Below are 189,875 nucleotides of genomic sequence, written 5' to 3' on the forward strand. Positions count from 1 at the left end.
TTCGGAACATTCTTTTATTTTCAGTGAACAACTAACAGTGAACAGTGAACAATTTCGGAACATTCTTTTATTTTCAGTGAACAACTAACAGTGAACAGTGAACAATTTCGGAACATTCTTTTATTTTTAGTGAACAACTAACAGTGAACAGTGAACAATTTCGGAACATTCTTTTATTTTCAGTGAACAACTAACAGCGAACAGTGAACAATTTCGGAACATTCTTTTATTTTTAGTGAACAACTAACAGTGAACAGTGAACAATTTCGGAACATTCTTTTATTTTTAGTGAACAACTAACAGTGAACAGTGAACAATTTCGGAACATTTCTTATACTATATGTACCATAACTATTCACTGTTAGTTGTTGACTATTCACTGTTAATTGTTCACTGTTAGTTGTTCACTGCTAAACTCTCAGTGGTTTCTCATCCACCCTTAGCCTCCCCTCAGCAAAAGCCGTATACAGCGATTCGGCTTTGCTAAGCGATTCTTCCAGGTCATCGTTCAGCAGAACCACGTCAAAATTATCCTGGAACGACATTTCAAATTTCACTTTGTACAATCGTTTGGAGAGGCTTTCTTCCGTTTCGGTTCCGCGGCTCCGGAGGCGGTTTTCCAGCTCTTCCAGCGAGGGTACCTTCACAAAGATGGCCAGTGCATTTTCGCCGAAATATTCTTTCAGCTTCAGTCCGCCTTTCACATCCACGTCAAAGATAACGTTTTTGCCTTCTGACCATAACCTCTCCACCTCGCTTTTCAGGGTACCGTAATACCCGCCGGGGTACACTTCCTCCCATTCTACAAACGCATTTTCCCTGATCTTCTGCTGGAACTCTTCAATGGAGAGAAAATAATAGTCTTTTCCGTGTACCTCGTTACGGCCGCGTTTGTCGCGCGTGCAGGCCGAGATAGAGAAACCCAGGTTCTCGTGCGCAGACAAAAGGTGCCTGACTAAAGTGGTTTTACCTGAGCCCGAAGGGGCGCAGAAAATAACAGCTTTTCCGTTCATGGTACATATAATTATAAAAAACCACCGTAGAGGTGGTTCTTTATGGGGTTATTCCCTGTTTTTATGCTATAAATATCTCCTGGATAACTTTGATGTTAATGACCAGCCCGATGATGAGGAGAACGCCGATTCCTATTTTTAGCCTTACCTCATTCACTATTTTTTCCGGGCAGCATTTCCTTTCCACTCTGTTTTTGAGGCAATCCCTGATGATTTTTTCCAGTTCATCCGTTGTTTCCGGCAGCTCGTCGCTTGCTTCCAGGCGAGCCTTCAGTTCTTCAATCGTTTGGGAGCCATTTAAAACCGACTGCACCATCTTCTCTACGCACTTGTCGTGCTCATTCGCCTGATTCATATGCGAGCTAGAAGCCATTTCCAAAAAAGTTTATTATCATCTCAATTCTTTATATCCCATGGACTTTGCATAAGAACGTAATTTCTCCTTCAATAAGTTCCGCGCACGGTGCAATCTTGACCGCACGGTACCTATGGGTATATCCAGAATTTTGGCCATTTCCTCGTAAGTGAAGCCTTCGATGTCGCACAGGATGATGACGGTCCGGAAATCAACAGGCAGGCTGTTCAGCGCAGTGGCCACCTCGTCGCCAATCAGGTCCTGAACCGCCTCAATACGCAGATCTGTAGTGCTTTCCACTTCAGCATCCTCGTTTGAATTGTAAACGGTTTCCACCTCCTGGTAGTCTATTTTCGACGGCTCCTTGCTCTTTTTCCGGTAGTCGTTAATAAAGCTGTTTTTAAGAATTCTAAATAACCACGCCTTGGCATTGGTGCCCTGCTGGAAGGAGTTAATGAAGCGGAAGGCCTTCATGTAGGTATCCTGGAGCAGGTCATTGGCATCGTCCTCGTCGTTGGTCAGTCGATAGGCAAAGTTATACATGGAGTCTATCTGAGGCATAAACTCTTGATTGAATATCCGATGTTTCTCTTCATCGGTATATCTGGGTTTGCTCACTTCTATTTCTTCTTCCTCCATGTGATTTTATGGTTTCTGCAAAATTACCTTTTTTTTTTATCCCGTTCATTTAGTTTGGTATAAAATTGAACTTTTCCGGGCTGAATGGAGAATGAGAAGGACATTTTTTATCCGGAGTTCATTTTTTTGATGGACAATGGGCAATTGACAGTTGACAATGGACAACGACGCCTCCATACTCTTCACCCGGAGCTATTGTACTCGGAACTAAACACCGGAATATGTATCTTTGCATAAAACTAGCGTTACTTCTACAGGTGAGAGATTATTTATCGGAATTAAACGAACCGCAGCGTGAAGCGGTAACACACATACAGGGCCCCCTCATGATCATTGCCGGTGCGGGCTCAGGCAAGACACGGGTGCTTACTTACAGGATAGCCTACCTGCTCGATCACGGCGTTGATCCCTTCAATATACTGGCCCTGACCTTTACCAACAAGGCTGCCCAGGAGATGCGGGAGCGGATCGAACGGATCATCGGCCCGGAGGCCCGGAACCTGTGGATGGGTACCTTTCACTCGGTTTTTGCCAAAATTTTACGGATCGACGGGTTTAAGCTGGGCTATACGTCCAATTTTACCATTTATGATACAGACGACAGCAAGTCGCTGCTCCGCTCTATCATCAAGGAAATGCAGCTCGACGACAAGACCTATAAGCCGAATTACGTGCTGAACCGGATTTCGGGGGCCAAGAACAACCTGATATCCTGGCAGATGTATAACGATAATCCTATTTTCCAGGCCGAAGATACCGCAGCCCAGATGCCTGAGCTGGGCCGGATCTACCGTACGTACGCCATGCGCTGCTTCTCGGCCAATGCCATGGATTTCGACGACCTGCTTTTCAACACCAACGTGCTTTTCCGCGATCACCTTGATGTGCTGAACAAATACCAGCACAAGTTCAGGCATGTGATGGTGGATGAGTTCCAGGATACCAACATCAGCCAGTACCTGATCACCCGGAAGCTGGCCGCCGTGACCCAGAACATATGCGTGGTGGGCGATGACGCCCAGAGTATTTATGCTTTCCGGGGGGCCAACATCCAGAATATTCTGAATTTCAGGAAAGATTACCCCGATCTGAAGGTGGTGAAGCTGGAACAGAACTACCGTTCCACCAAAAATATTGTGAATGCGGCCAATTCCCTGATAGCAAGGAACAAAAGCCAGCTTGAAAAGACCATATTTTCGGATAACGAGGAAGGAGCCAGGATTGAGGTGATCCGGGCCATGTCGGATAATGAAGAGGGCCGGATTATCTCGCACGAAATCTTTGAAGGAAAGCTGACCGGGCTGAAGAACAACGACTTTGCCATTCTTTACCGCACCAATGCGCAGTCAAGGGCCTTTGAAGAGGCTTTGCGCAAAATCAATATCCCGTACCGGATCATCGGGGGGCTTTCTTTTTACCAGCGGAAAGAGATCAAGGATATCCTGGCGTACCTGCGTTTTACGGCCAACCAGAAAGACGAAGAGGCCTTCAAGCGGATCATTAATCAGCCCAAGCGCGGGATAGGAGATACCACGGTAGCCAAAATTGTGGTTACCGCGGCAGAGCAGCAGGTCAGTGTATGGGATGTGGTGAGCCATATCCGGAATTTTTTTGAGGGGCGGGCAGCCAATGCCATCGAGGGCTTTGCCGACCTGGTCCGCAGCTATATCCTGATGCTGGAAGAGGGTAAGGATGCCCACGCCATAGCCATGCATGTGGCCAAAACCAGCGGGCTGCTCCATGAATTGTACATGGACAAGACCGTAGAAGGGGTGGCCCGGCACGAGAACGTTCAGGAATTGCTGAACTCCATCCGGGCTTTTGTAGACAATGATGAGAACGAAGACAAATCGCTGGGCGCATTCCTGCAGACGGTGTCGCTGCTGACCACGGCCGATGAGGAAGACGACGGCGATAACGACAAGGTGACCATGATGACCATTCACGGGGCAAAAGGGCTTGAATTCAGGCATGTTTTTGTGGTGGGAATGGAAGAAAACCTGTTTCCGTCCCAGATGATGCTGAAAAGCCGCGATGACCTGGAAGAAGAGCGCCGGCTCTTTTATGTGGCCATTACCCGGGCAGAAAAGAAGCTCACGCTCAGCTACGCCCAGCAGCGTTACACCTGGGGTAAGATGACCTTTTGCGAGCCCAGCCGTTTCCTGGAAGAAATTGACAGTAAATACCTCCTGCTGGGCGATAAAGGCATACCGCAGGGATTTGAAGCCGCGGGACCACCGGCGGCGGCCGTAACCCGCCGGCCGGCCGGGATAGGAGAGCCTGTGAAAAGAGCCCCCGCTGCCAGCCACCTTAAGCCGGTGCAGGCGGCCCGGCCGGTAGAGGCGCACGTTCCCACACCTGATTTTACCCCCTCAGATACCCGTGATCTGAAGGCCGGCGACCGGGTAGAGCACCCCAAATTCGGTTTCGGAGAGGTGAAAAAGATGGAGCAGATGGGAGCAACGGCCAAAGCCGTCATCCAATTTGAAAAAGAAGGCGAAAAAACGCTACTTTTGAGTTTTGCTAAACTGAGAATTATATGAAAAAGACAGGTTTATTGCTAACGGCCCTGTTTTGTACCGTAACCCTGTTCGGGCAAAGCCTGCGGGTGGCCACCTACAATATCCGGATGAACCGGGCCAATGACGGAGTAAATAACTGGGAAAACCGGCGGGATAAGCTCAATGAGCTGATCCGGTACCATGATTTTGACATCATGGGCACCCAGGAAGGCTTTAAGGAGCAATTGGATGATATTCTGCGGCTGAAAGACTATGCCTATACGGGCTCAGGCCGCGACGACGGCCGGGATGCCGGGGAACATTCGGCCATTTTTTATAAAAAGAGCCGTTTAAAGCTCCTGAAGTCAGGCGACTTCTGGTACAGCGAAACGCCGGATAAGCCGGGGAAAGGCTGGGATGCCCGCTGCTGCAACCGGATCTGCTCGTGGGCCCGGTTCAGAGACCTGGCCACCAGGAAGGAATTCTATGTTTTCAACTCGCATTTTGACCACGAAGGCGTGGAGGCCCGCCGCAACTCAGGCGTGCTGCTGGTGAACAAGATGAAGGAGATTGCCGGGAAGCTTCCTGTGATCAGCATGGGCGATTTTAACTCCACCCCTGAAACAGAGCAGATCAGGCACATAAGTGCTCATTATAATGATGCTTTCGGTGCATCGGTGCAGCAGCCTTACGGGCCTGTGGGTACATTTAATGCCTTTAAGTACGATGCGCCGCTGAACGACCGGATCGACTATATTTTTGTATCGGATAACATTAAGGTGCTGAAATACGGGGTGCTGACCGACAGCTACCATCAGAAATTCCCTTCAGATCATTTACCGGTAGTGACAGACCTGGTCATCGATAAATAGATAATAATACATACTTATGCACAGAATCTCCTCCCGGTTGATCCGTTGTACTGTAATTTACCTGCTGGCCCCCAATTTGTTGTTTTTCCTGTACTGGTTTCGTTTCCCGGTGAACGGGCTGTTGCTGGCCGGTACCGGGGTGCTTCTCTATTTTTACTTAAAACGGGTTTCCGGGCCGGAAGAGAGGCCTTTGGGCTGGAAAGCGCTGGCTATACTCTGCGTGCTGGCCCTGGCCTGGACCCTCCTGGCAGGCATAGGCAACCTGGTGGCACAGGCGCTGGATTTCCAGGGGCACAACGCCAAGCTGTACAACCTTTTCACTTCGCCCTGGCCGCTGCTCTACGAGTATAATGCACGGGAGGTTATCTACTATTTTTCATTTTACCTGGTGCCCGCTTACCTGATGAAGCTGAACGGGCAATATTCTAACCTGGTGCTTATTGTATGGTCATGGAGCGGGTACATGCTGGTGTTGACCTGGGCCTTTTACCTGTTGAAAAGAAGCTTCCTGAGGGTGGGAATATTTCTGGCTCTGGGCGAGTCGGCTGTGTTTTTCAATTCCCAGGTATTCCGAAGGCTGGGTGATTTTCCCCAGCATGAGTGGCCCGTTTTTATGGGTAGCCTTTTTGAACAAAGCAGCTGGGTGCCTAACCAGTTCCTGCCCACGCTGCTGGTGCTCAGCATCTTTATTCATCAGCTTACCCGGGGGCTTGATCTGAAGCTCCTGGTGTTTCCGCTGGTGCTGAGCCTCACCTGGGGGGTGTTCCCGGCCATCGGCATGGCGGTGGTGATCGTTACCGGGATGATCATTTACGGAAGGGCCGGAGAGATAGGCGGTCTGATCATATACAGTCTGCGTTACCTGCTTCTGGTTATACCTGTTGCCCTGTTTTACCAGAGCTCGAACGGGGGCGGAGTAAGTGAATTCCTGTTTCTTACCAACAGGCGCCTGGTAAAAATACCCGTTTGGGCCGGGCAGATCTTCCCTCAGGTATTGGTGTTTGGCACACTGATCTTCTTCTTTGTCAAAGACAGGCAGGCACGGCTTTACAGCTTTTGTGTCTGCGGTATTTTACTGGTTTTTTCTATGTTCAGGGTAGGAGTGTACAATGACCTCGTGTCGCGTACTTCTATCGTTTTTTTTACGGTGATCGTGTTTTATGTGGCCCTGAGTTTTGAAACGCAGGTACTGAAAAAAGTGCGCTGGCTGGTGCCCGTACTGTTAATAGATGTGTTCTTTACTTTTTACATCCTGGGTGACAAGCTGATGCACAACGAAGTAATGAAAATAGATAAGCACCGCGAAATTTACCGGCATGATGATAACAAGAGCATCTACGAATACTTTAAAAAGTATGCGCATGAGCAGGAGCTGATCCAGTATTCCAGCAAAGAAGACAGCTTCTACCAGAAATACCTGGCCAATCATTAACGGCAGTGAACCTTACCGGCTGCTGTAGATTTCCTGCAGGATCTTTTTACCCACTACCGGCTTGTAGTGAGACATCTCGTAATAATTCGTGATGTCATTGGTATAGGTGTTCTTACCCGTGTAGTTATAAATGTTTTTCCGGCCCAGGTAAATGCCCAGGATATTCAGGTCAATGGGGTTGTACTCCCGCTGGTCAAACGCCGGCCCGATAATGATCTTGTAACGGGTATGGTGGATTTTAAAGAGGGAATCCAGGGCTTTCAGATCGGCCAGGTGGTGCGGTTTGATCTGCCGGTCCATCATGGCCGGGTTTTCCATTCGCTCATGAAACTCCGGATCCCGGTAATAGCCTGCCGAATCCTGCTGTATTTTTTCGATGTTTTCCGGGAAAAGGAAATCGTTCAGCGGGGTGGTATAATAATATTTGAACTTAAAAAATTCGTCCATATACGCCGGCCGGTACGTTTTAAAAAGCTTCAGGTCGAGGTAGGAAACAAAATACTTCTTCTTGAAATAGGCTTTGAAAAAGCGGGTATGGTAAGACAGGGCGTTCTCGTTTGTCCAGCGGTAATCTTTATGGTGCACAATAGATTCTGATTCGTCGTATTGTTCCGAGAAGGTATCGGAGTCTACGATGATCAGGACATTTTTGATTTTTGACCCGTTCTTGTGGATGAATTCCAGCTTTCCGCGGATGCCCGAAATATTGTCGTTAAAGGCATCAAAATGAAACGGTGCCGGCTCATGAATCAACGGTCCCCAGTCTTCGGTATGAAATGCGCTTGAACGCGAGCTGCCGAAGATAAAAGAGTTGAAATTGTACTCATCCTTGTAATTGAGGTAGGTTTGCGTGCTTAGCCGGTTCCGGTTGAAGGTTTTCAGGTAATTGCTTCCGTAATGAGGGTAGTTTCGCAAAACATGGAAGGGGTCAAAGGCAAAATAACTCAGCGCCAGCAGAATAAACGGGGCACCGAACAGGAGAACCTTGGGGATGAATTTAAAGAACTTCTTATCCATGTTTTAAAACTGAAAATAGATAAACTGCATGGCACCGAAATAACCGAACACCAGAATAAAGAAGGTGAAAAAATAGTAGATACCCCAGCGCTGCCATTGAGGTCTGTGATCTACCCATACTCCCACATCTGTTTTTTCCTGCATTTTTTCAATGGTGTACAGGATAATGAAGCCCGCCGCCAGGGTAAAAAGGGTCTGGGGGGTAATGATCCGGACAATTTCGCTCCACGAGTGACTGCTTTCTGAAAAGAGATGGGTAGCAAAATAGCGGGCGTCTTTGAAATTGTGCGCCCGGAAGAAGATCCAGGCAAATACGGCCAGGGCCACAGTGATCCAGTTCTGAAGCAGTCCGCCCAGCCTGCCCATCGGGGTGAACACCGCTTTCTGCAGGTTCCTTGTCATATGTCCGCAGATCTGGTAAAAGCCGTGCAGCCCGCCCCAGATTACGAAATTCCAGCTGGCCCCGTGCCAGAGGCCGCTGACCAGGAACACGATCAGGATATTCAGGTACCAGCGGGGAACCGCCACCCGGTTACCGCCCAGGGGAATATAAAGGTAGTCTCTGAACCAGGTAGAGAGCGAAATATGCCACCTTTTCCAGAATTCGGCAATGCTCCTGGCCAGGTAAGGCCTTTTGAAGTTGGTCATCAGCTTAAAGCCCATGACCCGCGCCGTACCTATGGCGATATCGGAGTACCCGGAAAAATCGCAGTAGATCTGGACACTGTAAAAGAGGATGGCCACGATGAGGGGCAGCCCCTGGTAACGGTGAACATCGCCGAATACCACGTCGGCGTAGGTGGCAAAATTATCGGCGATCACCATTTTTTTGAAAAAGCCCCAGAGCATCAGGCGGAGGCCGGAGACCACGCGGGCTTCATCAAAATCAAATTTTTTATAGAACTGGTGGAGAATGTTCTGGGGCCTTTCAATGGGGCCCGCTACCAGCTGGGGGTAGAACATGACGTACAGGGCGTAAATACCGAAATTCCTTTCTACTTTCTGGTGACCGCGGTAGACTTCAATGGTATAGCTCATGGCCTGGAATGTATGAAAGGAGAGGCCTATGGGCAGGATGATGTCCCAACGGGGCTCGTACGTAGTGCCGTTTAGCCTGAAAGTAAAGCTGTTGAAGTTATCGATCAGGAAGTAATAGTATTTGAACATGGCCAGCACGCCGATATTGGCGATGAGGCTGACGGCCAGGGCCATTTTTCGCTCGCGCCCCTGCGACCGGTCGATCCAGAAGGCAGCATAGTAATCGACCACAATGGTAAAAAACAGGATCAGGATATACTCCCACTTGAAAAATGCGTAGAAGATACAACTGGAAATAAGCAATAGTATCCATCTGAATCTGTGAGGGATTGTAAAATAGAGGAAAGTTACAATCGGGAAAAACAGAAAAAATTCAAAAGAACTGAATACCATAGACTAATCTTTATGCGGTCCATTGATTTGAGGCCGCAAATTAAGGATAGATTTTGTATAATGGAAACGTTGCCCGCATTAAGTAACGTGATCCGGCCGCTGCGGAGAAAGGCGGAATTTACTTTTTTTGCAGAATACTGAAATGAAAACAGGCGGGATTGCTGGAAGAAAGAAGGGGTTTTTGTAAATTTGTACATCAAAACACGGTTAAAATTGAGCAAGAAAGTAATACTGGCCATCCTGGATGGCTGGGGAATCCCGAAGGAAGGAGAAGAATGGCGGTCAGCGATTGAGAAAGCCGATGTGCCTTATTTCAGGTATCTGATGAATACGTACCCGCACAGCCTGCTGGAAGCGAGCGGTCGTGCGGTAGGGCTGCCGGCCGGCCAGATGGGGAACTCAGAAGTAGGGCATACCAACCTGGGTGCCGGACGGATCGTTTACCAGGAGCTGGAGAAGATCAATGTAGCGGTAGAAGACGGCCTGCTGGCCAAAGAGCCGGTAGTAACGGCAGCTATAGAATACGCCAAAGCAAACGGGAAGGCCGTGCACCTGATCGGCCTGTGCTCAGACGGGGGCGTACACTCGCACATATTTCACCTGAAAGGGCTGGTAGATATTTTTGATCATGCCGGCGTGCCGCATACGTATATCCACGCTTTTTTGGATGGCCGCGACACCGACCCCAAATCGGGGAAAGGCTTCATCAGCGATCTGCAGCAGCATATCGAAGGAAAGAATGCGCAGATCGCTTCGCTGATCGGCCGGTATTATGCCATGGACCGCGATAAGCGCTGGGACCGTGTAAGCCTGGCTTACGAAGCCATGGTGAAAGGCAAGGGCGAGTCATATGTGAAGGCTACAGAAATATCCGCCGCGCTTGAAGCCTCTTACCAGGCCGACGTGACCGACGAGTTCCTGAAGCCGGTGGTAGTAGTGCAGGAGAACGGCGAGCCCGTAGCCACTATAGCAGAGGGTGATGTGGTGCTTTGCTTTAATTTCCGCACCGACAGGGGCCGGGAGATCACCGAAGTGCTGACCCAGCACGACTTTCCCGAGTACAATATGCATACCCTCAACCTGTACTACATTACGATGACCAATTATGACGAGTCGTTCAGGAATGTAAAAGTGATCTATGAAAAGGATAACCTGACAAATACGTTGGGTGAAGTGCTGGAGAAGGCCGGCAGAATGCAGATCCGTACGGCCGAAACCGAGAAATACCCGCATGTTACCTTCTTCTTCTCCGGCGGACGCGAGGAGCCTTTTGAAGGCGAGATACGGCTGCTATCTCCTTCACCCAAAGATGTGCCTACCTATGACCTGAAGCCGGAGATGGCGGCAGAGAACATCATGGAGAACCTCGTGCCTTACCTGAAGAAGGGGGAAGTGGATTTTGTATGCCTGAACTTTGCCAACCCCGATATGGTGGGCCACACGGGCAACTTCCAGGCCGTTATAAAGGCGGTGGAAACCGTAGACCGCTGCCTGAAGAATGTAGTGGAAACCGGCCTCGAAAACGGCTATGACACACTGGTGATTGCCGATCACGGCAACGCCGAATATATGATCAACGACGATAAGACGGTCAATACGGCGCATTCTACCAACCTTGTACCTTTTATCGTGGTGGATAAGGATTATAAAGGCACGCCGAAAAACGGTAAGCTGGGCGATATTGCGCCTACTATACTGAAGATATTGGGTGTGACAATCCCGGCAGAAATGACGGGAAATGTGCTGATATAAGACAGGTTAAATTGGTTCTGTTTAACTTCTTTGGTCTGAACAAATAAAAAAATGACGCTTATTTGCAGGTTTTTTTAATTTAAAATTTAACTAAATATTTAAATAATAGTTCAGGTACTTTTTTTGTAATATTCTTGGATAATTCCTGTTTAAAAACAGGAAATGTCGTTGAAAATAAAATATAAATATTGAAAAAGTACAAAAAATAACAGGAATATTCTGAGACAGGTACAGCCGGCTCATTGCTATTGTAATATGCTGTAATAATGTATTTAACCTGCCTTTTCAGGTATGCAAATGAGACTTATTTTTATTATAAGTTGTTCTTAATAAGTATTTTAAATTATTTTATTAATTCTACCCGGGGTAAAAAACTCAGAATCAGTTAAATAGACAATTATCTAATTCCCCGTATTATCAAATTGTAAAATGAGGGTCATGGAAATGTTCTAATTATTGAATATGGAATTTTCCCTTTATTTTTGCGGAATAAAACTTAGCATCACGCTTAAAAACAAGTTTTCGTTTAATCTATTTCAAACAAACTCAATTTGTTTTATGGACAAAAAATTTACGTTTCTCAAAGTGGTAAGCGTATTCCTTATGGGTATGTTCTTATCATTTTCCGGATTTGCGCAGGTAACGACCTCAAGTATGAGCGGGCGTGTTACCGATGGAAGTAAAGAAGCTGTTGTAGGAGCTACCGTGGTAGCTGTGCACGTGCCTTCTCAGACCACCTACGGAGTGATGACCAATGCTGATGGCCGTTTTACCATTAATGGTATGCGTGTTGGCGGGCCATACAGGGTCAGTATTACCAGTATTGGTTACGGAGAAAATGTGAAAGAAGGGGTTACCCTGACACTGGGTGAAGATTACGTACATAATGTGGTATTATCGGAGGAAAGCATTACGCTTAGTGATGTGGTGGTTTCCGGAACCAAGACGAACTTTACAACAGAGAAAACCGGGGCTTCCACCAACATTTCTAATGCCCAGTTAAGCACAATGCCAACGGTAAACAGAAGTATAGGAGATATTGCAAAATTGTCTCCGTATAGTGGGGGGGGCATGAGCATTGCCGGTGGTGATGGACGTAGCACAAACTTTACGGTAAACGGTGCAAACTTCAACAATAACTTTGGTTTGAGTTCTGCGCTTCCTGGTGGAGGTAACCCTATTTCATTGGATGCTATCGAAGAGATCCAGGTAGTGGTGGCTCCGTTTGATGTTCGTCAAACTAACTTTATCGGGGGAGGCATTAATGCTATTACCAAATCAGGGACCAACAAATTCAAAGGTACCGCATACGGATACTATACTAATCAAAATATGCGTGGCAACAAAATAGGTGACGTAGATTTAGGTGACAGGCTGAAAGAATCGAAAAGAATTTTAGGAGCTACCCTGGGTGGGCCCATCATCAAAAATAAGCTTTTCTTTTTCGCTAATGTTGAGCAGGATTTAAGACCAAGCCAGGTGGTATTGTGGAGGCCTTCAGAGAATGGTGTTGCCAATACAGATCTGAAAATTTCACGTACGAAAAAATCAGACATGGAGTTGGTAAAACAACACCTGAAAGAGGTTTACGGATATGATGCCGGATCTTACGATAATTTTCCGGCCGATATCAGTAACTTTAAATGGTTAGGTCAGTTAGACTGGAACATCAATAATGATAACCGGTTCAGATTAACCTATAATCACACTAAAAATACAAACTGGCAACCAACAAACGGTAACTCTACGGATGCAGGGTACAGAATAACTGCTTATGACCGTATTTCAGAAATGAGTATGGCATTCTCCAATGCCCTGTATTCCCAGGATAATATTGTGAACTCTGTTACCGGTGAGCTGAACAGCCGTTTCAGCAATAAACTTTCTAACCAGTTCCTGGCTACCTATACCAAGATCAATGATATACGGGGAACCAACTCAAGTCCTTTCCCGTTTGTAGATATCCTTGCGGGGCGTGATGCAAACGGTGTGCCTATTCTTGAGCCTTATATGTCATTGGGTTATGAGCTGTTTACCTGGAATAACGGGGTAAACAATAATATTTTGACCTTCACCGATAATATCACTTATTATATGGATAAGCATAAGATCACCGGAGGTTTAAGCTATGAATATCAAATGGCCAACAACTCGTATATGAGAAATGGTACAGGATATTACAGATATGCAAGCCTGGATGATTTTCTCAATCAGAGAGCTCCCATTGACTTTGCTTTGACTTACGGTTATGCCGGTGAAGCGAACCCAACAGCAGAAGTGGCCTTCAATCAGATAGGCGTATATGTCCAGGATGAGTGGAACGTTTCTGATAAATTCAAATTGACTTTAGGGGTAAGAGCAGACAATATCACGTATGTAGATAACCTGATCCGGAATAATGCTATTTATAATTTGGATTTTGGAGGAAGGAAAATAGATACCGGTAGCTGGCCGACTTCCAAAGTGCAGGTTTCACCCCGTTTAGGTTTTAACTGGGATGTATTTGGAGACAAAGCTTTAAAGGTGAGAGGAGGTACAGGGGTATTCCAGGGTAGACTTCCTCTGGTTTACTTCACCAATATGCCCACCAATTCAGGGATGGTTCAGGGATCTGTAGCCATGGTAACCAAGTATAACGCCGCACTGAATCAAATCACCAGTACGGATTCCAGATTGGCTCAGTTAGCCGGTAAAATGATTGTGGATCCCCAGGAAATGATTAGTAAGCTGGGGTTAAAGAACACTATTTCACCTGAAGATGGGGCACTTCCAAGTAATATAAATGCTGTTGACCCCGACTTCAAAATGCCTCAGGTATGGAAATCATCTATCGGTGTAGATTATAAGATTCCTGCTACGTTTCCGTTGAGCCTGAGTGTGGAAGGTATTTATACCAAAAATATTTACAGTGTATTGTTAGAAAACTGGGACTGGAAGCAGCCGGATGCCAGCTGGAAGAAATTAAGCGGGTCAGATGACAGATATATTTATCCTGTTATGGCTCAGAGAACCTATAACAATAGAAGTGCCTATGTTTTGACAAATACCAATGAGGGATGGGGAGGAATTTTTAATGTCTCTGTAAATGCGCAGCCGCTTAAGAACCTTAATTTGATGGCCGCTTATACACGGACAGAATCTAAAGAAGTTACCGGTATGCCTGGTAGTAACGCAGCTTCTGCTTATCAGGGTATTCCAACCGTTAATGGCCCGCATATTCCAACCGCTCAACGGTCGCAATATGTGGTTCCTCACAGAGTAATCGGATCATTAGGTACTAAGATCTTCAACTGGAGTGCGGGTAATGCAGGCTCAGGTACCTATGTGAACCTGTTCTATACCGGTAACTCAGGATTTAACTACAGCTATATGTATACTAATGACCTGAATGGTGATGGTATGGGTAACGATCTGATCTACATTCCTAAGGCGAAAGGAGATATTAAATTCATCAGCCAGGCGGACGAAGATGCATTCTTCAAATACCTTGAAGGAGATAAATATCTTAAAGCTCACCAGGGTCAGTATGCAGAAGCTTATGCGGCAAGAACGCCATGGGTTCATACTTTCGATTTGAAATTGACCCATGAATACTACGTTGGCAAGCAAGGTGGTCCTAAAAACACCATTCAGTTTATTGCTGACATCGTGAACGTGGGAAACCTGATTAACTCTACATGGGGTGTAAGAAAAACGCAATACAATACAATCAACCAGGGGAGAATTCTTAAACTGGAGAGTATTGACAGCAATAATGTACCTACCTATTCATTTGTTAAAGCGAAAGACGGAAGCTACTTCTCTGATCCTTATGACTATAACTATAGTATCGGAGAAACCTGGAAACTTCAGTTGGGGGTAAGGTATATCTTTAACTAACGATAGTTAAGGTCAGAAAAGGCTCTTCCGTATGGGAGGGCCTTTTTTGCTTTCAGATGATTGATAAATTATTCAGGGATAAGAAATTCAGGGATATGGGGCGTAAAGTGACGAAAGTATTTGACAGCACGAAATTTGGTGTTAATTTTATCAGGGTAATAGATACATATGGAAACAGTAATGATGAAGCGGCCGGTTCTGAAAAAACAGTTGAACGATATACTGTTCGATATTTCATGGATAAATACAAAAGACTTATCTAAATTTGTGATTTAAACAGGTGACTTATGCCGGTGAGTAGTAGTCGGTTTTTGGTAGAATCCGTTTCGCTAATATCGTGGGAGAGCCGCTGATTGCTGAATGTATATTAATGGAAAAAGGTTTCAATAACATGGGGGTGGAAGACCTTCCGGAGGTGGTAGCTGCTCTCTTTGAAATGGGGAAGGATCTGCCGGTGTGGACCTTCACCGGTGATCTCGGTGCCGGCAAAACCACACTGATAAAAGCCCTCGCAGCACAGTTGGGAATCCGGGATGCCGTTTCGAGTCCTACGTTTAATTATGTCAATGATTACGACGGGAAACTGTACCATTTTGACTGTTACCGTCTGAAGAGTGTGGAAGAGGCCCTGAACCTGGGATTGGAAGAATACCTGGATTCGGGCAAACGCTGCTGGGTGGAATGGCCCGAAGTGATCCGGCCCATTTTACCGGAACCCCGTATGGATATTATCATAACCCATAATCAGGATGCGACCAGGAACTACTCAATAATAAGTTAAAAGTGAATAGCTAAAAACGAAAAGTTAAAGAACATTCTTACATATCTGCAAAATGTGTACTTCACTTTTAGTTTTTAGCTTTTGGTTTTTAACTTTCCTTTTGTTTTAACTTTTAACTTTTCGTTTTTAACTTTTCCTTCATGGATACCCTGAAAGACCTGGCTATGCAAACTGCCCTTACTCCCAAAGAATCTCCTTTGGCCCTGAAAAAGAAAGGCAGGAAAATAAGCATCGGTTTGCCTAAAGAGCTCTCGGCCGATGAGAACCGGATTGTTCTCACACCCGATGCCGTGGGAGTCCTGGTCAGGAACGGGATAGACGTAACCGTGGAAGCCGGTGCCGGTAGCGGTGCCAACTTCAGCGATACGGCTTATGCGGAGGCCGGTGCCGATATAGTGAGCAGCCGCAAAGAGGTTTTTGATAATGACATCATCCTGAAAATAGAGCCCCTGCGGGAGGAAGAATTTGAATATATCCGGACATCGTCTACATTGATTTCAACCATTAACCTGCCCAAGCTAACGGCGGGGTATTTCAAAAAGCTGAACGAAAAGCAGGTTACGGCCATCGGGTTTGAGCTGATAGAAGACAAAGCGGGTGAATTCCCGGTGATCCGTACCATCAGCGAAATAGCCGGTAGCTCGGCCATACTGATCGGCTCAGAATACCTGAGCAGCGCCAATGGCGGCCGCGGGGTGATCCTGGGCGGCGTTACCGGGGTGCCGCCACGGAATGTGGTGGTGGTAGGTGCCGGTACCGTAGGAGAATTTGCCGTGCGTTCTGCCCTGGGGCTGGGGGCCGGCATTAAAGTTTTTGACCGCCAGATCTACCGCCTCCGGCGTTTGCAATATGCCGTAGGGGCACGGGTCTACACCTCGGTGATCGACTCGGTGAACCTGCCCAATGCGCTTATGGAAGCTGACCTGGTGGTAGGGGCATTGCGCAGTGAATTTGGCTTTGCGCCCATGGTGATCACAGAAGAGATGGTTTCCCGGATGAAGCCCAACTCGGTGATCGTAGACGTAGCGATAGATACGGGCGGCTGCTGCGAAACTTCGGAGGTGACGTCGCACCGGAAGCCTGTATTTAAAAAATACGGGGTGATTCATTACTGTGTGCCCAACATTGCCTCCCGGTTTGCGCATACCGCCAGTGAAGCACTGAGCAATATCTTTGCTCCTGTGCTGATGAAAGCGGCCAACCTGGGGGGCATTGACGAGATGATCCTTCACAATAAATGGTTCATGCGGGGAGTTATCACCCATAAAGGAAGCGTTACCCACCTGAACCTGGCCCGTCGTTTCAACCTCCGCTACAAAGACCTGGGACTAATTATTTCAGCCGGTTTCTAAATAATAAAGTAAATTTGCCTTATTTTCACTACCGGAAACAAGTCTCTGTGTATTGAAAAAAACATATATCTCTTACAGCGTTCAAAAATATGATCAATCACAGCAATGAAAATACGTTAATGGACGATGCCAACTCGCCGGAGATCAACCGGAAGCTGATGGGCAAGGTATCGTCTGACTTTCTGAAGGTTTCTGACCATCTGAAAGAATCTTCTTACCAGATCCGGAAACGGGGCTTTTCGCGGTATCCTGTTTTTGTGCTGTCGGAAAACGACGTAGAGCTGGGGGTGCTTTTGTTTGATAAGCCTGATTTTAAAACCGTGTACCGGTACAAGGCCTGTTTCCTGGAAGATTTTATTCACCGGGGCATGATCGGTGAGGAATCGCGTGAACTTTTTATTGAAAACTATAAAGACCCGGAAGAATACTGCTGCCTGTTTGTGATTGACGGCGATTTTGCCGGGTTTATCTATCTACCTTTCCCTGTTGATGCAAATGAATAACCGAAGAAGTTTCCTTTCCAAAGCCCTGCTGGCTGTACCTGTTCTCTCATCGTACCGGCTGTTCGGACAAAAAAAACAGGTGCGAAAACCTATTGTAGTCAGTACCTGGGATAGCGGAATTCCCGTAAATGAAGCGGCTATCCGGGTCCTGAAGAAAAAAGACGGCCGGGCCCTGGATGCCGTAGAGCAGGGCGCCCGGTATATCGAAGACCAGGTCAACTGCTGCGTGGGACTGGGCGGAAACCCGGATCGCGACGGTTACGTGACCCTCGACGCCTGCATCATGGATGAAAAAATGAACTGCGGCGGGGTGGCTTTCCTGGAAGATATCAGGCACCCGATCTCCGTAGCGCGGAAAATAATGGAAGATACCCCGCATGTGCTGCTGGTGGGAGAAGGTGCCCGCGATTTTGCCCTGAAAAACGGGTTCAAAGCCGAGCCTAAAGAACTTTCGGAAGATGCGGAAAAAGCCTACCAGAAATGGCTCAAAACCTCCGAGTACAAGCCGGTGAAAAATATTGAGCTGGAGCAGAACAAAGCATTGAAAAACGGTCCGTTTGCTCCGAATCGCCTGGAAGACGGCAACTTTAACCACGATACCATGGGACTGGTGGCGCTCGATCAGGCGGGGAACCTGTCAGGAGCCTGCACCACCTCGGGCATGGGCTTTAAAATGCGGGGTCGCGTGGGCGATTCGCCCATTATTGGCGCCGGGTTATATGTGGATAACGAAGTAGGGGCTGTAACCTCCTCCGGGCAGGGAGAAGAGGTGATCCGGATCGCCGGATCGCACCTGGTGGTGGAATTCATGCGGCAGGGCAAATCGCCGGAAGAGGCATGCCGGCTGGCCGTGGAACGCCTGGTAAAAATTAACCCGGCAAAAGCACGGGATTTCCAGGTGGGCTTTATTGCCCTGAACAAAAACGGTGAATACGGTTCGTATGCCGTAAACCCGGGATTTGTGTTTTCAGTGACCACCGAGCCGGGCAACGGACAGGTGATCAAAACAAAATCGTATTTTAAAGATTAATTGTATGGATAAATACGGGTGACAATGGCGCTGCCCCCGGAACTCGGAGCTAATAACCCGGAACTAATATATTTATGAGAAAAATTGTATTAACATTCATTCTGGGCTTGTCTTTATCGGCCCAGGCCCAATACGCTCCCAACTGGGAAAGCCTCAATAAGCGGGAAACCCCGGCCTGGTTTGAAGATGCCAAATTCGGGATTTTTATTCACTGGGGGGTCTACTCGGTACCGGCCTGGGCCACGCTGTCGAATGCCGACGGGTTCGGAAGCTACTATTCGGAATGGTACTGGCAGCGTCTGAATAACAAAGATCTGAAGATCCATAAGGAGTTTGTAGACTTTCATCAGAAAGTATATGCCGGTAAGCCGTACCAGGACTTTGCCAATGATTTTAAAGCCGAGCTTTTTGACCCGGACCGTTGGGCCGGCATTCTTAAGGAATCGGGTGCGCGCTATGTGGTGCTGACCTCCAAGCACCATGAAGGCTTTGCCATGTGGCCGAGTAAGCAGTCCTGGAACTGGAACGCAGGCGATATAGGTCCGCGAAGGGACCTGCTGGGTGACCTCACCCGCTCGGTGAAAGCAAAAGGACTGAAAATGGGGTATTATTACTCGCTCTACGAGTGGTACAACCCGATGTACAACACTGACCTCGACCGGTACATTGACGAGCGCATGCTTCCCCAGATGAAAGACCTGGTGGAAACCTATCAGCCGGATATCCTTTGGGGCGACGGAGAGTGGGATCATCCCACCGACCAATGGCGCGTGGCCCCTTTCATGTCGTGGTTGTTCAATGAATCGAAAGTGAAAGACTCTATCGTGATCAACGACCGCTGGGGTTCGGATACGCGCAGCAAGTACGGCAGCTTTTATACCACCGAATATGCCGATGTAAGCCAGGTGAAATTCAACCGCCCGTGGGAGGAGTGCCGGGGCATCGGGGAATCTTTCGGTTACAGCCGCAACGAGAACCTGGAAATGTACAGCTCGGCCGAAAAGCTGGTACACATGCTGGTGGAGATTGTTTCAAAAGGCGGTAACCTGCTGCTGAACATCGGGCCGCGTGCCGACGGCGGCATACCGGTCATTATGCAGGAACGCCTGGCAGAGATCGGCGCCTGGCTCAAAGTGAACGGGGAGGCCATCTACGGAACAAGGGCTGTGCCGGATGCGCCGAAAGGTGATAAGATCTTCTTCACCGGGAAAAATAATACGGTATACCTGATTACCACGGAGTGGAAAGATGTGGTGCAGGCCGGCCTTCCGGCAAAACCTAAAAAGGTAAGCATGCTGGGAGTGGATACCCCGCTGAAATACACTTCCAAAGGAGGTGTTCTGACCATCACGGCGCCGCAGTTAAGTCCTAAAACCAATCCGTGTAATTATGCATGGGTCTATAAGCTTGAATACTGAGCGCATTAACCGGCGGAAAATATTCAATGACCCTGTATACGGGTTCATTACCATACCTACTGATTTTATTTTCCGGGTGATTGAGCATCCGTACTTCCAGCGTTTACGCCGGATCCGGCAGCTGGGACTGGCCGAGCTGGTGTATCCCGGGGCTGTTCACAGCCGGTTTCAGCATGCCCTCGGGGCAATGCACCTGATGAACGAAGCCCTTCTTTCGCTGGAAAATAAGGGCGTGGTCATTTCTGCGGAGGAAAAAGAAGCCACGCTGCTGGCTATCCTGCTGCACGATGTGGGCCATGGCCCCTTTTCGCATGTTCTTGAGCATGCTCTTTTTTACAAGGTCTCGCACGAAACCATTTCCGAGCTGCTGATCCGGAAGCTGAATATCCTCTACGACGGCCACCTGAGCCTGGCCATCTCTATTTTCAACGGCACGTATCACCGGGCCTTCTTTCATCAGCTGGTATCGGGCCAGCTGGATATGGATCGCCTGGATTACCTTAACCGCGACAGCTTTTTTACAGCCGTGGCAGAGGGGAAAATAGGAGCGGAGCGGATCATTAAGATGCTGAATGTGCATGAAGATCAGCTGGTAGTGGAAGAAAAGGGGCTGATGAGCGTGGAGAATTTCCTGGTCGCCCGGCAGCACATGTACTGGCAGGTTTACCTGCATAAAACGGCCATTTGTGCCGAAACCATCCTGCTGAAGATTTTCGAACGGGTAAAAGACCTGTCAGAAGCGGGAGGAACGGAAATCCCGATGCCGCTCGTGCTGCGGAAGTTCCTGGAAGAAAAAATTACCCTGGACCGGATCAACGAAGAACCGGAAATACTTGAAATGTTCGTCAGCCTTGACGACATGGATATCTGGTCGGCAGTTAAGCTCTGGGCAAACCATTCAGACCGGATTTTGTCCGTTTTGAGCCGAAGTTTATTAAACCGGAATCTTTTTAAGATTAAATTTGACAAAAATTATGATCTGAATATCCTCAGAAACAACCTGCGGCAAAGCTGGGCAGATGCCGGGCTGGAAAAGGGAGAGGAAAAATATTTTTTCCGGGAAGGAATTATCAGGAGCAGCGGGTATGACCTGCATCATCCGGGTATAAAAATTCTCTGGAAGGATGGTAAATGTATGGAAATCACGGAGGCGTCGGAGCTTCCCACCATACGGGCCATAAGCAATATTGTGGAAAAAAATTACTTATGTTATGCCAATGATGTATATTTACAGGATATTTCGGACTAAAGCTGAAAACAACTTATAAATTGATTAAATGAAGTTTTCTGTCGAACAGATAGCTCAGATTCTGGAAGGAGAAGTAGAAGGGGAGGGAGGTGTGCTGATAGACCATTTTGCCAAGATAGAAGAAGGGAAACCCGGAGGCATATCTTTTCTGGCAAATAGCAAATATGAACCCTATATATACTCGACGGAATCCAGTGCCGTAATAGTTTCAAAGGAGTTTGCTCCTAAAAATGCCGTAAAAACTAATCTTATCCGCGTGAAAGATCCTTACCTTTCCGTGAGCAAGCTCATGACTGCCTACCAGCAGATGAAAAAGGTAAAGAAGACCGGCCTTAGTCCGAAAGCCGAAATACACGAAACCGCTGTCACAGGAGAGGAAGTATATATTGAGCCGATGGTATTTGTGGGTGAGCAGGCCGTTATCGGTGACCGGGTGAGTATATTTGCAGGTGCTTATATCGGGCAGCGGGTGAAAATAGGCCGTAATACCGTTATTCATGCGGGTGCAAAAATAATGGAAGACTGTGTTGTCGGAGACAATTGCATCATTCATCCCGGTGCGGTGATCGGTTCAGAAGGATTCGGCTTTGCCCCTGATGAAAACGGTATCTACCAGGATATCCCGCAACTGGGGAACGTGGTGCTGGGCGATAACGTAAGCATCGGTGCAAACACTACCATTGACCGTGCTACCATGGGCTCTACCCGGATAGCCGGCGGTGTTAAGCTGGATAACCTGGTGCAGATAGGGCATAACGTGGAAATCGGCGAAAATACGGTGATCGCTTCGCAGACAGGGATATCCGGCTCAACCAAGATCGGGAAGAACTGCATGATTGCAGGACAGGTAGGTTTTGCAGGCCACCTCCGGATAGCCGACGGCACCAGAATAGGTGCTAAAAGCGGAGTGGCCAAAAGTATTGAAGAACCCGGGGGTACCTACTCCGGGCACCCGCTGATGCCGTTGAAACAATATCTCAGGCTGATGATCAACCTGGGTAAAATGAAATAATTCATAGAATGAATCTGAAGCAGTATACTATTACCCACCCGGTTACTTTGGCAGGGAAAGGGTTGCATACCGGGGAATTCACCGAAATTACCCTGAAGCCGGCTCCGATTAATTCGGGTATCGTATTTCAAAGAATTGACCTGGAACATAAACCGCTGATCCCCGCGCTGGTTGATTATGTGGTAGACACCAGCAGGAGCACGGTACTGGAGAAAGACGGCGGAAGAGTGGGTACGGTAGAGCACGTGCTATCTGCACTGGTAGGCTGCGAAATTGATAATATCCTGATCGAGATCAAAGGTTCTGAAATTCCCATTCTTGACGGCAGCTCGGCCCCTTTCGTGGAAGCCATAGAGTCGGCGGTACCCGTAGAGCAGAATGCCATCCGTAATTTTTACGAGATTTCAGAGGCCATTCATTATAAAAACATTGAGAAAAATATTGAGATCGCCGCATTGCCCCTGAGCGATTACCGGCTGACCGTAATGGTCGATTTCAATTCAAAAGTAGTACACAGCCAGCATGCCCAGCTGCACGAGCTGAAGCTTTATAAAGAGCATATCAGCCCCTGCCGCACTTTCGTATTTGTGCACGATATAGAGATGCTGTTCAGGAACGGCCTGATCAAAGGAGGGGATATGGACAATGCGGTGGTGATCGCAGAAGAGGCTATTCCCGATGAAACCCTGGAAAACCTTTCGGGCATCCTGGGCAGGAAGCTGGATGCCGGCGGCACCCGGGAGGGGATTCTAAATGCGGAAACCCTGAAATTCCAGAATGAGCCGGCCCGGCACAAATTGCTGGACCTGATGGGTGACCTGGCTCTGGTGGGCAGGCCCCTCAAAGCGCACATCCTGGCGGCCCGGCCGGGTCACCAGTCCAATGTGGAGCTGGCCCGCCTGATCAAAAAACAGATTGATGCCAGTGAAACCGCAGCACCTGCCGTAGATCCGAACGTTCCGCCCGTGTTTACGGTTCAGGATATAGCGCAGCTGCTGCCGCACCGTTACCCTTTCCAGCTGGTAGATAAGATTATCTCACTGGACGGCACCACGGTGGTAGGGGTTAAAAATGTAACCATGAATGAGCCGCAGTTTACCGGCCACTTCCCTGAAAACCCGGTGATGCCCGGCGTGCTCCAGGTAGAAGCCATTGCCCAGACGGGCGGGGTGCTGGTATTGACCTCTACGGGTGAGCCCGAGCGTTACTGGCCTTACCTGGTGGGTATTGAAAATTGCCGTTTTTATAAAAATGTGGTACCGGGTGATACGTTAATTATACGGTGTACGCTGTCTTCACCGATCCGCCTGGGAGTAGCTAAAATGACAGGAGAAGCTTGGGTGGGGAAAACACTGGTTTGTTCTGTAGCCATGACCGCGCGTTTAGTCAAAAAATGAAAAAGTTATATTTATGAATCAGCCTCTGGCATTTGTTCATCCGAATGCAAAAATTGCAAAAAATGTGGTGGTAGAACCTTTTTCAACCATTCACAATGACGTAGAGATAGGAGAGGGTACATGGATAGGGTCAAACGTCACCATATTTCCGGGCGCCAGAATTGGCCGGAACTGTAAAATATACCCCGGAGCAGTGATCTCTGCAGAGCCCCAGGATCTGAAATTTGCCGGAGAATATACCACGGTGGAAATCGGTGATAATACCGTAGTGCGCGAATGCGCCACCATCAACCGGGGTACCAATGACCGTTTGAAGACCGTAGTAGGTTCTAATTGCCTTATCATGGCGTATGTGCATGTGGCACACGACTGCGTGGTGGGAAATAATGTAGTGATTGCTAACTCTGTGCAGATAGCGGGTCACGTAAAGATCGGGAACTATGCCATTATAGGAGGTTCCAGCGCCATTCACCAGTTTATCAATATCGGTTCTCATGCCATGGTTTCCGGTGGCTCACTCATTCGTAAAGATGTGCCGCCGTTCATTAAAGCTGCGCGTGAGCCGCTTTCTTATGCCGGCGTAAACTCAATTGGTTTGAGAAGAAGAGGATTCTCGCCTGAAACTATTGCGTCTATTCAGGAGATTTACCGCATTATCTATCTTTCCAAGCTGAATAATTCAGAAGCCATTGACAAGATCGAGCTGGAGGTTCCTGCCACAGCAGAAAGAGATGAGATTGTGCATTTCGTCCGGAATTCGGAAAGAGGGATCATCCGGACCGGCTCAGCCAAAAATGTGGAAATATCTTGATCTCGGTCAGGCTGGATAACGCAGGTAAAAAATTTTCCAGGGAATGGATATTCAGGGCCCTGAACTACGAGTTTAAAACAGGCAGTCCCGTGGCCGTCACCGGTCCGAACGGCTCGGGAAAAAGCACCCTGGTCAAATCTGTTGCCGGTACCATTCCCCTCAACGAAGGCTCGGTCAGCTACACCCGGAACGGGCAGCCGGTACCCGAAGAAAGCTGGTATCGCCTGGCAGGCATCTCCGCCCCTTACCTTGAGCTGATCGAAGAATTTACGTTAGCAGAAAGTATCGATTTTCATACCCGGTTCCGGCCTTTTACGGAAGGCCTCACCCGGCCGGAATTTATCGCAAGGCTGGGGCTGGAAAAACATTCGGGCAAGTATATCCGTGATTTTTCTTCCGGCATGAAGCAAAAGCTCAAGCTGGGCTTCGCATTTTTTACACAGAATGAAGTGCTGATCCTCGACGAGCCCACCGCCAACATTGACCAGAAAGGGTACGAGTGGTACATGGAGGAAGTACAAAAGCTGGTTCCCGAACGCGTGGTCATCATTTCCTCTAACGAACCACGGGAGTACACCTTTTGCACTGAACAACTGGCCATTACCGATTTCAAGCGTTAAAAAGCAGGAACAAACCCTTTTCACTCAGGCACTCCATTTCTATCTCAGACACATTTAACAGCACCAGCGTGTCTCCCTGGTGCAGGTAGCGGTCTTCCACTTCAAAATTTCCGGCAAGCACGTGGATAAAGCAGCCCGACGGCGGGATGCCTGTCTTTTTCTCTTCCCGGTACGTGAGTAAGCCGAAATAGGGCATCATGTTCCCTTCCGGTACCCGGTTAGGCATTATGCTTTCTATGCCGCATGTCTCTTCCCCGGGCCGGCTGAACTCCAGCACCAGGAAAACGGCCTCGTGGGCCTCCGATACATTTTTAAGCGTGATCAGTTCCTGTGAGAATATCCGGTACTCTCCGGGCACCAGGACCGTCTCCGGGCTCATATCCAACGCTCCTGTAAGCGGCAGAATCATGGTTCTGTTTGCGTAATACCGGGCAAACTCCCGCCCCGGGGCCACCGTAATCTTTGCAAACCGGTCTATGGCTGAAAAGGGAATTTCAGGGAAATATGTTTTCGTATATTCCCTGAACTCCATTTTTCCTGCATTTTCTTCTATCAGCAGGTAGATATCGGGCTCAGCCATTCACAACAATGGTATGGGTTAGCTTGTACCCGTCGCGAATGCTTCCGCTAACGGAGGCCAGCTCGTTGGCGTACCCGTCTCCGAAAACATTGTCCCTTTCGTTGGTGGTATCCTGTAGCCCGTGGCTTTTGTAATCGTCCGCTGTGGAGTAAACCGTATCACATACGGTTTTAGGGAACGCTATCTGGGTAACCAGCAGCGATTTCCCTGATGAATTATAGACATGAACGTGAATATGGGGCGCTCTTCCCATGTACCATCCGGGAAATATGCTCGTAAAGCCGGCCTTTCCTTCTGTGCTGGTCGTTTGGCGCCCTCTCAGCCAGCTGACGCTGCTGTAATTGGTGCTTTGCATTTGCGTTCCACCGTATTGGGAGTAATTTCCCTGCGCATCGCAATGCCAGATATCCACCAGTACATTGGCAAGGGCATTGCATCCTGAATTGTAATTTTTAATGGCCAGCTCAATGGTCATCTTTACACCGGAACGGTCCCCGGTAATGTCGGTCAGGATAAGTGAGGAAGGATTCTTGCTCGGGAAAGGCCCTTCTGTTTCGCTGTTGGTAACCTGGCAGTCGGAAGAAGAGCTGCCGTTGGTAGAGCCCTGTTCATCGGCCGTTCCCGAATCATCGGTATCCACCGATTCATCTGAACAGGACAGCAATACCGGCAAAATAGAGAGTAAACCGACACTTTTCTTTAAAAACGCTATACGGTGCATATCAGATATATTTAATGGTAAACTACCCGCGATACTGCTAACTACGGGAATCCGGCAGGGGATGCTGCTTCCGGAGAAATATTATTTCAAAAACAATGTAGAATAATTCTAAATAGAGATATTGCTTAAACCGTTATTTATAAATACTTTTGTAGAAAGAAATAAATTAAAAAGCAATGAAAAAAATACTTTTCAGCACATTTCTGATGATCTGCACGGTAGTGGCTTTTGGTCAGAAGTATGAATCTTTCGGTAAGAAGATCAATGCGAAAGACGCAGCTCCTGTTTCTACCCTGGAAGGGAAAAACGAGTTTAACGGTGAAGTGGTGAAGATAGAGGGTGAGGTGGAGTCGGTTTGCCAGATGAAAGGCTGCTGGATGCGGATCAAAAAGACCGACGGAACCACCATGATGGTGAAATTTAAAGATTACGATTTCTTTGTACCGAAAGATATTGCGGGTAAGAAAGTGATTTTTGAAGGGGTACCTTCGGTGAAAACACTCTCGGTGGCTGAACAGAGACATTATGCTGAAGACGCCAAAAAACCGAAAGAGGACATTGAAAAGATCACCCAGGATAAGGTAGACCTGACGTTCATTGCCGAAGGGGTCCTGGTACCTAAGAATTAATTCAAACCCGAAATACGCTCCTGTAACTGGAGCATTTCATCTCTGAAACGGGCCGCCTGCAGGAAGTTCAATTCGCCGGCGGCCTTTTCCATATTGGCTTTTGCCTCCTGCAGGAGTTTTTCCAGCTGCGGCTTGTTCATATAGGCCACCACCGGGTCTGCCGCAATGTTCGATTGTTCCGGCTCCACGTAATAGTTTTTGGCTACCGGCTTAAAGTCGGCAATGGACGTCTGTTCCAGGATAGCCTCCTTGCTTTTCAGGATGGTTTGCGGGGTGATGCCGTGGTCGGTATTGTATTCCGTCTGGATAGCCCGCCGCCGCATGGTTTCGTCAATGGCCGTTTGCATGGAGCCGGTGATCCGGTCGGCATACATGATCACCTTGCCGTTGGCATTTCTTGCCGCCCGCCCGATGGTCTGGATGAGCGAGCGGTTATCGCGCAGGAATCCCTCCTTATCCGCATCCATGATGGCTACCAGAGACACTTCCGGAAGATCAAGACCTTCACGGAGCAGGTTAACGCCTACCAGCACATCAATTACACCGAGGCGCAGCTCGCGCAGGATCTCCACCCTTTCCATGGTTTTGATCTCGGAATGGATGTACCGCCCTTTGATGCCTACCCGCTCCAGGTAGCGGCTGAGCTCTTCGGCCATACGTTTGGTAAGCGTGGTGACCAGCACCCGCTCTTCTTTTTTGATGCGGTCGTTGATCTCTTCCAGGAGGTCGTCGATCTGGTTCAGGCTGGGCCTCACGTCGATTTCCGGGTCAAGCAGGCCCGTAGGACGGATAATCTGCTCTACTACCACACCCCCGGCCTTATTCAGCTCGTAATTGGCCGGTGTAGCGCTCACGTAGACGGTACGGGGAGTAAGCTCTTCAAACTCCTGGAAGGTGAGCGGCCGGTTATCCAGGGCCGAAGGAAGCCGGAACCCGTACTCCACCAGGGCGGTTTTCCGGGAGCGGTCGCCTCCGTACATGGCCGTGATCTGGGGGATGCTTACGTGGCTTTCATCGATCACCAGGAGGAAATCGTCCTGGAAATAGTCAAGCAGGCAGAAGGGTCTTTCTCCCGGCATGCGCCGGTCAAAGTACCGGGAATAGTTCTCGATGCCGCTGCAGTAGCCCAGCTCGCGCATCATTTCAAGGTCAAATTCGGTACGTTCCTGTATCCGTTCGGCTTCCAGCTTCTTACCTTCATCTTCAAAATACCGGATCTGGGTCACGAGGTCATCCTGGATCTGCCGGATAGCCGTCTGCATCACGTCTTTTCCCGTAACAAAAAGATTGGCCGGGAAAATGGCTACGTTGTTTTCAGACCTGATTTTTTTGCCGGAATGCGGCTCTATCATGTGGATATCCTCTACTTCATCGCCCCAGAAAATGATGCGGTACGCAAAGTCGGCATAACCGGGATACACATCTACGGTATCTCCTTTCACCCGGAAAGTACCCCGGTTGAATTCGGCTTCGGTGCGCGAATACAGGATAGAGACCAGGTCATACAGCAGGCGGTTACGGCTGATGGTGTCGCCTTTTTTGACCCTGACAATGCTCTGCTTGAATTCATTGGGGTTACCGGCGCCGTAAATGCAGGATACGGAGGCCACCACGATCACGTCTTTCCGGCCCGACATCAGCGAGGAAACCGCCGATAGCCGGAGCTTATCGATCTCCTGGTTGATCATCAGGTCTTTTTCGATGTACGTGTTGGTAGAGGCGATATAGGCTTCAGGCTGGTAATAATCGTAATAGGAAATGAAATATTCGACGGCATTTTCCGGGAAAAACTGTTTGAATTCGCCGTAGAGCTGGGCTGCCAGGGTTTTGTTATGGCTGAGAATCAGCACAGGCATATTCAGCCGCTGGATGGCGTTGGCAATGGTAAAGGTTTTCCCGCTTCCCGTAACCCCCAGCAATACGGTGGCTTTTTCACCCGATTCAACAGATCTGACCAGCTGGTCAATGGCCTGGGGCTGGTCGCCGGTAGGTTGAAATTCAGACGTGATTTTAAAGCTCATAATGTCAAAAACGGGAAATACCTATGAAATATAACGTTTTTATTTTTCGGATAGTTGCACTTATCTTTTCAGGGAAAACTTTTTCCCGGGATTTTGCTTAATGATTTCCTGAAATTCCAGGTTAAGCAATACCGAGGGCAGCCTGCCTGCAGGAACCCCGGCAAACCAGCTCAGCTCATCGATCTGCATCTCGCCACGCTCCGCAAGCAGGGTCAGCACGGCTTTTTCTTCTTCGGAGAATGACGACAGGTCCTGTTCTTTTTTTGCCGGTTGGGCCGTGGTGTTCCACTGCATCCAGTCGATCAGCGCCGCTGCATCTGTAAAAATATGGGCTTTGTGCTCGAAGATCAGCCGGTGCGTACCTTCCGACTGCTTTTTGCCGAGATCGCCGGGCACGGCAAATACCTCCCGGTTGTAATTATTGGCAAACTCTGCAGTGACCATAGACCCGCCTTTCCCGGCCGATTCCACCACCAGCACTACTTCGCTCAGGCCGGCGATGATCCGGTTGCGTGAAACAAAGAATTGAGGGTGCAGGCGGGTGAAGACGGGCTGTTCGGAAATGAGGAGGCCCTGCTCCAGCATTTCTTCTGCCACTTTCCGGTGCGGGGAAGGGTATACGGTGTCCAGTCCGTTGGCCAGTACGCCCAGCGTAGACAGGTTATTTTTCAGGGCTTCGCGGTGGGCCGTGATATCAATGCCGTAAGCGAGGCCGCTGATGACCTGGATGCCGCTCAGCTCGGCCATCAGGCGGGTGACCACCGCTTTGCCGTAAGGGGTGGCGTCACGCGTGCCTACAACGGCCAGGGTTTTGCGGGGAGCGACAGGTCCGTTTCCTTTCAGGTAGAGCACGGCCGGGCAATCGTAGGTTTCTTTCAGCGCCGCCGGGTAGTCGGCCGAGCGGAGCGGGACGATCCGGATGTTTTTCCGGGCAGAGCTTTCAATAATGCTTTCTGCTTCGTGGAGAGCCTCGTCTTTCCGGCTGAATACGCTGACCAGGTGCGCACCTATCCCCGAAACCCGGAGCAGCTTTCCTGAGGGGATGCGAAAAACGTCACGGGCCGACCCAAAGTGTGACAACAGGTTTTTGTAGAGAACGCTGCCTATGCCTTCGAGGCGGCTGAGCGCAATTTCGTAAAGTAATTCTTCAGTTATGCGATTCGATTCCATCCCTTAAAAATACTAAGGAATTCCGGATTTCCCGCAAGCGGGCAAGAACTTCTTCATGTTCTCCCTCCGTTTTTGCCTTTTGGCGCAATTGTTCCTTCGTACCTTCCAGGGTGTAGCCTTCTTTGTGGATCAGGTCTACGATCCTTTGCAGCTTTTCAATGTCTTTGTGCGAGAACTTCCTGCTCCGGCCGGCTTTCCGGATATTCAGCTTGAATTCAGCCAGGTAATATTCGAGGGTGGTTTTCGGAATTCCCAGGTGCCCGCAGACTTCATCGGTAGAATAAAAGAGTTTCATATTATCGGCGGTTATCGTCATTTTCAAACATGCTCAGGTAGCTCATGTAACGGCTGATATAAATCTGCCCTTCTTCCACCGCATTTTTAACCGCACACTGAGGCTCATTGATATGCAGGCAGTTATGGAACCGGCATTGATTGAGAAGATCGCGGAATTCGGGAAAGAAGTGAGCCAGCTCTTCCTTTTCAATATCGATCAGGCCCAGCTCTTTGATGCCGGGGCTGTCGATGATCCGGGTGCCGGGCTCCGGCTCGAACATTTCGGCAAAGGTGGTGGTGTGCACGCCTTTGTCTGAAAAGCCCGAGACTTCAGAAGTGGCCAGGTCGAGATCGGGCAGCAGGGTATTTAAAAGGCTGGATTTGCCCACGCCCGAATGGCCGGAGATCAGCGACGTTTTACCTGCCAGCGCGGCCTTCAGCTCATCTATTCCCTGCAGGGTCATAACCGACGTTTTAATGCAGCCGTAGCCCAGCCCGCTGTACAGTTCTGCCAGCTCGTCCTGGTAGGCCAGCTCTTCTTCATCAAGGATATCCTGCTTGTTGAAAACCAGGGTGGCCGGTATCCGGAAGGTCTCGGCTGTTACCAGGAAGCGGTCAATAAAGCCCAGGGAGGTCTTTGGACTGCGCAAGGTGACAATGAGGATAAGCTGGTCTACGTTGGCGGCCAGGAGGTGGGCGTGGGCCGATTTGTGCACGCTCTGCCGGATAACGTAGTTTTCGCGGGGAAGAATATCTTCAATGATGTTTTCGTCCGGGTGAAAAAGTACCCGGTCGCCCACGGCTATCGGATTGGTGACCTTGAGATTTTTGATCTTGAATTTGCCTTTCAGACGGCATGAGACCATCTGGCCGGCCTGCAGGTCTTTGACCTCATACCAGCTGCCCGTTGACCGGAAAACAATCCCTTCTCTAAGTTCCAAATCCGCCATTTTTTCGCAAAGCTATGATATTTATTTGAGGTTATGGAAAATAGTGCACGGGTACCTTAAAAACTTAAAAAAAACTTAAGAGTTTTCAGGCGTGTTTCCGATAGCAATTTTGAGCCGGTTTGTTGGAATAATACTACTGTTTTTCTGTTTTTTGAGAAAAATGTAACCTCAGAATGATATTTTTTACCGTATACTAAATTTTAAGGTAAATTTAAGGTCCCAGAGGGAGGAAATTTGCGGCTTTGGCGTTATCTTAGCATAACAACAAAATGAGCTTACAATTATGAAAAAGGGATTCCTGTTTGGTATTGCTGCGCTGGCAGTAGGAGTAGTGGTGTACACATTGGGTAATAAAAAAGTAAAGACTGGTTTTTACCCGGGAAAAGCGGTTTATAAGTACTGATGGTCGTTCTACGTGATTCCTGGCAGGATTTCCTGTGGCGGTTACGTGGGTAAACTTCAAAAACGGAGAATCCGAAGGATTCAAATGTTTATAGCCAGTAGTGTTAAGATGATTATCCGGCCCCGAAGGGGTCGGATCTGAATGCCGCGCCTGGTTCTCGACTACGCTCGAGCTGACACGTAGCGGCCGCCATTTGTCAGTTCGAGCGTAGTCGAGAACCAGGCGTAGTCGAGAACCGGGCACAGTCGGGAACCAAAAGCATAACTTAAGACCCCGTTCTAACCAGGAACCAGGCGTAATCAATAACCAAAAGCGTAGCCGGAAACCCGGGTTTTTTCTCTCCTGAATTGTTCATTACGCCTGAGAGCCTTCCAATTAAAAATCCTTCCAACCCTGCCCACCTTTCGGCACTTTTAAGTATTTTTGAATTCATTCAACAACAACTCATGTTTAATACGATCGTATTTGAAAAAAGAGACCGGAAAGCGTATATCATGTTTAACCGGCCGGACACCCATCACGCGCTGAGCCGGGAAATGCTTACGGAGCTGACCGCGGCTGTCCGGGAATGTGCCCTTGATGAAGAGATACGGGTAGTGATCCTGTCGGGAGGTCGTGAAAAAGCTTTTTCTTCCGGAGCGGATCTCAAAGAAGGCCTGGCGGATACCCGCCTGGGAAATGTGCTGAAAGAAGTCTATAACCCGCTGATTCTCGGGTTACGCGGACTGAAGAAACCGGTGATCTGCCGCATGAACGGACTGGCCGCCGGTGCCGGGATGTCGCTGGCGCTGGCCTGCGATGTGATCATTGCAGCCGACGATGCCTATTTTTCCGAACTTTTTGTAGGCATAGGCCTCATGCCCGATGCCGGATCTATGTTTTTCCTGCCCCGGCTGATTGGTCCGTTACGGGCATTTGAGCTGTGCAGCACCGGCCGGAAAGTGTATATGGAAGAGGCCGTGCAGATCGGGCTGGTGAATAAGGCCGTGCCGAAAGATCAGCTGGATGCCGAAGTGGAGGCCCTGGCCGACCGGTATGCGTCAGCCGCTACCCAAAGCATCGGCATCATGAAGCAGGTGCTGAACCAGTCGTTCAACAAAGACCTGGAAGAGGTACTTCACCTGGAGGCCGAAGGACAGACCATCTGCGGCCAGACCGAAGACTTTGCGGAGGGCGTAATGGCTTTCCTGACCAAGCGACAGCCGGTTTTTAAGGGAAAATGAGTTTTTATAGGGGAAATGTTAAGAAACACTTTGCCAAAATAATAAATTTGCAAAAAAAATCAATATACGTTGTATGTCAGAGGAAGGGAAGGAGAGGAGTCTCAATTTTATAGAAGAAATAGTAGAACGGGATCTGGAAAACAGTATCCATGCCGGACGGGTGCTGACCCGTTTCCCGCCGGAACCCAACGGGTATCTCCATATCGGTCATGCCAAGTCGATTTGTCTTAACTTCGGACTGGCCCGGAAATATGGTGGCGGCACCAACCTTCGTTTTGACGATACCAATCCCGTGACGGAAGATACCGAATACGTAGATTCTATCAAAAATGACGTAAAATGGCTGGGGTTTGACTGGGTGAATGAATTTTATGCCTCCGATTACTTTGATGAGCTGTACGCTTTTGCCCGGCAGCTGATCAGAGACGGACTGGCCTATGTAGACGACAGCACATCGGAAGAAATGGCCCTGCTGAAAGGCACGCCTGCTGTTCCGGGCAAAGACAGCCCTTACCGCAGCAGGACCGTGGAAGAAAACATGGATCTCTTTGAGCGGATGGCTGCGGGAGAATTCCCGGAAGGAAGCCGGGTGCTGAGGGCAAAAATAGATATGGCGTCCAGCAATATGCTGATGCGTGACCCCATCATTTACCGGATAAAATTTGCAGAACACCATAGAACCGGCGATAAGTGGAAGGTTTACCCTATGTATGATTTTGCCCACGGGCAGTCGGATTCTATTGAGCATATCACGCATTCCATATGTACCCTGGAGTTTGTTTCGCACCGCGAGCTTTACGACTGGTTCATTGCAAAGCTGGGTATTTTCCCTTCTAAACAGTACGAATTTGCCCGCCTGAACATGACCTATACCGTGATGAGCAAAAGAAAGCTCCTCCAATTGGTGAACGAAAAGCACGTTTCAGGTTGGGATGACCCCCGGATGCCTACTATTTCGGGCATGCGGCGGCGGGGATATACCCCGAAGTCGATCCGTGATTTTGCAGAGCGGATAGGTGTACAGAAGCGGGACAACCTGATCGATGTAAGCCTGCTGGAGTTTTTTGTGCGGGAAGATCTGAACCGCGTGGCCATCCGGGTGATGGCGGTCTTTGAGCCTTTGAAGGTGGTAATTACCAACTGGCCTGAAGACAAAACCGAGGTTTGCCGGGTAGAAAATAACCCGGAAGACCCAGAAAGCGGGTATCGAGAGATCAACTTCGGGAAGGAAATTTATATAGAAGCAGGCGACTTCATGGAAGAGCCACCGGCCAAGTATTTCAGGCTGAAGCCGGGAGGAGCCGTGCGCTTAAAAGGGGCCTATATCATTCAATGCGATGAAGTGATCAAGGCAGACGACGGCCGGATCACCGAGCTGCGGTGCTCTTATATTGAAAATTCAAAAAGCGGGGAAGACGTAAGCGGCATGAAAGTCAAAGGAGTGATTCATTGGGTGAATGCGGCTGAGGCAGCAGAAGCCGAGGTTCGCCTGTACGACCGCCTGTTCAAGGCAGAGAACCCGGCGGCAGAAGAAGGAGATTTTAAGGATTTTATCAACGAGAATTCGCTGACGGTAGTGAAAGCCCTGGTAGAACCGTCCCTGTTAAAGGCCAGCCCGGAAAACAAATACCAGTTTATACGGAACGGTTATTTTGTGGCGGATCCTGACAGCCAACCGCCCCATAAGCTGATTTTCAATAAGACCGTTGGTCTGAAAGACAGCTGGAAATGAGGCCCCGGGCCTCATTTCCTGTTTTTAGCTCAGACCAGTCAAATGATTTCATGCCGGTGTACGTTGTAAACGCAAAAAAACAGCAGGAATAGTTCCCTGTGCTGAGATTTTTATCTGCCGAAGCACCACCACCGGGAAAGGGGATGCTCTTGTCCTTTCAGGAAATCAGATACCATTTCCATGCCGGTGACCGAGAAGGTAATCCCGTTACCGCCCATGCCTAATACAAAATAAGCACCGGGGAAATCGGGGTGCTCGCCGATATACGGGAGGCCGTCTTTGGTTTCGCCGAAGGTGCCGGCCCAGGCAAAGTCGGTCCGGAAAGCAACTCCGGGAAACAGCTTTTCAAAAATCTGCTCCAGGCGCTTTTTCTTTTCGGTGATCGACTGGTCTCTTTTCTGGGGATTCTGGAATTCGTCGTCTTCTCCGCCTATCAGGATGCGGTGGTCATCGGTAGTTCGCATGTAAATGTACGGGTCACCGGTATCCCAGATCAGGGTTTCAGAGATCTTATCGGGCTTTTCAATGAAGGGCTCGCTCACAATGGCGTAGCTGCTCAGCAGGTCTACAAACTTCTCCGGGATGATCTCCGTGCTTTCAAAGCCGTTGCAATAGATGATCTTCGCGGCTTTGACTTTGTTGCCGTATTGCGTGGTAGCCACAATTCCCTTTTTACCGTATTTTACCCCCGTGATCTCTGTTTTGTCGTATACATCGAGCCCGTTTTTAAGGTTGTAGTAGAGCAGGTCATGGGCCAGGCGGAAAGCATCGATACTACCGCCCTGGTAGGTGAGTATGCCTCCGTGCGAGCCGGCCAGGTCAAACCGTTCCCTGATTTCGTCGGCTTCGAGCCAATCGCCCCTGAAGCCGTGCTTCAGCCGGGTTTCGTGCTCTTTTTTCAGATCGGGCACATCCTTTTTGTATTTGGCATACAGCAGGGAGTTCTTCTTTTTAAATCCGCAGGCCGACTTTACCTTTTTGGCGAGCCTGCCTAAGGTATCTATGGAGTCGTAACAGGCCCGGTAGCTGGCTACAGCTCCTTCTTCACCGATCATGCCGATGAGCTCCCAGAGCGGGGTATCCACTTCATACTGCAGCATGGAGGTGGTGGCAGAAGAGCTCCCGTTGGCAATTTCCCGCCTGTCGGCCAGTACGGTCCGGTAACCATCTTTTACACATTGGTGCGCTATAAGGCTGCCGGTGATTCCTGAACCTATGATCAGGATGTCGGTGCTGATATCTTCCGCTAAGGAAGGATAGGAGGCGATCAGGCCGTTTTTAACTAGCCAGAACGGTTCGTTAGAGGTGAGTTTCATGTGGTTAAAATATTTGTTTTACCGAAGTTAGTGAAGAATAAATAAAAAGCCACCCCGAAAGGTGGCTTTTTATTGAAGACGGGTCAATCTTTTTTCCCGAAATCGCCGGCATAGAGGAATACCATCTTGTCGGCGGAAATGTATTTTTTGAGTGCCGCATTGACCTGGTCAAGGGTCAGGGCATTGATCCTGGCTTCCAGCGCATCATACTCTTCCAGGGGAACGCCCAGGTAAAGCAGGGTATTGATCAGCGTGCCTGCCAGGAAGCCGTCGTTGCCCAGCGAGGTCTTCCGTACGGTGCTCCAGCTTTTTTTGTTGGCATCCAGCTCCTCCTGGGTGAATCCTGTGCTCAATGCTTTACGGACCTCATCTTTGATGGCTTCATCTACTTTTTCCTGGAATTTAGGGTTATAGAACGCATAAACGCCCCAGTATGCCGCTTTGTTGTCGTAAGGAACGTTGATGAACGACCCTGCCCCGTAGCTGATCCCTTCGTTTTCCCTGAGCCGGGTAGGGATCCGGGCGGTCAGGAAGCCGCCGCTTCCCAGGATGGCGTCTACCATTACCAGCGCCGGGTAATCGGGTGAGGTTCTGTCCAGCTCAAAATTCATTTGCACCATTACGGCACCGTTTTCCTTATCCGGGGTGTTTACCTTTTCCGTACTGTATTTGGTAGCAAAATAGGTAGGCTGAACTTTAACGTATTTGTCTTTGGTTGTCCAGTTGCCGAAAGTACTCTTTACAAGGTTTTCCACTTTGGCTCCGCTCAGCCCGCTTACCACCGTTCCGTAGCCGTTATTGGCGCCCAGGGTCTTGTACAGCTCTTTAATCTGGGCCAGGGTTACCTTGTTTAAGGCTTCTATCTGCTCATCCGGTGTAGCGGTATAGTAAATGTGGCCTTTGGGGTATTGTGAGGTTCTCCTGCCGATCTGCCCGAATGCAATGGACTGCGGGTCATTCCTGGAAGCCTCTATGCCTGTTTTGTTCTCTTCTATGGTTTTTTTGAACTCGGCTTCCGGGAAGGTAGCATGGGTCAGTATATCTTTCAGGAGGTTCATCACCGGTTCAAACTGATCTTCATACGAGCTTACATTGACCACCAGCGACTGCCCGCTGAAGCCAACAGAGATCTGTGATTTGAGCCGGTCCAGCTCATCCTGGATCTGCTCTTTGGTACGCGTGGTGGTCCCGGCTTTCAGCAGGGAGGCCAGCACCGACTTTACTTCGTTTTTGCCATTAAGCGACTCTGCCGTACCTATGGGGAAACGAAAAGCCGACACTACCTTTTTACCTTTAATAGACTTGTTCAGGTAGGCGTACTTCATGCCGTTAGGCAGCTTGCCGGTAGTCAGGTTTTTGCTGATATTCGGAATGGAGGCCTCGAATTCGGCCAGGGCTGCCTCTTCAGCCCTGCCCTTGTAGTTTTGGGTTAGCGCTACGATCTCCTCATCGGGGTATTCTTTGGATCTGGCTCTTTCGGCATCTTTTTCCGGGATAAAAACACCCAGGGTACGGTTAGCCGGGATAAAATACTTTTTAGCTACCCGCCGGATGTCATCGAGGGTGAGCTGCTCTACGGCATCGCGGTACAGGAAACCCAGGCGGTAATCTCCGGCCCCCACGATCTCGGTGAGGTTAACGGTCATACCGATGGTATTGTTCTTAATATTTTCCAGCTGCTTCAGGAGCTTCGATCTGGCCCGGCTGAGGTCCTGTTCCGTAAAATTAATTTTCGGAATGTTGTCCAGCTCGGTAACGAAGATTTTCCGGGCTTCTTCCAGGCTCTTGTCTTTGGCTACGGTAACGCTCAGGTACAGGAAGCCGGGGTCACGGAGATTGGGTTGCCAGCCCGTAACGCCGGTGGCTTTGTGCGAGTCGATCAGGGCTTTGTACAGGTAGCCGGAAGGGTCAGCGGTCAGCATTTCGTTCAGCGCATCAACGGCTGCGAAATCTTTGTCGGCAAAGGCAGCCGTATGGTAGGCGGCGGCCACCATCTGCACGTCACCGGCTCTTTTGAGCTCCACGAAGCGCTCGCCGTCCTGGGCCGGTTCTACGGTATAGGTTTTGTCGAGCACGCGGGCCGGGCGGGGAATCACCGAGAAGTACCGGTTAATATATTCCAGCGCTTTTTTCTCGTCAAATTTCCCGCCGATGATCAGCGTGGCATTGTCAGGCTGGTAATATTTTTCATAGAAAACGCGGAGGCGGTCTGCTTTCACACGCTCAATGTCTTCTTTGGAGCCGATGGTGCTGTTACCGTAATTGTGCCACAGGTAAGCTGTTGAAATGATGCGCTCGTTCAGCACCGCATCCGGGTTGTTTTCACCGATCTCGAATTCGTTCCTCACCACGGAAAACTCCTTGTCGAGGTCGGCCTGGAGGATGGTGGCATTGATCATCCGGTCAGCCTCCATTTCGATGCTCCACTTCAGGTTTTCGTCAGTAGAAGGAAACACTTCGTAGTAGTTGGTGCGGTCATACCAGGTGGTACCGTTGGCCTGCCCGCCTTTTTCAGACAGCATTTTTTTGATATCGCCAAGGTTTTTGGTGCTTTTGAAAAGCATGTGCTCCAGCAGGTGGGCCATCCCTTTCTCACCGTACCCTTCGTGCCTTGAGCCCACTTTATACACAATGTTGACCACTACATTGCTTTGGGAGGCATCAGGAATGAGGAGTACCTGCAATCCGTTATCCAGCTTGTATTCTTTAATACCTTCTACAGAGGTAACAAAAACCGGGGCCTGCTGGGCCTGCAAGGCTATAAAGCCCGCCATCAGCAGGAAAGTCAATAGCGTTTTTCTCATAGGTTTGTTCAATTGTTTATTTGTTCAAATGTACTGTTTTTTCGTTTTCATTCTGACGGTTTCCCGTAAAAATCAGATGAGGCACCGGGCAGGCCCGCTTATTTCCGCGACTGGTAATACTCACTGGGAGTTTGACCGGTAATCTTTTTGAAAGAGCGGTTAAAGGCTGTTTTGGAGTTAAATCCTACTTCAAATGCAATGCCCAGCAGGGTATAGTTATGGTACCTGGGGTTGTTGATATTTTCTTTGAACTCTTCAATCCGGTACGAATTGATGAAGTCGAAAAAGTTCTTGTCATACCCTTCCCGGATGACCCTTGAAAGAGTATGTGACGGGGTTTTTACCAGGGTAGCCAGGTCATTCAGGGCCAGGTTGGGGTTAAGAAAGGGCTTCTGTGTCTTCATGACCTCTTCTATACGGACCCGGAAGGTTTCCAGGTCATCTTCTGCAATGGATGCCCGGGTTTTGGCCGCTTCAGGTTCGGGGGCTGTGGTTTCGGCACCGGAGGTTTCCTCGTGGCTGATCTTGAAGATCTCGGGCTGATGAATGGCATAATAGCCCAGCACAAACCCGATCAGCGAGAAGGCTATCCAGATCAGGTTGATGCTGTTTTCCAGCAGCTCGGTGATCTGCCCGCTTCTCAACGTGTTGACCGCAAAAAGAACACAGGTGAAAACGCCCAGCACAATACAGATCATAAAAATCACCAGTACGGCAGAGAGGTAGTTGATGTTCTGGTGGTAGGCGGTTTCGTTAATATAGCTTTCCGAATAGTTCCGGATGGCTTTTTTGCATTTGTAGTAATAATACAGGTTGCTGAAGACGGCAACAATAAAGCTAACGGCAAAAACCCACTTCAGGTCAGTTTCGTTATTGACAATTTTGTGCTGAAAGCGCTTCCCGTCCATAAAGAAATACGGGATATAAGCCAGGAAGAGCAAAGAGGGCAGGATAAAATGAGGCCAGGCCTGGTTGCTGCTGAACCGCATCCGGAACAGGAGCCGGTGCAGGTAAAAATAAAATACGGGCGCAAAGGTGAACAAGGCAAAATTAGGGATCAGGATCAGCTTGGGGAATACATTGGCCACATCGCGGTAATACCCGATCACCTTAAAAAAGAGGAAAAAAGAGGCCAGTCCCAGCAGAATAACCAGCAGGCGGTTGGCTTCCCGGTTAAAGTCCTGCATGGTGGGCACCACAATCATGAGCAGGAAGCCCTGAAATGCGGCAAAAAGAAGAATGAGGTCAATGAGCGAAAAGAAGTTAAAGGTGGAAGAAAGGTCTTCCCAGTTTTCAATTTCCACTTCGATCTCCTGGTTCGGCTTGTAGTCCGACCCGTGCACAATGCGGTTAGGACGCGCCTTGCCGCTCTTCCAGCTTTCGGCCGAGTTCCAGTCGCCGCGGTGAAACTTATACTCCAGGCTTTCGAATTTCGAGAAAATATTGATCTTATAGCTGCCGTCAAACTGCTTTTTCAGGCGGAAGAGCTCATCTTTGATCACCCAGTTGTTAAAGTTTCCGGATATGTAAATGGCGGCATCGGGCGGGGTATTCTCGGGTACCTTGGTCACATGAATCTGGTATTCGGGGCGCTGTTCCCACCCGGATATGGTCAGGTAAACGGTGCCGTCAGCGATACGGTCTTCTGAAAACAGGCGGTTGGGCAGCAGGGAGCCGTCAGACCGGGCCTCCACGATATTCCAGTTGCCCTGGGTAAATTTATATTCAAATTCACCAAAGCCTTCGCTGATGTCGATCGTGTACGTGTTCCGGTTGATTTTCCGGAGCTTCCATTGCGGATCCCGGGGGTTCCAGTTGTTCAGGGTAGAGGCCATGTAAATGGGCTGGTCGGGCAAAGGAAGGCTGTCTGCCCTGACTTCGATACGGATCTGGCCAAAGAGAGCATGCTGGGTGATGAAAACCCCTGTCAGGAAAATAAGCAGAAAACGCAACAAGGCTTAAGGCTGATTTTATTCAAAGATACAAACTACTTAGTAAGTTAAAAACTAAAAGATAAAAGTTAAAAGTTTCGCAACATTTTTAATAGTGAACAGTGAACAAACAATCCCGGGTAATTAAATACCGTTATTCCAAAATTGTTCACTGTTAGTTGTTCACTGTTCACTGATAGTTGTTCACTTAAAACAGAATCTTCCTGCCTGCTTTTAACTATCTGCCGGGTCCAGCTCTGCCGTAAAATGCCTCAGCAGCGGTGCCTCGTAGGTGATCCGATACCCGGAGAGCAGCTCTCTTTTACGGAAAACCTCGATGATCACCTCGCAAACGTAATCAATATGGCTTTGGGTATAGACCCGCCGGGGTATGGCCAGCCGCACCAGCTCCATGGGTGGGGCTATGTGCTGCCCGCCGGCATCATACTTTCCGAACATCAGTGAGCCGATCTCCACGCCGCGGATACCGCCTTCGAGGTAGAGGGCATTGGCCAGGGCCACACCGGGGAACTGCCCGGCGGGAATCTGCGGCAGGAAAGCGCTGGCATCCAGGTAAACGGCATGCCCGCCGGTAGGCAAAACCATGGGTACACCGGCTGCGGTCAGCTTTTCGCCCATGTACTCTATGCTCCGGATACGGTAGCGGAGGTAATCTTCGTCGAGCACCTCCTCCAGCCCCTGGGCCATAGCCTCCAGGTCACGTCCGGCCAGCCCACCATAGGTAGGAAACCCCTCGGTAATGATCAGGAGATTTTTGGCTTCCCGCGCCAGGTCGTCATCGTTAAAGGCAAGAAACCCGCCGATATTGACAAGGGCATCTTTTTTGGCGCTCATAGTGCAGCCGTCGGCCAGCGAAAAGATTTCGCGGGCAATTTTCCGCACCGGCGTATTTTCATACCCTTTTTCACGGGTCTTGATGAACCAGGCGTTTTCTGCAAAACGGCAGGCATCAATAAAAAACAGGATGCCGTGCCTGCGGCAGATGGCCGCTGTTTCTTTCAGGTTCTGAAGAGAAACCGGCTGTCCGCCTCCCGAGTTGTTGGTGATGGTCATCACGCACATGGGAATGTTCTCCGCTCCTTTTTCAAGAATGAAGGCTTCGAGGGCTGCCGTATCCATGTTACCCTTGAAGTCAGCAATCAGCTGCGGCTTTTTGCCTGCTTCGGTGAGCAGGTCAACGGCTTCGGCACCCGAGTACTCGATGTTACCGCGGGTGGTATCAAAAAAGGTGTTGCTGACAAAATACCTGCCTTTGCCACCCAGCAGGCTGAAAAGAATTTTCTCGGCAGCCCTGCCCTGATGGGTGGGAATAATGTGTTTAAAACCGGTAATGCCGGCAGCGGTTTCCCGGAAACGGTAAAAGCTTTCGGAGCCGGCGTATGACTCGTCGCCGGTCATTATACCGGCCCATTGCCGGGCACTCATGGCTGAGGTGCCGCTGTCGGTCAGCAGGTCAATGAGCACGTCGCCCGCTTTTACCAGGAAAAGATTATTTTTCGCCTCTTTCAGTATTTGCTCACGTTCCGGGCGGGTGGTAAAGGTGAGCGGCTCTACGGATTTGATCCGGAAAGGTTCAATGATGGTTGCCATTTCAATGGGATTAAAAGTTAAACAATAAAATACAGCGGGAAAGAATCACCTTCCTCCCCGGTCTTTTATCCGGATAAACAATAACCACATTTCGAAGCTCATGGTTTTTCAACTGATGGGCGAATATAAGAATTTCAGGGGAGAAATCCCAAATAAGATTCGGGGTTTCACCCCGACGAACCGCGCGGAGAATGAATAATATTCAGCCGCTTTTTCAGTTCCGCCTTTTTGGCATTGGAAACAATGAGCGGTTGGGTCATGCCTTCAAAGTAGAGCTCATTTTCCCTGATCTTCTGCAGGTGGTGCAGGTTAATGTAGATCGACTGGCTCAGCTTGTAAAAGCGCGGGTCGCGCAGGTGCTTGCCCAGGTGGCCGATGTTCATGGTCACCAGCAGGGGTTGCGGCTCATACAGGCGGTAGATATGGGTAAAGGCCCGCTCGGCAAGAAGATATACGATCTCCTCTTTTTTGACCCGTATATGGCTGCTGTTGGAGTACACAAAGAAAGAGTCCAGGTCTTCGGGCGCAACGATCCGGGCTGCAGCCACCTGCACCTGGTATACCAGCTCTTTGGGATTAAAGGGCTTCAGCAGGTAGGCGGCAGGACGGGTGGTATGGGCCCGTGCAAAAGTCTCGTTGTCGTCTTTCCCGGTCAGGTACAGCACCGGGGCCTTCGAGATATCCTGGACTTCCTGTATGACCCGGATGCCGTCGCCGGAATTGCTTCCCAGCTCAATGTCCATGATGATCAGGTCGGGCCGGAACCGTACCACGGTGATCAGGGCCTCCTCGTACGTTCGGGCGATCCGAATCTGGGAGAACCCGGCGTCTTCCAGTATCTCCCGGATGTTTTCAGCAGTAAATACCTGATCTTCTACAATCAGTATCTTCAAATTATTCATATGGTATAGAGTGTTAATGATCAGCCGTGAGCGGGGAGTTGTATTTTTACCGCGGTAAAGCTCCCCTTTCAAGGCGTATTGTTTTATGGTTGTTTCGGTTTCGGGCGTTTGTACCGAAGTATAAAATTCAGGCCGTTCCCGCTTTCGTACCGGCAGGTTCCCTGCAGCTGCTGCGCCAGCATTTCTATCATCCGGGCGCCGAAAGAAGCCTGCATCAGGCTGTGCTCGAAATGGCCGTTATCACTGACTTTCAATACAAGGTACTTGTCTTCCGGGGCTGCAATTACTTCATACGTGGGCCTATCCACGGTAGGAAATGCATATTTGCAGGCATTGGTGGTCAGCTCGTTCACTATCAGCCCCAGGGTGAGGGCTTCATCGGGACCCACTTCCAGGGGAGCTATCCGGCAGGTTACCTGTACGTGCTCCTGGTCAAAGGTGCGCAGCACTCCCGCTACGATCTCCTTCAGGAAAGGCTCGAGCTGGATAGAATTGATGGTATCCCGGTTATACAGGCGCCGGTGCAGTGAGGCAATGGCCTCCAGCCTCAGCTGGCTTTCCGTCATGGCCTGGCGGGCGGTGCCGGCGTCTATCCGCACCGACTGCATATTGAGCAGGTTGGATACCACCTGCAGGTTATTCCGGAAACGGTGGCTTTGCTCCTGTACCAGCAGGGCATTGACCTGGCTTATCTTCTTGTTTTTACGGTACAGCCGGAAGAGCACCAGGGCAGAGCCCAGCGCCATAGCCAGCAGCAGGGCGGCAAACACCAGTGACCACCGTTGCAGCCGGATGTTCTCACTCTGCAGGCGCAGCTCTTCTTCCTGGTGCTGGAGGATGATCTCTTTCTGCTCCTGCTGGTAATGCGTCCGGTAGACCGGTTCGTTTTTGATTTGTGCTTCCAGCTTCCTGCCTTTTTCTTTCTGTTCTGTCAGCAAGAGAAAGGCATTCTTCCAGTCGTTCACTTTCTGGTAGTAGTGAATAAAATGGGCTGTAATACGATCTTCCGCGGGACTGTCGTAGGGCATATATTTTTCGCGGACCTCCCGGGCTTTTTCCAGGCTGGCCAGGGCTTTGGTGGGTTGCCCGGTATTCAGGTAATGTTCTGACAGGGTAAGGAGACTGGCGATCTCGAGGTTATTGCGGCTGCCGCTCACCTCACGGCGGAAGAGCTCGAGGTCGGTGGTTTTCGACGGGCTTCCCTGCAGCATATGCAGGTGATTCCGCGCCGACCTGATCTCTTTCAGCCCGTTTTCTTCTTTCAGCTTCATTGCCAGCTCTTCAGCCCGGTCATAATAATAGGTGGCGCTGTCGTACCGCATATAGGGGTTAAATGCGGCCCTTTCCTGCGGGTCTTCGCGGTACCCGGCATAAAACATGCCCAGGTGGGAATAAACCAGCAGCCGGCCGGCATCTATTCCGGCTTCTTCGGCCAGGGAAAGGGCTTTCCGGTAGTACGCCATTGCTTCTGCATAAGTGCCGTTGTCCTGTTCAAGACCGCCCAGCCGGGTATACAGGCGGATCAGTGGAAACCCTACCGGACGGGTTTCCAGTATATATAACGATTTCAGGTACCATACGCGTGTACGGAGGTAGCTCCCCGATACGAATGATTCCAGCTTCCCGAAAAGATAATAGGCCTCGGCCAGTTGAAGAGAGTCATTATCGCGAACGGCTTCCCGGTATACCCGGTTAGCCCATTCCCGTCGCTCCTTCTCGGTCCTGGGAGACAACTGGGCCGACAGCAGGCCGGGTAATAACAGTAGTGAAAGGTATAGGGTTTTCAAGGCGCTCATGCGTGCAATCCATCCCCAAATATATAGTAAAAAAACAATGGAGAGGAGTTATTTTTTTGAACGTAAAATGTAGGAAATAAAATAGAAAACAGGATGTATAACATATGGGGATGTTTGTTGGATGTTTTACAGGGTTTGTTCGAATGGATTTGGTTTTATTTTAAATAGCTGCGGAAAAGCATTTTTTTGCCGGGGAAATACCGCTCCGGGCAGCGGGGCGGATGCCTGGAGGGTATCTTTCGTTGTTTAAGCGAATAGGCGGCCGGTCATTTGTATAACCGATCAGGTGATTGGGATAAAAGATATGAACTATCGTATAGTGTCTGTTGTATGCCCGTTTTTTTTCATTCATTTTTGAGGAAGTTAAGAGAACCACTGGAAAATTTAACCCCTGAATTAAACGCTGTTGCGCTCTCCCTCGTCCCCGGACGCGGGGAGAGTGTATCTTGTCCTGAATGCCCAAAGGGTTGCTCCTGCGGGGTAAGGCTTACGACCGGATATTCAGTTCGGTGCCCAGCACCACCGTTTCGAACCCTTTTCCTTTTCGTTTATTCTCTATTTCGTCGAGCAGGATTTCTGCCGCTTTCCGGCCTATGGTGATGGCGGGCTGCACAATGGTGCTCAGCGGCGGCTCCAGCAGATGGGCCACGCCCAGGTTGGTGAAGCCGATAAGGGTAATGTCTTCCTGGTCATTGCTGACCAGCTTTTTATAGGCCTGGAAACAACCCAGGGCCAGGCGGTCGCTGCCCATAAAGAAGGCATCGGGCCGGGTATTTTTCAGCAGGTCACGGATGGCTTCTTCTGCCTCTTCGGGCCGGAAGCTGCAATATTTGATCAGCTCTTCTCTCACCGGCAGGCCGTGCTTTTCCAGCGCGCTCTTGTAGCCGGCCATTCTTTCGCGGGTGATGGAAAGGGTGGGAGGGCTGGTGATGTGGGCAATGTTCTTCTTTCCTTTCCCGATCAGGTATTCTGTGGCTTTGAAGGCCCCTTCAAAATTATCAACCACCACTTTATGGGCCTCGCGGGTTTCGGGAACGCGGTCAAAGTAAACAATAGGGAAATTGGTCTGGTGATACTCTTCCAGGTGACGGATGTCTTTGCTGTCGCCCGAAAGAGAAAGCAGCAGGCCGTCAACTTTCCGGGCAAAAAGGTGCCGGATATTGGCCGTCTCCCTTTCCAGCGACTCGTGGCTCTGGAAAATCACCACATGATATCCCCTTTCGTAAGCGATCTCTTCAATGCCGTTAATGGCCTGGGAAAAGAAGGTATTGGCAATTTCGGGCACGATTACCCCGATAGACCGGCTCTTGTTCTCTTTCAGGCTGAGGGCAATCGGGTTCGGCCGGTAGTTCATCTTTTCAGCGTATTCCACTATCCGCTTTTTGGTTTCGGCATTGATGTCGTAACTGTCCCGCAATGCCCGCGATACCGTTGAAATCGAAATGTTCAAAGCCCTGGCAATATCCTTGATCGTAATTGAACTCACGCTGTTCTGATTTTTATACAATTTTTACAGGGGTGCCCTCTTATTTTCCACCCGTAGTAAATATAGGTTTTATAGAGCACATAACCAATAGTAGACGTGTATTTCTTTTTACGGCGGGCAGAATCTGTCCCGTTCGGTAACGTTTGCATAAAATTTTAAAGACGATAGTTTGGTTCATGCTTTTATTGTCCATATCCTTACAGTTCAATAAAACGTGTGCATATAATTTCTCTATAAAATCATATCTTTAAATAGTACAAAATGAACCTATTTGATCTTACAGGAAAAACGGCATTGGTTACCGGGTGTAACCGGGGAATCGGCAAGGCTATGGCTGAGGGACTGGCCGAAGCGGGCGCTGACATTATCGGTGTATCGGGAAACCTGGCGCCAAGTGGTTCTGAGGTACAGCAGGAAGTAGAAAAACGGGGCCGGAAATTCAGGGCCTATCGGGCCGACTTTAACGACCGTCAGGCGCTTTACCGGTTCCTGGACCAGGTAAAGGCAGAGCACCCCGTTATTGATATCCTGGTCAATAACGCCGGTACGATCCTTCGCGCCCCGGCGGCAGAACACCCCGATGAGTACTGGGACAAAGTCATTAATATCAACCTGAATGCGCAATTCCTGATCACCCGCGAGATCGGTAAAGGAATGGTGGAACGGGGAAGCGGGAAGATCATTTTTACCGCTTCATTGCTGACGTTCCAGGGCGGCATTAACGTGCCGGGGTATGCGGCCAGCAAAGGAGCGATAGGCTCGCTGGTCAAAGCGTTTGCCAACGAATGGGCCTCCAAAGGGGTAAATGTAAACGGTATAGCCCCGGGCTATATTGCTACTGATAATACAGAGGCCCTGCGGAACGACCCCGACAGGAGCCGGTCTATCCTCGACAGGATCCCGGCAGGCAGGTGGGGCCAGCCGGACGATTTTATAGGCCCGGCCGTATTTTTATGTTCGAAAGCGTCTGATTACGTGCAGGGAACCATCCTGACCGTAGACGGCGGATGGATGGGAAGATAATTATTTTTTGATATGCAGATACGATATGAAAGTAGTCCACGCGAAGTGGAACGAATGAATACCAGCGAATTGAGAGAAAATTTCCTGGTAGAGACCGTTTTCAGCGACGATGCCGTTGAGCTGGTTTACTCGCATTATGAACGACTGATTGTGGGCGGAGCCAAACCGGTCAGCCGGGCCCTGACACTGCCCACTTACGATGCGCTTAAAAGCGATTTTTTCCTGGAAAGACGGGAGATTGGCATCATTAACGTGGGCGGAAAAGGAAAAGTAATCACCGACGGTACTGCCTGGGAACTCGACAAGCTCAGCTGCCTTTATGTGAGCCGGGGAACGGAGAAGGTACAGTTTGAGTCGGCCGATGCGGCCAACCCGGCCCTGTTTTACCTGCTCTCCACACCGGCGCACAAGGAGTATCCCACCACCCTGTACACCAAAGAGCAGGCGTTGCCGATGACCATCGGTGCCCCGGAAACCTCTAACCACCGCACGGTGTACAAGTACATCCATGCTGACGGCATAGACAGCTGCCAACTGGTGATGGGCCTGACCATCCTGCACAACGGCAGCATCTGGAATACCATGCCGCCGCATGTGCACGACCGCCGTGCCGAGATCTACCTGTACTTTGATGTGAACGAGCACCACGGCGTGATGCACTTCATGGGAAAACCGGATGAAACGCGCCACATGTGGGTGAGGAACCACCAGGCCATTATTTCACCGCCGTGGTCGATCCATTCGGGTGCAGGTTCGGCCAGCTACTCGTTTATCTGGGGAATGGGCGGCGAAAATAAAGATTACACCGATATGGATTTTGTGGATTTGAACGGGCTGCGGTAATTAACGATGGACAACGATTGGCCTGTTACCTGAAGCCCGGCGCTCAAAGCTCAGCACTCGGTACTCGGCACTCGGCACTCGGTACTCTTAACTCGGCACTCGGAACTAAGGCATTCTGAACGTATGAAAAAACTTCTTGCAATTCTTTTCTGTCTGTCTCTGGCAGGCTTCAGGGCTGACCCGGTAAAGCAGCGGATCTTCCTGATCGGTGATTCTACGATGGCCGATAAAAAAGCGTCGGATGCCCCCGAAACGGGCTGGGGACAGGTTTTTTACCGGCTGTTTACCGATGCCGTGGAGATTCAGAATCATGCCGTGAACGGGAGAAGCACGCGGAGCTTCCGTACGCTGGGGCACTGGAAAGCCGTGCACGACCAGCTGCGCAAAGGCGATTACGTTTTTATCCAGTTCGGTCATAACGATCAGAAAGAGGGCGATACCCTGCGTTATGCCGCCGCGCAGACCGATTACCGGGCCAACCTGGAACGGTATATCCTTGAAACGGAAGCAAAAGGAGGTATCCCGGTGATCCTTACACCGGTGATGCGCAGGAAATTCGATGAGAACGGCAGGCTGGTGGATCAGCACGGCGAATACCCCGGCGTGGCCCGTGAAGTAGCCCGGAAACACCGCCTTACGCTGATCGACATGCATGCCGGCAGCTGGAAAATACTGGAGGAACAGGGCGAGAAAAGTTCAAAGAAGATTTTTATGCATTACCCGGGCGGGGTATTCCCCAAATTCCCGGACGGAGTTACCGATAATACCCATTTTTCGCCTTACGGGGCCGCTTTAATGGCCAATACTGTGGCCGATGAGCTGATGAAGCAGGGTCACCCGTTGCGTAATTTCCTGAAAAAATCGGTTTATCCCGAAACGTGGGAGTACCAGCTGCCCCTGACCTATGAGCCCTGCTTCCGGAAAGATACCTTCAATATAGTTCGCTACGGTGCCCGGGCCGACGGCATAACCCTGAATACGGCGGCGATCACTCAGGCAATTGAACAGGCCAACGCCGCCGGTGGCGGTACGGTGCTGATCCCGGCAGGGGTATGGCTTACCGGCCCGCTGAAGCTGAAAAGCCAGGTCAACCTGCACCTGGAAAGAGGCGCATTGCTGCAGTTCAGCAATAACCGCGATCATTATCCCGTGGTAGAAACTACCTGGGAGGGGCAGAAGGCCTTTCGCTGCCAGGCACCCGTGTGGGCGGTAGGACTGGAAAACATAGGGATCACCGGGGAAGGCATCATGGACGGCTCGGGAGAAGTATGGAAGCAGGTAAAGAAAAATAAGCTGACCACCACCCAATGGCGCAGGCTGGTGGAAAGCGGAGGTGTTTTGTCGAAAAACGGGGATACCTGGTACCCCAGCGAGCAGTCGCGGTACGGAAATGAGGAAGCCAAAGAATGGGCCAACCTGTGGGCTGAAGGTAAAACCCGGGAAGATTACGAAGCAATACGCGATTTCCTGCGGCCCAACATGATCAGCATTACCGGCTGTGAAAATGTGCTGATCGAAGGAGTTACTTTTCAGAATTCGCCGGCCTGGACCCTCCATCCCCTGCTGACCAACCATATCACGCTCCGGAACGTGCATGTCAGGAACCCCTGGTTCGGGCAGAACAACGACGCCCTTGACCTGGAATCGTGCCGGTACGGGGTGGTTGACGGCTGCACCTTTGATACCGGTGATGACGCTATCACCATCAAGTCCGGCCGCGATGAGCAGGGCCGCCGGCGGGGTGTGCCTACTGAAAATATTGTGGTGAAGAATACTACGGTATTTCACGCGCACGGCGGTTTTGTGATCGGCTCGGAGATGTCTGGCGGGGTAAAGAACCTTTTCGTAAACAATTGCAGCTTCCTGGGAACCGACATCGGCCTGCGCTTCAAAACCAAGCGCGACCGCGGCGGAGTAGTAGAGAAAATATACATCTCGGATATTGCCATGAACAGCATTCCCGGCGAAGCCATTCTCTTTGATATGTATTACGAAGCGAAAGACCCGGTGCCCGCTGACGGAGACAGCAACGGGCTGCCCGAAATAAAGGCCGAACCCGTTAACGAAGGCACGCCGCAGTTCCGCGATTTTCATATCCGCAATGTGGTCTGTCACGGAGCCGCCACGGCCATCATGCTGCGCGGGCTGCCCGAAATGAATATCCGGAACATCACGATAGAGAACAGTAATTTTATTGCCGACCAGGGAGTGGTATGCGTGGAAGCAGAAGACATTACGATAAGGAATGTGGGCCTGTTCACGAAGTCGTCCAAAGTCATGCAGGTGCAGAACAGCAGCAATATTCTTTTTGACCGGATCAGCTGGTCGGGAGAAAAAGAGACCCTGCTGGAGCTGAGCGGTGAAAGAAGCCGGAAGATACAGCTGACCGGAACCGACACATCAAAAGCCCGGAACAAAGCGGTCTTCCTCCATAAGGCGAAGAAAGAAGCGTTCCTGGAAAAGCCGGACAAATGAGTGAAAATACTGATTCTGTGCCGTTGCCCGTTAAATATATTTTAAAAAAGCGAAGGTTTTCAGAAAGTAGTGTTAATTTGGAGGAACTTTACGTTTTTTAAGATATAAACCATGCTGGGATTAAAAATTTTACTTATTGAAGATGAAGTAAAAACACTCAATCTTATTAAAGAAGGACTGGAAGAGAACAAGGCGCAGGTAGATATTGCTTATGACGGGCAAATGGGGCTCACCCTGGCCGGGAGAAACGAATATTCTCTCATCATCAGTGATATTATTCTGCCTGAAATGAACGGGCTTACTTTGTGCAGGACCCTCCGGGAGAACGGCAACAATACCCCTATTCTTCTGCTGACGGCGCTGGGCACCACCCAGGACATTATCACCGGGCTCGACGCCGGGGCAGACGACTACCTGAGCAAGCCTTTTGAATTCAGCGAGCTCAGGGCCCGGATAAGGGCGCTTACCCGCCGGGGAAATGCCGTGATCCAGAAATCGCATATCCTGCGGGTAGCTGACCTGGAGCTGAACGTAGACACCAAGGCCGTACGCCGGGGCGATAAGGAGATCACCCTCACTGCCAAAGAATTCAGCCTCCTTGAATTTTTTATGAATAATGTGGGGCGGGTGATCTCGAAAGTAGAGCTGGCAGAAAAAATCTGGGACATCACCTTTGATACCGGTACCAACGTGATCGAAGTATATGTGAATTTCCTGCGAAAAAAAATAGATAAAGATTTTGACGTAAAATTGATTCATACGCAGATTGGAATGGGGTATGTAATGAAAGTGTAAACCTATGTTGACCCGCTTCCTGACCACCTTAAATATCCGGCAGCGACTGACTCTCCAGTTCCTCCTTTTGGTGAGCGTACTTTTTTTATTGTTTTCGGTCAGTATTTATCTTTTCAGCAAGCTCTACCTTAATAACCGTTTCTACAACGGCCTGCAGGAAAGGGCCATCATTACGGCCTCGCTGAAAATTGCCCTCAGCGCCGATCAGAAGGCCATCCAGGACCTGGTGCGCAACAGCGATGAGCGTATGCTGACCGAAGAGATGATCTCCATTTACGATCCGCAGCGCAATATGTTTGTTTTTACCACCGATATCCTGAAAGAAGGCTTTCACCGGAGTTTTCTGAACCCGGCCGATACCAGTAAGAACGTCAACAACATTTCGCGGAATAAATCGAAGATCTGCGTGCTGAAGATCAAAAAATACTGGGTCATCATCAGTGCCAAAGATGTATATGAGCGGGAGGCGCTGGGTAACCTGCGCGACATCCTGGTGATCTTGAGCCTGGTGGCCCTGCTGTTTATTGCCTATATCAGCTGGTTTATGGCCGACAGGGCCCTTTCACCCATTTCCAAGATTGCCCGGCAGCTTGACCAGATCTTCCCGAAAAACCTGTCGCAACGGATCGAATATCCCTTTACCGAAGACGAGATCGGGTTTATCACCCGTACCATTAACAAGCTGCTGCAGCGGGTAGAAACCTCGGTGAATACCCAGCGGATGTTTGTGGCCAATATCTCGCACGAGCTGAAAAACCCGCTTACCAAAATTTTTACGCAGATTGAATTGCTGGAAATGAAATACCGGGACCACCCCGAGTATTACAGCCAGATCATGTCGCTCCGCTCCGATACGCTCATGCTGAACCATCTCACCCAGGCCCTGCTGGAGCTGGCCAGCATCAGCGCAAACGACAGGGAGCTGCCCAAGAAGGATCTCCGTATTGATGAGATCCTGATGTCGGCCGTTTCCGAGTTCAAACGCTGGAACCCCGACTACGAAATTCTGCTCAACCTGGACGAATTTCCCGAGAACGAGGAGGTGCTGATCTACCCGGCCAACGAAGACGCCCTGAAGATTGTGTTTAAAAACCTGCTCGACAACGCCTGCAAGTTTTCTGTTAATCAGCAGGCCGAAGTAAAAATTTATGCGGAGGCCGGCCAGCTGCTGATCACGATCTATAACGAAGGGAAACCCATTCCCCCCGGTGACATCACCAAAATCCTGGAACCTTTCTTCCGCTCCGACTCTACCGCCAAAGGTAAAAAAGGCCACGGCGTGGGGCTGGCTATTGTAAAGCAGATCCTGAGGCTGCACCGGATCAGGCTGACTATTGTGCCGTCAGAATCCGGCAACACTTTTGTGCTCACTTTTCCGGTTCCTGAAATTTAAGCCAAATTTAATTCGAGATTAATTCGGGTTTAAGGTAGAGGTATCAACTTTGTAACATCAAAACAAAGGAGAATAAAACAATATGGAAACTACTTCTCAAAATAACTCGGGCGCTTTAAGAACAGGATTGATCGTTTTACTGGCGGCGCTTGCATTGGTTGGTTATTTGTACTTTAATGCTCAATCTAAAAATAAAGACCTTCAGGGGTTGCTGGATACCAAAGTAGGTGAATTGTCAGATACTAAAGTAAGACTGGATTCGATTTCCAGGGCACTGGATGCCAAGATTCTCGAAGTGGAATCGCTGGGCGGAAGTGTAGAAGAGCTGGAAAAGATCAAAGCAGAGCTGCAAAAAGATATCGCCAGCCTGAAGTCATCTTCCAACTTTTCTGCTAAAAAATACAACGATAAGATTGCAGAATACGAGAAATTCCTGGCAGCAAAAGATGAAGAGATCATGAAGCTGAAGGAGGAAAACGGCCTGCTTTCATCTGAAAACCTGACATTGAAAACAGAAAAAGAGGAGGTTATTAACCAGAATGTGGCGCTTTCGCAGAGCAAAGACTCGCTCACCCATGTAGTGGATGAAGTGTCTGTCAAAAACAAAGATCTGCAGGATAAAGTAAACACAGCCGCCGCTTTGAAAGCCGTTAATGTTGAAATTGTAGGACTAACCTCAAAGGGCAAAGAGAAAGACGGTAAAATCAAAAGTAAAAGGATTGACCAGCTGAAAGTAACCTACCACCTGCCTTCTAATCCGCTCACCGAGAAAACCAATAAGGATGTATACCTGAGAATCCTGGATCCGAACGGTGCGGTGCTGAACGACATGGGCAGAGGCGGTGTGCTTGATTTTGCAGGAAAAGAAATAGGATATACCCTGCGGCAGGCGGTTCCGTATACCAATAACGACCAGGAGGTAGCCATGTACTACCAGAAAGGCCAGGAGTTTAACTCAGGAGTATACTCGGTGGAACTGTACTCGGAAGGCTTTAAGATAGGCACAGGAAACTTCCAGATAAAATAAAGATTATCAGGAGTTTATAAAGATAACATATCATAATGGTTTATAGGGTTCTATCAGATTCCTGCATTGAATTTCGATGCAGGAATTTTTCTTTATAATCATTCTAATCTTTTAAGGCGTTTACGGAACAATAAAGCGGCGGAAAAGCGTTTATAGAGTAATTGAACGGTTGATCAGTGAACAGATAAAAGTGAAAAGCTAAAAACGGTCCGCCGCTGCGGTTAAAAGTTAAGGTAGAATATGCTTTGATCGCAAAACACAAAATTACGAAAACACAAAATCTCCGAAACCCGATAAATAATCATCGTATGGCAACAGATGTAACAATAGATTTAAGCATGCCCGTGGACCGGGTAGAAAACATAAGCCGGGAAGAGTTTCAAACGAAATACATGATTCCCCAGAAGCCGGTTATTATCAGGCATATGTACGGTAAAGACGCACAGGTGTATCAATGGACATTCGATTATTTTGCCCGCGAGCTCGGCGATATTGAGGTAGGGGTATTTGACGACGAGTCGGAAGAGCGCAAAGACGACCGCTCATACAAAAGTGCCGGCAAAAAAATGAAATTCCGCGAGTACCTTGACCTGATCCAGGAAAGGCCCACCACCAAGCGCCTCTTCCTGTTTAATGTATTCAAGCATAAAAAAGAGCTGCACAATCACTTTAAATTTCCTAAGATTGCCGATAAAGTGGTGGAATTCCTGCCCCTGGCTTTCTTCGGAGGACAGGGAGCGATTACCCGTATTCACCGCGATATGGATAACAGCTGTGTGTTCCTGACCGAGCTGGTGGGAAGAAAACGCGTGGTCATGTTTGCGCCCGAATACTCTAAAAAACTGTATCAGTATCCGTTTTCTACCCATACCTCCATTGATGTCAATAACCCGGATTTTGATAAATACCCCGGGCTGGCCGATGTGAGAGGGTACGATTGCGAGATAGGCCCCGGTGATACCATCTTTATGCCGGCCGGCTACTGGCACCACATTGAATACAATACCGCCGGGCTGGGTTTTGCCGTGCGCTCGCTGAGTCCGCACGTATCAGACCGCCTGCTGGGCTTCTGGCAGGTAGGCATCATGACCCACCTTGATGAGATCCTCAACAAGCTGCTGGGCGACAAGTGGTTCAACTGGAAGAAGAAGGCAGCTGCGAAGCGGGCCCAAAACTAATTATTTTTATACCAGGAAGTACCGGGGGATGATCAATACCATCTCCCGGTATTGTGTTTTATGGCTGGCTGTTCTTCCGGAAGAAAATCGTATTTTTTTTGAATTTCTCCGGTGTAATGTCCTGAATTCCAGTTTTTCTACAGATTTTGTTCTGTATATTCGGGCTATACCTAACTAATTAACGGAATATGGCGCTACAGGAAGAACTGGAAAAAGAAGGATTATGGCTTTTCAGATTCAGGAGTTTTCTCCCGATTGCTGTTTTGCTGATGGCAATGGGAGTGTATTATGTACAGGAAACGGCTTCTCTTGCCGAAGATGAATCTTTTGAATTTTACTATGAATTTATTTGCCTCGCCGTAAGTCTTGCGGGGCTGATTATCCGGATCTATACGGTAGGGCATACCCCCGGTAAAACTTCGGGCCGCAATACCACGGAGGGCCAGGTAGCCGATACCCTGAATACCACCGGCATTTATAGCCTGGTGAGGCATCCCTTATACCTGGGCAATTTTTTCATGTGGCTCGGGCCGGCCATGATGGTGCAGAACACCTGGTTTATCGTGGCCTTTGTTTTGTTTTACTGGCTGTATTATGAGCGCATCATGTATGCCGAAGAGCAGTTTCTGAGACGGAAATTCGGGCAGGCCTACGTGGAGTGGGCCGAAAAAACCCCGGCTTTTATTCCCCGGATTTCGGGTTTTTGCACCAATAAGATGCACTTCAGCTGGAAAAAAGTGATGAAAAAGGAGAAAAACGGTTTGCTGGCGGTTTTCGTTATATTTATGCTCTTTAACGTTATTGGTGAAGTAGGAGAAAGGCGTGCCGAATATAACATGTTTTTTATTTACGGAACGGCCGCTTCGCTGTCGCTCTACCTGGTACTCAAATATTTAAAAAAGTATACAGAGGTATTGGATGAAGCAGGCCGTTAAGTCGCTTCATCCGTGCTCTTCCCGGTATTTATGATATACCAGGAGGGCGGCCGCCAGGTCTTCCACGGCCAGCCCGGCCGATTTGAACAGGGTAATTTCCTGCTCATTTTCCCGGCCCGGGTGAACGCCCCGGATAAGCCCGGCCAGGTCTGCTTTCACATCTTTTTCGGAAATAATGCCTTCTGCTATGGGTAGGGCCAGCTCACCGGTTTCGTGGAGGGCGCCCATTCGTGAATCTACAAAAATGCTGCTCTTCCGGATGGCCTCGTTGTCGGTTTCGCGGGTATCGGGCTTGTGTGAGCCGATCATATCCAGGTGCGCACCGGGCTTGACCCACTCTCCCCGGATCACCGGGGTGGCCGAAAGCGTGGCACAGGAGATCACATCTGCTGACCGTGCCGCCGCTTCCAGGTTTTCAACGGGTTCTGCCTGTATGCCTTCCTGTGCCAGCATAGTGACCATACCGTGCATTTTGGCCGGGTTACGGGCCCAGATGCTGATCTTCCGGAAATTCCTGACTACAGAATGAGCCTGTACCAGGTGTTGGGCTACTTTCCCGCTACCGGCTACCAGCAGGTGTCCGGCCGTTTTCCGGGCCAGGAACGAAGCCGCCAGGGCGGAGGTGCAGGCCGTACGGCGGGCGGTAATTTCAGCAGCATTCATCATGGCCAGGGGTTCTCCCGTAACCGTATTGCTCAGGGTATACCGGGCAAAGATAGAAGGCATGCCCCGGTCGGCATTACCCGGCGCCACCGTTACCTGCTTTACGCCCATGTACTGATCGTTCCAGACCGGCATGAGAATAAGCGTATTTTCGTGTCCTTCGGGGGTTGTATAGAAATGGTGATGCCGCAGGGGCATGGTGTAGTCTGACAGGAAGATGGCGCGCAGGGCTTCGATCAGCCCGGCGTAACCGAGATTCCTGGCGATTTGTTCGTCGGGTATAATGTGCATATAGAACCGTTTAAATCCCAAAGATCGGGAAAAAATGGGATTGATCCGGCCGTTTTTTAGCCAAAGCTGCGCAGAACTTCACTTTCGTGAACAGGAGTTCAGCGTGCCCGCGGCTGTGAAAAGCCCGGGCACGCCGCCCTGTTATTTCAGCCAGCGGGAGTCGCCTATCCCCTGGAACTTCAGTTCTTCATTGCTCACTTTAAAATTGCCTTCATTGGCATTGGCATACCCCGGATCGTAGCTGGTGTGTGTGCCGCTGGCGTCATTTTTAGCACCCGATTGCGTACTGCCGGTAAAGTTAGGCGCATTGAAATAATTGTTTTTGTCAAATTTCACAATGTTGGTTGACGCCTGGTTGGTGTAATAACCCTGGGTGTTAGACAGGATATTCTTCTCAAAGGAGATCTCGTGGCTGGCCAGGCGGATGTAGAGCATACGCCGGTTATTGCCGTTCGAAACATTGTTGAACGTATTGTTCCGGATGGTGATGATGCTTTTCACATCGGGGAAGTTCGTTGATCCACCGCCATCCATCCGGAAGAAATCACGGGCAAGCGCGCTGTTATAGGCGGTGTTATTGATAAAATCAAACCTGCGGGCCAGCCCGTTCCGGAAATCAATAAAGTCGCCGCCGTTACACTCAATATTGGAATAGACGGTATTGGTGATCAGCACGGCCTCAATCAGCGTGGCATTGTTCACGTAGAGGGCTCCTTTGGTATAGTTGGTTATGGTACACCCGTCTATGACCAGGTTGCCGAAGGTACCGGCGGCATAGATGATGGTCTGGTTACCGTCTGCCGAGCCGGTTCCGTCTAAGCTCAGGTCTTTGAGTTCCAGGCCGGCGCCGTCGCTTACCCGGAATATAGTGCCTTTGAGAACCGGCTTATCGCTGGGCCGGGCACCTTTGATGGAGATTGAGCGCGTTATGGCAATATCTCCTGAGGAGTAGGTTCCCGGCAGCAGGCCGAAAACATCGCCTTCTTTGGCATTCTGGAAGAGGGTGGTGATGTCGTCACCGGGAGAAACGATAATGGCACCGCCCAGGTCGATCAGCGTAGTGAACGTAACCGTACCTCTTGTACCGCTGCCGCGCATGAGCCTGGCGGTATAGGTGGTTTCGCCTGTGAGGCCGGTGAGGGTGGCTGCACCGGCAGTCACTTCGGCTGCAGAGAGGGTATGCTCCAGGTTACCGGGGGTGAGCACGATCTTGTCGGCGGCCTGCCCTGCCGGCCAGCGGAGGGTGACTTCGGTGGCTTTGAGGTCATCCGGGCTCACGGGCTGGAACAGCTGCTCGGCATTTGTGGTAATGGTCACACTTGTCCATTTGGAGTCGGCCAGGTTTTCTCCTACGGCCTTCACCTGTACCGTATATTGGGTTTCGCCGTTCAGGTTGGGTACGGTGTAGGGCAGGTCTTCGAGGGTAATGCCGTCAAAAGTCAGGGCCGGGCTGCCTGAGGTTCCCGTTCCTTCAAAGAGCTGTACTGCGTACGAACGGGCATGCCGTACTTCTGCCCAGGTTAAACGCAGGGAGGTCTGGTTGACGATCCGGGCCTCCACGTTGGTAGGTGAAAAAAGGCGGCTGACATTCAGCTCCGTGATTTCATCGGCCAGCTGGTCATCACAGGCCTGAAAACTCAGGGCCAGGGCCATGCTTAGGATATAGATGAGTAGTTGGTTCTTTTTCATGAGTATCAATTAAAATTATAACCGTCGTTGGTGAGCTTACCGTTGCTGGTATCCAGGAACACCTGCCAGATCGGCCAGAATTGTTGCTGATCCGGGTTACGGAGGTACAGGGCATCCCAGTATTTGACGGCATCGTTAGAAGAGTTCAGGGTCCAGGTTTTGTTGTATTCGTATCCCAGTGAAGCCCCTGTAGCATCTGTATCGCCGAAGTTCAGCCCGTATATCTTTGCTGTTTCGCCATCGGAAGCGATGGTATAGTAGATTTTGGCCGGCAGGGTGGCGTATTTGCCCTGGCGGGTATCCAGCTGCTGAAGCTTGGTTCTGGCTTCGGCCAGCTTGGTGCCCAGCAGGTTCCAGCGGATGAGGTCGGCTTTTCTCAGCATCTCGCCGGTAAATTCCAATGCTCTTTCATCTACTATGGCGTTAAAGAAGGCCTCTTTGCTGACCGTAGCCTGCTGCATGAACTCTGCTACCTTCCGGGGCTGGCCGGGGAAGGCCCGGTCGCGGATCATTTTTAGGTAAGGGGCTGCGGCAGCAGGGCCATCGAGCTCGTTGATGGCTTCGGCGGCCATCAGCAGCACATCGGCGTAGCGCATGTACATCCAGTTCAGCCCGTCGTCATTGGTAGAGGTAACCTTCCGGTTCAGCCATTCGTAGCGGTACTTGCCGAAATACCAGGCACCCAGGCTGTTAGGCTCCTGGCGAACGCCCTTCGGAGAAGAGGCGCTGGCTACCCATTTGTAGGGTATGCAGGTTACGTCGCGGCGAACGTCGTCTTTGTCGTATTCATAGTACATGATGGGATTGGGGCCGTTGGTACCGCCCTTGTTCTGCCCGGTGTAATCGCTGACCACATCGTGCTTTACGCCCAGGTCAAAGATCACCCGGCCGCGGCCCTCGCTGAAGGGGATCTCCCAGAGCGACTCCAGCCCGGCGCGGTTGGTTTCTGCAGCAAAGGTCCTGAATACTTCTTCAAAACCCAGCAGGCGGGCCGTGCCGCTGTTGATCACGTCAAGGCATTCTTTTTTGGCAATGGCATACATTTTTTCAGGGGCCAGGTCGGGGTCAGTGCTTCTTCTGACTGATCCGTCGCTCCGCTGCCCGTAACCGCCGGCAGCCAGCGCCAGGCGGGCGCGCAGCCCTTTGGCAAATGCCTTGTTGACCCGTTCTACCGACTGGGTAACGGCGGTTTCATTGGGCCAGGCCAGGAGTTCGGCAGCCTCTTCGAGGTCAGCCAGGAGCTGCTTGTAGACCACATCGCGGTCAGCTCTTTCCATGTAAACCGTTTCTGAATTAACGGGTTCAAAACGGGCCGGCACATCGCCCCAGCCCTTCAGGAGGTCGCTGTATACCACGGCCCTGAGGGTGAGCATCTCGCCCAGCAGCTGGGCCAGCTCTTTGTTCTGCTCCACGTTTCCATAGGTTTTCAGGCCGCGGATGGCCAGGTTGGCCCGCTCAATTCCTTCGTAAAACTTGGCCCAGGCGTTGTTATCCGTATTCATCTGGGAGTTGTTCACGTTGGTGTTGTAATTTGAAAGCCGCGCCTGTTCCGAAGTGGTATTTTTAACGGAGTTGTAAACTTCGGTGTCGGTGTTGATGCCGTAAAATACCAGGTACCTGCCCCGGTAAGAGTTGGTTTCGGCAAACGACTGGATCACGCCGGCAATGGCCCCCTCGGCAAGGCTGGGGGTGGAAAAGATCACCGACTCATCAAGCGACGACCGGGTAGGAGCTTCCAGGATGTCCTTACAGGCGTTTAGCCCGGCTGAAAGGATTATGATTAATGCTATTGAGAATATTCGTTTCATCGATTCAAAAGTTTAGATTTAAACCCACCACAAACAATTTACTTTTCGGATACGCCGAGTAGTCGACTCCCGGTGTGAGCTGGGTTTTCCTCCGGGTGGAAACCTCCGGATCAAACCCGGAATAGTTGGTCAGCAGCCACAGGTTATAACCGGTAGCATAGAGGCGGACCTTCTCTATTTTCGCCTTGTGGCTGATGCTGACCGGCAGGGTATAGCCTAAGGTCAGGGTGTTCAGCCGCAGGAACGAACCGTCTTCCACGGCCCAGTCGCTGAATACAAACCGGCTCATGTACGGTGACCACAGCGTGGTGTTCCGGTTCAGGGCTTCCAGCTCGGCCGGGTCATTGCTGATGGTGCCGTCAGCCGTGAGGTTGGTCCAGCGGTTTCCGCTGGCCATGAGGTCGATCATGTTCCGGGAGTGGTATTTGCTGGTAGAGGTATATTCTATTTTGTTGGCATTGTAAATGTCGTTGCCATAGCTCCAGTTGAAAATGGCCGAGAGGTCGAAGTCACGGAAGCGCCCGCTCAGGTTGAAGCCGCCTGTATGTTTGGGGTTGGCGTTGCCTATAACGGTACGGTCGGAAACGTTCACCACGTTATCGCCTTCGGTGATGTTTTTCAGCTTCATGCTGCCGGGACGCAGGGTACCTACTACAGACGAGGCATCGGGTACGCCGTCTTTGAGGATCCACCGGCCGGTGGCTGCGTCAAAGCCGGTGAAGTCGGAAACCTCGTACCGGCCGTCGCTGAGATAGCCGTACATTTCGCCCACCGATCCGCCGCTGGCTATCCAGTAATCGGCACCGATCTCGGTAGAAGCCCAGCCCGATTCCCCGTAGAAGTTCTCCATAAGGCCGAGTGACATGATCTTGTTCCGGTTGAAGCTGATATTGGCGCCGATATTCAGTTCAAAGTCTTTCTTTTTAACGGCCACGCCGTTTACGGTAAATTCAATCCCGCGGTTACGGGTCTCGCCCATGTTCCGGTACTGGTTGTCGTAGCCCGTGCCCGGGGTAGGGAAGAGAATGAGCAGGTCTTTGGTAGAGTTGACGTAGGCGTCAATAGTACCGTTCAGCCGGTCGTTTAGGGCGGCAAAGTCGATACCGATGTTCCGGGTAATGGTGGTTTCCCACTTCAGATCAGGGTTAGCCATGGTTTTGGAGGCAGCCCAGAAGCTGTTGAAGCCGTTGACCCAGGTGGTGGTGCTCACGTTAAAGGTCTGGGCCATTTGCCCGGCAGGAATGTTGTTATTACCGGCCGTACCGTAGCTGAGCCGCAGCTTCAGGTCGTCGAGCCAGCCGGCTGCCGGCGCCATGAAGGGCTCAGCCGAGATGCGCCATGCGGCAGCCAGGGAAGGGAAGTACCCCCAGCGGTTGCCTTCTGAGAATTTCGAGGAGCCGTCGGCGCGGAAAGTGGCCGTCAGCAGGTATTTGCTTTGATAATCGTAATTGGCACGCCCGAAGAAAGAAAACAGCTTTTCGTCGGGGCTCAGGTAATTTTCAACAGAGTTGGCATTGCCCTGTGACGACAGCTTCGTAGCGTCATCAAAGGTGAAGGTTTTAGGGAAACCGTGTACGATGGAGGTAAAGACCTCGCGGGTGGTCAGGATGTATTCCTGCCCGGCCAGTACATTAAGCTTGTGACCGTTGCCCAGCAGCCGGTTGAAGTCATAGCTCAGCGTATTGGTATTTCTTAGCGACTGGCGGGCCTGCTTTTCAAACGAAATGGCGGGCAAGCCCTGGTTTTCAGCCGAAGGCACGTTGTTTACGTAGTAGGTGGTGGTACCGTAAAAGCGGTTGTCGGTATTGCGGTAATCGTCGAGGCCGCCTTCTACCTTCAGGGTCATGGCCGGGAGGAGGTTCCAGGCAATGCTTCCGTTCAGGGTATAGTTTTTCCGTTGCTGGTAGCGGTCGTTATCGGTGAGCGACTGGATCGGGCTGAAGAGGTTGAAGCCCTCATCGGTATCGTCTGAGCCCGTAAGGCCTGCTACCGGTACCGGCGGGTAAATCATGGCAAATTTCAGGCGCGAGTCGGCCGAAGAATAAGCATTCTGCTCGTTGGTGCCGCCGCCGTCAATGCGGGTGTCGGAATACCGGAGGGAGAGGTCGAGCACCACATTTTTATAGGGACGGTTGTTGATCCGGAAGGTGAGGTTATCCCGCTGGAAGCCCGACAGCTGCATAATGGCCTTATCGCGGATGTTGTTGTAGCTCACCGTGTACCGGGTCTTTTCACTTCCGCCATTAATGCTCAGGTTGTTATTGAACATGTAACCGGTACGGCCGAAAGTTTGTTCCTGCCAGTTGTTGGGCGTTACTTCGCGGTAGAGGTCCATATCCTGGAAATTACCGAAATACCGGGTGTAGGTGGTAAGGCTGTTGTCGAGCAGCGCCCTTTCGTATTGCCACAGGGCGTAGTCGTAAGGGTCAAGCACATCCAGCTGGTTGGCCAGCTTCCGGAAACCGCCGTAGCTGTTGAAGCTGACGCTTACTTTGCCGGCTTTGCCGCTTTTGGTATTGATAATGATTACCCCGTTGGCGCCCCGGGCTCCGTAAATAGCGGTAGAGGAAGCGTCTTTCAGCACATCAATGGATTCAATATCGGCCGGTGCAATGTCAGAAATCGAGGCCACCGGGAATCCGTCAACGATAAACAGCGGGGTATTATCGCCGGTGATGGAGCCGCCACCCCGTACCCGTATCCGCATTTCGGCATCGGGAGAACCTTCTGTGGTAGAAATCTGTACCCCGGCCAGGCGCCCGGCAATGGCTTCCATCGGGGAAGCCACCGGGATGCTGTTAAGCTTATCGCTGCCGATAGAGGCCACCGAGCCGGTCAGGTCTTTCTTACGTACGCTTCCGTAACCGATCGATACCACTACCTCGTTCAGGGTGTTTTCGTCGTTTTCCAGGGTTACATCCACTACTGACCTGCCGTTAACGGCTATTTCCTGTGTTTTCATTCCGAGGAAGGAGAACACCAGGACGGCTTTTGAAGAAGCGGCGATCTGGTATTTGCCGTCGGCATTGGTGGCCGTAGCGGTGGTTCCCCCTTTTACCCGGACGGTTACCCCGGGCAGGGTTTCATTATCGGCCCCCGTTACTGTTCCGCTGACCCCCGACTGGGAGAAAGCGGAATAGGAAAAGAGTACCGCAAAGAGCAAAAGCCATTGCGACACCGGGTTCTTAAAGGAGATACATTTACTCATACATGTAAGGTTAAATTGCTTTGTTATTTTTTACAATGAAGCGGGAGTCCAGTCCCCGAAAATTTTTGCCAGGGTGTAATCGGCGGCCTGTTCTGCGGTGAGCTGCCGGGCCCACGCCACCCGCTCAGCCGTATCACTGCCTGCACCGGTGTTACCCAACTCGGCATAGTAAGCGGTTTTTTCATTGGCCGGGTTCCGCCAGTTGTCCCAGCCTTCTTTCCGGATCACCGGCCCCAGGTCGCATTGGAGGAAAACCACGCGGGAGAAAGGCCGCCAGGGCCGGCCCAGGAAGTGGGTTTCAGCTGCTTCGCCGGTGATTTTGCAGTTTTTGAAAACATAGCCGTAGGGCCTCCATTGGTAGGTAGAGGCTGCGGTGATATAGCCTTTTCCTTTACAATGGATGGTGCAATTTTCGAAAACGGCTATGGAGGGACCGAAAATGAAATCGACGGTTCCTTCAATATAGCAGTTTTTGTAGTACTGCCGGCTGTCTGGCCCGAATGTATACAGGGTGTCCTGGAAGCCCAGGAACCGGCAGTTTTCAAAAACTGATTTGTCACTTTTGATCCAGAGGGCCACCGCCTGGCCTACGGGCCCTGCCGTATTCTGAAACGTGATATTTTTAGCGGAGAAGCCTTCACCGAAAGCATAGAACGATGCCGAACCAGTGGTGCCTGTTTCTTCCCCGAAAATATTCTTCTTCGTAGCAAAATCATCAAAGGTGAGAACCGTATTTTCCGGGCTTTCGCCGATCAGCACCACGTTGGTCTTGGACCCGGCCAGAACGATCTTCTCCTTATAAACACCCCGCTTAATGAAGATGGTGGTGGTGTTTTTCCGGAAGTCAGGTACGGCATTAATGGCTTCCTGCACCGTTCTGAACTGCCCGGAGCCGTCAGCTGCCACTACGAAGTCGTAGGGTTGTGCCGCTGCCTGCCGGGTAAAGACAAGCAGGAAGATGCAGATCAGATGTCCCATTTTTGCTTCCATTTCGGGTATTCACGGGTTAAAAGTTTTTCGGCGTAATTTCCGTAATAAGAATAGCCCACCCTTCTTTCCTGTTCTATGTCTTTCAGGTCGGCTTTGGGCTGACTGTCGCGCCCGGTAAAGAAAGGCCGGTTGGTTTCCAGGTCATAAAACCGGGCCCAGATCACTTTGCCGGGAGAAGGGAAAATAACCCGGTCAATGGCTTTGCCGTTTTCGTCGCGAACCAGCCGGGTATCCATATCCCGGATTTTCGCTTTTTCAAACCAGGCTACGGCTGCATTTACGGCTTTCCTGATTTCGGGACCCGGATTTTCAATACCCATCAGGAACCGTACGATACCCACGCTTTCGGAACCGCTCAGCGAGGGGAGCTCAAAAGCCCGTGCTTTGGCCGGCAGGAAGGTGTCGCGGTCGTGCTGGGCACACCATACGGTGAGGGTTCCGTTCTGGATGTACTGGCATTTCAGGATGCATTGTACGCCCCGGTCAATGGCTTTTTGAGCTGCTTGTGCCTGACGGGGCTGCAGAGTGGCAAATCCGTCTTGCCGGCCGGCCACTTCCCGCATCACTTCCAATACACAAACCATAGCATTGTCATTAAAGGTAATGTGTTTCCGGTAGCCGGTGGTATCCGGGAAAAACTGTCCCCAGCCGCCTGAAGGATATTGGGCCTTCAGCAGGTAGTCTACACCCCTTTCTACTGCCGCCAGGTATTTTGTATTGCCGGTACGGGTATAGGCTTCTGCCAGGTAGTTGATCTCGCGGGTAGTGGCCTGGTCGTCTATGGTGGTATCTGACTTCTTCCTGTCGTTTTGTATCTTATCTTTTTGCTCTTTTGTGAGCTCTTTCCCGTAATTAATGGGGTCACCGCCGGGCTGTGGCCAGCCGCCGTTTTCGCGCTGGTAGACCAGTATTCTTTCCGCTACGGCGTCCGTTTTTTCCTGAGCGGGAACATCGTTGTAACCGGTTGCTCTGAAAAGTACAATAAAAACATATATCAAAGGTATGTTCATCTGGCTTGAAACAGGTGGTTTGCAGAGGCAAGAATGCTGTAGTAAATTGAAATAAACAAAGAACTTATTGGTTTTTTTAACGGCAACGTTATCGGTAACGTTGCCGATTTGATAATACGGGAAAGGGAAACACCCCGTTTTTGCCGGAAACGGTTTTTTTGTGAACCTGCAGGGCCCTGAAGTGAAAAGCGTATTATTACTTTTAAATATTGAAATAGTACAATTTTGTTATTTTTTTGCCTTTTTCGGAAACGTTCCCGTAATTATTTTGGTGGTTTTATTCTTTTATTACCTTATTTTCTTTCTATTATTAAAATCGGAATTGTTCCGGTGCTTTCCATAACGAAGCTTTTGCAGGCAGTTGAACATAGTATATATATGAAAAAAACATTCTTCTTCTTCTTTTTACTCCTGGCAGCACCGGCAGCCTTTGCCCAGCAGCCTTATTCGGTTCAGATGGCCGATTCGTTTATGAAAGCCCATCCTGATTCCATCCGGGTAGCTGAAACCAGGCCGGCCCGTTGGGATTATGAGCAGGGACTTATGCTGAAAGCCCTGGAAAAAGTGTGGGTGAAGACGGGAGATGCCCGGTACTTTAACTATATCAAAAAGGAAACAGACCTGTATGTAAAGGAAGACGGCAGCATAGCTACCTACAAATACGACGATTTTAACCTCGATAATGTTCCGCCGGGAAGAGCGCTGCTGATGTTGTACCAGCAGTCGTTGCCGAAGAAAGAAAAGTACAGGCAGGCAGCTGACCTGCTCTGGAAACAGCTGGAGAACCAGCCGAAGACCCGGGAAGGCGGATACTGGCACAAGAAACGTTATCCCAACCAGATGTGGCTTGACGGCCTGTTCATGGCCGAGCCTTTTGCTGCTGAATACAGCCGGGTTTTTAACCGGCCCGAACATTTCGACGATATCTTCCGGCAGTTTGAGCTGATTGAAAAACATGCGGCAGACCCTAAAACCGGGCTGATATACCATGCTTACGATGAAAGCCGTGAGCAGGCCTGGGCCGATAAGAAAACGGGCGTTTCGCCGCATTTCTGGGGCAGGGCAATGGGCTGGTATGCCATGGCCCTGGTGGATGTGCTCGATTATTTCCCGGCAGAGCACCCGAAGAGAAACGAGCTGGTAAAATACCTGCAACGCCTGGCCCCGGTCATTGCCCGTTACCAGGACAGCGCATCAGGCGTATGGTACCAGATCCTGGATTTACCCCAAAGAAAAGGTAACTACCGGGAAGCTTCTGTTTCGGGCATGTTTGTGTATACCCTGGCCAAGGCCGTCCGCATGGGGTATATCCCGGCGAAATACCTGGAAAATGCCCGGAAAGGCTATGAAGGGATGCTGAGAGAATTTATAGAGAAAGAAAAAGACGGTAGCCTGAGCCTGAACCGTACGGTGAGCGTGGGCGGACTGGGCGGTAACCCCTACCGCGACGGCAGCTTTGACTATTACATCAGCGAGCCCGTGCGGAAGAATGACCTGAAAGGCCTCGGACCCTTCATCTTTGCCAGCCTGGAAATCGAAGCAGCCGCTGAAAGGCAGGCGCTGAAGCCCAAAACAGTGGCGCTCGATTACTACTTTAACCGGGAATTCCGGAAAGATCTGAACGGGAATACCGAGCAGTTTCACTACACCTGGGAAGACCGGATGCACTCGGGATTCTGGATCTGGGGACAGGTGCTGAATGACCTGGGCGCAAAAACCACCGCGCTCCGGGAGGCTCCCTCTGCCGGGAACCTGAAAAATGCGCAGGTCTATGTTATCGTGGATCCGGATACGCCCAAAGAAACTGCCGCTCCCAATTATATAGGGGCGGAACATATTAAAACCATCCGGGAATGGGTCAGGAACGGGGGAACGCTGGTGCTGCTGGCCAATGACACCTCCAATTGTGAGATCCCGCGCTTTAATGAGCTGGCCGGGGCCTTTGGCATCCGTTTCACCGATAAGAATATCAATTTTATTCCTGACGGGAAAGATTACGAAAAGGCGGCGGTATACATTGAACCGGGCAATGAGGTCTTCGGGAATACCCGTAAAGTATATGCCAAGGAGATCGTAACCCTGGATGTCACCCCGCCGGCCAGGGCGCTGGTGAAGAAAGGAGAAGATAGTGTGATGGCTGTTTCGGCTTATGGCAAAGGCCGGGTTTTTGTCATCGGCGACCCCTGGCTGTACAATGAATATGTAGACGGCCGCATCATTGGTCCTGAGTTTGAGAACATGCAGGCCCTGCGTGACCTGAGCCACTGGATGCTGAAGTAGGTCTGAAAACGTTACCGAAAACGATTGCGTAGATTTATCAGTCAAAAAGCTACCGGACCGCGATTTAATTCCTGAAATTTGAATAATTTATACGTCGATGAAATTAATAGTAAGCTTTATTCTCCTGTTTATGAACGTACCGGGTACTCCGCAGCAAGAAGTGGAGCAAGCAACAGAACAGCTCAGGGTGCTGATGATCACCCCCAATCAGAAAGGTCTGGAAAACATTACCCATGAAGAGCTCAGCTACGGGCACTCCGGCGGCAAGGTGGAGTCGCGGAAAGAATTTATTGAAACGCTGGTCAGCGGCCGGTCCGATTTCCGGAAGATAACGTTAAAAGACCAGAAAATAACCGTGGCCGGTACTACGGCGGTGGTCAGGCATACCCTGGAAGCCGATACCTTTGACGGCGGGGTGGCCGGCTCTATCCGGCTGCACATTGTTTTGGTGTGGGTCAAAGAAAAAGCAGGCTGGAAGCTCCTGGCCCGCCAGGCCGTAAAACTACCGTAAACGCATGAATGTACTATCAGGAAAACTTCTGTCGGATAACCCGCAGTGGCTCACCGGTCCGGTGCCGGCAGAGAAACTTTTGAACCTGCCGGAAAAAGTATTGCAGTTCGGTACGGGCGTATTGCTCCGGGCATTGCCTGACTTTATCATTGACCAGGCCAATAAGGCGGGTATCTTTAACGGCCGGATCGTCATTGTAAAAAGTACCGGCCAGGGCGGAACCGATGCCTTTGCCGGACAGGATAACCTGTATACCGTTTGTGTGCGGGGAATTGCGGGAGACCGCCTGGTGAAAGAAAATGTGATCAATACGGCTGTGAGCCGGGTGCTGGCTGCTGCGGTGCAGTGGGAAGAGATCCTGGCCTTTGCCGAAAGTGAATCGCTGGAAGTAGTGATCTCCAACACCACTGAAGTGGGCATTGTGCCCGTGGAAGAACGGGTTTCCGGGGGTGTACCGGCCTCTTTCCCCGGCAAGCTTCTGGCTGTGCTGTATCACAGGTACCGGCATTACGGGGGAGATGAAAACCGGGGACTGGTGATTGTGCCCACCGAGCTCATCAGCGACAACGGCGACAAGCTGAAAAAGATCATCCTGGACCTGGCCCGTTTTAACGGCCTGGACGACGCCTTCCTGTCGTGGCTGGAAAAGCACAATACATTCTGCAACTCACTGGTTGACCGGATCGTGCCGGGAGCGCCCAAAGGAGAGCTGGCCGAAGAGATCCGGCGTGACCTGCCTTATGAAGACCCGCTTTGCATCATGTCGGAGCCGTACACGCTCTGGGCCATCTCAGGCAATGAAAAAGTGGCGGAAAAGCTGAGCTTTGTGCAGGTAGGTGCCGGTGCTTTTGTAGAGCCTGATATCACCCGTTTCAAGGAGCTTAAGCTGCGCCTTCTGAACGGTACGCACACACTGACCTGCGGCCTGGCTTACCTGGCCGGGTTTGCCACTGTCAAAGAAGCCATGAACGATGCGGACTTTTCCGCTTTCCTGGGCGAGCTGATGTTTAAGGAGATTGTGCCGTCTATTCCCTATGAATTGAGCAGGGAAGAAAGTGAAGCTTTCGGCAGGCAGGTGATTGACCGGTTTAAAAACCCGTTTATTGAGCATTTCTGGATAAATATCACCCTTAATTATACGCAGAAAATAGAAATGCGCGTGGTATCTTTGCTACAGGAATATTACCGGAAGAACGGGGCCGTTCCGAAATACATGGCAGCCGGACTGGCAGCGTATATCCGTTTCATGAAGCCGGCCGGTGCGCCGGCAGAACGCGATGGCCGCCACTACGGAGAGTTTAACGGAACAAGGTACCTGCTCCAGGACCAACAGGCGGGGGTGTTTGAACAATTGTATAAGGAAAAGCCGTTGGCCGGCAGCGTACTGGGCCGCACCGACTTCTGGGGTACCGACCTGCGGGAGATAAAAGGACTGGAGGAGGCCGTAGCGGCAAGCCTCGATGTGCTGAATCGCCACGGGGCGCGGTACCTGATCAGGCAGGTCATTAATTAATTGGGCAAATACAATGAAAAGAAGAGTTCTGAAGGTTCACCCCGGTGATAACGTCATCGTAGCACTGACCGACCTGAAAGCCGGGGAAGAGATCACCTTTGAAGGGAAAGTGTTTACACTTCGGTCGGATATTGACGCAAAGCACAAATTTGCGGAGAGAAGATTTGAAGCGGGTGACGAGATCATCATGTACGGCGTGCTGGTAGGCAAGGCCCAGGCGGTAATTGAAGAAGGAGAGTGGATCAACGTGTTCAATGTGAAGCACGCATCGGCCGATTTTACAGTGGGCGAACGGAAAACCGACTGGCAAAAGCCCGATACCTCGCGGTTTGAAGGCCGTACCTTCATGGGCTATCACCGGGCCAACGGCTCGGTGGGTACGGGGAACTACTGGATTGTTCTCCCGATGGTCTTTTGCGAGAACCGGAACCTGGAGGTGATGAAAAATGCCCTGACCGACCAGCTGGGCTATGCCCGGCACGATAAATATCACCGGCAGACCGAGCAGCTGATCGACCTTTACCGGGCCGGTAAAACCGTGGAGGAAATCCTGAATGCCGACGTGGCCCCTTCCGGCAATACAGATGCGGCCCAGCGGATCTTCCCCCATGTAGACGGGGTGAAATTCTTGGTGCATGACATGGGTTGCGGCGGAACACGCCAGGATGCACAGGCGCTTTGCGGCCTGCTGGCCGGATACGTTACCCACCCGAACGTGGCAGGGGCTACCGTGCTGAGCCTGGGCTGCCAGAATGCCCAGTACGCCATGCTGCAGGAAGAAATAGAAAAAAGAGGCGGCGCCCATAAGCCGGTGCTCTTTTTTGAACAGCAGGAAATGGGAACAGAAGAAGCCCTGGTCAGCGCGGCCATTAAAGAAACATTTGCCGGACTGATTGAAGCCAATAAAATTACCCGTCAGCCCGCCCCGCTTTCCAAGCTGGTGATCGGGCTGGAATGCGGCGGATCAGACGGCTTTTCCGGCATTTCCGCCAACCCGGCCATCGGTTACACCTCTGACCTGGTGGTGGCGCTCGGCGGCTCGGTGATCCTGGCTGAATTCCCTGAGCTGTGCGGGGTAGAGCAGGAAATGAGCAACCGCTGCGTGACCGAAGAGCTGGCCAAAAAATTCAATCACCTGATGACCGTCTATAACCGGCGGGCGGAAGAGGTAGGCTCGGGATTCTACATGAATCCTTCGCCCGGTAACATCAAAGACGGCCTGATCACCGATGCCATCAAGTCGGCCGGAGCGGCCAAAAAAGCCGGTACCTCGCCCGTGACCGATGTACTCGATTACCCGGAAAAAGTGACCCGGCCCGGCCTTACGCTGCTTTGCACGCCGGGAAATGATGTGGAGTCGACCACGGCAGAAGTAGGCTCAGGGGCCAATATTGTGCTGTTTACCACCGGCCTGGGTACGCCTACGGGTAACCCCATTGTTCCGGTGATCAAGCTGGCCACCAATACCAAACTTTTCCGGAAAATGCCGGATATTATCGATATCAATACGGGTACGATTATAGAAGGGGAAGAAACCATTGAAGAAGCCGGTGAGCGCATCCTCGATCATGTGATCCGGGTAGCAAGCGGTGAAACAGAAGCCTTTTCAGTTAAAAATACCCAGGAAGACTTTATTCCGTGGAAACGGGGGGTGTCTTTGTAATTTTTAGTGGGGTTCTCGACTTCGCCCGGTTCTCGACTTCGCTCGGTTCTCGACTTCGCTCGAACTGACAAGTGGCGACGGTTCCTGTCAGTTCGAGCGAAGTCGAGAACCCCCTCTGTAAGAAGCCTTATCACCGTCACTTCGAGCTTTTCGAAGGGTACGGTTAAATCGTATAAAAATGAAAAAATTTCTTGACGAAAACTTCCTGTTAACCAATAAGACGTCGGAAACTCTTTACCATGAGTTTGCAAAGGCGATGCCGGTCATCGATTACCACAACCATCTTCCGCCGGACCAGATTGCCAACGATACCAACTTTGACAACATAAGCCAGGCCTGGTTATACGGCGATCACTACAAGTGGCGGGCTATGCGAACCAACGGTATCGATGAGTCGTATTGCACGGGTAACCGGAGTGACGAAGAGAAATTTCAGAAATGGGCAGAAACCGTTCCTTATACGTTGCGAAACCCTTTATACCACTGGACCCACCTCGAGCTCCAGCGCTATTTCGGGATCGGTGAGGTGCTGAACGGGAAGTCTGCCCCGGACATCTACAAGCGTTCTTCAGAGCTGCTCCGGGAGAAAGATTTCTCCTGCCGGAACCTGCTGAAAAAGATGAACGTAAAAGTGGTCTGTACCACAGATGACCCGCTCGACTCCCTCGAGCACCACAAGGCCTACGCTGCGGAAGGAAATGAGCTGAAAATGCTGCCCACCTTCCGCCCCGATAAATTTATCCTGATCGATAACCCGGACTTCCTGTCTTACCTGGAAAGGCTGGGTGCTATCGTTGGGTTCGGGATCGATTCGTTTGAGACCATCAAAAAAGCGCTGGCGCAGCGGGCCCGTGATTTTGCCGCCCTGGGCTGCCGCCTGTCTGACCACGGGCTGGAGCAGATCTTTGCCATTGATTTTACGGAAGAAGGGGCCGATAAGGCCGTGAAGAAGGTGCGGGCCGGGCAGTCGTTGAGCACGGCTGAGGCGCTTGAATACAAATCGGCTATCCTGCACGCGCTGGGCGTCATGTACGCTGAGCTGGGCTGGACCCAGCAGTTTCACCTGGGCGCCCTGCGCAATAACAACCGCCGGGCCATGCGCCAGCTGGGGCCCGATACCGGCTGGGACAGCATCGGCGATTTCCCGCAGGCTGCAGCCCTCTCGCGCTTCCTCGGGAAGCTGGACGAATACAACCAGCTGGCCAAAACGGTAATCTATAACCTGAACCCCGCCGATAACGAGATGATCGCCACCATGATCGGGAACTTTAACGACGGCTCGGTAGCCGGTAAGGTACAGTTTGGCTCGGGCTGGTGGTTCCTGGACCAGAAAGACGGTATGACCCGGCAGATCAACGCACTGTCGAACATGGGGCTGCTTTCGCGCTTCATCGGCATGCTGACAGACTCCCGGAGCTTCCTTTCCTTCCCGCGCCATGAATACTTCCGGAGAATCCTGTGCAATATCCTGGGCGAAGACATTGAAAACGGGGAACTGCCCGACGACCTGGCCTGGACGGGTGAGGTGGTACAGAATATCTGCTACAACAATGCTTCCCGGTTTTTTAATTTTTAAGGTATGGTACTGACATTCGGTGAAATTTTACTGAGGCTTTCGCCGAAATTGGGCGGAACCTGGATCCGTGAGGCATCGTTTCCCGTTTTTGTAGGCGGCGCCGAGCTGAATGTGGCCACGGCGCTGGCCAACTGGCAGATTCCGGTGGCCTATTGTTCGGCCATGCCCGATAACGCGCTTTCCAGGGAGATCGAAACCTATCTCGGGGAAAAAAACATACGTACCGGGAAGCTCATCTGGTCAGGTGACCGCATCGGTATCTATATGCTGCCCCAGGGGGCCGACCTGAAGAACGCCGGCGTGATCTATGACCGGGCGCATTCGTCATTTTCTGCATTGAAGAAAGGAGATATTGCCTGGGATGCCCTGTTTGAAGGAGTTAGGTACTTCCACCTGAGCGCGATCAGCCCGGCATTGAACGGGGAAGTGGCCGCTTTGTGCACTGAAGCGGCCCGTCAGGCAACTTTGCGGGGGATCACCGTAACCTTTGACCTGAATTACCGGTCTAAGTTATGGAAATACGGGAAAGCCCCGGCAGAAATTGTCCCGGAGATCGTACAATACTGTGACGTGATCATGGGGAATATCTGGGCGGCACATACGCTGCTCGGAACGGATATCGACCCGGAAGTAGCAGAAAACCGGGCCGGTAAAGAAGACTATTTACAACAGGCAAGGCTGACATCGGGGCAGATTATGGAGAAGTTCCCGAAAGTGAAGGCCGTGGCCAATACTTTCCGCTTCGATGCAGGCCGGGAAGGGATAAATTATTACGCGACTTGGCTTTCCGGCGGAGATTTCGTAGTTTCGAAAGAATTTGATACCGACAGGGTGGTAGATAAGGTGGGCAGCGGCGATTGTTTTATGGCCGGGCTGCTCTACGGGCTTTACCGGAACCTGGATGCCCGGTCTACCGTTAATTTTGCCGCCTCCGCCGCATTCGGAAAGCTCCGCGAGTACGGAGATGCTTCGGGCCAGACCGTTACAGATGTTTTAACACGAATAGAGCAATGACTTTAACCGAAATTTTACTGGCCCACCCGCTGGTGCCTGTTTTTTACCATGCTGATCCGGAAACGTGCAAACAGGTGCTCCAGGCCTCGTATGACGGCGGTGTACGGGTATTTGAATTCACTAACCGGGGCGAAAATGCACTGGAAGTGTTTGGTGAGCTGGTCAGCTATGCGGGAAAAAACTGCCCCGGTCTGCTGACAGGTATCGGCACCATTGCTACCGGTGAATCGGCGCAGCAGTTCATTGATGCGGGGGCAGCCTTTGTAGTGCAACCCTTCACTACGCCTGAAGTAGGGGAGGTGTGCCGTAAAAACGGCATCCCGTGGATTCCCGGCACCATGACGGTCACCGAGATTCAGCAGGCCACCGTTCTGGGAGCAGAAATGGTAAAAATATTCCCGGGTAATGTACTGGGCTCCGCGTATATCAAGGCACTGCGGGGGCCTATGCCGCGTGTTAAGCTTATGGTGACCGGTGGCGTGGAACCTACCGAGGCCAGCCTTCATGAATGGTTCTCGGCCGGTGCAAACGCCGTAGGCCTGGGATCACAGTTGTTCAAGAATACCGGGCAGCCTGAAAGAATTACCCAAACCCTGACGCAACTTTTTGAATGGACAAAATCAAACCTTAACCTTACATAAGAATATGGAAAAAACCATCGGAAAGTACCGTTGGACCATCTGTGCGTTGCTGTTTTTTGCCACCACGGTCAATTACCTCGACAGGCAGGTCCTGAGCTTATTGAAACCCCAGCTGGAAGAGATCTTCGGATGGTCTAACAGCGATTACGCCAATATAGCCGCCGTATTCCAGTTTACCTATGCCATTTCCATGCTGTTTGCCGGTCGCCTGGTAGATAAGCTGGGCACCAAATGGGGCTATGCCCTGGCCATCATAATCTGGTCGGTGGGTGCGGTGATTCATGCGTATGCTATTCCTATCGGAGAAAGCATGTCGGCCCTGCTGGGATGGACGGGCATTACGGCATTTTCGGTGTCGGTAGTAGGCTTTATGTTTTCACGGGCGGTGCTGGCCTTCGGTGAGGCAGGAAACTTTCCTGCGGCCATAAAGGCTACAGCCGAGTATTTTCCTAAAAAGGAACGTTCTTTTGCTACCGGTATTTTTAACTCCGGAGCCAATGTGGGTGCCGTGCTGGCCCCGCTTTCCGTTCCCTGGATCGAGTCACACTGGGGTTGGGAGGCCTCTTTCCTGATCGTGGGGGGGATCGGGTTCTTATGGCTGATCTTCTGGTGGATATTCTATGAAAAACCCGCGAAGCAGCATCGTCTTTCGGCAGAAGAGCTGGCCTATATCAATTCAGACGTAATGGAAGAGGTGGAAAACGCCGGGGGAGAAGAGAAGGTCAGCTGGTTCCGGCTCCTGACGTTTCCCCAGACCTGGTCATTTGCTTTCGGAAAATTCCTGACCGACGGCGTCTGGTGGTTTTTCCTGTTCTGGCTGCCGGCCTACCTGAAAGACCAGTACAATATGGTGGGAGAAAGCATTATGCTTCCACTGGCCGTGCTGTACAGCATGACCATGATCGGAAGTGTGGGCGGAGGGTATTTCCCGACGTATTTTATCAACAAAGGCTATACCCCTTACGACGGCCGGATGCGGGCCATGCTGGCCATTGCGGTTATCCCGCTGGTGGTGCTGCTGGCCCAGCCGCTGGGCGGTATCAGCTACTGGATCCCCGTGCTGCTGATCGGCGTGGGCGCATCGGCGCACCAGGCCTGGAGTGCCAATATTTTCACTACCGTATCCGACATGTTTCCTAAAAAGGCAGTAGGCTCGGTGGTGGGCATCGGCGGTATGGCGGGCGGCCTGGGCGGGGTGGTCATCACCAAGCTGGGCGGCGCTCTCTTCGACCATTACAAAGCCCTGGGGCACATTGAAACAGGCTATACCATAATGTTCACCATCTGTGCGGTGCTGTACCTGGTAGCCTGGACGATCATGAAAACGCTGGTTCCCCGGATGAAGCTTGTAGAATTATAAGCGGAGGCCCTGAAAAGGGCCTCCTGCATACCGGAATGAGGTTGTACCTGAAGTTCCGCTAAGGTGTTTAAAAAGGAGTGGCTCGCCGTTACGGCAAACGGCCGGTTCTTTTCAGGCACCTTTATTTTCTTTTATTTTCAGGTTGCGGAAGGCTACACTCTTATACCATTTCTGTAAGCCTATCCGGCCTTTGGTGGCCTTCCCGAAATCCGGGAAATAATTAAAGCTGCTGGCCGCGATCATTTCCTTCCAGCTTTCGCCGGTCATATCCTGCTCAGCGGTAAGCAGGCCGTTCAGGTAGAACTGCACCTTGCCGTTTTGCTGCACGATGCGCCCCTGGTTCCACTCTCCGGCGGGCCGGGCAGGTACAGGATTCTTTTGTTCGGTAAAACCGTAAAGGCAGCCGGCTCTTTTCTTTAAATTAACGGCATAGTCGGGGTGAAGGCTGTCTAAAAGCTGGTACTCCGGTCCCGAAGCCCAGGCCGTTGGAATGTCCTTGCGTTCCACCACGTTGATGAATACGCCGCTGTTGCCTTCTTCCGAGATTTTCCATTCGAACCTGAAATCGTAATTTTCAAATTCCTTGTCGGTCACGAGGTCTTCGTGCTCCACGCGTGCGCTGTCAGACCGGTACATCAGCTCGCCGTTTTCCACTTTCCAGGCAGAGGGCTTGTTTCCCTCGTTATACAGGTGCCAGCCGCTCAGTGATTGACCGTCAAAGAGAAGCTCCCAGCCTTCTTTCTGTTCTTCCGGAGTGAGCTGGTTGGGTAAGTCGGAACCCCGGGAGCAACTGCACAGCAAAGCCACTGAAAAAGTAAGGAAAGCTCCTGAAAATAAATTTTTTAGCATAATAGTAATAAGATTGATGCCCCTAATATCTGCATTTGCTGCATTATGCAGGTACAAAATCCCGGTTTATTTTATCAGCTGCAATAACCCGGTAAAAAATAGAATGATGTTAAATGCTAGTTTACAGTTGGTTAATAAATGAAATGGCATTAACTTTAAGAAAAATAACGTAACTATGAAAAGATATATTCTTCTGTTATGCCTTGTGTGGGCGGCCATTCCGGTTGTGAGCGCCCAGGACAACCCTTTGGGTATGAAAGGGGCGAAGCCGGAGAGTGCCTACACTTTTTCGTCTTCCATGACCTATGAAATGACCACTACCACCCGTAAAGGCAAGACCTCCCGCATGAGCAACAAATACTATTTCTCTCCGAAGGGTACTGCGGTAGGAATGGAATTCGGGGAGAGCAGCGAAAGTGGCAAAGCTGCGGCGGGCATTGATTTTATGATTATTGATATAGGCCAGGCCAAAATATTTACTTTTATGGAGAGCAAAATGGTAATTGGTATGGCCCTGCGGCCGGATAAGCTGAACGAGACTATCGAGAAAGAAAATGCGGCTATCCGGGTAACCAAAACGACAGAGGTCAAGACCATCATGGGCTATGAATGCGACGGCTATTCCGTAAAAAATGAAAAAGATAAGTCGGATGTGATGATGTGGGTTTCACGGAAACGGGTGGAATCGCTGGCCGGTTTGGGCACGCAGATGGCCCGGGCATTTGCGGGCTCAGGCAAAGGCGGGCAGACCAATTATTTTGCCTATAACGCCCACCCCGAACTGGCCAAAATGGCACAGGAAGGCCGGGGAATCCTGGGGTATACCACCCAATCAGAGAAAGGAGACGTAACAGAAATGGTGCTGACGGCCATTGAACCTAAAATTAATTATACATTTAAGGCAGGCGATTACAAATCCATGTTTTAACGGCCTGTAAAAAAGCATCTCCGGCATTTTTTTGCGGGGTGCTCTTCCGCAGGCTGACGGGGGTAGGGGTGTCCCCGGAAAAATACAAGAATAGCCTGTATTTTTTTGAAGTTTTATGGGAAATGTCAAATTTTATTGCTTATTTCGCACCCGAAAATCCCTATGAATCAAAACCGTAAGGATTTCAGTCAGAAAGTTTCATAAAAAAATAATATATGTCAATTGCATCGATAAGACCAGATGAGGTTTCTGCCATACTGCGTGAGCAGCTGGCCGGGGCAAGAACCGAAGCAGAATTAGAAGAGGTAGGCACCGTACTGCAGATAGGAGACGGTGTAGCCCGTATCTATGGCCTTTCAAAAGTACAACAGGGAGAATTGATCGCTTTTGAGAACGGTCTGAAAGGACTGGCGCTCAACCTGGAAGAAGATAACGTGGGGGTGGTTTTACTGGGAGATTCTTCCGATATCAAAGAAGGTGCTACGGCAAAACGTACCGGTGATATTGCTTCCATCAAAGTAGGGGAAGGCATTGTAGGCCGGGTGGTAAATACCCTGGCAGAACCTATCGACGGAAACGGCCCTATCCTGGGTGAAACTTTTGACATGCCGCTGGAAAGAAAAGCTCCGGGCGTAATTTACCGTCAGCCGGTAACTGAGCCCCTGCAAACCGGTCTCAAGGCTGTAGATGCCATGATTCCTATCGGGAGAGGCCAGCGTGAATTGGTGATCGGTGACCGCCAGACCGGTAAAACGGCGGTGTGTATCGATACCATCATTAACCAGAAAGAATTCTTCGACAAAGGAGAGCCCGTATATTGTATTTATGTAGCCTGCGGCCAGAAAGCATCTACCGTGAAGGCGGTAGAGCAGACCCTGCGCCGTTACGGTGCCATGGATTACACCGTGATCGTAGCCGCTAACGCTTCTGATCCTTCACCTATGCAGTTCTTTGCCCCGTTTACAGGTGCAGCCATCGGTGAGTATTTCCGTGATACCGGCCGTCCGGCACTGGTCGTGTACGATGACCTTTCCAAGCAGGCCGTTGCCTACCGTGAGGTCTCTCTGCTGCTTCGTCGCCCGCCAGGACGTGAGGCGTACCCCGGAGACGTATTCTACCTGCACTCGCGCCTGCTGGAACGTGCGGCGAAGATCAACGAGTCAGATGCCATTGCACAGGAAATGAATGACCTTCCGCCTTCTCTGAAAGGAAAAGTGAAAGGAGGCGGCTCATTAACCGCTCTTCCGATCATCGAAACCCAGGCGGGTGACGTGTCGGCCTATATTCCTACGAACGTGATCTCCATTACTGACGGCCAGATCTTCCTGGAATCTAACCTGTTCAACGCAGGTATCCGTCCGGCCATTAACGTGGGTATTTCGGTATCACGGGTAGGAGGTAACGCCCAGATCAAATCCATGAAGAAAGTAGCCGGTACCCTGAAGCTTGACCAGGCCCAGTTCCGTGAGCTGGAAGCATTTGCCAAGTTCGGTTCCGACCTGGATGCGGCTACCAAGCTGGTGATTGAGCGGGGTAAAAGAAACCAGGAGGTGCTGAAGCAGGGACAATACCAGCCGGTATCAGTAGGTGACCAGGTAGCTATTATCTACGGTTCAATCAACGGTATCATGGACACCGTTCCTGTCAATAAAGTAAAAGAATACGAGACCGAGTTCCTGTCGCTTCTGAATTCTACCAAACCGGAGATCGTTACCAATCTTTCTAAAGGTAAGCTGGAAAAAGAAGATACAGATTATATAGTTAAATTCGGAAAAGAGCTGGCGGAGAAATACGTCGGATAATCCCTTTCTGAAAGAATTTAAACCTATATTTTAAAAATGGCTTCATTAAAAGAAGTAAGAAACAGGATCGCTTCCGTAAACTCAACCATGCAGATCACCAAAGCAATGAAAATGGTGTCTGCCGCCAAGTTGAGAAGAGCACAGGAGAAGATCACCCAGTTAAGACCGTATTCACAGAAGCTGAATGAGCTGATCGCACAGGTGTCTGAAAACACCGAAGTGGGCGCATCCAGCCCCTATACCCAGGTAAGGGAAGTGAATAAAGTGCTGGTGGTTCTGGTGACTTCCGACAGGGGGCTCTGCGGTGCGTTTAACTCCAACATTATTAAAGCAGCCAATGCCTATATAGCGGAGAATTACGCCGCTCAGCAGTCCAAAGGAAACGTGACCCTGTTCACCCTGGGCAAGAAAGGCTTTGAGGCCTTCCAGAGAAGGGGAGCGGCGGTTAATCCTTCGTATACCGATATCTTCTCAAGATTGTCTTTTGAAACCGCTAAAACGGCGGCAGAAGGAATCATGGAGAGCTTTGCAGAGGGCCTGTACGATGAGGTAGTGCTGATCTATAACGAATTCAAGAACGTAGCCACGCAGATCGTCAGAACGGAAAGAATGCTTCCGTTGGTGAATGACGGTAAGCAGGAGGCTACTTCCAATATCGATTATATCTTTGAACCTTCTGAGGAAGAGATCCTGCTGGATCTCATTCCCAAGGCCATCAAGCTGCAACTGTTCAAGGCTGTGCTGGACTCTAACGCTGCTGAGCACGGTGCCCGGATGACCGCCATGGACAAGGCGACCGATAACGGTGGAGAGCTGCTGAAATCGCTTAAAATTGAGTATAACCGCTCGCGTCAGGCAGCCATTACCACCGAGATCCTCGAGATCGTAGGCGGTGCGGAAGCGTTAAAAAATTAAGCATAATCATTAAAGATAGAAAGGCCCTTACGAGGGCCTTTTTTTATGGGCGGGAGTTGGTCGGTAGTTGATTAGTGTCAAGTACGGAGGTTCAAGTGGGTCGGGGTCGAGTGTCGAATGTCGGGCAGCGGGTTCCGGGTGGCCGGATTAGCGGGATACCCACAAAAAAAAGAGGCAGCCGTCAGGCTGCCTCCTATTTTTCTGCCGGGGTGATCAGTTCTTAATCACTTTCCGGGTTTCTTTGAAGTCTCCTGAAGAGATCACCACGTTATACGCTCCGGGAACGTATTTCTTAAGGCTAACCTCAATAGCGGCACCCGCTTTGTAAGATTTGGTGAACACCAGCTGGTTCAGCTGATTGTAAATGTTAACGTCTACCTGTTCTGCTTTCAGATGAGCAGGAACCGAAACGTTCATCCTGTCGGCAGTAGGGTTAGGATACACCACCACGGCACTTGCGCCACCACCGGCTTTCTTCTCTATTTTAGCCGCTTTAGAGGCAGCTGAAGCACCCAGCGGGTTTTCTGCTTTAACGCGGTAGTAGAAAACAGATGCGGTATCGCTGCCAATCACATCGGTGAAGGTAGTAACGCTACGGCCTGTTTCTCCGACTTTCTTGAAATCACCGTCTGCTTTGTAGGCTCTTTCAATGATATATTTTTCCTCTTTATTGGAGTCGTCTACCCAGGTCAGCACCACGTCAGAGCCTGCCCATTTGGCCACTACCCCGTAAGGTGCATTCGGTATTGCCGAATAGTCTACGGTTACATAACCGTTCATGTAGGCATACTCAGACTCTCCGTAGATGTAGTTGCCGGCTTTTACCCGGTAAGTATATTTCTGGCCTTCCGACAGGTTCACGTGCTGAACCACATTCTGGCCGCTTTTTACAAATGCCAGGTTATTCCAGGTCTGACCGTCGTCAGTGCTAACGTCTACATAGTAATAGTCGGCGTCATCTCCGGCATGGGTCCAGCTGATGCCCAGCGCCCAGTTATCAAAATTATCTTTGTACGATACCCCGATCACATTGCTGGGGATAGATGCTTTACCGTACGTTTTTTCTTTCAGGTAAGCCCAGCCGCCCTGGATTCCTTTGTCGCTCCAGGAAAATACGGCGATATCTACAGGCTCGCTTTCTTCAAGACCGGTAACATCAAAGCTGGTTGCATAAGGATACGTAGATCCTATAATATGGTATTCGCTTTCCCATTGTCTTTTGATGGCAATGTAATACGAGTCACGGATATTCGACCGGCAGAGCTCGTCCTGTTCTGCGTTGGTCCAGGCAATGCTGATGCTGTTATTGGTTTTGCCTGATGCATGAAGATTCAGCGGGGCACCGGGCTGGCCATACGGCATAACCTGTACGCTGACCTGGTTGGAAGGAGTGCTTTCACCCAGCGAGTTTTGCGTATAGATGATGTAGGTGGTATGAACACCGGCCTGGGCATCAAGATCGTAATAAGAAGTTTCATAAGGGGGTACGGTCTCGTCTACAGAGTACCATGGGCCGCCGTAAGATTTACGGATAATGATATTTTTTACCGGTCCTTCAGGGTAGGTCCAGCTCAGGCCCACATACTGCGGACAGTTGTTTTCCAGCTTCAGCGTGGCGGCCGGTGGATACCCTTCAAGGGTAGTTCCGGTTTTTACGGTTTCCGGGCTGATGTTACCGCAACCTGCTGCACTGTCACAGGCCATTACGGTAGCCGTAATTTCGTAGTTGCCTCCCGGCTCAAGGGAGCTGAACGGGAAAGACAGGGAGGGGTTATTTCCTCTTAAGGACACCAGGGAGGTATTAAGCCCGGGGCCTTCAATCTTCACTTCTATTGCCTTTACGCCGGTAGTATCCTGAGGGGTCACCAATACCGAAAAGCTGGTTTTGGTAATGCTCTGAACATCTACCTGTGGGGCGGCCAATTGTGCGGAGGCTATATATCCGCTCAAAATCAAGAAAAAAGATAGTAATAATTTTCTCATGATCGAATTAGATTATGTTATTTAATGTATCACAAATATATGTAAAAGTGCGGTAGGAACTTGAAAAGTGGTATTAAAATATCTTTAAAAGTTATTATACGGTAAAATTATTTCAGTTGGGCGTTCATACGGATGATCCGGGCATGCGGCAATACATCGTGTACACGCACCAGCCGGGCGCCTTTGGTCAGGGCCAGTCCGTGCACATACAGCGAGTACGGCAGAGACTCTTCAGGCGTGATTTGAAGGAGCTTCCAGAGCATGGACTTGCGCGACATGCCCGCCAGCAGGGGGTAGTGGTCGTTCTGCAGCAGGTCGAGGTGCTGCAGCAGCCGGTAGTTTTCTTCCACGGTTTTCGAGAACCCGAAACCGGGATCCAGCAGGATGTCGGCTACTCCCTGGCTCCGGAGATAGGCGGCCTTCCGGAACAGCTTGTCCATCACCTCCGGCAGGAGGTTTTCGTAGTTGCCCGGGGTATGCATATCGGTCACCGAGCGGCCTGCCTGGTGCATAAGCAGGTAAACGGGTTTCCTTTCAATGATCAGCGGAAACATGCCGGCATCAAAATCCCCGCCCGAAATATCGTTGATCACGGCGGCCCCGGCGTCCAGCGCCTGCCGGGCTACCGGGGCCCGGAAGGTATCTACCGAAACAGGGGTGCCGGGAAAGCGGGCCCTCAGCTTCTCTACCGCCGGAATAACCCGGTCAAGTTCCTCATTTTCAGATACCTCTCCACTGTTCGGCCGGGTAGAATATCCCCCTACATCCAGCAGGTGCGCCCCTTCCCGGATCATCGCTTCAGCTTTTTTCAGAAACGTTTCCTGATTAGGATTAAATCTGCTATCTTTGTAAAATGAATCCGGCGTAACATTCAGGATTCCCATGATGAGAGGTTGATTTAAGCTCAGAATCTTACCACCGATATTTAATGTATTTTTCATAGTTTGCAAAAAAACTAAAAACTATTGAATTATATAAATGCCTAAGACCGAAACTGAATATTCAAGAATAATAACTCTTTGCTTTGAGATATTTTCAAAGAAGAATTTAGACTATGGTACGTCATGGAAAATATTGCGGCTTCCCTCCATTACCGATCAGATTTTTATTAAGGCCCAACGGGTACGGACCCTCCAGGAAAACGGGTTTTCCAGGGTAGACGAAGGGGAGGTTTCCGAGTTTATCGGGATCATCAATTATTGCATCATGGCGCTTATCCTCATGGCACAGGGGCCGGATGTGGAAGACGTCAGCGCGGCTTACCACGAAGAGGCCGACAAAGTGAAGGTTTTGCTGTTCGATAAAAATCACGATTACAACGAAGCCTGGCGGAGTATGCGGGTGAGCTCCATGACCGACATCATCCTGATGAAGCTCATGCGCATCAAGCAGATTGAGGATAACGGCGGAAAAACCCTGATCTCGGAAGGGATCAGGTCGGGGTACCAGGATATTATCAACTATTCGGTATTTTGTCTTATAAAACTGAAGCAGGAACAGGCTGCCCAACAATAAAAATATATGAAAATACTGGCGAACTTTTCACGTGTTATCGTTGGGATGTACCTTATTTTCTCAGGATTTCTGAAGGTAGTAGACCCTTACGGCACAGCACTGAAACTAAAAGAATACTTTGAAGTATTTGCTACAGACCTCCCGGCGCTGGGAGGCTTTTTTGAAGCGCTGAGCGCATCATCGGTCACTTTATCGGTGATTTTCTGCTGCCTTGAGCTGGTGATAGGGGTAGCATTGCTTTTCGGATTCAGGCTCCGTTTAACGGCATGGGCGGCCCTGCTGCTGATGACCTTTTTTACCTTCCTTACCTTTTATTCGGCGTACTTTAACCGGGTTACCGACTGCGGCTGCTTCGGTGAATTCCTGAAGCTGAAGCCCTGGGCTTCGTTCTGGAAAAACGTAGCCACCATGGTCCTGATCGTCATCCTGTTTATATACCGTAAAAAATTCAGTAACTCCGGCGCCGGCACTCCCGCCGTATTGCTGGCGGTCATTATTTCGGCGGGCATCGGCATCTACAGCCTGAGCTACCTGCCGGTTATAGACATGCTGCCTTATGCGGTGGGTAAAAGTATCCCGGAACAAATGAAGCGCCCTGACGTGGCACCGCAGATCCGGTACGAGTTCCTGGATAAATCAACAGGAGAAAGCATACCATCGGAAGAATACCTGATGGATACCCTTCGTTATACCTATAAGACCTCCACGGTATTGAATGAAGAAGCCATTAAACCGCTGATCACCGACTTCAGCGTGGTAGATACCTCCGGTGCCGAAGCCCTGGCCGATGTGCTGGAAGGGAAAGTGCTGGTGCTTATCCTGAAGTCTACGGCAGATATTGAAAACCTGGAATTTAAAAAATACCGTGAAGTAGCGGCTAAAGCAGGTAAAATGCAGATAAAACCGGTTATCCTTACCCCGGAAACAGGAATAGAAACTTACCTTAAAGCCAAAAAGCTGAATTACGCTTATTATTTCGCAGACGAAAAGGTACTTAAAACCATGGCCCGCAATAACCCCGTTATCTACCTTATGCAGGACGGGCTGATTTTAGGGAAATGGAGCTTTAACCGCCTGCCGTCAGACGAGAAAATTAAAAAGTTGATTAACAATAGTACTACAGTTTATAGATGACTACAAATATTTTTATGATTGGAATGCCGTCTTCCGGGAAAAGTACGTTAGGAAGACAATTGGCGAAAGAATTGAATTATGAATTCATTGATCTCGATAAAAAGATTGAGCTGGCAGAGGGGAAGAAGATCAGTGAGATTTTCAATCTGGAAGGAGAGGAATATTTTAGGAAAATAGAAACAGAACAGCTTAAACGTATCGAACCCAATGCAAGCCTGGTGATCGCCACCGGGGGCGGAACGCCCTGCAGCGGGAACAACATGGATTTTATCAAAGAAAACGGGATCAGCGTTTTCCTGGATGTTAAACCCCAGAAGCTGGAAGAAAGAATGCGCAATTCCAAGAAAAATAACCGCCCGCTCTACAACCTCGAAAGCGAATTGCTGGTAGATACGCTTACCAAAACATACGACGAGCGGATCGGGATCTATAAGCGCGCGGATATTGTTATAGAAGGAGACACCGACGCCAATACCATACTCTGGATACTGGATGCGCATTTCTCTAAAGCCATGAAAGACATTTTCTAATGCTATTTTAATCGCACAAACTAGGTTTGCTGCTCTATTTACACTAAAATCGCACTTGCAACAAGATACTAAACAACTGGATTACAACAATTCATACTGCTCAACATGAGACGGCTTAAACACATTTATGGCAATTTTTTAGAGTGGCAGAAGGAGAACAGGAGTATTTTGATACTTCTTTTGGCAGGGTTTGTTATTGCTGTTGTGGCTGTACCGGATTGTACCACTCCGGGCAAATATGACAGAAGGGTCTGGATTTCGTGGGCAAATTATATGCTTGAAAACGGGCTGCAGAATGTATATAAGCTGGGGGTGGATTATCTCCCCGTGACCCATTATATCCTGTACGTTTATGCATTACTGGCCGGAAGCACGGAAGCCATTATTCTGAACATCAACTCATTGAAGCTCTTCACTTTTGCAATTGAGCTGATCGGGATATTCTATGTTTATCAATTTATACGGGAACGGTACAAAACCTACCGGCAGGCTGCGCTTTTCTGCCTGCTGATCCTGCTGAATCCTGCTTTCCTCTACGATTCTCTGCTGTACGGCCAGTGGGACGGTATCTACACCACCCTCGTTTTCATGAGCTTCTACTACGCCACCCGGAACCGGCTGGCACTGAGCATCCTGTTTTTCTTTATAGCGCTCAATGCCAAGATCCAGGCGCTGGTTTACCTGCCGCTCATCGGGTTTGTATGTCTTGAGCATATGATCGAGAAATTTGAACCGGGGAAAGTGCTGAAAGCGTTTATCCCGATGATCATCTTCCAGGTGCTCATCCTGCTGCCTTTTGCACTTACCGGCGACCTGCTGAAGGTATACCATGTGGCCGTTGATATGGTAGGCAGGTATCCCCTGATTTCGATGGGAGCCAATAACTTCTGGTTTTTTATCTTTGAAAACCCCGTCCGGGAGCTGGATGTGCAGGGACATTGGGGGCTGAGCTACAATTCATGGGGTCTCCTGGCTTTTTGCCTGGCCATGATGGTCATCTTTGTGCCCATGCTGATCTATTTTATCCGCAAAATACAGCAGAAAGATTACTTCGGGCGGTACCCGGTAGATAAGCTTTTGATGATGGGCATACTGATCCCGATCGTCTTCTTTTATTTTAATACGCAGATGCATGCCCGTTATGCCCATTCGGCTATCCTTTTTGCGGGCTGTTACGCCCTTTACACCCATCGTTTCCTGATTTACGGGCTGGTGAGTGTGGCTTATTTTCTGAACCTTGAAATTGCCTCCAAGATTCTCAAAGGCAATATCCTGGAATACGAACAATTCTTCATGCGTCCGCGTTTCGTGGCTTTTCTTTTTGGCATTGTTTTGATCATGGGACTGCTGAACCTGTACAGGGGTACAGGCCGGAAAACGATCTCAGAATAAGAGAGCTTCTTACCGGTTACCTTCCGGTGCGATTTCCTGCCATGCGGCAGGCAGGGCATGTACAATGTCAGAAGCCGTCATTCCCCTCCGCCCGGTTTGCCCGGCGGCAATATCTCCTGCCAGGCCATGCAGAAACACGCCTGTAACAACGGCTTCTTCAGGAGGGTAACCCTGTGCCAGCAGCGAGGTGATAATGCCTGTCAGCACATCGCCGCTGCCTCCTTTTGCCATCCCGTAATTGCCTGTCGAATTATAGGATATACTGCCGTCCGGGAAAACAAGGGCTGAATTGGCTCCTTTGACCACAACAATTGCGCCTGCCCGGCCGGAAAGCTGTTTCGCTTTTTCCAGCTTTTCGAAATCATCTTTCCAGGGCCCGGTCAGCCTTTCCAGCTCTTTGGGGTGCGGGGTCAGGATAGAATTCCGGGGGATCCGTGAAAAAGAATCCGGGTTACGGGCGAGAATATTCAGGGCGTCAGCGTCGAGTACCAGGGGCGGGAGGCCCTCTGAGGCCAGGAACTGCAGGAAAGCCGCTTCCGTTTTTTCACCGGTACCCATTCCTATTCCTATGCCCACAGAAGAAAAGTGCTGAAATTTACGGGGAAAGGTATCGAGGTACTCTTCTTCTGCCGCGGTGATGACCATGGCTTCGGGTACAGCGGTTTGCAGGGGAATATAGCCACAGCGGGGCGCGTAAGCCGTTACCAGGCCGCAGCCGGTTTTCAAGGCTGCCCGGGCAGCTAAAATCACCGCACCTGTTTTGCCGTAGCTTCCGCCGGCAATCAACGCATGCCCGAAGGTTCCCTTGTGGGCAAAACGGGAAGGCGTTTTGATCAGGGCCCGAACGGTATCCGTAACTATATACCGCTCAGCAGCCCGGAAGTGATCTTCCAGGCCGATATCAATCACCTTAAAATCTTCTGCCCTCGATGCATTTTCAGGCAGCAGGAGCGCTTTTTTAGGGCAATGAAAGGTGTAGACCCGGTGGGCTTTTATGACCGGCGCGCTGCTACCGGTATGGGCATCGGCCAACAGGCCCGACGGCATGTCTACGGCAAGTACGCGCCGCCCAGAGGCATTTACCTGCTCTGCTATGGAAGCCCAGCCGGGGGCCAGCGGCCGGTTCAGGCCGTACCCGTATAAAGCGTCGATGATCACGGTATCTTCAGCAAGATCCAGCCGGGAGCTGAAGTCAAAAAAAGTAACGGGCACCTCGCCCAGGCGTTTTTGATTTTCAAGATTATCAGGAGAATAAGACGCTGATTTGAGCAGGCGGACTTCAGCATGACCGCCTGCTGAAAAGAGCATGCGGGCCAGCGCCAGGCCGTCGCCGCCGTTGTTCCCCGGACCGCAGAGAATAGTAAAATGCGTGGTATATATATCCAGATCCGCTTTCAGGCATTCGAAAAGGGCGGCCGCAGCCTTTTCCATCAATTGCCAGGAACTGATCTGCCGGACCTCCAGGGTGCGGGTGTCGGCCTCTTTCAGCTGCTGTGCCGTGAGAATGTTCATGGAGAATGATTTTAGGATAAAAGTAAGCGGATATCATCAGAATGAAAAGAGCCGGTTAAAAATCTTTTGGCAGACTCCTAACCGGCTCTTTTCTGTAGGCAAAGCTTATTTCTCCCGTACCGAAACCGCTATACGGCGGTTTTGCTTTTTGCCTTCTTCGGTATCGTTAGAGGCTACCGGGTGTTCCTGTCCGAAACCTTCTGACGTCAGCCGCTCAGCCGCAATACCCAGGTTAACCAGGGCATTTTTAACGTTGGAAGCTCTTTCGTCAGAAAGCTTCAGATTGCCTTCAGCCGTACCGGTATTATCGGTATAGCCGCCGATCTTCACTTTTACATTAGGGTATTCGGTGAGAATGGCTGCAATATTTTCCACCTCTTTCATGCTGGTTTCGTCGATCTCGTTGCTTCCTGATTTGAAGTTGAGATCCACAAAATTGAACCAGTTGTCATTGCCCGGCTTCTTACTGTCATCTTCAATGAATCCGATCAGCTGATCTTCGATCCCGTTATCAAAGAAAGAAAGCTTAAGGCCCGAAGGCAGGACTTTTTCTACAGAAACCCGTTCAACCACCACTACGTCATCATCATCGGCTTCTGATTCACTAAAAGCAGTATTGGCAATGTACGGAGCAATCACCAGCGATACGATAGACATCAGCTTGATCAGGATATTCATGGAAGGACCTGAAGTATCTTTGAACGGATCGCCTACGGTGTCGCCTGTTACCGCCGCTTTGTGCGGATCAGAGCCTTTTTTGTAAGGAAGGCCGTCAATGATCACGCCTTTTTCGAATGATTTTTTAGCATTATCCCATGCACCGCCGGCGTTAGACTGGAAGATCCCCATCAGTACGCCGGATACCGTTACACCGGCCAGCAGACCACCCAGGATCTCTGCAGAGCTGGTATCGGCAAACATGCCTTTCAGTCCGAACCCTACAATTACCGGCATCAGGATAGCAATGGCGCCCGGAGCAATCATCTGCCGGATAGAAGCTTTGGTAGAGATCTCTACGCATTTTTCATATTCAGGAGTGGCTTTGTACTCCATAATACCGGGAATCTCCCGGAACTGGCGACGAACCTCATTCACCATTTCCATGGCTGCCTTACCTACCGCGGAGATAGCCAGGGCAGAGAAGATGAACGGGATCATACCTCCTACAAAAAGCCCGGCCAGTACCGGAGCCTTATAAATGTTGATGGCATCGATTCCGGAAATACCCACAAACGCTGCAAAAAGGGCCAGCGAAGTCAGGGCGGCAGAAGCAATGGCGAAGCCTTTGCCGGTAGCGGCAGTGGTATTGCCCACGGCATCCAGGTTATCGGTTCTTTCACGTACTTCCGGGTTCAGCTGAGACATTTCGGCAATACCACCGGCGTTATCGGCAATAGGACCGAAAGCATCAATAGCCAGCTGCATGGCTGTTGTAGCCATCATACCGGCTGCCGCAATCGATACCCCGTAAAGGCCTGCAAAAGAATACGATACCACGATACCCACGGCCAGGATAAGGATAGGAATAACGGTTGACTCCATACCTACCGCCAGACCGCCAATGATGTTGGTAGCATGACCTGTACCCGATTTCTGGACAATAGAGTCTACCGGCCTTCTGTTCATGGCTGTGTAGTATTCGGTTACGACAGACATCAGCGCACCTACGATCAGCCCGGTTACAATAGAGAAGAATACACCGTTAGCGGTAAATTCAAATCCTCTCAGCGACAGCGTTTCAGGCAGGATATGCAGGGTCAGGAAGTAAGAAGCTATCAGGGTAATTACAATAGACGTCCAGTTACCTAAGTTAAGCGCATTCTGCACGGAGGCATTTTCGTTTTTAACCCGTACAAACCAGGTACCGATCCACGAAGCCAGCACACCTACACCGGCAATAAGCATAGGCAGCAGCACCGGTGAATACCCGTCAAAGTTATCGGTTACATTGATCTCCTGGCCCAGCACCATGGTAGCCAGGATAGTAGCCACGTACGAACCGAAAAGGTCAGCGCCCATACCGGCCACGTCACCCACGTTATCGCCCACGTTATCGGCAATGGTAGCCGGGTTACGAACGTCATCTTCCGGGATACCTGCTTCCACTTTACCTACAAGGTCAGCGCCTACGTCAGCGGCTTTGGTATAAATACCGCCACCTACCCGGGCAAACAGGGCGATAGACTCGGCTCCGAGAGAGAAGCCGGCCAGTACTTCTATGGCTTTTTTCATCTCTACCGAAGTAAGGCCCAGCCCCTGGGCGAAATGATTATAGAAAATGATGAACAGTCCGCCGAAACCAAGCACGGCCAGTCCGGCTACGCCCATACCCATAACCGCACCCCCTGTAAACGATACGTTCAGGGCTTTGGCAAGAGAGGTTTTGGCGGCCTGGGCTGTTCTTACATTGGCCCGTGTTGCCACTTTCATACCGATGTACCCGGCCAGCGCCGAAAATACCGCACCGATAAGGAAAGAAAGAGCGATCAGCGGAGAAGAATGGATGGGATGCGCCGGGGTTCCTTCATCACTGCCTAAAAAGAACAGGACAATGGCTGTTGGCAAAGCAAACATGGCCAGGATTCTCCACTCTGCTTTCAGGAAAGCAATGGCTCCGTCAGCTATGTAACCGGAAAGTCTTTTCATATTTTCTTCGCCGGCGTCCTGTTTGGATACCCAGTTGAACTTCAGGGCGGTGTAAATCAGGCCCACCAGTCCGAACAGAGGCACTAAGTAAACAATTGAATTCATAATTAAATGGTTATATCTTTTGATAAAATCGTGCAAATTTATACGATCAGGGAGAGAATAAAAAGTAATTTGTGCAAAGATATTTGGTTTAGTTATATATAAGGGAGGAACTTCAACTCCTGAATTTTTATGGCCGGGAGCCTCTCTTACAGAATCTTCATGAATTCATCAAGAGAAAGAGTGGGAACTTCCGGGAATGGAACAGTTGTCAGAATGTTAAAATGCTTGTCTTCAGTTACGAGATAATCTGCGTTAAATGCGATAGCACAATCAGAATATTTATTGTCATCAGGGTCGGCAGAAATTAAATTCCACTGATAATAGGTATTAATAAATTCTATGTTGGGCAGTTCTGATAACAAAGCCATGAAAGCCCCCGCTGTAGTTTGACCGTATTTTTGAGTGATGATTTCTTTGTATTCAAGTAAAATTTCCGAAGTTACGGCTAACTCATATTCTCCGCCTATCAATGATTGGTAGATATGATGATAAGGAGATCGGGAAGTAAGACAAACGACCAGTATATTACAGTCTAGAACAATTTTCATTGCCTATGAAGTTTTTCGAAAATGTTCCTTTTTCCACTTATTAAAAACCCCCTCAGAATATTGCCTTTCATCAAAAGCATTATCAGCACTGCGAACTACCTTTTCTGACAGGTAAGCTACTAATAAAGACTTGATTTCTGCTACGTCTTTTTCGTCTTTCAGGTACTTCAGTACTTTTAAAACCTCTAATTGTGAATTATTTAATACCGCTGCCATTTCTATCAGTTTTCTACAAAAATACAAAATTACAAGTTAAATTAAAAATGTTTTGTCATAGACATACGCATCAATTGTTCCTTCTTCGGCCTCATTCTGAAATCTTATTGCTATTTTTACACTTCCAATCATTGTGATCCTATCTCTAAAGCATTAAATGAAAAAAATCGTTTTATGTATATATCTCCTGTTTCCGGCACTGGTGGGGCTGACCCAGCCCCGGCCGCTGAACAGCAGCGAGATCTACCTGGGCCTTCAGCGCCTGGGCACCCTGGGAAATGCCATGTATATCGCCGCCCATCCCGACGATGAAAATACGTTGCTCATCACCTGGCTTTCCAAAGAGAAAAAAGTAAGAACGGCCTATTATGCTATGACGCGGGGCGACGGTGGCCAGAACCTGATCGGCCCGGAGCAGGACGAGTATGTGGGCCTGTTGCGTACCCACGAGCTGCTTGAAGCCCGGAAAATTGACGGGGGCGAACAGTATTTTTCCCGGGCGGTAGATTTTGGCTTCTCCAAATCAACCGACGAGGCGCTGCTGCTCTGGGGCAAGGAAAAGATCCTGGAAGACCTGGTTTACCGGATCCGCAAATTCAGGCCCGATGTGATGATCAACCGTTTCCCTCCCGATGCGCGCGCCGGGCACGGGCACCATTCGGCTTCTGCGGTGCTGTCGAAAGAAGCCTTTGATGCAGCCGGAGACCCGAAACGTTTCCCGGAACAACTGAAAGAAGTAGAAGTATGGCAGCCCAAAAGGCTGGTCTGGAATACCTTTGGCAGCGGGTTTACCAATACCATTCCCGAAGGCAGCAGCTATGTGGAGATCCCGCTGGGCGAGTTTAATCCCATTTTGGGAGAAGCGTATACCGAAATTGCCGCCCGTGCCCGCAGCAAGCACCGGAGCCAGGGCTTCGGGAGCGCTCCTACCCGGAGTGAGCGCTCGGATTACCTGGTGCATGTTAAGGGTGAACCGGCTGAAAAAGATATTTTTGACGGGATCGACCTTTCCTGGAGAAGGGTAGACGGCGGACAGAAAATAGCCCTGCTCCTGGAGCAGGTAATTCAGCAATACGATTTCCGGAAGCCTTCCGCCTCCGTGCCTGACCTGGTGAAGATTTACGGTTTCATTGCGTCTTTGCCCGAATCGGTTTATAAATATGAAAAGCTTGACGAATGCCGGGAGCTGATTTTTGCCTGTGCAGGCATTTACCTGGAAGTGAACGCCGCTTCCAACAGCATCTCGCCGGGCCAGACCCTGAAGCTGTTCTCGGCAGCCGTGAACCGTTCTGACCTGCCCGTAGAGCTGAAAGAGCTGAAGATCAGCGGCGCGGTAACAAAAGACACGCTTGTTGCTACCCGGCTGACCAATAACCGGAATACCGAAATGGTTTTTGATGTGACTATTCCTGCTGACGCCGAAATCACCCAGCCCTACTGGCTGAAAGAAAGCAAGGAGGTGGGGAAATACCGGGTGTCGGATGAGAAATTCCGCAACCAGCCCATGGCTCCTGATGCCCTCTGGGCCGAATATACGGTCAGCATTCTCGGGGAACCCATTGTGTACCGGCACCCGGTCAAATACAAATATACCGAGCCGTCGCGCGGGGAGATTTACAAATATGTGGAGATCCGGCCCGAAATTATGCTGAACTTTGAGCAGAATGTTTTCATTTTCACCGGCGGACAAAGCAAGACGGTCGGGGTAGTGGCCAAAAACAACCTGGCCTCCAATAAAGCCACGGTATCGTTGAAGCTGCCGGCCGGCTGGACCTGCTCACCGGCATCGGTCGACGTGGAATTCTCGGAAAAAGACCAGGAGAAACCCGTTTATTTTACGGTTACACCGGGCAAGAGCACACCGGAGGCCGTGATCGGGGCAGTAGCCGTTAATGCCCGCGGCACCTACAACCACGCCTGGAAGCACATTGCCTACGAGCATATTCCCGAGCTGAACGTTTTTCCGAAAGCTGCGGCCAAAGCCATTAACCTCGATGTAAAAATTGCAGGGAAGAAGGTAGGCTATATTATGGGTGCGGGTGATGAGGTGGCGCAGTCGCTGATGCAGATCGGGTACGAGGTGACCTTCCTGGATGAAAACAGCATAAAAGGCGACCTGAGCCGGCTGGATGCCATTATTATCGGGGTCAGGGCCTACAACACCAAAGACTGGCTGACCAACTCCCAGAAGCTGCTGCTGGAGTACGTGAAAAACGGAGGGAACCTGCTGGTACAATACCAGACCCAGGCGTATTACGGCCGGATCAAGACCAATGAGCTCGGGCCGTACCCCATGACCATAGGGCGGGGGCGTGTGACAGAAGAAGACGCAGCTGTGCGCTTTGTGAACCCCGCTGACCCGGTACTGAACTACCCCAACCGCATCACTGCCCGCGATTTTGAAGGCTGGGTGCAGGAAAGAGGCCTTTATTTTGCCCAGGAGTGGTCAGACAAATACACCACTGTATTGGCCATGAAAGACCAGGGAGAAACCGAACAGGAAGGCTCCCTGCTCTATACGCACTACGGAAAAGGCAATTTTGTATTTACCGGTTTGTCACTCTTCCGCCAGCTTCCCGCCGGCGTACCGGGAGCCTATCGGCTGATCGCTAACCTGATCTCTGTGAAGAAATGAATTTCAGCAGGGAATTTACCCGGGTAGAATACCTGTTCCTGATCAGCTTCCTGCTGATCTACCTGTTTTACTTCTACCGGGTATTTTCAGCGGCCCGTAAGCTGAAAACATCTGCCATGTCAGCCGTATTCAAGTTCCTGGTGCGGTCTATATACCTGGGGCTGATGTCTATCGCCATGCTCGGGCCTAACTTCGGCGTGACAGAAACGGAGGCAAGGGCTTCGGGCCGGGATATTTTCGTGGCTTTTGACCTTTCTGAATCCATGAATGCCACCGATGTGGAGCCTTCGCGCATAGACAAAGCCAAAAGTGAGATGCTTGCCCTGACCGACCGCTTTAAATCAGACCGGATAGGAGTGATGGTCTTTCATTCGGAAGCCTATGTGCTGACCCCGCTGACGTTTGACCAGGAAAACATCCGCAACTCTTTGCGCTCCCTGCGTACCTCCCTGCTGGGCCGTGGTTCTACCGATTTCAACCCGGTGCTGGCCCTGCTTCATGAAAAGTTGGGTACGGGAACGCAGAATCGCGGTAAAGTAGGCGTTATCATTACAGACGGGGAGGCGCATTACCCGCTTGACCCGGCCATAGCCCGGCGACTGAAAGAAGATAACATCCGGCTCTTTTTTGTAGGAGTGGGCACCCTGGGAGGCAGCAGGATACCCGCTACATACGGTTTTAAAGAAGATGAAGCAGGCAAAGAGGTCATCTCCAGCCTGGAAATCGATAAAATAAGTGAATTTGCCCGGGCGGGCGGCGGCGAATATTTTATTCTTAACAACCTGCAGAATGACCTCCCTGCGCTGGCCGATAAGATAGCCCTGGTGGTGAGCCCGGCAGATGATGTAAACCGGCAGAGCGTTACCTATAATAAATATATATTTTTCCTGTTCCTGGCGTTGATATTTGTAGGGGTAGATTTCCTGATCACCATTAAAGTATTGAAGATATAAGTGCATTTTTTTATTTATTATATCATCTTTTTCCTTCTCAATCCGCGGTTCTATACCAATATTGAGCAGAAAAACCAGTACATTGATGACTTTAACCAGAAAATGGCCAGCCACGATTATAAAGGCGCCATCACCGTTTTTGAGCGGCTGGAAGAGGTTCACCGGGTGATCGATATTCACCTGCGGCTGGATGCTGCCCATGCCTATTTTGCCATGGGCGATACTTCGGCCGCGCGCATCAACTACGAATTCTCGCGCGATATCAGCGATCCGGGCCAGTCGTCAGTATCCCGTAACCAGCTGGGCATACTGGCCCTGATGCGCAAAGACACGTCGGCCGCCCTCGATTTTTTCCGCTCGGCGATTGAAAAAAATAACGGCCTGCAGGAGGCCCGTTTCAATTACGAGCTGATTTCGCGGCTTTACCACCGCAAGGCCCCGCCCGTACCCCTGGAAGAAGAAAAAAATACCCGGGTAGTTACCTCTGACGAGCGGGAAGAAGAGCTGGAACATTACGTTTCCGAGAATATTTCGCGGGAGCGGGCCCTCCAGCTGCTCGATAACCTCCGGATCTCTGAAAACAAAGGCGTGATTCCCGGTAAAAATAGTCATCAGAAAATAGAAAAAGATTGGTAATTTTGTAGTTTGCAAACATCGCGGGATTTTAGTCTTTCTGAATTATCATGAATACCATTAACGAAACCGATTTTCATTTTAAGAATCAAACTTCATTTTACAGGGGCAAAGTAAGAGACGTGTACGGGCTGGGCAAATATGTGCTGATGGTGGCCACTGACCGTATTTCTGCCTTTGATGTGGTTTTACCCCGCGCCATTCCCTATAAAGGGCAGGTACTGAACCAGATAGCCGCCCGTAACCTGGAAGCCACCCGTGACATCGTGCCTAACTGGCTGATTGCCGTACCCGATCCGAATGCGGCATTGGGAATCAAATGCGAGACGTTCCCTGTAGAAATGGTAGTACGCGGCTACCTGGCCGGGCATGCCTGGCGCGAGTACCGGGAAGGCAAACGCAAAGTATGCGGCGTTTCGCTGCCTGAGGGCCTGAAAGAAAACGACCGCCTGCCGGCACCGATCATTACCCCTACCACCAAGGCGCACGAAGGCCATGACGAGGATATCTCGCGCGAGGAGATTATCAGCAGTGGCCTGGTGGCGGAAGACCGCTACCTGCAGCTGGAAAAATATGCCCTGGCTCTTTTCGAGAAAGGAACGCAGATGGCCCGCGAGAACGGGCTTATCCTGGTAGACACCAAATACGAATTCGGCCATGTGGGCGATACCATCTACCTGATTGATGAAATTCATACGCCCGACTCTTCGCGCTATTTTTACCTGGATAAATACAATGAGAACCAGGCCGCCGGACTGCCGCAAAAGCAGCTGTCAAAAGAATTTGTGCGGGAATGGCTCATTGCAAACGGGTTCCAGGGAAAAGAAGGGCAGCAGGTTCCGGAAATGACCGATGAAAAAACCGAAGAGATCTCCAACCGCTATATTGAGCTGTACGAGAAATTCACCGGGGAGAAATTTAAAAAGAGACCTGCCGAGAACATCCTTAAACGGGTGCAGGAAAACGTGGAGCGGTTTCTGAAAAAACTCTGATATACTTCAACTCAATACATAATGGAAATTCTGAAAAGCGAAAGGCTCTCTAACCTTTCTTACGCCATCCGGGGGCCTATCTTCGATAAGGCGCTGGAGCTGGAAAAAGAAGGCCACTCCGTGCTGAAACTCAACATCGGAAACCCCGCACCTTTCGGGTTTGACGTACCCGAAGGCATACGGGAAGCCCTGAAAGAGCACCTGAAGCAGGCCGAAGGCTACTCGCATCACCTGGGGGTAATGGAAGTGCGGGAAACCATCTGCAACTACTACCTGCAACACGGTTTTACCGGCATAAAGCCCGAAGAGATATTTGTAGGAAACGGTGTCAGTGAGCTCATTATCATGTGTATGCAGGCCCTGCTGAACCCCGGTGATGAAGTGCTGGTACCGGCACCGGATTATCCCCTGTGGACAGCCGCCGTAGGCTTTGGCGGAGGTACGGCCGTACACTACGTCTGCAACGAGGCCGACGAATGGAACCCCGATGTGGAAGACATGGAACGGAAGATCACCCCGCGCACCAAAGCCTTGGTGATCATTAACCCGAATAACCCTACGGGAGCGGTGTACAAAAAAGAAGTGCTGGAAAAGATCGTGGCCCTGGCCGAAAAGCATAACCTTATGCTCTTTTCCGATGAGATTTACGATAAGATACTCTACGACGGGCTGGAGCATATCCCCATTGCTACGCTGTCAGATAATGTTCATTTTATGACCTTCGGAGGGCTGTCGAAGAATTATTTTGCCTGCGGCTTCAGGGGCGGATGGGTCATCCCTTCCGGTCGGAAATCGAAGTCGTTCCTGGAAGGACTGAACCTGCTGGCTTCCATGCGTCTCTGTGCAAACGTGCCCACACAGTACACCATTGCGGCGGCATTGAAAGACGATACGGTGATCCGCGGAATGATAGCCGGAGGCGGGCGACTGTACGAACAGCGCAACCTCATCTATGAGAAGATGTCGGCCATTGACGGGGTAACCTGTGTGAAGCCCAAAGGTTCGCTGTACATGTTTCCCGGCATAGACCTGAGCCGCTTTAACCTGGAAGACGACGTGGCCTTTACCTATGGCCTGCTTACGGAGCAAAAAGTGCTGGTAGTAGCCGGAACCGGCTTTAACTTTATTGATAAAGGGCATTTCCGGATTGTTTTCCTGCCCGATTACGCTACTTTATCCGATGCGGCAGACCGCATTGCCGAATTCCTGGATAGCCGGCGGAAGTGAGCAACAGCCCCCGGGAGGACCGTTAAATGAACATACATTATGGACACCGTATTACTGATCGCCGGAATTCTCTGCCTTTTTGCCGGCTTGGCCGGGGCGGTGCTGCCCACGCCCGGGCCACCGCTGAGCTTTGCCGGCATGATAGCCGTGCACTATTCCCGGTTTGCTGATTTCAGCCAGAATACCCTTATCGTGTTGGGTGTGCTGACGGCCCTGGTAACGGTGCTCGACTACTACGTGCCCGTCTGGGGAACCAAAAAATTCGGCGGCTCAAAATGGGGGATGTACGGCTCGGGTGCAGGCCTGGTAGCCGGTTTCTTTCTGGGGCCTTTCGGCCTGTTTATCGGTCCTTTTGCCGGGGCTTTCCTCGGAGAATTCCTCCACGATCAGAACACCCCGCGGGCCTTTAAAGCGGCTGTGGGAAGCTTCGCCGGCCTTATGGCAGGCATCGTGGTGAAAGTGCTCCTCTGCCTGGTCATGCTGGTGGTGACGGGCATAGAGATATTTCGGAATATTTAATTGCAACAGGAATGAAGATCAGGGAATTGACCGCCATGCTCGAACAGCTGGCTCCCTTGCAGCTCCAGGAAGACTACGATAACTCGGGTCTGCTGATAGGAGACCCGGAGAGCGAGATCAGGGGGGTGCTGGTGAGCCTCGATGTTACGGAAGATGTGGTGCAGGAAGCCGTGCAGAAAGGGTGCAACCTGGTGGTAGCGCACCATCCGCTTATATTCAGGGGGCTGAAACGGCTCACGGGTGCTGATTATGTGGAGCGGACGGCCATTGCAGCCATTAAAAATAACGTGGCGGTGTATGCCATTCATACCAACCTCGATAACGTGGTGAACGGTGTAAACTACCGCATTGCCGAAAGGCTGGGCCTTACCGGTGTGAGCATCCTGAGAAAGAAGAAAAATACGCTGCTTAAGCTGACGGTCTTTGTGCCCGAAGGCGAAGCCACCGCCTGTGTGCTGGCGGCTCTGCATAAGGCAGGGGCGGGAGCCATCGGCAATTATTCGGATTGCAGCTTCCGTACCACGGGCACGGGCAGCTTCCGGCCCGAAGAGGCCGCTAACCCGGCTATCGGCAAAAGAGGTGTGCTGGAAGAGGTGGAAGAAAACCGGGTGGAGGTCATCCTGCCCGCTTACCGGAAAAGCCAGGTGCTCGGCGCCATGCTGGCCGCACATCCCTACGAAGAGGTGGCGTACTACCTGCAGACCCTTGAAAATGCCAATCAGGAGGCAGGTTCGGGCGTCATAGGCCGGCTACCTGCGGCCATGCCGCCGGAAGAATTCCTGGCTTACCTGAAAGAGCGCATGAACCTGCAGGTGATCCGGTATACCCCGGTGAGCACCCCGATCCGGAAAATTGCGGTTTGCGGAGGCTCGGGAAGCTTCCTGCTGGGCGATGCCCTGGCAGCAGGAGCTGATGCGTTTATTACCGCCGATTACAAATACCACGAGTTTTTCGGGGCAGAGGGCAGAATCCTGATTGCAGATATCGGACATTTTGAAAGTGAAGTATTTACAAAAGATCTGCTGGTAGAAATTATATCAAAAAAAATTACTACTTTTGCAACCTGTTTGTCGGAAGTGAATACCAATCCGGTGAATTATTATTACTAAAAAGTGGTTATAATACTATATGGAAATTACAATTGCAGATAAACTGGTAAGTTTGTTAGAACTCCAGGAGATAGATTCCCGGTTAGATCAGCTGAAAAAGCTTCGCGGAGACCTTCCGGAAGAAGTGAAAGACCTGGAAGATGAGGTGATTGGCTTTGAAACCCGGGTGAAAAAGTACGAGGCGGAGATAGAAGGCTACAGAACGGAGATCGAAAACCACATTGAGAATAAAAGAGAAGCAGACAAGCTGATCCTGAAATACAAGGACCAGCAGATGAATGTCCGGAACAACCGGGAATTCGATGCCATTTCTAAAGAGCTGGAACTACAGGAGCTGGAAATTCAGCTTTCCGATAAAAGGATCCGGGAAGCAGAATTCAGGATTGCCCAGAAGCTGGCGGATATTGAGCAGACAAACGAAATGAAAGCAAAGCGTGTGGCTATCCTTGAACAGAAGCGCACCGAGCTGGAAAAGCTGATCAACGAAAGCCAGGAAGAAGAAGATAAACTGATCCGTCAATCGGAAAAGCAGGCTAAAAAAGTAGATGAGCGCCTGTTGAAGGCGTATCACCGGATCCGTTCGGGAGCTAAAAACGGTCTGGCCGTAGTAGCGGTAGACCGGGGTGCCTGCGGAGGCTGCTTTAACGTGGTACCGCCGCAACGGCAGGCCGATATCATGGAAAAACAAAAAATTATTATCTGTGAGCACTGCGGGCGTATCCTGGCAGATGCTGACATGATCAAAGTACACCGGAAGAAAAAATAAGAGGTCTTTTGACCTCTTTTTTTTAGTTCCGGGTTGAGAGTTCCGAGTGGTGCTGACCGCCCCGGAATCTCGGAACCCGGAACTCTCAACCCGGAACTATTTACTCTCATGCTCCGTTCCCAGAAACTCACCTACTCCTACGGCGATACCTTTTCTTTGAAACCGGTTTCTCTCCGGCTGAACCACGGGGAGATTACGGGCATTATCGGGCATAGCGGCTCGGGCAAGTCCACCCTGCTGCACCTGCTGGCCGGATTGAAAGAACCGGCGTCAGGCCAGATCCTCCTTAACGGTGAGCCCATTCTTACCCCTTCGAAAAAGCTGGTGCCCGGTCATGAGAAGATCAAGCTGGTTACCCAGCAAAATACGCTGTTCCCGCATATCAACATTGCCGAAAACATTGCCTATGAGCTGCGTTATTATGAGAAAGGCTACCAGAAGACAAGGGTAAATGCCCTGGCACGGGCCTTAAATCTCCGGCCTTTGCTGGGTAAGCTGCCGCGGGAGCTTTCGGGCGGGGAGATTCAGCGGGTGATGATTGCCCGGGCGCTGGCCGACGAGCCCCTGGTGCTGCTGCTGGATGAGCCCATGGCTAACCTCGACAGGATCCATAAAAAGAAAATCATGCTCAGCCTGGCAGAAGTGGTCAGACAGGAGCAGATTGCCTGTGCCATGGTGACACACGATATTTATGATGCTTTTGGTATGGCCGGTCGCCTGGTGATCATGGATCGCGGCCGGATCCTGCAGAACGCCACCTCGGAAGACATATATTTCCGGCCCCGGAACCGCTACGTGGCCGAGCTCACCGGTGAAGTGAATGAATGGGAGGCCGGGCATTTTTTCAGACCGGAGGCCGTTGTTTTTTCACCGGAAGGCCCCTGGGAGGGAACCGTAAGGGCCGTAGTATTCCAGGGAAGCCATTACGATATCGTGCTGGACACCGCAAACGGCCCGGTCAGCGCACGCTCGGAAGAGCGGCTCGAAAACGGGAAGAGGTATACGTTCGGTATACGCTCATTCATCCACTTTGATTAAAATAGAATTGTGGTTGCGGCCGTAGCCGTTGTAATCCAGGCCATAGCCCAGTACAAACTGGTTTTCAATCTCGAAGCCCACATAATCAATCTGCACGGGAACCACCATGGCAGAAGGTTTGTGCAAAAGGGTGGCCACCTCTACAGAAGCCGGGTTCCTTTCGCCAATGGTACGCAGAATATAGTCCAGCGTACGCCCGGTATCTACAATATCTTCGAGGATCACCACGTGGCGCCCTTCCAGCGACTGGTTGAGACCGATCAGCTCTTTTATTTTTTCGGTTGAAGATGTGTTGAGGTAAGAATTGATCTTCAGGAAGCTGACCTCGCAGGGAATGTTCACATGTTTGAAAATATCTGCAATAAACATGAATGAGCCGTTCAGGATACCCAGGAACAAAGGATCTTTGCCCTCATATTTCAGGTTCAGCTCAGAGGCTATGGCTTTCACCCTTTCCTGTATTCTTTCTTCACTAATGTATTCTTTAAATCTGAGGTCCAGAACTTCAATCATTGCAGAGAATTTTACGCAAAAATAGAAATAATAATTGACCCGGAGGCATGAAAAAGTACCCGCAGCGTATAAATTTTATAAGCTGCGCTTCGTTATGTAATTTTGTGGCGTCTGTGAACCAAAACATACCTTGAAAAAGCTCATATTCCTGTTTCTCCTTACTTCGTTGTTTCATCTTACTTCTGCGCAATCGGTTCCTTATGTGAGGGGCGACAAGGGGCCGGATATGAATAAGATCCTGACAGACCGGGGCATCCAGATCAGCACCACCGAAGCCTTTAACCTCATGTACGATTTCCGGTTTGATGAGGCCGCCCGCGAGTTCAAGTGGCTGAAGGTGGAGTTTCCCGAACACCCTATCGGCGACTTCCTGCTGGGCCTCAATGAATGGTGGCGGATTGTGCCTGACACCAAGCAGACACGCTACGACGAGGGCTGCCATCTCTACATGGATGAAGCCATAGACAAGGCGGAAAAGATGCTGAAAAAGAACAGGAACAACAAGGAAGCCATGTTCTTTCTATGTGCCTCCTACGCCATTAAAGGGCGTTTGTATGCCGAGCGTGAGAAATGGGTGAAGTCGGCCTGGGCCGGCAAGAAGGCCATCAAATACCTCGACGACAGCCGGGGTGAGGAGAACATTAACCCGGAATTGCTTTTTGGTGACGGGGTGTACAATTACTACTCCAAATGGATTCACGAGAACTACAGGTCGCTAAGGCCTATTCTTACTTTTTTCCGGAAGGGCGACAAGGAGCAGGGCATCCGGCAGCTGGAATACGTGGCCAATAATGCCTTCTATTCGCGTATGGAGGCCCGTTATTTCCTGGTACAGATTTATGCGATGGAAAAGCAACCGGGAAAATCACTGATGATGGCGGCCCAGATGCACAGCATGTACCCGCACAATTCTTTTTTCCACCGTTTCGTGGCCCGGAATTCGTTTGCCCTGGGGCGGCTGAACGAAGCCGAAGTGTATGCTAAAGAGCTCCTGACCCAGGTAGAAGAAAAAAAATACGGTTACGGCGCCAATGACGGCCGCTACGGCGCGTATATCCTGGGGTATATTTACCTGAACAAATACCGGGATACTCAGGAAGCCAGGCGCTATTACGAGGAAAGCATCCGGTTTGCGCTGGAAAACGACTCCAAAGAAACGGGCTACTACGCCGGTGCCAACCTGGCGCTGGGAAAAATAGCATTAGCGGAAAAAGACTACCAGCAGGCCGTAAAATACCTGGGTGAAGCCATGAAAAACTCCGATAAAAAATCATCAACCTATAAAGAAGCAAAAGAAGAGCTGGAAACGATGACAAAAGCGCTGAAAGCGGCCCGGAAGAAATCAGGGAACCGGTAAAACCTTGCTGCTTTTGAAGGTAGACAGGATCACCATGGTTTGTGTGCTGGCCACCACTTCAATCTCGTTGATGGTCTCCATGATGAGGGTCTGGTAAGAGGCGATATCTTTGGCAATAACCTTCAGCAGGAAATCGCATGAACCGGTCACGTGGTGGCACTCAATAATTTCCGGTACCTTTTCAATAACCTTTACAAAGGTTTCGGTGATTGATTTTTTATGGCCCGAAAGAGTAACCTGTACAAAAGTCATTACCCCGAGACCTACTTTCTGGCGATCAAGCTGGGCGTGATAGCTTTCGATGATCCCGGCGTTTTCCAGCTTCTTTACACGCTCTAAGGTAGGGGCCGGCGATAAGCCGATTTCTTTGGAAAGTTGTGCATTGGTGATCTTCCCGTTGCTCTGGAGAATCTCCAATAACTTCCGATCAATCTGATCAAGTTTTACTGATGCCATTATATATTGTTAAGTATATGAGAAGTCAAAAGAATATTTGGTACAAAGATATAATATTTTAGAATAATTTTAAAGTAAAATACATCGGTAAAAATTAATTTTACTTTTAAAACATTTACAATTTTCAGGAGGTATCGCTTCAGAGCAGCTCTGCAGAGGGATCCCAGAAGTGTTCGCTGAAGTTCACGACCTGGTCGCCTGCAATTTGCAGCCCTTCTTTTTCGAGGTCTTCCTGCATTTTCTGAGGAGGGGAGAAGTGCATTTTACCGGTCAGCACGCCGTTACGGTTGACCACCCGGTGGGCGGGTACGGCGTCATCGCCTTTTACCGAATTCATGGCCCAGCCTACTATGCGCGGAGAGGTTCCGAGGTACCGGGCTATGGCACCGTAGCTGCTTACTTTTCCCGGGGGAATAAGCCTGACCACTTCATATACTTCGTCAAACCTTTCCATGCTCTATTTCCCGGGTGAGCTGATCGTACCATTCTTCACCGTATGCCCGGATAAGCGGTTCTTTCAGAAACCTGTAAACTTCAACGCCCAGCTGCTCGCCCAATGTGCAGGCATCGGAGCAGATGCTCCACCGGTCGTAATTCAGGGCATGGAAATTTTCATATTTGGTAATGCGGATGGGGTAGAGGTGGCAGGAAATGGGTTTTTTGAAGTCGGTTTTCCCTTCCAGGTAGGCCTGTTCTATGCCGCATTTCAGGATTCCCCTTTCGTCGTAAAAAGCATAGGCGCATTCGCGGTCATCAATGGTGGTGGTAGAGTAATCTCCCTCCCAGTCCATAATGTATTTCCCCTGTTCTTCAATGGCCGCTATCCCTTCCGGGGTGAGGTAAGGTTTCACGCTCTCGTAAATCTCTTCCAGCACAGGCAATTCCGATTCCTCCAGCGGTGCGCCGAGGTCACCTTCCACGCAGCAGGCCCCTTTACATTTCTCCAGGTTACACACAAAAAATTTGTCTGCAATATCGTCGCTTACGCAGGTATCGTCAATCAGGATCATTTCTTTACAATTATTTTTTTGCCGGCCATCAGGTTGTTGCTTTTCATGTTATTCCAGGCTTTCAGGTCTTCCACGGTAACGCCGTAACTGTTAGCGATACTGAATAACGTTTCCCCGGCTTTTACCGTATGGTAGCGTACTTCCTGTACGGGAGCAGGACTACCGCCGCTTTTTACCCGGAGCTTCTGGCCGCTATGGATCGAATTGCCTGAAATTCCGTTCAGGTCTCTCAGCTCGTTCACCGTTAAACCGTAACGATTGGCAATGCTGAAGAGGGTTTCTCCCCGTTGTACGGTATGCGTACTCACCGGGTTAGCGGGTACAGCAGCCGGTGTTGCGGGCAGAACGGTGCTTCCGCCGGGTACAATAAGGGTAGTTCCCGATTTGAGGGTTTCAGAAGGCTGCATCCGGTTAAGGCGGCGCAGCTCATCTACCGTGATACCGTAGCGGTTGGCAATGCTGAACAGGGTTTCACCCCGTTTCACGGCATGCTTACCGGTTGCAGCAGGCGATACTTTTTCGGTAGTTACCTTCTTTTCTGCCGGTGCCGTTTCTACGGGTGCTGTTTCTACCGGGATCTTCACCGCCGGTGTTTCTCTGGCTGGCGGTACCGTAGCCGGCGGAGTTTCTTTGCGGGCCGGTGGCATGAGCACGGGCTTAGCTTCTTTTTGCTCGTCTTCTACCCAGTCGTCTTCCGGTTCAGAAGAGTAAGGAACCAGCAGGCGCTGGTTGTATTTAATGCCTTCAGACGGCCCCAGGTGGTTGAGCTCTCTCAGCTTTTCTACGGTGGTTCCGTATTTTTTGGCCAGCGAGAACAGGGTCTCGTTTTCAAGCACACGATGAGTAATATACTGCGTGGTGGATGCCGTATCGGTATCCGGCTCCTGGGCAATTGCCGTGGTCAGCGCACTTTCTTTCGGCTCGGTGGTGAATATTTCAGGCGGTGCTACCAGGTTCTTGTTGTACTGCACAGGTGTTTTCCGCGGACGTTTCTTCTGCAGCCAGAGTATTCTTCCGCGAAGAACCTCTTCGCCTTCGCTGATGCGGTTAAATTTCTTCAGGTTTTTCAGGCGCATTCCGTATATGTGCGCTACCTCCCACAGGTCCTGGCGGTCTGAGAGGGTATGGTACGGAACCGGCCCTTTTTTATGTTTCTTCTGCAGGTAATACACCGTGCCCTCTTTCACCATGTCGCGGTCGGTCATGTCGTTGTACGACAAAAACTTGAAGATGCTTATTTTACCTTTCCGGGCCAGCTGGGCTACTTCATCGCCGGGTTGGGCAAGAATTCCGCGTTTGTCGTTGATTTCGTAGAATACCGGCTGATCGGTTGAGGTAACCACCAGGGTCTGGCGTTTCAGTTTCGGGTAGCCGATTGAAATATAATCCGTTTTGGCCAGGTCTTTGGCGTGTACGGCTATTTGTCCTGCATAAGCCCTGTCGGTTTTTACCAGGACAATATAGTCTTTATCGGTAGGAACGATCGATGCGGTCAGCCAGGGATTGTTCTGGAGGATCTCGCTCTCCGGCAGGCTGACTTCTTCGGCTATTTCGCTTATTTTTTTCCCTTTGGCCGGGTATTCCACCAGGGTTTTGGTGGTAGGAGGTATCTGCTTGAGCCGGTGGCTGTAGGCCAGCTTGTGGGCAATGGCCTTAATCAGGTAGGGATGCTGGGTTTTCTCCAGCTTCACTTCGCTGGCAAATGACCATTCCACGGGTACCAGGTCAGCGGCGCCACCGGCTCCCACGGTATACGAGAGAGTGGTAGAGAGCCAGTTTTTGAAAATCTGGTTATTCTTTTTGAGGTACCGGGCGGCTGCCTGGGTAGACAGGTGCAGGTTCTTCCGGTCATCCTGGGAGCCGGAGAGGGTCAGGCCCATTTCACGGGCGGTAAAATCTTTAAATTGCCAGAAGCCTACGGCCTGGGTAGGAGAAACGGCGTTGGCGTTCAGGTCGCTTTCCAGAACCGCCAGGTATTTCATATCGTCCGGCACATTCTCTGCTTCCAGGATTTTTTCTATAATCGGAAAATACAACTGCATCCGTTCCAGCTTCTCGTTCAGGTAGCTGCTTTGCGGGGTAAGCAGGCGTTGCACCTCTGCGTTGATCTTTTGCCGTGAATCAGAGTTCAGGAGGATCTGCACGTTGGCAAACTCTACTTTCAGCGGGGTTTCAGGCAGGGTCTGAGCGATTCCCGGCAAGGCTGCCAGGAGAAACAAACAGGCGAGTAATTTTTTTTTCATCGTATTATTTTATTTTAAGAGAGACAAACAAGCCGTCTCTTACAGGTAAAAGCACTTTTTCTGTTCGGTTATCCTGCGCCAGGTAATCGTTAAATTCCCGGAGCAATTGTGTGGTGGCATCGTTTTTCGTTTCGTCGGTGATTTTTCCCGACCAAAGCACGTTATCGGAAAGGATCACCCCGCCAACATTTACTTTGTCGATGATCAGCTTATAGTAATTCAGGTAATTGAGCTTATCGGCATCAATAAAAACTAAATCAAAGTTAATATCTAAACGGGGAATAATCTCCAGTGCGGGGCCAATAATTAATTCAATATCGGCAGTTTTGCCGGCCATTTCAATATTCCGGCGTATCCTGTCTTCCAGCTCTTCGTCTGCCTCCAGGGTATAAAGTCTGCCGCCGGGCTGCAATCCCTCGGCCAGGCACAGGGCTGAATACCCTGTAAAGGTACCGATTTCCAGGATATTGCGGGGTCTTACCAGCCGGGAAATGAGTGAAAGGAGGCGCCCCTGGAAGTGCCCCGAAAGCATGCGGGGCTTCAGCAGGTTGGCGTGCGTATCCCGGTTAACAGCTGCCAGCACATCCGGCTCAGGACCGGTGTGCGCAAGGCAGTATTCTTCGGCTCTCGGGTCAGTGATGTTCATGATCCGTCAAATATACATAAGAAAAGCGGTTGACGGAAGAGAGGAAAGCAGTTAAAAGTGAAAAACTAAAAGTTAAAAGTGAAAAGTTTCGGTACATTCAGTCAGTAATTTAAATTGAAAGAATGTTCCACAACTTTTCACTTTTAACTTTTAGTTTTTCACTTACTTACAGCGACCTCTTCAGCTCCCTGATTTCAAAGCTTTCGATAATGTCTCCGATCTGGATATCGTTGAATTTATGAATACTGATACCGCATTCGTAACCGGCTCTTACTTCAGATACATCGTCTTTGAAACGTTTCAGCTGGGCAATATCTCCCTCGTGGATCACGATACCCTCGCGGATGATCCGTACCTTGTTGTTCCGTTTCACGTAACCGTCTGTTACATAGCTACCGGCAATGGTACCCACTTTGCTGATTTTAAAGACTTCGCGCACTTCGATATTACCGGTAACCACTTCTTCTTCTTTCGGTGCCAGCAGCCCTTCCATCGCATCTTTCACCTCGTTAATGGCGTCGTAAATGATAGAGTACAGGCGGATCTCGATCTGCTCGTTCTCGGCAATACGTTTGGCATTGTTCGAAGGCCTTACCTGGAAGCCAACCACAATAGCATCTGCAGCAGAAGCCAGGGTAACGTCAGATTCGGAGATCTGACCCACTCCTTTGTGGATGATGTTCACCTGCACCTCGTCAGTAGACAGCTTCAGCAGGGAGTCGGCCAGGGCTTCCACCGAGCCGTCCACGTCACCTTTGATGATGATATTAAGCTCTTTAAAGGTACCGATCGCCTTCCTCCGGCCAATTTCATCCAGGGTAATGTGTTTCTTGGCCCGGATGCTCATTTCGCGGTTCAGCTGTTCCCGTTTGTTGGCAATCTCGCGCGCTTCACGCTCAGAGTCCATCACGTTGAACTTGTCACCGGCCTGTGGCGCGCCCGGTAAACCGAGGATCTGCACGGGAATGGAAGGCCCGGCTTCTTTGATCCGTGCACCCAGGTCGTCAACCATGGCCCTTACCCTTCCGAAATACTGGCCTGCCAACAGGATATCACCTACTTTCAGGGTACCGTTTTCTACCAGGATGGTGGACACATAACCCCGGCCTTTATCAAGCGAAGCTTCAATGACCGTACCGGTGGCATTCCGGTTGGGGTTGGCTTTCAGCTCAAGGAGCTCGGCTTCCAGCAATACTTTGTCGAGCAGGTCGTCAATCCCCAGGCCCGACTTGGCCGATACTTCCTGTTCCTGGAACTTACCGCCCCAGCTTTCCACCAGTATGTTTTCCTTGGCCAGGTCTTCCCGGATTTTATCGGGATTGGCGTTCGGCTTGTCAATCTTGTTCAGGGCAAATACGATAGGCACGCCTGCGTTCTGCGCGTGGTTGATGGCCTCCCGTGTCTGGGGCATCACGCTGTCGTCAGCAGAAATCACGATGATCACCACGTCGGTTACCTTCGCACCCCGGGCCCGCATGGCGGTAAAGGCCTCGTGACCGGGTGTATCGAGGAAGGTAATGGATTTCCCCTTGTTCGGGCCGTCTTTGATGGTCACTGAGTAGGCACCGATGTGCTGGGTGATCCCCCCGGCTTCTCCCGAGGCCACTTTGGCTCTCCGGATATAGTCGAGGAGGGAGGTTTTACCGTGGTCAACGTGTCCCATAATGGTCACGATAGGCGCACGGGGCTCCAGGTCCTCTTCGGCGTCCACTTCCTGGTGGGCGTCGAAAGAAACTTCTTCCTCGGCCGATATGAACTCCACTTCGTAGTTGAATTCGAGGGCCACCATTTGGATGGTTTCGGCGTCGAGGCGCTGGTTGATCGAGGCAAAAATACCCATCCGCATACAGGCGGCGATCACCTCGTTTACGGAAACGTTCATCAGTGAAGCCAGCTCCGAGGCCGAGATGTACTCGGTTACCCGCAGGATACCGCTTTCTTCCAGCTCGCGCTGATCGCGGGCATCCTGGGCTTCGGCCCGGCTACGCCGTTTTTCTTTCCGGTATTTGGCACCAAAGTCGTTCCCCTTGCTGTGCATACGGGAAAGCGTATTCTTGATGCTGTCTTTAACGTCGCTGTCAGAGACAAACTCTCTTCTTTCGCGCTTATCTTTTTTACCGCCTTTGTTGTTGTTGCTATTGTTGTTGTTGGAAGCAGGCTTGTCATTGGAGGTTTTCTGGGCAGGTTTTGCCGGCTGGTCTCCTTTGGCTTTGAAATTTTCAAAAGTAGATTTTGAAGAAGTGTCGCCCACTTTTTCTCCGCCTACAATCACCCGTTTTCTCTTCCTCTTTTGCTTCTGATCTTCTTTCGAAGGCTTTTTCTCTACCGGCAGTTCAATTTTACCCAAAACCACCAGTCCCTGCAGCCTGTCGCCCTGGGCTTTGATCAGCTCAGATTCTTTGGGCGGCTCGGGTTTCTTCCTGGGCTCTTCCGGCTTCACTTCGGGGGCTTTCACCTCCGGTGCTTTTATTTCGGGGGCCTTCACTTCGGGTGCAGGCTCTTCTGCCGGTTTTTCAGGAACCTGTACGGGCTCTTCTTTGGCTACTACCGGCGGGGGTACTTCTTCTGCAACCGGCGGCGCTTTCACTTCGGGTGCCGGTTGTTCTATAACCGGTTTCTCAGGCTCTTTTGCCGGCTCTTCTTCTTTCACCGGTTCAGGTGCCTGCTCTTCCAGCGGCTGTATCTTCACCTCCCCGCGGGCGTTCAGATCAATCTTGCCCAGTACTTTAGGGCCGGTCAAAACGGTTTCGATCTTAACGACCTCGGGCTCTTCCTGTTTGGGCTCCTCCCGGAAATACAGGATGTCAGCGTCATTTTTTTCAGGTACCCGGGTCTCACTTGCCGGAGCAGGGGTTTCTCCCAACAGCTCGGGAGCATCCAGTTCCCGGGCCAGTATCTCCAGCTGGTCAAATGCAAGTTTGGCGTTAGGATTATTGTCAATACGATGCCCGGTTGAGCCTAAAATCTCAATTACTTTGGCTATGCCCACATTCAGTTTTTTAGCTGCCTGGCTAAGTCGCATCATTTTTTCTTCTGCCATATAATTTTCTGAATAATTTTAAATAGTTATTGATTTTTGTGTGGACCCGGCCTGTGTTCTTATTCGAATTCCTTCTTCAGGATATCGAATACTTCTTCGATCGTCTCCTCCTCCAGAGGGGTTCTTCTCACCAGGTCTTCTTTCGGTACATTCAGAACAGACTTGGCGGTATCGAGGCCGATTTTACGGAATTCGAGGAGTATCCACTCTTCTATCTCATCCGTAAATTCCATCAGATCCACGTCTTCTTCCTCAACCACACCGTCAATATCACGGAATACGTCGATTTCGAGCCCGATCAGCTTACTGGCCAGCTTGATGTTCAGTCCGCCCTTACCGATGGCCAGTGAAACCTGGTCGGGTTTTAAAAATACCGATACCCTTTCGGCGGATTCATCAAACCTTACGTTACTGATTTTAGCAGGACTCAGTGCTCTGGAGATCAGGAGATGAATATTGTCCGTCCACTGGATCACGTCAATATTTTCATTTTCCAGCTCACGAACGATGGAATGGATACGGGAACCCTTCATACCAACACATGCTCCCACCGGGTCAATCCTGTCATCAAACGATTCAACCGCCACTTTGGCCCTTTCCCCTGGTTCTCTAACAATTTTTCGTATAGAAATAATTCCATCCTGGATCTCGGGAATCTCCAGCTCAAACAATCTTTCCAGGAAAACCGGTGATGTTCTGGAAAGGGTAAGCTTGGGATTTCCGTTGTGAATTTCTACCTTGTGGATGATGGCGCGGATACTGGACCCTTTCTTGAAGCGGTCTTTCGGGATCTGTTCTCCTTTGGGTAGGGAGAGCTCGTTTCCTTCTTCATCCATACAAATCACCTCGCGGCTGAGAATCTGGTACACTTCTACGGTAACCAGCTCACCCACCTGGTCTTTGTACTGGTCATACAACATTTCCTTTTCCAGGTCTTTTACTTTCTGGATAAGGGTCTGGCGGGCCGTCTGAACGATCCGTCTGCCGAAATCTTCAATTTTCACGGATTCTGCCACTTCTTCACCGATCTCAAAGTCAGGCTCGATCTTTTGTGCTTCTGACAGCGGAATTTTATCGTGATCCCAGATATCTTCCGAGTTATCGTCAACAATTTCCCGCTTCCTCCACATTTCCAGGTCACCGCTTTCGGGGTTCAGGATAATATCAAAGTTATGATCTTCCCCGTAAGCTTTACGGATCATGGTCCTGAGCACATCTTCCAGGATGGCGATCATGGTAGGCCGGTCTATGTTCTTTTCTCGTGCAAACTCCGCGAACGATTCAATTAAATCTCCACTTGACATACGTGTATTTCGTTTTATTTGAATGAAATGATGACTTTCGCCTCCCGGATCTCCTCCAGGGGCAGCGTCACCGCTTCGGGTTTTATTTTCTTTTTGGCTTCGGGCTCAATGACCACTGTGCCGTTATTTACTTCTGTCAGCTTTCCTTTGATCTCGCTGCCGTCGGTTTTCGTGATCCGGAGGCTCCTGCCGATATTCTTCACATACTGGCGCTCAAATTTCAGGGGGCTGTCGGCGCCCGGCGAAGAAACTTCCAGGGTGAAGGCATCGTCAATGATCTCCTCCAGGCGGTTGCCCAGCTCACGACTGAAAGCGGTACACTCATCAATGGTAATTCCCGTATCCGAATCCAGGAAAACGGTAACTTTCCGTTTGATCTTCGAATCAGATACCACAATATCAACCACATAGTAGTCGGTTTCGGCGATCTGCCCGTCCACCAGCCTGATAACAGTTTCTTTCAGTGACATGTATTAATCAAAAAAGGAGGTTTCCACCCCCTCCGCTCCTTGTAAATTTTATGCAAAAATACACCTTTTATTTTATTTTTTCAGGTCTCGCCCTAAAATATTCATTCACAGGCTTACGTTCCTGCTAAAAATGAAGCCACCGGGCAGAATAAATAAGCTGATATAAGCGCAATCTATCAATTAACTTATTTAATTTGTGGGATGGTCCATGATGCTGAATGATGTTTTTAAGAGCGGTAGCCGACTTTATTCGAAAGTTTTTCTTTCTGATCAATATCCTGTTCGCATTGTATTCCCTGCTGGTTTACCAGCTGGTGTTCTCTGCTAACATTCAGCACTGGATAGGCGGCTTCCTGATGCTCTCGTTCCCGCTGGTGCTGCTCGGAAATCTTTTTTTTGTGGTGGTATGGGCTTTGGGGCGGTCAGCCAAAGCGCTGCTCTCGCTTGTGCTTCTTTTTATGACCTGGTCTATTAAAGACCGGACCTTCAGATTCGGTTTTGGGGAAAAACAGGAAGGCCGGGTAGATTTTTCACTCCTGAGCTATAATATCATGTATGCCGATTTCGGAAATTACCGGAAAGGCCATGCCGGGAAAGATACGAAGGGTATTTCGGAGTCAGTGGTGTCTATCCCGGCCGACATCAAGTGTTTCCAGGAATTTTACAACGACGAAAGTACTTATGAGTTTGACCTGATCCGGAGAACGGCAGGCAAAAACCCGTATTACGTGTACATGCATTCGGAAAAGGGTAACGACCGCGGAGAAGGAACCATAGGCCTGGCCACTTTCAGCCGGTATCCCATTATCCGGAAGGAGGAAATGTACTGGCCCACCAATAATAACGGCTTGCTGTCGACCGATATCGTGGTGAACGGCGACACCATACGGGTGATCAATTTCCAGTTAAAATCAATGGGGATACGGGTCAATAAAATGTTTGACAACCGCCACAAGCTCAATAAGAAAGAAACCCGTACCGTACTCAGCCAGCTGAAGAACGGGTTTTCTGACCGGGGAAACGAGGTAGGTGTCCTGGAGACCTGGATCAGCCGCAGTCCTTACCCGGTTATCGTAGCCGGAGACCTGAATGAGCTGCCTTACGGGTATGCTTACGGCAAGCTTAGGCGGTTGCTGCATAACGGCTTTGAAGAAGCCGGTACGGGCTTCGGGTTTACGTATCGTAAGATCCTGAGCTTTCTCCGCATCGATAACCAGTTTTTTGACCCGCAGGGCTTCCGCATTATCCGGTTCAATACGCTGAACCAGTACAAATATTCCGATCATTACCCGGTGTATGGGGAATATGAGATAGTTTCGGGTAGATAGTTCCGAGTGGATAGTTCCGGGTAGATAGTTTCGGGTAGATAGTTCCGAGTGGATAGTTTCGAGTGGAGGTGACAATGGCGCAACGGCTCCGCTTGTTGGGAGATTTGGTTATAATCCCGCAAAATACGCCTCCAGCTCTTCCAGCTCTTCTTCAAATGAACCGCTCAGTATAGGGAAACGGCACCAGCTTCTGGGATCCAGGTTATAGGAATCCAGGTGAAAACCCGGCGCATACCGCTCTCTTTTCCACTGGTTCCGGCTCCACAGGGTGAAAAAACGCCTGACCCAGTGGTAGAGGTCTTCCCGGCGGTAGCCCGTTTCCGATTCTTCCAGCAGGCGGAAGCACTCCAGGGGCGATTTCTTGTCGCGGATACCCAGTTGCTCGATCCGGTTCAGAACGGGGTAGGGCATAAGGTCTTTTTCATCGGTCTGGGTCTTCTCTTTCGGGCGTAGCTCGGCCGTAGGTTGCAGGGCATTTACATACTGCAATCCCTCCATCCGGATGTGCCGGCCTTTCACTTCGCAGCCGGTTTTCTCCAGCCAGATCAGCCATTCTCTCAGCCAGGCTTTATCGATGCCTGAAACGGGAGCAATGCTGCCCGCCGTGTCGCCGTCCATGGTACAGTACCCCACGGCTGCTTCCGAGCGGTTAGAGGTGGTAAGAAGCAGGTGATTGCTCAGATTGGCCAGCAGCCATACGCCCGGGGCGCGAACCCGCGCCTGGATATTCTGCAGGGGGATATCGTCGGTTTCCCAGCTGAGCGGCCGGCCGATCTTTTCCCCGATGAGGTCGGTATACGCATTTACCAGCGCATCAATGTCTACCCGGAGAAATTCGGCTCCGCAGTCTTCGGCCAGCGCCCTGGCCGAGTTCAGGGTATCTTCCGAGCTGTTGCGGGTTCCCTGGTAAAGGGTGGTGATGAGCAGGCGGCTTATGTCTGCGATGGTTCTGCACCCGTTTATGCCCGGAATATACGACAGCTTTTGCCGGAAAGCCTCCAGCCCGATGCTTTCATCGGCCAGGCGGATCATCAGGGCGCACAGGGCCGTACAGGCGGAAGAGTCGGCCCCGCCGGAGAGCGAAACGGTAAAGCCGTAAGAGCGTGATTTCCGCAGGTAGTCAAAAAGCCCCAGGCTTACCGCCCGGGCAAATTCTTCTTCTTTCAGATGTCCGCCCTTTTCAAAATTTTCAAGGATATTTCCCGTCACCTGGGGCTCAAACGAAGTCTCAGGGCGGAAAGAAGAAACTACGGTAAGGGTATCGTCTGCAAATGAAGATTTGATTTTGGATTGCTCGATCCGGTTCTTTTCAATATCTGCCAGGGCTGTGGTCAGCGTGTGATCGGCATAGCTGAAGCGGTCGCTCGAGGCCAGGAGCTCACCTCCGGAGCTGATCATGGCATCGCCGTCAAAAATCAGCCGCCCCGATTCATTGCCCAGCAGGTTGGTGTAAACATAGGCGCAGGCAAACGCGCGCGAGGCATCGGTGACCAGCTGTGCACGGGTCTGAAATTTGCTGAAGGTAAACGGACTGGCGCTGGGATTGAGAATAATATCGGCACCGCGGGCAAACAGGCGGGGGCCGGGGCGATCAGCCACCCAGGCATCTTCACAGATTTCCACACCCACTTTTATGCCCGAAATATCAAACAGGAGATCGCCGGCAGGGTAGGCCGTACCGTCGACCTGTACAATGGCCGACTGCCCTGCTTTCCAGCGGTGAAACCAGCGGTCTTCGTAGAAGACCCCGTAATTGGGCAGGTGCTGCTTGCAGACAAACCCCAGGATCTGCCGGTTGGCTACCACTGCCACCGTATTGTACGTTTTGTTTTGTATGCGCAGGGGCAGCCCCAGGCAGGTGACCAGTCCTGACGTTTCGGCCACCAGCATCTGAAGGGTATCCAGGCTCCGTTTCAGAACGTCCGGCGAATAAAAGGCATCCTCGCAGCCGTAACCTGTTATGGCCAGCTCGGGCAGGCAAAGAACCTGCACCCCGTTCTGCCGGGCATTTTCTATGGCTTCCGTGATGCGTTTCCGGTTTCCTTTCCAGTCGAGGGGAGTCTGGTTAAGTGCGGCGGCTCCTACTTTTAGCATTGCAAACGTATATTTGAGCCCAAAGTTAAACAAAAAAAGAGAAGCCTGCGCTTCTCTTTTTTGTTTCTTGCGGTTGCCGTGATCAGGAACGGATCCTGATTTTCTGGCCTACTACCACGTTATTTCCTTTCAGGTTATTCCATTTCTTGATGTCGTTTACGGTTACGCCTTCGTACCGTTGAGAAATGTTCCAGAGCGTATCGCCGCGTCTTACGGTATAGAAAGCAGGCTCTTTCACGTTCTCGGATGATTTTTTAGCCACCAGGCTATTGGCTTTAACCTTCTCGTTTTTGTCTACATATACGGTCAGTGACTCACCGGCAAGTACTTTGGAAGAAGATTTCCCGTTCCATTTCTTGATGTCGCTGACGGTTACATCGTACCTATCGGCTATTTTGTTCATGACCTCACCGCGTTTTACCTTGTGAATTTTCTTCACTTTGCGGGTTACATTTACATAGTCGTCATCCGGGGCGGTAGCGGCAGCCACACTATGCCGGACGGCCACCGGTCTGCCGATCACAATGGCACCGCCTTCTTCCACCACCGCTTCTGCCGGAGCCGGAGCAGAGGAAGATGAAGAAGCCAGTACGGCTTCTGCCGGTTCGGTACCTATGCCGATAGAAAAGGTCTTGCTGGCCGAGTCGAGTATGGTAGCCCGGTTCTCGTTAAAGTAAGCCACCGATGCTGCCGGTAAGGCTATCTCATACCCGTAACGGGTCTGGGGTAGTACTGTAGCTTTCAGGTGAGGGTTATACTGCTGGATCTCCTCCAGGGTATTGTTGGTCAGCGCAGCCAGGACTTTCAGGTCTACATCGGTATCGATATAAATATTTTCAAGCGCAGGGCTGATGTTCTGCTTTTCAGGAATAATGCCGTGATCCTGTCCGAAGTTCATCAGGTAGGCCAGGGCTATGAACTGGGGTACATAATGCCGTGTATCTTTCGGAATATGCGGGTGAAGATCCCAGTAGTTGGTCAGCCCTGTTTTTTTCATGGCCCGGCTGATCCTTCCCTGTCCGGTATTGTAAGAAGCCAGCGCCAGGTCCCAGTCGTTGAACATGCGGTTCAGGAACTTCAGGTAGCGGCAGGCTGCATCGGTCGATTTCTGGGGGTGCATGCGCTCATCTACATACTGGTTGATAGACAGGCCGTACTCTTTGCCGGTGAACGACATGAACTGCCACAAACCTACTGCCTTTGCCCTGGATACTGCCTTCGGGTTAAGACCTGATTCCAGGATGGCCAGGTACTTTAATTCTTCCGGCATGTCATTTTCCTTCAGTATTTTTTCAAAAACCGGGAAATAGACCGACATCTCTTCCATCATGGTCTTGGTGAAATTGGGCCTTCTCTGGGTAAAGTAATTCAGCCAGTATTCCACGCTTTCGTTATAGACCATCGGCATGGTCTTTTCAATAGACTTTAAACGGGCTTTGATAATTTCAGGATCCAGAACCGTGATGGTGTAAGGAACATGGTCCCGCTCATCCATCACCTCTACCTGGTACGGGTAGGAAATTTTAACTTCTTCGACGGGTTGCGACTCAACAGACTCTTCATTCACCCCTTCATTAATCTGACCACTTACACTAAAACCAAATCCAACAACCGCAGAAAAGGTCAAAAATAATTTTGAGAATTTCATAATGTTTCTAAGAGTTTTCAGCATGCCAATACAATATTCCGGAAAGCTACGCTCCAAATTTAATAAAAAGAATCAGTAAAAAAATAAAACACACCATAAAAACTGTTTTTTAAGGTGTTTATTCTATACTCTTTGCGAAATTTAATAAATCTTTTTCGCCAAATGCCCGGCCCAGCACCTGGAAGCCGAAGGGCAGGCCTTCGCGGTTTTTACCGTTAGGCACTGAAACGGCGGGCAGGCCGGCCACGTTGGCGTGCACGGTAAATACATCGGCCAGGTATGACTCCATGGCGTTTTGCGTTTTCTTCCCCAGGTCAAAAGCCGGGGTAGGCGTGGTAGGCGATACCAGGAAGTCAACCTCTTCGAGAAACTTCGCGGTTTTTTTCATGATAACGGTGCGAACCCGCTGGGCACGGGTGTAATACGCATCGTAATAATCGGCGCTTAATATAAAGGTACCGAGCATGATGCGCCGCTTTACTTCTTTCCCGAAGCCTTCTCCCCGGCTTTTCCGGTAGAGATCGTCGAGGTTCCGGGCATCTGCGGTCCTGTACCCGTAGCGTATGCCGTCATAGCGCGCCAGGTTGGAAGAGGCTTCTGCCATGGTGAGCGTATAGTAAACCGGTAAGAGGTATTTCAGCTCGGGAAAGTTCAGCGCTGTGACCTGGTGGCCCTGTTTTTTCAGCTCTTCCAGCCGGGCCAGGGTGGCATCACGTACCTCCGGGTCGAGACCGGGAGAATCCAGGGCGTCTTTAAAATAACCTATCCTGGAGGCACGGGGCGCTTCAGCGAAAGAGGCGTATGCTTCTACGGGCAAAGAAGCTGCCGTACTGTCATACTCATCTTTGCCGGCCATGACCTCCAGCAGGAGGGCAGCGTCAGTCACCGAGCGGGTGATGGGGCCGATGCAGTCAAAAGACGAGGCGTATGCGGCCAGTCCCCAGCGCGAGATCCGCCCGTAAGTAGGCTTCAGGCCCACGGTTCCGCAGAAAGCGGAAGGCTGGCGTACCGATCCGCCGGTATCTGAGCCAATAGAGGCATGGCACAGGCCGGCGCTGACAGCCACGGCACTGGCGCCCGAAGAGCCGCCCGGCACTTTTTTCTCGTTGAGGTAATTCAGGGTAGGCCCAAACGCCGATTTCTCGTTGGAAGAACCCATGCCAAACTCGTCGCAGTTCTGCCGGCCAATGATAATGGCATCTTCATCCAGGAGGCGCTGAACAGCGGTAGCGGAAAATTGGGAAATGAAGCCGTCAAGAATCCGGGAACCGCATTGTATCCCGTGATCTTTATAGGCAATAATGTCTTTGAGCCCGATGACCATGCCGGCCAGCTTACCGGCCGTACCGTTCCTGAGCTTTGCAGAGACCTGCTGCGCACGCTGCCGGGCCTCGTCGGCATACACGTCGAGGAAAACATTCAGATGCTTCAGCGATTCGATTCTTTCGAGGAAGTGCTCTACGGTTTCAGCCAGGTCACTTTGTCCGGATATAAGTTGATTTCTGAAAGAGGGATAATCAGAATACTGCACCTTTCTTTGGGGGTTTAAAACAAAAAACAACAGGTTTGTGAAGGATCACAAATCTGTTGTTCCGTTATAATCTGCAACTGGATAAAATTAGTCTTCTATTTTGGTTGCCTTTTCGATGTTTTCCTTCACATCTTTGGTGGCATCCTTAAATTCTTTGATTCCTTTGCCTAAGCCGCGGGCCAGTTCGGGAAGCTTTTTCGCTCCGAAAAACAACAGGATAACAAAAAGGATGACAAATATTTCAGAACCTCCCAGAGATCCTAAAAACAATAATGTTGCTAGCTCCATCTCACAAATTTTTTAATGTCCAACAAAATTAGTAACTTTTACGGTAAATAAAACCAAAAAATATAAAAAAGTGGTCTACCCTTCGGTAACCTCTGTTTTCTGGTTAAGCAGCCAGAGGTCAAATTTCTCTATTTCATCGGCTACACTGTTGTAAATGAAGGTCATAAGCGCAATGTCATCGGCAAAACCTATCACCGGGAGAATATCGGGAATGAGGTCTATCGGCGAAAGAAAATAAATCATGCCGGCCAGGATGATCACCACGTTTTTGCCTTCCACATTCCGGTAACTTCCATTGGCATAGTGCCTTAAGAGAAGACCCATCGACTTGACACTGTCTTTTATTTTACGGAACGGCGACTTGCCGCCTTCTGATTTCATTTTGGCAAAAACCGTACCCAGAAGTAAGATGATCCCTTTTGAGTTTTTGGATAAACGGCTGGCTTTAAGAAAAGAATTTTTAAAGAATACAGAACCGAGTATCGTTTTTAAGAAGCCTGTTTTTTTCATATTTTACCTAAGTGAATTTTTTTCCGGTCAGAGCACGCACCTTTCAAACATAAAAAACGAAAATCAAAGTTCAATATTGATAAGAAAATAAAAAAATAAAGATATTTTTGTATAGTATTGTTCAACTTAAAAATTTTTCAATAACATAATGAAAGTTACCATTATCGGAGCGGGAGCGGTTGGCGCAACAGCCGCTGATAACATAGCCCGGAAGGAAATTGCTTCTGAGGTTGTCATTCTTGACATCAAAGAAGGTTTTGCAGAAGGAAAAGCTATGGATCTCGCCCAGACGGCCTCTATAGAAGGCTTTGATACCCGTTTAACCGGGGTTACCGGCGATTATTCCAAAACGGCAAAATCAGATGTGATCGTGGTGACTTCGGGTATCCCGCGCAAGCCGGGCATGACCCGCGAGGAGCTGATCGGTACCAATGCCCAGATTGTAGGCGGCGTGGTACGGAATGCCCTGGAGGTTTCGCCCAAAGCGGTCATCATCATTGTTTCCAATCCTATGGATACCATGACCTACCTGACCTATAAGATTGCTGCTGAAATGGGGATTTCCAAGCGCAGGGTGATCGGTATGGGCGGAGCGCTCGACTCATCGCGTTTCCGTTACCGCCTGGGTGAAGCGCTTGGCGTAGCACAAAGTGACCTGCAGGGAATGGTGATCGGCGGCCACGGAGATACCACCATGATCCCGCTGACCCGTCTGGCTACCTGGAACAGCATCCCGGTAAGCCGGTTCCTGTCGGCTGAGCAGCTGAAAGAAGTTGCTGACAAAACCATGGTAGGCGGCGCTACGCTGACCGGCCTGCTGGGAACTTCAGCCTGGTATGCGCCGGGAGCGGCCATCGGGCAGGTGGTAGAGGCTATCCTGCGCGATGAAAAGAAAATTATTCCTTCCTGCGTTTACCTGAACGGAGAATACGGCCAGAAAGACATCTGTATGGGTGTGCCGGTGGTTATCGGCCGTAACGGCTGGGAGAGGATCGTAACGCTGCGTCTTTCTAACGAAGAAAAAGCGGCATTCGAGAAATCAGCAGCGGCCGTTCGGGCCATGAATGCAGCTTTATAAAATGTAAAAAACGCAGATCAGCCGGAAAAAGAAGCCGTTAAGCTTCTCCGGGCCCGATCTGCGTTTTTTTATTTTTCAGGTCCGGTAGTAACCTGTGTTTTCGGTATAAATCGTAACCGCCGCTCATCTGCGGTACCTTTGTTCTGGCTGAGAATAATTTCCGTATTTTCAGCTTTATCAATATTCCATATATCACCGGTGCCGTTGGTGAGCACATCCTGATCACCGAAAATAATGGTCTTCCCGGTCAGGAAAAAGTACAACTTCAGGTCTTCGTCCAGCCCGCTGCATTTTTTAGCGTTCTTCAGCCATCTGTAGATAGGGATCAGCTTATCTTCGCTTTCATCGCCTTTTGAGAAAATAACGCTGTCATCGCTGTAGCAATCTTCCATTTTAGTGACATCGACCCCTGAAAAGAAGTTCTCGGCAATCAGCCATTCTTTTTGTTTTCCGCCGGTAAACGTATCCATTGCCGACAGGCTCACCTCTTTTTTATCACAGGCAGAAGCCACCAATAGCAGAAAAGCAAAATACAGTACAGGTCTCATATTCACACGTTGTTAATTTATAGAACGAAAAAAACTCTGATTCTGGTAAATCAGAGTTTAAAAATTATGCCAAAGTTTGTTTTTTACTTTCCTAAAGCTTTCAACATGGTCTCACCGATCTCTGCCGGAGAGTCTACTACGTGAATGCCGCACTCGCGCATGATGGCCATTTTGGCGGCAGCAGTGTCATCAGCACCCCCGATGATAGCCCCGGCATGCCCCATTCTTCTTCCTTTGGGAGCGGTCTGGCCGGCAATAAAGCCTACCACCGGTTTTTTATTTCCGGTTTCCCTGATGTAGCGGGCGGCTTCTGCTTCCATGCCTCCGCCGATCTCACCGATCATGACAATACCTTCTGTTTCGGGGTCATTCATCAGCATTTCCACGGCCTGCTTGGTGGTGGTTCCGATGATGGGGTCACCGCCGATACCGATGGCCGTGGTCTGGCCCAGGCCTGCTTTGGTCAGCTGGTCTACGGCTTCGTAGGTCAGCGTACCCGACTTGGAAACCACACCGATGGTGCCTTTTTTGAAGATAAAGCCGGGCATGATCCCTACTTTAGCTTCTTCAGCGGTGATAATACCGGGACAGTTCGGCCCGATAAGCGTGGTGTTATAGGCAGAAATGAAAGATTTGGCTTTTACCATATCTTTTGTAGGAATACCTTCTGTGATACAAACAATTACTTTGATACCTGCCTGAGCGGCTTCCATAATGGCATCTGCAGCAAACCCGGGCGGTACAAAAATGATCGAAACATCTGCTCCGGTTTCTTTAACAGCTTCTTCAACAGTATTGAATACAGGTCGGTCCAGGTGAGTTTGTCCTCCTTTTCCCGGAGTAACGCCTCCCACCACATTTGTGCCGTACTCGATCATTTGGCCTGCATGAAATGTTCCTTCCGAGCCGGTGAAGCCCTGTACTATTACCTTCGAATTTTTGTTTACAAGAATACTCATTTTTTACTTGGTTTGACAGATGTCGGTTTTAGAAATTCCAAAGTTTATAAAATCGTCCAAATGTACCTCTCAAATTAGAAAAATACAAATTCTCATCCGGGAAATCAGAGACCGAAGGCTTCTTTTACCTTGTCTACGTAGTCAAGCTTCTCCCAGGTGAAAAGCTCTACTTCAAGCTCTGTACGCTGACCGGCATTTTCAAATACCTTCTTCACTGTTTTCGGTTCTCTTCCCATGTGGCCGTAAGCGGCGGTTTCGGAGTAGATGGGTGTACGCAGCTTCAGGCGTTGCTCAATGGCATAGGGGCGAAGGTCGAAGATCTTCTCCACCACACGTGCAATTTCGCCGTCGGTCAGGTTCACTTTTGAGGTACCGTAAGTGTTCACAAACAGGCCGCAGGGCTGTGCTACGCCAATGGCATAGGAAACCTGCACCAGCACTTCGTCACAAACGCCTGCCGCTACCAGGTTTTTGGCAATATGACGGGTGGCATAGGCCGCTGAACGGTCTACTTTTGAAGGGTCTTTCCCGGAGAAGGCACCTCCGCCGTGAGCTCCTTTGCCGCCATAGGTATCCACGATGATCTTCCGGCCGGTCAGGCCCGAGTCGCCGTGCGGTCCGCCGATCACAAATTTACCGGTAGGGTTAATGTGGTAGGTGATGTCATCGGTGAAAAGAGGCCGGAGTTCCGGCTTCAGACGGGCTTTTACCCGCGGGATAACAATATTGATCATGTCAGCCTTGATACGGGCCAGCATTTCTTCGTCTCCGGCAAAATCATCGTGCTGGGTAGAGATCACAATGGTGTCAATGCGCTGCGGACGGTTGTCGTCGGCATATTCAATGGTTACCTGCGACTTGGTGTCGGGGCGGAGATAGGTGATTTCCTTGTTCTCTCTTCTTACCGCGGCAATTTCCTGCAGTATTTTATGGGAAAGATCCAGCGCCAGCGGCATGTAATTTTCCGTCTCGCGGGTAGCATACCCGAACATCATTCCCTGGTCACCGGCACCCTGGGCATTGGCTCTGGCTTCGAAATCATCGTCCGACTTCCGGTCTACTCCCTGGTTGATGTCCTGCGACTGCTCATGGATAGCTGAAATAATACCGCACGAGTTGGCTTCAAACATATATTCAGCCTTGGTATAGCCGATTTTCCGGATCACATCGCGGGCAATCGACTGCACATCCAGGTAGGTGGAGGTGTTCACTTCACCCGCCAGCACCACCAGCCCGGTAGTTACCAGGGTTTCACAGGCTACTTTGGAATTCGGGTCGAAGGCCAGGAAATGATCGATCAGCGCATCGGATATCTGGTCAGCAACTTTGTCGGGATGCCCTTCGGAAACAGATTCCGAAGTAAATAAATATGCCATAGTTAAGATGTAATTTATGTCACGATTGCCTGCCACATACCCGCAGGAATACGAGGGAGCAAATTTGGTGATTTTTTTTGTTACTTGAAATAGTATTAGTTAATTAATCTTGTTAACTGTGTTATAATAGATGATTTATCTGCTATTTCTTTGTCTATTAGATAAAACAGCTATCAGCTGTCAGCCTTCAGCTGTTGGCCTTTATAGCTTCCGGAGAACTCTGTTTATGGGTATTTTATAAAACTGACAGCTTACACATTCACGTGTCTTTCCGAGTGGTAGGAAGAACGTACCAGCGGGCCCGATTCTACATACTTTATTCCTCTTTTAAGGCCTTCCACCCGGTATTCTTCAAACAGGTCGGGGTGAATAAATTCAATGACCTCGTGGTGCATTTTGGTAGGCTGGAGGTATTGTCCCAGCGTGAGAATGTCACAACCCACCCGGGCCAGGTCGTCCATGGCTTCAAATACTTCTTCCTTTTTCTCGCCAAAGCCCAGCATGATACCGGTTTTGGTACGTTTCCCGTATTCTTTGGTGCGCCTGATCTGCTCCAGGCTCCGGTCGTATTTGGCCTGGGGACGTATCTTGCGGTAGAAGCTTCGTACGGTTTCCATGTTGTGAGAAACCACTTCCTGGCCGGCCGAGATCATCCTGTACAGGGCATCCCAGTCGCTTTTGGTATCGGGAATCAGCGTTTCAATGGTGGTTTTCGGAGAGAGCGCTTTGGTTTTTACCACGGTCTGGTACCAGATCTCGGCTCCTTTGTCTTTCAGCTCGTCGCGGTTGACTGACGTGATTACCGCATGTTTCACGCCCATGGTATGAATGGCTTCCGCTACTCTTTCGGGCTCGGCGGTATCGTATTCGGTAGGGCGCCCGGTGGCTACGGCGCAGAAGTTACAGCTGCGGGTACATACGTTGCCGAGAATCATAAAAGTAGCTGTCCCTTCGCCCCAGCATTCGCCCATATTGGGGCAGTTTCCGCTCTGGCAGATGGTATGAAGCTTGTTATTATCGACTATTTCCCGAACCTTCCTGTAATTTTCTCCGATAGGTAATTTAACACGTAGCCAGTCAGGTCTTTTTTTCCTTTCAATCAATTCCATTGCCAGCGTCTTTCTTCTTGACGATCGATTTATTTCCAAAATACAAAGTTAGGTAAACACTGACAAAGGTCTGCGGATTATCGGAGAAAGTTGAAGCCAGTATTTCAGGTTTTTTAAAAAACGACTCCACCGTGGTGCCGATCTCCAGCCCGGTGACATTGTCGTTAAAGGTGTTAATGTCAATGTTGGCTGCAATTTTGGCGTGCAGGCCGGGCGTAAATTTCATTCCGCGGAAACCGTTTTTAAGTATGCCGCCCACGCCCACGATATTTCCTTTGATATTGGGATCAAACTGCACAAAGGCGTTATTGTCTTCGTACCTGACGTAGTAAGGTTTCAGGAAGCCCAGGCTGGGACCTGCTGCAAAGATCAGGCTTAGCCCGATGTTACTATCGCGTGTTTTTTGAAAAACGGCATATTCCCGGCCGTATTCCGGTCGTACCGAGAAGAGGTAATTGCGTTTCCCTATGGTAAACTTGGGCCCGAAACCTGTAAACCGGCTGTATTCCCTCGGGTTTTTCAGGTTAACGGCTTCTATGGCCAGGTACCGGTAAACGGTTTTGTTTTTTCGTACCGAAACGGGGGTGGAGCTCCTGACCACCACGCCGCCGATGAGGCTGGTGAAATTACTGGTGGTGGCACCGAAAGCGAGGGTTTTGGTATCTATGCTTTCTTCCTCCTCTTTTTGCGCAAAAGACGGCCAGGCCAGCGTGATGATCCATAAGGAAGTAAGTATTTTTTTTAACATTTTAGCACCCGATGAATAAGTAAAAATAGATTTTTATCGCTTAAAGTACTAACGATCCGGAAGAATAATTTGTTCTAATGCACATCCTGTTTTAATTTTGGTCACGAATCCATTTTACCATTACCTCATGTATCACAACAAAACGGGGGTTGAACGAGAGATTGTAACCGTGGCCTGCTGATACAATGCATTCAACCGAAGCGGCTGCTATTATTAAAGGGGAACTACGATTTTAAGAGCTTTATTATTCCCGAGCTTTTGTTTGTTGAACAGGTTCCTATGCTTAAAGATCAGGATATTGCCTGCGCCCACAATGGGCGCTATCCACAGGAAATCTTTGTTTTTGTGGGGCGGGTTATTGTACAGCCCCCAGTCAAGCAGGGCCATGGGAACAAACGGGCCCATGCTGAGTAAGCCGGTCTTCAGCACACCCCCCCGTTTGTATTTGTACACCGAGCTGACCTCATCGGACCGAAAGCTCAGCTGCTCCATTCTCCGGGCCGACCCGTCGTATTTGTAAATGGTAAACGTGCTGTCTTCAATGAAGGCCAGGTCTTCTTCAAAATACCGTCCGTCGCGGGTTTTGAACCGGAAAACATCTCCCTCAAAATAGCGCCACCTTTTCCCGTTCCGGTAATTGGCCACGACCATGAAAGGGGTTTTGGTGGTGATGGCCTTGTACGATTTGGGGTCGTTTTTACGGAGTAGCTCGTCAACGCCCAGCGCGGTTCTTTTGTGGGGCTCCTTTCCCAGGTTCAGGTCTTCGGTGTTTTGCGCGAAGCAGCCGGGCGCACGAAAAAAGCAGCTGACGGCAATAAGGACAAGTATTTTTTTCATGGCTGTTTTACCTCACTGATGGATACACCGCCGGATATAGCCATTTTCATTAACTCTGTGCTGGGTACGTTCAGGATCTCCACATTCTCACGGGATACAATAAACGTCTGGCCTGAAATGGCGTACCCGTGCGGGCAGTAGACCGACACCATGTCAGGCAGGTTGAATATGTCCAGGTTTTCCTGGGTCAGAAATCCCATTTTCTTTACTACAGGATGATAGTTTATAGTAACCAGCACACCGGTGGTGAACTTTTTCTTTTCTCCTAAGAACGCAGAAATAAGATCTTTAGTGGCTGAATAGAAAATTTTTACAATCGGCAGGTTGGTGAGCTTTTCTTCCAGCCAGTTCTGGATAGTGAAAGGCAGGATACGGGTGAACAGCAGGCCGATAAAGGCTGTACCGCCCACCACGATGAGGAAGCCGAGCCCCGGGATAAAGAATTTTTTATTGGGATCAGACCAGCTCTCAAACTGTATTCTTCCGAGGCTGTCTACGAAATCAAAAGCCGAGAAAAGAATGAGAACGGTGATGCCCACCGGGGCTATAAAAACAAGCCCGCGCAGAAAATAAGAGGCAAGCCTGTTGAATAAATATCGTACTGTATTTCCCATAGCGCAAAACCGGGGTGGAGAAGTGTTATTTCAGGTCCAAAATTAAGGTTTTATTTTGAGACCGCGTTATCCGGCTTCCTGAATAAGTTTATGACCGCGGCAAACTTCGGGCGGAAAAGATTTTGAGAAATTGCGGGGTGAGGTAAATTTGCGGTCAGTAAACAGCGCAAAATAAAAATGAACCTGGATCTGAGAAACCTGACGGCCCTGGTATGTGGCAGTACAGCCGGAATCGGAAAAGCCATTGCCACAGAGCTGGCCCTTTTGGGTGCCAACTGTATATTGATGGCCCGAAACGAGGAAAAACTGAAAGCTGCCGTGGCAGAGCTGGCCCGGCAGGGAGAGCAGCAGCACAGCTACCGGGTGGCCGATTTCAGCGATGTCGCCCGGGTGAAGGCGGCGGCAGAAAGCATAGAAGGGCCTGTGCATATCCTGATTAACAATACCGGCGGACCCCGTGGAGGAGCGCTTCTGGATGCCGATGACGCGCAGTTCCTGGAGGCGTTCAGCCAGCATGTGATCTGTAACCAGCTGCTTGCCCGGATTTTTACCGGAGGCATGAAAGCAGCCGGCTACGGACGGATCGTGAATGTGATCTCCACTTCGGTCAAAATCCCCCTGAAAGGACTGGGCGTGAGCAATACCATCCGCGGCGCTACGGCATCATGGGCCAAAACGCTGTCGAATGAGCTGGCCCCTTTCGGTATAACGGTGAATAACGTGCTGCCCGGCTTTACGGAGACGGACCGGCTCGAAAGCCTGATCGCCGGTAATGCGGCGGCGAAAAATAGCACCCCCGAAGAAGTGGCGGCCGGCATGCGGTCTGAGGTGCCTTTGGGGAGGTTCGGCCGGCCGGAAGAGATAGCCGCACTGGCCGCATTTCTTTGTACCCCGGCGGCTTCCTACATCACCGGGGCGAGCATCCGGGCCGACGGCGGAAGAACAGGAAGTATTTGACGGCTGCCCTGTACAGATTGAATGAATATTCTACTGTTTTGCTATTTAACAAAATAGTAATACTGCTTTTTATAGGAATTGTCAAAAAAAATATTCAATTTGTCATGATTTTAAGAATTTTGCCCTGTACCCGGTAAAAGATGTAGTGATAATGAGCAAAGAGCTTTACTCTTGAAAAAGCAAAATAAAAGAAAGAATTAATTGGTTAATGAAAGGAAAAGCATGGTCATTACGACTATGCTTTTTTTCGTACCGGGGAATGACGAATATCATAAACCGGTACCCGGAAATGATGTATCTTTCCGAAAAGTTTAAGTGCGATGAAAGTAATATTAGTAGCTACAGATTATTCGAAAGAGGCGGAAAACGCAGTAGAATATGCCGCTGCAGCCGCCCGGATGGTGGGTGCGAGGGTGGTTTTGTTTCACCTGTATAAATTATCTGTACATGCCATGAATTCGCGGCTGGGTCCGGGTTCATTTGACGAGCTGTATAAGGCCAGCCGGAAAAAGCTTGAAGACCGCGCCGCGGAAATTGCTGCGCGCTACGGCATTCACGCAGAGGCCGACTGGCATAAAGACGATTTTTATACCGAGCTGAAACAGAGCATAGCCTATTTTAATGCGGATATCCTGGTGCTGGGAATGGCTGAAAAGTCGCTGGAGCAGGATATGCTGGGAAATACTACCACTTCGGTGATTAACCGTTTGCGGTTCCCGGTGCTGGCTATCCCGTCCGGGGTAAAGTTTGAAGGGATCCGGACTATCCTCTTTGCTGCCGATATCCTGCGGGGAGTACACCTGAGCGTGTTGCAGAAAGTGAAGGAGGTGGCGGCCGGTTTCGGTGCAGAGCAGGTGGAGATTTTTCATGTCAGCGACAAGGTGAAGGAAATAGAAAAAGCAGGTATCCGTACCAGTACGGAAAATGCGTTTGGCGAAGGCGTAGAAGGAGTGCGCTATTTTTATAAAAATGTGGAATCGAATGCCGTTATCCGGGAAATCCAGAAAGAGCTGGCAGAGATCAAAGCCGATATGCTGATCATGGTGCCTAACCGCTATGGCTTCTGGGGCTCGCTGATCCACCGGAGCAAGACCCGGATCATGGCATCGGGGAGTCAAGTGCCTTTGTTATCCTTACCCCTGTAGCCTGAAGATGGTTGTTTTTGAAAACGAGGAAGTATACATCATCTGTAAACCTCCGGGGATGTCGGCACAGGAAGACCTTACAGACGGCGATGCTGTGCCCGCACGGTTTCCGGGAACCCATTGCATCACCCGCCTCGACAAGCGGGTAAGCGGGCTGATGATCCTGGCCAAAGAGGCCGCTGCCGCCCGGAAATGGAGCCGGTACCTGCAGGAAGGGGCGATCCGGAAAGTGTATCATTGCGTAGTGGCCCGCCGCCCGGAAGCCGACAGCGGCGAGCTTGTTCACTGGATACGCAAGGAGGCCAAAGCCCGTGTTTTTAACCGGGAGGAGAAAGGAAGCAAGCCGGCGGTGCTTCATTACCGTGTGCTCTGCTCGTCAGAACGTTATCACCTGCTCGAGATACAGATCGCTACAGGCCGGTTCCACCAGATCAGGGCTCAGCTGGCGGCCATTGGCAGCCCGATAGTGGGCGATCTGCGGTACGGGTATAAGCGCAGCTCACCCGACGGCAGTATTTTTTTGTGCTGCACGCAGGTGTCTGTACAGGATATTTCGGTGGAAATCCCGTTGCCGGGAGAATGGGAGCGGTATGGGGTGCTACAAAAGCTGTCCTAAAATTTCGGGGTTCGTAATTTTTTTTGTTGGTTTGCAGCATTATTCAATCAAACGAGATCATGCGCAAGTTTAAAATTTTCCTGTTTATCATCTTCCTGGTTTTCCTGGGGGTGCTTTGGTTTGTGAGTACCGGTTATTATTCTTCCGGCGACCGGGCAGGTACGATCTCCAAATTCAGTGAGCGCGGGTATATATTTAAAACGTATGAAGGCCAGCTGATGGAAGGCGGTTACTCAGGAGAAACCGGCTCGCTTTCGCCCCGTTACTGGGATTTTTCCACCAAAGAGGACTCCGTTGTGGCAAAGCTGCGCCAGGCGCTGTCTACCGGTGAGCGCGTAACGCTCATTTACCAGGAGAAATTTGTGAAATTTCCGTGGAACGGTGACACCAAATACATTGTGACCGATGTGCAGTTCCTGCCTAAAATAGAGCGGATCGAACCCCGGCATCTTCTGCCTGCGCCCCAGGAAACCACTACCGACAGCCTGCCGGCTGATTCGACCGAAATGATTTAATGGCCGGCGACCGGTTTTTCCGGCCGTAACCGGTCGCGAAGGAGAGAAATGCTGATCGTGTCCTCCGGACTTACGTCCGGGAGTTAAGGGTGTTACATTCCTGCTAAACTATCTACCCGGAACTAATCACCCGGAACTCGCAACTATTGTACCCGGAACTACCAACTTTTTCCGTAGCTTTGCATAAACCGAATATTTCCGAATGAACAGAGGGCATAGCTTAAGCCGGCTTTCGCATGAAAAGTTTGATATATGTATCATAGGTGCCGGCGCCAGCGGGGCCGGTGTGGCCCTGGATGCCGCTTTGAGAGGGTATAAAGTAGCCCTGATCGACGGCGGGGATTTCTGCGGACAAACCTCTTCCAAATCTACCAAGCTGATCCACGGCGGGGTAAGATACCTGGAACAGGCCTTCAAAAACTTTGATTTCGGACAGCTGAAGCAGGTAAAGCACGGACTTCGCGAGAGAAAGTACCTCTACTCCAACGCCCGTTATATCACCAAAAAACTGGGCATTATTACGCCCGTTTTCAGCGCTTTTGAAGGGTTCTATTACTTTATAGGCCTTAAACTGTATGGTTTCTTTGCGTTAAAAGACCATTTTCCGTCGGCCCGGTGGCTGACCCGCAAGGAAATGCTCACCGAAAGCCCCCATATTACGGCAAAGGCTCATAGCGGTGTGCTGTATTACGATGGACAGCTCGACGATGCCCGCTACGTGATGGCCCTGGTAAAAACGGCTTACCGCGAAGGGGCTGCCGCGGCCAATTATTGCCGCCTGACCGGCTTTGAAAAAGAGGCTGGCGGGAAGCTGTCTGCGGCCCGGGTAGAAGACGTACTGAGCGGGGAAACCTTTACCCTGCAAAGCACGCTCTTCATTAATTGTACCGGTCCCTTTTCAGATACCATACGGCTGATGGCCAACCCGGCAGAAGAGCGGCGGATTGCACCTTCCAAGGGGGTGCACGTGATGCTTCCGGGAAAGTATTTTGAAGGTGACAAAGCCATGCTGATCCCGAAGACCTCTGACGGGCGTTTGATTTTTGTAATCCCGTTCCGGGGGAAAGTGATGATCGGCACTACAGATACCCCTTATAAAGGCGGAAACGAAGAACCCCGGCTTGAAAAAGAGGAGGCTGCTTACCTCCTGGAAACCGCCCGGCCCTACCTGAAAGATGTGCCGGGGATGCATGAGGTGAAAGCCGGCTTCGGCGGTGTGCGCCCCCTGCTGCTGGCCCGGCGGAGAAGTGAAGAAAACACCAAATCGCTGCTGCGTGACCATGAAGTGGAAGTGGACGAAGAAAGCGGACTGGTCAGCCTTTTGGGTGGCAAATGGACCACCTACCGCCTGATGGCCCAGGATACTATGGATGCCGTGGATACCCTCTTCGGTAAAAAGAATATATGCCGTACGCACGATTACAAGCTGGTGGGAAATGACGAAGAAATCAGCCAGCCGGCCGATCAGGAAGACCTGTTGTGGCAACGCCTGCTGAGCTATTACGGTTGCCTGGCTCCTGAAGTGCTGGCCATTGATGGCCGGAAAGAAGAAAGATTGCACCCTGCCCAGCCCTACCTGGCGGCAGAAGTGATTTTTGCCTGCCGGCACGAAATGGCACAAACCGTTCGTGATTTTATGGCCCGGAGGGTTCGCTGGGAGATCCTTGACTGGCAGTCATGCTTCGAGTCGGTAGAAAAAGTAGGGGAGATCATGGCAGCGGAGCTGGGATGGAGTGTGGAGAGAAAGGAGAGGGAGATAAGAGAATATGGGGAGATGTTACAGCAATGGATGATCGTTCCGGGTAATTAGTTCCGCAGGAACTTAATAACCTCAGTTCCTGTACGCCAGTCCGGAGAACGCGGCAAGGCAACCACCCCGCAAGAATACCCCGTCAGAAAAATGGGTAATAACAGGAAGAAATGTTTTTGAATATACATAAGCTTGACGGGCAGGGCAAAGTATTGCTGACCGACAGCCGGTTTCTTTCGGATCCGGAAAAAAGTGTGTTCTTTGCCATCAAAGGCACCCGGCACGACGGGCACCGGTTCATTGAAGATTTGTTTGCGGCAGGCTTACGGGAGTTTGTGGTAGAAGAAAATACGCTTACTGCCGGGCTGAAGGCATTCCTGGAGAAGCCGGAGGTTCGGGCTTATCCCGTGCGCAGCAGTATCCTGGCCTTACAGGACCTGGCGGCCCGTAAAAGAGAAAAATACAGTTACCCGGTGGTAGGAATTACGGGAAGTAACGGCAAGACCATTGTAAAAGAATGGCTGAGCTCGCTGCTGGAAAAAGACTTTGATGTGGTCAAAAGTCCACGCAGCTACAACTCGCAGATCGGCGTGGCCTTATCGGTCTGGGAAATGTCTTCCAAAAATGACCTGGGTATTTTTGAGGCGGGGATCTCGCAGCCCGGTGAAATGCAGGCGCTGGAGAGGATGATCCGGCCCACATTGGGTATTTTTACCAATATCGGGTCTTCACACAGTGAAGGATTCCGGGATAACCGGGAGAAGGTCCGGGAGAAGCTCCTGCTTTTTCAAAGGGCGGAGGCCCTGGTCTATTGCCGAGACTACATGGAAATAGAAGAAGAGATCAGAAACTTTCTGCTGCCGTTGAACCCGGGTATCCGGCTTATGGGATGGTCGGCTTCGGCTATTTGCCGGGAGGGTGATAAGCTTTGTTTTGAAATTTCTTCAGAAGGGGTAACAGAAACATTTATTCTGCCGTTTTCAGACAACGCCTCGGTTGAAAATGCCGTTCACTGCGCCTGTGCCGGGAGGTACCTGTTAAGGCATAGAGGAACAGAAAGATTTCGGGAACGCTTTCGCTTCCTGAAGCCGGTAGAGATGCGGCTGGAGCTGAAAGAAGGGCGCGAAGGCAATTACGTGATAGACGATACGTACAACAACGACCTGGGCGGACTGAAAATGGCGTTGAACTTCATGAGCCAGACGCATACCAAGCGCGACAAGGTGCTGATCCTGAGCGATATGTTTCAGTCGGGCTTATCAGAACAGGAGCTCATGGCAGAAATGCTGAACCTGATTCGCCCGCAGAAGATCAAAACCTTTATCGGTATCGGGGAGAATCTTGCGTCTTTCCCGGTGAAATTACCCGGAACCGGGGTGAAATGTTTCAAAACCACCGGGGAGTTTCTTAAAAGCGGGATTTTGGAGAGTTTCCGGAACTCGCTCATCCTGGTGAAAGGAGCCCGGTCTTTTTCGTTTGAGCATATCGTGGAAAAGCTGGTGAAACGGATTCACGGTACCGTACTGGAAATTAACCTCGATGCCATTACGCACAACCTGAATGTTTACCGGGGCAAAATCGGGCCTCAGACCCGGCTGATGGTGATGGTAAAGGCGTTTGCCTATGGCAGTGGCAATGAAGTGGCGGCCTGGCTGCAATACCACCGGGTAGATTACCTCACCGTGGCATACCCGGATGAAGGAGTAGCGCTCAGGCAAAACGGGATTACCCTGCCCATCATGGTCATGAATGCCGATCCTAACAGCTATTCCACCTTGTTTGAGCACCGTCTCGAGCCGGAGATTTACAGCTTTCGTGTGCTGGAAGCCTACCTGAAAGCCAAAAAGCTCTGGCGACCGGAAGAGGTCACCCGGGTGCACCTGAAAATTGATACGGGTATGCATCGACTGGGTTTTATGGAGAACGAAACGGGGAGGTTAGTGGAAATACTAAAGGAAAATCCTGCCGTGGAGGTGGCCACTATCTTCAGCCACCTGGTGGGAGCAGACGCTGAAGAGCACAATGCGTTTTCACGCGGGCAAATTGCTTGTTTTGAACGGGTATCTGCCCGCATAATTTCAGAAACAGGTTGTACACCGCTCCGTCATATCTGCAATACCGCCGGAATTACCCGGTTTCCGGAGGCCCGGTACGATATGGTACGGCTGGGGATCGGGCTATACGGAGTGGAATCATCGGGCCTGGAAACCGGTGTTCTCGAACCGGTAGCTACCCTTAAAACAACCATTTCGCAAATCAAGCAGCTCCCTGCAGGAGAAACCGTGGGATACAGCCGCAGCGGCGTGCTGGAGCGCAACTCCCGCATTGCTACCATTGCCATTGGCTATGCCGATGGCTATGACCGGCGCTTCAGCAAGGGCAATGCCGTGGTAAATGTTAACGGAACCCTGTGTAAAACCGTAGGCAACATATGCATGGATATGACCATGATCGACGTGACCGATGCCGTATGCGAAGAAGGTGACGAGGTGATTGTTTTTGGCGGAAAACCCGGCATTGCCGAACTGGCAGCGAAGATAGGCACTATTCCGTATGAGCTGTTGACGGGGGTATCAGAACGCGTGAAACGGGTATTTTATCACGCATAATATCAGGATAGATTCTGAAGGTCGTCAAGATCTTTTGGTCTGCCTGATTCTCTCTTTGCTTCCAAAAACCTGCCAACAAGAATATAGCGTACATGGTTGTTGTTTAAGGCAGAGATGAATTCTCTGAAGTCTTCATTGAAAATATTGCCCATATAGCTAATGGTTACACCGGGCACAAAATTTTGTTTTGTCCATTGGCGGCGGGCTTAGAAAAGGATGGTTATAAGCAATACTATTTAAATAAGCAGAAATCTGAAGTCGTTCCTGCCAGGATAATTTACGGTAATATTGAGAATGGTCAGTTGCTTCCTTTGCAGTTTGAGCCTTAAAGACATTCCTGTTTAATCTAAAAGTATTCATATTACAAAGTTAGAGCAAGTTTAAAATATTTGACTAATACTTTACTATTTCCCGTCAAGTCATCCGGTAAAATAAGATAGAAGCAAATGTACTACCTCAGCCTGAAAGAATCCAGGTTGCTGCTGATTCTGTTAAGATAGGCTTCGAATTGCGGGGTTTCTGCTGTAAAGGTAATAATGTACATTTTACTGTCTTTGATGTGGTAGTATTGTTTCCAGGTCTGGTGAAACCCGCTTTTAAGGCCTTTGTAAATGATATATTCGCTGTTGCCGGAAAGCTTTTTCCTTTCCAGGAGCTCAAAGTTTTCAATCACAGAGGGGAGATACCCGATAGAAAAGGCGGTATATTTTTCTACTGGGTAGTTTTTGGAAGGAGCATCTGCTACGGTGATGTTGATATTTTCCAGGAAAGTGTCAGAAGGGCTGTCCTGCGGGGCCAGAAAGGAGCAGTCGGTTTCCGTACAGTTATCTTTTACTTTCCATCCGTCCGGGATGTCCAGGGTGTAGGAGAAATTGCGGAGGGAATCAGCAGGGAGGGCGTGGGCTCTGAAAACAACGAAGCAAAACAGCAACAGTAATTTTTTCATAACGGTTATTTGTCAAAATAATGCCCCATAGCGGAAATATGCTTAATTTATCTCTACAATTTTCCCGAAATCGTCCCAGAAGCTGGGATAGGATTTGGCCACCACTCCGGGTTCTTTGATAACGATGTCTCTTAACATGGCTACGGGGGCAAAGGCCATGGCCATGCGGTGATCGTCATAGGTGTCGATCACCGGCATTTCAGCGGGGTTGAAGAAATGCGTGACCTTGTATTTATGGTTGGGCTCAATTTCTATAAGCTCAGCTCCTATTTTCTTCAGCTCGTTCTGCAGGGCCAGCACACGGTCGGTTTCTTTGATCTTCAGGCTTTCTATGCCGGTGAGCTCCCCTTCCATTTTCAGGCCGGCCAGCACTACGGCTACGGTTTGGGTGAGATCGGGACAGTTGGAGAAATCCCAGCGGAAAGTATGGGCCGGAGAGATCTTTTCCAGTAAGACACCGTCTTCGGTAAAGGTACTTTTTACGCCCAGTTGAGCCATAATGTCTGTGATGGCGCTGTCGCCCTGCAGGGAATTCTGCTTCAGGCCCAGCAATTCAATCCTGGAGCCGGGATGCCCGGCCAACGCTACTACCGAATACCAGTAGGAAGCTCCTGACCAGTCGGATTCAATTTTATAGGTAACGGGTTGGTACGCCTGGGGCTCTACCCGCAGCTTTTTGTTTTCCCAGTCGGCCGAGACCTGCACGCCGGAGGCTTCCATCTGCCGGATGGTCATGGTGATATAGGGTACAGAGCCCACTTCGCCCAGCAACTCAATCTCCAGCCCTTTTTCCAGCCGGGGGGCAATCATAAGAAGGGCGGAAATGTACTGGCTGCTTACATCACCGCGGATGCTGATCTTACAGGTTTTCTGGGGACCGAAGCCGTTGATCTTCAATGGAGGGTACCCTTCCCTGTCCAGGTATTCAATATCGGCGCCCAGCTCTTTCAGGGCTTCTGCCAGCAGGCCGAGGGGCCTTTCGCACATCCGGGCGGTTCCGGTCATAATACGGGGCTGGTTGGTCACTGAAAAATAGGCTGTCAGGAAACGCATGGTTGTACCGGCATCCAGCACATCAGCAACAGGGCCTTCTGATTCCAGCAAACGGATCATCGTTTGGGTATCGCGGGCAGTGGAAAGGTTTTGTAAATCGCTTTTAAAGCCGGTCAGCGCATGAATGATCAAAGCCCGGTTACTTTCACTTTTCGAAGATGCAAGGGCTATTCGTTCGTTAAATTCTCCTGACGGTTTCCTGATATGATACTGACTCAAAGCAAATACGTTTTGTTGAAGAGCAAAGATAAAGTTATTTTTTAGTGGAAATTACAGCGGGTGTTTTTATTTGATTTTTTGCACCTGCACAGCATGTTATATGGTATTTTTCTAAGTTTTGGTTTAACCGTTTACCGCTTGTCCGGTTTCGAAACCTATCTTCTTTTGAAAGCATACGTTTATCCGAAAGTTGTTGCCCAAACCGGTATATATAATATTTTTGTCATAAGAAAAACGAATTCTAACACTTAAATTTATATATATTATGTATCCTGTACTTGCTATTGTGTTTTTGGTGGTGGTTCTGATTATGATGGGGGTGAAGGTGGTACCCCAGCAGACCGCATTTATTGCAGAGCGCCTGGGGAAGTTCAACGGTGTGCTCCAACCCGGCATTAACTTTATTATCCCGTTTTTTGACCGGATTGCGTACAAGCACAGCCTGAAAGAAAAGGCATACGATATTCACGAGCAGATCTGTATCACCAAAGATAACGTTCAGGTGCGGGTCGACGGGGTGATCTTCCTGCAGGTGATTGATCCGAAACAGGCGTCGTACGGTATTAACGACTTTGTGTTTGCGGTAACCCAGCTGGCCCAGACCACCATGCGGAGTGAGATCGGTAAAATTGATCTCGATAAAACCTTCGTGGAACGGATGGTCATTAACCACGCCGTGGTGGCGGCTATTGACGAGGCGGCCATTGGCTGGGGTGTGAAAGTATTGCGTTACGAGATCAAGAACATTACGCCTCCGGCTACCGTGCTGCAGGCCATGGAAAAGCAGATGCAGGCAGAGCGGGAAAGGCGTTCAGTGATCCTGGAATCAGAAGGTAAGAAACAATTTGCCATCAATGTAGCTGAAGGAGAGAAGGCCCGGCTGGTGCTGGAATCGGAAGCCCAGAAGCTGCAGCAGATCAACCAGGCAGAAGGTGAGGCATCGGCTATCCGTTCGGTGGCTGAAGCTAAGGCAGAGTCTATCCGCCTGATTGCAGAAGCGCTCCAGGAAAAAGGCGGGATGGAAGCCCTGCAGCTGCGGGTGGCGGAAGATTACATTGAGCAGTTCGGTAAACTGGCTAAAACGAACAATACTATTATCCTGCCGTCTAATCTGGCCGATATGTCAGGCGTTATAGCTACAGCAATGAGTGTTATTAAACAAGAAAAATCGAAGTAAATATGGAACCCATCAGCATCTGGATAGTTATCGGAGTGGCCCTCCTGATTGCCGAAATCCTTTCGGTATCGTTTTACTCCATCTTTTTTGGAATGGGGGCATTGATTACCGCGCTTTTTATTTACCTGGGTTTTGCCGACGACCTGACGACCCAGCTACTGATTTTCGGGGTGGCGTCATTGGGAAGCCTGCTGATCTTCCGGCAGCGGCTGCTGGAAGTATTCAATAAGAACGCAAAAGAATTTAAGGAGATCGTAGACGACTTTGCCCGGGTATCGGCCCCCATTCCGCCGCACGGCGAAGGGAAAGTCTTTTATCGCGGCGCCGACTGGATCGCCTATTCTGACGCCGAACAGAGCATTGAAAAGAATGCCCGGGTGAAGATCAGGAAGATCGACGGGATCAAGCTGATCGTAGATCCCGCCTGAGAAACGCATCGGGCAGAAAGAAGCTGTTCCGGCAAATACATCAACTGACGTGTTGACAGGACCTGTAGCAGGTTCGTCACTACGGTGTCGGATGTATTTGCCGGAGCAGCTTCGCTGTTTTAATACCGCATAACCACCAACAACTGCTTCTTTGCAGTCGCATAGCTGCCTGCACCTGATTTTTATTTTATTTGCAACAATGTTGCAATAATAAATGTTAATTATATTTGCATCATTGTTGCAAGTAAATGGGCATTTTAAAAAATAGGATATGAAACGAACAGGCAAATTACCGGTAACCGTATTAAGCGGTTTCCTGGGGGCAGGGAAAACTACCCTGCTCAATCATATTTTACACAATAAGGAGGGGCTAAAAGTAGCGGTCATCGTTAACGACATGAGCGAAGTGAACGTAGATGCCCGCCTGGTGGAAAGCCAGGATACTCTCTCACGTACAGAAGAAAGACTGGTGGAAATGAGTAACGGCTGTATCTGCTGCACCTTGCGTGAAGACCTGATGACCGAAGTGGAAAAGCTGGCAAAAGAGCAGAAATTCGACTACCTCCTGATCGAGAGTACGGGCATCAGTGAGCCCGTGCCCGTAGCGCAGACGTTTTCGTATGTGGATGAGCAGAGCGGTATCGACCTGTCGCGCTTCAGCTACATCGATACCATGGTTACCGTGGTAGACTGCTATAATTTCTTCAATGATTTCGGAACTAACGAGCTTTTGCAGGACCGTCGCCTCACCGACATGGAAGGCGACCACCGCACCATCGTTAACCTGCTGACCGACCAGATCGAGTTTGCCAATGTGATTATCCTGAACAAGGCCGACCTGGTAGATGCCCATACATTGGGTTTGCTGAAGGCTTCCCTGAAAAAGCTGAACCCCGGCGCCCGGATCATCCCCGCAGTTTTCGGGAAGGTACCGCCCGGTGAAATGCTGAATACCGGGCTTTTTGACTTTGAGGAGGCGCAATATTCGGCCGGCTGGCAAAAAGAGCTGGAAGCAGAGAGCCACACACCCGAAACCGAAGAGTACGGGATAAGCTCATTTGTATTCCGTGACCGCAGGCCTTTTCACCCGGAGCGTTTCTGGAAATACCTCAATGAAGAATACCCCGAAGGTGTTATACGGGCAAAAGGTCTTTTCTGGCTGGCTTCCCGGCCGGATGATGCGCTTAATTTTTCACAGGCCGGCGGCTCGTCGCGACTGGAACCGGCCGGTGTATGGTGGTGCAGCATGCCGTACGGAGAGCGGGTACAGTATGCCGCTTTTGTGCATAACCGGGAGATAATTGAAAGCCGGTGGAGCAGGCAGTGGGGCGACCGTATGAACGAGCTGGTGTTTATCGGGCAGGATATGGACAAAGAAAAAATGATCAGCGATCTGCATGGATGCCTGCTGAATGAAGCGGAAACGGATGCTTTTGAGCGGGGAGAAACTTTTATAGATTTTTTTGAAAATATATTTGTTAGATAAATCTAACTTTTATATTTTTGTGAATCAATAATAAAAATAGACATATGAAATATATTTTGACATTCCTGATTATCCTGACCGGAGGTGCAGTTGTTCTGGGCCAGACCGGCAGCTTGACCGGCAGGGTGGCGGCAGGAGGTAAGCCGCTGGAATCTGCCACTGTTACCGTGAAAGAGAAAAACCTGGGAACCATAACAGATGAAGAAGGCCGGTTTTTGCTGGCTGAGGTGCCCCTTGGCAAGCAGACCATTGAAGTGAGCCTGATAGGATACGGACGAGAGATCGTAACCGTGGAGGTGAAGCCGGGGGCAAACGTGGTGAACGATATAGAATTGAAGCCAATAGATCATTCGCTGGAGGAGGTAGTGATCAGCGGAACGATGAAGGAGGTTTCCCGGCTGGAAAGTCCTGTGCCGGTAGAAGTTTTTACGGCGCGATTCTTTAAATCGAACCCAACGCCTTCGGTATTTGACGCTCTGCAGATCGTCAACGGTGTACGGCCACAGGTAAATTGCAACGTATGCAATACCGGTGATATCCACATTAACGGGCTGGAGGGGCCGTATACCATGATACTGATTGACGGAATGCCCATTGTAAGTGGCTTGTCTACCGTGTACGGGCTCAGCGGCATTCCACAGGCGCTGATTGAGCGAATGGAAGTAGTGAAAGGCCCTGCTTCCACGCTTTACGGCAGTGAAGCGGTAGGAGGCCTGATCAACATTATTACCAAAACGCCTCTGAAAGCACCCCGGTTTTCGGCCGATGCTTTTGCCACTACCTGGGGAGAGGTCAGCACAGACCTGGCGGGGAAGTTTACATTGGGGGAAAAGACCCGCTCTCTTTTGGGGGTGAATTATTTCAATTACCAGAATCCGCTGGATAAGAACCACGATAATTTCACCGACCTTACCCTGCAGAACAGGATATCGGTTTTTAATAAATGGGATTTTCAGCAGAGGCATGGCCGGGCGCTGTCGGTAGCAGGCAGATACATGTATGAGGACCGCTGGGGCGGCGAAATGAACTGGAACCGCTCGTACCGGGGCGGTGATGAGGTATACGGAGAAAGCATCTATACCCGCCGCTGGGAGACATTCGGCAATTACAGGCTGTCTTCCCGGTTCAATTTCATGTTCAGCGCTAACTGGCATGACCAGAACAGCGTGTACGGCAGCACACCTTACCTGGCCAGCCAGGATATCTATTTCGGGCAGCTGACCTGGAGCCGGCAATACAGGGCACATGACCTGCTGGCCGGCCTGGCTTATCGTTATACGTATTACGACGACAACACCCCGGCCACCTGGGCTGACGGGAGAAACCAGGCCAGCCACACCCATTTGCCGGGTATGTTTCTCCAGGATGAGATCAGGCTGAGCTCCCGCCACACCGTTATGCTGGGTACCCGTTACGACTACAACTCGGTACACGGAAATATTTTCTCCCCCCGTATCAACTACAAATGGAGCTCTGCCGACCGCTCTACCGTATTCCGGCTGGGCGGAGGCAACGGTTTCCGGGTAGCCAATGTGTTTACAGAAGACCACGCTGCGCTCACCGGGGCCCGTGAAGTAGTATTCCTGGAAGACCTGAAGCCTGAAACGTCGTGGAATGTAAATGCCAACCTGGTGAAAAAATATTACCTGAAGAGGGGTACCTTCCTGAACCTGGATGCCACCGCATTTTATACCTGGTTTAACAATAAGATCATCCCGGATTACGACACCGATCCCAATAAGATCATTTACGCCAACCTGGACGGTTACGCCGTATCCAAAGGGATATCGCTGAATGCAGACGCCGCTTTTGCCTGTGGCCTGAAGGTTTTACTGGGCGGCACGCTGATGGATGTATACAATACGGAGGAAGGAACGAAAAAAAGACAGATGTTTGCCGAGCGTTTTACCGCAACCTGGAGTGTAGGGTATACGTTCTCCCGCCAGAAGATCACGCTGGATTATACCGGAAATCTCTACGGGCCGATGCGTCTGCCGCTCCTGGGTGACCTGGACCCCCGGCCGGAGTACTCGCCCGTGTGGAGCATTCAGAATATACAGGTCACCAAAAGCTTTAACGACAAATGGGAGATCTACGGGGGCGTTAAAAACCTACTGAACCAGACACCGGCCAGACATGCGCCCTTCCTGATTGCCCGTGCCAATGATCCTTTTGACAAGCAGGTGATTTTTGACGGCAACGGATTTCCCGTACCCAACGAAAGCAACCCGTACGGTTTAACCTTTGACCCGTCATACGTCTATGCATCCAACCAGGGGATCCGGGGATTCCTGGGGGTGAGGTTTACGGTGAAGTGATTACAGCCGGAAGCTCGTCTTTCTATGAAGAGTAGGTTTTTCATCAGCTTGTATCAATACGGCCTACAATTCGAGAATTATCCCTTCTTCTGCCACATGAAACCCGTTTTGGAGTACTTCCCGGTACGCCTCGCTGGCGGGGTTGAGCAACGGATTGGTATGGTTCAGGTGTATAAAATACACTTTGGCTTTTTCTGCGGCAGGCAGGTTTTTCAGCAGCTTCATGGTTTCTTCAACAAACGGGTGGGGGATTTCTGACATATCTCTGCCGGGTATCTCGCCGTTTTTAAAGAAGGTGGCGTCCAGCAGCGCATAATCTACCTGCGCCAGCATATCTTCCAGGTTTTTGTGCCAACGGTCCCATTTGTCAATATCGGGTATGAAAAGGGCCTTCCTTGCGGGGCCGTGAATGATAAAACCCACGGTTTCGGAATATTCGTCCCGGTGAGGCACCCGTACCGGGGTCACCTGCAGGTTCCGGTTAAGTGTAACCGGCTGATCTTCCTGCATTTCTTTAACCGCTATATTGCTGAGCTTTACCAGCTGTTCCCAGGGGCCATTGGTCTCCAGGAAGGTTTTGAGTTTAGGCATGGCATATACCGGCATTTTCCTGGCATCAGCCGCCTCCCGCCCCAGGTACATCAGCCCGGTATAATGCCCGATATGGGCGTGTGTCAGGAAGATGCCGTCTGGTAACGGGCTGCCGGCTTTACCGCTGAGAGCCATCAGGGTTTTTACCTGGGAGGTGATATCCGGGGTGGCGTCTAACAGCCAGGCCTGCCCCGTTTCGGCATCGGTCACGCCGATACACGATACCTGCCGCTTTTGGCCGGGCAGCAGGTTTTTACAGCATTCTTTTTCACAGCCTATCTGCGGATACCCGGCATCCTGCGCGGTGCCCAGAACCACCAGGCGGGCCTGGGAAAAAACCGGAACCTGCACGATCAGGAGGAGAAGGAGGGCGTATTTAAACATAGATAGTTCCGAGTAGTGAGTTCCGAGTGATTAGTTCCGAGTAGTGAGTTCCGAGTAGTGAGTTCCGAGTGATTAGTTCCGAGTGGTGAGTTCCGGGTAGTTTCAATCGCTGTCAATAAACCGTTTTGTAATGGGCGCATAAGAGTCGATCCGCCGGTCGCGCAGGTAAGGCCAGGTGGTGCGGTAGTATTCCGTTTTGTCAAGGTCTATTTCTTCCACATGTACTTCTTCCCGGTCGTGAGAGGCTTTGTACAGCAGCCGGCCGTGCGGGTTGGCAATAAACGAGCCGCCCCAGAACTGCTGGTTGGCCTCGGTGCCCACCCGGTTGACCGAAACCACGTAAAGGCCGTTGGCTACGGCATGGCTCCGCTGTATGGTTTCCCAGGCATCGTGCTGTTCCCGGTTGATCACGGGGTCTTTTTCGTCCAGGTCCCAGCCAATGGCCGTAGGGTAGAACAGGATCTCGGCTCCCATCAGCGAGGTGATACGGGCGGCTTCCGGGTACCACTGGTCCCAGCAGATCAGCACGCCGATGCGGGCAAAACGGGTTTCAAATATTTTATAGCCCAGGTCGCCGGGGGTGAAATAGAATTTTTCGTAGTAGCCGGGGTCGTCAGGAATGTGCATTTTCCGGTATTTGCCCAGGTAGGAACCGTCGGCATCAATGACGGCTGTGGTATTGTGGTACAGCCCCTGTGCTCTTTTTTCAAAAAGGGAAGCAATGATCACCACGCCCAGCTCCTGCGCCAGGGGCCGGAGGAGGTCGGTGGTAGGGCCGGGAATGCTTTCGCCCAGCTTAAAGTTTTCGTGGTCTTCCACGTCGCAGAAGTACAGGGAGGTGAACAGCTCCTGCAGGCATACAATCTGGGCGCCCTGAGCGGCCGCTTCCCGGATTTTCTCTACGGCTTTCTGCCGGTTGTTGTCTACACTTGCCGAGCAGGTCATCTGAACCACACCTACTTTTACGTTTTTCATCTTGCACTCAATTTTTCCGAAAGATAGGCAAAAAGCCGTGAGCTGTCAGCTATGAGCGGTGAGCTTTTAGCTTTCAGCGGTCGCACAGAGACCGTCGGATGCGCCTGTTACGGGTTGAAAGTTTGTTGGCTGAAAGTTGTCAGTCAACAGCTGTTTTGTTTGGCTTAAGGGTGGTCTTCCGGTTTTTTGTATGGAGAAAAAGGTTTTTTGTTTTAGAAAAATCTGCCGGGTAGGATAATTTTTATAGAAATTATAATAATAAAAATAAAATATGAGTTTTCAATATAAAATATTGTTATAATTTATTGAGTCGAAATAAAAGTCTGATAAATTGCATACAAAGTATATTTTGTATTATATAGTTATATTTTTTCAATATATAATACTATTCTTAGAATATTTAGGCAGTTTCAAAGATGATGAAGACAAATAAAGGGTTGTACCTTCCTGATTTTGAGCATGATGCATGTGGTATCGGGTTCCGGGCACATTTAAAAGGAGGGAAATCGCACCAGATCGTAGCAGATGCCATCACCATGCTCGAACGTATGGACCACCGGGGGGCTTGCGGCTGCGATCCGAACACGGGCGACGGCGCCGGTATACTGCTCCAGATTCCGCACGAATTTCTTTACGATGAATGCCTGGAGCTGGGTTTCCGGCTGCCGAAATACGGTGAATATGCGGTAGGAATGATCTTTTTTCCTGCAGATGAAAAACAAAGAAACGAATGCCGGGAGATCATCAACCGGAAAGTGGAGAAGCTGGGCTTCGGGCTTTTGGGCTACCGGAAGGTACCCACCCGCAACGAAACGCTGGGCGAGGAGTCACGTTCGGTAGAGCCCTGTGTGGAGCAGCTGTTTCTCCGGCTCACAGATGCGGACAGCCTCACGTTTGAACGAAAGCTTTACGTACTGCGGCAGATCACGACCAAGTTGATTCACGAGTCGGTAGCCGGCTCGGAAGAGAGCTTTTACTACAGTTCGCTGTCGACCAAGACCATTTCCTACAAAGGACAGCTGACCACCGATCAGCTGAAATATTATTTTCCTGACATTACCCGGAAAGACGTGATCTCGGCCTTTGCCATTGTGCATTCCCGTTTTTCCACCAATACCTTTCCGTCCTGGAAGCTGGCCCAGCCTTTCCGGTATATTGCCCATAACGGGGAGATCAATACCGTAAAGGGGAACGTCAACTGGATAAAAGCCGGTGAGGCTTCTTTCTGTTCGGAGTTTTTTACCGACAAGGAGATGCAGATGATCCTGCCCATTTGTAATAAGGGAAACTCCGACTCAGCCCACCTGGATAACGCAATAGAGCTGCTGCACCTTTCAGGCCGCTCCCTGCCCCATGTGATGATGATGCTGATCCCGGAAGCCTGGGAGGAGAACCCCGATATGGACCCGGTCCGAAGGGCATTTTATGAGTTCCACTCGTCGGTGATCGAACCGTGGGACGGCCCCGCATCCATTTCCTTTACCGACGGCCGGATCGTGGGGGCTACCCTCGACCGGAACGGGCTGCGCCCCTCCCGGTACTGGGTTCTGAAAGACGACACCGTGGTGATGGCTTCTGAGGCCGGCGTGCTGGATATTGATCCCGCACAGGTACTGTATAAAGGCCGACTTCAACCCGGAAAGATGTTTGTGGTGGATATGGAGCAGGGGCGGATCATCCCCGATGAGGAGCTGAAAGCGGATATCTGCAGCCGGCAACCGTACCAGCAGTGGCTCGACGAGCACAAGATCATGATCCGCGATCTTCCCGAATCTATCCGGCCGTATACCCAGTACAGCGAGGAAGGCCTGCTGAAAAGGCAGATTGCTGCCGGCATGACCTCCGAAGACCAGCGCCTGATCCTGACCCCCATGGCTACTACCGGCGGAGAGGCCATCGGCTCTATGGGCATTGACATTCCGCTGGCGGTGCTGTCAGACCAGAGCCAGCATATCTCGTCTTATTTCAAGCAGCTTTTTGCCCAGGTAACCAACCCGCCCATCGACTCGATCCGGGAGCGGTCTATCATGTCGCTGATCTCGTTTGTGGGGGCTTCTGAAAATATCCTGTCGGAGTCGCCCAAGCACTGCCGGCAGGTACAGCTGGACCAGCCCGTGCTGACCATCCGGCAGTTTGATAAGCTGCGGTTTGTAGACTACGAGGGTTTCCAGGCCAAGACCATCAATACCTATTTTAACGTGGATACGCCTGATCCGGCCCGGGCGCTGGAGTTTGCCCTGGAGCGGATCTGCCGTTACGCTACAGACGCCATCTATGACGGCTTTGAGATCATTATCCTCTCAGACCGGGCCATTGATTCTGACCATGCGCCCATACCTTCGTTGCTGGCGGTATCGGCGGTACACCATCACCTGATCCGTAAAGGCCTCCGCGGAAAGATCGGCCTGCTGGTAGAGAGCAGCGATATCTGGGAAACCCATCATTTTGCTACGCTGATCGGGTACGGTGCTTCCGGGATATGCCCGTATATTGCCTTTGAGACCCTTTCCCACATGAACCGGAAGGGGATGATCGCCGGCGAATATACCGATGAGCAATTGTACAAAAATTATATAAAGGCAGTCAATAAGGAGCTGCTGAAGATCTTCTCTAAAATGGGAATCTCCACGCTGGCCTCTTACCGGGGAGCCCAGATCTTTGAATGTATAGGGCTCGGAAAACCTTTCGTAGACCGCTTCTTTACAGGAACGGTCTCGCGGATCGGCGGACTGGGCATGGAAGAGATTGCCCGCGAATGCCTGGTGCGGCATACGGTGGCTTTCCCGAAAGTGCCGGTAGAAAGCGTAAAAAGGCTGGAAACGGGCGGGGTATACCAATGGAAACAGCGGGGCGAGAAGCACCTGTTTAACCCGGATACCATTCACCTGCTGCAGCAAGCCACCCGCATCGGGGTTTCGGATCAGAAAAGAGGATACGAAATATTTAAAAAATATACCCGCTTAATGAATGAGCAGGCCGATAAGTCGATGACGCTTCGCAGCCTGCTCAAATTCAAAAATACAAGCCCCGTTCCGTTAGAAGAGGTAGAGCCGGTAGAAAGCATCCTTAAACGTTTTGCTACCGGGGCCATGTCTTTCGGTTCCATCTCGTGGGAGGCGCATACTACGCTGGCCATTGCCATGAACCGGATCGGCGGAATGTCAAACTCGGGTGAAGGCGGCGAAGACGAAGCCCGTTTTACCCTGCTGCCCAACGGCGACAGCATGAATTCGCGGGTGAAACAGGTTGCTTCGGGCCGTTTCGGGGTAACCTCCTATTACCTGACCCATGCCGATGAGCTGCAGATCAAGCTGGCGCAGGGAGCCAAGCCGGGTGAAGGCGGGCAGTTACCCGGCCACAAGGTGGATGAATGGATAGGCCGTGTAAGGCACAGCACACCGGGTGTGGGGCTGATATCGCCGCCACCCCATCACGATATTTATTCGATTGAAGACCTGGCCCAGCTGATCTTTGATCTTAAAAATGCTAACCGGAGGGCCCGTATATCCGTAAAGCTGGTTTCTGAAGCCGGCGTGGGAACGGTGGCTTCCGGAGTGGCCAAGGCCCATGCCGATGCCGTACTGATTGCCGGGTACGATGGCGGCACGGGAGCCAGTCCGCTGTCGTCAATCCGCCATGCGGGCCTGCCCTGGGAGCTGGGCCTGGCAGAAACTCACCAGACCCTGGTCAGGAATAAGCTGCGGGGCCGGATTACCGTGCAGACCGACGGTCAGATCCGTACCGGCCGTGATATCGTGATAGCTACCCTGCTGGGTGCCGAAGAATACGGTGTGGCCACTGCCGCCCTGGTGACCGTAGGCTGTATCATGATGCGGAAATGCCACCTGAATACCTGCCCGGTAGGGGTGGCTACCCAGAATAAAGAATTACGGGCCCTGTTTTCCGGGCAGCCGGAGCACGTGGTCAATATGTTTACTTACCTGGCTATGGAGGTGCGCGAGATTATGGCCGGACTGGGCTTCCGGACCATCAACGAAATGATAGGCCAGAGCCAGTACCTGGCACCCCGGAATCCTAAAGATCACTGGAAACGGAAACATCTCGATCTTTCCCGGATACTGTACCGCGAAGAGGTGGATACGGCACTGTACAAGCAGGAAGAACAGGATCACGGGATAGCCGATGTGCTGGATCATACGCTGATCAGGGATGCGCAGGAAGCATTGGATAACCAGGTGGCGGTAAGGGGCGAATACCGGATCAATAACCTTAACCGTTCTATCGGGGCGATGCTGTCGAACGAAATATCCAGGCGCTACCGGGGCAACGGCCTGAAGCCCGGAACCATCAGCTACCGGTTTTACGGAACGGCCGGGCAGTCGTTCGGGGCCTTTTCTACCCGCGGTATCCGCTTTGAGCTGGAAGGCGACGCCAACGATTACTTTGGCAAGGGCCTTTGCGGGGCCGAGCTGGTGGTGTACCCGCCCCGTTCTTCCACTTTTATTCCTTCCGAAAATATGGCCGTGGGAAATGTGTCTTTCTACGGTGCCACATCGGGAGAAGCCTATATCCGGGGAATGGCCGGTGAGCGTTTTTGCGTGCGCAATTCAGGTGCCCGGGTGGTGGTAGAAGGAGTAGGAGATCACGGATGCGAATACATGACCGGGGGTATTGCCGTGATCCTGGGACAAACGGGCCGCAATTTTGCCGCCGGTATGAGTGGCGGTATAGCCTATGTATATGATGCTGACGGTTCTTTCGGCACCCGGTGTAACCCGGAAATGGTAGACCTGGATGACCTGACCGCTGAAGACATAGAAACGCTGACCGGCCTGATCACCCGCCATTTTGAAAATACGGGCAGCGATGTGGCGCAGGCTATCCTGGAAAACAGGAGCTTCGATCTGGAGAAATTTGTGAAGGTATTCCCCAGGGACTACAAGAAGATTTTATTGGAGAAGGAAATTGTGGCGGCGTAATTTAAGAATTGACAATGAACAATTGACAAATATTGGTGACAGGTGGGAACTCACTCGGAACTAAATACCTGGTACTATTATATATACAAACATGGGAAAGCCAAGCGGATTTTTAGAATTTGAAAGACAAGCTGCCCTGAAAAGGAGCATAGCAGAACGGAAAAAAGACTACCGGGAGGTAGAATACAAATACAATGAAAAGCAGACTACCGAGCAGGCCACCCGCTGTATGGATTGTGGTGTGCCCTTTTGCCACAACGGCTGTCCGCTGGGGAACAACATTCCCGAGTTTAACGATGCCGTTTATGAGGGCAACTGGAAATATGCTTTTGAGATACTGGATTCTACCAATAACTTCCCGGAATTTACGGGGCGGATCTGTCCCGCTCCCTGCGAGTCAGCCTGTGTGCTGGGCATCCATAAGAACCCGGTAGCTATAGAGTACATCGAGAAATCGATCATTGAAAAAGCGTTTGAAAACGGCTGGGTAACGGCGCGTCCGCCCAAAAAACGGAGGGAGGAAAAAGTGGCCGTCATTGGCTCGGGGCCAGCCGGACTGGCTGCCGCTTCGCAGCTCAATAAAGCCGGTTACTGCGTTACCGTATTTGAACGGGCCGACCTGGCGGGCGGACTGCTGCGTTACGGTATACCTGATTTTAAACTGGAAAAACAGGTGATTGACCGGCGGCTGAAAGTGATGGAGGAAGAAGGCATCATCTTCAAAACCGGGGTAAACGTAGGAACAACTCTTTCTGCTGCCCAGCTGCAGGAAGATTTTGACGCCGTGCTGCTGGCCATCGGGTCTACCGTGCCCAGGACCCTGGATATTGAAGGAAAAGAATTAAAAGGCGTATATTTTGCCATGGACTATCTCACCCAGCAGAATAAGCGGGTGGCGCTGGAGGAGGGTTACGACGGACTGGACCTGGCCCGCAATCATGCCGGTGAACACTACCGGGAAGACGATATCCGCGCCACGAATCAGCGGGTATTTGTAATCGGCGGCGGCGATACGGGCTCAGATTGCGTGGGCACCGCCAATCGCCAGGGTGCTGAGCATATTACCCAGATCGCTTACGGGTTGCTTCCGCCCGCAGAAAGAGATGCCAGTACCCCCTGGCCCCTGTATGAACATAAGCTGCGTACCTCTACCTCGCATGAAGAGGGTTGTGAGCGGCTGTGGAGTGTCAATACCAAAGAATTTATCGGCGATGAAAACGGTAACCTGAAGGCCTTGCGGCTGGTGGATGTTTCCTGGAAGTTTGAAAACGGGAAAAGAACCCTTATTGAAAATCCGAAGAGTGAACGGGTGGTTGAGGCTGACCTGGCCCTGCTGGCCATCGGCTTTTCGGGTCCGCAAGCCGGAGGACTGGTAGAAGACCTGAACCTGAAGCTGGATGCCCGCGGAAATATTGTAACCGAAAATTACCAAACATCGCAAAAAGGGATTTTTGCTGCCGGCGACTGCAAACGGGGACAGTCGCTTGTGGTCTGGGCCATATCAGAGGGGCGCGAAGCCGCCCGGGCTATGGATGTGTTTCTCTCCGGCAACTCCCTGCTGGAGGCAAAAGAAAGAGGAATGACGGTTGCTGCCGGCGCGTAGTTCCGGGTATCCGGCTCCGGTGTAGTGAAAAACACCCGGGAAGCGCTTAGGTATACAAAAGGTGCCTGGAAAACGCAGTAGCCTGCGTACTTTCCGGGCACCTTTTTTTTGCGGCCTTATTTCCTGAAAAAGAATTTGGCCGGAGCAATTTCCGCCTTCACCGAGTCGATCAGGGTTCCGTTAGGCTGGTAACGGAATACATAACCCGCCTGCTTGAAAGAAGGAACCAGCCCGCCGTAAATTATACCGGTTTCAGGATCTGCGGCCATCCCGTAAAAAATCTTTTTGATCAGCGGGGTGGTAGCGTTAATGGTGGTGGCATCTACCGAAGTGCTGTACACCTGGCCTACCTCATTCCAGTTTTCATCATAAGCAGAAAGGGTGAAATAAAGCGTTTTTTTGTCGTGGCTCAGCACAAACTTACCGGGGCTTTGTCCAGCAGAAGCCGGGTTAAGCTTCACCGTACTTTCCACTACCCTGGCAGAAGGGTTAATTTTCTTGAGCGCTCCGCCGGCATAAACCCAGAGCTTATTGTTGGCATCCACACCGATCACCTCCGGATCAGCACCGGCTTCAATGGTTTGTTTTACGGCATCTGTGTTGATATCAACCACGGTGATGACGGTTTTCCCCGAATAAATATTTCCTACAAAAGCTTCATTGCCCACTACGGCTATACTCTGAGCCCCGTGCTGAACCGGAATTTTCTTTGTCAGCTTATTGGAGGTCAGATCCAGTACGGCAATGTACCCGGGGTTGATATAGGTATCCGGCCAGCTGCCGGTTACATCCCAGGCGGTCACGTAGGCTTTGGTATTGCTTACTTTGACCACTTCACGCGGATTCTCTATTTCAGCAGAAGGAATCGTGGCTTCAGATTTAAACGTTCCGGCATCTACAATTTCAATCTTGTCCAGCCCGGGGCCGGAGTTATCGACCAGTATAATTCCTTTGCCGTTAACCTCTCCGTAACCGCTTACTCCGCCCGGGAGGCTTCGGGTATTTTCTTTTTGAAAAATATCGTACGTGATGCTTTGCGCATTGGCGGGCAGGAATGTCACGGTTCCGTTGTTATCGGTGAAATTACCTTCATTTACCACAATTACCCCTTTTCCGTATGGCTGTTCGGGCTGGGTGTTTTCATCGGTGTCACATGCATAAAGAAATGCGCAGAGAATAATTAATTTACGTTTCATATTAACTTGATTTAAAGATTTCCGATCAGGATGCTGAGCGCCACAGAGCGCATGGGCATAGCATTTTTCTTTTGGTTGGGGTAGAGCACATCGGTCACATTGTTTACCTGCAGAGCAGTATTGAAAACCCGCCTGGAAGTACGTTTTTCGTAGGCAATCCTGCCATTCATCAGGTAGAAAGGCATATACGGCTGACCGGAATGATCAAATGTGATATACCTTTTGGAATTGAACTGTTGCTGTATATCAACACTCCATGCCTTCCGTGTGGCAGATACCGTGCTGCTGACGGCGTGGCGTGGTACATACACGAGTTGCTTACCCAGGATATCGTGGGTATATGCCCCGTATTCTTTCTGTTGCGAAGCGTGGGTAAGGGTATACTGAGCCCGTACATCGAACCGGGTTTTTTCGATCCGGCTTTGAAGAGACGTTTCCAGCTCAATCCCTTTGGAAAGTACCTGCTGCAGGTTTTCTACCCGGTAATTTTTTTCGGGGTTCCAGTAGGTCCAGTTATCGATCCGGTTATGAAATACGGTGGCGCCCAGCCGGGTTTGGGTGATTGCGGTAAATTTATGCTGCCACACCAGGCCGGTTTCTTTGTTAAAGCCGGTTTCAGGTTGAATATCAGGATTACCCAAGACCTCCCAGTAGCGTTCGTTCAGGGTAGGCACACGGTAGCTTCGGGCCAGGGAAACCGGCAGGGTGAGCCTGTCCTTAGGGTTTTTAACGAGGATGTATTCCAGCCCGGCAGACGGCGTGAAGGGCGGGTTATAGCCGGTCACCCACGCCTGGCGCAGGTTAAGCGAAGAGCTCAGGCGGGCCGAAAACTGGTGGCGTAGCAGGGCATACAGATCCAGCCGGGTCTCCGTTTTACGGCCACCGCCATAACCGTCTACCCGGGCGTTATAGTATACCGTTTCTGCCCCGAGCTTCAGGTTAGTGCCTTTGTCGCAATCGTGTATCCAGGCCAGATCATGCTCGGCCCGCACAATATAACGATCTACCCGGGTATGGCTGGGGTTCAGGTTTTCTCCTTTTCCGTAATCGGTGATATCACGGATATAGGCCGTACGGAAAAGGGTTTTTCCGAGCTGGTACGAAAGGCTGCTCCGGTAAGCCTGTGTGCGGGTGATCTCACGCAACAGAACCACTTTGGGTTGCACGGCCAGGTCGTTATCTGAAAACCAGAGATTCAGCGAAAGCAGGTCTCCTTTGCGGTTCATAAAGTACAGGTCCTGTACAGCACCGGTCTGGCGGGTATGAATGGGTTCGGTGGGTAAGGTTTTCCCCTTACGGGTAATGGGTTCCGTACCGAAATTATTCCGTACGCTGCTTCCGTAAAGAAGTGTTTTCCCCGAAAGCTTTTTCCCGTTGCGAAGCAAACGGTGGAAACGCAGTCCACCCTGCCCGGAAAAATTCTCAGAGGTTTCGCCCCGTACTGCAGCCATCAGCTGTGTTCCTTCGGTTTGGAAACCAGGTAACGAACGTAGCTGAATGCTGCCGCCAACGGCATCGGTACCCACACAGCTGGCGGCAGAGCCGTATTGTATGGTCATTTCATCAAACCCGGCAAGGGGTATGGTCGAAAAATCGGTTTGTCCTAACGAAGGAAAATTAATATTGATCCCGTTCCAGAGCAGGGCCGTATGGCCGGCGGATGTTCCGCGGAAAGAGAGGGTAGCCAGCTGACCCGCTCCGTAGCTTTTAAAGGCTACGGGCGTCTGGAACTGCAGGAAATCAGCCAGGGTGCTGAAGCGGTTCCGGGCCAGGTCGGCCGAGTCTGCCTCCTGTATCTTCTGCCCGGTCATGAACCGTTCGGGGCGCACTCCTCTGACTTCCACTTCGCAAAGGGTCAGCTCTTTCTGGGCAAAAAGAGTTGCCGGGAAGCACAAGGCACTCCATAGGCTCAACAGCCTGCAATAACCGGGTAAACCGCCTGTTCTCAATTGAGGAAAAGATAAATGATCTCCCGGGCTCTATCCGCCGTAGATGTACCGGTTATTCTGGTTCAGGGCAGGTTTCCTGGCTAGCTTCCATTTTCCGGCGCCTTCCCATCCCGCAGCGGGGACAGTGGCTCAGCAGAAGGAAAACTTTGCGGAAGCTTACAGTTGCGGGGACAGCCCGTGATTTACACACGGTTCCCTATTATCTCTGTTCCGGCTATTCCCGGAACAAAGCACCCTGAAACTTAGGGCAAAGATAAGGGGATTCTGTTTGAAATTGTCCGGATTAATGCATATCTTTGAATACTGAATCTCTTTAATGAAAAATATACACAATGAATTACAAGATATCATTATCAGAAATGGACGAGTTAGCCCTACAGGAAAACTCGAAAAAACGCAAAATTTCCTTAGAGGAAATGCGTCATCAGGCCTCCGGGCTGAAACACAAAAGTCAATCAAAGCTGAAGAAGCATTCTGCCTGATTGATTTTGCCAGGAGAGAGAGAATCTTTTCTATACCAGGGAGATTTCACAGGAAGCATTTATCGCATCCGGGGCTGAACAGCGGGTTTATCGCTACGATGATCACCATGTTATCAAGATCAATGACGGTATTTTTTATGAAAATTGGTTAGATTATTTCAATAGTCTACTCATACATAACTACTTTTTTCGCTCTACAGCATATGATTTTTTAGGCTTTAAAATTATTGATAATGTATTATTTGCAGTAGTTAAACAGGAATTTATAGTCTCCGATGAGATGGTTGACCTGATTATAGTGAAAAACTTCTTAGCGTATAACGGGTTTCAAAACATACGTAATAATGATTACTATAATCCTCAGTTGGGAATAATATTTGAAGATCTGCATGATGAAAATGTATTATGCCGAAACGGAGTGTTGTATTTCATTGACACAGTATTCTATCTTACCGATAATTTTTATAAAGGGGTAGGCCTTGGGCAGGTGAGGATATAGAGCTAAAAGTACTACCAGGTTCTTCTCCTGATTTAAAATGAAGAAAGCCGCTGGGACACGGCTTTCTTCATTTTATAAATCTTGTTTTATCAGTACTCGTGCGGCAGTTCCGCATTGACGTGCTCATGCCACGGCAGCCCGTGCTTGTTCAGCAGATCCATGAACGGATCGGGGTTCAGCTCTTCCACGTTATAAACGCCGGGCTTCATCCAGTCGGTATGGGTCAGCATCAGCATGGCTCCGATCATGGCCGGAACGCCGGTGGTGTAGGAAACGGCCTGGGAACGCACTTCCCTGTAGGCTTCTGCGTGGCTGCAGTTGTTCCATACATAATAGGTTTTGTCTTTTCCGTCTTTGACCCCTTTGATCTGGCAGCCTATCGAGGTTTCACCCGTATAGTTTTCTCCCAGTGAATCAGGAGCGGGCAGCACAGCCTTCAGGAATTCCAGCGGAACGATATCCTGTCCCTGGAACTTAATGGGTACAATGCTGGTCATGCCTACGTTTTCCAGCACTTGGAGGTGGGTAATGTATTGCTGGCCGAAGGTCATCCAGAACCGGGCCCTTTTCAGGGTAGGGAAGTTCTTCACCAGCGATTCCAGCTCTTCGTGGTACAGCACGTACGATTCCCGCGCGCCTATATTCGGGTATTCAATGGGTTTGTGAACAGACATAGCCGGAATTTCCACCCATTCGCCGTTCTCCCAGTAGCGGCCCGGCTGGGTGATCTCCCGGATGTTGATCTCCGGGTTGAAATTGGTGGCAAACGCTTTGCCGTGGTCACCGGCATTGCAATCCACAATATCCAGGTAGTGCAGCTCATCAAAATGGTGCCTGGCTGCATAAGCTGTAAATACCTGGGTTACACCCGGGTCAAACCCACACCCCAGCACGGCCATAAGCCCGGCTTCCCTGAACCTGTCGCGGTAGGCCCACTGCCAGCTGTATTCAAATTTAGCCACATTTTTCGGCTCATAATTGGCGGTATCGAGGTAATGTACACCCGTTTCAAGACAGGCATCCATAATGGTCAGGTCCTGGTAAGGCAGAGCTACATTGACCACCAGCTCGGGGCCGTACGCTTTGATCAAAGCTACCAGCTCGGGAACCTGGTCGGCATCCACCTGTGCGGTAGCTATTTCAACGCCGTGCATTTCTTTAATATCGGCAGCAATTTTATCGCATTTTGATTTTGTGCGCGACGCCAGCATGATCCCTGTGAAGACATCTGCGTTGATCGCACATTTGTGCGCCACCACCGTGCCTACGCCACCGGCACCAATAATCAATACTTTAGCCATTTGTTTCCATTTAAATTTGAATTGCAAAAATAGGCAATTCGTTCAGATATCGAAATGAAATTCACGCGGAAGCCCCCGGAGGCTGTCCGAAAAGGCTTTACGTACTTTTCAGGCACCTTTATATACCGGTTTATGCAAAACAGGCGTTGTATAAGATTTAAAATATTTTTCAATTACTGTTTCCGCATGTTTACCTTTGTGCACTTTTTAAAAGGGATAATGTTAAAAAAGAGTTTCCTGCTGGGTGTTTTCTTATGGATGCAGATACCGCTGTTCGCACAATATGCTAATTCAGTACGGTTTAACCTGGCCGGCCCTGCCCTTAACCTGTATTCGCTGCAGTATGAACGGCAGCTGACCGGCCGGCTGGCTTTCAATAATACGTTTTTCTACCGGCCCAAGTCGGATATTCCTTTTGGCGGGTTTATTGATAATTTTACCAAAAAGCACGGTGTGGGCCTTACCGGGATCAAGTTTGATGATATTTTTATGAATGAGGCGCAGGTAGGGGTGAAAGGGTACTCACCCGAGCTGCGCTATTACCTGGGAAAAAAGAAAAACAAGGCCTTCATCGGCCTGTTTGGCATGTATGAAGATTTTGATATGAAGGTGCCCGCCTTGGTCGGGGTGATCCGGGGCGACCAGTATTTTGATGTCAAGCTGCCCATTCATTTTACGTTCAAAACCTATTCGGGCGGGATCCTCATCGGGAAGCAGTTTGTCTGGAACCGGGTAGGGCTCGATGTGGTGTTTATCGGGCCGCATATCGGCTCGGCCGGTGATTTTTATGCCATGGGGAAGAACAGTAACCTCCAGGGACTCAATGAGGAGGAAAAGGAGTTTGTGAAGTATAAAATAAGGGAACGTTTCGGGTTGAAAGAAAAATATTTCAGCATGGAGCTGAATGAAGATGCTGCCGAGATAAAATCGATCCGGCCTGTGCCTTATCTCGGGATCCGCGGAGTGGGGGTAAATCTCTCGTATCGTTTTTAAATGCTGCGCCGCAGCCTGAAGCTGACCTGTATCAGGCGGTGGTCACGCAGAACAACCATTTCAATAAGATGGCCTTCTTTCTTGCAAAGCTGTTCATACAGCTCATTGATGGTCATAAAATTAGCCAGCTTGTTGTTGAAAATAATGACCTTATCACCGGGCAGCACCCCTGCCTGGTGAGCTACTGAATTCGGAATAACGGCGGATACCTCAAACGTCTTGAAATCTTTACCGGTAGCCCGCAGGTCAAGTCCGCTCATGTCTGATTCAAAAGGCTTTTTGAGGGTTTTCTTAATGGGCTTCAGCACCATCAGGTTCTGGCTGTAGTTAAGGGTCACCACAAATCGCTTCAGGATTTCCCCTCCGATGCTGCCGTGGCGCAGCTCGTGCTCTTTGGTAAACTTGCTGTCAAATACGAGGCTGTCGGGGAAAGAGGCGATCACATTTTTAAAATCGTGGTTGGCAAAACGGAGGAGGTCAATACGCCCCAGCTTGCCCTCGATATTGCCGTTCAGCCCCCTGCCCAGGTAGCCGTTGGAAAGGCGGTGCGGGATGATAGCGGGAGGCAGCGATTCCTGGTTCAGGAGCAGCGAATGGGCCCCGCCCGTATCAATGACAAGCTTCAGGTTTTCTATCTTTTCACCGTTCGACTCCAGCCGGTTAACCGTGATATAAGGCTTTGTTCTTTCGAGGTGTAGCGGAATGGCCACTCCCTTATGTTTCTTGTAACGGTATTTATACGGGTCGCTGAAGGTGAGTTGCCGGGTGTTGTAATCAATTTCCACGCTGAACCGCTTGAAAACATCGCTGCCCAGGATACCGTGAACGGGCATGCCCAGGTATTCCGAAAGATTCAGAAAGTTTTCTTCCAGGACCACGATATTCTGGCCGTAACCGGCTATGCCACCGAACTTCACGGTGTGCCCGAGGGATATGGAAGCCGTAACGGGAGGGGCTTCGCCGATACCACTGATCGAAATTTCCCGGGCAATTTTCAGGTTAAGCTTCTTCCGTAAAGTGGTATCCAGGATGATGATACTCTGTACTCCCGAGTCCAGGATAAAATTCAGCGTATCCGAATTGTCCACCACGGTTTTTACCACAATGAGATTGGCGCGGAGCTCAAACGGGCAGAACGTGTAATTTTGTTTTTTACGGATGGGGTTAAAACCGAAAGGTTTATCTTTTTGAGCCAGGCATGCGGGTATTTCTCCGGTAATGCCCAGCACCAGGAAGAGAAAAACCAGCAGGTATTTTTTACAGCCCTTCATAATAGTGGTGTAAAATATTAAAAAAAATGCAAAAGATAACAGAGATAAAATACAATAAAATAAATTCTTGTTTTCCATATAATGAACCATGTGTTGAGATTGCAGGTTTTTATTAAGAATTTTGTACGAATATTTAAAGGGCACTATGAAAAAAGATCTGCGGAAATTAACCCCTGACCAGTTAAAGGAATGGTTGAAATCAGAAGGAGAACCGGCCTTCAGGGCAAAGCAGATCCGCGAATGGCTCTGGGAAAAGGGGGCTACCGATATCGGGGAAATGACCAATCTGTCGCGGGTACTCCGCGATAAGCTGGCTGATGCCTTTGAGATCCGGAATGTGAGGGTGCATACCTCGCAGTTTTCGGCTGACGGCACCATCAAATCAGGATTTAAGCTCTACGACGACCACCTGGTGGAAGGCGTGCTTATTCCTACCGAAACCCGCATGACGGCCTGCATATCTTCGCAGGTAGGCTGTTCACTGACCTGTAAATTCTGTGCCACGGGCTATATGAACCGGGAGCGTAACCTGGACGCCGCCGAGATCTACGACCAGGTGCAGCTTATCAGGAACCAGGCAGAGCAGCATTTTAATGCACCGCTCACCAATATTGTCTATATGGGCATGGGTGAGCCCCTTTTAAATTACGCTGCCGTGCTTGAATCGGTGGAAATGATCACTTCACCGGAGGGGTTGAACTGGTCACCCAAGCGCATTACGGTTTCTACGGCCGGTATCGCCAAGATGATCCGTAAGCTGGGCGATGACGAAGTGAAATTTAACCTGGCCCTCTCGCTGCACGCCGCCAACGATGAAAAGCGGAACACCATCATGCCCATTAACGAATCGAACTCGCTGGCCAACCTGGCAGAAGCCTTAAATTACTTCTATAAAAAAACCGGTAATAAAATTACCTTTGAATATATTGTTTTTCATGGATTTAATGATAAAATTGCTGACGCAAAAGAATTGCTGGCTTTTGTGCGTCGGGTGCCCTCCAAGGTAAATATCATTGAATACAACCCGATCTCGGAAGCCAGCTTCCGGAATGCTGATCCCCTGGCCATCGATAAATTTGCAGCATTTCTGGAAGAAAACCGGGTAACGGTTAACATCAGGCGGAGCCGGGGAAAAGACATTGATGCGGCCTGCGGGCAGTTGGCCATAAAGGAGAATTAACAATTTCATAATATACCATATACCGACATTCTTTTTATTTAAAGGGAATTTTGCAGCCTCTAAAATCAGAATACTAACTCTCTCATTCCTATGTTTGGATTAGAAAACGACATTTTCCTCCTCCTGGCCGTTTGTATTTTTGCAGCATGCCTTTTTGAGTTTATCAACGGGTTTCATGATACGGCAAATGCGGTGGCCACGGTAATCTATACCAACTCCCTTAAACCTGCCCAGGCCGTATTGTGGTCGGGAATGATGAACTTTATCGGGGTCATTACCGGTGGGGTGGGTGTCGGCATGTCTATTGTCAATCTTTTGCCGGTTGACCTGCTCATTGACCAGAACGTTTATCACTCCATTGCCATGGTGCTGGCCATGTTGTGCAGCGCTATCATCTGGAACTTCGGTACCTGGTACTTCGGCCTGCCTTCGTCGAGTTCGCATACGCTCATCGGGGCCATTATGGGGGTGGGCTTAGGCTATGCCATGCTTCCTGAAAATGCTTCGGGAGCGGCAGCTATCAACTGGGATAAAGTAAAAGAGATCTTTACCGGGCTCTTTATTGCCCCGCTGATCGGTTTTACGCTGGCGGTTATTCTCATGTTTATCCTGAGAGTTTCCGTAAGCAAAGATGTCAGGAACCAGATATTTTCCGAGCCCAAGAAAAATCAGCCGCCTCCGGGCTGGATCCGTACCACGCTGATCTCTACCTGTACGCTGGTAAGCTTCTTCCATGGGAAAAATGACGGGCAGAAAGGGATCGGGCTGGTGATGCTGATCCTCATAGGTATTCTGCCTTCTTACTTTGCCATAACTGGGTTAGATGACCTGAAAAAGATTCAGCCTGACCTGGTACAGATACAAAGCATTGTATCCCGGATAGACACCACCCACCTGGGTGCAGACGAACGCAATCATATCCGGGGCATTAACGAAAATCTTGCTGTCCTGATGCCTGTATCTCAGGGGATTTCCCCGGATACCACCAAAAAGCTGCACCTCAGAGCCGCAATTCTGCAGATATCTACCAACACCAAAAAGCTGCTGAAAGACGAGAGCGTGAAAATGAGCAGCAAAGACCGCGAAGACCTGTCGGTGCTGGCCACCAAAGAAGAGAAAGGAATACGGGCTGCCATAGACTTCGCCCCGTTTTGGGTTATTCTTATGATCTCGCTTTCCTTAGGAATGGGCACCATGATCGGTTGGAAAAGGATCGTGGTGACGGTAGGAGAGAAGATCGGGAAGTCGCACCTGACCTACGCGCAGGGGGCTTCGGCCGAGCTGGTGGCGGCCATTACCATCGGGCTGGCATCCGGGTTTAAGTTGCCGGTAAGTACTACGCACACCCTGTCTTCAGGTATTGCGGGCTCTATGGTGGCGTCAAAAGGCATCAAGAACCTGCAGTCCAAGACCATCAAGAATATCGGTGTGGCCTGGATACTGACCCTGCCCGTGTCCATTTTGCTTTCGGCCGGCCTGTTCTTATTGTTCCGGGCAATGCTTTAAAGCTCCTGCAGGAGAGAGCCCGGATATCCGGGCTTATAACCGTACAAACCCATCCGTGCCCGGCCCGTCCGTGTTATCCGTGACAAACTGGCTATATTTATTCAAAGAGCCGGAGCAGCCTGAACATGCCTGCTCCGGCCATAAAAATCAGAAAAGCCCGAGCTGCTCGCCTTCGCTTCCCGGCTTGGTGTGATCAAAATCCGGTGCCTCGGGGTCGTTGCCTTCTGTATCGTTTTCCTCCGGTTCGTTTTCCGGTTGCTCGTCGTTGGTTTCTTCTTCCAGGATATCTTCCTCTATCTCCTCTTCCTCTTCTGAGGCCAGTGCTTTAAAGCTTACAATCTTATCGAAAGGCAGCTTGTTTCCTAACGCTTTCCAGCCTTTCACATCAATCATCTCGTCTACTTTGTAGAGATCGGTGGTAACCTCGGTTTTCCGGTCTTTCCGGTGCCTGATCTCCACGCGTGGCTTCTTGTCGCAGGTAGCAAAAACCAGCTCTGATTTAGGATGTTCAGAGATGAAGGTAAATTTCTTATCCATGGTAGACGTTTCTATCAGGAAGCGCTTAATGTGGTAATGGCGGTGCTCGCCGTCGAGGTAGATGCAGGAAACCGGCCTTTTTTCCTGGTACTTGCAGATGGTTACCACCTGGCGCGGGTCGTAATGGTTGGTTAGCTCGAAATTGGTCAGCTCGTATTCTCCGGTGTTGTAAAGCACCAGGATCTTGTCGCTGGGACCAAAATTGCCCAGGAAATTGCCGTGCCCGTCCTTGTTGAGCCGGCCCAGGGTAGGCGTATACCAGATATCTACACCGCCCAGGGTAGATTTACCTGCCGTTTTAAAGGCAATTTTCCGCACGGCATATTTGGAGACCAGGTTACCCATGGCCGAGCGGTTTTTGATGAGCAGGTCGGCAAAATTGAAATCAAATACCTTCTTTTTGGCGTTTGAGCTGGCCGTCAGGTTCACGGTCACCACTTCTGCTTCCCCGTTTTCGTTGGCTGAAAAATAGGTGACCTTCGAGCGCGGACTGCCTTTGGTAACGTCATACTCCTTGTCGCGGGTAACGCCGGTCACGGCAAAGCGCTTGGCAAATGTCCGCCCGCTTTTGCCGTCAAGGTACATTACGTTGTAGATCTTCCGTTCGTCATTCTTCCGGAAAACAGCGCAATAGATGATATTTTTGCCCACGAACACCTTATCCTGGATCTTGACCACCGAAAATTTGCCGTCGGCCCTGAAAACAATGATATCGTCAATGTCCGAGCAGTCCATCACAAACTCGTCTTTTTTCAGGCCATAGCCGATAAAGCCGTTCTCGCGGTCTACATACAGCTTCTGGTTGTTGGCGGCCACTATAGCGGCCTGCACCTCGCCAAATTGCAGGATCTCCGTTCTTCTTTCACGGCCTTTTCCGTATTTCCTGATCAGCTCCTGGAAGAAATTAATGGTGTAACGCACCAGGTTTTCCAGGTTATCGTTTACCTCCAGCAGCTCTTCCTGCAGCTTCTTCATCAGCTCATCGGCCTTGAAGCCGTCGTACTTCGAAATCCGCTTGATCCGGATCTCGGTCAGGCGGAGGATGTCTTCCCGCACAATCTCGCGGTAGAAATCTTTCTTATACGGTTCCAGCCCCCGGTCTATGGTCTCAATGACGGCCTCAAAGGTCTCGCATTCTTCGATGTCGCGGTAAATCCGGTTCTCAATAAAAATCTTTTCCAGTGAGCTGTACAGGAGTTTTTCCATCAGCTCTGCCCGGCGTATTTCCAGCTCCCGCTTGAGCAGGTACATGGTCTGGTCGGTAGAATTTCTCAGGATATCGCTCACCCCCAGGAAACGGGGCTTCTGGTCAGCGATCACTACCGCATTGGGCGATACCGATACCTCGCAGTTGGTAAAGGCATAGAGGGCATCAATGGTGATGTCGGTAGAGGTATTGGGCGCCAGGTGGATCAGGATCTCCACGTCTTTGGCGGTATTGTCTTCCACCTTTTTGATCTTGATCTTCCCGCTGTCGTTAGCTTTGATAATCGACTCGATCAGGCTGCCGGTGGTGGTAGAGAAGGGGATCTCGGAGATCTTCAGCGTCTTTTTATCCACCTCCGATATCTTAGCCCGCATTTTTACCTTGCCGCCCCTGGCCCCGTCGTTGTAATGGGCGACGTCAATGAGCCCGCCGGTCAGGAAATCGGGGTAAAGCACAAAAGGTTGCTTTTTCAGGTGTTTGATAGAAGCTTCACAAAGTTCTATAAAATTATGCGGGAGAATTTTGGTCGACAGACCCACGGCAATGCCTTCGGCGCCCATTTCCAGCACCAGCGGAAACTTGGCCGGCAGGGTCACGGGCTCGCGCTTGCGGCCGTCGTACGACATCTGCCACTCGGTGGTGTCTTCGTTGAAGAGCACCTCCTGTCCGAATTTGGAAAGCCGCACCTCAATATAACGGGGAGCAGCGGCCGAGTCACCGGTACGGATATCGCCCCAGTTTCCCTGGATATCCAGCAGAAGCTCCTTCTGCCCGATGTTTACGATGGCATCCCCGATAGAAGCATCCCCGTGGGGGTGAAACTGCATGGTAGACCCTATCACGTTGGCTACTTTGTTGAAACGGCCGTCGTCCATTTCCTTCAGGGCATGGAGCAGCCGTCTCTGTACGGGCTTCAACCCGTCTTCCATGGCCGGAACGGCCCTTTCCAGGATCACATACGATGCATACTCCAGGAAATACTTTTCAAACATATCATCCAGTATCTCCTTCTGGTGTGTAGGGTCGTAAGTCTCGTCGCTCATTTATATGGGTTTCTCAGTTTACGCAAATATAAGAAATCTTGCGGCTTGTTTGATGCAGGGAAGGCATGGAATAAGCTTTGACAGGCGTGTTTTAACTTTTTTTCCCTGTACCCGGGAAAGGATATTCTTTAACGCATAGCTTTGTGCCTGTGAACAGATTCAGATGATGAAGAAATATTTAATTTCTATTTTAGGATTGGTTCCGTTTGGACTTTTTCTGAGCCTGCAAAGAGACTCAAAAGATTATATACAAAAAATATCTTTTGAAATTACTTTTCCAATGATGAGTACTGGAATGGATATACCATTTAGGGATACAGTCACCATTTATTATGATTCCAGTTATATAGTCTATGAAAAAGGATTTTTTCATACCGATGCCAGTATTTTTGGAGATATTATTGAAAATGATAGTCTTACAGGTACTTTTAAGAAAACCAACTCTGAGATTAACTCAAATGTAAGCTTAGCTTTTTTTGGATATTTGAAGGGCGAGAATTATGGTATACTTTATTATCCATTTGATCACCAAGTGAGTAAACAAAGAGTGGATACGATGAAAGTACAATGGGGTGGTGAGGCTTTTAAAACTTTTCTAACACTTGAAAATGCCAGACTAGTGAATAGAAAAGCTACTTTGAATAGGATAACTGAAAAATATATTACTATTAATAAAAAAGATGAAACATATCCCGATAGTATTTTTGTCTATTATAGTTCTGCAATAAAGGGAGACTTTTTCTCTTTTAATAAAGAGTTAGAAGAGAAAAATCATATGAGAATTTCTGACATAGTGATGTTCTTTAAGAAGTCATATTCTGAAATATACGCAACAACATTGCCTGATAGAGAACTCTCCGTCAGAATGCTGGATTCGAAAATTACTGATTATGATAAGATCAGCAAAATTTTTGAGAAATTCAGAAAAAATGATTTTTAGCATTTTTGCGGATGCAGGCTACATAACTGCACCCGTTTCCTTAAATAAACCTTATATAACCTTGTATGTTTTGCGGTATACTTTTAAAAATGCAGCAAATAGCCCAATGCCTGGAGGTGAATTTGTCGGTGCTTCTTTCCTGAACGTATAGAATAAAAAAATGCCTCCCTTTGGGAGGCATTAACGCAAAACTGGGTCTTAATATCTTTCTCTTCTTTGAGGTCTTTCGCCTTTAGGTTCGGCAACTTTAACCACGATCGTGCGACCGTCCAGTTCGGTCTCATTCAGACTGTTGATAGCTGCTTGAGCTTCTGAGTCGTCAGGCATTTCCACAAACCCGAATCCCTTGGAACGGCCTGTGAATTTGTCAAAAATAACCTTAGCTGAATCCACTGCGCCAAATTCCTGAAATGCGCCAAGAAGGGTGTCGTCTGTAGTGTCGTAATTCAACTTTGCTACGAAAATGTTCATTTGAAAAAAAATAAAAAATTAATAAATAGAGCTTAAACACCGTAGCAAAACCGATATGAATATTGACCTGCAAACGAAGTAGTAACTCGAAAACGTAGTAAAGGTATTGTTTTTAAATTACATTTCAAGCAGCGCAACCGTTTATTATGGCCAACGGGCGGGCAATCCGGCTTACCGCTTTTTACAAAAACGGTCTGTATGCTGGTATTATGGCGGTTTTGAGCCCGTTTTGCAGCAGGGAAACACCACATTAAATTTACCTTAAAATTTATTTAACGGTACCTTGTTAAGGCCGGTACGGGTTTTTATTTTCAAAAAAGAGGATTTGACAACATAAAAAATGACGTATCGTTATATATTTGTTAAACAGAACCAACAGGATCGGAATGAGGTCAGTGCTTACGCTTTTACTTTTGATTTTTTGTTTTTTTTCAGGCCCGGCAGGTGTTGCCCAGCTTAAGAGCTATAAGCGGGGCTTGTCGAGCTTTGAGAATGGCCATTACAATATAGCTATCCAGGAATTTTTGAAGGTAAAGGATATTGAACAGGCCTATGCGGGAGATCTGAACCGGAAGCTGGGGGATGCCTATCGCTTAAGTAACCGGTGGGCAGAGAGTATTCCTTACTACGAGAAAGCCATTGAAAACGGGGTGAAAGATTCGGATCTCCTGTTTTACCTCGGGTATGCCCTGAAGTCAAAAGGGGAGTATACGCGGGCAAAAGATTATTTTAAGCGTTTTGCCGACAGCAACCCGGCCGATAAGGTATTGGCTGAACGGGTGCTGCGGGAAATGAATTCGCTGCTATTGACCGAATCGATATTCCGGAAAAATTCGGAAAAGGAATTCCGGAACCTGGAGGCCGTGAATACACCCGGATCCGAATTTACAGGCGTGGTGCACAAAGGATACCTGGTTTTTGCCGCTTCGCGAAAAGAAAAGATATACGCCAACGACCTGCCTTACCTGGGCTTGTACAAGGCCAGGATCAGTGAAAACCTGAGTACGGTAGGAAAAACCGAGCTCTTCAGCGCGTCTGTTTTTGCCGATGACCGTAACGAAGGCTCACCCACCTTTACCCCCGACGGTAAAATCATGGTATTTGCCCGGGGAAATTCAGGTAAAAGAAAAGACCTTTCGCCCGATGTGGACCTGTACATGAGCCGCTATGTGGAAGGGGATGGCTGGACCAGCCCCGTGCGGGTTCCGGCGTCTGACTCGCTGGCCTTTGACGGTTCGCCCGCTTTCTCGGGAGACGGTAAAACGTTGTATTTCAGCTCTAACCGGGCAGGTGGAAACGGCGGGCTCGATATTTACCGGGTAAACATGGATGCCTCCGGAAGGTTCGGGAACGCCGTGAATATGGGAAAAGCCATCAATACCGCCGGTGATGAGGCTTTCCCGTTTGTATCGGCTGACGGCAAGCTGTATTTTGCTTCTGACGGGCACCCCGGCCTCGGGAAGCTCGACCTGTTTGTGGCCATACGCACCGGTGGTAAAATTACGGTGGAAAACCTGGGGCTGCCCTACAACAGCTCTATGGATGATTTCGGTTATACCGAAGACGAGTACGGGAATGAGTTCTTTACCTCTAACCGGTCGGGCGGGAAAGGCGATGACGATATTTACTATTACCTGGCGCCTGAAACACCTGTGGAAGTGGCAGAAACGCCTGTGCCGGAGCAAGATAAAAAAGTAGTGAATTACTTCCTGGCCGGTGAGGTGCTGTCGGAAGGCAAATTGCTGGATTCGGCCGTGGTGAATATCTATAAGATAGAAGGAGGAATAGAAACGCTCTTCGCGGAGAACCTCGTGACCCGTAACGGACAGTTCGGACCGGTGAAAATGGAGGAAGACGAAGACTATGTGCTGCTGACCGAAAAGCCCGGTTATCTCACCAAAAGAGAAGGGTTTACCATGTACGGCCGCTCCATACCCTCTGTTCTGCTGACCCGGCCGGTCACCGATACTACTTTCCACGTCCGCATACCGCTGGACGGCATATTTGTGGGCAAGACCTTCCGGCTGGAAAACATTTATTACGACCTGGATAAGGCCGATATCCGCCCGGATGCTGCCCTTGAGTTGGATAAGCTCGTGCAGATCCTGAAAGATAACCCGGGTATCCGGATTGAGCTGGGATCACACACCGACTCCCGCGCTTCTGATATTTATAACCTGCGGCTTTCACAGCGCAGAGCCGATGCCGCCATTAACTACATTGTAAACAAAGGCATCTCGCGTGAGCGGCTTGAAGCCCGGGGCTACGGGGAATCGGAGCTGCTGATTGAAAATGCCAAAACCGAAGCAGAACACCAGCAAAACCGCCGTACGGAATTTAAGGTGACCGGTATCGGGAAGGCAGAGGAGTAAAGGCTACTTCCGGCCTTTCAATCCACCCGGTAGCTGATAAAAGCTACTTTCCGGCTGTCGGGACTCCAGGAAGGTACATTGATGGTGCCCTGCCCTCCGAAAAACACGGGCGTGATATCCCGTATTTCGCGGGTTTCCAGGTTCATCAGCCGGAGCAGCACCTGTTTCCCGAATAAATGATTCTGTTTCTCATCTGTAGTGTAAGCCAGGTATACGATCCACCGGCCGTCAGGAGAGGGGTGGGGGAACCAGTTGGAATACGCGTCGGAAGTCAGCTGCTCGGGCTGGCTCCCGTCAGGGTGCATGCGCCAGATATGCATGTGGCCGGTCCGGTAAGAATTGAAATAAATGTATTTCCCGTCGGGTGAGTACTCCGGTCCGTCGTCCAGTCCTTCGGCATCGGTCAGCCGGGTTTCTTTGCCACCGCTGACAGGAATGCTGTAGATGTCAAAATTGCCGTTGCGTTCGGCACAATACACCAGTGTACGGCCATCCGGGCTCCAGCCGTGCCAGTAAGAGGGCACTTCCGGGGTTATTCTCCTCGGTGTTCCTCCTTTTGCAGGTACCACATATATGGCAGATTTGTACGATTTGGAAGACGTGTCGCTGACGTCATTATGGCTGATGGCCAGCCATTGTCCGTCGGCTGACAGGCCGTGGTCATTGTTATTCTTATCGGCAAAATCCGTATTTAACAGGCCCATTTGGCGGGTGGAAATGTCCAGGGTATGGAGCTTCCCGCCACTGTTCAGGATCAGGTATCCCTCCGGGTGCCAGTTGGGTGCCTCAAAGTGTTTTTTTACCCGGAGAAGGGTGTCTGTTTTTCCCGTAAAAATATCCACGGTATGCACAAAGCTGGTTATATCTCTGCTGCCCTGTGCCGGGCAATTGAAATACAGGCCCAGGGCCAGTAAGGAGATAAAAAGTTTCACAGGCTGAAAGATTGATACTTCGAAAATAATGCTTTCTTTTTGAATATCAGCACATATCGGTACAACTTTCCGCAAAAATCCTTACCGGGAAAAAGGATTATTCCCGTACCCGGCTCACTTTTTACCGAGTTTTCTGACCACCCAGGGGAGTGAAAGTCCCTGTCCAAGCAGGGAGAACAAGACCACAGCTATAGAAAGAAAAATAATTTCATTCCGCATAGGAAACGGCGATCCGTCGTTCAGGCTTACGGGAAGACCGATCGCGATAGCGAGGGAAACAATCCCCCGCATGCCTGACCATGTAATGATAAAGCTGGTGCGCGAATCGAATAAGGCATCTTTGCTGACGGGCCGTTTGCCGTCAAAGGCTTTCTGAAGATTGAACTGCTGCATGTATACCCTGATCATCCGGATCGCCAGCGCCACCAGGGCAATGATGCCTGCATAGCCCGCAAACGACCAGACCTCTTCGGGATTTATCTTTTTCATTACAATGGGAAACTGCAGCCCGATTAACAGGAAAATGAGCCCGTTCAGCAGGAAAATAATGACGTCCCAGAAGTGTTTGGACTGGTTCCTGACTTTTTCCGGGAATTTATGGCGGCTCAGCCTCGACATATTCAGGCCCAGGATAACCACGGCGATCACACCCGATACCTGGAAATGTTCGGCGAGAAGATAGGTGACAAACGGCATCAGCAGCGTCAGGCTGATGATCACCATGTCATTGGTGCGGAAAAAGCGCAGTACCCAAGCCTGCAGGATGCCCGTGACCATGCCGACCAGGAAGCCGCCGCCCAGCACCAGCAGGAACTGGAACGAAGCTTTCCACCAGACAAAAGCAATGCCGGTAACGGCGGCGGTGGCAAAGCGGTAGGCAATCAGCGCCGATGCATCATTTACCAGGCTTTCCCCTTCCAGGATGGTCACCGTTTTATGAGGCAGGCCCAGTCCTTTGGTAATGCCGATGGCCGCCACGGCATCTGTAGCCGAAAGGATGGCTCCGAGCACAAAGGCCAGGGGCCAGGTCATGCCGGGGATCAGGTAACGGGCCACGGCCGCAATGCCTACCGTGGTAATGAATACCAGCCCTATGGCCAGGGTGCTGATGGTATTGATATTGGTCTGGAAATCGCGGAACGAGATATTGAATGCCGCATCATACAGCAAAGGCGGCAGGAAAAGAAGCATCACAATTTCAGGATTCAGCTCAATGTCGGGCAGGATTGGCAGGAAGCCGATCCCGATACCTACCAACAGCAATAATACCGGCGCCGACAGCTTTATTTTATCGGCCATACCCGATGCCCCGATCATCAGGGACATGATAAGCAATACAATAGTATAATTTTCCATTCTGCGGCCAAAAATACGTGAAATAAACGGAAACGGATTAATATTCCATGATATCTTTATACAAGACATCCAGGCGTTTACGCAGGTGTTTTACAGCGTAATGCTTGCGGGATAAGAGCGTATTTACGGGTATGTTTATGGTTTCGGCTACCTCTTTTACCGATAGGCCTTCCAGTTCGGTAAGCTCGAAAGCCTCCCGTTGCTCCGGGGGTAATTCGGTGAGGGCGGCCTCTATTTCTTTCCAGATCAGGGAGCGCATGTATTCTGTTTCGGGTGTAAGGTCATCGCTGCCGAACAGGATCTCCGAAAACTCTTCGGAGAGATCTCCATCCGGGGTATACCGGGAGACCGGCAGGGGTTGTTTTTTCCTGCCGGTATTGATGATGGTATTGCGGGCTACACGGTACAGCCAGGCCGTGACCTGTTCAATCGGGCGGATATTGTTTTCAACGGTTTTGGCCAGCTGATAAAAAACCTCCTGTAAAATATCTTCTGCGTCTTCCCGGTTAGCAACCCTTTTGCCAATAAATGACTTTAGGCGGGGTTGATGTTCTTTTACAAGCTGTTCAACATGGTTTTGCTCATCTTTCGCCATCGCCGTGCTCTGCCTGACCGGGGTACCCAGCTCCGAACGGGTAGCCAAAATTCCGCCTTTTGGTAATAAATTCCCTGCGTTGTTCAGGAGTCATTTTCATCCATTTTTCTCGGATATGATTTTCTCTTCCGTGCATCATCATTCCGTTCCATCCGAAACGCCCGAAAAGAATGCGGCACAGAGCAAGCAGCCCTGCTGCCTGCCAGAAGGTAATGGCCGTCAGTCCGAAAATAGCCGGCATCAGGTGATTCCATAATATCATAGTAACGGCACTTATCACAGCCAGCGCTGCTATGCCCGTTAAAACCAGTTTTGCACCTCTTTGTCTCATTGTTGTAATTAGATAGGGAAAAGATGCCTGGTCCTTTTCAGGCATCTTTCCCGGTTGATTAATGGTCATGTCCCCAGAAACCGGACATCCGGTTTTCAAAGGCTTTTTTACGTTCATCTACGAATGCCTGCTTCTCCTCTGCCGACATTTTTGTCCATTTTTCGCAGAGCTCGTCCAACTTCTCTACCGAAAAACGGTCTTCTCCTGCTTTTCCGAATCGCTCATTGGCAAATTCAAGTTTTTCACTATCGGTCATTTTCGACCATTCTTCCCGGAATTGCTTTCCTCCATCCTTACCAAAAGGATTTCTTCCGAAGAAACCCATTCCAAAACCTCTTGTTGTCATCATCTGCTTAAATTTTTATTTCGTTATACTGACTTTTTAAGCGCGCTTATTACTACAGACAACTGAGGTGAAAAAATATTTTATAAAATTTGATTTATTTTCCAGAAGAGGTAATTCCGCCGGGAGTAATTTAAAGATAAGCTTGTATTACATGGGGTTGGGAGGATAGCACACAGGTTTATGCCGGTAGCGAATTTACCCCTTGCCCGAATGTCAGAAGATTGCTGTCGGGATCCAGGATGGAGAACTCTTTTTGTCCCCACGGCTTGATTTGCAGCGGGCCGTTGGGGTGAATAGGTGTATTGTTGTCGAGGAACGATTGATACAATTGGTCAATGCTGTGGGTGCGGATATAGACCTGACCGTAATTTTCTTTCGGATCCAGTGTTTTGAATTCAAAAAAATGGATTTCCACGTTATCCCGGGCCACTATTAAATAATTGCCGAAATCACCCAGTTCTTTAAATCCCAGCTGATCGAGGTAAAAGGCTTTGGTAGCGGCTTTGTTCCGCATGGGTAATTTCGGATGAACGGCGGCCAGCATAATTCTTGTGTTTAAGGTAAATAATTTTGCCCGGGTACTTTGTGTACAGAGGTCCGGAGTTTTGCCTTGCTACAGGCGGTATACCTGCCGGGCATTTTCGCCGAAAATACCGGCCTTCTCCGTCTCTGAAAGCCCGGAAAAATAGCTTTCCAGGATGTCAAGCTGCTCTTCGTAGGTAGCCGCCACGAGGCATACGGGCCAGTCGGAACCGTAGAGCAGGCGGTCGGCACCAAAAGCATTCAGCACCATATCAAGGTAAATGTAAAAATCTTCTTTTTTCCAGTGGTGGTAATCGGCTTCGGTAACGAGCCCTGATACTTTGCAGAATACATTGGGATGGGCGGCCAGCTCCCGGATGTAATTGGCCCACTGGGTCACCTTGCCTTCGCGGATCAGGGGTTTCGCCATGTGATCCAGCACAAAGCGGGTATCGGGGCAGGAGCGGGCAATAAAAACAGCATCTTTGAGCTGCGGGGGGTAGATCAGGATATCATAGGTAAAATCGTACCGCGACAGCTTCTTGACGGCTTCCACAAACTGCGGGTTTTTCATGAAGCCTGCCGGCTCGCCCTGTACAATGTGACGGAACCCCTTCACTTTCTCCATGCCCGCATATTTCTCCAGGTTTTCCTCCAGCCTGTCTGAAAAAAGATCCGTCCATCCTACCACTCCCCTGATGAAAGGATTTTGCAAGGCCACCTCATGAAAATGGAGGGTCTCCTGCTCGGTCTGGTTGACCTGCACAAATACACAGCCGTCAAACGCATAATAATCCAGCACAGGCTTCAGGTCTTCCGGCTGAAAGCTCTTGCGGATAGCCGCCATATCATCGGTAAGCCAGGCAAATGTTTCAGGATCGTAGGTCCAGAAGTGCTGATGAGCGTCAATTTTCATAAGTTTTAACCGATTTAAGAAAAATTTCCCTTAGAATTTAAAATTTCCCCTTCAGAAACCTCGCCGTATGGTTGTCTTCCAGCCGGATCATCTCTTCCGGCGTACCTTCAAAACAGAGGTATCCGCCGTTCTCGCCGCCTTCCGGGCCCAGGTCAATGATCCAGTCGGCTGACTTGATGACCTCCATGTTGTGCTCAATCACAATCACTGTGTCGCCCTGGTCCACCAGGGCATTCATGGCTTTCAGGAGCTTCCGGATGTCGTTAAAATGCAGGCCGGTGGTGGGTTCGTCAAAAATAAACAGGGTTTTGCCTTTTTCCGAATTTCCTTTACCCAGGAAATAGGCCAGCTTTACCCGCTGGGCTTCTCCTCCCGACAGGGTGTTCGATGCCTGGCCGAGGCCGATATAGCCCAGCCCCACCTCCTGCAACGGCAGAATTTTTTCGGCCAGCTTGGGTTGTGAATCTTTGAAGAATTCCATGGCTTCGTCTACCGTCATGGCCAGGATATCCGCAATATTCTTATCGTGATACGTTACTTCCAGGATTTCCTGCTTGAAGCGCTTACCGCCGCAGCTCTCGCAGGTGAGCTTCACATCGGCCATGAACTGCATTTCTATGGTCTGGTAGCCTTCTCCCTGGCAGGCCTCGCAGCGGCCGCCGTCTACGTTAAACGAAAAATGAGCCGGTTTGTAGTCGCGCTGCTTTGCCAGGGGCTGCTCGGCCATGAGCGCCCGGATGGTGTCGTAGGCCTTGATATACGTAACCGGGTTGGAGCGACTCGATTTGCCGATCGGGTCCTGGTCTACCATTTCCACCTGTGCAATACGGCTGAGACTGCCTGTGAGCTCATCGTATTTGCCGGGATCTTCGCCCGAACGCGGCTCGCCCACCAGGCGGTCGAGCACCGGGTACAGTATTTTCCGGATCAGCGTAGATTTCCCTGAGCCGCTGACGCCGGTAACCACGGTAAATATGCCTAACGGGATCTTGACGTCGAGGTTCTTAAGGTTATTTTCGCGGGCGCCGCTCAGCAAAAGGAAATCCAGGAACTTCCGTCGGTTTTTGGGTATTTCTATGGTTTCCTGTCCGTTCAGGAAGTCGAGCGTGTGCGAACGACCGCCGCTCTGACCGTTCCATTTGCCCTGGAACACCAGCTCGCCGCCGTATACGCCGGCCTCCGGACCGATATCAATGATGTCGTCGGAGGCTTTCATGACTTCTTCTTCGTGCTCTACCACAATCACGGTGTTGCCCAGGTCACGAAGCGACTTCAGCACGGAAACCAGCCGCTCGGTGTCGCGCGGGTGCAGCCCGATACTGGGTTCGTCCAGGATATACATAGAGCCAACCAGCGCGCTGCCCAGCGACGTGGCCAGCCGGATCCGCTGGCTTTCACCCCCTGAAAGGGTGCGCGAAAGCCGGTTCAGCGTAAGGTAACCCAGGCCTACCCGCTGCATGAAATCGAGCCGGTTATTGACCTCGATCAGGATACGTTTGGCTACTTTGGTCTTGTACTCGTCGAGGGCGAGGCTCCTGAAAAAACCAGCCACCTGGTCAATGGGCATCAGCACCAGGTCTACAATAGATTTCCCGCCTACCTTCACGTAGGAGGCATCTTTCCGCAAGCGGGTTCCCCGGCAGTCGGGACAGACCGTACGGCCGCGGTAGCGCGACAGCATCACCCGGTACTGGATCTTATACGATTGCTCTTCCAGGTGCTTAAAGAAATCGGTCAGCCCGGTAAAATATTCGTTACCGTCCCACAGCAGCTGGTAATGCCCGGGATCCAGGTCTTTAATGGCCCGGTGAATAGGAAAATCAAACCGGATGCCGTTGCGCAGCAGCGGCGTCAGGAATTCACTCATTTTTTCACTCCTCCAGGGAGCAATGGCTCCTTCAAAAACCGAAAGCTTTTTATCGGGAAAAACCAGGTCGGGATCCAGGCCCAGCACGCTGCCGAAGCCTTCACAGCGGCGGCAGGCCCCGTACGGGTTATTGAAAGTAAAAAGATTGATGCTGGGCTCTTCAAAAAGAATGCCGCCGCGTTCAAACTTATCCGAAAAAAGACGTACGATATCGCCCTCCTCGGCCCTGACCACCACTTCACAAATGCCGTTTCCTTCAAAAAAAGCGGTCTGAATTGAATCGGAAAGGCGGAACTGGGTATCTTCATCGGGCTGCCCGGTGGCGTCGTATTGAATCACGGCCCGGTCTACCAGGATTTTTACGTCTTCAACCCTCACGTCAAAGCTCAGCACATCTTCAATCAGCACGGTTTCGTCTTTCACCTGTATGCGGTTGAAGCCCTTTTTCAGGAGCAGGTCGAGCTCCTGGGCTATAGTGCGGTCTTCTTTGGGCTGCAGGGGGCTCAGGATCATCACGCGGGTGCCTTCCGGGTAGGTAAACAGGTAATTGACCACGTCAGTTACCGTATCTTTGCTGACCTGTTTGCCGCTGACCGGTGAGTAGGTGTCACCTATCCGGGCAAAAAGCAGCTTCATGTAGTCGTAGATTTCGGTAGATGTGCCAACAGTAGACCGGCTGTTGCGGGTGCTGACCTTCTGGTCAATGGCTATGGCCGGTGAAATTCCCCTGATATAATCTACTTCCGGCTTTTCCATACGGCCCAGGAACTGGCGGGCATACGAGCTCAGGCTTTCCACGTACATTCGCTGACCTTCTGCGTAAAGCGTATCAAATGCCAGGGAAGACTTCCCGCTTCCGGACAGGCCCGTGACTACCGTCAGGGTATTCCTTTTAATGGCTACATTTACGTTTTTGAGGTTATTAACCCGGGCACCTTTGATGATGATATATTCTTTAGGATCCAGGTGGTCGACGTCAGGAACAGAGCTCGTGTTTTTCATTGTACAAAAATACAATGTTTTTACTAAAATCAGCAGGTTTATAGTAACCTTCCCATGGGCTTTATCGTGTTTTTTGCCGGGGAATGCTTCAGGATACTGCACAAAGGCTTATTTTTGCGGCGCCGGGCACGAAGTACCCGGAATCAATCACCCGGAACTGATTTATCCGGAACTCATTTATCTTATGAAACAAGCAGTAATATTTGACATGGACGGGGTAATTGCCCATACCAACCCATACCACTCCCTGGCTTTCCGTGCATTTTTTGAGAAAAGAGACCTGTATCCTACCGATGCCGAATTTGCCGAGCACATGTTCGGGAAAAGCAACAGCTATATCTTAAAGCATTTCCTGGGACGGCCCGTAACGGGAGATGAGTTTGCGTCCATGGAAGAAGAGAAAGAAGGGCTTTTCCGCGAAATTTATGCCCCGCATGTAAAAGACATCGAAGGTTTTTCGGCCTTCCTGACCGCCCTGAAGCAGGCCGGTTTTCAAACGGGAGTGGCCACTTCTGCCCCGCGGGCCAACCTTGACCTGATCATGGGCCGGCTGGGCTTTGAAAAGCAGATGGAGTCGGTTATGGCCAGTGAAAACGTCACCCGGCATAAGCCTGACCCCGAAGTATACCTGAAATCTGCCGCTAACCTGGGCGTAGCCCCTGTGCACTGCGTGGTATTTGAAGATTCTTTCTCCGGGATCACCGCAGCACGAAATGCCGGCATGAAGGTGGTGGGCGTGTTAAGCTCGCACACCCGCGAAGAGCTACCACCCTGCAATGCCTACATTCACGATTATACGGCCATCCAACCGGAAGACATCCGGCAAATCCTGAATACATGAACCTCTACCTTTTACCCATGCTCCTGGCAGAGAACAGCCATCAGCAGGCCCTCACGCCCCACAGTGTGGAAACGATCAAAAAGCTGAAGGTGTTCTTCGTGGAAAACGCCAGAACCACCCGCCGCTTTATCTCCTCGCTGAAGCAGGGCATTGTTATTGATGAGCTGCGGTTTATAGAGGTCAATAAAGATACTCCCTTTGAGAAGATCTTCGAGGCCGTATCGGATCTGAAAGAAGACGCCGGCATTATTTCTGAAGCCGGGTGCGCCGGCGTGGCCGATCCGGGTGCGCTGGTGGTAGAGGCCGGCCACCAGCTGGGCTTTACGGTGCACCCGCTGGTGGGACCGAACTCTATCTTACTGGCCCTGATGGGCTCAGGCATGAACGGGCAGTCGTTTGCGTTTCACGGTTACCTGCCCATTAAAGAAGACGAACGGGCGGCAAAGCTCAGGGCACTGGAAAAAGACGCCGTACAACGCAACCAGACCCAGATTTTCATGGAAACGCCGTACCGGAACAACGCCCTGCTGCAAACCCTGCTGAAGACACTCGGCCCGCACACCCGCCTCTGCATAGCCGCCGACCTGACGGCAGAAACCGAATACATTCTCACCCGGAGCATAGCCGGCTGGAAAAAGCATTCCCTGCCCGATCTGCACAAAAGACCCGCGATTTTCCTGATAAATTAAAATCCGTTTCCAACTTTTTTCGTTAAAAGAGAGTCTTTCTGTATAAAGAGGGATGAACAATCTCCTGCACCTGAATTTTATAAAAATGAAAAAAATAATAGGACTTTTGCTGGTGATACTGGTTTCTGCCTGTGACAGCTTTGAGCACAAGAGCGAATACGATAAAAGCTTCCAGAAATGGAAGAGCTTTAAAACCGCCAGTAATAATTCCTATCGTTATATCCTGACCGGAAGCACCTGGACGGGCGTATCGTGGGAAACGGAGCTCATCGTGGAAAAGGGGGAAATAACCGGGCGGAAGTTCAGGTATACAAATTTTGAAGGGGTCAGAAGGCCGGCCACCGGCTGGGATACGAACAGTGCAAAAGAAGCCCTGAAGGTGCTGGGAATGAGCGAAGAAGAATTTACACAACGTTCAGGCGCTGACTTCCTGGCGTATTGCGAATGGGAGGAGAAAGGCGTGGAACTGGGTACCCACACCGGTACCGCCGCCAGCGAACCCATCACCCTGGATGTGATTTACCAGCGCGCCAAAAACGAATGGCTGCAGGAAAGAAAAAATGTAACCACTTATTTTGAGGCGAAAAACGAAGGCCTCATCTCCTCGGCAGGATTTGTGGAAGACAATTGTGCCGACGACTGCTTCAGGGGCGTCAATATCCGCCTGATCGAAAAATTATAAGCATCAACAGAATCCGGCAACGTTACCGATACCGGCACAGGGTTTGAAACGGCCTGTTTCTTGAACTTTTTTGGTGAAACGTTGGATATGCCATATAAAAAATGGCAGACATTCGGTTCATGCCTTAAAATTGATTTCTGTTTTGGATAAATCTCGCTATTTTTGCTGCGGAAAAATAAAGACATAGAATGAAAAAAATAGCGGTTTACACTTCTGGTGGAGACGCTCCGGGTATGAATGCCTGTATCAGGGCCGTAGTAAGGGGAGCCATTTATCACGGGCTGAAAGTTTACGGTATCCGGCGGGGATATAACGGAATGATATCCGGTGATATCTTTGAGATGACGTCAAGTTCGGTAAGTAATATTGTACAAAGAGGAGGAACTATATTGAAATCGGCCAGGAGCAAAGAGTTTCTGACACCGGAAGGCCGGAAAAAAGCCTACGACAACCTGGTAAAGCTGGAGATCGACGGCCTGGTGGCCATTGGCGGTAACGGTACGTTTACCGGTGCTGAGGTATTTTACAACGAATACCAGCTGCCTACCGTAGGCTGCCCGGGAACCATCGATAACGACCTGTACGGAACCGATTATACCATCGGTTTTGACTCGGCGGTAAACACTTCGCTGGAGGCTATCGATAAGATCCGCGATACGGCCGATTCGCATGACCGCGTCTTTTTTATCGAAGTGATGGGGCGCGACTCGGGGTACATTGCGGTGCAATCGGGTATAGGCGGCGGCGCGGAGATCGTTATGGTGCCCGAAACCCATACCCCGCTGAAAAAAGTGGTATCTTCTCTTAAAGACGGGTGGAGACGGTCTAAATCTTCTTCCATTGTAGTGGTGGCAGAAGGAGACGAAGAAGGCCATGCCACTGAAATTGCGGAGAAGATCAAAGCGCAGGTAGGCGATAAGCTGGATATCCGGGTAACTACCCTGGGCCACGTGCAGCGGGGAGGCTCACCTACTGCCTATGACCGTATCCTGGCTTCGCGCATGGGCCTGGCAGCGGTAGAAGGCCTAATGAGCGGACAAAAGAACGTAATGGCGGGTATTATCAATAATGAAGTGGTTTATACGCCTTTCATTGACACCATCAAGAAAGCCAAACCTATCCATGACGACCTGTTGCGGATGGTGCATATTTTGAGCATATAATAAACAATTGACAACTGTCCATGGGCAACTAATATCATGTATATGAAAAGAATCTGTTTTCTGGCATTGCTTCTTACCGGTATTTTGCCGCTTCAGGCTCAGCAAAAGCTGACCGTGAAAATGCAGGTGCCTGATACCGTCAGATACGTGCAGCTGGCGCATTATTTCGGGTACAAGCAGTTTCAGAAAGTAGACTCGGCCAAAGTGGACCAAAACGGCCTCCTGAAATTTACGAGCGGGCCGGAAGGCTGGAAAGGAGGCGTTTACCTGGTAGTTATCTCTCCTTCTAAATTTTATGACCTGGTGATTTCAGGCAGGGAGAACGATATCTACATGGAGCTGGACACCTCGGATTACGTGGGAACGGTAAAATTCAGGAACTCGCCGGAGAACGATCTGCTTTTCGGGTACCGGAAATTCCTGAACCAGAAAATGAAGACGGGGGAAAAGCTGCAGGCGCAGCTTAAAACAGAACGCGACCCGGCACGGGTAGCAGCCCTGCGGAAAGAAATGGATGCCCTCCAGAAAGAGGTCAACCACGAGCTGAAGAAACGGGCGGATGCGCACCCGGAGCTCTTCGCTGCCCGCATTATGACTGCCAACCTGGAACCCGAGCTACCCGAGAAGGCGCCTTTGCTGGCCAATGGACAGCCTGACTCCACCTTCTTTTACCGGGAATACAAGAAACATTATTTTGACCACCTGGATTTTTCAGACGAAAGAATGATCCGGACGCCTTTCCTGGAAAGCAGGGTAGAGCGTTATTTCAAAAACCTGGTGTACCAGCGGGCCGATACGCTGAAAAAGGAAACCTCTTATGTGCTGGGGCTGGCCCGGAAAAATAAAGACGTTTACCGGTATGTGCTGTGGTACCTCACCAACCAGTACGAAAATACGGATGTGGTGGGCCTGGATGGTGTGGTGGTGCATTTGTATGAAAATTATTACCTGAAAGATGCCGACTGGCTGGACAGCACCAGCCGGGCCCGGTTTGCTGAGCGCCTGAGCGTGATGAAACCCCTGGAAACCGGGAAGATCATGCCGGCCCTGGTCCTGAAAGATACCCTGGGCAAAACCCATGACCTCTACGACGTAAAAGCCAGGTATACCCTGGTATACTTCTATAGCCCAACTTGCGGGCATTGCAAAGATCACGCTCCTGAGCTGGTAAAATACTTTGATGAAAACCGCAGCAAAGGCATTGCGTTGTGGAATGTTTCAGCCGATGTGGAACGGGATGCTGACGAAATGAAGAAGTTTATCCGGACCTACGATATGGGGCGCATGACCAACCTGCATGACCCCGACAGGAAATACGATTTCTTCTACCGGTACGACGTATATTCTACACCTACTTTGTATATCCTCGACGAGCAGAAACGCATCATTGCCCGCCGGATACCCATTGAAGAGATCAACGGTTTCCTGGCCCATTACGAGAAAAACGTAGCGGGCAAATAAAGCCGTTTTACCGCAGTTCTTCCAGGAAATAGGTAATGGCCAGCTTGTAACCGGTAAGTCCCAGTCCGAAAATGGCTCCGCGTACCTTCGGGCTGATGTACGAATGCTTCCGGAACTCCTCACGGGCGTGGATATTGGAAATATGCACTTCCACGGCCGGTGTGGTCACACCGCCCAGCGCATCGGCCAGGGCCACCGACGTATGGGTAAGGCCACCGGCATTGATGATAATGCCGTCATAAGAAAACCCCGTTTCATGAATTTTATCAATGATAGCGCCTTCGTGGTTCGACTGGAAATATTCCAGGGTCACGTCAGGGAAGCCGGCCTTTAAAACTTCAAAATAATCTTCAAAGCTCCGGCGGCCGTAGATTTCGGGTTCCCGCTTGCCCAGCAGGTTCAGGTTGGGGCCGTTGATGATAATTATCTTCACAGATCTGTTGGTTTTTGAATGTCAAATGTACGGAATAAAATTCCAGAATCGCCTGGTATTGAGATAGGCCGGGTTTTGCTCGTTGGCGTAGGCCTCGCGTTCAAAGCCAATGGCATAGTAGGCTTTGGCAGCGTCTTTACAGCGTATCCATTTCAGGGCCCATTCCAGTACATACCAGATATAAAAGGGCAGGATCAGCATTTCGAGCTGCTGCCGCAGATGAATGCGTTCGTGAAAAAGTAACCTGGGCGAAGGGTTTTTGCTCCTGACCAGCACAAAGGGCCACAGGGCTATGCCTTCGATGGTTTTGAAATTAACGCCCCGGATAACGATCATTTGCATAAAATTTAGCTATCAGCTATCAGCTTTTAGCCTTCAGCTCTTGGCTGATAGCTCATTCATCTTTATAAATCCCGATATACATCTTTCCTTCCGTATCAATAGAGGCCCGGTACATTCCTTCCGAATTGAACGGCATGGCAATATGCCCGTTTTTATCTACGGCGATCACGCCGCCTTCACCGCCCCGTTTTACCAGCTTTTGCATGACCACCTCGTTCGCTGCGCTTTTCAGGGGCAGGCCTTTGTATTCCATCAATGCGGAAATGTCGTAAGCCACTACCGAACGGATAAAGTATTCCCCGTGCCCGGTGGCAGATACGGCGCAGGTGGCATTATTGGCATAGGTGCCGGCTCCAATAATGGGTGCATCACCCACCCGGTTCCATCGTTTGTTGGTCATGCCGCCGGTAGAGGTGGCCGCCGCCAGGTTTCCCTGCTTATCCAGCGCCACAGCGCCCACTGTTCCGAATTTCTTTCCTTCATCAAAGATCAGGTAGCCGGTTTTCGGAGATGTTTTTCTGACCGTATCGGCGTGATCCAATTCGGTTTTTTCAGCTTTGAGCGCGCGTTGAAGTCCTTCCCAGCGTTTCTCGGTATAGAAGTAGGAGGGATCTACAATGGCTTCGCCCTGGCTGGCGGCAAATTCTTCTGCTCCTTTGCCGGTCAGCATCACGTGCTCTGAATTCTCCATGACCTTCCTCGCCGTTCTTATAGGATTCCGGATCGTAGAAACGCCGGCTATAGCCCCGGCGGCCAGGTTGGCTCCGTTCATGATGGCGGCATCCATCTCGTTTTTGCCTTCGTGGGTAAAAACGGCTCCTTTGCCGGCGTTAAACAGGGGGTTGTTTTCCATTTCCATTACCGCTGCTTCTACGGCATCCAGGCTGCTTCCGCCGTTTTTCAATACGGCATAGCCTTTCTGCAGGGCGGTAAACAGGCCTTCACGGTAGGCTTTTTCCATTTCGGCGCTCATATTTTTGCGGGTAATGGTACCGGCTCCGCCGTGAATGACAATGGCGGTTTTTCCTTGAGCGCAGAGCCCCTGCACCAAACCCGTTAACATCATCAAAACAAATATTTTTTTCATACCCATAATTAATTCAACATACACAACCTCCCATTAAAAACCCTTCATTAACCATTAACCATTAACCATTCCCTCTCTTCCCCTCCTCCTCTTTTCCCTCCTGGATTTTCTCATCCACTACCTGCAGGTCTTCCGCATCGGCCTCTTCTTTCAGCTCTTCCTGGGAGTCATTGTGAAGGTCAATCACAAAACTAAATAAAACTGGCAAATGATCGGACTCTACATCCGGTAAAGTTTTAAGTTCTTTCACAAAAATGTTGGCCGAATGATACACCTGGTCAATCGGGAACCGCAGCAGTCGGTAGCGGGCGTGGAAAGTAGATATGAATCCCCGGCCTATGCGCGGGTCAATGAGCTCAGAGGTCTTGACAAACAGCCGGGAGGCTTCCGCCCAGGCCACACAGTTAAAGTCGCCGATGGCCACGGTAGGCATGTCCTTGTTTTTCCGGATGGCCTTGGCTACGGACAGCATGTCACCGTCACGCTCCTTAGAGGTTTCCTCTTCTGTAGGGCTGGGTGGCGGCGGATGCAGGGCGAAGATCTTGAAAATAAAGCCGTCAGGGCAGATGACTTCGGTTTCAATGCTGGGCAGGTCATCGGCCACATAAAAATGCGTGGCCGTTTTTTGCAGCTTCAGCCGCGAAAACAGGTGCATCCCGTAAGTATTGTCCAGCGGGACCTTCACTGAATATGGGTAGTCTTTGTCCAGGTCACTGAGCGCCTTGTCCCACTTGCTATCACTTTCCATGGTCAGAACCAGGTCAGGTTTCAGCCCGCGAACCAGCTCCAGGAATTTTCCGTAATTCCGGTTATCCTGGTACACGTTCAGCGAAATTATGCTGAGGGGCCGGGAAGCCTGCCGGGTAAGAGGGCGGGTGGAGGTCCGGAACAGGGGCGTATACGGGTAGAGGGTGATTCCGTTAAAAAGAGCTGTGGCCAGGAGGGCCATTGATGTCCAGAGGGTCTCAGGAAGCAAAAAAGGCGAAACCAGCAGCAGGATAACCTGCATAATGAAGAGCTGTATTTTTCCGAAGTCAGGAACCCTGAAAACCCAGTGCGGGTTTTTTACCAGCGGAAGAAGGGGCATGATGATCAGTACCCAGGCCAGGAGGTGATAGGCCAGAATCATAGTGCGTGCCGGTTAAAATAAGGTGATATTTTAGTATTCAGCCGGTTTCGTTACGCCGGGAAACGGCTTATTGGGCTTAAGGTAAGAAAATATATGGATAACCAGTGCGTTTTGCCGATGTTTCATTGCGGTTGGCTTAGTTGATGACGGCATTTATCTTTTCCCAAAAATCCGCATCAAAGCCCGAAACCGCGAAGTCGGGGCTGTCCGGGTTAGAGGAGCTGCCCATTCGTACCACCACCATATTCCTGCCGGGTATCACATAAATCCGCTGATCGCGTGCGCCCATGGCTGCGTACATATCTGCCGGTGCATTGGGAATTAAAAAGCCGGTAAAGACCGTTTGGGAATTGGGTACCATAAATTTGGTTTTTCCGTTGAGCCACCACAGGTAACCGTATGCGGGATTCAGGTCTTGCGAGGTACGGGTGCTTTCGGTGAAATACGCCTCATTGATGACCGACTGGTCTCCCCATTTTCCTTTGTTTAGAGCCCAAAGCCCAAACCGCGCCATGCTCCTGGTGCTGCTGTGGTAGATGGTAAAGATGGGCCCAAAACTCCAATACCCGTCCATCCCGATCTTGTTTTTTAACTTCTCATTGAAATAGGTCTCAAAGCCGGTATCCGCAGCTTTGGCGACGACATCTGTCAGTTTCTGGAAAACATTGCTGTACGCCCACCGGGTGCCTGCATCCGCCACGTAGGTGAGGTTAGACCGGATCATTAATTGCTTTGTATCATCAATACCCGAGGTCATGGTCAGCAAATGCCTTACGGTGATCCGGTTTTCTTTTTCCAGTGGCATACTGGTCCACCCCATTCCCAGGTAATCCGATGCTTTGTTATCCGGGTTCAGTAAATTTTCCTGCCCGGCAATACCCGTAATAGCGGACACCAGGGTTTTCCCAGCGCTGTTCCATTCCCATTCCGTGGTGGCGGTGTGCCCGTTAAAATACTCTTCCATCACAATTCTCCCGTTCACCAGGATCATAAATGATTTTGTGTTGGTCTGGGTAAGAAACGTCTTTAAACCGGGAATAGCGCCGGTGTTCCAGCCCAGTTCCGTGGGGGAGGTGGTTTCCCATGCTGCATCGGAACGGGGCGGAAAATACAGGGAGGTGCCGGACGGAGACGGATCAGTCTGGCTGCAGCCTGTCAGCGACCACAGGACAAATAACCATAGGCTCATGTTTTTCATGCTTTGCCCGGATTCAAAAGTGATTTTGTTTATGGTAAACGTAATTACTTCACGTTTATGCGTTTTTTCTCTCCCTGGCATAGAGCTTCAGATCTATACAGCAAAGCCAAAACAAAAAGGCGACAAAACTGATTTTCTGGATGACCGGCAAAAAAATGATGAGCCCCCGGCTGTAATAAACATAGTTATTCAGCGCCACAAGGAGGATATTCAAAAGGCCAAAGGCAAGAAGGCCGTACCACCTAACTTTGTAAAGCCCGATAAACGTTCCCACAGTGGCAATAAGCCCGAAGAGTGATGCAAGATTGGTGATTAAGTCATGATTAAAAGTTGTAAATAAAAAGCAGGCAATTATCATGGAAATTGTCCCTGAAACCCGGATGATAAGTTTAAGTTTTTTGCTGCGAGTAATGTATTTTGTGAATAAAAACCAAAAAGACAGGAGGGTCAGACAAAGCACAAACATCCCGGTTATAGCCACCGGTTTTGCAGGATTGGGTTGCCCGTTTATGGCGTTTTCATTCAGTAAATTACACCAATAATTATTTGCCCAACTGAAACCCACAGCGCCTTTATCCACCTGTGACCCTCCCGGGTACAGCTGCGCAGCCATAACGTAAAGCCCTATAAAAATAAGTGTCCCGAATATTGGAGTCAATATCCGGGCACTTTTTGTTTTGTCTGTTTGCGGTGTCAACTGGTTATTTGATATCTTGTTTGTCAAAAATAGGATGGGAGGGGGCTATTTTTTTTTATACTGTGTTTTATAATATTATCAACGGAGTTTTTATCCATTTTAGAAAATGCAAACCACTTTTTTCCGAGGTCTTTCAGCGAAGCACCAAGATGATATACTTCTTTGCTGTCTATAATCAGAAATCGGTCATGGCTTTGTGTAAATGGTTCTACAACAAAATCTCCGTATTGTTCATTGGCTTTTTTTATGTCTAACTGCAATTGCTTGCTAATATTTTTGGTTAATATTAATGCGTTTACGCCTTTTTTCTTTTTGGTTAAATGGGTAAGTGTTGCTTCATCAATATAATTATCTATTAACACAATACTTTGCTTGGCGGAACGAATAATTTTAGAAGCAAATTCGTAAGCATCGAATACCTGTCCATCAAAAAATATGCCTTGTGTAGGAATTAAATGAGAATTGATTTGTAATTCAATTTCACTTATTTTATTACTTAGGCCGTCAACTTTATCTTCTATTCGGTTAATACGATTATTGATAGCATAGCCTTTTAATAGATATTCCTTTAATACACGATTTGCCCATATTCTGAATTGAGTTCCACGTCTTGAGTTTACTCTATACCCAACTGATAAAATTGCATCAAGATTAAAATGTTCAACATGGTAGGTTTTATTGTCAGAAGCAGTTGTTGCAAAAAATGCAACAACTGAGACTCTATCTAGCTCCTTATCCAGGAATATTTTTTTTTAAGTGTCTTGAAATTACAGACTTGTCTCTTTCGAAAAGGTTTGCTATTTGATTGAGCGATAACCAAAAAGTTTCCTTTTCTTCATCAATTTTTACCTCTATATGTTCCGGTAATTCATCTGACTGATATAAAATGATTTCATTCTTCATATTTATTTGTGCTTCATTACTGCAAAAATACTTTTGTTTTTGAGAAAACCATTCAGTATTCTGTTGGTTCCGGTAAATATCAAAAAAACCGGTAATAATATCTTGGACAGGATAGATAAAGTTATGATATAAAAAAGGGTTGCCGAAAAATACCGGCAACCCCTCTCTTGAAATAAATACCTCTTAAAGAATACGCAGGCCCAGGGTAAGCTGCCAGCCATCCATTTTCTGGTTGAATTTTTCATCCTGGAAATGCTTGCTGGAAATGCTGCCCAGGCTGCCTTCTTTCCTCAGGTCAATATCCAGCTTGCCGAACGAAAGCCCGGCGCCCAGCTGGTACCCGAAAGTCGCATTTTTAAAGGCATCGTCTTCGGTAACGGTGGTGGTCACGTTTTTCAGGAAGGTATGTTCTTCCTTCAGCTTCAGCGTAGCTACCGGCCCTGCATTTACCCGCAGGAAATCGAGCAGCTTGAAGCCCACCAGCACCGGGATATCCACATTTTTTATTTTAATATCGTATACAGTAGATCCGCTGGCATCGGTAAGAGAGCCGTTTCTCTCGGTATAGAGAAGCTCGGGCTGCAGGTAAATTCCTTCTCCGATACGTGCAAACACACCGGCTGAAAATCCGGTTTTGGTATCCAGGCTTTCTTTGTAATTGTTACTCAGTGAGCCGGCATCCGTATGAATCTTGTTCAGGTTGATTCCTCCTTTTATCCCGAAGCCGAACTGGGCTGAGGCAGCGTGGGTGAAGAATACAGTGGCTAATACTAAAATGAGTTTTTTCATAATCTCTTTTGTTTGGTTGTTTAAGTTATGAAGTCGAGTTTAGAACGTATATTGCGGTTTAATATTTTACGGAATGGCAAAAGTTAAAACCTCTTATTTCTGCCAGAAATGCGGTTATAATTCCCCTAAATGGCTGGGCAGGTGCCCTTCCTGCGGCGAATGGAACACCCTGGTGGAAGAAGTGATCTCGTCAGGAGAGCCGGAAAAGGGGAAATGGAGGAATACGGGGTCAGCCGGGGCCAAACCACGCCTGCTTTCGCAGATCAGCCGGGCTGAAAAATACCGCATTATTACAGAAGATGAAGAATTTAACCGGGTGCTGGGCGGCGGACTGGTGCCGGGCTCGCTCACGCTCATCGGCGGAGAGCCGGGTATCGGTAAGTCTACGCTGATGCTCCAGCTGGCGCTGAGCCTGACAGACTATAATGTACTCTATATTTCGGGGGAAGAGAGTGAGCAGCAGATCAAAATGCGGGCTGAGCGCTTACCCGTTCACAGCGAACGCTGCTATGTGCTCACCGAAACGTCTACCGACCTGATTTTTAAGCATATTGAGCTTATTGAGCCTGATGTGGTGGTGATTGACTCCATCCAGACCCTGGTTTCACCGCTGCTTGACAGCGGCGCAGGCAGTGTGTCGCAGGTCAAAGAATGCACCGCCGAGATCATGCGTTTTGCCAAAGAATCGGATGTGCCGGTGGTGCTGATCGGGCACATTACCAAAGAGGGATCGCTGGCCGGGCCCAAGGTGCTGGAGCACATGGTAGATACCGTTCTGCAATTTGAGGGCGACCGCTTCATGACCTACCGGATCCTCCGTACCATCAAGAACCGTTTCGGAAATGCTTCTGAGCTGGGTATCTACGAAATGCTGTCTAACGGTCTCCGGCAGGTCAGCAACCCTTCGGAGATCCTGATATCGGAAAAGACCGAAAACCTCAGCGGGGTGGCCATCGCTGCCATGATCGAGGGCAACCGGCCGCTACAGATCGAGATCCAATCGCTGGTGAGCACCGCCAATTATGGCACTCCGCAGCGAAGCAGCAACGGCTTTGACCTGAGGAGGCTGCAGATGCTGCTGGCCGTGCTGGAAAAACGGGGCGGTTTCCGGCTGGGTACGCAGGATGTCTTTCTCAACGTGGCGGGCGGGCTCAAGGTAGATGACCCGGCCATTGACCTGGCCGTATGCTGCAGTCTTGTTTCTTCGTACGAAGATGCGGTTATCCCGCATTCGGTCTGCTTCAGCGCTGAAGTGGGCCTGGGCGGAGAAGTGCGCCCGGTGAGCCGTATTGAGGCCCGCATTTCAGAAGCGGCCAAGCTGGGTTTTGAAAAAATATACGTGTCGCGGAACAACCTGAAAGGCATTAATACAGATCATTTTAATATTGCTATCCGGGGTGTAGGGAAACTGGAGGAGGTATTTGCGGAGCTGTTTTAAGGGATAGCAGAAAAAGTTATTTTCTGAAAATTATGATAGTGAAGCGGACTGTAATGGGTTGTCATTTTTGATTGTTTCTCTTTGCCTCATTGATTAGCTTATCAAAATCACTTTCATAGGTTTTGTCTTGTATGACCCTGAATTTATCGTATTCACCTTCGGCTTTGAGCTTGGCTTCGAGCATGGTTAACTTTCCTTTGTCGGTCAAAATCGGGTAGGGCCATTCAGAAAAAGCCCAACTTGTTCATTAAGAACTTGTTGGGCTTTTGATTATCTTTGTATATCACCCCGAATAATACGGTTGGAGCCAAAAATCGGGGTAACGAAACGCAAAAGATATGC

Annotated in this window: 157 protein-coding genes, 1 pseudogene and 1 riboswitch; of the genes and pseudogenes, 78 read left to right on the forward strand and 80 right to left on the reverse strand. The window is 50.2% G+C overall.

Annotated elements, in window-relative coordinates; all coding sequences use genetic code 11:
* Window positions 1–410: 410 nt before the first annotated feature.
* The 3 genes from gmk to AB2U10_RS06560 all read right to left on the reverse strand — a co-directional run bounded on the left by gmk (window position 411) and on the right by AB2U10_RS06560 (window position 2,007).
* The gene (gmk, locus tag AB2U10_RS06550; protein ID WP_367913548.1) at window positions 411–1,013 is read right to left on the reverse strand and encodes a guanylate kinase; all 603 of its coding nucleotides are present in this window, start codon (window positions 1,011–1,013) and stop codon (window positions 411–413) included.
* A gap of 61 nt (window positions 1,014–1,074) precedes the next feature.
* On the reverse strand, window positions 1,075–1,386 hold the full coding sequence (locus AB2U10_RS06555; RefSeq protein ID WP_367913549.1) for a hypothetical protein: 312 nt from the start codon (window positions 1,384–1,386) through the stop codon (window positions 1,075–1,077).
* A gap of 18 nt (window positions 1,387–1,404) precedes the next feature.
* Window positions 1,405–2,007 carry a sigma-70 family RNA polymerase sigma factor gene (locus AB2U10_RS06560; protein WP_367913550.1) on the reverse strand — a complete coding sequence of 201 codons (603 nt, stop codon included), beginning with the start codon at window positions 2,005–2,007 and terminating at the stop codon, window positions 1,405–1,407.
* Window positions 2,008–2,264: 257 nt separating this feature from the next.
* Between AB2U10_RS06560 and AB2U10_RS06565 the strand changes: the two genes are divergently transcribed.
* The 3 genes from AB2U10_RS06565 to AB2U10_RS06575 are packed head-to-tail and all read left to right on the forward strand — an operon-like array spanning window position 2,265 to window position 6,812.
* Complete coding sequence (locus AB2U10_RS06565; RefSeq protein ID WP_367913551.1) at window positions 2,265–4,550, forward strand: ATP-dependent helicase; 2,286 nt, start codon at window positions 2,265–2,267, stop codon at window positions 4,548–4,550.
* The gene (locus AB2U10_RS06570) at window positions 4,547–5,380 is read left to right on the forward strand and encodes an endonuclease/exonuclease/phosphatase family protein (protein WP_367913552.1); all 834 of its coding nucleotides are present in this window, start codon (window positions 4,547–4,549) and stop codon (window positions 5,378–5,380) included. Before AB2U10_RS06565 ends, AB2U10_RS06570 begins: the two co-directional genes overlap by 4 nt.
* A 16-nt stretch (window positions 5,381–5,396) precedes the next feature.
* Window positions 5,397–6,812: a hypothetical protein gene (locus AB2U10_RS06575; RefSeq protein WP_367913553.1), complete on the forward strand. Its 1,416-nt coding sequence runs from the start codon at window positions 5,397–5,399 to the stop codon at window positions 6,810–6,812.
* A 12-nt stretch (window positions 6,813–6,824) separates the two neighbouring features.
* On the opposite strand, the gene AB2U10_RS06580 is transcribed toward AB2U10_RS06575, so the two are convergent.
* Together AB2U10_RS06580 and AB2U10_RS06585 are read right to left on the reverse strand one after the other, a co-directional pair.
* Window positions 6,825–7,829 carry a hypothetical protein gene (locus AB2U10_RS06580; RefSeq protein WP_367913554.1) on the reverse strand — a complete coding sequence of 335 codons (1,005 nt, stop codon included), beginning with the start codon at window positions 7,827–7,829 and terminating at the stop codon, window positions 6,825–6,827.
* A 3-nt stretch (window positions 7,830–7,832) separates the two neighbouring features.
* Window positions 7,833–9,170, reverse strand: coding sequence for an MBOAT family O-acyltransferase (locus tag AB2U10_RS06585; RefSeq protein ID WP_367913555.1), 1,338 nt, complete (start codon window positions 9,168–9,170; stop codon window positions 7,833–7,835).
* A gap of 303 nt (window positions 9,171–9,473) precedes the next feature.
* Here AB2U10_RS06585 and gpmI point away from each other — a divergent pair, with 303 nt between their 5' ends.
* The 12 genes from gpmI (at window position 9,474) to AB2U10_RS06645 (ending at window position 25,064) form a co-directional block, all read left to right on the forward strand.
* On the forward strand, window positions 9,474–11,012 hold the full coding sequence (gene gpmI / locus AB2U10_RS06590; RefSeq protein WP_367913556.1) for a 2,3-bisphosphoglycerate-independent phosphoglycerate mutase: 1,539 nt from the start codon (window positions 9,474–9,476) through the stop codon (window positions 11,010–11,012).
* Between the two features lie 462 nt (window positions 11,013–11,474).
* Window positions 11,475–14,891 carry a TonB-dependent receptor gene (locus AB2U10_RS06595; protein WP_367913557.1) on the forward strand — a complete coding sequence of 1,139 codons (3,417 nt, stop codon included), beginning with the start codon at window positions 11,475–11,477 and terminating at the stop codon, window positions 14,889–14,891.
* 370 nt (window positions 14,892–15,261) lie between these two features.
* Complete coding sequence (gene tsaE / locus AB2U10_RS06600) at window positions 15,262–15,672, forward strand: tRNA (adenosine(37)-N6)-threonylcarbamoyltransferase complex ATPase subunit type 1 TsaE (RefSeq protein ID WP_367913558.1); 411 nt, start codon at window positions 15,262–15,264, stop codon at window positions 15,670–15,672.
* Window positions 15,673–15,812: 140 nt separating this feature from the next.
* Window positions 15,813–17,024, forward strand: a complete 1,212-nt coding sequence (locus AB2U10_RS06605) for an alanine dehydrogenase (RefSeq protein ID WP_367913559.1) — start codon at window positions 15,813–15,815, stop codon at window positions 17,022–17,024.
* A gap of 89 nt (window positions 17,025–17,113) precedes the next feature.
* Entirely contained in the window at window positions 17,114–17,527 is a 414-nt protein-coding gene (locus AB2U10_RS06610) for a hypothetical protein (RefSeq protein ID WP_367913560.1), read from the forward strand.
* On the forward strand, window positions 17,520–18,557 hold the full coding sequence (locus AB2U10_RS06615; RefSeq protein ID WP_367913561.1) for a glycosylasparaginase: 1,038 nt from the start codon (window positions 17,520–17,522) through the stop codon (window positions 18,555–18,557). The genes AB2U10_RS06610 and AB2U10_RS06615 overlap by 8 nt, the downstream gene beginning before the upstream one ends.
* A gap of 74 nt (window positions 18,558–18,631) precedes the next feature.
* Complete coding sequence (locus AB2U10_RS06620) at window positions 18,632–19,975, forward strand: alpha-L-fucosidase (protein ID WP_367913562.1); 1,344 nt, start codon at window positions 18,632–18,634, stop codon at window positions 19,973–19,975.
* Complete coding sequence (locus AB2U10_RS06625) at window positions 19,947–21,224, forward strand: HD domain-containing protein (protein WP_367913563.1); 1,278 nt, start codon at window positions 19,947–19,949, stop codon at window positions 21,222–21,224. Before AB2U10_RS06620 ends, AB2U10_RS06625 begins: the two co-directional genes overlap by 29 nt.
* A 28-nt stretch (window positions 21,225–21,252) precedes the next feature.
* Window positions 21,253–22,236: a UDP-3-O-(3-hydroxymyristoyl)glucosamine N-acyltransferase gene (gene lpxD, locus AB2U10_RS06630; RefSeq protein WP_367913564.1), complete on the forward strand. Its 984-nt coding sequence runs from the start codon at window positions 21,253–21,255 to the stop codon at window positions 22,234–22,236.
* 8 nt (window positions 22,237–22,244) lie between these two features.
* Window positions 22,245–23,633: a bifunctional UDP-3-O-[3-hydroxymyristoyl] N-acetylglucosamine deacetylase/3-hydroxyacyl-ACP dehydratase gene (locus AB2U10_RS06635; RefSeq protein ID WP_367913565.1), complete on the forward strand. Its 1,389-nt coding sequence runs from the start codon at window positions 22,245–22,247 to the stop codon at window positions 23,631–23,633.
* Between the two features lie 13 nt (window positions 23,634–23,646).
* Entirely contained in the window at window positions 23,647–24,444 is a 798-nt protein-coding gene (gene lpxA / locus AB2U10_RS06640) for an acyl-ACP--UDP-N-acetylglucosamine O-acyltransferase (RefSeq protein ID WP_367913566.1), read from the forward strand.
* Window positions 24,441–25,064 (forward strand): ABC transporter ATP-binding protein, encoded by a 624-nt coding sequence (locus AB2U10_RS06645; RefSeq protein WP_367913567.1) that lies wholly within the window; start codon window positions 24,441–24,443, stop codon window positions 25,062–25,064. The genes lpxA and AB2U10_RS06645 overlap by 4 nt, the downstream gene beginning before the upstream one ends.
* Here AB2U10_RS06645 and AB2U10_RS06650 read toward each other — a convergent pair.
* Together AB2U10_RS06650 and AB2U10_RS06655 are read right to left on the reverse strand one after the other, a co-directional pair.
* On the reverse strand, window positions 25,054–25,644 hold the full coding sequence (locus tag AB2U10_RS06650) for a hypothetical protein (protein ID WP_367913568.1): 591 nt from the start codon (window positions 25,642–25,644) through the stop codon (window positions 25,054–25,056). The two genes, AB2U10_RS06645 and AB2U10_RS06650, sit on opposite strands and share 11 nt — an antisense overlap.
* Window positions 25,637–26,365, reverse strand: coding sequence for a dioxygenase family protein (locus tag AB2U10_RS06655; protein ID WP_367913569.1), 729 nt, complete (start codon window positions 26,363–26,365; stop codon window positions 25,637–25,639). Before AB2U10_RS06655 ends, AB2U10_RS06650 begins: the two co-directional genes overlap by 8 nt.
* A 176-nt stretch (window positions 26,366–26,541) precedes the next feature.
* Here AB2U10_RS06655 and AB2U10_RS06660 point away from each other — a divergent pair, with 176 nt between their 5' ends.
* Window positions 26,542–26,994, forward strand: coding sequence for a DUF4920 domain-containing protein (locus tag AB2U10_RS06660; protein WP_367913570.1), 453 nt, complete (start codon window positions 26,542–26,544; stop codon window positions 26,992–26,994).
* Here the strand turns inward: AB2U10_RS06660 and uvrB are convergent.
* From uvrB to rsgA, 4 genes are read right to left on the reverse strand one after another with little or no spacing between them, the layout of a single operon-like run.
* Window positions 26,991–29,015, reverse strand: coding sequence for an excinuclease ABC subunit UvrB (uvrB, locus tag AB2U10_RS06665; protein WP_367913571.1), 2,025 nt, complete (start codon window positions 29,013–29,015; stop codon window positions 26,991–26,993). The two genes, AB2U10_RS06660 and uvrB, sit on opposite strands and share 4 nt — an antisense overlap.
* A gap of 60 nt (window positions 29,016–29,075) precedes the next feature.
* Window positions 29,076–30,185, reverse strand: a complete 1,110-nt coding sequence (dprA, locus tag AB2U10_RS06670) for a DNA-processing protein DprA (protein WP_367913572.1) — start codon at window positions 30,183–30,185, stop codon at window positions 29,076–29,078.
* Window positions 30,163–30,480 (reverse strand): MerR family transcriptional regulator, encoded by a 318-nt coding sequence (locus tag AB2U10_RS06675; RefSeq protein WP_367913573.1) that lies wholly within the window; start codon window positions 30,478–30,480, stop codon window positions 30,163–30,165. Before AB2U10_RS06675 ends, dprA begins: the two co-directional genes overlap by 23 nt.
* A gap of 1 nt (window position 30,481) precedes the next feature.
* On the reverse strand, window positions 30,482–31,402 hold the full coding sequence (gene rsgA, locus AB2U10_RS06680) for a ribosome small subunit-dependent GTPase A (protein ID WP_493820322.1): 921 nt from the start codon (window positions 31,400–31,402) through the stop codon (window positions 30,482–30,484).
* Between the two features lie 858 nt (window positions 31,403–32,260).
* Here rsgA and AB2U10_RS06685 point away from each other — a divergent pair.
* Window positions 32,261–33,037: an enoyl-CoA hydratase/isomerase family protein gene (locus AB2U10_RS06685; RefSeq protein ID WP_367913575.1), complete on the forward strand. Its 777-nt coding sequence runs from the start codon at window positions 32,261–32,263 to the stop codon at window positions 33,035–33,037.
* A 73-nt stretch (window positions 33,038–33,110) separates the two neighbouring features.
* A complete protein-coding gene (locus tag AB2U10_RS06690) occupies window positions 33,111–34,769 on the forward strand; it encodes a glutamine--tRNA ligase/YqeY domain fusion protein (RefSeq protein ID WP_367913576.1) in 1,659 nt (552 codons plus the stop codon).
* Between the two features lie 110 nt (window positions 34,770–34,879).
* On the opposite strand, the gene AB2U10_RS06695 is transcribed toward AB2U10_RS06690, so the two are convergent.
* The 7 genes from AB2U10_RS06695 to AB2U10_RS06725 form a co-directional block, all read right to left on the reverse strand.
* On the reverse strand, window positions 34,880–36,085 hold the full coding sequence (locus tag AB2U10_RS06695) for an NAD(P)/FAD-dependent oxidoreductase (RefSeq protein WP_367913577.1): 1,206 nt from the start codon (window positions 36,083–36,085) through the stop codon (window positions 34,880–34,882).
* A gap of 83 nt (window positions 36,086–36,168) precedes the next feature.
* A complete protein-coding gene (locus AB2U10_RS06700; RefSeq protein ID WP_367913578.1) occupies window positions 36,169–38,889 on the reverse strand; it encodes a M16 family metallopeptidase in 2,721 nt (906 codons plus the stop codon).
* A gap of 98 nt (window positions 38,890–38,987) precedes the next feature.
* Window positions 38,988–40,844 carry a helix-turn-helix domain-containing protein gene (locus AB2U10_RS06705; protein ID WP_367913579.1) on the reverse strand — a complete coding sequence of 619 codons (1,857 nt, stop codon included), beginning with the start codon at window positions 40,842–40,844 and terminating at the stop codon, window positions 38,988–38,990.
* Between the two features lie 210 nt (window positions 40,845–41,054).
* Window positions 41,055–42,431, reverse strand: a complete 1,377-nt coding sequence (locus AB2U10_RS06710) for a tryptophanase (protein ID WP_367913580.1) — start codon at window positions 42,429–42,431, stop codon at window positions 41,055–41,057.
* A gap of 167 nt (window positions 42,432–42,598) precedes the next feature.
* Window positions 42,599–43,333: a response regulator gene (locus tag AB2U10_RS06715; protein ID WP_367913581.1), complete on the reverse strand. Its 735-nt coding sequence runs from the start codon at window positions 43,331–43,333 to the stop codon at window positions 42,599–42,601.
* Window positions 43,334–43,416: 83 nt separating this feature from the next.
* Complete coding sequence (locus AB2U10_RS06720; RefSeq protein ID WP_367913582.1) at window positions 43,417–45,120, reverse strand: sensor histidine kinase; 1,704 nt, start codon at window positions 45,118–45,120, stop codon at window positions 43,417–43,419.
* 496 nt (window positions 45,121–45,616) lie between these two features.
* Complete coding sequence (locus AB2U10_RS06725; protein WP_367913583.1) at window positions 45,617–46,615, reverse strand: LacI family DNA-binding transcriptional regulator; 999 nt, start codon at window positions 46,613–46,615, stop codon at window positions 45,617–45,619.
* Between the two features lie 261 nt (window positions 46,616–46,876).
* On the opposite strand from AB2U10_RS06725, the gene AB2U10_RS06730 reads away from it, so the two are divergent.
* From AB2U10_RS06730 to AB2U10_RS06765, 8 genes are all read left to right on the forward strand, one after another.
* Window positions 46,877–47,638, forward strand: a complete 762-nt coding sequence (locus AB2U10_RS06730) for an SDR family NAD(P)-dependent oxidoreductase (RefSeq protein WP_367913584.1) — start codon at window positions 46,877–46,879, stop codon at window positions 47,636–47,638.
* A 12-nt stretch (window positions 47,639–47,650) separates the two neighbouring features.
* On the forward strand, window positions 47,651–48,481 hold the full coding sequence (gene kduI / locus AB2U10_RS06735; RefSeq protein ID WP_367913585.1) for a 5-dehydro-4-deoxy-D-glucuronate isomerase: 831 nt from the start codon (window positions 47,651–47,653) through the stop codon (window positions 48,479–48,481).
* A 123-nt stretch (window positions 48,482–48,604) separates the two neighbouring features.
* Window positions 48,605–50,956: a glycosyl hydrolase family 28 protein gene (locus AB2U10_RS06740; RefSeq protein ID WP_367913586.1), complete on the forward strand. Its 2,352-nt coding sequence runs from the start codon at window positions 48,605–48,607 to the stop codon at window positions 50,954–50,956.
* Between the two features lie 111 nt (window positions 50,957–51,067).
* Window positions 51,068–51,751, forward strand: coding sequence for a response regulator (locus AB2U10_RS06745; protein ID WP_367913587.1), 684 nt, complete (start codon window positions 51,068–51,070; stop codon window positions 51,749–51,751).
* A gap of 4 nt (window positions 51,752–51,755) precedes the next feature.
* The gene (locus tag AB2U10_RS06750) at window positions 51,756–53,144 is read left to right on the forward strand and encodes a HAMP domain-containing sensor histidine kinase (RefSeq protein WP_493820326.1); all 1,389 of its coding nucleotides are present in this window, start codon (window positions 51,756–51,758) and stop codon (window positions 53,142–53,144) included.
* Between the two features lie 82 nt (window positions 53,145–53,226).
* Entirely contained in the window at window positions 53,227–54,171 is a 945-nt protein-coding gene (locus AB2U10_RS06755) for a coiled-coil domain-containing protein (protein ID WP_367913588.1), read from the forward strand.
* Window positions 54,172–54,479: 308 nt separating this feature from the next.
* The gene (locus AB2U10_RS06760; protein WP_367913589.1) at window positions 54,480–55,349 is read left to right on the forward strand and encodes a cupin-like domain-containing protein; all 870 of its coding nucleotides are present in this window, start codon (window positions 54,480–54,482) and stop codon (window positions 55,347–55,349) included.
* Between the two features lie 188 nt (window positions 55,350–55,537).
* A complete protein-coding gene (locus AB2U10_RS06765) occupies window positions 55,538–56,284 on the forward strand; it encodes a methyltransferase family protein (RefSeq protein WP_367913590.1) in 747 nt (248 codons plus the stop codon).
* 6 nt (window positions 56,285–56,290) lie between these two features.
* Here AB2U10_RS06765 and lhpI read toward each other — a convergent pair whose 3' ends face one another.
* From lhpI to pelA, 6 genes are all read right to left on the reverse strand, one after another.
* The gene (gene lhpI / locus AB2U10_RS06770; RefSeq protein ID WP_367913591.1) at window positions 56,291–57,238 is read right to left on the reverse strand and encodes a bifunctional Delta(1)-pyrroline-2-carboxylate/Delta(1)-piperideine-2-carboxylate reductase; all 948 of its coding nucleotides are present in this window, start codon (window positions 57,236–57,238) and stop codon (window positions 56,291–56,293) included.
* Window positions 57,239–57,379: 141 nt separating this feature from the next.
* Window positions 57,380–58,927, reverse strand: a complete 1,548-nt coding sequence (locus AB2U10_RS06775; RefSeq protein ID WP_367913592.1) for a fibronectin type III domain-containing protein — start codon at window positions 58,925–58,927, stop codon at window positions 57,380–57,382.
* 5 nt (window positions 58,928–58,932) lie between these two features.
* Window positions 58,933–60,735 carry a RagB/SusD family nutrient uptake outer membrane protein gene (locus AB2U10_RS06780; protein ID WP_367913593.1) on the reverse strand — a complete coding sequence of 601 codons (1,803 nt, stop codon included), beginning with the start codon at window positions 60,733–60,735 and terminating at the stop codon, window positions 58,933–58,935.
* A 4-nt stretch (window positions 60,736–60,739) separates the two neighbouring features.
* Complete coding sequence (locus AB2U10_RS06785) at window positions 60,740–63,943, reverse strand: SusC/RagA family TonB-linked outer membrane protein (RefSeq protein ID WP_367913594.1); 3,204 nt, start codon at window positions 63,941–63,943, stop codon at window positions 60,740–60,742.
* A gap of 30 nt (window positions 63,944–63,973) precedes the next feature.
* Window positions 63,974–64,921 carry a pectinesterase family protein gene (locus AB2U10_RS06790; protein ID WP_493820330.1) on the reverse strand — a complete coding sequence of 316 codons (948 nt, stop codon included), beginning with the start codon at window positions 64,919–64,921 and terminating at the stop codon, window positions 63,974–63,976.
* The gene (pelA, locus tag AB2U10_RS06795) at window positions 64,909–65,943 is read right to left on the reverse strand and encodes a pectate lyase (protein ID WP_367913596.1); all 1,035 of its coding nucleotides are present in this window, start codon (window positions 65,941–65,943) and stop codon (window positions 64,909–64,911) included. The genes AB2U10_RS06790 and pelA overlap by 13 nt, the downstream gene beginning before the upstream one ends.
* 378 nt (window positions 65,944–66,321) lie before the next feature.
* Here pelA and AB2U10_RS06800 point away from each other — a divergent pair, with 378 nt between their 5' ends.
* The 8 genes from AB2U10_RS06800 (at window position 66,322) to AB2U10_RS06835 (ending at window position 76,501) form a co-directional block, all read left to right on the forward strand.
* Window positions 66,322–68,223, forward strand: coding sequence for a DUF4350 domain-containing protein (locus tag AB2U10_RS06800; protein ID WP_367913597.1), 1,902 nt, complete (start codon window positions 66,322–66,324; stop codon window positions 68,221–68,223).
* 97 nt (window positions 68,224–68,320) lie between these two features.
* Window positions 68,321–68,734, forward strand: coding sequence for a nuclear transport factor 2 family protein (locus AB2U10_RS06805; protein ID WP_367913598.1), 414 nt, complete (start codon window positions 68,321–68,323; stop codon window positions 68,732–68,734).
* 4 nt (window positions 68,735–68,738) lie between these two features.
* Window positions 68,739–70,247, forward strand: coding sequence for a tagaturonate reductase (locus AB2U10_RS06810; RefSeq protein ID WP_367913599.1), 1,509 nt, complete (start codon window positions 68,739–68,741; stop codon window positions 70,245–70,247).
* Window positions 70,248–70,260: 13 nt separating this feature from the next.
* Entirely contained in the window at window positions 70,261–71,910 is a 1,650-nt protein-coding gene (locus AB2U10_RS06815) for a UxaA family hydrolase (RefSeq protein ID WP_367913600.1), read from the forward strand.
* Window positions 71,911–72,088: 178 nt separating this feature from the next.
* Window positions 72,089–73,486 (forward strand): glucuronate isomerase, encoded by a 1,398-nt coding sequence (gene uxaC, locus AB2U10_RS06820; RefSeq protein WP_367913601.1) that lies wholly within the window; start codon window positions 72,089–72,091, stop codon window positions 73,484–73,486.
* Between the two features lie 3 nt (window positions 73,487–73,489).
* Complete coding sequence (locus AB2U10_RS06825) at window positions 73,490–74,500, forward strand: PfkB family carbohydrate kinase (RefSeq protein WP_367913602.1); 1,011 nt, start codon at window positions 73,490–73,492, stop codon at window positions 74,498–74,500.
* Entirely contained in the window at window positions 74,497–75,141 is a 645-nt protein-coding gene (locus AB2U10_RS06830; protein WP_367913603.1) for a beta/alpha barrel domain-containing protein, read from the forward strand. Before AB2U10_RS06825 ends, AB2U10_RS06830 begins: the two co-directional genes overlap by 4 nt.
* A gap of 4 nt (window positions 75,142–75,145) precedes the next feature.
* Window positions 75,146–76,501: an MFS transporter gene (locus AB2U10_RS06835; RefSeq protein ID WP_367913604.1), complete on the forward strand. Its 1,356-nt coding sequence runs from the start codon at window positions 75,146–75,148 to the stop codon at window positions 76,499–76,501.
* Between the two features lie 111 nt (window positions 76,502–76,612).
* Here AB2U10_RS06835 and AB2U10_RS06840 read toward each other — a convergent pair whose 3' ends face one another.
* Window positions 76,613–77,350, reverse strand: a complete 738-nt coding sequence (locus AB2U10_RS06840) for a 3-keto-disaccharide hydrolase (protein WP_367913605.1) — start codon at window positions 77,348–77,350, stop codon at window positions 76,613–76,615.
* Between the two features lie 175 nt (window positions 77,351–77,525).
* On the opposite strand from AB2U10_RS06840, the gene AB2U10_RS06845 reads away from it, so the two are divergent.
* The 3 genes from AB2U10_RS06845 (at window position 77,526) to atpG (ending at window position 80,995) form a co-directional block, all read left to right on the forward strand.
* Window positions 77,526–78,278: a DUF4412 domain-containing protein gene (locus tag AB2U10_RS06845; protein WP_367913606.1), complete on the forward strand. Its 753-nt coding sequence runs from the start codon at window positions 77,526–77,528 to the stop codon at window positions 78,276–78,278.
* 221 nt (window positions 78,279–78,499) lie between these two features.
* A complete protein-coding gene (gene atpA, locus AB2U10_RS06850) occupies window positions 78,500–80,080 on the forward strand; it encodes a F0F1 ATP synthase subunit alpha (RefSeq protein ID WP_367913705.1) in 1,581 nt (526 codons plus the stop codon).
* 36 nt (window positions 80,081–80,116) lie between these two features.
* Complete coding sequence (gene atpG / locus AB2U10_RS06855; protein WP_367913607.1) at window positions 80,117–80,995, forward strand: ATP synthase F1 subunit gamma; 879 nt, start codon at window positions 80,117–80,119, stop codon at window positions 80,993–80,995.
* 213 nt (window positions 80,996–81,208) lie between these two features.
* On the opposite strand, the gene AB2U10_RS06860 is transcribed toward atpG, so the two are convergent.
* Together AB2U10_RS06860 and folP are read right to left on the reverse strand one after the other, a co-directional pair.
* Window positions 81,209–82,945: a T9SS type A sorting domain-containing protein gene (locus AB2U10_RS06860; RefSeq protein ID WP_367913608.1), complete on the reverse strand. Its 1,737-nt coding sequence runs from the start codon at window positions 82,943–82,945 to the stop codon at window positions 81,209–81,211.
* 140 nt (window positions 82,946–83,085) lie between these two features.
* A complete protein-coding gene (folP, locus tag AB2U10_RS06865) occupies window positions 83,086–83,919 on the reverse strand; it encodes a dihydropteroate synthase (protein ID WP_367913609.1) in 834 nt (277 codons plus the stop codon).
* A 37-nt stretch (window positions 83,920–83,956) separates the two neighbouring features.
* Here folP and AB2U10_RS06870 point away from each other — a divergent pair, with 37 nt between their 5' ends.
* From AB2U10_RS06870 to AB2U10_RS06885, 4 genes are all read left to right on the forward strand, one after another.
* Window positions 83,957–84,493, forward strand: a complete 537-nt coding sequence (locus tag AB2U10_RS06870) for a DUF1599 domain-containing protein (RefSeq protein WP_367913610.1) — start codon at window positions 83,957–83,959, stop codon at window positions 84,491–84,493.
* A 6-nt stretch (window positions 84,494–84,499) separates the two neighbouring features.
* The gene (locus tag AB2U10_RS06875; RefSeq protein ID WP_367913611.1) at window positions 84,500–85,627 is read left to right on the forward strand and encodes a BT_3928 family protein; all 1,128 of its coding nucleotides are present in this window, start codon (window positions 84,500–84,502) and stop codon (window positions 85,625–85,627) included.
* The gene (locus AB2U10_RS06880; protein WP_367913612.1) at window positions 85,624–86,157 is read left to right on the forward strand and encodes a shikimate kinase; all 534 of its coding nucleotides are present in this window, start codon (window positions 85,624–85,626) and stop codon (window positions 86,155–86,157) included. The genes AB2U10_RS06875 and AB2U10_RS06880 overlap by 4 nt, the downstream gene beginning before the upstream one ends.
* Window positions 86,158–86,262: 105 nt before the next feature.
* Window positions 86,263–87,549, forward strand: coding sequence for a hypothetical protein (locus tag AB2U10_RS06885; RefSeq protein WP_493820334.1), 1,287 nt, complete (start codon window positions 86,263–86,265; stop codon window positions 87,547–87,549).
* Between the two features lie 9 nt (window positions 87,550–87,558).
* Here the strand turns inward: AB2U10_RS06885 and AB2U10_RS06890 are convergent, their stop codons facing one another.
* The 4 genes from AB2U10_RS06890 to AB2U10_RS06905 all read right to left on the reverse strand — a co-directional run bounded on the left by AB2U10_RS06890 (window position 87,559) and on the right by AB2U10_RS06905 (window position 92,576).
* Window positions 87,559–89,061, reverse strand: a complete 1,503-nt coding sequence (locus AB2U10_RS06890; RefSeq protein WP_367913614.1) for an NAD(P)H-hydrate dehydratase — start codon at window positions 89,059–89,061, stop codon at window positions 87,559–87,561.
* 105 nt (window positions 89,062–89,166) lie between these two features.
* A complete protein-coding gene (locus AB2U10_RS06895) occupies window positions 89,167–91,812 on the reverse strand; it encodes a sodium-translocating pyrophosphatase (RefSeq protein WP_367913615.1) in 2,646 nt (881 codons plus the stop codon).
* Between the two features lie 146 nt (window positions 91,813–91,958).
* Window positions 91,959–92,360 carry a putative toxin-antitoxin system toxin component, PIN family gene (locus tag AB2U10_RS06900; protein ID WP_367913616.1) on the reverse strand — a complete coding sequence of 134 codons (402 nt, stop codon included), beginning with the start codon at window positions 92,358–92,360 and terminating at the stop codon, window positions 91,959–91,961.
* A 3-nt stretch (window positions 92,361–92,363) separates the two neighbouring features.
* Window positions 92,364–92,576: a DUF8507 family protein gene (locus tag AB2U10_RS06905; protein ID WP_367913617.1), complete on the reverse strand. Its 213-nt coding sequence runs from the start codon at window positions 92,574–92,576 to the stop codon at window positions 92,364–92,366.
* A 157-nt stretch (window positions 92,577–92,733) separates the two neighbouring features.
* Here AB2U10_RS06905 and AB2U10_RS06910 point away from each other — a divergent pair, with 157 nt between their 5' ends.
* From AB2U10_RS06910 to AB2U10_RS06950, 9 genes are all read left to right on the forward strand, one after another.
* On the forward strand, window positions 92,734–95,211 hold the full coding sequence (locus AB2U10_RS06910) for a PIG-L family deacetylase (RefSeq protein ID WP_367913618.1): 2,478 nt from the start codon (window positions 92,734–92,736) through the stop codon (window positions 95,209–95,211).
* Window positions 95,208–96,164: a vWA domain-containing protein gene (locus AB2U10_RS06915; protein WP_367913619.1), complete on the forward strand. Its 957-nt coding sequence runs from the start codon at window positions 95,208–95,210 to the stop codon at window positions 96,162–96,164. The genes AB2U10_RS06910 and AB2U10_RS06915 overlap by 4 nt, the downstream gene beginning before the upstream one ends.
* Window positions 96,165–96,800 carry a tetratricopeptide repeat protein gene (locus AB2U10_RS06920; RefSeq protein ID WP_367913620.1) on the forward strand — a complete coding sequence of 212 codons (636 nt, stop codon included), beginning with the start codon at window positions 96,165–96,167 and terminating at the stop codon, window positions 96,798–96,800.
* Between the two features lie 47 nt (window positions 96,801–96,847).
* On the forward strand, window positions 96,848–97,789 hold the full coding sequence (locus AB2U10_RS06925) for a phosphoribosylaminoimidazolesuccinocarboxamide synthase (protein ID WP_367913621.1): 942 nt from the start codon (window positions 96,848–96,850) through the stop codon (window positions 97,787–97,789).
* A gap of 21 nt (window positions 97,790–97,810) precedes the next feature.
* Window positions 97,811–99,016, forward strand: coding sequence for a pyridoxal phosphate-dependent aminotransferase (locus AB2U10_RS06930; RefSeq protein WP_367913622.1), 1,206 nt, complete (start codon window positions 97,811–97,813; stop codon window positions 99,014–99,016).
* Between the two features lie 39 nt (window positions 99,017–99,055).
* Window positions 99,056–99,535 (forward strand): DUF456 domain-containing protein, encoded by a 480-nt coding sequence (locus AB2U10_RS06935; protein WP_367913623.1) that lies wholly within the window; start codon window positions 99,056–99,058, stop codon window positions 99,533–99,535.
* An 11-nt stretch (window positions 99,536–99,546) separates the two neighbouring features.
* A complete protein-coding gene (locus AB2U10_RS06940; protein ID WP_367913624.1) occupies window positions 99,547–100,644 on the forward strand; it encodes a Nif3-like dinuclear metal center hexameric protein in 1,098 nt (365 codons plus the stop codon).
* A gap of 19 nt (window positions 100,645–100,663) precedes the next feature.
* Window positions 100,664–101,410 (forward strand): zinc ribbon domain-containing protein, encoded by a 747-nt coding sequence (locus AB2U10_RS06945; RefSeq protein ID WP_367913625.1) that lies wholly within the window; start codon window positions 100,664–100,666, stop codon window positions 101,408–101,410.
* 108 nt (window positions 101,411–101,518) lie between these two features.
* On the forward strand, window positions 101,519–102,448 hold the full coding sequence (locus tag AB2U10_RS06950; protein ID WP_367913626.1) for an ABC transporter ATP-binding protein: 930 nt from the start codon (window positions 101,519–101,521) through the stop codon (window positions 102,446–102,448).
* Here AB2U10_RS06950 and hpt read toward each other — a convergent pair.
* A complete protein-coding gene (gene hpt / locus AB2U10_RS06955) occupies window positions 102,428–102,961 on the reverse strand; it encodes a hypoxanthine phosphoribosyltransferase (protein ID WP_367913627.1) in 534 nt (177 codons plus the stop codon). The genes AB2U10_RS06950 and hpt overlap by 21 nt on opposite strands.
* A 130-nt stretch (window positions 102,962–103,091) precedes the next feature.
* Here hpt and AB2U10_RS06960 point away from each other — a divergent pair, with 130 nt between their 5' ends.
* Window positions 103,092–104,318: a tetratricopeptide repeat protein gene (locus tag AB2U10_RS06960; protein ID WP_367913628.1), complete on the forward strand. Its 1,227-nt coding sequence runs from the start codon at window positions 103,092–103,094 to the stop codon at window positions 104,316–104,318.
* Here AB2U10_RS06960 and AB2U10_RS06965 read toward each other — a convergent pair.
* From AB2U10_RS06965 to rimP, 8 genes are all read right to left on the reverse strand, one after another.
* Window positions 104,304–104,774: an Lrp/AsnC family transcriptional regulator gene (locus AB2U10_RS06965; RefSeq protein ID WP_367913629.1), complete on the reverse strand. Its 471-nt coding sequence runs from the start codon at window positions 104,772–104,774 to the stop codon at window positions 104,304–104,306. The two genes, AB2U10_RS06960 and AB2U10_RS06965, sit on opposite strands and share 15 nt — an antisense overlap.
* A gap of 139 nt (window positions 104,775–104,913) precedes the next feature.
* A complete protein-coding gene (locus tag AB2U10_RS06970) occupies window positions 104,914–105,228 on the reverse strand; it encodes an MGMT family protein (protein ID WP_367913630.1) in 315 nt (104 codons plus the stop codon).
* A complete protein-coding gene (locus AB2U10_RS06975) occupies window positions 105,215–105,784 on the reverse strand; it encodes a DUF3109 family protein (RefSeq protein ID WP_367913631.1) in 570 nt (189 codons plus the stop codon). Before AB2U10_RS06975 ends, AB2U10_RS06970 begins: the two co-directional genes overlap by 14 nt.
* Window positions 105,781–108,027, reverse strand: a complete 2,247-nt coding sequence (locus tag AB2U10_RS06980) for a LysM peptidoglycan-binding domain-containing protein (protein WP_367913632.1) — start codon at window positions 108,025–108,027, stop codon at window positions 105,781–105,783. The genes AB2U10_RS06975 and AB2U10_RS06980 overlap by 4 nt, the downstream gene beginning before the upstream one ends.
* A 4-nt stretch (window positions 108,028–108,031) precedes the next feature.
* Complete coding sequence (locus tag AB2U10_RS06985) at window positions 108,032–108,673, reverse strand: O-methyltransferase (RefSeq protein WP_367913633.1); 642 nt, start codon at window positions 108,671–108,673, stop codon at window positions 108,032–108,034.
* A gap of 166 nt (window positions 108,674–108,839) precedes the next feature.
* Complete coding sequence (gene infB, locus AB2U10_RS06990) at window positions 108,840–111,713, reverse strand: translation initiation factor IF-2 (protein ID WP_367913634.1); 2,874 nt, start codon at window positions 111,711–111,713, stop codon at window positions 108,840–108,842.
* A gap of 59 nt (window positions 111,714–111,772) precedes the next feature.
* A complete protein-coding gene (gene nusA / locus AB2U10_RS06995) occupies window positions 111,773–113,017 on the reverse strand; it encodes a transcription termination factor NusA (protein WP_367913635.1) in 1,245 nt (414 codons plus the stop codon).
* A gap of 14 nt (window positions 113,018–113,031) precedes the next feature.
* Window positions 113,032–113,487: a ribosome maturation factor RimP gene (gene rimP, locus AB2U10_RS07000; protein ID WP_367913636.1), complete on the reverse strand. Its 456-nt coding sequence runs from the start codon at window positions 113,485–113,487 to the stop codon at window positions 113,032–113,034.
* A gap of 218 nt (window positions 113,488–113,705) precedes the next feature.
* On the opposite strand from rimP, the gene AB2U10_RS07005 reads away from it, so the two are divergent.
* On the forward strand, window positions 113,706–114,815 hold the full coding sequence (locus tag AB2U10_RS07005; protein WP_367913637.1) for an endonuclease/exonuclease/phosphatase family protein: 1,110 nt from the start codon (window positions 113,706–113,708) through the stop codon (window positions 114,813–114,815).
* Window positions 114,816–114,923: 108 nt separating this feature from the next.
* Here the strand turns inward: AB2U10_RS07005 and nadE are convergent, their stop codons facing one another.
* From nadE to AB2U10_RS07030, 5 genes are all read right to left on the reverse strand, one after another.
* Window positions 114,924–116,909 (reverse strand): NAD(+) synthase, encoded by a 1,986-nt coding sequence (nadE, locus tag AB2U10_RS07010; RefSeq protein WP_367913638.1) that lies wholly within the window; start codon window positions 116,907–116,909, stop codon window positions 114,924–114,926.
* Window positions 116,910–116,991: 82 nt separating this feature from the next.
* A complete protein-coding gene (locus tag AB2U10_RS07015; RefSeq protein ID WP_367913639.1) occupies window positions 116,992–118,557 on the reverse strand; it encodes a lytic transglycosylase domain-containing protein in 1,566 nt (521 codons plus the stop codon).
* Between the two features lie 118 nt (window positions 118,558–118,675).
* Window positions 118,676–120,088 carry an Asp-tRNA(Asn)/Glu-tRNA(Gln) amidotransferase subunit GatA gene (gene gatA / locus AB2U10_RS07020; RefSeq protein WP_367913640.1) on the reverse strand — a complete coding sequence of 471 codons (1,413 nt, stop codon included), beginning with the start codon at window positions 120,086–120,088 and terminating at the stop codon, window positions 118,676–118,678.
* A gap of 87 nt (window positions 120,089–120,175) precedes the next feature.
* Window positions 120,176–120,376: a Sec-independent protein translocase subunit TatA/TatB gene (locus AB2U10_RS07025; RefSeq protein ID WP_367913641.1), complete on the reverse strand. Its 201-nt coding sequence runs from the start codon at window positions 120,374–120,376 to the stop codon at window positions 120,176–120,178.
* A 75-nt stretch (window positions 120,377–120,451) separates the two neighbouring features.
* Window positions 120,452–120,886 carry a YkvA family protein gene (locus AB2U10_RS07030; RefSeq protein WP_493820339.1) on the reverse strand — a complete coding sequence of 145 codons (435 nt, stop codon included), beginning with the start codon at window positions 120,884–120,886 and terminating at the stop codon, window positions 120,452–120,454.
* 148 nt (window positions 120,887–121,034) lie between these two features.
* Between AB2U10_RS07030 and AB2U10_RS07035 the strand changes: the two genes are divergently transcribed.
* Window positions 121,035–121,964, forward strand: a complete 930-nt coding sequence (locus AB2U10_RS07035) for a malate dehydrogenase (RefSeq protein WP_367913642.1) — start codon at window positions 121,035–121,037, stop codon at window positions 121,962–121,964.
* Between the two features lie 68 nt (window positions 121,965–122,032).
* Here the strand turns inward: AB2U10_RS07035 and AB2U10_RS07040 are convergent, their stop codons facing one another.
* The 7 genes from AB2U10_RS07040 to AB2U10_RS07070 form a co-directional block, all read right to left on the reverse strand.
* Window positions 122,033–122,512, reverse strand: coding sequence for a hypothetical protein (locus AB2U10_RS07040; RefSeq protein ID WP_367913643.1), 480 nt, complete (start codon window positions 122,510–122,512; stop codon window positions 122,033–122,035).
* Window positions 122,513–122,595: 83 nt separating this feature from the next.
* On the reverse strand, window positions 122,596–123,471 hold the full coding sequence (gene sucD / locus AB2U10_RS07045; RefSeq protein ID WP_367913644.1) for a succinate--CoA ligase subunit alpha: 876 nt from the start codon (window positions 123,469–123,471) through the stop codon (window positions 122,596–122,598).
* A gap of 104 nt (window positions 123,472–123,575) precedes the next feature.
* Window positions 123,576–124,847, reverse strand: coding sequence for a methionine adenosyltransferase (metK, locus tag AB2U10_RS07050; RefSeq protein ID WP_367913645.1), 1,272 nt, complete (start codon window positions 124,845–124,847; stop codon window positions 123,576–123,578).
* 251 nt (window positions 124,848–125,098) lie between these two features.
* Window positions 125,099–125,956: a lipoyl synthase gene (lipA, locus tag AB2U10_RS07055; RefSeq protein WP_367913646.1), complete on the reverse strand. Its 858-nt coding sequence runs from the start codon at window positions 125,954–125,956 to the stop codon at window positions 125,099–125,101.
* On the reverse strand, window positions 125,943–126,704 hold the full coding sequence (locus tag AB2U10_RS07060; RefSeq protein WP_367913647.1) for a hypothetical protein: 762 nt from the start codon (window positions 126,702–126,704) through the stop codon (window positions 125,943–125,945). The genes lipA and AB2U10_RS07060 overlap by 14 nt, the downstream gene beginning before the upstream one ends.
* Window positions 126,705–126,917: 213 nt before the next feature.
* On the reverse strand, window positions 126,918–127,541 hold the full coding sequence (locus tag AB2U10_RS07065) for a hypothetical protein (RefSeq protein WP_367913648.1): 624 nt from the start codon (window positions 127,539–127,541) through the stop codon (window positions 126,918–126,920).
* Complete coding sequence (locus AB2U10_RS07070) at window positions 127,538–128,155, reverse strand: DUF502 domain-containing protein (protein ID WP_367913649.1); 618 nt, start codon at window positions 128,153–128,155, stop codon at window positions 127,538–127,540. Before AB2U10_RS07070 ends, AB2U10_RS07065 begins: the two co-directional genes overlap by 4 nt.
* A gap of 177 nt (window positions 128,156–128,332) precedes the next feature.
* Between AB2U10_RS07070 and AB2U10_RS07075 the strand changes: the two genes are divergently transcribed.
* The 6 genes from AB2U10_RS07075 to AB2U10_RS07100 all read left to right on the forward strand — a co-directional run bounded on the left by AB2U10_RS07075 (window position 128,333) and on the right by AB2U10_RS07100 (window position 135,747).
* Window positions 128,333–129,112 (forward strand): SDR family oxidoreductase, encoded by a 780-nt coding sequence (locus AB2U10_RS07075; RefSeq protein ID WP_367913650.1) that lies wholly within the window; start codon window positions 128,333–128,335, stop codon window positions 129,110–129,112.
* A gap of 320 nt (window positions 129,113–129,432) precedes the next feature.
* Window positions 129,433–130,257 (forward strand): universal stress protein, encoded by an 825-nt coding sequence (locus AB2U10_RS07080; RefSeq protein WP_367913651.1) that lies wholly within the window; start codon window positions 129,433–129,435, stop codon window positions 130,255–130,257.
* A 7-nt stretch (window positions 130,258–130,264) separates the two neighbouring features.
* Window positions 130,265–130,873, forward strand: coding sequence for an RluA family pseudouridine synthase (locus AB2U10_RS07085; RefSeq protein WP_367913652.1), 609 nt, complete (start codon window positions 130,265–130,267; stop codon window positions 130,871–130,873).
* Between the two features lie 59 nt (window positions 130,874–130,932).
* Window positions 130,933–131,388 carry a DUF8785 domain-containing protein gene (locus AB2U10_RS07090; RefSeq protein WP_367913653.1) on the forward strand — a complete coding sequence of 152 codons (456 nt, stop codon included), beginning with the start codon at window positions 130,933–130,935 and terminating at the stop codon, window positions 131,386–131,388.
* 202 nt (window positions 131,389–131,590) lie between these two features.
* Window positions 131,591–133,198, forward strand: coding sequence for a glycerol-3-phosphate dehydrogenase/oxidase (locus tag AB2U10_RS07095; RefSeq protein WP_367913654.1), 1,608 nt, complete (start codon window positions 131,591–131,593; stop codon window positions 133,196–133,198).
* Window positions 133,199–133,308: 110 nt separating this feature from the next.
* Entirely contained in the window at window positions 133,309–135,747 is a 2,439-nt protein-coding gene (locus tag AB2U10_RS07100; protein WP_367913655.1) for a bifunctional UDP-N-acetylmuramoyl-tripeptide:D-alanyl-D-alanine ligase/alanine racemase, read from the forward strand.
* A 451-nt stretch (window positions 135,748–136,198) separates the two neighbouring features.
* On the opposite strand, the gene AB2U10_RS07105 is transcribed toward AB2U10_RS07100, so the two are convergent.
* On the reverse strand, window positions 136,199–136,693 hold the full coding sequence (locus AB2U10_RS07105; RefSeq protein ID WP_367913656.1) for a hypothetical protein: 495 nt from the start codon (window positions 136,691–136,693) through the stop codon (window positions 136,199–136,201).
* A gap of 42 nt (window positions 136,694–136,735) precedes the next feature.
* On the reverse strand, window positions 136,736–137,965 hold the full coding sequence (locus tag AB2U10_RS07110) for a 3-phosphoshikimate 1-carboxyvinyltransferase (protein ID WP_367913657.1): 1,230 nt from the start codon (window positions 137,963–137,965) through the stop codon (window positions 136,736–136,738).
* Window positions 137,966–138,230: 265 nt separating this feature from the next.
* Between AB2U10_RS07110 and AB2U10_RS07115 the strand changes: the two genes are divergently transcribed.
* From AB2U10_RS07115 to AB2U10_RS07130, 4 genes are all read left to right on the forward strand, one after another.
* Window positions 138,231–139,142 (forward strand): SPFH domain-containing protein, encoded by a 912-nt coding sequence (locus AB2U10_RS07115; RefSeq protein WP_367913658.1) that lies wholly within the window; start codon window positions 138,231–138,233, stop codon window positions 139,140–139,142.
* A gap of 2 nt (window positions 139,143–139,144) precedes the next feature.
* Window positions 139,145–139,570 (forward strand): NfeD family protein, encoded by a 426-nt coding sequence (locus AB2U10_RS07120; protein ID WP_367913659.1) that lies wholly within the window; start codon window positions 139,145–139,147, stop codon window positions 139,568–139,570.
* 271 nt (window positions 139,571–139,841) lie between these two features.
* Window positions 139,842–141,056 carry a GTP-binding protein gene (locus tag AB2U10_RS07125; protein WP_367913660.1) on the forward strand — a complete coding sequence of 405 codons (1,215 nt, stop codon included), beginning with the start codon at window positions 139,842–139,844 and terminating at the stop codon, window positions 141,054–141,056.
* Window positions 141,057–141,100: 44 nt separating this feature from the next.
* Window positions 141,101–143,374, forward strand: coding sequence for a TonB-dependent receptor (locus AB2U10_RS07130; protein WP_367913661.1), 2,274 nt, complete (start codon window positions 141,101–141,103; stop codon window positions 143,372–143,374).
* A 63-nt stretch (window positions 143,375–143,437) separates the two neighbouring features.
* Here the strand turns inward: AB2U10_RS07130 and AB2U10_RS07135 are convergent, their stop codons facing one another.
* Together AB2U10_RS07135 and AB2U10_RS07140 are read right to left on the reverse strand one after the other, a co-directional pair.
* Complete coding sequence (locus tag AB2U10_RS07135) at window positions 143,438–144,349, reverse strand: MBL fold metallo-hydrolase (RefSeq protein WP_367913662.1); 912 nt, start codon at window positions 144,347–144,349, stop codon at window positions 143,438–143,440.
* A 102-nt stretch (window positions 144,350–144,451) separates the two neighbouring features.
* Window positions 144,452–145,324 carry a carbon-nitrogen hydrolase gene (locus AB2U10_RS07140; RefSeq protein WP_367913663.1) on the reverse strand — a complete coding sequence of 291 codons (873 nt, stop codon included), beginning with the start codon at window positions 145,322–145,324 and terminating at the stop codon, window positions 144,452–144,454.
* Window positions 145,325–145,740: 416 nt separating this feature from the next.
* Between AB2U10_RS07140 and gltB the strand changes: the two genes are divergently transcribed.
* On the forward strand, window positions 145,741–150,264 hold the full coding sequence (gene gltB, locus AB2U10_RS07145; RefSeq protein WP_367913664.1) for a glutamate synthase large subunit: 4,524 nt from the start codon (window positions 145,741–145,743) through the stop codon (window positions 150,262–150,264).
* A 91-nt stretch (window positions 150,265–150,355) separates the two neighbouring features.
* A complete protein-coding gene (locus tag AB2U10_RS07150; protein WP_367913665.1) occupies window positions 150,356–151,867 on the forward strand; it encodes a glutamate synthase subunit beta in 1,512 nt (503 codons plus the stop codon).
* 116 nt (window positions 151,868–151,983) lie between these two features.
* On the opposite strand, the gene AB2U10_RS07155 is transcribed toward AB2U10_RS07150, so the two are convergent.
* Together AB2U10_RS07155 and AB2U10_RS07160 are read right to left on the reverse strand one after the other, a co-directional pair.
* On the reverse strand, window positions 151,984–153,063 hold the full coding sequence (locus AB2U10_RS07155) for a DUF5074 domain-containing protein (protein WP_367913666.1): 1,080 nt from the start codon (window positions 153,061–153,063) through the stop codon (window positions 151,984–151,986).
* A gap of 11 nt (window positions 153,064–153,074) precedes the next feature.
* Window positions 153,075–154,976 carry a TonB-dependent receptor plug domain-containing protein gene (locus tag AB2U10_RS07160; RefSeq protein WP_367913667.1) on the reverse strand — a complete coding sequence of 634 codons (1,902 nt, stop codon included), beginning with the start codon at window positions 154,974–154,976 and terminating at the stop codon, window positions 153,075–153,077.
* Window positions 154,977–155,061: 85 nt separating this feature from the next.
* A riboswitch (cobalamin riboswitch) is annotated at window positions 155,062–155,265 on the reverse strand.
* 63 nt (window positions 155,266–155,328) lie between these two features.
* On the opposite strand from AB2U10_RS07160, the gene AB2U10_RS07165 reads away from it, so the two are divergent.
* Together AB2U10_RS07165 and AB2U10_RS07170 are read left to right on the forward strand one after the other, a co-directional pair.
* Window positions 155,329–155,646, forward strand: coding sequence for a hypothetical protein (locus tag AB2U10_RS07165; protein ID WP_367913668.1), 318 nt, complete (start codon window positions 155,329–155,331; stop codon window positions 155,644–155,646).
* On the forward strand, window positions 155,556–155,993 hold the full coding sequence (locus tag AB2U10_RS07170; RefSeq protein ID WP_367913706.1) for a putative polyvalent protein kinase domain-containing protein: 438 nt from the start codon (window positions 155,556–155,558) through the stop codon (window positions 155,991–155,993). Before AB2U10_RS07165 ends, AB2U10_RS07170 begins: the two co-directional genes overlap by 91 nt.
* 89 nt (window positions 155,994–156,082) lie before the next feature.
* Here AB2U10_RS07170 and AB2U10_RS07175 read toward each other — a convergent pair whose 3' ends face one another.
* A complete protein-coding gene (locus AB2U10_RS07175) occupies window positions 156,083–157,294 on the reverse strand; it encodes a saccharopine dehydrogenase family protein (RefSeq protein ID WP_367913669.1) in 1,212 nt (403 codons plus the stop codon).
* A 219-nt stretch (window positions 157,295–157,513) separates the two neighbouring features.
* Between AB2U10_RS07175 and AB2U10_RS07180 the strand changes: the two genes are divergently transcribed.
* Window positions 157,514–158,287 carry a DUF3575 domain-containing protein gene (locus AB2U10_RS07180; protein ID WP_367913670.1) on the forward strand — a complete coding sequence of 258 codons (774 nt, stop codon included), beginning with the start codon at window positions 157,514–157,516 and terminating at the stop codon, window positions 158,285–158,287.
* Here the strand turns inward: AB2U10_RS07180 and AB2U10_RS07185 are convergent.
* Window positions 158,284–159,558, reverse strand: coding sequence for an aspartyl protease family protein (locus AB2U10_RS07185; protein WP_367913671.1), 1,275 nt, complete (start codon window positions 159,556–159,558; stop codon window positions 158,284–158,286). The two genes, AB2U10_RS07180 and AB2U10_RS07185, sit on opposite strands and share 4 nt — an antisense overlap.
* A gap of 145 nt (window positions 159,559–159,703) precedes the next feature.
* Between AB2U10_RS07185 and rlmN the strand changes: the two genes are divergently transcribed.
* Window positions 159,704–160,738, forward strand: a complete 1,035-nt coding sequence (rlmN, locus tag AB2U10_RS07190) for a dual-specificity RNA methyltransferase RlmN (protein WP_367913672.1) — start codon at window positions 159,704–159,706, stop codon at window positions 160,736–160,738.
* Window positions 160,739–160,828: 90 nt separating this feature from the next.
* The gene (locus AB2U10_RS07195) at window positions 160,829–162,244 is read left to right on the forward strand and encodes an inorganic phosphate transporter (protein WP_367913673.1); all 1,416 of its coding nucleotides are present in this window, start codon (window positions 160,829–160,831) and stop codon (window positions 162,242–162,244) included.
* A 147-nt stretch (window positions 162,245–162,391) separates the two neighbouring features.
* Here the strand turns inward: AB2U10_RS07195 and AB2U10_RS07200 are convergent, their stop codons facing one another.
* Window positions 162,392–165,031, reverse strand: coding sequence for a DNA gyrase/topoisomerase IV subunit A (locus tag AB2U10_RS07200; RefSeq protein ID WP_367913674.1), 2,640 nt, complete (start codon window positions 165,029–165,031; stop codon window positions 162,392–162,394).
* Between the two features lie 163 nt (window positions 165,032–165,194).
* Here AB2U10_RS07200 and AB2U10_RS07205 point away from each other — a divergent pair, with 163 nt between their 5' ends.
* On the forward strand, window positions 165,195–165,971 hold the full coding sequence (locus AB2U10_RS07205) for a hypothetical protein (RefSeq protein WP_367913675.1): 777 nt from the start codon (window positions 165,195–165,197) through the stop codon (window positions 165,969–165,971).
* A gap of 198 nt (window positions 165,972–166,169) precedes the next feature.
* Here AB2U10_RS07205 and rbp read toward each other — a convergent pair whose 3' ends face one another.
* Window positions 166,170–166,442 (reverse strand): RNA-binding regulator, encoded by a 273-nt coding sequence (gene rbp, locus AB2U10_RS07210; RefSeq protein WP_367913676.1) that lies wholly within the window; start codon window positions 166,440–166,442, stop codon window positions 166,170–166,172.
* Window positions 166,443–166,828: 386 nt separating this feature from the next.
* Here rbp and AB2U10_RS07215 point away from each other — a divergent pair, with 386 nt between their 5' ends.
* Entirely contained in the window at window positions 166,829–168,814 is a 1,986-nt protein-coding gene (locus AB2U10_RS07215; protein WP_367913677.1) for a CHU_0125 family OmpA-like outer membrane integrity protein, read from the forward strand.
* Between the two features lie 17 nt (window positions 168,815–168,831).
* Here the strand turns inward: AB2U10_RS07215 and AB2U10_RS07220 are convergent, their stop codons facing one another.
* The 8 genes from AB2U10_RS07220 to uvrA form a co-directional block, all read right to left on the reverse strand.
* Window positions 168,832–169,746, reverse strand: a complete 915-nt coding sequence (locus tag AB2U10_RS07220) for a TolB family protein (protein ID WP_367913678.1) — start codon at window positions 169,744–169,746, stop codon at window positions 168,832–168,834.
* Between the two features lie 114 nt (window positions 169,747–169,860).
* Window positions 169,861–171,102, reverse strand: a complete 1,242-nt coding sequence (locus AB2U10_RS07225) for a Na+/H+ antiporter (protein WP_367913679.1) — start codon at window positions 171,100–171,102, stop codon at window positions 169,861–169,863.
* A 37-nt stretch (window positions 171,103–171,139) separates the two neighbouring features.
* Entirely contained in the window at window positions 171,140–171,745 is a 606-nt protein-coding gene (locus tag AB2U10_RS07230; RefSeq protein ID WP_367913680.1) for an RNA polymerase sigma factor, read from the reverse strand.
* Window positions 171,684–172,028, reverse strand: coding sequence for a hypothetical protein (locus tag AB2U10_RS07235; protein ID WP_367913681.1), 345 nt, complete (start codon window positions 172,026–172,028; stop codon window positions 171,684–171,686). The genes AB2U10_RS07230 and AB2U10_RS07235 overlap by 62 nt, the downstream gene beginning before the upstream one ends.
* 58 nt (window positions 172,029–172,086) lie before the next feature.
* A complete protein-coding gene (locus AB2U10_RS07240; protein ID WP_367913682.1) occupies window positions 172,087–172,377 on the reverse strand; it encodes a hypothetical protein in 291 nt (96 codons plus the stop codon).
* A gap of 175 nt (window positions 172,378–172,552) precedes the next feature.
* A complete protein-coding gene (locus tag AB2U10_RS07245; RefSeq protein WP_367913683.1) occupies window positions 172,553–172,918 on the reverse strand; it encodes a bleomycin resistance protein in 366 nt (121 codons plus the stop codon).
* Window positions 172,919–172,987: 69 nt separating this feature from the next.
* Window positions 172,988–173,812: an amidohydrolase family protein gene (locus AB2U10_RS07250; protein WP_367913684.1), complete on the reverse strand. Its 825-nt coding sequence runs from the start codon at window positions 173,810–173,812 to the stop codon at window positions 172,988–172,990.
* Between the two features lie 37 nt (window positions 173,813–173,849).
* Window positions 173,850–176,681: an excinuclease ABC subunit UvrA gene (uvrA, locus tag AB2U10_RS07255; RefSeq protein WP_367913685.1), complete on the reverse strand. Its 2,832-nt coding sequence runs from the start codon at window positions 176,679–176,681 to the stop codon at window positions 173,850–173,852.
* A gap of 184 nt (window positions 176,682–176,865) precedes the next feature.
* Here uvrA and AB2U10_RS07260 point away from each other — a divergent pair, with 184 nt between their 5' ends.
* The 5 genes from AB2U10_RS07260 (at window position 176,866) to AB2U10_RS07280 (ending at window position 181,517) form a co-directional block, all read left to right on the forward strand.
* Complete coding sequence (locus AB2U10_RS07260; RefSeq protein ID WP_367913686.1) at window positions 176,866–177,522, forward strand: HAD family hydrolase; 657 nt, start codon at window positions 176,866–176,868, stop codon at window positions 177,520–177,522.
* Complete coding sequence (locus tag AB2U10_RS07265) at window positions 177,519–178,211, forward strand: SAM-dependent methyltransferase (protein WP_367913687.1); 693 nt, start codon at window positions 177,519–177,521, stop codon at window positions 178,209–178,211. Before AB2U10_RS07260 ends, AB2U10_RS07265 begins: the two co-directional genes overlap by 4 nt.
* A gap of 85 nt (window positions 178,212–178,296) precedes the next feature.
* Complete coding sequence (locus AB2U10_RS07270) at window positions 178,297–178,893, forward strand: hypothetical protein (RefSeq protein ID WP_367913688.1); 597 nt, start codon at window positions 178,297–178,299, stop codon at window positions 178,891–178,893.
* Window positions 178,894–179,081: 188 nt separating this feature from the next.
* Window positions 179,082–180,056: a 6-phosphofructokinase gene (pfkA, locus tag AB2U10_RS07275; protein ID WP_367913689.1), complete on the forward strand. Its 975-nt coding sequence runs from the start codon at window positions 179,082–179,084 to the stop codon at window positions 180,054–180,056.
* A 42-nt stretch (window positions 180,057–180,098) separates the two neighbouring features.
* Window positions 180,099–181,517, forward strand: coding sequence for a redoxin domain-containing protein (locus tag AB2U10_RS07280; protein ID WP_367913690.1), 1,419 nt, complete (start codon window positions 180,099–180,101; stop codon window positions 181,515–181,517).
* 7 nt (window positions 181,518–181,524) lie between these two features.
* Here AB2U10_RS07280 and aroQ read toward each other — a convergent pair whose 3' ends face one another.
* The 10 genes and pseudogenes from aroQ to AB2U10_RS07330 all read right to left on the reverse strand — a co-directional run bounded on the left by aroQ (window position 181,525) and on the right by AB2U10_RS07330 (window position 188,095).
* Window positions 181,525–181,950, reverse strand: coding sequence for a type II 3-dehydroquinate dehydratase (gene aroQ / locus AB2U10_RS07285; RefSeq protein ID WP_367913691.1), 426 nt, complete (start codon window positions 181,948–181,950; stop codon window positions 181,525–181,527).
* 21 nt (window positions 181,951–181,971) lie between these two features.
* Window positions 181,972–182,286, reverse strand: coding sequence for a hypothetical protein (locus AB2U10_RS07290; RefSeq protein ID WP_493820348.1), 315 nt, complete (start codon window positions 182,284–182,286; stop codon window positions 181,972–181,974).
* Window positions 182,287–182,344: 58 nt separating this feature from the next.
* Window positions 182,345–183,355, reverse strand: coding sequence for an isoaspartyl peptidase/L-asparaginase family protein (locus AB2U10_RS07295; RefSeq protein ID WP_493820352.1), 1,011 nt, complete (start codon window positions 183,353–183,355; stop codon window positions 182,345–182,347).
* An 85-nt stretch (window positions 183,356–183,440) separates the two neighbouring features.
* Window positions 183,441–184,508, reverse strand: a complete 1,068-nt coding sequence (locus tag AB2U10_RS07300; RefSeq protein ID WP_367913694.1) for an endonuclease/exonuclease/phosphatase family protein — start codon at window positions 184,506–184,508, stop codon at window positions 183,441–183,443.
* A gap of 136 nt (window positions 184,509–184,644) precedes the next feature.
* Window positions 184,645–185,697 carry a serine hydrolase domain-containing protein gene (locus AB2U10_RS07305; protein ID WP_367913695.1) on the reverse strand — a complete coding sequence of 351 codons (1,053 nt, stop codon included), beginning with the start codon at window positions 185,695–185,697 and terminating at the stop codon, window positions 184,645–184,647.
* Between the two features lie 64 nt (window positions 185,698–185,761).
* The gene (locus AB2U10_RS07310) at window positions 185,762–186,319 is read right to left on the reverse strand and encodes a hypothetical protein (RefSeq protein WP_367913696.1); all 558 of its coding nucleotides are present in this window, start codon (window positions 186,317–186,319) and stop codon (window positions 185,762–185,764) included.
* Between the two features lie 107 nt (window positions 186,320–186,426).
* Window positions 186,427–186,765 carry a hypothetical protein gene (locus tag AB2U10_RS07315; RefSeq protein WP_367913697.1) on the reverse strand — a complete coding sequence of 113 codons (339 nt, stop codon included), beginning with the start codon at window positions 186,763–186,765 and terminating at the stop codon, window positions 186,427–186,429.
* Between the two features lie 174 nt (window positions 186,766–186,939).
* Window positions 186,940–187,149, reverse strand: a pseudogene (rhuM, locus tag AB2U10_RS07320) (RhuM family protein); the annotation flags it as partial.
* Window positions 187,136–187,306, reverse strand: coding sequence for a virulence RhuM family protein (locus AB2U10_RS07325; protein ID WP_367913698.1), 171 nt, complete (start codon window positions 187,304–187,306; stop codon window positions 187,136–187,138). The gene AB2U10_RS07325 and the pseudogene rhuM, both read right to left, overlap by 14 nt.
* A 183-nt stretch (window positions 187,307–187,489) precedes the next feature.
* Window positions 187,490–188,095, reverse strand: a complete 606-nt coding sequence (locus tag AB2U10_RS07330) for a porin family protein (RefSeq protein WP_367913699.1) — start codon at window positions 188,093–188,095, stop codon at window positions 187,490–187,492.
* A 73-nt stretch (window positions 188,096–188,168) separates the two neighbouring features.
* Here AB2U10_RS07330 and radA point away from each other — a divergent pair, with 73 nt between their 5' ends.
* Window positions 188,169–189,533 (forward strand): DNA repair protein RadA, encoded by a 1,365-nt coding sequence (gene radA, locus AB2U10_RS07335; protein ID WP_367913700.1) that lies wholly within the window; start codon window positions 188,169–188,171, stop codon window positions 189,531–189,533.
* Window positions 189,534–189,875: the final 342 nt, after the last annotated feature.

Source organism: Leadbetterella sp. DM7 (genome assembly GCF_040829825.2).
Lineage (GTDB): Bacteria > Bacteroidota > Bacteroidia > Cytophagales > Spirosomataceae > Leadbetterella.

Coding starts and splice junctions, on each gene's coding strand:
- gmk (WP_367913548.1), bottom strand. CDS start 1,013: ATGAACGGAAAAGCTGTTATTTTCTGCGCCCCTTCGGGCTCAGGTAAA.
- AB2U10_RS06555 (WP_367913549.1), bottom strand. CDS start 1,386: ATGGCTTCTAGCTCGCATATGAATCAGGCGAATGAGCACGACAAGTGC.
- AB2U10_RS06560 (WP_367913550.1), bottom strand. CDS start 2,007: ATGGAGGAAGAAGAAATAGAAGTGAGCAAACCCAGATATACCGATGAA.
- AB2U10_RS06570 (WP_367913552.1), top strand. CDS start 4,547: ATGAAAAAGACAGGTTTATTGCTAACGGCCCTGTTTTGTACCGTAACC.
- AB2U10_RS06575 (WP_367913553.1), top strand. CDS start 5,397: ATGCACAGAATCTCCTCCCGGTTGATCCGTTGTACTGTAATTTACCTG.
- AB2U10_RS06580 (WP_367913554.1), bottom strand. CDS start 7,829: ATGGATAAGAAGTTCTTTAAATTCATCCCCAAGGTTCTCCTGTTCGGT.
- AB2U10_RS06595 (WP_367913557.1), top strand. CDS start 11,475: ATGGAATTTTCCCTTTATTTTTGCGGAATAAAACTTAGCATCACGCTT.
- tsaE (WP_367913558.1), top strand. CDS start 15,262: ATGGAAAAAGGTTTCAATAACATGGGGGTGGAAGACCTTCCGGAGGTG.
- AB2U10_RS06605 (WP_367913559.1), top strand. CDS start 15,813: ATGGATACCCTGAAAGACCTGGCTATGCAAACTGCCCTTACTCCCAAA.
- AB2U10_RS06610 (WP_367913560.1), top strand. CDS start 17,114: ATGATCAATCACAGCAATGAAAATACGTTAATGGACGATGCCAACTCG.
- AB2U10_RS06615 (WP_367913561.1), top strand. CDS start 17,520: ATGAATAACCGAAGAAGTTTCCTTTCCAAAGCCCTGCTGGCTGTACCT.
- AB2U10_RS06620 (WP_367913562.1), top strand. CDS start 18,632: ATGAGAAAAATTGTATTAACATTCATTCTGGGCTTGTCTTTATCGGCC.
- AB2U10_RS06625 (WP_367913563.1), top strand. CDS start 19,947: ATGCATGGGTCTATAAGCTTGAATACTGAGCGCATTAACCGGCGGAAA.
- lpxD (WP_367913564.1), top strand. CDS start 21,253: ATGAAGTTTTCTGTCGAACAGATAGCTCAGATTCTGGAAGGAGAAGTA.
- AB2U10_RS06635 (WP_367913565.1), top strand. CDS start 22,245: ATGAATCTGAAGCAGTATACTATTACCCACCCGGTTACTTTGGCAGGG.
- lpxA (WP_367913566.1), top strand. CDS start 23,647: ATGAATCAGCCTCTGGCATTTGTTCATCCGAATGCAAAAATTGCAAAA.
- AB2U10_RS06650 (WP_367913568.1), bottom strand. CDS start 25,644: ATGGCTGAGCCCGATATCTACCTGCTGATAGAAGAAAATGCAGGAAAA.
- AB2U10_RS06655 (WP_367913569.1), bottom strand. CDS start 26,365: ATGCACCGTATAGCGTTTTTAAAGAAAAGTGTCGGTTTACTCTCTATT.
- AB2U10_RS06660 (WP_367913570.1), top strand. CDS start 26,542: ATGAAAAAAATACTTTTCAGCACATTTCTGATGATCTGCACGGTAGTG.
- uvrB (WP_367913571.1), bottom strand. CDS start 29,015: ATGAGCTTTAAAATCACGTCTGAATTTCAACCTACCGGCGACCAGCCC.
- dprA (WP_367913572.1), bottom strand. CDS start 30,185: ATGGAATCGAATCGCATAACTGAAGAATTACTTTACGAAATTGCGCTC.
- AB2U10_RS06675 (WP_367913573.1), bottom strand. CDS start 30,480: ATGAAACTCTTTTATTCTACCGATGAAGTCTGCGGGCACCTGGGAATT.
- AB2U10_RS06685 (WP_367913575.1), top strand. CDS start 32,261: ATGTTTAATACGATCGTATTTGAAAAAAGAGACCGGAAAGCGTATATC.
- AB2U10_RS06690 (WP_367913576.1), top strand. CDS start 33,111: ATGTCAGAGGAAGGGAAGGAGAGGAGTCTCAATTTTATAGAAGAAATA.
- AB2U10_RS06695 (WP_367913577.1), bottom strand. CDS start 36,085: ATGAAACTCACCTCTAACGAACCGTTCTGGCTAGTTAAAAACGGCCTG.
- AB2U10_RS06700 (WP_367913578.1), bottom strand. CDS start 38,889: ATGAGAAAAACGCTATTGACTTTCCTGCTGATGGCGGGCTTTATAGCC.
- AB2U10_RS06710 (WP_367913580.1), bottom strand. CDS start 42,431: ATGGCAACCATCATTGAACCTTTCCGGATCAAATCCGTAGAGCCGCTC.
- AB2U10_RS06715 (WP_367913581.1), bottom strand. CDS start 43,333: ATGAATAATTTGAAGATACTGATTGTAGAAGATCAGGTATTTACTGCT.
- AB2U10_RS06730 (WP_367913584.1), top strand. CDS start 46,877: ATGAACCTATTTGATCTTACAGGAAAAACGGCATTGGTTACCGGGTGT.
- kduI (WP_367913585.1), top strand. CDS start 47,651: ATGCAGATACGATATGAAAGTAGTCCACGCGAAGTGGAACGAATGAAT.
- AB2U10_RS06740 (WP_367913586.1), top strand. CDS start 48,605: ATGAAAAAACTTCTTGCAATTCTTTTCTGTCTGTCTCTGGCAGGCTTC.
- AB2U10_RS06745 (WP_367913587.1), top strand. CDS start 51,068: ATGCTGGGATTAAAAATTTTACTTATTGAAGATGAAGTAAAAACACTC.
- AB2U10_RS06750 (WP_493820326.1), top strand. CDS start 51,756: ATGTTGACCCGCTTCCTGACCACCTTAAATATCCGGCAGCGACTGACT.
- AB2U10_RS06755 (WP_367913588.1), top strand. CDS start 53,227: ATGGAAACTACTTCTCAAAATAACTCGGGCGCTTTAAGAACAGGATTG.
- AB2U10_RS06760 (WP_367913589.1), top strand. CDS start 54,480: ATGGCAACAGATGTAACAATAGATTTAAGCATGCCCGTGGACCGGGTA.
- AB2U10_RS06765 (WP_367913590.1), top strand. CDS start 55,538: ATGGCGCTACAGGAAGAACTGGAAAAAGAAGGATTATGGCTTTTCAGA.
- lhpI (WP_367913591.1), bottom strand. CDS start 57,238: ATGCACATTATACCCGACGAACAAATCGCCAGGAATCTCGGTTACGCC.
- AB2U10_RS06775 (WP_367913592.1), bottom strand. CDS start 58,927: ATGAAAAAGAACCAACTACTCATCTATATCCTAAGCATGGCCCTGGCC.
- AB2U10_RS06780 (WP_367913593.1), bottom strand. CDS start 60,735: ATGAAACGAATATTCTCAATAGCATTAATCATAATCCTTTCAGCCGGG.
- AB2U10_RS06785 (WP_367913594.1), bottom strand. CDS start 63,943: ATGAGTAAATGTATCTCCTTTAAGAACCCGGTGTCGCAATGGCTTTTG.
- AB2U10_RS06790 (WP_493820330.1), bottom strand. CDS start 64,921: ATGGGACATCTGATCTGCATCTTCCTGCTTGTCTTTACCCGGCAGGCA.
- pelA (WP_367913596.1), bottom strand. CDS start 65,943: ATGAACATACCTTTGATATATGTTTTTATTGTACTTTTCAGAGCAACC.
- AB2U10_RS06800 (WP_367913597.1), top strand. CDS start 66,322: ATGAAAAAAACATTCTTCTTCTTCTTTTTACTCCTGGCAGCACCGGCA.
- AB2U10_RS06805 (WP_367913598.1), top strand. CDS start 68,321: ATGAAATTAATAGTAAGCTTTATTCTCCTGTTTATGAACGTACCGGGT.
- AB2U10_RS06810 (WP_367913599.1), top strand. CDS start 68,739: ATGAATGTACTATCAGGAAAACTTCTGTCGGATAACCCGCAGTGGCTC.
- AB2U10_RS06815 (WP_367913600.1), top strand. CDS start 70,261: ATGAAAAGAAGAGTTCTGAAGGTTCACCCCGGTGATAACGTCATCGTA.
- uxaC (WP_367913601.1), top strand. CDS start 72,089: ATGAAAAAATTTCTTGACGAAAACTTCCTGTTAACCAATAAGACGTCG.
- AB2U10_RS06825 (WP_367913602.1), top strand. CDS start 73,490: ATGGTACTGACATTCGGTGAAATTTTACTGAGGCTTTCGCCGAAATTG.
- AB2U10_RS06830 (WP_367913603.1), top strand. CDS start 74,497: ATGACTTTAACCGAAATTTTACTGGCCCACCCGCTGGTGCCTGTTTTT.
- AB2U10_RS06835 (WP_367913604.1), top strand. CDS start 75,146: ATGGAAAAAACCATCGGAAAGTACCGTTGGACCATCTGTGCGTTGCTG.
- AB2U10_RS06840 (WP_367913605.1), bottom strand. CDS start 77,350: ATGCTAAAAAATTTATTTTCAGGAGCTTTCCTTACTTTTTCAGTGGCT.
- AB2U10_RS06845 (WP_367913606.1), top strand. CDS start 77,526: ATGAAAAGATATATTCTTCTGTTATGCCTTGTGTGGGCGGCCATTCCG.
- atpG (WP_367913607.1), top strand. CDS start 80,117: ATGGCTTCATTAAAAGAAGTAAGAAACAGGATCGCTTCCGTAAACTCA.
- folP (WP_367913609.1), bottom strand. CDS start 83,919: ATGAAAAATACATTAAATATCGGTGGTAAGATTCTGAGCTTAAATCAA.
- AB2U10_RS06870 (WP_367913610.1), top strand. CDS start 83,957: ATGCCTAAGACCGAAACTGAATATTCAAGAATAATAACTCTTTGCTTT.
- AB2U10_RS06875 (WP_367913611.1), top strand. CDS start 84,500: ATGAAAATACTGGCGAACTTTTCACGTGTTATCGTTGGGATGTACCTT.
- AB2U10_RS06880 (WP_367913612.1), top strand. CDS start 85,624: ATGACTACAAATATTTTTATGATTGGAATGCCGTCTTCCGGGAAAAGT.
- AB2U10_RS06885 (WP_493820334.1), top strand. CDS start 86,263: ATGAGACGGCTTAAACACATTTATGGCAATTTTTTAGAGTGGCAGAAG.
- AB2U10_RS06890 (WP_367913614.1), bottom strand. CDS start 89,061: ATGAACATTCTCACGGCACAGCAGCTGAAAGAGGCCGACACCCGCACC.
- AB2U10_RS06895 (WP_367913615.1), bottom strand. CDS start 91,812: ATGAATTCAATTGTTTACTTAGTGCCTCTGTTCGGACTGGTGGGCCTG.
- AB2U10_RS06900 (WP_367913616.1), bottom strand. CDS start 92,360: ATGAAAATTGTTCTAGACTGTAATATACTGGTCGTTTGTCTTACTTCC.
- AB2U10_RS06905 (WP_367913617.1), bottom strand. CDS start 92,576: ATGGCAGCGGTATTAAATAATTCACAATTAGAGGTTTTAAAAGTACTG.
- AB2U10_RS06910 (WP_367913618.1), top strand. CDS start 92,734: ATGAAAAAAATCGTTTTATGTATATATCTCCTGTTTCCGGCACTGGTG.
- AB2U10_RS06915 (WP_367913619.1), top strand. CDS start 95,208: ATGAATTTCAGCAGGGAATTTACCCGGGTAGAATACCTGTTCCTGATC.
- AB2U10_RS06925 (WP_367913621.1), top strand. CDS start 96,848: ATGAATACCATTAACGAAACCGATTTTCATTTTAAGAATCAAACTTCA.
- AB2U10_RS06930 (WP_367913622.1), top strand. CDS start 97,811: ATGGAAATTCTGAAAAGCGAAAGGCTCTCTAACCTTTCTTACGCCATC.
- AB2U10_RS06935 (WP_367913623.1), top strand. CDS start 99,056: ATGGACACCGTATTACTGATCGCCGGAATTCTCTGCCTTTTTGCCGGC.
- AB2U10_RS06940 (WP_367913624.1), top strand. CDS start 99,547: ATGAAGATCAGGGAATTGACCGCCATGCTCGAACAGCTGGCTCCCTTG.
- AB2U10_RS06945 (WP_367913625.1), top strand. CDS start 100,664: ATGGAAATTACAATTGCAGATAAACTGGTAAGTTTGTTAGAACTCCAG.
- AB2U10_RS06950 (WP_367913626.1), top strand. CDS start 101,519: ATGCTCCGTTCCCAGAAACTCACCTACTCCTACGGCGATACCTTTTCT.
- hpt (WP_367913627.1), bottom strand. CDS start 102,961: ATGATTGAAGTTCTGGACCTCAGATTTAAAGAATACATTAGTGAAGAA.
- AB2U10_RS06965 (WP_367913629.1), bottom strand. CDS start 104,774: ATGGCATCAGTAAAACTTGATCAGATTGATCGGAAGTTATTGGAGATT.
- AB2U10_RS06970 (WP_367913630.1), bottom strand. CDS start 105,228: ATGGAAAGGTTTGACGAAGTATATGAAGTGGTCAGGCTTATTCCCCCG.
- AB2U10_RS06975 (WP_367913631.1), bottom strand. CDS start 105,784: ATGATCCTGATTGACGATACCTGCGTAAGCGACGATATTGCAGACAAA.
- AB2U10_RS06980 (WP_367913632.1), bottom strand. CDS start 108,027: ATGAAAAAAAAATTACTCGCCTGTTTGTTTCTCCTGGCAGCCTTGCCG.
- AB2U10_RS06985 (WP_367913633.1), bottom strand. CDS start 108,673: ATGAACATCACTGACCCGAGAGCCGAAGAATACTGCCTTGCGCACACC.
- infB (WP_367913634.1), bottom strand. CDS start 111,713: ATGGCAGAAGAAAAAATGATGCGACTTAGCCAGGCAGCTAAAAAACTG.
- nusA (WP_367913635.1), bottom strand. CDS start 113,017: ATGTCAAGTGGAGATTTAATTGAATCGTTCGCGGAGTTTGCACGAGAA.
- rimP (WP_367913636.1), bottom strand. CDS start 113,487: ATGTCACTGAAAGAAACTGTTATCAGGCTGGTGGACGGGCAGATCGCC.
- AB2U10_RS07005 (WP_367913637.1), top strand. CDS start 113,706: ATGATGTTTTTAAGAGCGGTAGCCGACTTTATTCGAAAGTTTTTCTTT.
- nadE (WP_367913638.1), bottom strand. CDS start 116,909: ATGCTAAAAGTAGGAGCCGCCGCACTTAACCAGACTCCCCTCGACTGG.
- AB2U10_RS07015 (WP_367913639.1), bottom strand. CDS start 118,557: ATGAAATTCTCAAAATTATTTTTGACCTTTTCTGCGGTTGTTGGATTT.
- AB2U10_RS07025 (WP_367913641.1), bottom strand. CDS start 120,376: ATGGAGCTAGCAACATTATTGTTTTTAGGATCTCTGGGAGGTTCTGAA.
- AB2U10_RS07030 (WP_493820339.1), bottom strand. CDS start 120,886: ATGAAAAAAACAGGCTTCTTAAAAACGATACTCGGTTCTGTATTCTTT.
- AB2U10_RS07035 (WP_367913642.1), top strand. CDS start 121,035: ATGAAAGTTACCATTATCGGAGCGGGAGCGGTTGGCGCAACAGCCGCT.
- AB2U10_RS07040 (WP_367913643.1), bottom strand. CDS start 122,512: ATGAGACCTGTACTGTATTTTGCTTTTCTGCTATTGGTGGCTTCTGCC.
- sucD (WP_367913644.1), bottom strand. CDS start 123,471: ATGAGTATTCTTGTAAACAAAAATTCGAAGGTAATAGTACAGGGCTTC.
- metK (WP_367913645.1), bottom strand. CDS start 124,847: ATGGCATATTTATTTACTTCGGAATCTGTTTCCGAAGGGCATCCCGAC.
- lipA (WP_367913646.1), bottom strand. CDS start 125,956: ATGGAATTGATTGAAAGGAAAAAAAGACCTGACTGGCTACGTGTTAAA.
- AB2U10_RS07060 (WP_367913647.1), bottom strand. CDS start 126,704: ATGTTAAAAAAAATACTTACTTCCTTATGGATCATCACGCTGGCCTGG.
- AB2U10_RS07065 (WP_367913648.1), bottom strand. CDS start 127,541: ATGAAAAAAATACTTGTCCTTATTGCCGTCAGCTGCTTTTTTCGTGCG.
- AB2U10_RS07070 (WP_367913649.1), bottom strand. CDS start 128,155: ATGGGAAATACAGTACGATATTTATTCAACAGGCTTGCCTCTTATTTT.
- AB2U10_RS07075 (WP_367913650.1), top strand. CDS start 128,333: ATGAACCTGGATCTGAGAAACCTGACGGCCCTGGTATGTGGCAGTACA.
- AB2U10_RS07080 (WP_367913651.1), top strand. CDS start 129,433: ATGAAAGTAATATTAGTAGCTACAGATTATTCGAAAGAGGCGGAAAAC.
- AB2U10_RS07085 (WP_367913652.1), top strand. CDS start 130,265: ATGGTTGTTTTTGAAAACGAGGAAGTATACATCATCTGTAAACCTCCG.
- AB2U10_RS07090 (WP_367913653.1), top strand. CDS start 130,933: ATGCGCAAGTTTAAAATTTTCCTGTTTATCATCTTCCTGGTTTTCCTG.
- AB2U10_RS07095 (WP_367913654.1), top strand. CDS start 131,591: ATGAACAGAGGGCATAGCTTAAGCCGGCTTTCGCATGAAAAGTTTGAT.
- AB2U10_RS07100 (WP_367913655.1), top strand. CDS start 133,309: ATGTTTTTGAATATACATAAGCTTGACGGGCAGGGCAAAGTATTGCTG.
- AB2U10_RS07105 (WP_367913656.1), bottom strand. CDS start 136,693: ATGAAAAAATTACTGTTGCTGTTTTGCTTCGTTGTTTTCAGAGCCCAC.
- AB2U10_RS07115 (WP_367913658.1), top strand. CDS start 138,231: ATGTATCCTGTACTTGCTATTGTGTTTTTGGTGGTGGTTCTGATTATG.
- AB2U10_RS07120 (WP_367913659.1), top strand. CDS start 139,145: ATGGAACCCATCAGCATCTGGATAGTTATCGGAGTGGCCCTCCTGATT.
- AB2U10_RS07125 (WP_367913660.1), top strand. CDS start 139,842: ATGAAACGAACAGGCAAATTACCGGTAACCGTATTAAGCGGTTTCCTG.
- AB2U10_RS07130 (WP_367913661.1), top strand. CDS start 141,101: ATGAAATATATTTTGACATTCCTGATTATCCTGACCGGAGGTGCAGTT.
- AB2U10_RS07135 (WP_367913662.1), bottom strand. CDS start 144,349: ATGTTTAAATACGCCCTCCTTCTCCTCCTGATCGTGCAGGTTCCGGTT.
- AB2U10_RS07140 (WP_367913663.1), bottom strand. CDS start 145,324: ATGAAAAACGTAAAAGTAGGTGTGGTTCAGATGACCTGCTCGGCAAGT.
- gltB (WP_367913664.1), top strand. CDS start 145,741: ATGATGAAGACAAATAAAGGGTTGTACCTTCCTGATTTTGAGCATGAT.
- AB2U10_RS07150 (WP_367913665.1), top strand. CDS start 150,356: ATGGGAAAGCCAAGCGGATTTTTAGAATTTGAAAGACAAGCTGCCCTG.
- AB2U10_RS07155 (WP_367913666.1), bottom strand. CDS start 153,063: ATGAAACGTAAATTAATTATTCTCTGCGCATTTCTTTATGCATGTGAC.
- AB2U10_RS07165 (WP_367913668.1), top strand. CDS start 155,329: ATGAAAAATATACACAATGAATTACAAGATATCATTATCAGAAATGGA.
- AB2U10_RS07175 (WP_367913669.1), bottom strand. CDS start 157,294: ATGGCTAAAGTATTGATTATTGGTGCCGGTGGCGTAGGCACGGTGGTG.
- AB2U10_RS07180 (WP_367913670.1), top strand. CDS start 157,514: ATGTTAAAAAAGAGTTTCCTGCTGGGTGTTTTCTTATGGATGCAGATA.
- AB2U10_RS07185 (WP_367913671.1), bottom strand. CDS start 159,558: ATGAAGGGCTGTAAAAAATACCTGCTGGTTTTTCTCTTCCTGGTGCTG.
- rlmN (WP_367913672.1), top strand. CDS start 159,704: ATGAAAAAAGATCTGCGGAAATTAACCCCTGACCAGTTAAAGGAATGG.
- AB2U10_RS07195 (WP_367913673.1), top strand. CDS start 160,829: ATGTTTGGATTAGAAAACGACATTTTCCTCCTCCTGGCCGTTTGTATT.
- AB2U10_RS07200 (WP_367913674.1), bottom strand. CDS start 165,031: ATGAGCGACGAGACTTACGACCCTACACACCAGAAGGAGATACTGGAT.
- AB2U10_RS07205 (WP_367913675.1), top strand. CDS start 165,195: ATGATGAAGAAATATTTAATTTCTATTTTAGGATTGGTTCCGTTTGGA.
- rbp (WP_367913676.1), bottom strand. CDS start 166,442: ATGAACATTTTCGTAGCAAAGTTGAATTACGACACTACAGACGACACC.
- AB2U10_RS07215 (WP_367913677.1), top strand. CDS start 166,829: ATGAGGTCAGTGCTTACGCTTTTACTTTTGATTTTTTGTTTTTTTTCA.
- AB2U10_RS07225 (WP_367913679.1), bottom strand. CDS start 171,102: ATGGAAAATTATACTATTGTATTGCTTATCATGTCCCTGATGATCGGG.
- AB2U10_RS07235 (WP_367913681.1), bottom strand. CDS start 172,028: ATGAGACAAAGAGGTGCAAAACTGGTTTTAACGGGCATAGCAGCGCTG.
- AB2U10_RS07240 (WP_367913682.1), bottom strand. CDS start 172,377: ATGATGACAACAAGAGGTTTTGGAATGGGTTTCTTCGGAAGAAATCCT.
- AB2U10_RS07245 (WP_367913683.1), bottom strand. CDS start 172,918: ATGCTGGCCGCCGTTCATCCGAAATTACCCATGCGGAACAAAGCCGCT.
- AB2U10_RS07250 (WP_367913684.1), bottom strand. CDS start 173,812: ATGAAAATTGACGCTCATCAGCACTTCTGGACCTACGATCCTGAAACA.
- uvrA (WP_367913685.1), bottom strand. CDS start 176,681: ATGAAAAACACGAGCTCTGTTCCTGACGTCGACCACCTGGATCCTAAA.
- AB2U10_RS07260 (WP_367913686.1), top strand. CDS start 176,866: ATGAAACAAGCAGTAATATTTGACATGGACGGGGTAATTGCCCATACC.
- AB2U10_RS07265 (WP_367913687.1), top strand. CDS start 177,519: ATGAACCTCTACCTTTTACCCATGCTCCTGGCAGAGAACAGCCATCAG.
- AB2U10_RS07270 (WP_367913688.1), top strand. CDS start 178,297: ATGAAAAAAATAATAGGACTTTTGCTGGTGATACTGGTTTCTGCCTGT.
- pfkA (WP_367913689.1), top strand. CDS start 179,082: ATGAAAAAAATAGCGGTTTACACTTCTGGTGGAGACGCTCCGGGTATG.
- AB2U10_RS07280 (WP_367913690.1), top strand. CDS start 180,099: ATGAAAAGAATCTGTTTTCTGGCATTGCTTCTTACCGGTATTTTGCCG.
- AB2U10_RS07290 (WP_493820348.1), bottom strand. CDS start 182,286: ATGATCGTTATCCGGGGCGTTAATTTCAAAACCATCGAAGGCATAGCC.
- AB2U10_RS07295 (WP_493820352.1), bottom strand. CDS start 183,355: ATGTTAACGGGTTTGGTGCAGGGGCTCTGCGCTCAAGGAAAAACCGCC.
- AB2U10_RS07300 (WP_367913694.1), bottom strand. CDS start 184,508: ATGATTCTGGCCTATCACCTCCTGGCCTGGGTACTGATCATCATGCCC.
- AB2U10_RS07305 (WP_367913695.1), bottom strand. CDS start 185,697: ATGAGCCTATGGTTATTTGTCCTGTGGTCGCTGACAGGCTGCAGCCAG.
- AB2U10_RS07310 (WP_367913696.1), bottom strand. CDS start 186,319: ATGGCTGCGCAGCTGTACCCGGGAGGGTCACAGGTGGATAAAGGCGCT.
- AB2U10_RS07325 (WP_367913698.1), bottom strand. CDS start 187,306: ATGAAGAATGAAATCATTTTATATCAGTCAGATGAATTACCGGAACAT.
- AB2U10_RS07330 (WP_367913699.1), bottom strand. CDS start 188,095: ATGAAAAAACTCATTTTAGTATTAGCCACTGTATTCTTCACCCACGCT.
- radA (WP_367913700.1), top strand. CDS start 188,169: ATGGCAAAAGTTAAAACCTCTTATTTCTGCCAGAAATGCGGTTATAAT.